The sequence below is a fragment of the Streptomyces sp. NPDC093149 genome, from assembly GCF_044754145.1.
Lineage (GTDB): Bacteria > Actinomycetota > Actinomycetes > Streptomycetales > Streptomycetaceae > Streptomyces.
In genome coordinates this window covers 282,633-511,152 of the sequence record NZ_JBIVON010000003.1, presented here as the reverse complement: position 1 = coordinate 511,152, position 228,520 = coordinate 282,633, and the positions used below count along the sequence as shown (strand labels likewise).

The following is a 228,520-nucleotide window of genomic DNA, read 5'->3' as shown; positions in this document are numbered from 1 at the left end:
GATCTCTGCCCCGGCCTCGCGGGCGGCCCGTGCGAGGGCGTCGGTGAGTGCGCCCATGCCGCCGACCGGGACGTCCCAGTCGCCGGTGCCACCGCCGATGACGTGGTAGAGGAAGCAGCGGTTCTGGAGCAGGGACGGGTCGTGTGCGTCGGCGAAGGTACCGATCAGGGCGTCGGTCAGCACGACTCCGCGTACGAGGTCGTCGTGGAAGTTCTCCTCGACGGCGACGCCGATGGGCTCCTCGAAGAGGGTGCGCCAGGCTTCCTGGTCGCCGATCCGCTCGCGCAGAGCGTCGCGGGTGGGCAGGGGTTCGGTGAGCGTCGGGAAGGCCCGTTCGGCGACGCGCCGCGTCATGCCGTAGAAACGCCGCCAGGCCTCCTACTCCCGGTCCGATCCGGTGAGAGCGGCGAAGGAGTCCCGGGTGCGGTCCCCGCCGACGAGCAGTCCGGTGGCACGGCCGCCGCGCACGGTCGGGGTGTAGGAGGAGACGGTCCGCTTCCGTACGGCGAAGTCCAGGCCGAGATCGCGGACGATCTTCCGTGGCAGCAGGGACACCAGGTACGAGTAGCGCGACAGACGTGCGTCGACCCCGTCGAAGGGGCGGGTGGAGACGGCCGCTCCTCCCGTGGTGTCCAGGCGTTCCAGGACCAGGACGGATTGTCCGGCGCGGGCGAGATAGGCGGCGGCGACCAGACCGTTGTGGCCGCCGCCCACGATCACTGCGTCATAGCTGTCGGGTGCGGGCATGGCCCTTCGTAACACGGGACGATCACGCCTGACCAGAGGTGGTGGTGTCCGGTCCGGGCGGCGACGCCTCCCGGCCGCGGCGCAGCGCCGCCACCCGGCGGTACAGCTCGACGGCCTCCGGTCCTCTGCCGAGCTGTTCCAGACAGTGCGCCTCGTCGTTGCGGGCGGCCAGGGTGTCGGGGTGGTCGGCGCCGAGTACGCGCTCGCGTGCCTCGGCGACCTGGCGGTAGACGGTGAGGGCGTCGGCCCAGCGGCCGAGCCAGCCGAGGCCGACGGCGACCTCACGATGGCTGACGAGGGTGTCGAGGTGGTCGGGGCCGAGGACGCGTCCACGGATCTCGCACACGTCGCGTGCCTCGGCGAGCGCCTCCTCCCAGCGGGCGAGACGCCCCAGGTTGACGCCGAGGCCGTGGCGGGCGCGGAGGGTCTCGGGGTCGGCAGGACCGCCCACCCTGGTCCGGTCGTCGACGAGCGCGCGGTACAGCTCCAGTGCCTCCGCGCTGCGCCCCAGGCGGCCGAGGCTGATGCCGACCTCGTAACGGGCGGACAGGGTGTCGGGGTGGTCGGCGCCGAGCGACCGGGACCGGGCGCGCGCGACCTCCCGGTAGGTCTGCAGGGCCTCCGTCCAGCGGCCGAGTCGGCCGAGGGTGTACGCCACTTCGTAGAGCGTGACCAGGGTGTCGGGGTGGTCGGCACCGAGCAGTCGGGTGCGGGCCGATGCCACGTCCCTGGCCATCCGGTACGAGTCCTCCAGGCGGCCGAGCCTGCTGAGGTTGAAGGCGAGGTTGTGGCGGCAGCGCAGGGTGTCGGGGTGGTCGGGACCCATGGACCGTTCCCGGGAGGCGAGGACGGTCGCGTACACCTGATGGGCTTCGAAATGGCGGCCGAGCCGGTCGAGGACGTACGCCGTCTCCTGGCGGGCGGCGAGGGTCTCCGGGTGGTCGGGGCCCAGGACGTGTTCACGGCCCCGGGTAACGCGGTCGAACTCCCGCAGGGCGTCGGAGGCCCGCCCGGTGCGGCTGAGGGTGAAGGCGACCTCGTACCGGCTGGAGAGCGTGTCGGGGTGGTCGGGGCCGAGGGCGTACTCGCGTTCGGCGGCGACCGCGCGGTGCACCTCGCCGGCCTCCTCCCAATGGCCGAGCCGGCCGAGGTGCAGGCCCGCGCTGTGCCGGTTGGCGAGGGTGGCGAGGAGTTCCGGCGACGGGGTCGGCCGCTCGGCCCCGGGCACCGGCAGTTCTCCGGTCCGGCGCCGCAGGTCGGTGCCGGTGGTCCACTCGCCGGTGAGACCCGCGGAATGGTCGGGCAGCGCGAGTCCGCGGTGGGCGCCGGACGCCTTGTGTCCGCCGGTCATGCCGCGGGTCCAGGGCGGCAACTGCTGTCCCGGACGCGTGACGGGTACGGGCGGCGCGAGCCGCACCTGTCCCGTGGACGGGAGTTGCGGCTGCTCGCCGGTACGGCCGACGGCGATCCGCTGCCGCAGGTCGCTCGCGTCGACGGGCCGTTCCTCGGGGGCCTTGGCCAGCAGTTCCAGGACCACGCGGTCGAAGAATCCGGGGAGTTCCGCGCGGTGGGTGCGCAGTGGCTCGGGCGGGGTGTCGCGGTGTCCGACAAGAACGGCCCAGGCGTCTTCGAGGTCGAACGGTGGTGCCCCGGTGGCGATCTCGTACAGGACGCAGCCCAGGGAGTAGAGGTCGCTGCGGTGGTCCACATGGCCGCCGCTGATCTGCTCGGGCGACATGTAGTGCGGGGTGCCCATGGCGATGCCCGTACCGGTGAGCCGGGAGGTGAAGCCGATGTCGTGGCCGAGCCTGGCGATGCCGAAGTCGCAGATCTTCACCGTTCCGTCGGTGAGCCGCATGATGTTGGCGGGTTTGAGGTCGCGGTGCACGATGCCCTGCCGGTGGGTGTAGCCGAGGGCGTCGGCGACCTGTTCGGCGATGTCCACGATGTCGGAGACCGGCAGCGGATGCTGTTTGTTGTCGTCCAGCAGCTGGCTGAGGTTTCGGCCGTCGAGGAGTTCCATCACCAGATAGAGGACACCCTCGTACTCGCCGAAGTCATGGACGACCGTGACGCCGCGGTGCTGCAGTGCGGCTGCGACGCGGGCCTCGCGGCGGAAGCGTTCACGCAGGACGCGGGTGAAGGACTGGTCGTGCTGGGGGCCCATCGGCTTGAGGCATTTGACGGCCACATGACGGCCGAGCGACTCGTCGCGGGCGCGCCACACCTCGCCCATGCCTCCGCGCCCGATCAGATCGAGCAGTCGGTACCGGCTCTGGATCAGCCTGGTGTCCGCCATCGCCTGCTGTCGCCCCCGTCGGTCCGCCTGCCGCTTTGCCCTCCCCGGCCCGTCCAGTATGGCGGCCTGGCTTCGCAGTTTGTACGGGGTGGGGCGGCTGCCGGGACCGAGCCGGGCCATTGCGTTCAGAATGTGACCGGGCGGGAGTTGCCGGCGGAGCCGGGAGGGAGTGCGACACGGCGCCGTTCCGGTGGTGCGCAGGCGGTGGTCGACGGTGTGCACGGGCCCGACGGGCCTGCCGTAGAGCCCATGGCGTACGGCGGCATGACTGAAACGCACCCGGGCGACCCACAGCATCGGGTCTCCTTGCATCTGTCAGGTGACGGAATCGGGGTGGACAGGGTCCTCTTCAGGACGGCCCGGACCAGCACCCCGAACCTGCAGCCCCGGATCGGCACCGTGTACGGCCCTCAGGCCACGCCGGTGCTCGCCGGTTCCTCTCGGTCCGCGCTGCCTCCGGAGTGGTCGTGGCGCACCGTGCAGTGGAGCGAGTTGTCCCGCACATCGGCAACGATCGTGTCTCCCGGCCCGGCCTCACCGCTGAGCAGCAGTGAGGCGACACGGTTGTCGAGTTCCGTCTGGATCGTGCGGCGCAGCGGACGGGCGCCGAATTCCGGCTGGTAGCCGTGAGCGACCAGCAGCTTCTTCGCCGCTTCGGTGACCTCCAGCGTCATGCCCTGCGCGTGGACACGTTGCTTGCTCCGGCCCAGGAGGTGCTCGACGATCTCCGACAGGTCCTCCTCGGTGAGACTGTGGAAGACGATGATGTCGTCGATGCGGTTGAGGAATTCGGGCAGGAACCGTCCCCGCAGGTCCTCCATCAGTACGTCCTTGAGCTCGGCCGCGTCGCCCTTGTGGGCGAGGATGCGATGGGCACCGATGTTGGACGTCATGATGACGACGCAGTGGCGGAAGTCGACCGTGCGGCCCTGTCCGTCCGTGAGACGACCGTCGTCGAGGATCTGGAGCAGTGTGTTGAAGACGTCGGGGTGTGCCTTCTCCACCTCGTCGAACAGCACCACGCTGTACGGGTGGCGCCGAACCTTCTCGGTGAGCTGGCCGGCCTCTTCGTAGCCGATGTATCCGGGGGGCGCTCCGACGAGCCGGGCGACGGTGTGCTTCTCCTGGAACTCGCTCATGTCGAACCGGACCATGCGGTTCTCGTCGCCGAACAGCAACTCGGCGAGGGTCTTGGCGAGTTCGGTCTTGCCGACGCCTGTCGGCCCCAGGAAGAGGAACGAACCGACAGGGCGGTTGGGGTCCCCCATGCCCGCTCGATTCCGGCGCACGGCTTCGGACACCGCGGTGACCGCCTCGTTCTGGCCGACGATCCTGGCGTGCATCTCCTCTTCGAGCCTGAGGAGCCTCTCCTTCTCGCTGGCGGTGAGCTGGGAGACCGGAATCCCCGTGCGGCGGGAGACGATGTCGGCGATGTCGGCGGCCGTGACCGAGACGACGCCTTCCCGGCGCTCCTCGATTCCCGCGAGCTCGCCCTCCACCTCGGCGATCTGCCGCTTCAGTTCGGAGGCCTTCTCGAACTCCTCGCCGGCGACCGCCTGGTCCTTCTCCCGCCGCAGTTTCGCGAGGCGGTCCTCGCGGCTGACGACCTCGGTGGAACGTCCGGCACTGCGCAGTCGCACACGGGCGCCCGCCTGGTCCATCAGGTCGATGGCCTTGTCGGGCAGGAACCGGTCGCCGATGTAGCGGTCGGAGAGTTCCGCCGCTGCCGCCAGGGCCCCGTCGGCGAAGCGGACCTGGTGGTGGGCCTCGTACGCGTCCCGCAGCCCTTCGAGGATCTGGACCGTCTCCTCGACCGTCGGTTCCGGGATCAGGACGGGTTGGAAGCGACGTTCGAGAGCGGCGTCCTTCTCGACGTGCTTGCGGTACTCGTCGATCGTCGTCGCTCCCACCACGTGCAGTTCGCCGCGTGCGAGCGCGGGCTTGAGCATGTTGCTCGCGTCCATGGAGCCCTCACCGGTCGCGCCCGCGCCGACGACGGTGTGCAGTTCGTCGATGAAGAGGATGATGTCGCCGCTCGCCTCCTGGACGTCCTCGATGACCTTCTTCAGGCGCTCCTCGAACTGTCCGCGGTACTGCGCGCCGGCCACCATGCCGGAGAGGTCCAGGGCGACGACCCTCTTGTCCTTCAGTGTGTCGGGCACTTCGCCCGCCACGATGCGCTGGGCCAGTCCCTCCACGATGGCGGTCTTCCCGACACCGGGCTCGCCGATGAGCACGGGGTTGTTCTTGGAGCGCCGCGAGAGGATTTCGACGGTCTGCTCGATCTCGTCCGCCCGGCCCACCACCGGATCGAGCTTTCCGGCCTTCGCCTCCTCGGTCAGGTCCCTGCCGAACTCGTCCAGGGTCGTGGACGGCTGCTTCGCGGCAGCGGGAGCACCGCCCGACGCGCGGTTCGCCTGTTCCGTCAGGCCGCGGAGCTTCTGGACGTCCAGGTCCTCCGCACGCAGGAAACGGGCGGCACCGGATTCGGGGTCGCCGAGGAGCGCGCCGAGGATGTGCTCGGGGCCGATGTACGACACCCCTGCCGCCTGCGAATCGGCGTAGGCGGCGGCCAGGGTGCGCTTTGCCGCCGGCGTGAGTCCCGGCTCCGCGGAGGGCGTGCCGGACTCCCGGGGAAGCACTTCGGCGATCTGGTCCGCGAGCGCCCCGGGGTCCACTCCCACCTGGGACAGCAGCCTTCGTGCGGGATCGACCTGCGTGGCCGCCCACAAGAGGTGCTCCGTGTCGAGGTCGGCCGTGCCGTCCTCGGCCGCCTTTCGCGCGGCCGTGTTGAGGAGTTCGTGCGACGACTCGGTCAGGAGCCGCCCGATGGGTACGCGCTGCACGGCTGGGGGCGACGTTCCGGGCGACATCCCGAAGAATCGATTCAGCAGATCGCTGAACGGATCGGCCGAACCGAAAGGTGAACCGAACGCCATCGACATGTCAGCTCCTGAAGCGCGAGGGGGGTCCCTCACACTCAAACTCGATGTCCACCGCTCCGCAAACGGAATGGCACCGCGCTGTCGGCGCGGCCCGGCGGGCGGGACGTCCTCAACAGGAGTCCCTCACCGGGACGGCGTAGACATTCGGTCAACGGTGAAACCGGAGTGTGGTCTGTCGACGACGGAACGGTCCGGACTCAGCCTGTTGCCCGGCGCAGCCGCTCACCGCCGTACACGTGGCATCCCCAGCCCGATCCACGAGATGATCTCCCGCTGGATCTCGTTGTTTCCGCCGCCGAAGGTGAAGATGACGGCCGACCTGTAGCCGCGTTCGAGTTCACCGTGGAGCACGGTGCCCGCCGACCCCTCCTTCAGCGGTCCCGCCGAGCCGACGACCTGCATCAGCCAGGCATAGGCGTCGCGGCGTGCCTCCGAGCCGTAGACCTTGACGGCGGAGGCGTCCTGCGGGGTGAGGGTTCCGTTCTGGACCGCGGACACCATCTGCCAGTTGAGGAGTTTCATGGCGTCGAGCCTGGTGTGGGTACGGGCGAGGAGCGCGCGGACCCAGCCGAGGTCGATGACGCGGCGGCCGTCGGCCAGCTTCGTGTCCGCCGCCCAGCGCTGGACGTCATGGAGGGCGCGGATGGCCATGGTGCCATGGGCGGCGAGGGTGACGCGTTCATGGTTGAGCTGGTTGGTGATGAGGCGCCAGCCCTTGTTCTCGGCGCCGACGCGGTGGGCGACGGGGACACGGACGTTCTCGTAGTAGCTGGCGGTGGTGTCGTGCGAGGCGAGGGTGTTGATCAGGGTGCAGGAGTAGCCGGGGTCCGTGGTCGGGACGAGCAGCATGGTGATGCCCTTGTGCGGCGGGGCGTCGACGTCGGTGCGTACGGCGAGCCAGACCCAGTCGGCGGTGTCTCCGTTGGTCGTCCAGATCTTCTGCCCGTTCACGACATAGTCGTCGCCGTCGCGCACGGCGCGGGTCTTGAGCGCGGCGAGGTCGGTGCCCGCGTCGGGTTCGCTGTAGCCGATCGCGAAGTCGATCTCGCCCGACAGGATCTTCGGGAGGAAGTACGCCTTCTGCTCGTCGGTGCCGAACTGCATGATCGTGGGACCGACGGTGTTGAGGGCCATCAGCGGCAGCGGTACGCCCGCCTGGGCGGCCTCGTCGAAGAAGATGAACTGTTCCATCGGCGACAGGCCCCGGCCGCCGTACTCCTCGGGCCAGCCCACGCCGAGCCAGCCGTCGGTGCCCAGGCGTCGGATCGTCTCCCGGTAGAAGTTCTTCTGGGCGGCGGGGTCGGCGTAGCGCGCGTAGGCGTTGTCGGGGACCAGTCCGGCGAAGTACGTACGCAGCTCGGCGCGCAACTGCTGCTGTTCAGGCGTGTATTCGAGGTGCACGGCCCCTCCAGGAGTCTCGCGTTCGCGTCGCCCGTGTGCGGCGGCGCACACAGTAGAACGTGTTGCAAGAATCCGGAAGGGCCAGAACGCCCCGGGCGGACGTCAGCGCTTGACTGCGCGCAGCACGACGAACTTCGGGTCACCCGCGACCGTGGTGCAGTTGCCGAAGATGCGGCGCAGCTGGGTGTGGTAGCCGAGGTGCCGGTTGCCGACGACCCACAGCTCACCGCCCGGCCGCAGTGCGGTGCGCGCCCCGTGGAACATGGTGCGGGCCGTCGCGTCGGTGGTGGCCTGGTGGGAGTGGAACGGCGGATTGTTGAGCACCAGGTCGACGCCGGCGGGCGGCAGCCGCGTCAGCCCGTCGCCGACCACGAAGTCGGCCTTGGCGTCCGGACCGGTGTTGGCCCGGAAGGTCTCCTCGGCGGAGGCGACCGCCTGGTACGACTCGTCGATGAAGGTCACCGTCGCTTCGGGGTTGGCGAGCGCCGCGGACAGCCCGACGACGCCGTTCCCGCAGCCGAGGTCGACGACCCGGTCGGGGCCGCTGCGCTCGGGTAGATGACCGAGGAAGAAGCGGGTGCCGATGTCCAGGCGCTCGGCGCAGAAGATCCCGGCGTGATTGGTGACCGTCCGGCCGGAGACCGGGCCGACATCTTCGGGCAGGTCGTAGCGGTACGGCCAGGGGCTGGGCGTACGCGGCAGATCCGGGTCCGGAGTGCAGAAGATCAGACGGGCCTTCTTGACCGCCAGGGAGGTGCGGGTCGGGCCGATGATCCGCTCGAAGAGCCTGAGGGTGGAGGTGTGGATCTCCTTGACCATACCGGTGCCGATGACCACGGTGCCCGCGTGGACGGCCGGCGCGAGCCGGTGCAGCTGGTCCTCCAGGAGCGCGAGAGACTTCGGTACGCGTACCAGCAGGACGTCGACACGGTCCGGCGGCGTGTCCCTGGCCGACAGGAGGCGTACCGAATCGGCGGCCGCACCGTTGCGGTCCAGGTTCGCCAGGGTCGCGCGCTGCGCCAGGTAGGAGTCGGTGATCTGTACGGGACGATGCCCGGCCAGAACGGTGCTCAGGGCACCCCAGCGGTCGCCCACCACGACCACGGAGCCGGTCAGGTCGACCGGATCCGACTCCTCGGTCCCCTCCAGCCGCCGCAGCAGGTACTCATCGGCAGCGTCCCACGCACGGAAGGGGTCGCGCGGGTCCTCGGGGAAGCGGGCGAGGTCGTACCCGGCCCCTGACGTCGTCAAACGGTTCATTGTTCACCCAGGCTAGCCGAGCCGCGGGGAGCGCCCACACACTCCCCGGGCCGGTCACCGGGTCACGCGTCAGGGCAGCGCCTTGTCGATCGCCGACCGCCCCTCCCGGGCGAGCCTGCGCTCGGCCCACTGAAGATTCTTCGGAGTGAGGTCCCGCCCGGAGGCGAGCACCAGGTCCTCTGCCGACGGATTGTCGCTCCCGCCGGTGTGCAAGAGGCTGTCGGGGGTCACTCCCCGAGCTGCGGATACGGATTCGGGCTCGTCGCTCATGCCGCCTCCTCGTCCTTTCGGTCATTCTCGCCCCGCGTCCGGCCCGCCGCATCCGAGGGCCCCGCCCCGCCCCCGGCGCCGCACAGGGACCCGTCACTTGACCTGCACATGATAGGTACACAGCGTTCACACCATGGTCACGGTGCGTGTGGAAGGCTCCCGCTGACCCAGTACCACACGACCACCGCGGCACCGTCTCCCACCTCGCGGCGGCTTCGCGGTGCCCGCATTCTCGGAGAGGACACCCCACATGTCCCGTCGTCACGTCCCCTACCGGCGCCCCCTGCTGGCGACCCTCGCCGCGTTCGCGGTACTCGCCGGCACCGCCGCCGCCGCGCCGGCCACCACACCCCGGGCCGCACCGGTCGCAGCGACACCGCTCAGCACTCTCGACGACACGTACTACCAGGACGCCGTCGGCAAGTCCGGAACCGCGCTCAAGAGCGCGCTGCACACGATCATCAGCAGCCAGACCAAGATCTCCTACAGCCAGGTCTGGGACGCCCTCAAGAACACGGACGAGGACCCCGCCAACCCCTCGAACGTGGTCCTCCTCTACTCCGGACGCTCCACTCCCAAGAGCAACAACGGCGGCTCGGTCGGCCAGTGGAACCGCGAGCACGTCTGGGCCAAGTCCCACGGCGACTTCGGCACCGCCACCGGCCCCGGCACGGACATCCACCATCTGCGCCCGGAGGACGTCACCGTCAACTCCATACGCGGCAACAAGGACTTCGACAACGGCGGCAGCGCGGTCAGCGGCGCACCGGGCAACTACACCGACAGCGACTCCTTCGAACCGCGCGACGCGGTCAAGGGCGATGTGGCCCGCATGATCCTCTACATGGCGGTGCGCTACGAGGGCGACGACGCCTTCCCCGACCTCGAACCCAACGACAAGGTGTCCAACGGTTCCGCGCCGAACATCGGCCGCCTCTCGGTACTGAAGGCGTGGAGCCAGGAGGACCCGCCGGACAGCTTCGAGAAGCGGCGCAACGACGTCATATTCAACCAGTACCAGCACAACCGGAACCCGTTCATCGACCACCCGGAGTGGGTCGCGTCCATCTGGTAGGCGGGCCGGGCCAACCCACTTCGCCGCCCCGGCCGGCCATGCCGCTCGCACACCGGGCCGTGGCCCCCTCGTGCGAGGCGGGGCACCGAAGGCCGCCCATGCCATCCCGCTGCCCGACACCGGGGAGTGGGACGGGCCGGGCGGAGGGCAGGTCATCGGCGCTGACGGCTCGGCCCCCGGGGCCTGTCGTTCGGATCACGCAGGGCTCGCGCGCCGGGGTGCCGCGCCTCGCCGATCCTGCCTGATCCGAACGAAGGGCCCCGAGTCCCCGGGCCCGCCCGTCAGCTGCGCTCGGCCTGGGCGATCCGGGGAAACGTCTTGACGCCGGCCGCCTTGCGGCTGTTCGCGTGTTCGCTGACGGTCCGGCCGGGCGGAACGTCCGCCAGACCGAGCACGACCGTGTCGAGCACCTTCCCGGACGCATCGACGAACTCCACCTTGACGGCGTAGAAGGCGGCCTTGTCCGTCCGGTTGGTGACCCGTACGAGGGCACTGCGGAACTGCTCGGACTTCTCGACCGCCAGCCCCGTCACGGAGACGTCACCGACCGCGTTGCCCGTCCCCCGGACGCCTTCGAGCTGTTTGACGGCCTTCTGCCGGTTGCGCTCGGCGGCCGCGGAGACCGATGCGGCGAACTCCTGCTGGGAGCGCTGACTGGCGCTGCCGGAGGGGGTCGGGGACGGTTCCGGGGACATCGTGCGGGTGCTCCTGGCCGTACCCGGCGAAGTGGTGCCGGAGCCGCCGCAGGCGGCGGTACCGGAGATCATCACCGCAGCCAGCGCGGCGAGGGCCAGGCTACGGGCTGCGCGGCCGCCGGGGGCGTGCCGCAGGGGTCTGGTCGCAATCACGGACGCTCCGTCTGCTCGTAAGGACTTGGGGAGATGGGGGTCAGGGCAGGCGCAATGCGAAGGCCCGGTTCGCCGGGCCCGGACGGTCAAGCGGCTTCCTCGCCGAAGATCTCGCGCAGCCGCGCCTCGCTCCGCGTGTCCAGGTTGCTGTGCAGCAGTTCGGCGCCTCCATCGGGCAGCGCCGCGCCGATCCGGTCGGGCACCTCGTTCATGGTCAGCAGGAAGAGGGCCGAAGTCCCGGGCGTCACCTTCTCCTTGACCTCCGCGATGAAGTCGTCGTCGATGCCGACATCGGCCAGCTTGCCGCCCAGCGCCCCGGCTGCCGCGCCGATCGCGGCGCCCAGCAGCGGCATCAGGAAGATCAGGCCGAAGAGCATCCCCCAGAACGTGCCGCTCAGCGCCCCGGCACCGACGAGATTGATCAACTGCTTGGTCCTGGGCTTCGGCCGATCGGCGGGCCAGCTGACCACGGCCGCGTCGAGGATCTTGATCAGCCCCTCCTTCTGAAGGGACTTGAGTGTCGCCTCCACGCGGTCGGCGCCCTCGGCCGACGGGAACTTCCACACGGTGAGTGTGGACATCGCGCACCTCCTGTGACCAACTGCAGACAACTCGCTCATATTAGGTTCAAAAGGTATGAATTGACTCGTCGAGTGCACCCGCTCCGCTCGGGAGCGGACAAGCGGAGCCGAGCCCCTGGGAGACAACGATGGACGCGGATGCCCTGACCGCCGGCCTGTTGAAGGAGCTGCGGGCGGCCAAGCCCTATCCAGCCGTGTCCCTGACCATGCCGACGCACCGCCGCGCTCCGGACAACGCCCAGGACTCGGTACGGCTGCGCAACCTGGTGGCCGAGGCCGGCAACCGGCTGGAGGCGGACCCGGCGGTCACCCGCGAGGCCCGGAGCGCCGTCCGGGAACAGCTCGACCGGGCGGTCGCGGAGGTGGACCCCCGCCGGGCCCTGGACTCCCTGGTGCTCCTCGTCACCGCCGACGAGCACCACGTCTGGCAGCTCCCGCGCACCGCGCCCGATCGGGTGGTGCTCAGCGACACCTATCTGACCCGGAACCTGGTCGCCGCGAAGGCCCAGGCCCAGCCGTTCTGGGCGCTCGCCGTCTCCGCCGAGCACGCCGCGCTGTGGAGCGGCACGGCGGACGTCGTGCACGAGGAGGAGACCGGCGGGTTCCCGCTGACGGCGCCGCGGGAGGCGCCCGACCCGCAGCGCGAGGAGCGGATCGGAGACACCCCGAGCACCTTCAGCGACGAGGAGACACGCACCTTCCTGCGCACCGTCGACGAGAAACTGCGCGCGGTACTGGCCGCCGACCCCCGCCCGTTGTATCTGGTCGGCCTCGCCCCCGCGCTCGCCCTCCTGGACGAGGTCGGGGAGAGCGCCGGGGCGGCCGTGGGCCGCGTCACCAAGGGCGTACCGGCCGACATGACGCCGAGCGGCCTGCTCAAGGAGCTGCGGCCCGCGCTCGACCATCGTCAGCAGAGGTTCTCGGCGGAGATCGACGGCATGCTGGACGAGGCGCGCGGTCGCCGCGCCTTCGCCGGTGGTCTCGACGAGGTGTGGGCCGCGGTACGGGAGGGCCGGGCAGGGCTGGTCGCCGTGGAGGAGCACTTCCAGCAGACCGTGCGGGTGAGCGACGAGCACCTCGAACCCGTGAGCGGTGAAGCCGCGGACCTCACGGACAGCTCGGTCCGCGAGGACATCGTGGACGAGCTCGTCGAGAGGGCTCTGGACAGCGGCTCCGATGTGGTCTTCCTCGCGGACGGATCACTGGCGGAGCACGGGGGGATCGCGGCGGCCCTGCGTTACTGAGCGGGCCGCGACCACACGCCGCACGCCCCGTCAGCCACCGCACGAGGCATGCGGGCCCCAGGGGCCGCTGGGAGACTGAAGAGGGCCCCGATCGCGTCCCGGCACGAGCCTCCGGGCCCCGGGAGAAGTCCTGACGAGAGGAGAGACCGCACCATGCCACGTGGATCCCATGCCAGACGGGAACGGCAGTACGAACACATCAAGGAGAGCGCGCAGGAGCGGGGGGTCAGCGAGGACCGGGCGGAGGAGATCGCGGCCCGCACGGTCAACAAGGAGCGTGCCCGCGCCGGCGAGTCGAGGACCACGAGCCGTACGTCCGTCGAGGACATGTCGTCCTCACGGCGCGGCGGCCCGCGCGCCCACGGCGGAGCGGGGGGACCGACCCGCGACCAGCTCTACGAAGAGGCGAAGAAGAAGAACGTCCACGGACGCTCGAACATGACGAAGGCCGAGCTCGCGCGCGCGGTCGGCCGCGGCTGAGAGCCTGTCGGGTGGCCTCGGACCGGATGGCGGGCGCGGTCCGGTGCGTGCGGTTCTGAGGCGGAGGAGGGAGTCGGACGGGGTCTCCCCTGCTCGAACGCGGCTGAGAGCCCGGGGAAGGAACGTCGGCGACCGACGACGACGCGGGAAGCGTGCGCACCGGACCGCGCCCGCCCGGTCGGAGGTCACCCGACAGGCTCTGAGCCCACACCGTCAGGGCCGGGGCGGCGTCAGCCGCTCCAGGTCCAGTCGGCCACCTCGGGCAGATCCGTGCCGTGCTCGCGGATCCAGGCATGGTGGCGGGTGCGGACATCCGCCATCGCCTGGCGCACCGCCGCGGCACGGACACCCAGGCCGGGCACCCGGTCGATGACATCCATGACCAGTCGGTAGCGGTCCAGATCGTTGCGGACCACCATGTCGAAGGGCGTGGTGGTGGTGCCCTCCTCCTTGTAGCCCCGCACATGCAGATGTTCATGACCCGCCCGCCGGTAGGCCAGGCGATGGATCAGCCACGGGTAACCGTGGTACGCGAAGATCACCGGGGAGTTCCCGGTGAACACCGCGTCGTACTCGGAGTCCGGCATTCCGTGCGGGTGCGCCCCTTGGGGCAGCAGCCGCGTCATGTCGACCACATTGACCACCCGTACCGCCAGTTCCGGCAGATGTCTGCGGAGCAGATCGGCTGCGGCCAGCGTCTCCAGCGTGGGCACGTCACCGGCGCAGGCGAGCACCACGTCGGGATCGCGGCTGCCGTCCTCCGTGCCCGCCCACGCCCAGACACCGACGCCGCGGGCGCAGTGCGCGCGGGCCTCGTCGAGGGTCAGCCAGTCGAAGCTCGGCTGTTTGCCGGCCACGACCACGTTGACGTAGTCGCGGCTGCGCAGCACATGGTCGGCGATGGAGAGCAGGGTGTTGGCGTCCGGCGGCAGATAGACGCGGACGACTTCGGGGCTCTTGTTGAGGACGTGGTCGACGAATCCGGGGTCCTGATGGGAGAACCCGTTGTGGTCCTGGCGCCAGACGTGCGAGGTGAGCAGGTAGTTGAGCGACGCGATGGGGCGGCGCCAGGCCAGCCGGCGGGAGGTCCTGAGCCACTTGATGTGCTGGTTGACCATCGAGTCGACGATATGGGCGAACGCCTCGTAGCAGGAGAACAGACCGTGCCGGCCGGTGAGGAGATATCCCTCCAGCCAGCCCTGGCACAGATGCTCGGAGAGGACCTCCATGACGCGTCCGTCGCGGGAGAGGTGCTCGTCGGTGGGCAGGGTCCGCTCCTGCCACGCCTTGCCGGTGGCCTCGTAGAGGGCGTCGAGCCGGTTGGAGGCGGTTTCGTCGGGGCCCACGACCCGGAAGTCGCGGCGCTCGGCGGTGGCGGCCATGACGGCCTCCAGCAGGCCGCCCAGCACCCGGGTCGGCTCGTGCAGCACGGTTCCGGGCTTGGCGACCTCGACCGCGTGGTCCTCCAGCGGAGGGATGGGCAGATCCCGCAGGAGCAGACCGCCGTTGGCATAGGGGCTCGCGCCGAGCCGGGCCGCGCCCTCGGGCACGCAGGCGAGCACCTGCGGACGGGGACGGCCCGCCGTGTCGAAGAGTTCCTCCGGCCGGTAGGAGCGCATCCACGCCTCCAACTGCCGCAGATGGTCGGGGCTGTCCCGGACACCGGGCAGCGGGACCTGGTGGGCCCGCCAGGTTCCTTCGACGGGCACGCCGTCGACCTCGGCCGGGCCGGTCCAGCCCTTGGGGGTGCGCAGCACGATCATCGGCCAGTGCGGGCGCTCGGTCGTACCGCCGGTCCGGGCCGCGGCCTGGAGTTCCCGGACGCGGTCGACGGCGCGGTCCATCGCGGCGGCCATCGCGCGGTGGACGGTGAGGGGGTCGTCGCCACCGACGTACAGGGGGTCGTGCCCGTAACCGCGCAGCAGGGCGTCGAGTTCCGGCTCCGGGAGACGGGCGAGCACCGTCGGGTTGGCGATCTTGTAGCCGTTGAGATGGAGGATCGGGAGGACGGCTCCGTCGTGCACCGGGTCGAGGAACTTGTTGGAGTGCCAGGACGCGGCGAGCGGCCCGGTCTCGGCCTCGCCGTCACCGATGACGCAGGTGACGAGCAGGTCCGGGTGGTCGAGAGCGGCGCCGTAGGCATGGGCGAGGGCGTAGCCGAGTTCGCCGCCCTCGTGGATGGAGCCCGGGGTCTCCGGCGCCACATGGCTGGGCACCCCGCCGGGGAAGGAGAACTGCTTGAACAGCAGCCCCATCCCGTGGGCGTCCCGGCCGACATCGGGGTACGTCTCCGAATAACTGCCCTCCAGCCAGGAGTTGGCGAGGACCGCGGGCCCGCCGTGTCCGGGGCCCCAGACGCACAGCCCGTCGATACCGCGGGCCTTGATGACGCGGTTGAGATGGGTGTGGACCAGATTGAGGCCGGGCGAGGTGCCCCAGTGGCCGAGCAGGCGGGGCTTGATGTGCTCCCGGGCGAGCGGCTCGCTCAGGAGCGGGTTGGCCATGAGGTAGATCTGCCCGACGGTCAGGTAGTTCGCGGCCCGCCAGTAGGCGTCGAGTGCGACGATCTCTTCGTCGGAGGGGCCGGGCGTCGCCGGCGGATGGGCGGCGTGGCTCATGTACGTCTCCTAGGACGAGGCGCCGACGGGCTCGGGGCCGTACCAGACGGTGGTCGCGTTGCAGAATTCACGGATGCCGTGCCCGGCGAGTTCACGTCCGTAGCCGGAGCGCTTCACGCCGCCGAAGGGCAGCGCGGGATGGGACGCGGTCATGCCGTTGAAGAAGACTCCGCCCGCCTGCAGATCGCTCACGCAGCGGCGGGCCTCGTCGGCGTCGCGGGTCCATACGTTGGAGCTGAGGCCGAAGGGGCTGTCGTTGGCGAGTGCCACGGCTTCGTCGAGTCCTTCGACCCGGTAGAGCGTGGCGACGGGGCCGAACGTCTCCTCGCGGTGGATGCGCATGGCGGGCGTGATCCCGGTGAGGACGGTGGGGGCGTAGAACCAGCCGCGCTCCAGCTCCGGGTCCAGGCCGTCGGGCCGGCCGCCGCCGCACAGCACGTGCGCGCCCTGCCGCACGGCGTCGTCGACCAGTTCCTCCAGGTCGGCGCGCCCTTGTTCGCTGGAGAGGGGGCCGACGTCGGTGGATTCCCGCAGCGGATCGCCGACGGTCAGATCACGCATGCCCACGGTGAATCGTTCCGCGAACTCGTCGAACACCTCCGTGTGCACGATGAACCGTTTGGCGGCGATGCAGGACTGGCCGTTGTTCTGCACCCGGGCGGTCACGGCCGTGCGGGCGGCCCTGGCGACGTCCGCCGACGGCAGGACGAGGAACGGATCGCTGCCGCCCAGCTCCAGGACGGTGTGTTTCACCTCGTCGCCCGCGATCGCCGCGACCGAGCGGCCGGCCGGCTCACTGCCGGTGAGGGTGGCGGCGGCGACCCGGGGGTCGCGCAGGATCGACTCGACCGCTCCGGATCCCACCAGCAGGGTCTGGAAGCATCCCTCCAAGAACCCCGCCCGGCGGAACAGGAACTCCAGGTACATCGCCGTCTGCGGCACGTTGGACGCGTGCTTGAGCAGCCCGACGTTCCCGGCCATCAGCGCTGGGGCGGCGAACCGCACGACCTGCCAGAGCGGGAAGTTCCACGGCATCACGGCGAGGACGGCTCCCAGGGGGCGGTAGTGGACATAGGCGCGGGAGGCGCCGGAGTCCCGCACATCGGCATCGGCGGGATGTTCGTCCGCGAGGAGTTCCTCGGCGTGGTCCGCGTACCAGCGCATCGCCTTCGCGCACTTGGCGGCCTCCGCGCGGGCCGCCTTGACGGGTTTGCCCATTTCGGTGGTCATGGTGCGCGCGATGTCCTGCTGGTCGTCGTCGAGCAGGGCGGCGGCCAGCTTCAGCAGCCGGGCCCGTTCACCGAATCCGGTGGTGCGGTACTCCCGGAACGCGGTGTCTGCGACGGCGAGCTTCTGCTCGATCTCCGCCGCCCCCAGCGCGTCGAACGTTCTGAGGGTCTCGCCGTTCGCGGGGTTGACCGTCGCGATGGGCATGACAGTGGTCTCCTTGCCTCGGTACTTCGACCGTGCCGCGCCCTGCGTCGTGCCGCAACGCGGGCCCTGCCGGGCGGATACCCGACCGGCGCGGACCATGCGTGCGATGTGCACGCCGTCCGCGCCGGGAGGGTGAAAGCGTTCAGCGGGTACGGAAGCCGGCGGTACCGGTCCCGGGGCCCGTTTCAGACGAGAGCGGGCGCGGCGCCGGACGCCGTCGTGGTCTCCGGGACGACGTCCGGGACCGCGACGGGGTGACGGCGGAACTCGCCCACACCGGGCAGCGGCGCCGACGGCACCAGGCCGACGGTGCGCGGCTCCTTCGCGTACCGGGTGAACCAGACCACCTTGCCCTCGGCGGTGCGGCAGGTCCCCCAGCTGTCGCTCAGCGCCATCACGCGGCTGAGGCCGCCGCCGCCGGAGCTGAGCAGTCGCGGCATCTCGGAGCCGTTGTCGGCGACGGAGACCGTGAGATGCCGCCCGGACCAGCGGAGTTCGACGACGCAATTGTTGTCGTCACCGACATGCCGGTGGACATTGGTCAGCAGCTCCTCCACACCCCGGCACACCGGCCGGATGTGAAGTTCGAGACTCCAGTGGCGGAGGTGCGCGGCGATTATTCGCCGCAGTTGGGAAACACGCTCTGCCGAAACCTGGAGTTCGACCAGATAGTGCCGGTCGAGTTGAACGGTCATCGTCGAGGCTCCTCACATCGAGGCCCACTGACTTCGCCTCATTGAACCAACGACCCCCCGAACACGAAGAGTGAGCGGATGTCACTGATAGGTCACTCCACAGAGTGACCCGGCAGAGCCGGTTGCGCAACACAGGACAGGGCGGTCCGGCCGTTCGGGTGAATCGGTCCAGGTCAGAGCAGGTACGGCAGCAGGGTGTCCGGGGTGAGCGGAAGGTTGCGCAGCCGGACGCCGGTGGCGTGCCGGACGGCGTTGCCGACGGCCGCCGCGGCACCGACGATGCCGATCTCACCGATGCCCTTGCTGCCCATCGGGTTGAGATGCGGATCCTCCTCATCGATCCAGTGCACCTCGATCCGCGGCACGTCGGCGCAGACCGGCACGTGGTACGAGGCCAGATCGCTCTCGGTGAAGTCGCCGAAGACGGGATCCATCGTGCTGCCCTCGGTCAGGGCCATGCCGATTCCCATGGTCATTCCACCGATGAACTGGGAGCGCGCGGTCCTGGAATTGAGGATGCGCCCGGCGGCGAAGACACCCAGCATCCGGCGCACCCGCACTTCTCCGGTGCGGGAGTCGACGGCGACCTCGGCGAAGTGCGCTCCGAACGCGTGGCGCGCGTAAGGGGATTGTTCGGAGGTCTCCTCCTCGGTGTCCGCGAGGGCCGTCAGCCCCTCGGCGGGAAGAGGGCCGGTGCGCTCGCTCAGCTGCCGCAGGAGAGCGGTGGCCGCCTTGTGCACGGACCAGCCCCAGGAGGCCGTGCCCGAGGAGCCTCCGGCCAGTGGCGCGTCGGGCAGGTCACTGCTGCCGATGTCGATGCGGACGTTCTCCACCGGGGTGTGCAGCACGGAGGCCGCGATCTGCGCGAGCACGGTGCGGGCGCCGGTACCGATGTCGGTGGCGTTCACCCGGACGCGGTAGGAGCCGTCGGGTGCCGCGTGCGCCGAGGCGCTGGAGGCCCCGATGTACACGGGGTAGGTGGCCGAGGCGACCCCCGTGCCGAGCAGCAGCGGCCCCTCCTCGTGGACCGCGGGGCGCGGATCGCGGTCGTACCAGCCGAAGCGCGCCGCCCCCTCCTCCAGGCAGGCCGCCAGGCCGCGGCTGCTGAACGCGCGGCCCGAATCGGGTTCGTTCACCGGATCGTTGCGCAGGCGCAGTTCGACGGGGTCCATGCCGAGGGCCGCGGCGAGTTCGTCCATGGCGGATTCCAGCGCGTACAGGCCCGGGGCCTCGCCCGGTGCGCGCATCCAGGAGGGACTCGGCACGTCCAGGGCGGTCACCCGGTGGGCGGTACGGCTGTGGCCCGATCCGTACATGACGCGGGTCGGTACGGCTGCCTGCTCCACGAACTCCTTGAGGGTGGAGGTGTGGGTGACGACCTCGTGGATGACCGAGGTGAGGGTGCCGTCGAGTTCCGCGCCCAGCCGGACGCGCTGCAGGGTGGGGGCACGGTGGCCGACCACGGCGGCCAGCTGGCGCCGGGGCAGGACGATCTTGACGGGCTGTCCGGTGTGGCGCGCGGCCATGGCGGCGAGGACGGTCTGCGGGCGCGGGGTGCCCTTGCAGCCGAAGCCGCCGCCGACGTGCTCGGAGACCACGGTGACCTGCTGCGGCCGGAGTCCGAACGCGGCGGCGAGACTGTCGCGGACCTTGGTGGAGCCCTGACTGGAATCGTGGACGATCAGTCGCCCGTCCTCGGTCCACCGGGCGGTCGCCGCGTGCGGCTCCATGGGGTGGTTGTGCAGGGCGCCGACGGTGTAGGTGGCATCGACCTGCACGGGCGCCGCGACGAAGGCCCGGTCGGCGTCGCCGCGTTCACGGACGGCGGGGTAGTCCCCGTTGACGATCTCCGGTGTGTAGAGGCCGGGGTGGTTCTCGGTCAGCACGACGTCGTGCGCCGCGCTCTCGTAGTCGATGCGCAGCGCCTCGGCCCCGGCACGGGCGTGTTCGAGCGTGTCGGCCACCACGAGTGCGATGTGCCAGCCCCGGTGCGGGACCCGGTCGTCCTGGAGGAGGGCGAGGATCGGGTCGTCGGGCTGTTTCAGCGCCGGGGCGTTGTCATGGCTGAGGACGGCGCGCACACCCGGCAGGGCCAGTGCCGCGGCGGTGTGGACGGCGCCGACGCGGCCGCGGGCGATCGTGGCGGGGACGGGCCAGCCGTACAGGCAGCCCTCAGGGGTGTGTTCGGCGGCGTAGCGGGCGGTGCCCGTGACCTTGTCCCGGCCCTCGCGGCGGACGACGGGGGTGCCCAGTGGTGGAGGGGCCTGGCTCATGACGGGGTCCTCACGTCTGCGGGTCGTGTCTGCGGTTGCTCAGCTGCGGGCGGCGAGTTCGGCCAGTGCCGTGACGGCCAGGCTGCGGGCGAGGCCCACCTTGAAGGCGTTGTCGCGCAGCGGCCGGGCCGCGGCGAGTTCGGCGTCCACGGCCTGTGCGAAGGTCTCGTCGGTGGCCGGTGCGCCCCGCAGCACGTCCTCGGCGGCGTGTGCGCGCCAGGGCCGGTGTGCGAGTCCGCCGAAGGCCAGCGCCGCGTGCTCGATCCGGCCGTCGCGGATGCTGAGCACCGCGGCGACGGAGGCGAGGGCGAAGGCGAACGAGGCACGGTCGCGGGCCTTGCGGTAGAGGGAGCCGGCGCCGTCCGGGCGCGGCGGCAGGACCACTTCGGTGAGGAGCTCACCGGCCCGGATCTCGGTGTCCTGTTGGGGGGTGTCGCCCGGCAGCCGGTGGAATTCGGTGGCGGGTACGGTCCGTTCGCCGTCCGGTCCGCGCAACTGGAATGTGGCGTCGAGGGCGGACAGGGCGACGGCCATGTCGGACGGGTGGGTGGCGACGCAGTGTTCGGAGTGACCGAGCACCGCGAGATCCCGGTGGGCGCCTTCACGGGCGGGGCACCCGCTGCCGGGCTCCCGCTTGTTACACGGTTTCGTGGTGTCCTGGAAGTAGGGGCAGCGGGTGCGCTGCAGCAGGTTGCCGCCGGTCGTGGCAGTGTTGCGGAGCTGCCCGGAGGCACCCGACAGCAGTGCCTGAGACAGGGCGGGGTAGCGGGTGCGTACCGCGGGATGGGCGGCCAGGTCGCTGTTGCGTACGGTGGCACCGATGCGCAGGCCGCCGTCGGCGGCCTCGGTCACCCGGTCCAGGGGCAGTCGGCTGATGTCGACGAGCAGGGCGGGTGTCTCGACCCCGAGCTTCATCAGGTCGACGAGGTTGGTGCCGCCGCCGAGGAAAGCGGCGCCGGGGTGCGCGGAGCCCTCACGGACCGCTTCGGCGGCGGACCGGGCGCGGAGATAGGCGAAGGGTTTCACGGCGCCACGTCCTCGATCGCCTCGACGATGCGGGGGTAGGCGCCGCAGCGGCAGAGGTTGCCGCTCATCCGCTCGCGGATCTCGGCGGCGTCGAGCGACGCGGGGGCGGTCACGGTGGCGGCAGGTGCGGTGACGTGGGACGGGAAGCCGTCCGCCGCCTCACCGAGCAGGCCGATGGCCGAGCAGATCTGACCGGGTGTGCAGTAGCCGCACTGCAGGGCGTCGCGGCCCAGGAAGGCTTCCTGGACGGGGTGGAGGCGGTCGCCGTCGGCGAGGCCCTCGACGGTGGTGACGCGGGCGCCGTCGTGGGCCACGGCGAGCAGCAGGCAGCTGTTGGCGCGCCGCCCGTCGACGATGACGGTGCACGCCCCGCACTGTCCGTGGTCGCAGCCCTTCTTCGCTCCGGTGAGGTCCAGGTGCTCGCGCAGGGCGTCCAGGACCGTGGTGCGGTGATCGAGCGTCAGGGTCCGCTCGGTTCCGTTGATGTGCAGGGTCAGGGTGGAACGGTCGGCGGTCGCTACCGGCTGTCGCGCGCCGTCGTCCCGCCCGTGTGAGGGGTCCACTCACTCGCACCTTTCAGGGGTGGCCTTTTGCCCGTTTTCTACCAGACGGATCGCCGCTTCCCGCTTCATTGCTCCGTCGCCGGGCCGTGGTCCGCCGACCGGCTCCGCAGGCGCAGCCGCACCTCCTCCTCCTGGTCTCCGGAGACCGTCCCGACGACCCGTACGTCGAAGGCGTGGGCCAGGCTCCTGCGGAGGCGTTCGACCGCCCAGTAACCGCCCAGCACGTCGACCGATACGGGCGCACCGAGCGAGACCGGCCCCGAGACCACTCGCTCCTCGCTGACATCGACGGTCGCCACCCATGCGGTGGGGCGCCTCTCCGCGAGTTTCCTCGGTACGTCGACCGATGCCCGATCGGTGGTGAATGCGGCCCTCAGCGCGTCGAAGACCATCCGCGCGTCGCCCGTGTCGCACCCGCTGATGACGACCGTGACCTCCTGACCGTGCAGGGCCTGCTCCGACTGCCTCTCCTTGGTGCTGTTCACCGCGGCTCCTTCCGCTCGGCATGGTGGGACGATCCACGCGCCGGGGGAACCGCAGGTGCGGACCGGGCCCTCGGCGGCCATCTCCGCCGCGTGGGTCCCGAAAGCGTGTGCGTCGTGGCACGCCCCGCGTCCAACCGGACACCGCGGGCCGAATGCCGGTGGGCCGGCCGTCGACCGAGCGGATTCGGCGCTCCCCTGGCCTCCCTCCGGCGATTCGAGGATCATCTCCAGGCTCGCCCCACGGCCGGTCGACGGCGACACGAGGACGTCCACCGGCAAAGGGCCGGGAGCCCGAGCCGGGTGACCGACACCGGCTGCCCTTGTGTGATCAAAACGCTTTTAGCTTTATATCCACTTAAAATATGAATTCCTGTCCCATATCGAGTGATGCCTCCGCCTCGGGGTATTCGGGAGGCATGGACGTATCGAACGGAGACCTCGGTTCACTGGCCCTCGACCTCGCCGACGGGCGGGGCGCGACCGGGGCGGTGATGGGCATTGTCGGAGTGGCGCTGGTGGGCATGCTGATCGGTGCCGTGTGGCTGGGCAGGCGGCGTCGCGACCAGGAACTTCCTCCACCCCGGCCCGAGGAGCAGCCGCCGCGGCCGGACCACCGCAGCCACATCGAGCAGCGCGATGTCCACGGCGACGACAGCTTCCCGCCCGACGGACGCGGCCTGTCCCCCTACGAGCTCGGCGACCACGGGAGCGAGACCATCCATCGCGACAGCGACGAGCGGCGGGACTGACCTGCCGGAGGCCCGGACGTCTGCCGCGTGTTGCGGGAGCGACCGCCCGCGGAGAGGCTGGTGAGGGTCGACGGCCGTCGGCACACGCGGGCCGCAGAACCGATGAAGGCAGTAGGACCATGACCGGAAGCCATCCTGGAGCGGTGTCGATGCCGGCCCCGCTGACCGGATCCGCAGCGCCCTGCTGGGTCAATCTCATGACTCGCGACCTGGAATCGGCGCAGGCGTTCTACGCCGCCGTGCTGGGCTGGTCCTTCCGGCCGGGCAGGCTGGGGCAGGAGTTCTCCGTCGCCCGCCGCGGCGACGTGCCGGTCGCCGGCATCGGTGCGGTGGCGGCGGCGTACCGGGTGGCCGTTGCCTGGACCCCCTATTTCGCGGTTCCCGACGCGGACGCGGCCGCCTCGCGCATCCGTGAGCGCAGCGGGACGGTCGCGGTGGGGCCGCTGGCGTTCGGCAAGGGGCGCGGCGCGCTGGCCGCGGACCGCGACGGTGCGGTGTTCGGCATCTGGGAGCGGACCGAGCCGTCGACCTCGCCGCCCGCACCGGACGGCCACTCGCACGCCTGGCTGCGGCTGCACACCAGGAACGCCTTCGATGCCGCGATCTTCTACGGCGGAGTGCTCGACTGGGCGAGCGGACGTCCGGGTTCCTGCGAGGTGTCGTACGAGACGGACGAGGTCATCGTCGACTGCGACGGGCGGCAGCTCGCCCGGATCAGCTCCGGCGCGGTGGAGGCCGCACCGGATCCACTGGTCCGCCCGCACTGGCAGGTCTATTTCCCCGTCACGGATCTGGCGGCCACGGTCGAGGCGGCGCGGCGCAACGGCGGCTGCCTGGTCGAGCAGAGCGCGCTGGGGGAGGGCGGCGAGGCGACCCTGCTGGACCCGGACGGCGGGCTGTTCACGGTCACGGACGTCCGGGGCCCCGTCGTGAGCGGTTCCGGCTGAACGGATGGCCCCGTGCGGCGGTCATTTCCGGCGTTCGCGCGAGGAGCGGGCCATCGCCCGCGCCGGGAACACCAACCAGCAGACCAGGAACCACAGCGCCATGGCGCCGACCAGCCACAGGGCGAGCGAGTTGTGCAGGGCCACCCGCAGGATGAGCAGCAGCGCGGAACACATGGTGCAGAACAGCAGGACCAGTCCGAGCAGGGTCAGCCGTGAGGCCCAGGCGACCGTCTGCGGCTTGAGCCGTCGTCCGGTGAGCAGACGGTGGTAGGACACGGGTCCGATCAGGGCGGCGGCGGTGGCGGATCCCAGCATCACGGTGATCACGTAGATGGTCCGGTCGGCGGCCGACAGCTCGGCGAAACGCGGCTGGAAGACGACCGCGAGCAGGAAGCCGAACAGGATCTGGACGCCCGTCTGGGCGACCCGCAGCTCCTGGAGCAGTTCCGCCCACTGCCGGTCCGCCCGTTCCTCGGACGTCTCGTGCCGGCCCGGGTCGCGGCGCCCGCCGCCGGGGAGGTGATCTGCCGGGGTCACCGTATGCCTCCGTCCCGATACGCGGAGTACTCCACCTTCCCCCTGCCCCCACCGTAGACCTCGGGGCGGACACCCGCCGGGGTCTCGACGACCGGCACGGCCCCGCCTAGGATCTTGAGTACGGCATCGCGCGTCGGTCACCGGCCGGGTGAGGCGTGGAGGTGCCCGTGAGATGCCCGTTGGAGGCATTCCACAGTGTCAGTCGAGTTGAACCACACCATCATTCACGCCCGGGACAACCGGGAGTCCGCCGAGTTCCTGGCAGACATACTGGGTCTGGAAGTCGGCGCGGAATGGGGCCCGTTCATACCGGTCGCCACCGCGAACGGGGTCACCCTGGACTTCGCGACCATTCCCGAAGCGTCGATCGTCATGCAGCACTACGCCTTCCTCGTCTCGGAACCGGAGTTCGACACGGCGTACGCCCGCATCAAGGAGCTCGGGATCACGTACTACGCGGATCCCCATCAGAAGCATCCGGGCGAGATCAACCACAACGACGGTGGCCGAGGCATGTACTTCCTCGATCCCGTCGGTCACGCCATGGAGATCATCACGCGGCCGTACGGGGGCTGACCCCGTAGCACGGCGTTCGGGAGAAGGGAGCCGGCCGGGATCCGCACGCGGGCCCGGCCGGGCCCCTGCGGGCCGGATCAGGCGATCGGCAGCACCAGTTCGGGCCGGTCCCACATCACGGCCGGAGGGCTGGCCGCAAGGGTGCCGGTGCGCCGGGCGCCGACGCTCCTGTAGAAGCCCTCGGCGGGCGGATGCGACACGATCCGGACAGCGGTCAGACCGGTGCGCCGCGCCTCGTCGCGCAGGTGCCCGATGAGCAGCCGCCCGATGCCGAGTCCCTGCGCAGCGTCGGCGACGAACATGAGGTCGAGCTCCGGCGGGGCGAGGACCAATGAGTAGAACCCGAGGAGCCGGTCCGTGCCGTCCTCGACGGCCGCGAAGACCCGATGGGTCTCGATGTAGTCGGGTCCCACCCGATATCCGGCGACCATGGCGGCGTAGGGCCCCTCATAAGCACGCGAGGTCCTGACCAGCCGGGTGAGCCGCTTGGCGTCCCGCACGGTCGCCCGTCTGATCCTTATGGCCTCGCGGCGCACCCCATCCAGGGTAATGCTCGATGTCATGCAGGGAGTATTACGCATCCGGAGTCGCAGCGCTCGTTCCCCGATCCGCGGCCCCGGGACTACGACGGACGGTGCGTGGCGCGCCACTCCTCGACGACTGCGTCGATGTCGAACGGCCGGAGGTTCAGCAGCGGACCCGGTGGCGGCCGCCTGACGGCTGCCCGGATCTTCTCGTTGACCTCGGTCAGCATGCGCCGCACCTCCGCCTCCGTCCGCGCCCCGGACACGGCTTCGGCCACGTCCTCCGCCTCTTTGCGCAGCGCCAGGGTCGGCGGGAGCACGGACACTCCCTCCCGCTGCATCTTCCGCTTGATCCACCAGGTCTCGTCATAGGGGGCGTCGAGACCGTCGAGCGGTTTGCCGAAACCCGGCAACTGCGAGAATTCGCCGCGCTGCTCGGACTCGCGGATCTGTTTGTCCACCCATGATTCGAAGCTGACGCCCGCAGGCTTGCGTTCGGTCACCGTAGGCCCCTCTCGGAGATGCGCAATCCGGCACCTTCACCATACCCAGGGCCGGCGGGGCGCCCGCCGCACCGCGACCGTCGCTCCACAACGGGCGCCTGCGCGGCGTCACTTCGGAGGTCCGGGGCGCTCCCCCGAGCCGTTTCAGTGCGCATGCGCTCCGGACTTTTCGGTTCCGCTCTCCTGGGGCTCGGCGGCACCCTTCTCCGGCGCCACGCGCACGGTGAACGCCGCGGTGCGCACCTTCCCTTCGTGCCGGAAGTCGAGGAAGAGCCGGTACGTACCCGCGCTGGGCGCCGTCGCCGAGAAGGACACCACGGGGCCGGGGCCGCCCTCGTTCGGATGGACGTGAAGATAGGCCAGGTCGCCCGAGCGCAGGGCGACCAGGTGCCCGTACGCCCCGAGATAGGGCTGCAGATCGGTGACGGGCCGGCCGTCCCGGCTGACGGTCAGCTTCAGTTCACCGCCCCGGCCGGCACGGAGTTCGCCGTCGAGTGCGACACGGTAGCCGTCCACCTCGGCGGTGGCGCGCGGGACCGGCAGCGCCGCGGGACGGTACGTGCCGGAGACGGCCAAGTCCGCTCCGAGCGTGAGGTTCTCGGCACCTTCGGCGGCGGGGGTGAAGTCGGCGAACGCCCGGTATCCACCGGCCTTGGGCAGGTCGACGGGGGTGGCCCAGGTTCCGTCGGCCGCCCGGACCGGATGCAGGTGCCGGAATTCGGTGAGGTCGCTCGAAGCAAGGATGAAGTGGAGTTCCTTGCCGTGCTCGCGCCGGTAGTCGGTGACCTTGCGACCGTTGTCGTCCGTGATCGCGAATCGGATCCCGGTCCGGTCCCCGGCTCGTATCGTGGGCGTTTCGAGGGCCAGCGTGTAGCCGCCGTCGGAGATCTGCAGTCCGCCGGCCACGCGGCCCGATGCCCCCTTCTCCCCGCCCTCCTCCCCCGCACCGTGCTCGGCGTGCCGCTGCGCGGGGCGGTCCTCCGCCGCCACCAGCGGGTCGAGGCCCCGGCCCACGCCGTACGCGGTACCGAAGGTCGCGGCGAGCGCGGCGGCGAAGGCGGTGATCCTCAGTGCGTTGTTCATGACGGTGTCCTCCAGCGGGTCCACGGGAGGCAGCGCCCCCCCGATGGACTCCAACATACCCCCTGGGGGTATCAAGTCAACCCAGGAGTACGCGAGGCCACCTCTCACCGCTCCCGCGAAGAACCCGCCGAGGAAACAGGCCGGGGACCGGAATCCCGGCGCTCGGCTCAGGCCGGCACCACAAGCCCGCTGCGCAGGCGCTCCACGACGGCCTGCGGAACCCTCAGACCGTCGCGCACATACCCGTCGAGGCCGCCCCACCTCTCGTCCATGGCGTCGAGCGCCATGTCGAGATAGCGGGGGCGGACCTCGATGATCGCGGACGCGATCTCCGGATCGCCGCCCGCGTCGAGAAAGTCCTGTACGTACGGCGCGTAGGCGACCCGTACGACCGGATTCACGGCGAGGAACTCGGACCGCGCCACGTCCCGTGACGCACCGAGCAGCATCAGGAGCAGCGCGGTGGCCCAGCCGGTACGGTCCTTGCCGGTCGTGCAGTGGAACAGCACCGGGCGGGCACGGTCGTCGGCGACCGTCTCGACGAAGGCCCGGTACGCGGCGGCGGCCGCCGGTGAGAGCACCATCTGCCGGTAGGTCCCGGCGAACAGCTCCTCCGCCTTCCCGCCCCCCAGCAACTGCTCCGCCGCCACCGGATCGGCCAGCAGCGCGCGCAGCCTGGCAGGGGCCACACCCGGGTTGTCGCCGAGCACATCGGCGACGAAGAGCCTGGCGCCGGGAGGCAACCGGTCGGGTGCCGCCGCGCGCTCGTCGGCGGTCCGCAGATCGACGACGGTGCGGATGCCGAGCGCGGCCACCGCCCTGTCCTGCGCCGCGTCCAGCCCGCTGAGCTGGCCGGAGCGCAGTGCCGCGCCCGGCCTGACCCGACGTCCGGCCTCCAGGGCGATGCCGCCCAGATCCCGCAGATTGACGACGGTGGATGCCGGGACTGCCCTGGCGGTCTGCACGATGAACTTCCCCTTTTCCCGACACGTGGGCGAATTGATCAGATCTGGCCCGATCAAACGTCGCACGCGGTCAGGAATTCGACAAAGTAAAACGCCGCACGGACACCGATCGGGGCCCCCGCGGCAGACGGGGAAGAAAATGAAATCGCCACCACGTCCCCCGGGCCGAAAACACCGGAACGGAGGAACACCAGGTCAGGAAGGTGACGCATTCGACGTGCCGCGTTCCCGGACATCGCGCTCGACGAGAACCCGTGGTGTGCGCGACCGCTCCGAAGGCTGTTGGATTTCCAGCCACCCGATTCCTCATCGCGGTGCGATCGGGGCGGTCCGTCGGAATCCTTCGAAAGGACCCGCACCTCCTTGGGGACGAGCACCTCGGGCGTACGCCCGCGCGAGGGGACCAGTGGACCGGCGCCCGGAGGTCGATGCCGACATGCTCCGCGCTCGCCCCGGCCACGGGTACGCCCTTCCCTCACGGATGGACCGCCGGAGGCATGACATCGACCCTTCGGCGCCGCGCGGTGGTGAACACCGTCGGACGCACAGTCGATCGACTCACAGAGCGACGGCGATGGCCTCGGTCGCCTTCACGCTGGTCCAGACGGCCGTCCCCTCACCGAGCCCCAGCTCGGTCGCCGCTTCGGGAGTGATCTCGGCGACCAGGTCCGGGACCTCGTCCGAGACGATCACCACCCGGAGCCGGCTCCCCACAGCGGTGAGCTCACGGACCGTGCCCGGCCACACGTTGCGAGGGCTTCCGCCGGGCCTGTCGTGGTGCACGGAGACCGCTTCGGGCGCGATGATCGCGAGGGCGGCCGTCCCTTCGGCCAGAGAGTCCGCGACGACCAGCCGGCCGCCGCCGACGAGGGCGAGGGTGCCGTCGGGGGCGGCGGTGCCGGGCCAGGCGTTGCGACCGAGCATCCGGGCGACCCAGGGCGAGCGCGGATGCCGGGTCACCTCGGCCGGCGCGGCGTCCTGAAGGGTGCGGCCCTCGTCGAGCACCAGGACCCGGTCGGCCAGGGACACCGCTTCGACGGGGTCGTGGGTGACGATCAGACAGACGCCGCCGAACCCGGCGAGATGGGTACGCAGGGTGTGCCGGACATGGGCCCGGGTGGTCTGGTCGAGGGCGGCGAGCGGCTCGTCGAGCAGCAGCAGCCAGGGGCGGGCGGCGAGCGCGCGGGCCAGGGCCACGCGCTGGGCCTGGCCGCCGGAGAGCTGGGCCGGCCGGCGGTGGGCGAGATGACCGACGCCCAGCCGGTCCAGCCACTGCCGCGCCTCGCGGCGGGCCTCGGCCCGGGGGACGCCGTGCGCCCGCAGTCCGTACGCCGTGTTCGTCAGTGCGCTCAGATGCGGGAAGAGCGCGCCGTTCTGCGGCACCCAGGCGACCTGGCGACGGTGCGGGGGCAGCGCGGTGACGTCGGTGTCACCGAGGCGCAGCCGGGCGCGGGCGCGCGGGGTGAGGCCGAGGAGGGCCCGCAGCAGGGTCGTCTTGCCCGCGCCATTGGGTCCGACGACGGCGATCGTGGTGCCGGGTGCCGCGTCGAGAGTCAGTCGGTTGAAGCCGGTGACCTCGGCGTGCAGCGAGCGGCGTTGCTGCGGGACCGGGGGCGTCGTGTGGCCCGGCCGGGCGGCCGGCGTGCGTGCTCCGTCCGTGTCGTCCGCGCCGTCCGCGGCGGGTCCGGCGTCGCGCGAGCGGTCGCGCGGGGTCCCGGTCCAGCGCCCGCGCAGCCCTACGAGTACGGCCATGGCTATGGCGAGCAGCAGGAGCGAGACGGAGGTGGCGGCCTCCGGGGAGTCCTGGAGCAGCAGGTAGACCTGGAGGGGCAGCGTCTGCGTGCTGCCCGGCAGGTTGCCCGCGAAGGTGATGGTCGCGCCGAACTCGCCGAGCGCCCGTGCCCAGGTGAGTGCGGCTCCGGCGGCGAGGCCGGGGGCGACCATCGGGAGGGTCACGGTGAAGAACACCCGGGCCGGTGAGGCCCCCAGGGAGGCCGCGGTCTCCTCGTAGGAGGGTCGCAGCCCGGCCAGCGCCCCTTCGAGACTGATCACCAGGAACGGCATCGCGACGAAGGTCGCCGCGACCACCGCGCCCGAGGTGTGGAACGGCAGCGTGATCCCGAAGGTGTCCTCCAGCCAGGGGCCGAGCAGGCCCCGGCGGCCGAAGCCGAGGAGGAGCGCCACGCCTCCCACGGTGGGCGGCAGCACCATCGGCAGGAGGACCAGCGACCGCACGATCGCCTTGCCCGGGAAGTCGACCCGGGCCAGCAGCCAGGCCAGGGGAACGCCCAGCAGGAGCGACAGGCCCAGGGCCCAGAACGAGACGAGCAGGGACAGCCTGAGCGCCTGTGTGACACCCGGGGTGGTGAGATGGGCGCCCAGGTCGGTCCAGGAGGTACGGGCGAGGATGCCGATCAACGGCATCAGCAGGAACGCGACGGCGAGCAGCGCGGGGAGCGCCAGGGCGACAGGGGTACGCGCGCCGGGCACGCGGCTGCGGAGGGCTCTCATCGGAGGTTCCCGGGATCGGTCGGTGGGTGCGGGACTGGCTCGATCGCACGAGGGCTGCCCGGTCCCCCCGTCCCGGGCGGCCCTCGTGCGGTGCGTTCGGCGCGCCGGCTACGGCTGCTGGAAGCCCGCGTCCTGCAGGATCTTCTGCGCTTCGGGGGAGCTGAGCCACTTCACGAACGCCGTGGCGGCCTCGGAGTTCTTGGACTGCCGCAGCGTGGCCGCCGGGTAGGAGGCCACCGCGTTCTGCGCGTCGGGGATGTCGACGGCGTCGACCTTGTCGGTGGCCGTGGCCGCGTCCGTCTTGTAGACGATGCCCGCGTCGGCCTCGCCCAGCTCGACCTTGCTGAGGACGGCGCGGACGTTGGGTTCCTGGGAGACCGGCTTGACGGTGAGCTTCTGGGCGTCGAGGACCTGCTGGCTGTAGCGGCCGACCGGCACCTCGGGGGCGGCCAGGACGACCTTCAGCTTGGGGTTCGTCAGGTCCTTCAGGTTCGCGATCTTCTCCGGGTTGCCCTCCCCGGTGGCGATGACGAGACGGTTCTTGGCGATGACGGTGGGGGCGCCGGTGTCGGACTTCAGCCCGTCCATCGTCTTGGTGTCGGCGGTGACCAGCGCATCGGCGGGGGCGCCCTGCTTCACCTGCGCGGCGAGTTCCTGGGACCCGGCGAAGGAGAACGTCACCTTCGTACCCGGGTGCTCCTTCTCGTACGCGGCGCCCGCGGTCTTGAACACGTCGGTGAGAGAGGCCGCGGCCAGCACCGTGAGCCGGGCCGCCGGGGCGCCGGAGGACGAGGCGGACTTGTCGCCCGAGTCCTTCTTGTTGCCGTCACCGCCGCTGCAGGCGGCGAGCGGGACGAGCAGCGCTGCGGTCACGATCGCGGCGGCGGCGCGGCGTCTGGTGAGGGTGGTCGTCATGTTGCCGAAGGCTCCTTGAGGGTGAGGCACGTCGTAGGTGATGCGCGATCAGGCGCGGTCGATGTACACGCTGGTGGACTTCACACGAGCGGTGGCCCGCATGCCGACCTCCAGTCCGAGCTCCTCGACGGCCTCCCGGGTGAGCAGCGACACCAGCCGGTGCGGGCCTGCCTGGATCTCGACCTGGGCCGCGACGTCGCCGAGTTTCAGTCCGGTGACGATGCCCGGGAAGGCGTTGCGGGCCGAGGTGTACGAGGCCTCCTCCTCGCCTCCGCCGCCTTGGCCGATCTCGATGGAGAACGCGGCCAGATCGCGGCCGTCGATGAGCCTGCGGCCGCCTTCGTCGCGATGGGTCGCGACCCTTCCGGCGTCCGCCCAGCGGCGGGCCGTGTCGGGGCTGACCCCCAGGAGACGCGCCGCCTGCCCGATTGTGTAGGACTGCATGTGCGACAAGATATTCGGATTGTTCTCGCAGCTGCAATCCATCCTGCTGATATGTGGAGCAAATGCCAGTCTGCTTGGAGGAAGTGCCAACTCTCGGATCGGCGTCGGCTGCGCGACCGTGCGTGAAGGGTCGAGTGCTCTCGGAGAGGGCAAGGTCACAGACGGAGCCCCTGCTGCTCGTCTGAGACCTGACCTAGCATCTGGGCATGACGGTCCAGCCTGCCGACGGGCTTACGTTGGCCGCCGATTTCCCTCGACCCGCCCATGAGCAGTGGCAGAGCCTCGTCGAAGGCGTGCTGCGCAAGTCGGGCAAGGACGTTGCGGGTTCGGCCGCCGAGGAAGCGCTGTCCACCACGGTGGAGGACGGGCTCATCACCCGCCCTCTCTACACCTCGCGCGACAGCGCTCCCGATGCCGGACATCCGGGCTTCGCCCCCTTCACCCGCGGCGGTACGGCCGGGGGCAACGCGGCGGGCGGCTGGGACGTACGGCAGCGGCACGCCCAGCCGGATCCCGCGCGCCTCAATGAGGCCGTGCTCGCGGATCTGGAGAACGGTGTCACCTCTCTGTGGCTGACCGTGGGCGGTACCGATGGCGTGCCGGTGTCCGCTCTGGCGGGGGCGCTGGACGGCGTCCTCCTCGATCTGGCTCCCGTGGTGCTCGACGCCGGCGGTCACCTCGACGCCGCGGCGACGGAGTTGCTGCGGCTCCACACCGAGCGGGGCGTCGAGGTGCGCAATGCCCGCGGCAACCTCAGCGCCGACCCGCTCGGACTGGCCGCCCGCAACGGTGCCGAAGCCGATCTGACGGCCGCCGTCCACTGGGCACGGCGGTGCACGCGGGAGTGTCCCGGAATGCGGGCCATGACCGTCGACGCGCTGCCGTACCACGAGGCCGGCGGTTCGGCCGCCGAGGAGCTGGGCGCTTCGCTGGCGACGGGTGTCGCCTATCTGCGGGCGCTGACGGAGGCCGGCCTCACCATCGAAGAGGCCTGTGCGCAGCTGGAGTTCCGGTACGCGGCGACGGCCGATCAGTTCCTGACCGTCGCCAAACTGCGGGCCGCGCGGCGGTTGTGGGCCCGGGTGGCCGAGGTGTGCGGGGCCGCCGCTGCGGGGGCGCAGCGCCAGCACGCGGTGACGTCCTCGGTGATGATGACGCGGCGCGACCCCTGGGTGAACATGCTGCGCACGACGCTGGCATGTCTGGGTGCGGGTGTCGGCGGGGCCGACTCCGTCACGGTGCTGCCGTTCGATCACGCCCTGGGTCTGCCGGACGCGTTCGCCCGGCGCATCGCCCGCAACACATCGACCATTCTGCTGGAGGAGTCGCATCTGGCCCGGGTGATCGACCCGGCGGGCGGTTCCTGGTACGTGGAACGGCTCACGGCCGAACTCGCCGACTCCGCCTGGGCGTTCTTCCAGGAGATCGAGCGGTCGGGCGGCCAGGCGGCCGCTCTGCGTTCGGGAATGATCGGCGAGCGCCTCGCGGCGACCTGGGCGGCACGTGCGAGGGATCTGGCACGGCGCAAGGAGCCGGTCACCGGGGTCAGTGAGTTCCCGCAGCTGGCGGAGCGCCCGCTGGAGCGCGAGCCCGCCCCGGGCGAGGCGTCCGCAGCGGCGTCGGGCGGTCTGCCCAGGGTCCGTCGCGACGAGGCGTTCGAGGTGCTGCGCGCCCGGTCGGACGCGCATCTCGCGGCGACCGGGCAGCGGCCCCGGGTGTTCCTGGCCGCACTCGGCCCGGCCGCGGTCCACACCGCGCGGGTGTCGTTCGCCTCCAACCTGTTCCAGGCGGGCGGGATCGAACCGGTGCACGACCCGGTCTCCGTCGACGCGACCACGGCCGCCGCCGCGTTCCGGGCCGGCGGGGCCGCCGTGGCGTGCCTGTGCTCCAGCGACGCGCTCTACGCCGAGCAGGCCGGTGCGGTCGCCGAGGCACTGCGCTCGGCCGGTGCCCAGCGGGTGTTCCTCGCCGGCCGGCCCGGGGAGTACACCGGTGTCGACGAGTACGTCTTCGCGGGCTCCGACGTGGTGGCCGTGCTCTCTTCCGTCCTCGACCGTATGGGTGTGGCGTAATGCGTATCCCTGACTTCTCCGACATCGAACTCGGACCGGGCGACGCCGCCGAGGTGTCCGAGGACCAGTGGCGCGCGGCCGTGAAGGAGTCCTCCGGCCGTTCCGACGACGACCTGCTGTGGGAGACCCCGGAGGGCATCACGGTCAAGCCGCTGTACACCGGGCGCGACCTGGAGGGGCTGGACTTCCTCGGCACGTATCCGGGTATCGCCCCGTATCTGCGGGGCCCGTATCCGACGATGTACGTCAACCAGCCCTGGACGATCCGGCAGTACGCCGGCTTCTCCACGGCCGAGGAGTCCAACGCCTTCTACCGCCGCAACCTCGCCGCCGGGCAGAAGGGCCTCTCGGTCGCCTTCGACCTGCCGACCCACCGCGGCTACGACAGCGACCACCCGCGGGTGACCGGCGACGTCGGCATGGCGGGGGTGGCCATCGACTCGATCTACGACATGCGTCAGCTCTTCGACGGCATCCCGCTGGACAGGATGTCGGTGTCCATGACGATGAACGGCGCGGTGCTCCCCGTCCTCGCGCTGTACATCGTGGCCGCCGAGGAGCAGGGCGTCGGGCCCGAGAAACTGGCCGGGACCATTCAGAACGACATTCTGAAGGAGTTCATGGTCCGCAACACCTACATCTATCCGCCGAAGCCCTCGATGCGGATCATCTCCGACATCTTCGCCTACACCTCGCAGAAGATGCCGCGCTACAACTCGATCTCCATCTCCGGCTATCACATCCAGGAGGCGGGTGCGACCGCCGACCTGGAGCTGGCGTACACCCTCGCGGACGGGGTGGAGTATCTGCGGGCCGGGCGGGGCGCCGGGCTGGACGTGGACGCCTTCGCGCCGCGCCTGTCGTTCTTCTGGGCGATCGGCATGAACTTCTTCATGGAGATCGCGAAGTTGCGGGCGGCCCGGCTTCTGTGGGCCAAGCTGGTCGGGGAGTTCGAGCCGAAGAACGCCAAGTCGCTCTCCCTGCGCACGCATTCGCAGACATCGGGATGGTCGCTGACCGCGCAGGACGTGTTCAACAACGTCACCCGGACCTGCGTGGAGGCGATGGCCGCCACCCAGGGGCACACCCAGTCGCTGCACACCAACGCGCTCGACGAGGCCCTCGCCCTGCCGACGGACTTCTCGGCACGTATCGCCCGGAACACCCAGCTGCTGCTCCAGCAGGAATCGGGGACCGGCCGGGTGATCGACCCGTGGGGCGGCAGCGCCTATGTGGAGCGGCTGACGTACGACCTGGCGCGCCGGGCCTGGCAGCACATCCAGGAGGTCGAGGCGGCGGGCGGCATGGCGCAGGCCATCGACGCGGGCATCCCGAAGCTCCGTGTGGAGGAGGCGGCGGCGCGCACCCAGGCGCGGATCGACTCCGGCCGCCAGCCGGTGATCGGTGTCAACAAGTACCGGGTGGAGACCGACGAGCGGATCGATGTGCTCAAGGTGGACAACTCCTCGGTGCGCACCCAGCAGATCGAGAAGCTGCGCCGACTGCGCGAGGCACGCGACGAGCAGGCCTGCGGGGCGGCGCTGCGGGCGCTGACAGCGGCGGCGGAGCGGGCCCCCGGCCCCGGCCTCGAAGGCAATCTGCTGGCACTCGCCGTCGACGCGGCACGTGCGATGGCGACCGTGGGCGAGATCTCGGACGCCTTGGAGAAGGTGTACGGGAGGCATGCGGGCCAGATCCGTACGATCTCCGGTGTGTATCGCAACGAGGCAGGTGAGTCTCCTTCCGTGGACCGCACCCGCAAGCTGGTGGACCGCTTCGAGGAGGCCGAGGGGCGCCGTCCGCGCATTCTCGTCGCCAAGATGGGGCAGGACGGCCACGACCGCGGCCAGAAGGTCATCTCGACGGCCTTCGCCGACCTGGGCTTCGACGTCGACGTCGGCCCGCTGTTCCAGACGCCGGCCGAAGTGGCACGGCAGGCCGTGGAGGCGGACGTGCACATTGTGGGCGTGTCCTCACTGGCCGCGGGACACCTCACGCTCGTACCGGCGCTCCGTGAGGAACTGGCCGCCGAGGGCCGCGACGACATCATGATCGTGGTGGGCGGGGTGATTCCGCCGCAGGACATCGAGGCGCTGCACGAGGCCGGGGCAACGGCCGTGTTCCCGCCCGGCACGGTGATCCCGGACGCCGCGCACGACCTGGTGACGCGGCTCGGTGCCGCGCTCGGCCATGAGTTGTGAGCAGCTGATCCGATGCCAGTGAAGATCGACATCGACAGCTATACGAAGGGGGTCCTCGACGGGAGGCGCGCGTACATCGCTCGCGCCATCACGCTCGTCGAGTCCACTCGCCCCGATCACCGGGCGCTGGCCCAGCGGTTGCTGCGTGACGTGCTCCCGCACTCCGGCAACGCCCGGCGCATCGGCATCAGCGGCGTGCCGGGAGTCGGCAAGTCCACGTTCATCGACGCCCTCGGGACGATGCTCACCGGGCTCGGCCACCGGGTCGCGGTGCTGGCCGTCGATCCCTCCTCCAGCCGTACCGGCGGCTCCATCCTGGGCGACAAGACCAGGATGGAACGCCTCGCGGTGGACCCTGCCGCATTCGTCCGCCCCTCCCCCACCGCCGGAACGCTCGGCGGGGTGGCCAGGGCGACCCGGGAGTCCATCGTGGTGATGGAGGCGGCTGGATACGACGTGGTGCTGGTCGAGACCGTCGGCGTCGGCCAGTCGGAGACGGCGGTGGCCAATATGGTCGACTCGTTCCTCCTGCTGACGCTGGCCCGTACCGGCGATCAGCTCCAGGGCATCAAGAAGGGGGTCCTGGAGCTGGCGGACGCCATCGCGGTCAACAAGGCGGACGGCCCGCACGAGCGCGACGCGCGCGCGGCCGCACGCGAACTTGCGGGCGCGCTGCGGCTGATGCACCCGGCGGACGCGGCCTGGACGCCCCCGGTGCTCACCTGCAGCGCCCGCGAGTCGACCGGTCTCGACACGCTGTGGGAGCGGCTGGAGCAGCATCGCGGGCTGCTCGATTCGACCGGCCGACTCGCCGTCAAACGGCGGGACCAGCAGGTCGACTGGACCTGGACGATGGTCCGGGACGAGCTGCTGGAGAGTCTGCGCGGCCATCCGGGCGTGCGTTCTCTCGCCCCGAGCCTGGAACAGCGGGTACGGGAAGGCGAGTTGACGGCCACGCTGGCGGCCGAGGAGATCCTGGCCGCGTTCCGCGGCACACTCCCGGCGGCGGAGGCGGGTGACTCGGCGGGTTAGGGCCTCTCGTCCGGATCACGCCGGGCCCGCGTGCCCCGGCACCGCGATCGTCCCGGCGATCCGGATCCGGAGCCGGATCCGGGCGGATCCCTCGTGGCGGTCGGTGGAGGTGCCTGTCACGGTTCTCCGGAATGATCTACGAGCCCTCAGGGTTGCGGGGAATCCTGGAGATCGAGCTGGTACTCGACCGACTTGTGCGTCGGCTGGTAGCCGAGGGCGTCGTTGACGCTCCGCATGTACGTGTTGCTGTCCGCGGTGTCCGCCAGCAGCCCGTCGAGGGCCGGGTGGCGTTCGCGGGCCTGCAGGATGGACTGCGCCTTCATCCATCGTGCGAGGCCGTGCCCCCGGTGTTCGGGGAGGACACCGGTGCCGTAGTGCTGACCGTCGCCCTCTCCGTCGGCCGGTACGACCAGTTCGGTGAAGCCCACGATCGCGGAGCCGGACTCGTCGACGGCGGCGACGGTGTGGAGCAGCTCGCCCCGGGCCGCGACGGCAGCCGCCGCGGCCCGGACTCGTGCCACGTCCCAGACGACCGTGCCGTAGTCGGTGTCGTCCATGGGCATGTCGTCCATGGCGCGGCGCGATGCCGCGAACGTCGGCGCGAGGTCGTCCGGGACCGTACCGTCCCAGGACACCAGGCGGTAGCCCGGATGCGGCTGGTCGACGATGTCGCGGAGCGCCGCGGTGTCGGCCTTCGCCAGCGGAAGGCGGGCGTAGGTCAGGGCAAGGACCTTGCGCAGCCCCTTGGCCAGCAGAAAATGATCACCGGAGGAGCCTGCCTCGACCTGCGTGATGACACTGCGTCGGCCCTCCTCGCGGGCAGCGGCGACAGCCGTGTCCAGCAGCTGTGAGCCGATGCCGTTGCGGCGCTGCGCCGGGTGGACATGGAGTTCCAGTTCAGCGAGGTGGTCCTGGCCCCCGCTTGTGAAGACGCGCAGGAGCGCCGAACCGACCGGGCTGCCCGCAAGGTCGGAGGCCAGCCACGCCAACCGGTGGCTCGCATCGGAACGTTCGGGGTCGGTCAGTGCGGTGATGCGTATCGACAAGATGACTCCTCCGCGCCGAGGGCGCCGGTCAGGACGGGTGGGCGGGCGTGCGGCCCGGGGAACCACATCACCCCGCACGCGCCACGGCAACCGGATTTCGCAGCCGTCGCCGCCGACCCGGTGCGCTCACCGTGGTACGATGCAGTCGACACATGTGTACGTCTCGGTTCGAGGCACCGGTGTCGTCTTCTTCTCGTAGAGCTGCTGCGCCCGTCCCTCTCCGACCGGCGATCCGGCTTTCGGCTCCACTTCCTCCAGTCCGGTACAGGTCTTCCCCGTCCGGGCTTTCCCGCCCGTCGTCCGGGGTGCGCCGCCTTCCGCCCCCGTACCGTCCGGGCCCTTTCATTCGCCATGTCCGCGAAAGGACCACCCGCATGACCAGCACCCTCGAACTACCCATCGACCGGGAGGAATTGCCCACAGGGGCTCTTGGCCTCCTCGACCTCACCCGCCAGGGGCACGGCACACTGCGCCTCCAGGGCGACCGGTCCTCCCCCGGCGACGTGCAGGTGCCCGCCGCCCTGATCCGCCGCCACGGCCTGCGCAAGGGTGATGTCGTCGAAGGCCTCTGCGACCGGTCCCGCGCCCTGTCCGAGGTGGTACGGATCAACGGCCTCTCCCCGCAGGCGCTGCGCGGCCGGCCCCACTTCCGCGATCTCACCCCGCTCCACCCACGGCAGCGGCTGCGCCTGGAGACGCCGTCCGGCGGTCCGGCGACGCGCCTCGTCGATCTGGTGTCCCCGATCGGCAAGGGACAGCGCGGGCTCGTCGTCGCACCGCCCAGAACCGGCAAGACCGTGCTGCTGCAACAGATCGCAGCAGCACTCGCCGCCAACCACCCCGAGTGCCACCTGATGGTGGTGCTGCTCGACGAACGCCCCGAGGAGGTCACGGACATGCGCCGGTCCGTGCGGGGCGAGGTGCTCGCCTCGACGTTCGACCGGCCGGCGAAGGAACACATCGCCCTTGCCGAACTCGCGGTCGAGCGCGCCAAGCGTCTGGTCGAACAGGGCCGGGACGTCGTCGTCCTGCTGGACTCCCTCACCCGGCTGTGCCGCGCCCACAACAACGCGTCCGGCGCGGGCGGACGCACCCTCAGCGGCGGCGTCGACGCTGCCGCGCTGCTCGGCCCGAAGCGGCTCTTCGGGGCCGCTCGCCTCGCCGAGGAGGGCGGCTCGCTCACCATCCTGGCCACCGCTCTGGTGGAGACCGGATCCCGTGCCGACGACTACTTCTTCGAAGAGCTGAAGAGCACCGGCAACATGGAACTCCGGCTCGACCGCTCGCTGGCCGACAGACGGATCCACCCGGCCGTCGACATCCCGGCGTCCAGCACCAGGCGTGACGAACTCCTGGTCCCGGAAGCCGAGTTGCGGACGGTGCGCGGACTGCGCCGCGCGCTGCACTCCAGGGATCCGCAGACGGCGCTCGAAACGCTGCTGAACCGGATCCGCCGCACCCCGGACAACGCGGCCTTCCTCCGTACGGTCCACCTCACCGTTCCCGGCGCCTGAGCCTGTCCGACCGGGGCCGGACGGCGCAATAGCATGGACCGCTCCTGCACGATCCGCCCCCAACGAGCACAGGGAGAGCAGGCACATGGAATTCCGCCGACTCGGCCGCAGTGGTCTGACCATCAGCGAGATCGCCTACGGAAATTGGCTCACCCACGGCTCCCAGGTGGAGGAGGACGCGGCGGTCGCCTGTATCCGCGCGGCCCTCGACGCCGGGATCACCACCTTCGACACCGCGGACGTCTACGCCGAGACGCGGGCCGAGGCCGTGCTGGGCCGAGCACTCAAGAACGAGCGCCGCGCGGGACTTGAGGTGTTCACCAAGGTGTACTTCCCGACCGGCCCCGGCCACAACGACCGGGGGCTCGGACGCAAGCACATCATGGAGTCCATCGACAACTCGCTGCGCCGCCTGCAGACGGATTACGTGGACCTCTACCAGGCGCACCGCTACGACCACTCGACCCCGCTGGAGGAGACCATGGAGGCGTTCGCCGACGTCGTCCGCTCCGGCAAGGCCCTCTACATCGGCGTCTCCGAATGGACGGCCGACCAGCTCCGCGCCGGACACGGTCTCGCCCGCGAACTGCAGGTGCCGCTGATCTCCAACCAGCCGCAGTACTCGGCACTGTGGCGGGTCATCGAGAGTGAGGTGGTACCCGCGTCGGAGGAACTGGGCATCGGGCAGATCGTCTGGTCACCGATCGCTCAGGGCGCCCTCACGGGCAAGTACAAGCCCGGCGCGCCGCTCCCGGCCGGTTCTCGGGCGACGGACGAGAAGGGCGGCGCGAACATGGTCGCCGGCTGGCTGCGCGACGAGGTGCTGGAGCGCGTCCAGCAGCTGCGGCCGCTCGCCGACCAGGCCGGTCTGAGCCTCGCCCAGCTCGCGGTCGCCTGGGTGCTGCAGAACCCCAATGTCTCCGCCGCCATCATCGGCGCTTCCCGGCCCGAGCAGGTGACGGAGAACGCCGGGGCGGCGGGTGTGACACTCGACGCGGAACTGCTGAAGAGCATGGACGACATCCTGTCCCCGGTGGCGGAACTGGACTCCGGTCTGACCGCCGGTCACGAGAGCAACAGCTGACCCGACCGTCCACGGTGAAGGGGGCAGGGCCCGCCGGACGACGGACCCCGCCCCTCGACCGCACTCCTTCCGAGCCGTGCGCGGGTCACCGATCCGGGCTGTGCACGGCGTCAGACACCGGTGTGCAGCGATGCGGTGTGCTCGCGGACCTGTGCCGGTGTGAGATAGGAGTCCGTGTACTCGAAGTCACGCAGCTTGGCCGGCTTGCGGGCCTGGAATCCGGTACGCACGAAGTCGTCACCCGCGACGGCGTTGAGCATCCAGTTGGTCATGACCCGCACCTTGGCCACATTGGTCCGCAGCGCCGTCCAATGGTAGCCACGGGCGACGGCCTGTGCCAGGATTCCGTGCATTTCGAGGCCGATCGGCTTGGACACCGCGTCCTTGCCTCCGAGGTCCACGACCAGCCCGAGGTCCCGGTGCACGTACGGCTTCAGCGGCCGGTGGCGGAGCGTGGCGATGAGGTTGTCGGCGAGCGTGCGGCCCTGGCGCATGGCGTGCTGCGCGGTGGGCGGGCAGACCGCCCCGGCGTCCTTGCTCAGGTCCGGTACGGCCGCGACGTCACCGAGCGCGAACATGCCGTCGAAGCCCGGCAGGCTCATCTCGGGCGTCACCGCGAGCCGTCCGCGTACCGTCTCCGCGTCGAAGGTGGAGACCAGTGGACTCGCGATAACGCCCGCCGTCCAGATCAGTGTGCGGCAAGGCACCACCCGGCCGTCGGTGAAGGTCACCTGTTCCGGCCCGGCCTCGGCGACGGAGACCCCGAGCGACACCTCGATGCCGCGTGCGCGCAGCACCTCCAGGGCGCTCCGGCCGAGTTTGTCCCCCAGTTCGGGCATGAGTTTCGGGGCGATGTCGATGAGGTGCCACTTGATGAGCCTGGGATCGAGCCTCGGGTAGTGCCTGACCGCGTTGGTGGTGAGGCGCTGCAGGCAGGCGGCCGTCTCGGTGCCCGCGTATCCGCCGCCGACCACCACGAACTGGAGCCGCGAAGCCCGCTCGTGCTCGTCGTGACTGGCATCCGCGAGATCGAGTTGGGCGATCACGTGGTCCCGTACGTACGCGGCCTCGGCGAGCGTCTTCATGCCCCGGGCGTTGTCGAGCAGGCCGGGGATGTCGAAGGTACGGGTGACACTGCCGGGGCTGAGCACGATGTAGTCGTAGGGCTCGTAGACGACCTCGTCGGTGATCTTGCGGATGACACAGACCTTCGCCTTGGGATCCACTCCGATGGCACCGCCCGGGATGATCCGGGTGCGGTGCTTGCGGCTTCGTCGCAGCGACACCGCGACCGACTGCGGGGTGAGCACCCCTGCCGCCACCTGGGGCAGCAGGGGCAGATAGAGCTGGTACGAGAACGGGGCGACGAGCGTGATGTCCGCCTCGCCCGGGACGAGCCCGCGCTCCAGACGGCGCACGCACTCCACCCCGGCGAATCCGGCACCGACAACGAGGATCCTGGGTCGTGCCACGGTGTTCGTCCCTTCTCGGGCCTGCACGGTCGTCCGTTCGCCTGCCCCGTCGCACGCGCCCGTCATCTCTCATCTTCACGAGCCGCGGCCGACTTCGCCTGCTGGGGACGGCGGACGGACGACACCACCGGGTCAGCGGGCCAGCAGGGCGACCGCCGTGCAGGTGCCACCGACCGCGCCGACGAGCACGAGACCGGCCGCGACGCAGCGGGCCCTGAGCTCGCGGTAGCGCGCGTCGAATTCGCCGCGCAGCTGGCCGGCACGCGCGGAGATCCGGCAGAGCATGGCCCGCGAAGTGGTGACACGGTCCGCGATATAGACCCGTTCCACCTCCTCGCGCTGTGCCCTGGTCAGCCAGGGCAGCTCGTCGGTGAAGCGGTCCGCCTGCCGTCGGGCCTCCTCGACCTCGGCGGTCCACAGCAGATAGCCCTCCAGCTGTGCCAGACCGCGCGCACTGTCCTTGTCCGAGTCCACTCGATGCTCCTCTCCCGGGACCGTTCTGTTCAGGCCCCGCTGTCCCCCGGGGCGGCGATCGTGCCGGTGCCGGGACGGTTGATCGCTTCGTCGAGGGCGCGGACCGAGGGGTGGTGCAGGTCGAACGCCGGGGACTCGGAACGGATCCGCGGCAGGGTGAGGAAGTTGTGCCGCGGCGGCGGGCAGGAGGTCGCCCACTCCAGCGAACGGCCGTAGCCCCACGGGTCGTCGACCCCGACGTTCTTGCCGTACTTGGCGGTCTTCCACACGTTGTAGAAGAACGGCAGCATCGACAGACCGAGCAGGAACGAGGAGATGGTCGAGATCGTGTTCAGCGCGGTGAAGCCGTCCGCGGCGAGGTAGTCCGCGTAACGACGCGGCATGCCCTCGGCACCCAGCCAGTGCTGCACCAGGAACGTGCCGTGGAAGCCCACGAACAGCGTCCAGAACGTGATCTTGCCGAGCCGCTCGTCCAGCATCTTGCCGGTGAACTTCGGCCACCAGAAATGGAATCCGGCGAACATCGCGAAGACCACGGTCCCGAAGACGACGTAGTGGAAGTGCGCGACGACGAAGTACGAGTCCGAGACATGGAAGTCCATCGGGGGCGACGCCAGGAGCACACCGGTCAGACCACCGAAGAGGAACGTGACCAGGAAGCCGATCGACCAGAGCATCGGTGTCTCGAAGGACAACGATCCCTTCCACATCGTGCCGATCCAGTTGAAGAACTTCACACCGGTCGGCACCGCGATGAGGAAGCTCATGAACGAGAAGAACGGCAGCAGCACACCGCCGGTGACGAACATGTGATGCGCCCACACGGTCGCCGAGAGGCCCGTGATGGCGATCGTCGCGCTGATCAGACCGATGTAGCCGAAGATCGGTTTGCGGCTGAAGACCGGGATGATCTCACTGACGACCCCGAAGAACGGCAGGGCGATGATGTACACCTCCGGATGGCCGAAGAACCAGAAGAGGTGCTGCCAGAGCAGCGCCCCGCCATTGGCCGGGTCGAAGACGTGCGCGCCGAACTTCCGGTCCGCTTCCAGCACCAGCAGGGCGGCCGCGAGGACGGGGAAGGCCAGCAGGACGAGTACGGCGGTCAGCAGGACGTTCCAGACGAAGATCGGCATGCGGAACATCGTCATGCCCGGGGCACGCATGCCGATGATCGTGGTGATGAAGTTGACCGAGCCCAGGATCGTGCCGAAGCCCGAGAAGGCCAGACCCATGATCCACATGTCGCTGCCGATACCCGGTGAGCGGACCGCGTCGGTCAGCGGGGAATAGGCGAACCAGCCGAAGTCGGCCGCGCCCTGCGGGGTGAGGAAGCCGGCCACCACGATGAGCGAGCCGAAGAGGTACAGCCAGTACGCGAACATGTTCAGCCGTGGGAACGCCACGTCGGGCGCGCCGATCTGCAGCGGCATGATCCAGTTCGTGAAGCCGGCGAACAGCGGCGTCGCGAACATCAGCAGCATGATCGTGCCGTGAATCGTGAACGCCTGGTTGAACTGCTCCGGCGAAATGATCTGGATCCCGGGGCGGGCCAGCTCGGCTCGCATGACCAGGGCCAGCACACCACCGACGATGAAGAAGGTGAACGACGTGACCAGGTAGAGCGTGCCGATCGTCTTGTGATCGGTGGTGGTCAGCCACTTGACGACGACGTTGCCCGGTTGCTTGGCGCGTACCGGGAGCTCGTTCGCGTACGCCTCGTCTTCCTCGGCTGCCCCTGATGTGCCCGTCGTCGTCACTGGGACGCTCCTTCGATCTCATTCGCGCGGGTGGACTGGGCACCCGGCAGGGGCTCCGACTCCACCGGGACGGCCGGCCGGCCGTTCCCGCGCGCGTCACGCCAGATTCCAGGTGCAGCAAATCAGCCGCGGGGCCACTATGTGCGGCCCGGCGCCCGCCGTCGCACGACTTTCACTCGTCAGGGCGTTTTCGGCCGACGGCCCGGCCCGCCGGCACCCCGTCGGCGCCGGTGCGGGCTCCCGTGCGGGCGACGGCCGACGCCGTGGCCCGGAGCACGGGGCGCGACACCCTCATCCGCTCAACCGGCAATGCCCGCAAAGCGGTTCATGTCCCAGAGTCGCGGAATCCCCGCGAGGCGTCGCCAACTCCTGCACGGGACGGCGCGGTTGTCGCAGGAGTCGGCGAACACCCCGACCGGTGACCGGCTCCGGGGATCGCTGCTGTGCCGCTCAGGCCAGCCCGCCCGTGGCGCGTACGTTCTGGCCTGTCATCCACCGGCCGTCGTGGCCGACCAGGAAGGCGACCACGTCGGCCACGTCCTCGGGTTCGCCCAGTCGGCCGAGAGGTGTCATTCCGGCGACTGCTTCGAGCGCCTCCGGCTCGTTGGCGCCGCGCAGCATCTCGGTGTCGGTCGCACCGGGCGAGACGGTGTTGACGGTGATCCCCCGGGCTCCGAGTTCGTGGGCCGCGACGGCGGTGATCTGCTCGACCGCCCCCTTGCTGGCGGCATACGCGCTGATGCCGGGGCCCTGCCGCACGGTGTTGGCCGTGGAGATGTTCACGATGCGGCCGCCTTCACTCATCCGCCGGGCCGCGTGACGGATCGTCATGAAGACCGCTCGGGTGTTCACCGCCATCACCCTGTCGAACACGTCCGGTTCGGTGTCCGCGATGAGGGACGGAGGGAGGCACAGCGCGGCGTTGTTCACCAGGACGTCCAGGCCGCCCAGCCTCGCCTCGGCGGCCTCCATCAGCTGTTCCGGCCCGTCGGGATCGGCGAGATCGATACGGACGGCCGATGCTTCGCCGCCCTTGTCCCGCACCGCGCGGACGACCTCCGCGGCCGCGTCGTCGCTGGTGGCGTAGTTGAAGACCACGTGTGCCCCGTCGCGGCACAGGCGCTCGACGATCGCGCGGCCGATGCCCCGCGATCCTCCGGTGACCACGGCGTTCCTGCCCGTCAGCACAGTCCGTCCTCCTCAAGAACAGCAGATCCGAGTCGGTCGAACCTACCGGCGGAACGGCTGCTTGTACGGGAGCACGCGGACAATGTCCAAAACCGCCGAGCGCTCGCGGCGCCGGCCCGCGGCATCGCAAAACCGCCCCGGCCGGGCAGGATGCCGGCCGGGGCGGGAGGGCCGAGGGAGCGCGCCTGGACGCACCCCCCCCTTCCGTAGCGGTCGCGTCAGCCGATGGTGGCGATGGCCTGCGTGAACGTCGCCGACGGACGCATGACGGCCGCGGCCTTGGCCGGGTCGGGCTGGTAGTAGCCGCCGATGTCGGCCGGCGAGCCCTGGACCGCGATCAGCTCGTCGACGATGGTCTGCTCCTGCTCCTCCAGCGTCTTCGCGAGCGCGGCGAAGGCCTGCGCGAGCTGCGCGTCGTCGGTCTGCTGCGCCAGCTCCTGGGCCCAGTAGAGGGACAGGTAGAAGTGGCTGCCGCGGTTGTCGATGCCGCCCAGCTTGCGGCTCGGCGACTTGTCCTCGTTGAGGAAGGTGCCGGTCGCACGGTCGAGGGTGTCGGCGAGGACCTGGGCGCGCGCGTTGCCCGTGGTCGCGGCCAGGTGCTCGAAGCTGGCCGCGAGCGCGAAGAACTCGCCCAGGCTGTCCCAGCGGAGGTAGTTCTCCTTGACGAGCTGCTGGACGTGCTTGGGCGCGGAGCCGCCGGCACCGGTCTCGAACAGTCCGCCGCCGTTCATGAGCGGGACGACGGAGAGCATCTTCGCGCTCGTGCCCAGCTCAAGGATCGGGAACAGGTCGGTCAGGTAGTCACGCAGCACGTTGCCGGTCACCGAGATGGTGTCCTCGCCGCGGCGGATACGCTCCAGCGAGAACGTGGTCGCCTTCACCGGCGGCATGATCTCGATCTGCAGGCCGTCGGTGTCGTGGTCGGCGAGGTACGCCCTGACCTTGGCGATCAGCTGTGCGTCGTGGGCGCGGTCCTCGTCGAGCCAGAACACGGCCGGGGCACCGGTGGCGCGGGCGCGGGTGACGGCGAGCTTGACCCAGTCCTGGATCGGCAGGTCCTTGGTCTGGCACATGCGGAAGATGTCGCCCGCGCCGACGACCTGCTCCAGCACGACGTCGCCGTTGGCGTCGAGGACCCGCACCGTACCCGTGGTGGGGATCTCGAAGGTCTTGTCGTGGCTGCCGTACTCCTCGGCCTTCTGCGCCATCAGGCCGACGTTCGGCACCGAGCCCATGGTCGACGGGTCGAAGGCGCCGTTGGCGCGGCAGTCGTCGATGACGACCTGGTAGACACCCGCGTAGCTGCTGTCGGGGAGCACCGCGAGGGTGTCGGCCTCCTTGCCGTCCGGGCCCCACATGTGACCGGAGGTGCGGATCATGGCCGGCATCGAGGCGTCGACGATGACATCACTCGGTACGTGCAGGTTGGTGATGCCCTTGTCGGAGTCGACCATGGCCAGCGCGGGGCCTTCGGCGAGCTCGGCCTCGAAGGACGCCTTGACCTCGGCGCCCAGGTGCGGCACGGAGTCCAGGCCCTTGAGGATGGCGCCGAGGCCGTCGTTCGGGGAGAGACCGGCCGCGGCGAGCACCTCGCCGTACTTGGCGAAGGTGTTCGGGAAGAAGGCGCGGACCACGTGGCCGAAGATGATCGGGTCGGAGACCTTCATCATGGTGGCCTTGAGGTGGACGGAGAACAGCACGCCCTCGGCCTTGGCGCGGGCGACCTGTGCGGTGAAGAACTCGCGCAGGGCCGCGACGCGCATGACCGCCGCGTCGACGACCTCGCCCGCGAGCACCGGGACCGAGTCGCGCAGAACGGTGGTGCTGCCGTCGTCGCCCGCGAGCTCGATGCGCAGCGAACCGGCCTCGGCGATGACCGCGGACTTCTCGGTGGAGCGGAAGTCGTCGACGCCCATGGTGGCGACGTTCGTCTTCGAATCGGCCGTCCAGGCGCCCATGCGGTGCGGGTGCGTCTTGGCGTAGTTCTTGACCGAGGCGGGGGCGCGGCGGTCGGAGTTGCCCTCGCGCAGCACCGGGTTCACGGCGCTGCCCTTGACCTTGTCGTAGCGCGCGCGGACGTCCTTGTCCTCATCGGTCTGCGGGTCGTCCGGGTAGTCCGGCAGTGCGTAGCCCTGCGCCTGCAGCTCGGCGACGGCGGCCTTCAGCTGCGGGATCGAAGCCGAGATGTTCGGCAGCTTGATGATGTTGGCTTCCGGCGTCTTGGCCAGGGCACCGAGCTCGGCGAGCGCGTCGTCGATGCGCTGGCTCTCCTGGAGGTACTCGGGGAAGACGGCGATGATGCGCCCGGCCAGCGAGATGTCGCGGCTCTCGACATTGACCCCGGCCGTCGAGGCGTACGCCTGGACCACGGGCAAGAACGAATAGGTCGCCAGGGCCGGAGCCTCGTCGGTGTGTGTGTAGATGATGGTCGAGTCAGTCACCCTGTGCTCCGCTCCACGTCTGCAACATTGCTTGACATCAAGATATCTCGTGATCGCCGGCGACTCGACAGGGCCCTGCCCTCTTGTCCGGGCGCGACCGTCAGGGGCTCCGGGTTCAGGGACGCCCCGACGGCGGGACCTGCTCCCCGGTCGGCACCGGACCCGGCGCGGTCCCGTCGCCGAACGGGCTTCCGCCCAGCTCCTCCCGATGATGCGGCGTGAGCCAGCCCGACAGATCGGGGCCGACGGGCACGATGCCGGTGGGGTTGATGCCGCTGTGGACGCGGTAGTAGTGCTGCTTGATGTGGTGGAAGTCGACCGTGTCACCGAAACCGGGCGTCTGGTACAGGTCCCTGGCGTATGCCCACAGAACACGGTCCTCCGCCAGCTTCGAGCGGTTGCACTTGAAGTGTCCATGATAGACGGCGTCGAACCGCACCAGGGTGGTGAACAGCCTGATGTCCGCTTCGGTGAGTGATGCGCCGACGAGGTAGCGCCGGTCCGCGAGGCGTTCGGACACCTGGTTCAGCCGGCGGAACACATCCTGGTACGCAGCCTCGTACTCGGACTGTTCCGCCGCGAACCCCGCGCGGTACACGCCGTTGTTCACATCGCGGTAGATGCCCTCCATGACCTCGTCGATCTCGTCACGCAGGCGTTCGGGATACAGGTCGGGCGCGCCCTCCCGGTGCAGCGCGGTCCATTCGGTCGCGAAGTCCAGCGTGATCTGCTGGTAGTCGTTGGTCACGAGCCTGCCGCTCGGTACGTCGACGATCGCGGGAACGCTGACCCCGCCGGGATGGCCCGGCTCCCGGGCGTCGTACGCCTCGCCCAGGTATTTGATGCCGAGCACCGGATCCCGGCCGCCCTCGTCCAGTGTGAAGCGCCAGCTGCGGTCGTCCTGGATCGGATCGGCGACGGCCAGCGACAGGGCATCCTCCAGTCCGAGGAGTCGCCGGGAGACGAGGGAACGGCTCGCCCACGGGCACGCGCGGCTGACGACCAGCCGGTAGCGGCCGGCCTCGACGGGCCAGCCGTCCCGGCCGTCGGCGGTGATGCGGTCGGCGAAGTGGCTCCTGGACCGTTTGAATGCCTTGTGGCCGTAGGCCGCGTTGCCGTCGGTATCCGAACCGGTGGTCGTGCCGGTCTCGCGCCGCTTCATGGTGTTCTCCCTATGTTTGTGTACTCCCCGCGGACGGCCTGCGAGCGGACCGAAGGACGCGCATCCGGCTACGGCGCTCCCCGCGCACATCCACCAGCCCGATGACCAGAGCGACGACGACGAAGGCGACCGCGACAACGAGTCCGTGGTAGTACGCGATGGCCCACCCGTCCCCGCTCAGTTGCGCGAAGAACATCGAGCCGACCGCGGCGATCCCGATCGCCGAACCGACGCGCTGGCCGGTCTGAAGGGTTCCGCCTGCGCTCCCCGCGCCGGCCACCGGAACCTCGGACAGGGTCAGTGTCTGGTTGGGGGCGATGACCAGGCCACTGCCGAGACCGGCCAGCAGCAGCGGCGCCGCCATCGCCCACCCCACACCCCGGCCCGGCACGAGATGGACGGCGAGCGCGGTGACCGCCAGCCCGAAGGCCACCGTCGCCAGCCCCGCGACGACGAGCGGCCGCCCGAACCGGCCCACGAGCCGGCCGCCGGGGCTTGCCGCGACGGCCGCGCCCACGGCGAAGGGGGTGATGGCGAGTCCCGCCTGCAGGGCGGAGTAGTGCAGGCCGCTCTGCAGGTAGAGCGTGGTGATGAAGAAGATCGAGGTGAATCCGGCGAAGTACAGCAGGATCAGCAGGCAGCCCAGCCAGTAGGAGCGGACCCGGAACAGCGACAGGTCCACGACGGGCTGGGTACCGCGCCTGCCGCACCAGGACTCCCATCCGACGAAGGCGACGAGCAGCACAGCGGCGCCCACGAGCAGGAGCCACTTCCGGTCCCCGGGCCACTGCTGCGACTGGACGAAGGGCAGCAGCAGGGCGAGCACACCCGCACCGAGCAGGAGCACACCGAGCGGGTCGAGGTCGCGCAGGCGCACCCGTCCGGCCGAGGGGGTGTCCGGGAGCAGGCGCCGGGCGAGCAGGAGGCAGGCGGCACCGAGCGGCAGGTTGACGTAGAAGACCCAGCGCCACCCCTCCTCGGCGCCGGCCGCCTGGATCAGCAGCCCTCCCGACAGCGGGCCGACGGCGGTGGAGATACCGACCACCGTTCCGAACATGCCGAAGGCCCGGCCGCGCTCATCACCGGAGAACATCTGCTGGATCAATGCCGAGATCTGGGGCGAGATCATGCCCCCGGCGAGACCTTGGACGAGACGGGCGACGACCAGCCACTGGCTGGACTGCGCGACTCCGCAGGCTGCCGACGCCAGGGTGAACAGTGCCAGCCCGATCATGAACACCTCGCGGCGTCCGCGCGCGTCACCGAGCCGTCCCGCGGGGATGAGGAACAGGCCGAAGGCGAGGGAGTAGCCGGAGAGCACCCATTGCAGGTCGGACTCCGGCGTGTGGAGCCCTTGCCGGATCGACGGCAGGGCGACATTGACGATGGATACGTCGAGCAGGGTCATGAACCCGGCGATCAGACACACCGCGAGCGCCTGCCAGCGGTGCGGGTCCGGGGTGCGGGGGCCCGGGGCGGGATCGTCGTCCCACCTCGCAGCACCCCAGTGACCTGCGCTCTCCACCATGGCTCGCACCCTAGGACCAAGCGCCCCGATACTCATCCCGGCAGGGCCGCGACGACGGCTTTTCCGGCGTCCGTTCCAGCGGACGGGCGGCACAAGGACACGGCCGCGCCCCCTGGGGGGAGGAGACACGGCCACGGCGGTCCGTGGAGGGGCCCGGGACACGGCGGCCCGGGGCAGGCCGTCCGGTCGCGTCTGCTGCCCCGATGGGCACCCCTGTGGCACTGTGAATGACGCTGCCGACCATCGGAGGCCGACGTGACCGTGCTCGTCTGGATCGACGAGGGCACATGGCGGGCCGCGGTGGACGCCGCCCGGACCCACGTCCGAGCCGGAGAAGCGATCACCCTGCTGCACGTCACCGGCGACGACGTGGCCGAAGCGGCGCACGGCGCGTTCGTCGGTCTGCTCGGCCGGGGCCACGCCGAGCGCGACCCCGGCGACCAGGTGGCGGCCCTTTCCGCGCGCGCCGCAGCGGCACTTCTGGACGCGGCCGCCGAGCGTCTCGGCCGACCCGCGGCACGGCTCCGGGCCCACGGCCGTATCGAAACGGAAGTCGTCCGCGCCGCCGAGGACGCCGAGTTGCTGATCTGCGCCCGCGACGGCGACCGCCGCCCGGGGCCTCGCAGTCTGGGACCCGTGACCCGCTTCGTCGTCGACCACGCCTCGTGTCCCGTGCTGCTGGTCTGGCCCCAAGCGCCGCCCGGCGTCGGCACCCCGCCACCGCACCCGTCGTCCCCTTGACGACTCAATCCCGCAGGGCATTCGGACCCACCGCCCGTGCGCCACGGACCGGTCGACGGACTGTCCGCTGCGAGCAGGACCGGAGACACGGACACATCCGGGCAGCCACCCTGATCCGGAAGTGGCGCGAAGTAGCACGACGACGGCCCGCTCACCGAAGACCGGCGGTCGTCCGTCCCAGGAACGCCGCGGTGGTGGCCACGAACCGGTAGGGGTCGTCGAGCCACGGAAAGTGGCCCGCTCCGGGCTGAACGACGAACTCCGCGTTCGGGAAGAGCCCGGCGAATTCGGCCATCGCAGGCACAGGAGCACCCAGGTCCACTTCCCCGGCGAGCAGCAGCACCGGCGCCGCGTACCGTGCGAGTGCCACGCGCGTGGCCTCCGGGTCGAAAGCTGCTTCGCCGCCGAAGACGGCCGCGGCTTCCGCGTTCGTCTGCTTCTCCCCCGCGGCCTGATGGGCTCGGGACTCCTCGTCCCACCGTCCGTAGAAGAAGGGTGCGACGGCCTGCCAGCGGTCGTCCGTCGCCTGACCGGCGATGATCGCCTCCAGGGCTTCGAACGCCGGCCCGAACCACGGCTGGTCCTGCCTGAGCCGCGCGGTCTCGCGGCGGACGTCTCCGGTGATCGCGATGCCGACGGCCCGGGTACTCGGTGTGATCAACGCGAGCCTGCCGACGCGCTCCGAGTGGCGGCCGACGTACAACGCCGCCAGATTGGCACCTGCGGAGTGCCCGATCAGATCCATGGTGTCGAGCCCGAGGTGCTCACGCAGGGCGTCCACGTCATCGACGAGCCGGTCGCAACGGTAGGAGGCGGCGTCCTGCGGGATCGCGGACTCGCCGGTGCCCCGGAGATCCAACATGACCAACTGCCGGTGTGCGGAGAGGCCTCCGAGTGCCCCGAGGTACTGGGACGCCTGCATGGGCCCGCCGGGCAGGCAGATCGCGGGAGCACCGTGTCCGTGCACGCGATAGGCGAGTGTGGTTCCGTCATGGGCGGAGAAGGTAGGCATGGCGGGGAGCCTGTCAGCGGCGTTCGTGTCGGACAACCGGGTTTCCGCCGTGCCCGAAGGGCCCGGACGCGGCAGCCTCCGACTGCGGGCCGACCCGAGCGGCGCGGAGGCCGAGTGCGAGCAGTACAGCGCGCCATGAGCGACCCGGCCCCGCGCCCCCTGAAGCCCCGCCGGCATTCCGCGAGAATGAGGAGAGTGGCAGGGGGCGAGGAAGTTCCGACGGTTGCGGGTCCTCGTCAGTCCCGCGAGTTGCCGAAGAGGATGCGGTAGCCGACGAGCAGGACGAGGGAGCCGCCGATCGCCGCACCCCACGTGGTCAGGTCGAAGAAGTGGTTCTCCACGGGCCGGTCGAGAAAGCGTGCCGAGAGCCAGCCGCCGACGAAGGCGCCCGCGATACCGATGAGGGTGGTCCCGATCAGGCCTCCGGGATCGCGCCCGGGGAGCAGGATCTTGGCGATGACTCCGGCGACGAGCCCGAGGATGATCCAGCCGATGATGCCCATGTTCGTCGTTCCTGTCGTCGGGCCGTGCCCGGGAGAGGCGGTCCCGGGCCGGCAGCAGTACGTTGCTTGGTTGCGCAACTGTACAGATGAGGACGCGGCGCGGGCTGTGCTGGTTGCGTGATGAACGGCCTTGCGTCAGGACTCTCAAGTCGCGTCCGGAGGACCACAGTTCCCCCGGGTCGTCGGCGGTGCGGGACGGCGAACCGGGCCATCGGCGTTGGTGGCCGGCCTCGCCCGGGGGCTCCCGAGGGCGGCGCGGGGCCTTTCGTCGGGATCAGGCCGGATCGGCGAGCGGGGCCCGGTGCCGTGGGTCGCGAGGCGACGGTCCGCCCTCGTGCCGGACGCATGTGGACGACTCCGGCAACGCGGCGGGCGTGCGTGCCGGGCGTCGCACGGCAGACGGCAGCTTGAAGACACCGCCTAGACTGGGGAGGTTCACAAGCGACCCTGCGGAGATGGGAGTGACTGGCGGTGGCGACAGGCGTCGACAGCTTCGAGGACCCGTCCGCCGAGGTACTCGCTGAGGCGGCCGCGGCGTTCGGGCTGCTGGCGTCCTCGGCACGGCTGCACATCATGTGGGCACTGGCCCAGGGCGAGAGCGATGTGACCGGTCTCGCGGAGCGGGTGGGTGGCGCGCTGCCCGCCGTCAGCCAGCACCTGACGAAGCTGAAGCTCGCGGGACTCGTACGTTCGCGTCGCGAGGGCCGGCGGATGGTCTATTTCGTGGACGACCCGGACATCGTGACCGTGGTGCGGCTGATGGTCCGTCAATTGGCTGCACGTGCCGACACCATGTCCGAGCCGATGCGTGGGCGTCGCGGGATCGGCGCCTGAGGAGTCCGAGACCGTGGGCCCGTCGGCCCGGTGCCGAACCCGTCGCCGACCGCCCCCGGTCCGCGGCGGAGCGGCCGGTCGGCGCAAGCCGTGGGACCCGACTTCGCTTCAGGCGCTGCCGTACCTCGGACACCGGCGTACGCCCGCTCACGAGTGTGCGATCCGATGCTCGCCCCATCGGGTTCGTCGCGCACGCGCGGCCCGCCGGACGGACCGTGGCACGGACTCCCGCTCCCGCCGGGCGGCGCTTTGCCTGTTGCATGAATGACTTGCGCGGGACGCAGCGACACCGGAAACCCACCGCACTCCCCCGGTGGGCGGCACTGCGCCGGCCTCCGCTGCGCCGAAATCGGCTGGACTCCGTAGGCTGGCTGTCGGGAACTCAGGTGGCGCACGGGAGAGGCAGCGAACGGTGACGGACTCCAGGGCGCGTCGGCGATGGCTCGGGATGCTGGTACTGGTGCTCGCGGCATGGGTCCTGGTGCGCTGCGGTCATGCGTCCCGGCCCGCGGACGGCCCGGGAACCACCCCGGCCGGCGGGTCGCCGGCCTCGACCGCCGCCGCCTCACCGAGCACTCCGGCACCTGTCGGGAGCGGCCCGGACGCGCCGTTGCCCGGGTCCTACGATCCGGCGTTCTACGCACCGCAGGTACGCACCCACGCGACCCGGGCGGGCGTCGATCCGAAGTTGTTGATGGCGATCCTCTACAACGAGTCGTACAAGCCGCACGACCCGGAGGTGGAGCGGGCCTGGCAGCGTTACAAGCCGGATGCCTCCTTCGGCATCGCGAACATGCACCGTGCCGCCTTCGACGAGACCAAGCGGCGGCATGGTTTTGCGAATCGCCGGTGGGAGGAACTGCCCGACGACCGGAACCTGGCGATCGAAGCGGCCGCCTGGCATCTGCACGACCTGGCCGCGCAATTGCCGGCCCATCGGTCGGGGACGTACACGAAGGACGAACTTCTGGCGCTGGGGTACAACACCGGGTCGGGCAACATGCTGGCGTTCGCCCGCGGCGCCCACCCGGGCAGTCAGGCGCAGTCCTACCTGGACCGGCTGCACGCCAACTGGGGCAGGAGCGGGAAGTCCGTATCCGCGCAGCCGTAGGAAAGGCCCTGAGGGCCAAGGCGGTGCGTCGCAAGGCGAGGGACGTCCGCATACCGGATGTATGCCGTCGTGCGCCCGTCAGGGGTTACGGGACAGCCCTCAGGAAGGCCTTCCGAAGAAGTTCGCCGAACTGGGCGGGGTGCGTGGTCAGGCCGATGTGCCCGCCGGGGAAGTACTGGAGTTCCGTGCCGAGACGCTGGGCCAGGAATGCGGCAGCACGGTGGGGCAGCTCACCGCGCGAGTCCTGGCCGCAAGCGAGCACGAGCCGGTCCGACAGTGTCTGCAGCCGGTGGATGTCGGGGGCGTAGGACATGAAGCCGGGCACGATGCGCTCGACGAAGTACGGCAGGTCGGCCATCGTCCGCTCGGCCCGCGCGGCTGCTTGTGGCGGAAGCTTGATCTCGGCCTTCGGCTCGGTGGGATCGTCCTCCTTCTTCAGACCCTCGGCGAACACGGCCATCGCCGGCGCGAGCCCCTGGGCGTGGAACGTCGCCTGCACGCGCGCGATGAGCGCGCGGTGTTCGGCGACATCCGGCAGGACCTCCACCACCGGCGGCTCGTGCACCACGACGCGTTCGAGGCGTCGGGGGTGGGTGGCGAGCAGGTGCAGGGCGGCGATCGCGCCCGAACTGGCGCCGAACACCCGGGCGGGCTCACCGCGCGACAGCAGTTCCAGCACGCGGAACGCGTCGTCGGCGTGCTCGGCCACTCGCTGCTCGGCCTCGGGGTCGTCCAGGGTGCTGCGGGACATACCGCGTGGGTCGTAGGTCGCGACGGTGTATTCGGCGGCCAGATCGTCGGCGACGCCGTCGTAGGAGGCCGCGCCGCCCGTCCCGCCGGGGATCAGCAGCAGGAGCGGGCCCTGGCCGCGCACTTCGTAGTGCAACGTCGCACCGTTCACGCGCAGGTTGCCCATGGTCGGGTCGGTCATGACGGGTCTCCTTCTCGGGACGGGGGCCAGTGCTCCAGGAGGGAGTGCAGGGCGTCGAGGGCGCGGACCCAGGAACGCTGCGACGAACGCTCGTGCGCGAACCCGCCCGCGGCCTCCAGGGCGACGAACCCGTGGAACGTGCTGCGCAGCAACCGGACCGCGTCGGTCAGATCGGGCTCGACCAGTCCGTAGCCGCGCAGCATGCCGTAGGTCAGCTCGATCGCGCGCCGCGGTCCGGGCGCTCTTGCGGCCAGCTCGGGGTCGATCCGGACCCGGGTCTGCGTCGCCATGTAGCGGCCCGGATGCTGGTGGGCATACTCCCGCCAGGCGTTCGCGAACGCGACCAGCGCCTCCTTGCCCGCCCGCCCGACGGTCGCCTCCGCGATACGGATGGTCTTCTCGTCCGCCGCCAGCAGTGCGATCCGTCCGCGCAAGTCCTCCAGGCTGCGGACGTGCGTGTAGAGGCTCGCGTCCTTCACACCGAGCTGCCGCGCCACCTGCGACATGGTCACCCGGTCGAGCCCGATCTCGTCCGCCAACTCGGCGCCCGCGATTGTCACCCGGTCCGCCGTCAGCCCGGCTCGCGCCATTGCGCCCTCCCAAGTTCCTAGGGCACCTAGGTATAACCTAGAGCCTCTAGGAAAACAAGCCAGCGGCGGCACGCCTCGTGGCCACCGCGCGTCGGCCGACGGCACACCGAGGCGACGATCGGACGGTCGAAGCCGATCGGCTCAGATGTGCGACTCGGGAGGGAAGCCGGTCCAGCGCAGCTCGGCGGGCAGATGTCGCATGTCATTGGCGACGCGGACGGAAGCGGGGCGGCCGGGCGCGTAGCGGATGACCGTCAGTGCCGCGTGGCCGTGATCGAGTCCGAGCCAGCGCCACTTCGGCGCGCACATGGCGTCCCGGACGAGCCAGGCGACCAGGAAGTTGTGGGTGACGACCAGTTCGTGCCGGTCCAGTTCGCCGTCCACCGGCCGGGTGAACAAGTCCAGTGCCTGGCGGGCCAATTCCGGCCCGCGCTCCCGCTCCTCGATCGTGGCACCGTCGAGAAAGCGGAGAAAGAACTCCGCGGAATCGGCCGGAAGCTCTTCCCTTGCCGGCATGTGAGGGACGTAGTCACCGGCGGCTTCCGTGACGTACAGAGGAACGTTCTCCAACTGCTCCCCGATCAGGCGTGCGGTCTGCTCCGCCCGGGGCAGTGGGCCGTGATGGACAGCCGCGAGGGGAATGCCCCTCAGGCGCCGACCGAGCAGTACGGCCTGCCGACGGCCGTTCTCCGTCAGCCCGCTCTCGTCCGGCAACGCCTCGCCGTGCCTGACGAGATAGAGGTAGCGGGTGGCCGTGCCGTTCATTCCACGCTCCATTCGACGCACTGGCGATCTTGTCCATCGATGGACGTCGCAGTCTTCGCCTCCGGTTCCTTCCACCCGGTCGCGTGTTTTTGCCCGCCCGGTCCGCCACGGCCGGGGCCGGAGTCGGGCGAACCTGTTCGTCACGAACATGTTCGTGCTCGCCGCCGACGGGTCGTCCGCCACGGATCTCCTGGTCGGTGCCGAGAGCGCCTGGTCCGGGGCCCGCCCCCTGCTGTCCGGTGCGACGCCGCTCGCCTCGCGCGTCCGTCATGTCGACGGTGACGCTCTCCCTCGACGGACTCCTCCGGCACCTTGCCCGTTCGGTACCACCGACACCGGGAGTACCGCTCGCGATGCTCAGCAGCAGGCTTCGAGCACGGCGGCCGGGCTTCGAGCACGGTGGCCGGGCTTCGCCGTACGCGGCGACAGCTCAGAACGGCCGACGCCGAGGTACTCGGCGACGGCCCTGACAGGCATGCTCGCGGGCGGCCGGCCCGCCGTGGTTGCCGCTCCCGGACTCTCATCGAGCCGGATACGGGTCACCGACTACACGGGCTGCGGGGGCTCGACCACTCGGAAGCGTTCGGCAACGACGAGAGTCTCGTCGTCGATGACGGGGGTACCACCCAGGAACTCGCTCACGCCATCGCTCCGGAAGAACTCTTCGTGGGCCGCCCTCCACTGAGCGACGTCGCGGTAGCCGCGCCCCTCGGATCGCGCGAAGTCGTCGTCGATCTCCTTCATGGGAACGACCCGCACGTCGACGAGCTCGATCGTGACGGCCGGACGCCCCTGGGAATCGAGCACCGAGAATCGCTGACCGGTCTGCGGTACCGCCTCCCCGGCGTGCTCGAAGATCTCCAAGAGTCCCGTGAGTGCGGTCTTCCGGCCGCTCAGGATCGCCGCTACGCCACGGTCACGTTCCGGGCCGGGAAAGGCGAGTTCGAGGCTCGGAAGGTCGTCATGTCCCATCGGGAGATGGTACGAAGCCCGGTCGCGTCGATCAATGGCATTGCCCCGCTCGCCCCGACCCGTCCATCGACGAGGACCTCGACGTGGGTGTGAACGCCGTGGGTGACGTGCCCGCGCCGTCCTGAGACGGCGTCCGTGCCTGCTTGCGGCGGCGGTGCTCGGCGACCCGTGCTCGCGACGCGCAGGTGGTCGAGCAGTAGCGGCGCGGACTCCCGGGGCCGGTGCCGAGGTAGAAGTTGCGGCAGTTCGAAGCCGCGCATTCGCCCCAGGTGGCGCGGCCGTGCTCGGTGAGGATCTGGGCCAGGGCCAGGGCGCCGGAAGCCAGGAACCAGTTGGCCCAGTCGGCGTCGTGTTGGTCGACGTGCAGGTGCCAGGGGTGGCCGTCGTGCCGGGACAGCCGGGGGGCGGTGGCGCACTCGGCCAGCATCTCGTTGAGGACGACGGCCGCCCGGTCGGTGTCGCTCTCCGCGAGGACGCCGGACATGCGGACCGCGGCGTCCCGCAGCGCCCGGAGGTCCGCGTCGGTCAGTGCTGCTTCGGCCAGGTCCTCCGGGGCCTCACCGTGGCGGGCGAGGACCTCCACGGCCACACTGCGGGGCAGGTCGGGACTGGCCCGTACGGCATTTGCGATGTCGATCAGGCGCTGGGCGACCGCGAAACCCTGACGGCCCATGTCCGCCCTCCTCACATCTGTGCGCCGGACGGCGACGCCCGCTGCGCATTCCCGTGGTCTACTGTAACGCCTTTGAGAGATATCCCGTTACATAGGAGACGGTCATGCCGAGGCCCTCAGGAGTGCTGCGATATCTGATGACCGCGTTCTGCGCACGGATGGCCGACGAGGGCATGGCCGTGGCAGTGGTGATGCTCGCCGCATATCGCACCGGCAGTGCGGCGCAAGGAGCGTTCGTGCTCACGGCCTGGATGGCACCGCACGTCCTGGCGGCCCCGCTGACCGGTGCGGTGGCAGCCCGGGCGCGCCGGCCCCGGCTCTTCTACGTCGGCGCGCTCGGCGGATTCGCCCTGGCGATCTCCGCGCTATCGATGAGCATCGGACGCGTTCCCCTCCCCGTGGTGCTCGCCGTCGCAGCGGCAGGGGGCTGCTGCGGGCCGGCCGTCTCCGGAGGGCTCTCCAGCCTGATCACGCGGCTGCTGCCGGCGGGCGCGGAGCGCGACCGCGCCTACTCGTGGGATGCCGCGATCTACAACGCAGCCGCTGTCGCCGGCCCGGGAGCCACCGGGCTGGTCTCCGCAGTGCTCTCCCCGACCACGGCCGTGCTCATGCTGTCGGCAGCCGCGGCGTGTGCCGCGGCGCTGATGGCACTGCTCCCGCTGCGCCCCGATACCGCTGCCGCGCGGGTCTCATCGGCTCGCCTTCGCCAGGACCTGGCCGCCGGTGCGAGGGCCGTCCGGCGGGAACAGGAACTGCGCGCCATCACCGCCGCGACGTGTCTGGCCTTCATCGGCATCGGCGCGCTCACCACGACCAGCGTCCTTCTCGCCGAGCGTCTGGGAAGCGCGGGAGCGGGCGGCCTGCTGATGACCGCGTTCGCGGCCGGAGCCCTGGCCGGGACGCTCGGGATCGCCCGCCTGCGACCCGCGGCCTCCCCGCAGCGGCTGGCTCTCATCGGCCTGCTCGGTACCGGCATGGGACTGGCCGCTGCCGCTCTCGCCCCCTCGGTACCGACAGCCGCAGCCTCCTTCACCGTGGCCGGGGCATGCGACGGCCTCGTACTGACAGCGACCCTCCGTATCCGCGCCGACCACTCGCCACCGCAATGGCGGACCCAGGTGTTCACCATCGGCGCCGGACTGAAGATCTCGGCCGCCGCGCTCGGTTCCGTCCTCGTCGGGCCGGCCACCACCGGTGTCGCACACTGGTATCTGACCGGTATCGCCGTCCTGCAGGCAGCAGGAGCACTGCTGTACACACTGATCCGGCGCAGCGATCGGGCGGATCCATTGCCGCCGGCCGGAGCGGCGGTGGCCGGCGGATGCCCCGGACAGCCCTGACCCTCGACGTGCCCGACGGACAGATCCGAACCACCGCGCGGTGATCAATCCCGACAAGCTCGGCCACATCGGGCCGGTCGCCGATGCCTGTGCCATCGACCGCGAGGTGAAGCAGGCACGCCGACAGGTGAACTGACCTCGGGAGCGGTGTGGACCTGCTCGTTCACCGGCAGCCCAGGTCGGCGGCCACAGGGGGACAGTTCGCCCGTCGGGGCGAGGGTGCGGCTGTGCGGACGGCACGCCGACACCCTCGCGGCGCAGCCGAGGCACCGCCTCGCCGGAGCCGTGGTCTCGCGGGCGCAGCCCGCCGACCCGGATCGATCCGGACGAAGGACCCTACGTCGCATCGGCGTCGAACGGCGTCCGGTCGGGCGCCGCCCCGCCTCCGTCCTTGCTGAGAGACACAGCGCCCGGCGCCCTGGAGGGCGGGGCGGATCCCGACGGGGAGCTCTCCGCGGCCTCGGCATCGGCCGTGTCGCGGATTGCTTCGGCGACCTCCTTCAGTTCCTGCCTGGGGTCGAGAGCGCTACGGAGCTCGTCGAGTCCGAGGCCGTCGCCGTCGCCGTTCAGGACGTGCTTGCGCACGAGCGTCTTGGGGTGGAGATCCTCGAACTCGAAATCCTGGAACTCCGGCCCGAGTTCGGACCGGATCTCCTGCTTCGCGTTCTCCGAGAACTCCCGGAACTTACGGATGAAGCCCGTCACGTTCTGGATGAGCTCCGGCAGCTTGTCCGGGCCGAAGAGCAGAGTGGCAAGACAGACGAGTGTGATCAGTTCCAGCGGACCCACATCAGAGAACACCGTGCCGCTCCTTGAGCCGCCCCCGCTCGGACGCTTCGGGCGCCGATCGGCAGGCTGGTCGCATTTCTACAGTCTGAAAGTTGCGGAACACCGCAATCGTCGGCGTCGATCCCCTGCCCGGCACCCGGCGACCGGCACGTCGCGCGCCGCGAGCCACATCGGCCCGCAACGCGCGCACGTCACCGGTCACGGGCCGACCACGTCGAGCCGCATCGGGCCGCATCCCAGCCGGCCGCTTGCGCGTTCCGCGCCGATCGATCACGGCGATGGCACCGCTCCGTCGAGAGCTGCCTCTGTCCCCTCGCGCGACCATGCGGTTGCGCAACTCACCAGTCTCCGCCGCCGAAGTCGCCTCCGCCTTCGAAGCCGCCCCCTCCGAAGTCACCCGGGTCGAAGTCGGCTCCGGTGAACTCCCCGCCGCCGAGGGCGTTTTCGGCGGGTGCGGTGTCGGCGAAGGCAGCGGGTGCACTGAGCATCGAGCCCAACATCGTGCCCGCGAGCAGACCACCGACGACTCCGCCGACGCCTCCGAAGTAGCCGCCCGCCCAGGGCGCGTAGGCGGGTCCGGCGTTCCAGTAGGGCTGGGGGCCCTGCGCCGTCTGCACCTGACGGGTCATCGGCTCATGTCCGGCCGCGAGAAGCCCGGCGTCGGCCTCGCAGACGGGCACATCGCGTGGCGCGCCACCCGGCGGCGCCCAGAGCGCGTCCACGGCCGACGGGCCGTGGCGGGGGTCGAAGAAGCAGGGTGCGCGGCGTTCGGGCACCGGGGTTCCGGCACGGCGCGCCGCCAGGGTGGCGAGCCCGTACCGGCCCTCTTCGAGTGCTGCCGTCACCGGTTGGACGTCCCGCGGCTCGGCGGCCACGGCCATCAGCTCCTTGGCCTTGTCGTACATGTCCAGCGCGTGGGAGTAGTCCTGACGCATCGCGTCGTCGGCGCCGGGCTCCGACGGATGGAAGTCGAGTCGTTCCAGTTCCTGACCGAAGGCGGTGATGTCCTCGTCGACGACGACCCGAAGGGCCTCCAGTTCGGCGCGCCGGCGCTTCTTCCGGGAGCGACGGTAGAGGGCATATCCTCCGCCGCCGGCCACCGCGACCGCCCCGAGGGTGAGCAGTACTCCCCCGCCGCCACCCCCGTCATCGTTCCCGGAGTCGCTCCAGGAAGTCGGCGCCTGCCCCTTGGCCTGTTCGGTGGCCTGGTCGACGAAGGAGGTGAGGAGCCCCTCGGGATCACCGGCGTGCGAGCGTTTGACGGCACCGGTGAGATTGGCGACCGCGTTGCGGGACATCACCGAGGAGTCCGCGTTCGCACGGAAGCCGTCGCCGAGGCGGACGGCGTACAGCCCGACGATGCCGACCCGGGTGCGCAGGTCCCGCATCAGGGTCTCGGGAGGAAACTCTGCGGACTCGGGCAGCACTGCCACGAAGACAGGCTTGTCCGCGCCCTCGATCTTCTTCACGAGGGCTTCGGCGCCGGCCTCGGAGAGCTGATCCCGGGCGCGTGGATCAACGTACACGGGGCTCTTCCTCAGGCCTTCGGCCACGCCTTCGAGGCCGCTGTTCCCGGCAGCCTGGGCCCGGACGGGTGTGAACACCGCACAGGCCATCAGGGCGAGAACCGCCACGACCAGGACCGGGCCGAGTCGTGACAGCGCTCGACGTACGACAGTCATGGGCAGTTCCTCCTCCGTGCGGCGGATTGCGCGCTCACATGGATTGCGCACTCACAGTTGCTCAGTTGCGTAATATAGCAACTATCGCGACGCACTCGTCCGCCCACGGCGGCTGCGCCAACACGATTCAGGGATTGCGCAATCCGGGAATCATCGTGAGCAACCGCTGAGCGCACTTCACCGACTAAGGAAGACTCGTGGACCGTCCGGATCACCTACGGGCAGAGGACCTGCCCGCATTCGAGCGCATCCTGGATCAGGCACTGAACTCCCCCACGATCCAGGAGGAGAGGCGCCGCGCCCCCGGAGCCCTCAACAACGAACAGCTGCGTACCCGGGCGCTCGGCGCGCGCACCGCCATCGCCGCCTCGGCCGCCTCCGAGTACCGCGTCTACCGCCAGGTGCTCGATGTCACGGCCTCGTCGGACACGACACGTCGTCGCACACGGCGTGAATCCGACGGCGCGGCAGCGACCAGAAGCAGCACTCTGCACGCGGTGGCCGTGCTGGTACCAGGGCTGTCCGCAACGGCTGCCGCAGTCTTCGGCCTGATCGGCTTCGCCTTTCGGGCAGTTGGCATGCACTCACACCTTGCCGACGTCATGCTCATCGCCGGTCTGGTGGCGGCAGGCGTGGCGGTGGCGACGGTACTCGCCGGTCTCGTCTGGCTCCTGATGGTCGCGACGCGAAACCGCTCGACGGCCGACGGCACGGACCCCGAGCTGACCCATGCGCGCGACGCGTGGCAGGAGGCCCTGCTCGAACGCGGGATCCTTCCCTTTCTGTCCGAGTCGCTCCAGCCCATGCCTCCCGGGGGCGCGGATCATGCGAACGAAACGACCGCAACACGTGCGACGAGCGGCGCGAAGTCGGTGCCGGAGCCGCGAAGGGGGCCGGGCTTCAGCGCTCCCGACTTTTCGAGCCCCGACTTCTCAGGGCCCGACTTCTCAGGGCCGGAACTACCCGGTACGGACTGATCAGCGCCGAGCCTCGCACGACGATCAGCACGGAGGGCGGCAATTGCTGCGGGGCGTACGGGGAACGCCTCGGGAGAGGCAGGTGAGACGGGGGTACGGCGACAGGGTCGCAGCGCAGGCGTCGGACGAGGGGGTGGGCCGCGCCGTCGCTCCAGCTGCACGACGCGGCACACGGGATTTGCCGACGGACCCGCCCCGGTCGTTTCGACGGCAACGGCTTCACCGGCGGGGCCTCTGCCTGCGGACGTCAGCGGCACGGTTCGGGGCCGCCTGCCGGCGCGGGGAACCGAGCAGGTTCACGCCGCCGCACGAGAGCGGTCGTCACGCTCCTTCCTCCCGTCCGCGTCAGGGTGAATGGGCGTTCCCGAACCGGTCAGCGGAAGCCCTGTTCCGGCCCGGCGCGCCGCCACGATCTCCGCCGCGATGGACAGGGCCGTCTCCTCGGGGGTGCGGGCGCCGAGATCGAGGCCGATCGGGGAGCGCAGGCGGTCCAACTCCCCTCTGGTGAGACCGGCTTCGCGCAGACGTCGCTCGCGGTCCTCGTGGGTGCGCCGTGATCCCATCGCACCGACGTACGCGACCGGCAGCCGCAACGCCGCCTCCAGCAGCGGAACATCGAACTTGGCGTCATGGGTGAGCACGCACAGGACGGTTCGTTCGTCGGTCATGGTGCGCCGGAGGTAGCGATGCGGCCAGTCGACCACGAGGTCGTCGGCCTCCGGGAAGCGGAGGCGGGTGGTGAAGACCGGCCGGGCGTCGCACACGGTGACGTGGTAGCCGAGGAACTTGCCCACTCGTACGAGCGCCGTCGCGAAGTCCACGGCACCGAAGACGATCATCCGGGGCGGCGGCACCTTCGACTCCACGAACACCGTCACACCGTCCGGGCAACGTGATCCGTCCTCCGCGAGTTCGACGGAGCCGGTGCGGCCGGTGTCCAGCATCGCGCGGGCCTCCGCCGCCGCGGTCCGGTCCAGTTCCGGATGTCCGTCGAGACTGCCCTCGTACGATCCGTCGGGGTGGACGAGCAGCGCCCCACCGAGCAGTTCGTCCGGCCCCCGGGCCACCCGGGCGAGCGCCGACGTCTCCCCTCGGGCGGCGGCCGAAACCCCTGCCCGAAGCACCGGAGCGCCCCCTCGCACCGGCGTGACCAGGATGTCGAGGACGCCCCCGCAGGTGAGCCCCACCGCGAAGGCGTCCTCGTCGCCGTAGCCGAACCGTTCGCGTACCGTCCGGCCGTCCTGGAGCGCCTGGACGCACAGGTCGTACACCGCCCCTTCCACGCAACCTCCGGAGACCGATCCGATGACGGTGCCGTGACCGTCCACGGCCAGGGCCGCACCGGGACCGCGCGGCGCGCTGCCGTCGACGGCCACGACGGTGGCGACAGCGAAGTCCCGGCCCTCCTCGAACCAGCGGTTCAGCTCCTCGGCGATGTCAAGCACTCCGGGTTCCGCCCTCCGCCCGGCTCCGGGCTTCGTCCACCGTGCGACCCGTGACGTCGTCCGCCGCCCGCTTCCGGGCTTCGTCCGCCGCGCGCAGGACGCGATCCGGACGGATCGGCAGGCTCCGGTGGCGTACGCCGGTCGCATGCCACACCGCGTTGGCGACGGCGGCGGCGACGCCCACGATGCCGATCTCGCCGATGCCCTTGATCCCGACCGGGTCGCCCGGAACGGGGTCGTCCACCCAATCCGCCTCGATGAGCGGCACATCGGCGTGCGAGGCGAGGTGGTATCCGGCGAGGTCGGCGCCGACGAGACCGCCGGAGGCCTCGTCCCTGATCGCCTCCTCGTGGAGGGCCATGGACAGCCCCCAGGTCATCCCGCCGATGAACTGGCTGCGGGCGGTGAGGGGGTTGACGATGGTGCCCGCGGCGAAGATGCCGAGCAGTCGGCGCACGCGTATCTCACCGGTGGTGACATCGACCGCGACTTCGGCGAACTGTGCTCCGAAGGAGTGCCGTTCCTGCTTCGCGAGGGCGCCGATGGCCTCGGCCGTGTTCGACCGGGCAGTGATCCCCTCGGGCGGAATGCCGCCTCCGAGGGCCAGCCGCTCGCGCAGGTCGCCCGCGGCGAGCTTCACCGCCCACGCCCAGGAGCGTGTGCCCATCGAACCCCCGGCGAACATCGCCGGGCCGAGGTCGCTGTCCGCGAGGCGCACACGGACCCGGTCCGGATCCACCTCCAGCGCGTCCGCGGCAACCAGGGTGATCGCGGTCCGTGCCCCGGTCCCGATGTCCGCGGCGTTGATCCGTACGGTGAAGGTTCCGTCAGCCTCCGCGGTCACCGCGGCCGTGGACGGTCCGGCTCCGGAGGGATAGGAGGCCGCCGCCGTCCCGGTCCCGAGCAGCCAACGCCCCTCACGGCGGAGGCCGGGACGCGGGTCACGATCCGCCCAGCCGAACCTGCGGGCACCCTCCTCGAAGCAGGCGAGCACATTGCGGCTGCTGAACGGCAACCCCGACACGGGCCCCGCCCCGGGTTCATTGCGCGCGCGCAGTGCGATCGGATCCACGCCGCACTTCTCTGCCAGTTCGTCGAGGGCCGATTCGAGGGCGAAGGAACCCGGCGCCTCGCCCGGAGCGCGCATCCAGGACGGGACCGGCACATCGAGCCGCACCAGCCGGTGAAGCGTGTGATGCGCGTCGGCGTCGTACATCACGCGTCCCAGCACGGCGCTCGACTCGACGAATTCGTGCACGGTCGACGTGAGACTCTGCGCCTGGTGATCGAACGCGCGCAGCCGTCCGTCCATGTCGGCGCCGAGCCGGATCCGCTGCGCCGTGGGACTGCGGTAGCCGACGAGAGAGGGCATCTGGCGACGAGTCAGAACAACGCGAACCGGTCGGCCGAGTACGGTGGCGGCCATCACGGCCGCCACTTGATGGGGGCTCAGCCCCTTCGATCCGAACCCGCCGCCGACGTGCTCGGACCGCACCCGTACGGAGGCCGGGTCGAGGGAGAACAGCTGCGCGAGTTCGCTCGCCACCCAGGTGCTGCCCTGGTTGGAGTCGACGACGTCGAGCCGGCCGCCGTCCCAGCGAGCCGTCGCCGCGTGCGGCTCCATCGGGTGGTGGTGTTCCTCCGGAGTGGTGTACTCCTCGTCCACGACGAAGTCGGAGGCGTCGAGCTGGGCTTCCAGGTCACCCTTCTCCGTCTCCGCCTGGACCATCGGGTTGTCCTGCGGTATGTACGTACCCGAGCGGCCGGCGAAGAACGCGACATCGTGCGGTTCCTCGTCGTACCGGACCACCAGCGCCTCGGCCGCCTCCCTGGCCTGCTCGGGCGTCTCGGCCACCACCAGCGCCACCGGCCAGCCCACGAAGGGCACACGATCGTGCTGGAAGATCCCGAGGACCGGGCTCGGCCGGCCCAGCATCCCCACGTAGTCGGTTTCTACCCGCGGGGCGTTCCCGTGGTGCAGCACGGTGAGGACACCGGGCATGGCCAGGACGGGTGCGTCCTCCACCGATCGGATACGGCCACGGGCCACGGTCGACAGCACCAGCCACCCGTGGGCGAGGTCGGCGAAGGGAATCTCTCCGGCGTACCGGGCCGCCCCGGTGACCTTGTCCCGGCCCTCCACGCGGGCGTGGGCGGAGCCCACGGCTCCCGTCACGGCGGCGCTTCCGGTCGTCGTGGTCATCGGGCGGCCTCCTCGGCGAGTTCGGTCAGTACGGCCACGACAAGATTGCGCATCAAGGTCACCTTGTACCCGTTCTCGGGAAGCGCCTCGGCGGCCGCCAGTTCGGCATCCGCGGCGGCTGCGAACGCCTCCGCGCCCACCGGACCGCCCAGTAGCGCCCGCTCGGCCGCACGGGCCCGCCAGGGCCGGGACGCGACCGCCCCGAAAGCCAGGCGCACATCACGTACGGCATCGTCCTGGACGTCCAGCGCGGCGGCGATCGAGCCGATCGCGAACGCGTACGAGGCGCGCTCGCGCACCTTCCGGTACCGCGAGCGGGCGGCGGCCGGGGACGGTGGCAGCGTGACGCCGGTGATCAGTGCGCCGGGCGGAAGAGCGGTCTCGATGTGCGGGGTGTCGCCCACGGGCGGATAGAGCTCGGTGATCGGCAACTCGCCGGTGCCGTCGGCCGTTTCGTACGAGACGACGGCGTCGAAGGCGGCCAGCGCGACCGCCATGTCCGAGGGGTGGGTGGCGACACAGTGTTCGGAGGCGCCGAGGATCGCGTGATTGTGGTGCTCGCCCGTGATGGCGGGACAACCACTTCCGGGAGCACGCCTGTTGCACGGTTTGGCGAGGTCGGTGAAGTAGCCGCAGCGGGTCCGTTGGAGCAGATTTCCGCCGACCGTGGCCATGTTGCGCAGCTGCCCCGAGGCGCCTGCCAGAACCGCCTGCGCCAACGCCGGGTAGTGGCGCCGCACTTCGGGATGGGCGGCCAGATCGGCGTTGGTGACGGTCGCACCGATGCGCAACGCACCGTCCCGAACGAATTCGATTCCATCGAGCGGGAGTTCGCGTAGGTCGATGAGCAGCGCAGGCCTTTCCACGCCGGCCTTCATCAGGTCGATGAGATTGGTACCGCCGCCGAGGAACCGGGCGTCGGGGTCGGCACCGATCAGGGTGACCGCTCCGGCGACGTCGTAGACGCGTTCGTAGCCGAACTCCCTCATGCCGCCTCCTCCTTGCCGTCGGCCGCATCCGCCGCATCCGCCGCCTGTGCCACCGCCTGCACGATCGCCACGTAGGCTCCGCAACGGCACAGGTTTCCGCTCATCCGCTCGCGGATCTCTTCGGCGGTGAGCGCGGGAACCCCCGCTTCGGGCCGGACGTCGGCGGTCACGGCGCTCGGCCAGCCCGCCGCGTGTTCCTCGATCACAGCGAGGGCCGAGCAGATCTGCCCCGGTGTGCAATATCCGCACTGATAGCCGTCGAGGTCGAGAAAGGCCTGCTGCACCGGATGCAGTCGATCACCATCGGCCACACCTTCGATGGTGGTGATCGCGCGCCCCTCGGCCGCGACCGCGAGCTGAAGGCACGAGACGGCCCGACGCCCGTCGAGCAGCACCGTGCAGGCGCCGCATTGGCCCTGGTCGCAGCCCTTCTTGGTACCCGTCAGATCGAGATGCTCGCGCAGCGCGTCGAGCAGGGTGGTGCGATGGTCGACGGGCAGCGTGTACTTCTCGCCATTGATGTTCAAAGTAATGGTGCTGGACGTCGATGGGACCATGATCAGCCTTCTTTCGCGTTGCTGATGCGCGTCGAACGAGATGATCCCGGCAGGCGGTCCGGGAGGAAGGAGGTGATGTGGGCTGATGAATCGGCGACGATGATGGGCGCCGATCGGCCACATGGCCGGATCTGCCACTATGGTGGACCCAAGCGGACAACCGTCCGCTTGCTCATGAACTTAGCGGACAGTTGTCCGGTCAGCAAGGCCGGACTTGACCGTGATTCCGGAAGGAGGGCGAGTGCCGGAGGAGAAGAGCGTCACTCTGCGCTCGGACGCGCAACGGAATCGCGAGCGCATCCTGGAAGTCGCACTCGCCGAACTGACAATGGCCGCGGACGCCCCGCTGAGCACGATCGCGAGGAAGGCGGGCGTCGGGCAGGGGACGTTCTACCGCAACTTCCCCAACCGTGAGGCGCTCGTGCTGGAGGTCTATCGCTACGAGATGCAGCAAGTCTCCGACACCGCAGCCCAGTTGCTCCGCACCCGCACCCCCGACCAGGCCCTCAGGGAATGGATGGACCGCCTGGCTCAGTACGCCATGGCCAAGGCCGGTCTGGCCGACGCGCTGCGCAGGACCACCAGCCGGTACGGCAGCCTGGCCCAAGTGGGTCACGGCCCGGTGACCCGTGCTGTCACGCTCCTGCTGAACGCGAACGAGGAGGCCGGCACCGTCCGCCCGGGTCTGACCCCCGACGACTTCCTGCTCGCCATCGCCGGGCTCTGGCAGATCGACCCGCACGGCGACTGGCAGCCTCGTGCGACACGCCTGCTGGACCTCGTGATGGACGGACTGCGGGCGGGAGCGCCCGGAACGGCCCGGACCGCGACGGCCGAGACGCCCCGGTCCGAGGCACCCGAGCCGGAGAACGGCCGGACCTGAGGTGGGCGGACCTCGGCCAAAGGCGTGAGCCCGAGCCGGGTGGAACCCGGGCGGGCCCGCCGCGCCCGGGAAGCACCGGGGGCCAGGCCCGCCTGCCGGGAGAGGTCCCTGCTCCGGACCGGCCGTCCTCGTCCCGCCGGGTGGGCCGCTTCCGCCCCGGGCCTCCTCGCTCAGCCCACCGTCACCGGCGACGACCCGCCCGCCACTGCCACGCGGGGTGTCCCCGTACCGTCAGCGGGGACGGTCCAGACGTCGCTCGCCCGGCCGGCCCCGCCGGGCAGTGCGTAGGCGACGGTGCCGTCGTCCAGCCAGGCTGCCTGGTCGTCGACGCTGCGTGTCTCGGCGAGCGGTGTCTCCCGCATGGTCCGCAGGTCGAGGACGTACAACCGCCAGGGCGCGGCCGGATCGTCGGAAACCTTCTTCTTGAAGGCGATCCGGGTGTTGTCGGGCGACAGGGAGGGACACTCGACGTTCTGCCGCAGGGCTTTCGCCGACCAGTCGCTCATGTCCCCCTCGACGAGGTAGGTGCGCCCCTTGGTGGAGACGGTCGCGTAGAAGCGGCTGTCGTCACGAGCGAAGGTCACCCCCCAGTAGTTGACGTCCGGGGCGTGGTAGCGCGCACCGTCGATGGTGAGGGGGATGTCCTCCATGGACTTGATGAGGTAGCCGGTGCGCAGATCCAGAACGGCGGTCCGGGTGGAGAAGGCGGTGGTGGCGTACGAGTCACCGGTGGCGAACACCGTCCAGGACAGCATCCGTCCGGAGGCGGAGACGCGGGCGCGGGTGGGCACGCCCGGCATGGTGACCCGTCGCTTCTCGCGCAGTCTGCCGTCGAGGACGATCGCATATGTCTTCGGCAGCACCCCGGGCTCGGCACGCAGGCAGAGTCCGGTGTCACCGGCGGCGTAGAACCTGTCGCAGACAGGTCCGCCGGTGGTGCGGGTGCCCGGGCCGCGGGCTCCGGGAGCGCCGGCGAGCGGCTGATGCGCGACACGTCCCGTGGCCGTGTCACGGAAGTACAGCGCGGGTCCGCCGAGCGTGAACGACGCGTCGGCGACGCCGTGTCGCCCGTCCGACCGGTGCTTCGCGTGCAGGGCATACCCGACGGAGCCGCCCACGAGGAGCAGCACCGCGGCCACCACCACAGCGATACGGGTCCGAGGGCGCAGCGGGGTCGCGGGACCCGGGAATCCGGCACTCATATGGTCCGCCTGTCGGGGATCTGGGCACCCGGCTCCTCGGAGGCCGGGGTGCCGGAGGGGTTGCGTGGCAGCAGCGCCCAGCCGCCCGCGAGCGCGGCGAGCAGGGCCGATATCGCCGCCCACAGTGCGGGACGCGGCCCCCACACCGTCCACGCGGCTCCGAAACCCGCCGCGGCGAGCATCCGGGCCAGCGCCTGGCCGGTCTGGAGCAGGGCGAGTCCGCCTGCCCTGCCGTCCACGGGCAGCACAGGTCCGGCGAGGGCCATCAGCACCCCGTCGGTGGCGGCGTAGAAGACACCGAGCAGCACGAGGACGGGAACGAGGAGAAGCGGGGTCGCGCCGCCGCTCGTGGTGACGAGCGCGGCGTAGACGCCGAGCAGCGCGACATGTCCGTACAGGAACGGCAGTCGGCGGCCGACCCGGTCCGCGATCCGGCCCGCCGGGACCGCGAGCAGCAGGTAGCACGCCGCCGCTCCGAGCGGCAGCAGCGGGAACCAGCCGATGGGGAGGTCAAGACGGCGCTGGAGCAGGAGGTAGACGAAGGCGTCACCGACGGTGGCGGCGCCGAGCAGGGCGGCGGCTCCGAGGATCCGCCGGAAGGCGGAGTCGCGCAGCGCTCCGAATGCCTTGCTTCTCCGGGGAGTCGGCGTCGCCGGCGGTGCCGGGCGGTGCCCGGGAACGTACAGGACGAGGAGCAGTACGCCGAGCAGGCCGATGCAGAAGCTGACGACGAACACCGCGTCGTAGGCATCGGCGGTCGCCCAGAGCAGGGCGAACGCGGCGAGCGGGCCGAGCAGGGCACCCGTGGTGTCCATCGCGCGGTGCACGCCGAAGGACCGTCCGAGTGCCTCGGGTCGGCTGCTCAGGGTGATCAGCGCGTCCCGGGGGGCTGTACGAATGCCCTTGCCGATGCGGTCCGCGGCGAGGGCAGCCGCGATCCCTGCGGTGGCGCCGCCCGCGAGCAGCAGGCCGAGCCGGGAGCAGGCGGAGAGCGCGTAGCCGGCCCCGGCGACCCGTTTGTGGCGTCGGCCGCGGTCGGCGGCGTGCCCGCCGAGCAGTCGCACGACAGCGGCGGCGCCGTTGAACAAGCCGTCCAGGACGCCGAATTGGAGAGGTGAGAGACCGAGTCCGAAGACGAGGTAGAGCGGCAGCACCGCGGTGACCATCTCGGAGGAGATGTCGGTGACGAGGCTGACCGTGCCGAGTGCCAGGACGGTGCCGGGGACGCGTCGGCCCGCTCCGCCGGTGCGGGGCGGGGCCGGCGCGTCCCGGCGGCCTGTGGTCGCCAGATACATCAGTGGCAGGTGTACTTCGGGCTGGTGTCCTTGGCCTTGCCGTCGGTGCCGACGTAGCTCCAGCCGTAGCCGGAGTCCGTGAAGTCCAGCTTCAGGACGCCGTATTCACCGCTGATCCGCTTCTGGCTGTTGGGCTGGACGTTCTCGATGGGGTACGGTTCGGCGCCGCCCATGCCGCCGACGATCTCGGTGATTCCGTCGGCGGTGGCCTTCCCGTCGGGGTTCTGTGGCGCGAACCGCTCGTAGTGGTGGTCGTGCCCGTTGAGCACGAGGTCGGCCTTGGCTCCGTAAAGGATCTTCCAGACCGGCCTGCTGACCGGGTCGTTGCCGTGCCCGCCCGAGGAGTACAGCGGGTGGTGCCAGTATGCGGCGATGCACGCCTTGTCGTTCTTGGCGAGGTCGGCCTTGAGCCAGTCGATCTGGGCACTCTGGTCGAACGAGTTGGAGTCGAGGGCGATGAAGTGCCAATTGCCCTCGTCGAAGCTGTAGTAGCTCTTGCCCTGGGGATACGCGATGGCCCCGTAGTAGGCCTTGTAACCGGCCAGTGACCCGGCCGGATCATATGTCTCGTGGTTGCCCGGTACCGGATGCGTCTTGTTCTTGAACGCGCCCCACGTCTTGTCGTAGTAGGCCCGGTAGTCGGCGATCCGTGCGTCGTCGTACTGGTTGTCACCCATCGTCAGATAGAACTTCGGATCGAGCTTCTGGGCCGATGCGGCGGTCTTGGGGTGGGCGCAGGCGCTGTCGGAGGCGGTGCACTGGGCGGCGATGTCACCGGCGGCGACCACGGTGAAGGCGCCGGTCTGCGGAGGTGTGCCGCCGAGCGTGCCGTACACCTCGACCTCGTGCAGCGAGTAGCCGTAGGCGGTTCCGCGCGCGGTGCCGTACACGCGCAGGTAACGGCCCTTGCCGGAGAGGGACGACCACTCGTCGGTGCCGCCGTTCCCGGCCGTCTCGTCGGCGAGCCGGGTCCAGGTGGTGCCGTCGGCGGAGATCTCGATCCGGTACGCCTTGGCGTACGCGGCCTCCCAGCTCAGCGTCACCCGCGTGACGTCGGCAGCGGTGCCGAGATCGACACGTATCCACTGCGGGTCCTTGCCCTCGGCGCTCGCCCAGCGGGTGGCCGGGTCACCGTCGAAGGCGTTCTGCGGGCCGAGAGCGGAATCTTCGCTGGAGGACGCGGTGGCGGGCTTGCCACGCGAGATGAGTGGGTCGGCGGCGGCACCGGCCCGGTCGGGGTCGACGAGCAAAAGGGTGCCGACGAGGAGGAGTACGGCGGCGGCGATCGTGCCCACCGTACGGCGCCGTTTGAGCATGAGGGGCGGAGCTGAGCCGATCAGTTGCATCCCTGGACTCCTGGCCTTGGGGGTGGCGAGAGCTGGGCTTCAGTGCGTGACCTCGCGTCCTTGCCCGCGTTCGGGCAGGGCGCGGCATCGTGGCGGCCGGGGCAGAGCTCTCGCTGAGCGCGTCATGCCCACGGGGGTCGGGCACCGCGCCAAGCCGCCATCCGGGATGCTAGCGAACAGTAAACTTTCCTACCAGTCCCCCAACTCCCTTTGCCTCAGCTGTCGTTCAGCGTTGCGCCCGCAGTGTCGTTTCGGTACGCGCGGCACGGCCGGAACGCGGCAGAGGCAGCGGACGTCGTCGTGGGTCCGCGCCGCGATCCGACCGGGCGACCCGAGCACGCAGTGCCCCATGAAAGCCCGCTCGGACCTCTTCGGCAGTCCGCTCGTGGCCAGGCCTCGATGCGCATGGCCCTTCTGGTTCGCCCCCTGGACCGAGGACATGGACGTGCGGCCGCACGAGGCCACCGCGGACATCGTCAAGTTCTACGGCCGCGCCCGAGCCGCCGCCGACCGGGCGATCGACGAGCGCCACCTCGACGACCTCGGCACATCCTGGAACGGCACCACCGTGTCCCTGCGCTGGGTGCTGATTCACATGATCGAAGACACCGCACGGCACGCCGGTCACATGGACATCGTCCGGGAACTCGTCGACGGAGCCACCGGCGACCACCCGCGCGACTGACACAGCGGTCCGACCCGTTCCACCCCCCAGGCCGACCTGCGGTCGGTGGCCGGGCCCGGCGCGCAGCGGTCCGCGCCGGCACCACGACTCACGAATGCGCAGACGGGCCGGGGGTGGTGCTCGCTCCCCCGGGCCGACCGCCCCCCGTGGGCGGGCGAACCGAAGGGGGCGGCTGGTCAGGCCGGGGTGGTGTCCGTAGCGGAGGCGGGGTGCTCGCCGTCGCCGAGTTCGCGGGCGAGGCGGCGCAGGACGGGCCCGTACTCGGGATGGGCCAGAGCGAAGGCCATCTGGGCGACGAGGTAGTCCGCCGGATTGCCGGTGTCGTACCAGCGGCCGGAGATGACCTGCCCGTACACCGCGCGGCCGGCGGCGTAGGCGTTGATGGCGTCGGTCAGGTAGACCTCGCCGTCGCGGTGCTCGTGCCAGCGCCTGGTCTGCTCGCGCAGTTCCTCGATGATGCCGGGGGTGATGACGTAGCCGCCGATGGCCGCGTACGCCGAGGGGGCGTCGGCGGGCTCGGGCTTCTCGACCAGGCCGATGATGCGCAGCAGGCCGTCGCCCAGATCCTCCTTGACCACCGGCACCCCGTAACGCTGGGAGTCGCCCTGGTCCATCGGCATGAGCGCCAGCACCGGGCAGTGGGTCGCTTCGTACGCGCGGATCAGCTGCTGGGCGCGGGGCACCTCGGCCACGAACACGTCGTCCGGCCAGAGCACCAGCATCGGCTCGTCGCCGAGGTTCCTGGCGGCGTTGAGCACCGGTGTGCCGTTGCCGTACGGGCCGTGCTGGTCGAGGTAGGTGATGTGGCCCTGACGGGCCAGTTCGGCGACCTCCTCCACGGCGTCCGCGTACGCGGTCTTGCCGTCGGCACGCAGCTGCTCGACCAGGGCGGGGTTGGGCCGGAAGTGGTCCTGGATCAGGGACTTGCCACCGGAGACGACGATGGTGATGTCCGTGATGCCGGACGCCACCAGTTCGCGCACGGTGTGCTCGACCACCGGCTTGTCGCCGACCGGCAGCATTTCCTTGGGGGTGGCCTTGGTCAGGGGCAGGAGGCGGGAGCCGAGTCCGGCGGCGGGGATGACCGCCCTGCGGATCGTCGGGGGCATCGGGTCTCTCTCGGTCGAACGGCACTCCGCGCCGGACGGCGCGGCATTCTCCGACGCTACCAACGCCCCGGCCCACGACCGGGCGGCAATCACTCGTCCGGACCGATCCGGCGGTCACCGGCACAGCAAGAGACGGTGTGCTTCGTCACCGCGGAGCACCCGCTCGTGTCGATCGCCTCGGTGACGCGGGGGCGCACCCGCTCGCGCAGCTCCGCGAAGCAGCCCTCGGCAGACCGGGCGGTGCGCAGCCGGTCGCCAGGGACGGGGATGCGGAGCGGGACGTCCCCGCGCCGCGGACGGTCATCTGCCGAATCGCCGTTCGCGATTCGCGTACGAGCGCAGTGCCCGCAGAAAATCGAGGCGCCGGAATGCCGGCCAGTAGCAGTCCACCCAGTGCATCTCGGCGTACGCGGACTGCCAGAGCAGGAAGCCGGACAGCCGCTGCTCGCCGGAGGTCCGGATGATGAAGTCGGTGTGGTCGGCGGTTGGCGAGTACAGGTGGCGGGAGATGTCCTCGATCTCGAACCGCTCGACCAGTTCGGCCGGGTCGCCACCGGCTGCCATGTGTTCCTCGAAGGCGCTCTTCACTGCGTCGACGATCTCGCGTCGGCCGCCGTAGCCGACCGCGACGTCCACCTTGAGCCCGCCGCACCCGGCCGTTGTGGCGGCGGCCTCCTTGAGCACCCGGGAGCTGGCGCCGGGCAACATGTCCAGCGAGCCGATCACCTGGACCTCCCAGCGACGGCCTTCGGCCGTGATGTCCCGGACGGTCTCTTCGATGATCTCGATCAGCGGGCCGAGCTCCTCGGCGGGGCGGCCGAGATTGTCGTCGGAGAGCATGAAGAGGGTCACGTGCTCGATTCCGGCGGCGGTGCACCAGCCAAGGAACTCGGTCACCTTGGCACCGCCCGCCCGGTACCCCTCCGAAACGTCCGTGTGTCCCGCTTGCCGTGCCCAGCGGCGGTTGCCGTCGACCATGATCCCGACGTGTCTCGGGCGTGGCAGCCCCTCCAGGGTGACAGCCAGTCGACGCTCGTACACCGCTTCGATAGGCCGTCGGAGGAACAGCGGGAGCAGCTTCATGAACCATCTCCATCGTGCCCGGCTACGTCCGGCGACCCTACCAGGCCCCCTCGCCACGTCAGCGAGCGATCCAATGACGTTGCCGCACGGGCCACTTGGCCGGCCGGACGCGCGGTGGCCGGATCGTTCGCCGGGCCGATCGACGGACTGCTCGGCCGGGACGTCCACCCAGCCCGGCGGCTCGGTCGTCGATCGATTTCAGCCGGGCTCGGGCGGGTGTGAGGCTCGCGGCGTACCGGGCGTCGCCCGACAGCAGGGTCTTCGTTCAGGGGCCGGTGACACACCGGCAGCGTCGCACCGCGCTTCAGGAGGGCCGACAAGCCGCTGATGGTGCTGTCCCACGGTGGTGGCCAGCGAGTTTGCAGAAATCGAGCTGGGACACAAGGGATGGTGGTACTCCGCCGACAAGGGCGTTCTGATGAAAGGTGCGTGCGCCATGGGCATTATTGCGTGGGCTGTGATCGGGTTGCTGGCCGGTGCGATCGCCAAGGCGTTGATGCCCGGCAAGGATCCCGGCGGCTGCCTGATCACGATGCTGATCGGCATCGTCGGAGGCCTGCTGGGCGGCTGGCTCGGGAAGGTCATCTTCGGCGTGCACTCGATCAAAGGGTTCTTCCATCTCTCCACCTGGATCGCCGCCGTCGTCGGATCCGTCATCGTGCTGGCCGTCTACCGGCTCGTCCGGGGGCGCCGCACCCGCTGATCCGCGCTTTCCGCCTCACGGACCCGGAGGTGTGCCGCCCTGCCGGACGGCAGGGCGGCACCAGGGGCGGCGACCGTCGGCAGCCTGCGCGGGTGCCCTCGGCGGTGCCCCGGAGCACGCTCCGGACGCCTGAACCACGTTCAGTTCGGTTGCCTGAAGCAGGATCGGGATGCCTGCACCGCGTTCAGGTCGGTTGCGTGGAGCAGGATCCGATAGCTGGTGAGCCGGTCGTACTCGACGATCAGCGGGAGGAGTCGGCCCGGATTCTCACAGGCGGGGCCGACCGGTCAGCGGCCAGGACGGAAGTCCTCCGCCACCAGCAGGAACTCCGAAACCGCCTTCATGAACGCCTCCGGCGCCGTGCGGTGGATCAGGTGTCCGACCGGGATCGTGACCACCCGACCGCCCGGTATGCGACGGGCCAGTTCGGCGATGGCGTCCTGGGGCACATGACTGCGTGGTCCCCCGGCCACCACGAGAGTCTCGGCCGTGATCCCGCTGAGCCGATGCAGCCACCTGGGGTCGGGCACGTCGATCTGCTTCCTGACGGCCTGCACCATCTCCCAGTCGAAGGACAGATCGCCGCCCGGCCTGGTCGGGGTGGTCGGCTCCCGGGGGCGCGGGGCCGGAACGTCCTCCAGGACGAGCCTGCTCACCCGCTGCGGATGATCCGCCGCGAGCAGATAGGCCACGACGCCGCCCATGGAGTGCCCGATCAGGTCCACCGTGTCCAGTCCCAGCACGTCCAGGAACCCGAGCACATCGGCCTGCATCAGTTCGAGCGAGTAGTCTCCCGGCCAGTCGCTCAGGCCGTGACCGCGAAGGTCGAGGGCATACACCCGTCGACTGCGGGCGAGGCCGGGTGTCACCGCCGCCTCCCAGTCGGTGGCATCCTCTCCCAACGCGTGCAGCAGAACGAGCGGCGGAGCGTCCGACCGGCCCGACACCGCGTAGGCCAGCCGGATACCTCCCACGTCGACCGAGCGGAGATCAACCATGTCCGGAGGCTATACGGGACAGCCCTGCCGAAGGATCGGCGTTCACTCGCGGCCGAATCACGGGGGCTCGGCCGCAGCGCGCCCGGGTGCGAAGTCGGGTGGCACCATCGAGCCGACGACCGACGACCGGCGAGATCGCCGAACGGAGCACACTCACGTCGTCGATCGCCCCGGAACGCATGAGCCTGCTGCGCCGCGGCGACCCGGCACCGGCCGAATGCGCCGCGGCGTCGCTCAGCGATCAGCGCTCGGGCGCAGATCTGGCATGGCTGACCGAGCTGCGGTGAGCACTCACGCGCGGCTGCCCACCGTCATCCCGCCGACGGTGGGACGATCCGCTTCTCGAACCAATGGTGGGCGTACGGCTCGGCGTTGAAGGCGGGGACCTCCTCGAAGCCGCAGGAGTGGTACAGGCCGATCGCGGCGTCAAGTGCCTTGTTGGTGTCCAGACGCAGTACGCCCCGGCCGTCCTCGGCGGCCCGCGCCTCCAGTTCGGCCAGGAGCCGGCGGCCGAGGCCCAGCCTCCGAGCGTGCGGGGCGACCCACATTCGTTTGATCTCGGCCGGGGCGCCGGACGGCAGCTTCAGACCGGCGCAGCCGACCGGCTCGCCGTGCAGCCGGGCGACCAGGAACAGGCCGTGCGGCGGGCGGAGTTCACCGGCGTCGGGCAGCAGGCTCCGCGCGGGGTCGAAGCCGGCCGCGAAGCGCTCCCGCAGTTCGGTGAAGTAGGACCGCAAGCAGTGCTCGGCCTCGGGATGGTCCGGGTCGACGACGTCCAGCGTGACCGTCGCGGCAGTCAGCAGCCGATCGACCTCGGCCATGGCGGCGACCAGACGGGCGCGTTGGGCGGCGTTGAGCGGTTCCAGAAGAGAGGCTGCCAGCTCGTCGCTGCGGCCATCGAGCACGGCGCACTCTGCGCGACCCGCGTCGGTGAGCCGAACGGTACGCACCCGTCTGTCCCGAAGCTGCGGCTCCACCGTCACCAGGCCATCGGTCTCCAGGGACCGAAGCAGGCGGCTGACGTATCCGGAGTCGAGCCCGAGGCGTTCGCGCAGCCGCCGTACGTCCTGGCCCTGTTCGCCGATCTCCCAGAGAAGCCGGGCCTCTCCGATGGGCCGGTCGCGGCCCAAGTAGTGGTCGTGGAGCACACCCACGCGTTCGGTGACGGTGCGGTTGAACCGCCGTACCCGATCGATCTGCACTGAATCCATTCTCTGACTCTAGTCAGATAATGTCGGTCCGGCCCAGGAAGCTGCCGGGCCGGCCGCGCTCCGTGGCGCTCCTGCGCCCGGTGGGGTCAGCGATCTCGGCCTGCCGGCCGAGGCCGTGGGAGCCCGGGCAACTCACACTCATGGTCCCGCGTGAAATACCCCAATGGCCCCTGCCCGACCATGCCCTTGAAGCGAGCATGCGCCTCGCGCGCGAGGCACAGACGCAACACATGGACCGGCATGACGACGGCGAGATGCTCCGCCACCGGAGTGAAGGTCATCTGTCGGTGCATCAGCTCCTGGTCGATCGCGGGCGCGGTCCTCGACCACCCCGCAGTCGGCGCCCAGCAGCTCACGGCCTTCCAACAACGATCCCACCCCAGGACCGCCGGATGACGCACCGTCAGCACGCATTGGGTGACGACCACGTGACCTTCGCTGCCACAAGGCCGATACTGCCGACAGCGGCGTTCCCGCCGACACGCATCCGATCCGCCACAGATAGCTGACAAAACGTCACCGAAGTCAGTATCAAGTCAGCATCAGTACCGCCGGAAGCCGCGGCCAACCGCCACCGACCGCGAGATCAACAACTGCATGCACCGGCTCTGGCCAGCGAAAACACAGATCATAGGCCCACCTGCCAAGCTCCCCAGGAGGTACCCATGAGGATGCTCATCAACGTCCCCGAAACCGTTGTGGCGGACGCGCTGCGCGGCATGGCCGCCGCTCATCCCGAGCTCACCGTGGATGTCGAGAATCGTGTCGTCGTACGGCGTGACGCGCCCGTGGCGGGGAAGGTGGCACTCGTCTCCGGGGGCGGATCCGGGCACGAGCCGTTGCATGCCGGGTTCGTCGGGCCGGGAATGCTGTCGGCGGCCTGTCCGGGAGAGGTGTTCACCTCGCCCGTGCCGGATCAGATGGTTCGCGCCGCCGCCGCGGTCGACGGCGGGGCGGGGGTGCTCTTCGTCGTCAAGAACTACACAGGTGACGTGCTGAACTTCGAGATGGCCGCCGAGCTCGCCGAGGACGAGGGGGTGCGGGTCGCCCAGGTGCTCGTCGACGACGACGTGGCGGTGACCGACAGCCTGTTCACGGCCGGGCGGCGTGGCACGGGCGCGACGCTGTTCGTCGAGAAGATCGCCGGGGCGGCGGCCGACGAGGGTGCGCCACTGGAACAGGTGGAAGCCGTTGCCCGGCGGGTGAACAAGGCGTCGCGGAGTTTCGGGGTGGCGCTCAGCGCCGTGACCACGCCCGCCAAGGGGTCCCCCACGTTCGACCTGCCGTCGGGCGAGCTGGAGCTCGGGATCGGCATTCACGGCGAGCCGGGACGGGAGCGGCGTCCGATGATGACGTCGCGGGAGATCGCGGACTTCGTGGTGGACGCGGTGCTGGAAGACCTGCAGCCGAACGCACCTGTGATCGTGCTGGTCAACGGGATGGGTGCGACGCCACTGCTGGAGCTGTACGGGTTCAATGCCGAGGTGCAGCGGGTGCTGTCCGAGCGGGGTGTGGTGGCGGCTCGTACGCTCGTGGGGAACTATGTGACCTCGCTCGACATGGCGGGCTGTTCGGTGACGCTCTGCCAGGTCGACGAGGAGCTGCTGCGCCTCTGGGACGCGCCGGTGGAGACTCCGGCGCTGCGCTGGGGCCGTTGACCCGCCGACAAGGAGATCATGTGCTCGACGCCGACTTCTTCCACCGTTGGATGACCGCGGCCGCGACCGCAGTGGACCGCGAGGCGGACCACCTGACCGAGCTCGACTCGGCGATCGGGGACGCCGACCACGGCAGCAACATGCAGCGCGGATTCGCCGCGGTGACCACGCTCCTGAACAAGGAACAGCCACCTACCCCGGGTGCTGTGCTGATGCTCGCCGGGCGTCAGTTGATCTCGACGGTCGGTGGGGCCTCGGGGCCGTTGTACGGGACGCTGCTGCGACGTACCGGAAAGGCGCTGGGCGACGCGCCCACCGTGACTCCGCAGCAATTGGCGGAGGCGCTCGGGGTGGGCGTCGCGGCCGTGGCGCAGCTGGGCGGGGCGCAGGCCGGGGACAAGACGATGCTCGACGCGCTGCTGCCGGCCGCCGAGGCACTCGACACCTCGTTCGGGGCAGCCCGGGAAGCGGCCGAGGCGGGAGCACTGGCCACGGTGCCGCTGCAGGCCCGCAAGGGCAGGGCGAGCTATCTGGGTGAGCGCAGCATCGGGCATCAGGATCCGGGGGCGACGTCCTCCGCACTGCTGATCGCCGCATTGGCCGAGACCGGCGCTGCCGACGGGGGTGACGCATGAGTGGCGGGAAGCAGGTCGGGATCGTGCTGGTGTCGCACAGCGGCCCGGTGGCCGAGTCCGTCGCCGAGCTGGCCAGGGGCCTTGCCGCCGGCGGTGCGACGGCGCCGGTCGCCGCCGCGGGCGGCACGCCCGCGGGGGGTCTCGGAACCAGTGAGGAACTGATCGCCGAGGCCGCCAGGTCGGTGGACGGCGGTGCGGGGGTCGCGTTACTGGTGGATCTGGGCAGCGCGGTACTCACGGTCAAGACGATGCTGGCCGACGGCGACGAACTGCCGGCCGGTTCGCGACTGGTGGACGCGCCGTTCCTGGAGGGCGCCGTGGCCGCCGTGGTCACCGCGTCGGCGGGCGGCGACATCGCGGAGGTGGAGGCCGCGGCGTCCGAGGCGTACGGATATCGCAAGGAGTAGCAGCCGGAGATCCACGGTCCGCGAGACCGCCCCGCACCCGGATTTCAGGGGTGCGGGGCGGCTCCGGGCAGGCTCTCGGGCCGTCAGGCCGCCGGTGCGGACCCGGCCGCCCCGATCCTGACCTGCACCTTCTGCGTCGTGCCGTTGACCGTGACGGCGAGCGTGATCGTGCCCGGCCGGAGCCCGGTGAGGGTGCCGGTGGTCGGGTCGAGGACCGCCGTGTGGCGTGGGCGGGCACCGTCGCGGTCACCGATGTGGACGTTCGGGGATCCGGTCCAGTCGGCGGCCAGCGGGAAGCCGACCGGGACACGGCGGTCGCCCTGGACGACGGTCGCCGTGACCTCTGCCCGGCTTCCGGTGCCGAGCACCGGCGGCGCCCCGATCTCCAGCGCGTCGACATGCGCGCGGGTCTGCACGGAGACCCAGTCGGGACCTCCCTCCCACGGCCGCTGCCGGGCGACGGCCTGTTCACCGGGGCCGATGCGGTCGGCGCCGACCAGCGACCAGCCGGTGAAGCCGCCCTCGCCTGCCGGCCCGGCCGGTGCCTTCCCCGAATTGCCGTTGATCAGGTACGGCACTCCGTCGACGTGCGAGGCGTGGAAGACCCCTACGTGGCCGCCGATGAAGGCGGCCCCCTTGCCCGTCGCACGGCGGAAGTCGGCGAGCCACTGTTCGACCAGGGCCGCTTCCTTCCGGTCCCCGAGCTGGCTGCCCTTCTGCACGGTCGGGTCCCGCGGCGGCACGTGCTCGATGAGCATGACCGAGTCGACGGTCCGGTCCTTCGCAGCCGCGTCCAGCTGGGCTCGGAGCTGCTTGATCTGGGCGAAGCCGCCGGCGCGCAGGCTGAGGCCTGATGTGTCGAGAGTGACGAATCTGGTGCCCTTGTGGTCGAACGTCCGCTGGGCGGGTCCGAATTCGGTGACGAAATCGCCGATGCTGCCGCCCATCACCTCATGGTTGCCCGGTACGTAGTACCAGGGCAGCGAGTCGCCGAGTTCCTCGGTGAGGATCCGGTGCGCGAAGGCCAGGTCCGCGGGCGATCCCTCGTCGACGAGGTCACCGTTGATCACCAGGAAGTCCGGTCGGGCGGCCTTGATCTCGCGCAGGGTGCGCCGTGCCTGGGTGACGATCGCGCTGTCCGGGTCACGGGCGACGAACTGGGCGTCGGACATCACGGCGAACCGCCAGTCCCGGCGCTCGGTCACGGCGGCCGGATCGATCAACGGGTCCGCCGGTGCCGCCTGTTCGGGAAGGTCGACGGTCGGCGGCACCTGGGCGGTGAGCTCGTCGATGACGATTTCGCCGGTGTACTGCCGGGCTGCCGCGGTCTCCGCGAGGTAGAAGCGGGACACGGAGAGCGGCATGGCGGCTCCGGGAGGGACCGCGAAGGTGATCTGTCGCCAGCCGGTCCACGTGACGTACGGTCCGCGCAGCAACTGGTCGGAACCCGCGGCGTCCTTGAGGTGGAGGGTCGGCCAGGCGCCCTTCCCGTCGCCCTTGATCCACAGCTTGAACGACTGGGGCTGGCCGGGCACGGGGACGGGCTGGGGCGGGGCCGCGTAGGCGGCGCGGGTGGCGGTGGACCGGGTGAAGTCGTAGGTGAGTCTCAGGCCGGTGCCGGTGTGTCCGTCGGGCGTGCCGGAGAGGGATCCGCTCGCCCGTGCCTGGCTGAATTTCCAGGAGTCCGCGTCGTCGAAGGAGGAGACGGCCTGCTCGGCGAGGCCGACGCTGACGGCGAGGACGGTCGTGGTGCCGGCGACGGTCGCCCTGATCTGTCCGGCGCCGGCGCCGGTGCGTGAGGTGACGCTGAAGGAGCCCCGGCCGTCGTCGCGGATGTCGAAGAGCGCGTGGTCGTAGTCGAGGGCGATGTCGCGCGGCTCGACGGGGGCGCTGGTGCCGTGGGCGTCGAGGCCGACGATGCCGAAGGTGCCGGTCGCGTCGGCGTCGGCGAGACCCACCCGCCGGGTGGTCGGCTCGATCCGGGCGAGCCGGTCGAGGACCGTCAGGGTGGTGGTGCCGTGCGCCGCTCCCTTTTCGGCGCGTATGTCGGTGGTGCCGCCGCGGCGCGCGGTGAAGAGCCCGTCGCCGTCGACCGTGCCGACGGCGCTCCGCACCGTACGCCAGCGCGGGGTGCCCTGGGCGGGGCCGTACGTCTCGTCGTATCCGGTCGCGGTGAGGCGCCGGGTGAGTCCGGGGAAGACGCGGTCGGGGTGGCCGCCCTTGACCGGATCGACGCCCGGTGCGGAACCGGCCGGCGTGCGTGGCTGGACCCAGAACCCCTTGAGCCGGCCGCTGCCGTCGGGAGCGGTGAGGGCGAGACCGTTGGGGACGGTGCGTTCGCTCCCGTCGGACGGGCTGTTCTCCACACGGAGCGCGTCGCTGCCGGGCTCGCGCGCGACGAGGGTCGACGATCCGCCGCCGTCCAGGTTGAGTGCGCTGTACGCCCCGGCGCGGCGCATCATCAGGCCGAGCTCGGTGAGGGTGACGCCGCCGCTGTCGGCCTGCCTCCCGTCGACGGTGAGGATCTGCATGTTCCGGCCGTCCTTGGAGAAGCCGACGGCGGTGCGGGGTGCGGCGGTGTTGTTGCCCTCGCCGTCGTGGTTCTGCGCGACTCCGTCGACGACGAGGAGTTCACGGCCGCCGACCGCGGTGCGGGGCACGGCTCCGCCGTCGGGGCGTGCCCGGTAGGTCAGGGACACCGGATCGCCGGGCTTCAGGGCGTCGAGGGCGGCGGCTGCGGCCTCACGGCCGACGAGGACGGTGGTGCCGTCGGGGACCGCTCCCGATCCCGGGCCGTGCGCGACGGAGACGACCTTGCCCTCCCGTACGACCGCCTCGGCGACGGGGGTCGCGCCGTCCACGGTGAGGGCGCGGTCGGCGCTGCCCCAGGCGGAGGTGTAGACGCCGATTCCCCCGGCCGGCACATTGGCTGCGTTGTACGCGGCGAGCGGCCGCTGCCCGGAGGGGAGAGTGAGGGTTCCCTCGAAGTAGAGGTTCAGAACGCGGCCCGCGCTGCCGGGGCCGATGCCGACGGCCCGGTCGACTCCAGGGGCCGGGGACTGGACGGTGACCCCGTCCTTGATGCCGATCCCCTCCGGCGCTCCGGTCTGGTTGATGTCGAAGAAGTCGCCGTTGATCGCGGCGACGGTGCGGCGGCCGTGGCCCGCGTCGTGTCCCGCGGCGAGTTCGGAGACCGTGTGCCGTTCGGAGACCTTGCCGGAGGAGAGGTAGTCGGCGCGCACCCCGCTGCCGGCGAGGTCCACGGAGAGGGAGTCGACCCGTAGCCATTTGTCGGATTCCAGCCGGTCGTACGAGCTGAGACGGACACCGGGGGCGATGGGGCGCGACGTGCGAGCGGTCTCGATCCCGTCGCCGTCCACGACCGCTCCGGGCTCCCCCGCCGGGTTGCTCGCGGGTGGTGGGGCAACCGGTCTGAGGACCTCGGCGGCGGTACGGGGACGGGGGTCGGGGTTCGCATCGGCGAGGGCGGGCGAGATCGCGCCGCCCGTCAGGGCGCAGACCGTAGCGAGCAGTACGAGAGGTCGCGCGACCGGCCTGTGGCCTCCCCCGGCCCCGGAGCGCCATCGGGTCGTTCTGTCGACTGTGCCTCGGACCACAGATCCTCCTGGAATCGCGATGGTTGCGCCGCCCGGTGCACGGGCAGAAAGCGCTGTCGGCGGACAGCATGTCCGCGTGCACGACGGCGCACCAGAGGGCATCGGGGACCTCGGGGGAAACAGGACGCGTCGACTCGATGACAGAGATGATCAGCGGGACCGGGGTGTCGTCGGCGGCGACATTCGGTACCGGCACGCAGACTTGAGGACATGTCATCCCGGAAGCGCTCCACGCGCAGTGCGGGTCTTCTCCTGTTCCGCCGGCCGTCGGGGGCCGACCGGGCCGGGTTCGAGGTGCTCATCGCCCATATGGGTGGCCCGTTCTGGGCAGGCCGGGAGAGCGCGGCGTGGTCGATCCCGAAAGGCGAGTACGGCCCCGACGAGGAGCCCGCGGCGGCGGCCCGTCGTGAGTTCGAGGAAGAGTTCGGCTGCCCGGCGCCGGAGGGTGAGTGGGTGGCGCTCGGTGAGGCCCGTCAGTCCGGCGGCAAGACCGTGACGGCGTGGGCGCTGGAGGCGGATCTCGATGCCGCCGCGGCCGTTCCCGGGACATTCACCATGGAGTGGCCGCGGGGGTCCGGTGTGTTGCGGGAGTTCCCCGAGGTCGACCGGTTCGCCTGGTACGCGCCCCAGGAGGCGGCCGAGCGCCTGGTCACGGGGCAGCGGGTCTTCCTCGAGCGGCTGCGGGAGCACGTGGAGGGCGGGCGGGTGACACCCGCTCAGGACGGCTCCTGAGCGGGCTGTTCGCCGTCGTGCGTCCGGTCCCGCCCGTACGGGTCCTGCAGGCCGGCCTCTTCCGGTCCCGGCCGACGGGCGTCACGGCACGGCCGGGCGGCCCTCGCGCAGTTCCAGCCGGTCACCGGTGAAGCGGCTGCGGAAGCCGCGGTCGTGCGAGACGACGACGACGGCTCCCCGGTACTCGGCGAGCGCCGTCTCGACCTCCTCCACCAGACTGAGCGCGAGGTGATTCGTCGGCTCGTCGAGCACCAGCAGGTCGGCGGGGCGGGTGACCATGCGGGCCAGTGCGAGGCGTCGTTGCTGGCCGATGGAGAGGGCGGCCACCGGCACCGTCAGGTCCTCGGGACGGAACAGGCCCAGGCCGAGGAGGCTTTCGGCGTGTTCGTCCGGGTGGCCCGGCCGCCCGGCGGCGAAAGTCGCCAGCAATGAGCGGCGCGTCGGCCGTACGGGGAGCTCCTGGGGGAGGTAACCGATCCTGGCCCGACGGAGCACCGTTCCCGCGTCGGGGGTGAGGTCTCCGGCCAGGACCCGCAACAGGGTGGACTTTCCGGCGCCGTTGGGGCCGGTCACCAGGAGGCGCCGGCCGGGGTCCACGCGCAACTCCGGCAGCCGCAGCCGGTCTCCGACGGCGACGGAGCGGAGCGCGACGAGTGGTCCGGGTTCCGCCCCGCCGTCGGTGGCGACGGCGATGTCGGCGCGGAAACGCAGGGGCCGGGGCGGGGCGGGCACGGGCGCCCCGCGCAGCCCCTCCAGGCGGGTTCTGGCCGCCCTGACCCGGCCGGACAGCTTGGCCTCGTGCGAACGACGGTGCTTGCCCCAGCCCTCCCCCGGATCCTTCCCCGTTCCGGCGAGGCGTCGTCCGGTCGCGCTCACGAGCTCTTCGGCACGCGCCACCTCGTCCAGCCATTCCTGGTGGTCCTGTGCCCAGCGGCGGCGGGCGGCGGCCTTCGCCGTCCGGTAGTCGGCCCAGCCGTCCCCGTACCGGACGACGCGGCGCAGATCACGGTCGACCTCCAGGACGACGTCGGTGGTCCGCTCCAGGAAGGTCCGGTCGTGGGTGATGACGACGACGGTGCCGCGGTGGGCGCGCAGCCGTTCCTCCAGCCAGGTGGTGGCGCGGAGGTCGAGGTGGTTGGTCGGCTCGTCGAGCAGCAGGAGTTCGGGGTCGGCCGCCAGCACGCAGGCGAGCGCGAGTCTGGACCGTTCGCCTCCCGACAGCGTGCCGAGGACCCGGCCACGGGTGAGATGGCCGAGTCCGAGGCCGTGGAGCGCCGCGTCGACGCGGGCGTCGGCCCGGTATCCGTCGCGTTCCTCGTACGCCGTCAGCAGATCACCGTACGCGGCGAGTCGGTGGTCGTCCGGGGCCGCGGCTCCGGAGAGCGCCTCCTCGGCAGCGCGGATCTCCTGTTCGAGCGTGCGCAGTTCGGCGAGGGCCGTGTCGACGGCGTCCTGGACGGTGCGGCCGGGGGCGAGAGCCGGGGTCTGGGAGAGGTGACCTGTGCCGCCGGGGAAGCGGACAGCGATCTCACCGCTGTTCGGTTTCTCCGCTCCGGCCATCAGCCGGAGAAGCGTGGACTTCCCGGAGCCGTTCTCGCCGATCACTCCGACTCTGTCTCCGGGGCGGACGGTGAGCGACACCTGGTCGAGGACGGTTCGGTCCCCGTAACTCCTGGAGACGTCCTTCATGGTCAGCTGGGCGCGGGCGTGCTGAGAAGTCATGGCTGCTTTCCCTGAGGTGACATGCCTCGGCGGCGCACGACGGTGCGCGGCTGGGCGGGGCTGTCGGACGGGCGGAAGGGACCGCGGCACAGGGGACCCTCGGGGTCACCCGGCGACGCTCGACGTCGCGTGGCGGCGTCCCTGCCCGGAATCAGCGAAAGAAGTAGTACGAACCCATGGGCGTGAGTGTAGCCACGAATCGCGGGGCCGTCCGGGAGAATTTCGGACCGTCCCGACCGGTTCGGACGAGGCGTACCGGTTGGCGCAGGTGTTCCTGGTCGGCTCGGGAGGTGTCGAATCCGTCCGCGAACGAATCCGTCCGCGTCCGCACCGTGTCGCTCGGGGTGACGGCCGGCCATGGCGTAGGTCGCGAGGAGCCGACTCGAAGGAGTCGGAAGGGGCGTGCTACGGATTCTCGCCCTGAGCCGCTTCGATGCTGCTGTGCAGGTCGTTCGTCGCGTCGAGCGTGGCGGCCCCGGAGACGATCAGGCAGGCCAGCAGCGCCGCGGCTGCCATCCGCCCCACGCGGGGGCGTGGGGCGCTCCGGCCGAGCAGCGCTGCGACGCGACGGGGTACGGGTCCGGCGGCCGCGGCGAGCGCCACTCGTGGACGGGGCCGGGCGGCCCCCTCGGCGGCTCGGGCGGCGAGGGCGGCGCGGCCGATGGCTCGGGCGGCGACCCGTCGGTCGCCGACCGCCGAAGCGGCGGCCTCGTCGGCGCAGCGCTCCAGGGCGTAGCGCATGGGGGCGCGCAGCGAACGCAGCGCGGGGTGGCAGAGGGCAGCCATTTCGGCGGCGACGATGAAGAGGTGGTGGCGCCCCGTGAGGTGGGCGCGTTCGTGTGCCAGCAGGGCGTCGCGTTCGGCGGGGTCCAGGGCGCGCAGCATGCCCGTGGTGACGACGATCCGGCCGGGAGTGCCGGGACGCCCGGGCAGGGCGTAGGCGTCGGGGCGGCTGTCGCGCAGGACGGCCAGTTCGCCCTCTGCGCACCCGGGCGACCGCGCGGCCCGGTGCAGCTCCGCCCAGTGGCGGTGGGCGGCGCGGGCTACCGCGGCGGTGCAGCCCGCGAGCAGCGCCAGTGCCGCAGCCGCGAGGGGGACGGCGACAACGGGGGCGGCGTCGGAGAGTGGTCTGACGAGTTCGCCGAGGGCGGAGACGGCGGAGAAGCGCGTGGCTCCGGGCACCACCAGCAGGGCCAGGGCGAGCAGGTTGCACAGGGCGAGACCGGCGCCCGTCGAGGCGAGCAGCCGTACGGCGTGTACGGGCGACAGGGCGTCCGCCAGCCGACGGGCGGCGGGTACCGCGACGAAGGGCATCAGCAGCGGAACCCACACGGCATAGATCATCGGGCTTCTCCGTCGAGCAGATCCCGGAGCAACTGCTCGTCCTCGTCGGTGAGCTGTGACACGAATCGCGCGAGCACGGTACCGCGGTCCTCCTCCTTCCGCAGCTCGCTGTGCATCCGGCGGGCGGTCAGCCCGGGGGCGTCCTCGGTCGGGGTGTAGGCGAATCCGCGGCCGGCCCGGGTGCGGGTGACCGTACCCTTCTCGTAGAGGCGCGACAGAATCGTCGTGACCGTGGTGCGAGCGAGCGCCGCCCCGATCGCGCCCTGCACCTGGCCGGGGGTGAGCGGCGTCTCGGCCGCCCACAGGGCCGCCAGGATCGTGGATTCCAGCTCGCCGGACGGGCGCCGCTCCGATGCGGCGCGATGCGGCGTCGCGCTCCCGGGCGCCGTATCCGGTGACGGCCCCGGGGCGGCTTCGCCGTGCGGGCGGGGGGCGGGTTCTCCGCTCGATATCCCCTTCACCTGGGACATGGGAACTCTCCTCCCCCTCCGGGCGTCTACAGTGACGTAGACCGTCTACATCACTGTAGTCAGTCCGGGCGTTCCGACGGGCCGCCCGCTCACCATTATGGGAGACCCTCCACCGTGTCCGTATTCTCACTGGCGGCCGCGCCACAAGCGGTGAACGTGCTGGACGCAGGTTCACTGCTCGGAGCGTTCGGTGCGCTCGGCATCGCCGTCGTGCTCTTCGCCGAGACGGGACTGCTCGTCGGCTTCTTCCTGCCCGGCGATTCGCTGCTGTTCACGGCGGGCCTTCTCTGCGTGTCGGGCGCCCACGGCCCGGTCCATCTGTCGCTGCCGCAGGTGCTGATCGCCGCCGTCGCCGGTGCGCTGCTCGGTGCGCAGGCGGGCTACTGGATCGGCCGCCGCGGTGGCCGGGCCCTTCTCGCCCGCAGCCGCGCCAAGCGGCTGCACGAGGGTGCCGCCCGCGCCGAGGAGCTGCTCGGCAGATACGGCCATGCGCGGGCGATCGTGCTGGCCCGCTTCGTGCCCGTCGTACGCACGGTGCTCAATCCGCTCGCCGGGGCGCTCAACGTCCCTGCCGGGCTGTTCACGCTGTGGCAGGTCGTCGGCGGGACGGTGTGGACCGTGGGGCTGGTCCTGGCGGGGTACGCACTGGGCTCCTCGGTGCCCAACGTCGATCGTTACCTGCTGCCGATCGTCGCTGTCGTGGTCGTGGTCTCCCTCATCCCGCTCGCCGCCGAACTGCTGCGCTCCCGCGGCCGGCGCACCGCAGAAGGAGAGAACAGCTGATGCCACTCGCCTCCACCGCCACCTCGATCGACGGCGGCCTGTACACCTGGATCACCGAGCTGGCCCAGCGCTCCCCCGCCGCTCTGGACTCGGTCGTCCGCCTCTGGTCGGACTACGGGCTCGCGCTGTTCGCCCTGCTGATGCTCGCGTCCTGGTGGCGCTCGCGCTCGGCGGGGCCCGCCCGCACCGCCATGGCGCTCTGTGCACCGCTCGTCGTGGTGGCCGCGTATCTCGTCAACGACGTGGTGAAGTCGCTCTTCCATGAGCAGCGGCCCTGCCAGACCCTCCATGTCGTGACGGTGGAGGCGTGCCCCGCACTCGGCGACTGGTCCTTCCCCAGCAACCATGCCGCCATCGCGGCGGCCGCGGCGGTGGCGATCTGGCTGACCGACCGCCGACTCGGGGCGATCGCGGTGCCCGCCGCGCTGCTGATGGCGGCGTCCCGGGTCTGGATCGGTGTGCACTACCCGCACGATGTGCTGATCGGGCTGGTCACCGGCGCGCTGGTCGCCTGGCCGTTGACGGTCGCGGCACGACGCTGCGCCCCGGCCGTGGTGCGGCTGCGCGAGAGCCCGCTGCGCCCCCTGGTGGCCAACCGGTGACCGGAGACGCTTCGGCACTCGCGGGCGGCCGGTCGTCCGCGAGCGCCGCGTTATCGCTCCGCGCTCCGCTGCTGGCCGCGCTGGTGGGGCTGCTCGGACTGGTCGGGCTGACGGTTCTCGTCCTGGCCGCCCGGCACGGCTCCCCACCGGCCCTGGACCGGACCGCCCACGACTGGTCGTTGCGGCACCGGCCGTCGGGCCTCGTGGCGGCCGCTCGGACCGTCACGGCCACCGGCACCGGGGTGTTCCCGTACGCCGCGGCGGTGACGGCCGGGCTGATCGCGGGCGGTGACACGCGTCGACGGCTGGGACACGTGGTGGGGGCACTGGCCTTCCTGCTGCTCGGGCAGGGCGTCCGCTACGGCCTCATGAGGGTGATCGCCCGGCCCCGCCCCCCGCTGGGCGACTGGGCCACGCACGCCTCCGGCTTCGCCTTCCCCTCCGGCCACGCGACGACGTCCGCGCTGATGGCCGGTCTGCTGCTCACCGCCATCGGCGTCCGGGCGCACGGCCGGAGGGTGCCTCGTCCGCTTCGTGCCGCAGTCGCCGCCCTGGTCGTCTGCTGGGCCGCGACCGTCGGCCTGAGCCGGGTTCTGCTCGGCGTGCACTGGGCGACGGACGTGCTCGCCGGATGGTTGTTCGCCGCGGTCTGGGTGGGACTCGGGACGGCGCTGATACGGAAGGTGCTGCCGCTCTCGCGGTGACCGGTCCCGTTCAGGTCCCACCCACATCGAGGTCCGTGCGATGCCCCTCGTGTCTCCCGTGCGTCCCACCCGTGCCGTCCGCCCGCCGATGGTGCCCCGTGTGCTCTCGCTCCTCCAGCGTCGGCTGACCTGGGTGACGGTCGCCGCCTACGCGGCGGCCGCGCTGCTGCCCGGGGCCGGACTGGCCCTGCGGCGGCTTCAGGTCGCCGCCGTGCCCCTCCCCGGCGGCACGCGCACGCAGCTCACCCTGCCCTCGCTCCTGCTGGGTTATCTGCTGTTCACCGCGGCGTTACGGGTGCCGGCCGGGGGGCTGCCCCGGCTCGCCCGCCGACCGCTGTCGCTCCTGGTGGGAACGGCCGCCAATACGCTCATTCCACTGGTCCTGCTGCCCTGTCTGGCCGTGGCCCTGGGGCGACTGCCCGATGCGGACGGCTGCAGCGGGCTGATCACCGGGCTCGCGCTCGTGGGAGCCATGCCGGTCGCGGCCGGTGCCACGGTCTGGGGCGGTCGGGCGGGCGGCAACCACTCACTGGTCGTGGGCATCGTGCTCGCTTCCACGATGCTCAGTCCGCTGACCATCCCCCTCATGCTCTCGGTGGCCTCGACCGTGACACGCGGCCACTACGCCCACGATCTGTCACGGATGGCCGCGACGGACGGCGGGGCATTCGCCGTGATCAGTGTGATCGTGCCGTGCGTCGCCGGTCTGGCCGTCCAACGGCTGACGCCCCGCCCCGTGCTCGAACGGCATCTGCCCTGGTCGGGGCTGCTCGGAGTCGTCGCCGCGGTGCTGCTCACGTACAGCAACGCCTGCGGGGCCCTGGGCGGCTTCCTGTTCCACCCGCGGCCCGTGCTGCTGGTCGCGGCCGTCGTCGTGGCCGGGGCACTGTGCGCGGCTTCCTTCGCGATCGGCTGGTGCCTGGCCCGTGGGGTACGGGCGGATCGGGCGGACACCGTGGCGATCACGCTCAGCTGCGGCATGAACAACAGCAGCGCCGGTGCGGTGCTGGCGGCGACCCATCTGCCCGGCAGTCCCCAGGTGCTTCTGCCGGTTCTCGCGTACAGCCTGCTGCAGAAGTGCGGGGCGGGCCTGGCGGACTCGGTGCTGCGTCGCAGGGCACGTACCGGGGCACGCGACCCCGACATGATCCAGTCGGGAGAGCCTAGGAGCGCCCGGTCAGACGGATGACGGCGCGGCCGCCGTCGAGGTCGACGGTCGAGCGGTGGGGCGGGGCGCCGTCCTCCTCGTCGTCGCGCAGCAGCAGGGCGCTCCGGCGTTCCTTGAGTTCGCTCTGCTTGCCGGGTGAGAAGTTCGCGTGCAACTGCTCGAACCCGGTCGCCGACACCTGGCCCCGGCGGGCACTGTTGCGCCACGGCAGCAGGCCGGCCCGCCCCGCTCGGAGCATCAGCTGGTCGAGAAAGGCGACGGCGGTCAGGCCGATCACCAGCCCGGGCAGTGTCATCAGCGCGACGAATTCCATCGGCACAGTGTTGCCGATGCGCGGTGCGGTGCGCATCGGTCGCGGGTATGACGGTGCGGGCCGTCGCACCACGCGACGGCCCGCACCGTGCCGAGGGCCGCGGCCCGACCGGTCAGCCGTTGGGGAGGATGACGGCGCGGCCGTTGATCCTGCCGTCGTGCAGCCGCTCGTAGGCCAGCGGCGCCTCGTCCAGCGTGTAGGTCTCGACGTGGACCTCGACCGCTCCGGCGCGGGCGAGGTCGAGCACCTCGGCGAGCTCGGCGCGCGATCCCCAGTAGGGCGAGGACACCGTCGTGTTGTACGGCAGCGAGCCGAAGCCGACCGGCAGCGCACCGCCGCCGAGGCCGACGATCGTGACATCGGAGTCGATGGCGGCCGCGGCCCCGGCCGTGGCCACGGTCGGCGGGGCTCCGACGAAATCGAGGACGACCTGTGCCCCGACACCACCGGTCAGTTCACGGACCTTCGCCGCGGCGTTCGTGTCGGAGAGCACCGTCTCATGGGCGCCGACGGCACGGGCCAGGGCCAGCTTCTCGTCCGTGACGTCGAGGGCGATGACCCGGACGGCCGTCATGGCGCGCAGCAGTTGGATCGCGACATGGCCGAGACCGCCGGTGCCGATGACGACGGCGGTGGCACCGGGCACCAGCTTGGGCAGGGACCGCTTGATCGCGTGGTAGGGAGTCAGGCCCGCGTCGGTGAGCGGCACGGCCCGGACCGGGTCGAGGTCGCCCAGCGGCACCAGATGACGGGCATCGTCCACGATCATGTACTCGGCCATGGCTCCGGGGGAACCGAGTCCGGGCGGGGCGATGCCGAGTTCCTTGGCACGCAGACAGTAGTTCTCCTTGCCCTCGGCGCACTTGACGCACGTACCGCAGCCCCAGGGGCCGTAGACAGCGACGGACTCTCCGATCGAGAGGCCCTTCACCCCGTCGCCGAGCGCGGCTATGGTGCCGACGCCCTCGTGGCCGAGGGTGAGCGGCAGCGGGAAGGGGAGCTGCTCCGCGGGCCGGCTCATCACGGCGATGTCGGAGTGACAGACGCCGGCGGCAGTGACCTCGAGCATCACCTGGCCGGGGCCGGGCTCCGGATCGGGCACGGTGACGACCTCGGGTGCCGAGCCGACGGCGCGGTACTGGACGGCCTTCATGGGGTTCTCCTCACTCTTCGCTTTCTGTTGCTCGCCCCCGTTCCCCCGTACGCCGTTCAGGAGGCGGAGTATCCGCCGTCCACCAGGTGGTAGCTGCCGTGGATGAAGGAGGCACGGTCGGAGAGCAGGAACGCGGCGAGTTCGGCGACCTCCTCCGCCTGACCGAGACGCCCGGCCGGGTGCAGCGAGATCAGGTGGTCGCGGGCAGGGCCGTCCGTGTTGCGCAGCAGCGGTGTGTCGATGAAGCCGGGGCCGACGGCGTTGACCCGGACGTTCTGTGCCGCGTATTCGAGGGCGGCCGTCTTGGTGAGGCCGACGACGCCGTGCTTGGCGGCCACGTAGGCGGGAGACCCGGCGAAACCGTTGGTGCCGAGGATCGAGGACATGTTGACGACGGCACCGCCGCCCGCCGCGACGATGGCGGGGAGTTCGTGACGCATCGAGTAGAAGACACCGCTGAGGTTGGTGGCGACGACCCGGTCCCAGTCCTCGATGGCGTACTCCCCGGTGGGGTTGCTCGGCCCGCCGATGCCCGCGTTGTTGACGGCGAGATGCAGGGCGCCGAAGGTGTCGACGGCGAATCGCACACCCGCTTCGACGGAGGCGGGGTCGGTCACGTCCATGGCGACCGCGGCGGCCTTCGCCCCGGCGCTCTCCAGTTCGGCGACGGCCTTGCGGGCGTTGGCCTCGTCGTGGTCGGCGACGACCACGGACGCGCCGCCCGCGGCCAGCCGGTGGGCGAGGGCCAGCCCGATGCCGGAGGCGCCGCCGGTGACGAGGGCGGTCCTGCCTGCGAACTCCTGGTCGACGGGGGTGAGGGAGGTGCTCATGAGGTGGTGTTTCCTTCCGTGGTGCTGTGCGACGCCGGCCCGGCGGGAAGTCGCGCGAGCAGTTCTTGGGAGAGGGCGTCGAAGGCCTGCCCGACCAGTTGGGGCAGGTCGTCCGGGTGTCCGCCCCGCACCCAGGCGGCCTGGGCCGCCAGGAGCGCCCCGGCGCCCGCGGCGACCGTGACAGCGGGGCGGATGTCCAGCCGGGGGTCGACCCCGAGCCGGTCCGCGACGATGGCGACCGAGTCCTCCTGGGCGTCCACCCGGATGTGGTGGAACGCCGCGTAGAGGGTCGGTTCCTGCTCGGCGAGGACCAGCAGGTCGAAGATCCGGGCGCGGCGGTGCCAGGCCTGCGCACCGGGGTCGTCGAGCCAGTCGAGGACGGCGCGGCGGTACGCGGTGAGCGGGGGCTCGTCGGCGGGACGTGCGCGCAGGGCGTCGTTGATCCGGTCGCCGTCGCCCCGGATCGAGTCCAGAACGGCGGCCTCCTTGCTCGTGAAGTACCGGCTGAAGGTACGCCGGTCGACGTCCGCGCGTTCCGCGATCTCCTCGACCGTCACTTCCTTCAGCCCCCGGTCGAGTACGAGCTCGAACGCGGCCTGTGCCAGTGCGTCCCGGGTCCTGCGGGCCTTGCGGCTCCGTCGCTCCGGGGCCTTCCGTTCCGGATTCATACATGCACCGTACACCGAAAAATGTCCCATCGCGACAGAAGTCCCATCGGGACATGGGGTCGTACGCGGCCGCCCTCCCGTGCCCTTACCGGTGGCTGAACGTCTCGGCTGCGCGGCGGGCACCATGACCTGCGGCCGGGCGTCGTCGATGACCGCCCGCAGGCGCCCGGCGCAGGGCGAGCGCGGCGATGTCGTCGCGTCGCACGCCCTCGGAGAAGGCCTCCAGGTCGGTGTGGAGCGCGTCGAGCACCTCGCGCGGCCCCCGCCGTGCCCACTGGCCCAGCCGGGCGTCCAGGGGGTAGAACGCGCCCGACGCGTCCCGGGCCTCGGTGACCCCGTCCGTGAACAGCAGGAGCGTGGCGTCGGGCGGGAAGTCCAACTGCTCCGCGACCCGCGCCTGCGCGCTGAGCTCCGCCATGCCCAGCGGAACGGATGTATGGCGCAGCACAGCCGCGCGGGCCACGCCGTCGTGCAGCAGTCGGGGCGGCAGATGACCGCAGTTGACGGCCTGCACCCGGTCGTCCCCGTCGACGCCGAGCACCAGGGCGGTGACGAAGCGTTCGATCTCCCCGGTCTGGGCGGAGAAGGCGTTGTGCCGTGCGACCGCGTCCTCCAGCGCGTCGACCACGCCGGTCAGACCGGGCTCGCGGATGGCGGCCTCCCGGAACGCGCCGAGAACGGCGAAACCCGCCCCGATCGCGGCCAGCCCCTTGCCCTGGACGTCGCCGATGATCGCCCGCGTTCCGTAGGGGGACTGGACGACCTCGTAGATGTCACCTCCGACCAGCCGGTCCTCCTCGATCGGCGTATAGATGCCGTGGGCGAGGATCTGGTCGGTCAGGATGGGCAGCGGGCGCAGGATCTGCCGTTGGAGTGCGACGGCGGCGGAGCGGAGCCTGGCGATCTCGGCGGCATGGCGGATCCGCAGCGCGCAGGCGCCGACGCCCAGGAAGCAGGCCAGCACGGTGAATACGACACTGCTGGTGATGGACCAGAACGTTCCGCCGTCGACCAGCCGGGAGCAGACGGCGACGATCATGATCCAGATGGCCACACCGACGGTCTGCCGGATCGTTCCGAAGACCGAGACGAGTGCCGGCACCACCACCAGCAGCGGCACGAGATACATTTCGTCGCCGGTACGGATGTCGAGGGCGCCGACCAGGACGGTCAGCAGCGCCAGCCCGCCGAAGAGTGCTCCGTTGCCGACCCGGGAGGCGAAGACGGCCGCCTCCCCCGCGTCCGTGTGCGGGAGCATCGCTCCACGCCCAGGTTGTTTCGTCCGGATCATGCCGGGCTCGCGTGTCCCGGCGCCGCGTCCGGCCGATCCCGCCTGATCCAAACGAAAGACCCTCGTCGCCTGGCGCCGGAGCCCGATCGTCACGGCCCGTTCCTCCCGGGATCTGCCGGCCCCGCGCCGGCGTTCGTTCCCAGTCCAACCGGATCGGTGGGGGCGGCACACGGGGCTTACGGCCCCTCGGCCGGCGCCGAAGGTCCCGGAAGCGGAGGCGGCGTGACCTTCGGCCCGAGTTCCCCGGGCCGAAGGTCACCGCGCCGCGCGTCAGCGCACGGCCGCCGCACGGACACCGCCGGACCCCGGCAGACGCGTCGGCGGGTGCCCCGGTACGAGCGCCGAGAGGAAGGACGTCCGGCGGCGGAGCACGAATCCCAGCGATTCGTAGAGCCGGATGGCATTGGTGTTGGTGGCGGAGGCGTGCAGGAACGGTGTTTCGCCACGTTCCCCGATCTCGTGGGCGACGGCGAGGACGAGCCCGCCGCCGAGCCCCTGACCGCGCACGGACTCGTCCGTGCAGACACCGCTGATCTCGCTCCAGCCGGTCGGGTGCAACCGTTCACCGGCCATGGCGACGAGCGCCCCCTCGCGCCGGACCCCGAGGTAGGTGCCGAGCTCGACCGTTCGGGGCAGGAACGGTCCCGGGCGGGTGCGGGCGACCAGATCGAGCATCTCGGGCACATCGGCGGGTCCCAGCCGTACGGCCTCGGGAAACGGGGTCGCGGCGATCCCGCCGTCGACGAGCTGGACCCCTTCGGCGTGGAAGGTGATCTCCCAGTCGTCCGGCGGCGGCTCGTGGAAGGCGGTGATCGTGACGGCGCCACCCGGTCCGGCGAGCGCGGCGGCGTCGGCCCAGTCCTCGGGCTGCGGCGAGTCCGGGACCGATACCCACGGGGCCACGTCCGCCGGGTAGCGCAGCACACGCCCACGGTGCTCGGCGAAATGGGCGTGCGGGCCGGTCAGCGCGGCGCGGACCGGGTTGTCGAGCGGGTGCGGGTCACCGGCAGCGGCATGGGGCACGCTCATGCGGCCACCTCGATGACGATCTTGCCGCGCGTGTGTCCGCCCTCCACGGCGCGCAATGCCGCTCCGGCGTCGGCGAGCGGGAAGGTCCCGGTCACATACGTCCGCAGGACACCGGCGACGACGAGGTTCGCCACCTCGTCGAGGACTGCCGCGGTGCGAGCCCGCGCGACGGCCGCGCCTCCGAGCTCCACCGCCAGTGGCTTGCCCCCGGCGCTCACGAGCGTGGCCGGGTCCGCGAGCAACGGCGCCACGGCACGCAAGGTATCCCCGCCGACCAGGTCGAAGATCGCGTCGATGCCGTCGGGGGCCGCCGCCCGCACCCGGTCGGCGAGTCCGTCGCCGGATTCGACGTGCACCGCGCCCAGCGACTCGACGAAGTCCTTCTTGTCCGCGCTCGCCACGCCGACGACCCGGGCGCCGGCCTGACGCGCCAGCTGCACCGCGGCTGTTCCCACGCCTCCTCCGGCCCCGGTGACCAACAGGGTCGAACCGGGGGTGGGTGCGAGCTGGCGCACGCCGTCGTACGCGGTGGCCGCCGCGACCGGCAGCACGGCCGCGTCGGTGAACGACAGCGCGGCCGGCTTGTGCGCGGTCACCGCGGCGGGCAGCAGCGTGTACTCGGCGAACCCACCGGTCAACGGGTTGCCGAAGACCTCGTCCCCGACCGCGAATCCTTCGACGTCCGGGCCCACGCCCTCGACGACACCGGCGGCCTCGCTGCCGAAGACGGTGGGAAACGGCTGCGGCTCGCTGCCGGGCCGGGTGTACCCCGTGCGCAGCTTCCAGTCGACCGGGTTGACCCCGGCCGCCCGGACGGCGACGAGCAGTTCGCCGGGACCGGGCACCGGCACCTTCTGCTCGGCGAGGGCCTCCACCTCCGGCCCGCCGTTGCGGGTGAACACGTACGCCTTGGGCATGGGCTCCCTCTCTCCTGTTCCATGGCGCCGACGGTTCGCGGCGCCGACAACAGGGCCGCTCCCCGCCGGGGCACCGGCCCTGTCACCACCTCGTACAGGAGCGGGAAGGTCGAATTCGGAGCGCGTATTCCCGGGCCGGTGCGGTGTTCACCGGGCCGCAATGATTCAGCGGATGCCGCCCGTGACCGGGTCGACGACCTTGTTCACAAGGAGTTCGAGCAGCTTCCGGTCGTCGCCCGCGGTCCCCCGTTCGGCGGGGGTGTCCGGGTTGACGTCGAGCAGCACATGGGTGGCGCCCAGCTCGCCGAGTTCCGCCAGGTCGGCCCGGATCCGGTCGATCGTGCCGTGCCCGGCGGGGCGGCCGCTCCCCAGGAGTGCGTCGGTGACGCGGATCTGCAGCCGGGGCACGAGCGCGGGAACGGGGCGCCCGACCCGCTCGGCCTCCTCGGCGATCACCGGAAGCCCGGCCCGGATCGCCTCGAGCGGCAGCCGGTACGGATGCCAGCCCTCGCCGAGCCGGGCCGCGCGACGCTGGGCGGCGGCCGAGTTGCCACCGACCCAGACGGGCAGACAAGGAGCGGACGCGGGTGCCGGCGCGGTCCGGACCTCCCGGTAGGAGACGTGCTCGCCCCGGAACGTCGCGGGGTCCTCGGCCCAGGCCGCACGGATGGCGGCGAGGTATTCGTCGGTGATCCGTCCCCGCTCCGCGAAGGGCACGCCCAGCGCCTCGTATTCGGCCCTGGACCAGCCGATCCCCGCGCCGAGGATGAATCCGTCGGGGTTCAGGTTGTCGATGTTGGCGGCGAGCCGGGCCGTCTGCAGCGGGTGCCGGTACGGGATCACCGTGACGGTCGTGCCGAGCACCAGCCCCGGCACCCGTCCGGCGATGTGCGCGGCGAGCACGAACTGGTCGTAGAACGGGGCCGGATACGTCTCGTGCACATCGGGGGTGACCGCGATGTGGTCGGAGATCATCGCGAAGGAGTAACCCAAATCCCGTGCGTCTACGGCCTGTTGGCGGAGACCTTCCGGGGTCGTTCCGGCACCGAAGTTGAGTATGTTCACACCGAATCTCACCCGTGGAGCCTAACAACCGGACAGCGCAAGACCGTTCCGGCCGGAAGGAGCGAACGTCCGCCGCCCCGGTGGGAAAGGGCGGGATTCGCCTCCTCGACGGGGCGTCGAGGTCGTACGGCCGCCGACTCCCCCGCACACCGCGCCGGTCGGCCGGAATCGGGGCGCTCGCTCCTCGAAGTCGTAGCGCCGGTGGGCGGCTTCGACGCACCGGCAGACGGGTCCGGCCCACATGCCGTTCACCTCGGAGCACAGTGCCCGACCGGCCGCCGTGAAGACGTGCTGGTGCGGATCGCGGACGCGCTGGGCACCAGCTGCACGGATCTGCTCCGTCAGCCGCTGCTCCGGCCGGAGATCGTCCGCGTCGCCTCGCTGGACGAACCGGAGGACGAGACCTCGGTCAACCTGCTGTTCTCCGGCCACGAACACGGCCGCATCGAGATCTACCGAACCCGGCTGCATCCGCACGCCCAGAGCCAAGTCAGCTCGCACGGTGCGGACTCCGTGGAGTACGTGCTGGTGATGTCGGGCCAGGTGACGCTGGTGGTGAACGATGTCCCGCATCTTCTGGAGGCGGGGGACACAGCCCGTTTCTCGGGACTCAGCAGCCACTACTACACCACCGAGGACTCCCCGGCCGTCACACACACCATCGTCGGTTACCCGCGCGACTGAGACGCCCGTTCCCCGGGCCTGCCACCGATTTCGGCTCAACTACCGATTGATATCGGCCGGTCGCCCCCGACGCGCCGCAGACTGTGGCAGTCTGGAGGTGACCGCCCCACCGGGCTCCCCCGTACCGGTGGGGTGGTTCTGTGGTCCGATGCGACTGTGTCCGCGCGGATATGACGGACCATCACAAACATTCCCGGCCATTGATGCCGTGTGACCTGATCAACTCCCTTCGTCTCGCATGAGAACCGCCTTCGGGGGCAGGCGCATACACCTCACCTACGACCAGGGGAGCGTGACGAGATGACGGCGCACACCGCGCGGACTGCCAGTGCGGAGCGAGCGGAGAGTGCACGGTCGACACCGGCAGTCGTGCCGTTCGACACCGGCGTGTGCCCGGGGACCGCCCCGGGCGACGGGGAGATCGCGGACCCTGCCGCCGATACCGGCGAGCTGCCATGGATCGAGGACGCGGGAAAGGTCGCTCCGGCCGACGCCCGGGAGCTGTCCCGGTTGTTCTTCGAGCGCCTCCAGGTCCTGGAGGAGGGAACCTCCGCTCACCAGTACGCCCGCAACACCCTCATCGAGATGAACCTCTCCCTCGTGCGGTTCGCCGCGGGACGGTTCCGGCACCGGGGCGGCGGTGACATGGAGGACATCGTCCAGGTCGGCACCATCGGGCTGATCAAGGCCATCGACCGTTTCGACCTCTCCCGCGAGGTCGAGTTCACCTCATTCGCGGTCCCGTACATCACCGGCGAGATCAAACGATTCTTCCGCGACACCAGCTGGGCGGTGCACGTTCCGCGCAGGCTGCAGGAGTTGCGGGTCGACATCGCCAGGGCGAGGGACTCCCTGGCCGCGGAGCTCGACCGCGACCCCACCGTCCCGGAGCTGGCCGAGCAGCTGGGGCTCGGCGAGGACGAGGTCACCGAGGGCATCGTCGCGGCCAACGGGTACACGGCGGGTTCGCTGGACGTGCCGGCCGACCCGGCGGACGCGGGACGGCGCAAGGCACCGGGGCGCACCTTCGCGGATGTCCTGGGCGCACCCGATCCCGCGATGGAGACGGTCGAGAACCTGCATGCGCTCGCGCCGCTGCTGAGCGATCTCGACGACCGTGAGCGCCGCATCATCGACATGCGTTTCGGTCATGAGATGACCCAGTCACAGATCGGCGCGGAGCTCGGCATCTCGCAGATGCATGTGTCGCGACTCCTCAGCAGGATTCTGCTGAAGCTCCGCAGCGGGATGTTCGTCGAGGAATGACGCGGCCGGACGCGGCCTTCGCCCGTTGCCGAACGGCGGGCCGCCTCGCCGCCCGGCCCGGCGTCCGTGCTCGTGCATCGCCCTCTTACGTTGCGGCCGAGCGAAGTCGGGCGTGCTCGTCCGGCGGTCGGTGCCCCGCCTCCGTACCTCCGCCGCACCACTGCGCAGGACGAGCAGGCGGAGGCGGAGTCAGCCTCCGTCCTTCCCAGGCGCCCGGCCCGCGTAGAAGGTGGCGATCATGTCCTCACCGCCGTGCCCGGCCGCCTCGGCACGCACGAAACGGTCGGCCGAGGCCGCGACCAGGTCCAGCCGCACACCCGATGCCTCGGCGGCGGCCAGGATGAGACGGGTGTCCTTGAGGGCCGTGGACAGGGTGAAGCTCGGAGCGAGGTCACCGGTGAGGACGGCGGCCGACTTGCCCTGGAGGTACGGGGAGTCCAACGGGCCGCCCCTCATGGCATCGAGGAAAGTCCGGGGATCGATCTCCAGGCCTTCGGCCAGGTTGAGGCATTCCGCGACGCTGTTGACCAGGTTGATCACCCAGGTGTTGACCACGAGTTTCAGCCGCGAGGCCGCTCCCGGGACCTCGGCGACCCAGACCGTGCGCTCCCCGACCGCGTCCAGCACGGGTTCCACGGTCTCGCGGACGGCTGACGGACCGGAGACGAATACTGTCAACTTGCCTTGTTCCGCAGGCTGTTTGGTGCCGGAGACCGGTGCGTCGAGATAGATCAGGCCCAGATCCGCCGCGCGCCGGACGAGATCGTCGGTGGCCTCGGGCCCGACCGTCGAGCTCTGGAGCAGTACCTGCCCCGTGTGCAGGCCGGGTGACGCGGCGGTGAGTGCGGCGGCGACGGCCGGGCCGTCGCGGAGCATGGCGAGGACGACATCGGCGCCGCGCACGGCTTCCTCCGCCGTCTCCGTCACCGTGGCGCCGTCGGCGGCGAGCGGGGCCGCCTTGGCCTGTGTGCGGTTCCAGGCACGGACGTCGAGTCCGGCCCGGAGGAGGCTCCGGGCCATGCCCGATCCCATGATTCCGGTACCGAGGACGGCGACGGTCGGCCGGTGCCGTGCGGTTTCGGCGGCGCTTGGGTTCACGGGAGGACTCCCTTCGTCGGCCGCGCCGGCGCGGTCGCGGCGCGGTGGGTTCTCAGGATTGCCTCAGCGCGCCTTCGAGAACGGCAACGTGCACGGCCCTGGCGAGTCGCGAGCCCCAGCGGGAGCGCGGTCCGGCGAAGGCCTCCCCGGGGACGGACCCCGGGGAGGGGGCGGCGACGCACACGGCGTCGGTGGGGGTGCCGGAGCAGTCGAGTCCCGCGTCCAGGAGTGCCTGGACCTTGGCCTCGGTGGCCGTGGCGACCGCGTTGACGAGTGCGGCGTCGGAGAGGGCCACCGGGAGGGTGATGACGATGTTGACCGTGCCCGGCCGGGGTGGTTCCCCGGTGCCCCCGGCCGGGGCGGCGGCCCAGCCGCGTACGCCGAGTCCGCAGGTGGCGGTCGCCGTGACCCCCTCGTCGGCCGAGACGGTGTACGCGGTGACATCAGCAGCCGTCATCAGTCCGACGCCGGGCCCCGTGAGGTGTTCCGCCGCGGCGATCTCGGCGAGGTGACGGTCGGGATCGAGGCGGGGATAGCCGCCGGGCACCTGGGCGTTGAGGATCCAGGCGCGTGCGCCGATGCCGCCGCCGAGTACGGCGCTGCTGCACACCCGCCAGCCCGGCCCCAGCCGCCACACCAGATGGTGAAGTTCTTGACCCTCCTCGTGCCGGGCGAGCAGTTCACCCCGTTGTCGGGGCAGCCGGATTCGTACGGAACGGATGAGGCACCCCCGGTGGCGCGGTGGGACGAGGTCGGCAGTCGACCGGTCGATCATATGCGCCGAGGGCATGGGCTGCGGCCGTGGCACCGGTGTCCGTGCGGTGCCGCGGTGACACGTGGGTGTGGTTCTTCGTGCCGCACGGACGGTGGTTCCTCGTGCCGCACGGATGAGTGCGGGCGCCTTCAGTCCGCGGCCGGAGCCGTGCCGGGCCGGAGCCGTACCGGCAGGGTCCCCGTGCTGTTGCCGACGAACCCGGCGTGCCGGGGCAACGCGCTGCCGGGGACGGCGAGGTCCAGCTCCGGGAAACGGGTGAACAGCTGTTCCAGGGCGATCGTGGCTTCCATCCGCGCGAGCGGCGCTCCCAGACAGTAGTGCGGTCCGTGGCCGAGCGAGAGATGCCGGGTCGCGGTGTCCCTGGCCGGTCCGGTCACGTCGAAGAGGTCGGCATCGGGTCCGTGCGCGGCTTTGTCGCGACCGGCGGCCGAGTACCCGGCGAGCACGGGTGTGCCCTTGGGGAGGACGGTTCCGTCGATGGTGAGGTCGCGGGTCGGGTAGCGGAACGGGAAGTAGCTGACCGGGCTGTCCCAGCGCAGTGTCTCCTCCACCACGTCGGCCCACCGTGCCCGGCCGGACCTCACCAGGCCGAGCTGGTCGGGGTGGGTGCACAGGGCCCGTACCGCGTTGGTGACGAGGTTCAACGTCGTCTCGTGTCCCGCGACGATCATCAGGAGCAGGGTGCCGATGAGCTCCTGCTGACCGAGTCGGCCACCGCCTTCGTCGCGGGCGGCGATCAGGGCGCTGGCCAGGTCGTCGCCCGGCTGCTCCGCGCGGGCGGCGGCGACCGCTGCGAGCAGGGCCAGCAACTCCTTGTTGGCGGCCATCGCCTCCTCGGGGCCGGTGTCGGTCGCGACCACCTGGCTGGAGAGACGGTGCAGCCGGTCCTGATACCGGGCGTCGACCCCGAGAAGGTCGCAGATGACGCCCATCGGCAGCGGCAGGGCGAACCGGGCGCGCAGATCGACCGTTCCGTCGCCCTCCGCGGCGGCACGTTCGACGCCGTCGAGCAGTTCGGCGGTGACGGTCTCGATCCGCGACCGCAGCGCTTCCACCCGCCGTGCGGTGAATGCCTTGCCGACCAGCGAGCGCAGCCGACGGTGGTCCTCGCCGTCGGCCGTCGTCATGCCCCGCACGGTCGCGAAAGTCTTCAGCGGCCAGCCGTCGGGAATGCGCCCCTCGGCCAGCTCGGTGAAGTGGCGTGCGTCCTTGGCCACGTCGGGGTGGGCGAGGAACTCCTTGAGCGCCTCGTGTCCGAGGACCACCATCCCGGCCACGTCGCCCGGAAGCACGACGGATGCCACGGCCCCTCGGGCGAGCAGCTCGGCGTTGTCCGCGTGCGGGCAGCCGCCGGCCGGGTCCATGCGGTACGGGGTACTGGTCAACGGGGGCTCTCCTGAAGGTCGTCGGCCGGTGGGCGGTATCCGGGGGCTGCTTTGGCCGGTGTCGCTTCCAGCGGATGCGGCGAAGTGGCCTGCGGGCAAGGTGTGGGCCCGGCTGATGGGGTACGCGCGCTTGTCGAACCATCTGTCCGGGCTTGGTGCCGTTACGGCTGGAAGTACTCCGACATCAGGGCGCTGACCCATTCCGGCTGCTTGACCTCGACAGCGTGGAACTCCACCATCGCCGGCTTCAGGTCGACGACCGGGGTGCCCGACACCGCGTCGAGGCCCACCACCGTCAGTTCGCGTCCGTGGACGGACTCGATGGCACCCCGATGCGGTTCGGCCTACGGGGGCCCCGGCCGGCGAAGACGCCGACGGGCGGGAGATCGGAGCGACCGCGGTAGGGGCGGGGTTCGCGGTAGTCGTCGCGTTCCGGGAGCTGGTCGAAGACGAAGAGGACCTCCACGTGGGAGAAGCCCTCCAGACCCTGGAGGCACGCCTCGCCGAAACGCTCGTCGATGGTGATCGTGCTGCGGACGGCGCCCCAGTTGTCCGTGTGCTGAACGTCCGTCCGGTTGTTCCGGACCGTGCCTATCGGTGTGACCTCGAAGCTCGGCATGGCTAGGTTCTATCTCATCGGTGGCGTCGTGCCCAGATGACGACGGCGGCCGGGCGGAGTGCGGCCCGGTGGGCGATGGCGAGTTCACGTCGTGTGGCAGGTCGCGCCATCGACTGGAGCGGTCGATGCAGCGTTCGATGTGTTGCGCTGCAAGGATCTTCGTCCGGGTGCCGTCGACGGCCCGCCTGACCAGCCGTTCGTGAGCGGTCCGGAAGGAGCCGAGTTCGTCGGGAGATCCCGCCGGGGCGAACAGGTGCGGTACTTCCACGCGATGCCCCCGGCGTGCGGCGACGGCCGGCCCACCGCCGCCCACGGACCGGGTGAGCCGGCACGGCACGGAGCGCCGGCCCCCATGGGGCACCCCTCACTCCTGTCCCGCGGCCTCCCACTCCTGGTGCGCGGTGTGGACGCGGTGCCACAGCTCCGCCCGCGCGGGGGCGTCGACGTCGGTCAGGTCCAGCCGGAACACGTCGGCCAGCACGTCGTACCAGTCGTCGGCCGAGCCGATGGTCCGCTCCTCCGTGCCCCCGGCATCGATCCGGCGCAGCACACAGCCGCGCAGCGCGTCCACGCCCTTGGCGTCGCGGAGCTGAGCGGTGAGGACCCGGACGAAGCCGGACTCGGGGGACGTGGACAGCCGGATGTGCTCCGCGGCGAAGGAGGACAGTTCCACGGGGTCCGGCGCGAAGTCCATCGCCGTGAACGCGCCGCGGGGGTCGTGGGTGAACCGCCAGCCGCCGGGCACCGCCGCCGACGGGGCCATCGCGTAGGTGAACGGCCCCTGGGTGTAGCTGCCTTCGCGCAGCGGCAGCGGCTCGTACATCGCGCCGGCGAGCCCGGTGTCGACCAGCCACCGCTCGCCGTCGAGCCGTACGGTGAGCGCGAGATGGTCGCCGGCCGCACCCGCAGGGTCCTCGGGGGTGCTCTGCACTCCGGCCCGGTGCAGGGTGACGTCGTAGCCGAGGGCCGTCAGCAGCGTCCCGAAGGCCCCGTTGAGGTGGAAGCAGTAGCCGCCGCGCCCGCGCATGATCCGGGCCACGGATTCCTCGGCGCCGATGCCTGTCGGCCGCCCCAGATGAATGTCGAGGTTCTCGTAGGCGACCCGCTCCACCTGCGCCCTGTGCAGTGCCCGCAGCGCCTCGGCGGTCGGGGCCGCCGGCCGGGCCACCCCCAGCACGGCCAGATACCCGTCGACGTCGATCATGCTCCCCCTCACCGTCCGAACAGATGATCAGGATAGTCGTCGGCACCACCCCTGAGGAGTGTCTTTCCGATCGACGGACCGGTGGTCCGGTCGTGAGGGATGGGGAGGATTCCGAAGCTGCCCGGGCGGGCGACGCCGTCGACGGGAAGGGGTGTCGCCTCAACGGGGACACCCCGGTATGCGAACGGATCCCCGCTCGGTCCCGTCATGCGGCGGCACGCCGGGCGCTGCACGGATTCGTGGCGCGACGGCTCGCCCGGCACGGCACATGGAGGCCCGGCATCGGGTCGACCGTCCGCGGTCGGCCGGATGGGCGCGGCGCCCCGACGCATGCCCGGCCGCCGCACGGGGTGCACGGCGCGCACCCGCCGCACCTCCACGCTTCACCCGATCGGCCTAACGCCGGAGCGGCGTGCGCACCGCCGTGACAGGCGGCCAGCACCGAGGCGCCGAGCATGCGCGGGACGGGCTCCGCAGGTGGGGAGGTTGCAGCGGCCATCCGGGTGAGGCGCGATGGAAGTCGGACGCGCCTCCCCTGATGGACCCAGCCACAGGACGCGCCCAGGCGAGGAGGAATCGGTCATGGGAGCCGCTGACGGTTTCACGGATTCCGGAGAGCTCGACGGCCTGACGGTGTACGACAACGCGGGCGAGAAGATCGGCAGTGTGGGCCGGGTGTATGTCGACGACAACACCGGCCGTCCGGACTGGATCACGGTGAAGACCGGCCTGTTCGGCATGAAGGAGAGCTTCGTGCCTCTTGCGGGGGCGCGTCGTGTGGGATCCGACCTGCACATTTCACATCCGAAGGACCGCGTCAAGGAAGCCCCCCGGGTGGACGCGGACGCGCATCTGTCGGTGGCGGAGGAGGAAGAGCTCTACCGCCACTACGGCCTTGCCAGAAGCACCACCGCCAGGCTCAGCGACCGTGCGGACACCGGGAGGGCGACGTCCGAAACCGGCACCACGGCCATGGGCGCGGCGGGAGCCGCCGGCACCGGGCGCCCGACCGGGAGGGAGCGTCCGACCGCGGCCGGAACCCCGGCAACCGGTACGGGCACCTCCCGGACCCCCACGTCGCGGACGGGCGGCCCGGTCGGCGCGGGCACCGGGACGGCCGGCGCGGCCCGTCCCCTCGTCGGCGCCGGGGCGGGTTCCGAACGGTCCGCCGCCGACCTGGCCGGCAAGGAGGAACTGATCCGCTCCGAGGAGCAACTGCTCGTCGGTACCGAGGAGTACGAGAGCGGCAAGGCCCGCCTGCACAAGTACGTCGTCACCGAGAACGTCACCAGGACCGTGCCGGTGACGCACGAGGAGGTGCGGGTGATCCGTGAACCCCTGCAGCCCGGTGAAAGGGCGGCGGCGGGGCGCTCGGACATCCGCGAGCAGGATGTCGAGGTAACCCTGCATGCCGAGCGCGCCACGATGCGCAAGGAGACGGTGCCGGTCGAACGGGTCCGCATGGAGACCGAGAGGGTGACCGAGCAGAAGGAGATCTCCGCCGAACTCCGCAAGGAGCAGATCGACTACGCCGACAGCAAGGGCATCGGCAGCAAGGACATCGGTGGCAAGGACGCGGGCGGCGAGTTCGGCCGGGGACGCCACCGCTGACCCCCGCTCACCGTGGCGTACCGCCGCCATGCGACCGCGAGTGAGGGACGGACCCGTGTGTGCCGGGGTCCGTCCTCTCGCCGTCAGCGCTCGGGGCGCTCGGGCACGAAGCGCACCGACGGCCGCCCGTCGGGGCCGTCCGGAGCGACCCGCGCCCTGACCCGGTAGACGTCGGCGATGAGATCCTCGGTGATCACTTCCGAGGGGGTTCCGGCGGCCACCACGCGCCCCTGCTTCATGACGACGATCCGGTCGCAGAACATCGCGGCCAGATTGAGGTCGTGCAGAGCGATCACACCGGTGAGGGGCAACGAGGCGATCAGCGACATGAGTTCCAGCTGGTGCTGGATGTCCAGGTGGTTCGTCGGCTCGTCGAGCAACAGTTCACGCGGTCGCTGAGCCAGTGCGCGCGCGATCTGGACCCTTTGCCGCTCGCCTCCGGAGAGGGTGTGCCAGGACTGGCCGCAGCGGTCGGCGAGACCGGTCCGCTCCAGGGCTTCGCGCACCGCTTCGTCGTCCTCACGGCCGGGCGCCGCCCAGGCCCTGCGGTGCGGGATGCGACCGAGTCGCACCACGTCCAGGACGCTCAGCTCGACCTGGGTCACGGCGTGCTGGTCGACCACGGCGACCCTTCGGGCCACCGTTCGGCGGCCGATCTCGTCGAGCCGCCGGCCGTCGAGGGTGACCACGCCCGTCTCCGGGGCGAGGACTCCCGCGAGCACCCGCAGGAGAGTCGACTTGCCGGACCCGTTCGGCCCGATCAGCCCGACGGTGGCGCCGGGCGGCGGGGCGAGGTGGACCCCGTCGAGCACGAGCCGGCCTCCCGCCTCCCGGCTGACCCGCTCGGCCCGCAGCCCCGGGGTGACTCCGTCCGTCATGCGATCCTCCGGGTGCGGAACAGGACCAGGACGAACGCGGGAACACCGATGAGGGCGGTGACGACGCCCACCGGCACCTCCTGCGGGTCGAGGACGGTCCGGGCCAGGGTGTCGACCCAGACCAGGAAGACGGCCCCGGCCAGGGCGGTGACCGGCAGCAGCCGCCGGTGCCCGGAACCCGCGAGCGCACGGGCGGCGTGCGGCAGCACCAGGCCGACGAAGCCGATGGCTCCGGCCGAGCTGACGAGCGCGGCCGTCAGCAGCGCTGTCGTGCACAGCAGCACGATCCGGGTGCGCGCGACATGGACGCCGAGCGCGGCCGCGGCGTCCTGGCCGAACGCGAAGGCGTCGAGTGTGCGGGCGTGCCCCAGGCAGATCAGCAGCGTCACGACGAGAACGGCGGAGCAGATCCACACATCGCTCCAACCGACTCCGCCGAGCGAGCCCAGCAGCCAGAACAGCACCCCGCGGGTCTGCTCGGCGTCGGCGGAGGTCATCACGACGAAGGAGGTGAGCGCGGAGAACAGTTGCATGGCCGCGACACCGGAAAGGACGACCCGGTCGGTCGTGCCGCCCAGGGTATGGCTGAGCAGCAGGACGAGGGCGAACGAGCACAGGGCGCCGATGAACGCGCCGGTCGAGATCGACACCGCTCCGCCGCCGACGCCGAGGACGACGACCACGACCGCTCCGGTCGACGCACCGGAGGAGACGCCGAGGACGAACGGGTCGGCGAGCGGGTTGCGGAGCAGGGACTGCATGACGGTGCCGCACACTGCGAGCCCTGCCCCGCACACCGCGGCGAGCAGGGTGCGCGGCATGCGCAGGTTCCAGACGATGCCGTCCCGGATCGGCGTGAGCCGTGACCGGCCCCAGCCGAGGTGGGAGGCGGTCGTGGACCATACGTCGGCGACGGAGATACGGGCGGGGCCGATGGTGACGGCGATCGCGACGGACAGCACGAGCAGCGCGATGCCGCAGCCCCACAGGACTCCGCCGCGCAGCTTCCGCGGCCCCGTCGTGCCACGCACGCCGGCCGCGGGGGTCCGTGACGTGTCCGGGGCCGCGGCGCGTCCGGTCTCCGTCATCCCGCGAGTCCGAAGGCGCGCAGCCCGGCGGCGACGCGTTCCACGCCCTCGACCGTCCGGACGGACGGGTTCATGGCCTGGCCGCTCAGCAGGACGTACCGCCGGTGCCTGACGGCGTCCATGTTCCGGGTGACGGGGTTGGACTCCAGGAATTCGATCTTCTTCGCGGCGCTCTCGGCGGTCTGTGCCCTACGGGTCAGGTCGCCGATGACGAGGACGTCGGGGTTGCGGTCGGCGACGGTCTCCCAGCTGATCTGGGGCCATTCGTCCCGAGTGTCGTCGAAGACGTTCTTGGCGCCGAGTTCTCTGGTGATGATGCCGGGTGCTCCGCAGCAGCCGGCCAGGTAGGGGGCCTTGGAGTCGGAGAACCAGTACAGGATGGTGGCGTCGGCGGCGTCGACGCCCTCGGCCGCCTTCTTCACCCGGGCCCGCAGTTGCGCGACCAGCCTGTCGCCGCGCCCGGCCACGCCGAACACCCGGGCCAGTTCGCGCACCTCGTCGTAGACGCTGTCCATGGTCAGTGGCTCGGTACGGGCGCCGTCGCCGCTGCCGCTGTTGTCCTTGCCGGTGCAGTCGGCGGGCGAGACATAGGTGGGGACCCCGAGTTCCTCGAACTGTTCGCGCGGGGCGACACCGCCCTTGGCGAGCGTCGACTCGAACGACGCGCTGATGAAGTCGGGTTCCCGGTCGAGGACCTTCTCCGACGACGGCCGGTTGTCCGCGATCCTCGGGACGCCCGCATTTGCCTTCTCCAGCCCTTTCATCACCGGGTCGGTCCAGGTCGCGGTGGCGGCCAGCCGGTCGGCGAGGCCGAGGGAGAGCAGGATCTCCGTCGATCCCTGGTCGACCGACACGGCGCGCCGCGGTGCGGATTCGACGGTGACGGTGCGTCCGCAGTTCTTCAGCGTCACCGGGTATCCGTCGGTGGAACCGGGCTTCGCGGCGGAATTGCTTGTTCCGCCCCCGCAGGCGGTCAGCAGGACAAGTCCCGCCGAGAACGCGGCCATGGTGCGGACGGGGCTGGATATGGACGGCACGGAGTCCCTCTGCGTCTCTGGGCCCATGCGCGGGGCCCGTTGTACGGCGTCCTGCGCCCGGTGCCGGATCGCAGGTGCCAGCAGGTCTTCGGACTCGGGTTCCTGCGGACGGGACGCCTTCCCAGGACACCCGAGGGTGTTCCCAGTGGCCGTGGCCCCGCCCGTCCCCCTCACCGCTGCGCGTCAGTTCCGGATTCTCACCGGATTCCCTGACTCCTTCGTGGAGTTCGACTGGCTCCGGCAAGCTATCACGGGCCTCTGCGCAGCTCACGGGCGGTGTGGCCGGTGGTACGCCGGGCCGTTTCCCGTCGCACCACCTGCCTGGTGCCTACGGGCTCTGAAGAGCGATCACGGCGTTGTGTCCGCCGAATCCGAAGGAGTGGCTGACGGCACGCCGGATGGGCTGCCGCAGGGGAGACTTGGTGACGCAGTTGATGTCGAACTCGGGCGCCGGGGCGTCCAGGTTGGCGATCGGCGGCACGATTCCGCGTTGCAGCGTCAGGACGGTCAGTCCGGCCTCGATCGCTCCGGCCGCCCCCATGCAGTGCCCCAGGACGCCCTTGGGGGCGGTGACGGGCGGCCGGTGCGGGTAGACCCGGGCGATGAGGGCGGCCTCGGTGGCGTCGTTGACCGGGGTGGCCGTGCCGTGTGCGTTGACGTGCTCGACGTCTCCCGCCGCCCAGCCGGCGTCGCGCAGCGCGATCTCCACCGCCGTCCGGGCCACCGCGCCGGACGGATGCGGACTGATGGGATGGTGGGCGTCGGTGGTGGCCCCGGCGCCCGCGACCAGCGCCCGCGGTGCCGTGCCCCGGGCACGGGCGTCGTCCGCCCGCTCCAGCACCATGACGGCGGCGCCCTCGCCCATGACCAGCCCGGCCCGGTCGGCGGCGAAGGGCCGGCACAGCCCGGTCGCGTCGCCGTCCCGCCGGGCCCCGGCACCGGATCGGGCGAACCCGGCCATGGCGGCCGGATAGATGATCGACTCGGTGGCTCCGGCGATCGCGATGTCGCACTGCCCGGTGACCAGCAGATCGCGGGCGACGGACAGGGCCGTGACGCCGGACGAACAGGCGGTGCACGGCGCCATGCTGGGACCGGTCGCCCGCAACTGGATCGCGATCTCGGCCGCCGGCATGTTCGGAATGGTGAGCAGGATGCCGGACGGCGAGGTGGCGTCGGGCCCGAGCCGGTCGAGCACGACGGCCTGCTCGGTCAGCGAGGCGGAACCCCCGCTGCTGGTGCCGACGACCACCGCGACCCTGCCGCCCTCCCACTCCGCCGGGTCGAGCCCGGCGTCGGCGACCGCCTCCCGGGCGGCGAGAACGGCGAACTTGGTGTACCTCCCCATCCGGAACGAGGTGCGTCCACCGACCGCGGCGTCCAGATCGATTCCGTCGACCGTGCAGGCGAAATCGATCGCGCAGCCTTCGAGAGCCGCGACGGTACGCACCGGCGAGATTCCGGCACACACGCCCTTCCAGGTGGATTCGGTGTCGTTGCCGACCGGGGTGATCATGCCCAGGCCGGTGACGGCGATGACGGGCCTGTTCATCGGGCGTTGCTCATCTGCGCCGCACCGCTCACCGGCGACCCGCCGTCGGCCCCGTCGATGAACCGCGTGATCTCGGCCAGGGTGGCGCCCTTGGGGAGCTTGTCGAAGTCTCCCCGGCCACCCAGCGTCTCCCTGATGAGCACGGCGAACTCGGCGACGGCGAGGGAGTCCATCTCCAGGCTGTCCATCGTGGAATCCGGACGGATCTCGACAGCGGGCACTTTGAAGGTGTGTGTCAGAACCTCGGTGATCTTGGGATGAATCGCACTCATGAGCTTCCTCTCCATCATTCGGTACGACTGCCGGTGACGGCGGGGGCACCGTCCCGACGCCGAATCAACTGGGTGACGTGTCTCCAGTTACGCCTTGTGCCGAACCGATTCGCCACCGCCCTGCCGCGGCTGCGTGCACCACCGGGACAGAACGGCTGCCGTACCCCAGAAGACCAGCAGCGCAGCGCGGACACCGAGGGCTCCGGCCGCCTCCCGCACCGAACGGGATTGCACAGTTGTTCCCGTCCTCGTCACGGTCCTCACCGTTCCCCCCGAGCCGTCGCCCGGCCCCCGCCCGGCTGCCAGCCGGCCTCCGGATCGTCGTACGCCTCGATGTAGTCGGCCCCGGCGATGGGCCAGTCGGCGAGCAGTTCCGGCGGCAGCGCGAAGGAGTCCACGAGGGAGGGCAGGTGCGCGGCGACGGCGGTGATCAGTCGGTCCACGATGTCCGGCAGATCATTGATCTGATCAACCGTCAGATGTCCTGCGGCCAGCAGGTCCCCGCTGTTCCGGGAGATCCGGTCGAGTGCGAACAGCCTCTGCAGGTCCGCCAGTCGCTCACGGGCGGGACCGTCCGGAAGACCGGTCACCGCGTCCGTGTACGCCTCGGCCGCCTGGCAGTGGGCGTGCGCCTCGACGCCACGCAGGGCCGGCCCGGACGCGGCGTTCCACCGTCCCAGCGGATCGCCCTGCGGTGCGCGGCTCATCCGCTCCCTGGCCCGGCCGAACCAGATCCCCTCCAGGGCCGCCAGGAGCCCGCCGAGGAACCGGGGATCGTCGAGGTCGCCGGATTCCCCGCCGGAGGGGGCACCGTGGCCGGACGGTTCGGCGGCGAAGAGCATTTCCGCGGCGGCCTTGGCGTGGATGGCCAGGTTGTCGCCCTCCGCCGTGATGGCGCCTTCCACCCCCGTGATGAGTTCGCTCATGCCGTTGTGTTCCAAAAGCGCCTGCGCACCGCACCGTTCACGGCATTCGACGATCACGGACCTGGCCTGCCAGGTGATCCACCCCTTGGCGACGGCGACCAGGCGTTCCGCCTCCTCGCGGTCCGGACCCGGTCCGTCCGCCCACGCCTCCCAGCGGTCCAGGGCCCGGCGGTGCAGCAGGCTCATCGCGAAGACGGTGGCCATGGCACGGGCCAGCGGGCCGTGGTGGCTGCGGTGGGCGATCACCGGGACCCGACGGGAGCCGCGGGGCCCGGAGATGTACCGGTGGCCGCCGTAGCGCACGGCGATCGCGAGCGTCGCGCGGGCGGAACCGACCGCGCAGGCGCTCATCGAGATCTTGCCGGAGGTGACGCGTCCGATCGACGCGAGGAGGCGGCGCCTGCGGTTGCCGACGGCGCTGCTGAACTCGCCGTCGTCACCGATCCGTCCATGGTCCCCGCCGAGCAACGCGTCGCGCGCCACGAAGACCTCGTCGAAGGAGGTCAGGCAGTGGTCCACCGGGCTCCCCGTGCGCGTGGGAAGCCTGCGGACCCGCACCCCGGGCAGGGCCCGGACGGCGTCGGTGAGCGGCACGAGGAAGAGGAAGACCCCGTGATCGGTGCCGTCGACGAGCAGACGCGCGGCCACCAGCCCCGTCTTGGGCCCGCCCGCCGGACTGGTGTTGGGCATGAACTTCTGGGCGCCGGCGTGGGGGGTGCGCAGAACGAACCCGTCGCGTTCGCGGTCATAGGCGGCCGTGGTCTCGACGGCGGCCGCGTCGTTGCCGTGAGCCACCTCTGTGCAGAGAAAGGTGCCGACGCTCCGCAGCCGCAGAAAGTCCGACAGGTCACGCCGTCCGTCGCCGTCGTGGTCGAGGAGGCTGCCGAGAAAGAGGTTGTAGTGGATGCCCGCCACCGTGGTCAGTGCCGGGTCGACCGGGCCGAGCCATTCGTGCAGGGCCGCGAGGGCACGCGGGTCGGCGGCGAGCCGGGCGCCGCTGTCCAGACGGTCGTTGAGGATCCGGAGCCGCTCGTAGACGAGTCGCAGGCGCTCCTCGGGAGTGCGGTGGTCCGGTCGGCGGAACGGTTCCGTGCTGATCAGCCGCTGCCAGAACGCGTGCTCCCGGCGGAAGCCGTTGCCGAGGAGCACGCCGGTGAGCAGGTCCGTGGACCGTTCGGCGGAGGGGCTGTCGGTCGTTGCGGTCATGAGACGACAACGATCAGTCGACGGCGAGGACACCGGGGGCCGTCCGCGACCGGCCGTCCGCTTCGGCCCGCCGGAAGGCGAGCACGACGTTGTGTCCGCCGAAGCCGAAGGAGTGGCTGAGTGCCCGCTCGACGTCCTGCATGCGGGGCTCCTTGACCACGCAGTCGAGGTCGAACCCGTCCGGCAACGAGTCCAGATTGGCGATCGGCGGGACGAGACCGCGCTCCAGGGTCAGTACGGTGGCCACCGCTTCGATCGCCCCGGCCGCGGCGAGGGTGTGCCCGAGCACGCCCTTCGGGGCGGTCACCGAGGGGCGGTGGGGGAAGAGCCCCGAGATGAGCGCGGTCTCCATCGCGTCGTTCAGCGCGGTCGACGTGCCGTGCGCATTGATGTGGTCGACGTCGTGGGCCGCCCAGCCCGCCTCGCGCAGGGCCGCGCCCACGGCCCTGCGCGCGCCCGCTCCGTCCGGATCCGGGGCCGTGGGGTGGTGGGCGTCGGTGGCGGACCCCGTACCGGCCAGCAGGGCGCGCGGCCGTACGCCGCGGGCGTACGCGTCGGGCGTCCGCTCCAGCACGAGGACGGCGGCACCCTCGCCGATCACGAATCCGTCCCGGTCCGCGGCGAACGGCCGCGACGCCCCCGCCGGATCGCCGGTCCGCAGGGAGAGCGCGCCCATCGCCGTGAACGCGCTCACCACCAGCGGGGTCAGTACGGACTCGGCGCCGCCCGCCACCACCACATCGCACCGTCCGCTCGTCAGCAGGTCACGGGCCACGGCGATCGCGGTCGCCCCGGACGCGCACGCCGTGGCCGGTGCCAGGCTCGGGCCGTGGGCCCGCAGCGCGATGGCGACCTCACCGGCGGCGGCGTTGGGCATCATCATCGGGACCAGGAGCGGAGACACCGCCTCCGGCCCGGCCTCGTCCAGCTTGCGCAGACCGTCGGCGAGCACGGACACCCCGCCGACGCCGACGCCCAGCACCACCCCCACCCGCTCGCCGTCCCAGCGCTCCGGTGACAGTCCCGCGTCCGCCACGGCCTGCCGGGCGGCGACCAGCGCCATCTTCACGAACCTCGCCATCCGCCACACCGAGCGTCCGCCGACGGCCGCGTCCAGGTCGATCCCGTCCACGGGGCAGGCGAAGTCGACCGGCAGCCCGGCCAGTTCCTCGCAGCCGCGGGCCATGGAAACGCCCTCGCACAGTCCCGCCCAGAAGGTCTGCTCGTCCGCGCCCGCGGGGCTCACCACCCCCACGCCCGTCACCGCGACACCCACATCGGTCCGCCCCATGTTCCGCCCCCTCCTCGTAATCGATCACGTCTACCGGTTGTCGAACGGCAGTAGCCCCGGTGAGGATGCGCTCACTGAGCCGAACGGGTCATCGCCGGGCCGAGTGGTCGCGCGTCCGGTGACCGTGTTGGCCCGTCCGCAGCAGTCCGCCGCGCTGTGCGCACCGGCAGGGCATCCCCTGAGGACATGGAAGCGGACGGCGATCGGCCGGAGTCCCCCGAGGCAGGCACGGAACTGGCGGCGCTGCGCGCCAGGGTGGCGGCGCTGGAGGCCCGTCCCCCCGAGCGGCACCGGCTGCGGGCCCGTTCGTTCCTCGCGGCGCTGCTGATCGTCGTCGCGGCCGTCCTCACGCCGCTGAGCATCGTGTCCACCTGGGCGAAGAACCAGCTCGGCGACACCGACAACTACGTGGCGATGATGGCGCCGCTCGCATCCGACCTCGATGTGCAGACCGCGGTGACCGACCGCGTCACCGACGCCGTCATGAAACACCTCGACGTGAAGGCGCTGCTGGCCGACGTCGCCCCCGCGGACCGGCCCGTGGTCGACAAGGCGCTCGGGCGGCTGAGCGGCCCCCTCACCACAGGAGTCTCGGAGTTCGTCCACAAAACCGCCGAAAGGTTCGTCGCCAGCGACGCCTTCGAGACGATCTGGACCGACCTCAACCGAGCCGCCCAGTCCGCGACGCTGAAGGCTCTGACCGGGAGCGCCAGCGGCGCGGTGAAGCTCAGCGGCAACACCGTCACCCTCGACCTGGCGCCCGTGATCGACCGGCTGAAACACGACCTCGTCGACCGGGGGCTGGCGATCGCGGCGAAGATCCCCGAGATCCACACCGACTTCACGGTGCTGACCTCCGAATCCGTCGGCAGGGCCAAGAAGTGGTTCCGGGCTCTGCAGATCATCGGCTTCTGGCTGCCGTTGGTCACTCTCGCGTCTGCCGCGGGCGGGGTGCTCCTCGCGGTGCGCCGCCGCCGCGCACTGGTCACGACGGCGCTGGCGGTCGCCGCGGGTGCGGCGGTGCTCGGGCTGGTCGTGTGGGTGGGCCGGGCGTTCTATCTGGACAGTCTTCCGCCCGCGGTGTCACAGCCGGCAGCCGGTTCCGTCTTCGACGCCCTGGCCGGCCCCGTACGCATCCTGGTCCGGCTGGTGATCACACTCGGCATCGTGGTGGCTCTCGCGGCATGGCTCATCGGCGACGGCCGCGCCGCCACCCGTGTCAAGGCCATGTGGGACGACGGCATCGGTGCCGTGCGCGACGCGGCCGGATTCACCGGCGGCCCGGTCGGCAGGTGGGTGCACCGGACCAGGGCCTGGCTGAATTGGACGGTGGTCGTGGTGGCCGCGGCGGTCCTGGTGGCGTGGGACCGGCCGACGGGCCTGGTCACCGTGTGGATCGCGCTGTGCGCGCTGTTCGCGCTCGCCGTCGTCGAGTTCCTCGACGACGGGGGCGGGCCCCGGCCCGTCGCGCCCGGGTGAGCGACGGCTCCTCGGGGCGCGGCCGACGATCCGTGCACCGTACGGGCCGAATGTCCCATGCCGAGCACCGGCCGCACCGGCGCCGGGGCGGCGGCACCGTCGTGGTCAGCACCGGGCGAGCGCCGCCTCCAGTTCCGTCTCGTCCGGCGGATTGGCGCCGGACCGTGCCACGGTGACGGCGGCGCAGGCCGCGGCGTGACGCAGGACATCGGTCACCGTGGCCCGGTCCACCGAGCGCAGCCGTTCCCGGCCGTCCGCGCCGAGCAGCCCGTGCGAGGCGAGAGCGTGCAAGGTGCCCGACATGAAGGCGTCGCCCGCCCCCACGGTGTCGACGACGACGGTGGGCAGCGCCTCGACCGCCACCTGCCCGCCGCGAGCGACGGCCAGCGCGCCGTCGCCTCCCCGGGTGACCAGGACGACGGCCGGGCCGGCGGCGAGCCACCGCTCGGCGACCCGTTCCGGCTCCTGACCGGGATACAGCCACTCCAGGTCCTCGTCGCTGGCCTTGACCACATCGCTGAGTGCTACGCACCGCTCGACCTTGCGGACGGCCACGTCGTGGTCCCCCATCAGTTCGGGCCGCACATTGGGGTCGTAGCTGATGGTCGCGGACGTACGCAGCGATTCGACGGCGGCGAGGACGGTGGCCGCTCCGGGTTCCCTCACGGTCGCAATGGACCCGGTGTGGACGTGGTGGGGCGTCCGGTCCAGGGAGACCGGGGCGAGCGTCCAGGTGATCTCGAACGTGTACGCCGCCCGGCCGGCCCGGTCCAGGGTCACGGCGGCGGACGGGGTGGGAGTCGTGGCGCCGTCGGTGCGGACCTCGACCCCGGCGCCGGCCAGGTGGTCCCTGATCAGCCGGCCGTTGTCGTCGGGGCCGAGCTGGGTGAGCAGGGTGGCACCGTGCCCGAGCCTGGCCACGCCGTACGCCACATTGGCCGGGCTGCCGCCCGGGTGGACCTGATCGGGCGCGCCCGGCAGCCGGACGATGTCGGCGACGCATTCACCGATGACCAGCAGGTCGAGTCTGTCGAGCATGGGGGTGGGGTCTCCTGGAGTGCGGCGACGAAGGAGGCCTGGTGAGCGGTGCGGCCTCCGAACACATCGAGCCCGATCCTGCCTCATGCACGGTGGGTGTCGGTCGCGTCGACGGCCGGCCGGCGGTCGACGGACGTCTCGGTGCGGCCGCCCGCGGCCCGGATCCGCGGCGCGGGCCTCGGTCCGGTACGGATCAGCGGCACATCTCGGCGCGTACGGTCCTGCGTCGTCCTCGCGAAGGAGCCGGGCCGTCCGCGGGTTCGGGTCGTGGCCGACGGCGTACCCGTCGGCCGTACCGGGCGTGGCCCGGAGCGGCACCGATCCGGCCCCGCCGGTGCCGTCCGGGCCGCCCGACCCGACGGTTGCGGTCGGTTACGGATCGCCGTCACGAGGAGTCGGCCGAGAGTGTCGGAAGATGTGACGGACAAAGTCCCCCACCCCTCCGGGAGGGGGCGGGGGACTCGGGTCGCGGCGCGGGTCCGCCGGGGTGCGCGGACGGGCGTGCTCGGGTGCGTACGCGGGCACTGCTCGGACATGGGCCTCTCGCCGGGGCCGCGCGGGTGCGTACGCGGGTCAGGTGGTGTCCTTGCGTCCCTCCTCGCCGTACCGGCGCTCGAACTTGGCGACCTGTCCCTCGGAGTCGACCACCCGGGCCCTGCCGGTGAAGAAGGGATGGCTCTCCGCGGAGATCTCCACGTCGATGACGGGGTAGCTGTTGCCGTCGTCCCAGTCGATCGTCTGCTCACTCGATGCCGTGGACCGGGTCAGAAAGGCGTAACCCGCCGAACGGTCCCGGAAGACGACGGGGCGGTAGGGCGGGTGTTTGTCCTGCTGCATGCCTGCTCCTGGGGACGTGCGAAATCGGCTCGGGGCACTCCTGGCCAGCCTCGCGAACCAGGGCGGCCCGCGCGATCGGAAGCGTCCGTACGGGGCATCGGCACACGTGCGCTGTGCGGCGGGCGGGGCGGCCGCGCTCCGCGGCCGAGCACGTCATCGCCGAGGGGCGGCGGCCTCCAGCGCGTCGGCCACGCACGTCAGGAACCGCGCGTGGGCCTGCGGGCTGCAGACCGGCTCCGGGTTCCAGGGCAGCACCTGGGCTCCCTCCTCGACCGCCGACCACCCATCGCCGGTCCGGAGTTCGTCGAGAGGGGTGGCGTTGGACCGGATGTCGGCGAGCACGATGGCCGGGCGCAACGTCGCGGCCTGCGCCCAGCCGACCGTCGACCAGTTCGCGCCGGGCCCCTCGGCCGGTTCCACGAGGTCGACGCCGAGCTCGGCCAGCGCACGCAGCTCCGGCCACATGCGGGGGCGGGCGAGGTGCGCCTGATCCCGACCGGCCGGGGAGAGGGCGAGCACCCGGGGCCGGTCCGGTCCGGCGGCGAGGGTGCGCAGCCGGTCCCGGGCGGCGTCCAGGTCACGTGCCGCCGACGCGGGCTCCTCGGCGCCGAGCGACCGGGCCAGCCGTGCGAAGCGTTCACCGATCTCCGCGAGCGTGCGCGCCTGCCCCACGTCGACGACGACGACCGGGACGTGTTCCTCCAGATGCTTGGCGGTCTCCGGGGCGAGCCCGTAGACATGACCGCCGCCGTAGCTGACGGCCACGACGAGGTCCGGCTCGACGCCCAGCAGGGTGTCCACGTCCAGGGCGCTGCCCGCGCCGAGATAACGCACCTCGGTCAACGGCAGTGATCCGGTCTTCGCCGTGTCCGGTACGGCGTGGTCGTCATGATCGGAGCCGAATATCGCGCTCGGGCGTATGCCCCGGTCCCACAGGGACGCCCCGGCCTGGACGTAGGCGAGCACCCGCGCCGGGCGCCGCTCTGCGGTCGACAACTGTCCACGGTCGTCGGAGAACTGCCACATGATCTGCTCCCTCACGTCACACGCCCCTCGGCACCGGCCGGTTCGCCCCTTTTCCCGGGTCGTACACCAGTACCTGCCCAGCGAACACCCGCGACACCCTCTTCGCGGCCGGTCCGGCGCGGATGACGCGAAGACGCCCGCGTATGTCCGGGACCGGCGCCCCGTCGGTGTGGATGGAGCGCACCGTGCGCATGTGCGCGGGAGACCGCCCCCGCCGGTCCCGGCGGTCCGCTACAGGTCCGGTTCGGTGCCGCGTCCCAGATAGGTGAGGGGCCCGGGGTCGGGTACCCGGATCTCGCCGAAGCCGAGCCGGTCGTAGAACGCCCTGGCCGGCGTGTTGGCGGTGAGCATGGACAGATGCACCGCCTCGACCCCCTTGCCCCGCAGTGCGGCCAGGAACGTGCGCATCAGCACTCTGCCGTACCCCTTCCGCTGCCAGGCGGGCAGCAGGTCGATGTGCAAGTGCGCGGGATGGTCGGCGAGTTCGGGAAGGATCATCCGCTCCGGGGCGTGCAGAAGGGCGGCCATCTCCTCGCCGGGGGTGCGCGGAGTGCCGTCCGGTGCCGGGAAGCGGTCCCGGACGAGGGGCAGCCATCGCTTGCGGAACTCACACACGAACCGAGGTGTGTCGGCGGTGCCCAGGATGTACCCGACCGCCCGGCCCGTACCGTCGTCGATCACGAAGGCCAGGTCGGGTTCGAGGTACGCGTACGGGGCGGCGAAGATCGACGGGACCAGCTCCGGGTCCGGGTACAGATGCCGGGAGTCGCCACCGTTGTCGGCCGTGCGGACGCAGATGTCCGCAAGGGCTGCACGGTCGTCGGGGTGGTAGGCCCGTGAGCGGGCGGGCTCGTTCATCGGTTCATCCTGCCGGGCCTGGGAGCGCTCCCACAAGTCCCGCGCGGAAAGTCCTCGAACAGGACCGTGTTCCGTGCCGATCCGCGCGGCGACCGTTCGTACAGAGGGTGGGACACCGGCACGGCGCCGGCGTCGGGTCCGAGGAGGAAGATCCCCGGCGCCGTGGACCGCGAGGCGAAGGAAGGAGCCGGACGGAACCTCCCCTGCTCGAACGGAGCCGAGAGCTCGGACAGGACGCCACCGCCACCGCCACCGCCACCGCCACCGACGGCAACGTGACCGGGCGCGGCACCGGTCCGCGCGAGCCCGGCCTGATCCGAACGAGACGCACGGGCTCAGCCGGCGTCCACCCCCAGCCCGGTCAGGAACGCCGCGGCGGCCGGGGTGGGCCGGAAGCGGCTCCAGACCAGCCGCTCCGTGCGTGCGGGCGCGTCGCGGACGGACAGCACCCGTACGCCGGGCAGTTCCGCCGCGAAGGCGGAAGGCAGCATGGCGATCCCGAGCCCGCTGCGGACCAGCCGGACGATGAAGTCGGTGCCGCTGACCTCGAAGGCAACCTCGCGAGTGAGGCCCATCGCCGCGAACGCCTCCTCCGACTGCGCACGGGCCGCGGTGCCGTCGGGGTAGTCGACGAACATCTCCTTCGCCAGCCGCTCCAGGCCCACCTCCGACTGCCCGGCCAGGGGGTGGGCGGGGGCGACCACGGCGACAAGTTCACCGGTGGCGAGTTCGTGATCGCTCACACCCTTCGGCCGGTAGCGCGGCAACACGCCCAGGAACGCCACGTCGAGCACGCCGTCCCGCACGTCCTGGACCAGGTCCTTGCTCGCCCCGTCCCGAAGGACGATGTGCACCTTCGGATAACGGAGATGGAACGCCCGCAGCGCCGCCGGGACATCGACCGAGGCAATGGTCGGGATGGCTCCGACCGCGAGGCGGCCACGGACCTCCCCCGCCGTGGCGGCGACCTCGGCACGGGCCCGTTCCGCCGCGTCGAGCGCCTGCCGGGCCTCCGGCAGAAACGCCTCGCCCGCCGCGGTGAGCCGCACCTGACGGCTCGTGCGGTCGAACAGCCGGGCCCCCAGCTCCTTCTCCAGCCGGGCGATCTGATGACTCAACGCGGACTGGACGACGAGACACCGCTTCGCCGCGCGTGTGAAGCTGCCCAGTTCGGCCACCGCGACGACGTACCGCATCTGCTGAAGTTCCATCCATCCATCGTGAACCACGATCGATGAGATGAAAAACATGTGTTGGACTCATGGATGATGGATCCCCGAGGCTGAGGGACATGGCTCATTCCACACACGGGACCCGTAGCACGGCCGTCCCCCGCGTTCTCCCCGATCCGCCCGTCGCCGGCCGCGGCCTGGTCCTGCTGATGGCCGTCGCCGCCGGTCTCTCGGTCGCCGGGAACTACTTCGCGCAGCCGCTGCTCGACATCATCGAGCTGAATCTGCACATGGGCGTCACCGCGGCCGGGCTGATCGTGACCGCCGCCCAGGCCGGGTACGCGCTGGGCCTGATCCTGCTCGTTCCCCTCGGGGACATCGTGGACCGCCGACGGCTCGCCGTCGTCCTGTTCGCGCTGACCGCCCTCTTCCTCCTGCTGACGGCCGCGGCGCCGTCAGGGCCCCTGCTGATCGCCGCGACCCTGCTCACCGCGCTGACCTCCGTCGGAGCCCAGGTCGTGGTGCCGTTCGCGGCGGCCCTCGCGGCGCCGGCCGAACGCGGCAGGACCGTCGGCGTCGTCATGTCCGGTGTCCTGCTCGGCGGGCTGTTCGGACGGCTGGCCTCCGGTGCGCTGTCCGAGCTCGGCGGCTGGCGGACCGTGTACGGGGTGAACGCACTGCTCGTGGCCGTCATGGCGATTCTTCTGCACAACCGGCTGCCCCGGCTGCCACGGCCGCACGACGCGGCCCCGATGCCGTACACCGGACTCCTGCGCTCCACACTGGCCCTGCTGCGGCAGGAACCTCTGCTGCGCTGGCGGGCGTCCATCGGCGCGCTCTCCATGGCCTCGTACAGCGTGCAGCTGACGGCGCTGACGTTCCTGCTGACCCGGCCCCCCTTCCGCTGGAACGCAGCCGCGATCGGGCTCTTCGGGCTGGTGGGCGTCATCGGGGTGGTGGGCATGAACTTCGCGGCCCGGTTGAGCGACCGCGGCCGAGTGCAGGCCGTGTCGGGAACGGCGGCCGCACTCCTCACGCTCTCCTGGCTGCCCCTGCTGGCCGGCGAGTCCTCCCTGCTGTGGCTGGCGGCCGGGGTGATCTCACTGAACATCGCCCAGCAGGCGGGGCTCAACAGCGCCCAGAACGTGATCTACGGGCTCCGCCCGGAGGCCCGCAACCGGATCAACTCCGGGTTCATGACGCTCTTCTTCATGGGCGGGGCGGCCGGAGCCGCACTCGCCTCGGTGGTCTGGTCGCATGCGGGCTGGAACGGCATCTGCCTCCTGGGCGGCGCGCTGGCCGCCGGAAGCCTCGTCCTGTGGGTACTGGAGCGCGTCCGGATGGCCTCCCTCGCGCGTCGCGGGACCGGCACCGTCATTCGTTGACGGTCGTCAGCAGCACCACGGCGTCCTCCAGCGCCAGCAGCCCGTGCCGCTCCTGCGGGATCGGGTGGAGTCCGCCGGCGCCCAGCTCCACGTCGCCCGAGGCCGCCGTGAGGCGCACCCTGCCACGCAGCACCTGGAGGGAGGCCGCGGCAGGTGCGTTGTGCTCGTCCAGGGCGGAGCCCGAGGTGAGGGCGATGACGGTCTGGCGCAGGGGCTCCTCATGCAGCAGGCGGTGGGCGCTGCGGCCGTGCGGGGAGGTGCGGGCCGTGGCGAGATGCTCGTCGGCGAGGGCATTCAGATCGTCCATGTGCCCACTGTGCCGCAGCCCTCGTCCCCTCGCGATCCTGAACGGGACCCACCGGCGTCGCCGACCGCCGGGGCCCGGGAACGGCACTGCACCGGCATGCGCGGCCGGGTGTCCCGGCGACGGCGTCGGTGCAGCCGGTCGGCAGAACGAGTCGCCGCAGGGCCGCCGAGACCCGGCGTGGACGCAGCCGCGTCCGTGCCCCGTGAGTGCCCGGGTCGGTGGCGGACGGCGCAGGTCCGCGACGCACGGGCGGTCGTCCTCCGCCCTCGATCCACTCGCCCCCGAGCCCGAACGGCCGGACGGTCCGCCCGGGTGACGCGGACGCAGCCGCGTGTCCGCCCCGGCCGGCGCGCCGGCTCAGCCGTTCGCGGTCCACCGGTATCTGACGTCGGGCTCGTTCTCCTCGTTGCGGCTGCCGTCGTCGAACGCGACCGCGGTGAACCCGTGGCGCTCGTAGAAGGCGCGGGCGCCGGTGTTGCGTCGGAAGACGTGGAGGGTGAGCTCGTCGGGGGCGGTCTCGCGCACCTTGGCCAGCAGCAGTGAGCCGATGCCCCGCCGCCGTGCGTCGGGCCGCAGATACAGGTGCTCCAGCTCGGTTCCGTCGAGGGAGGCGAACCCCAGTGCCTCGCCGGCCCCGGTCTCGGCGACCCACACCGTTGTCCCGGGCAGGACGACATGGGTCATCCAGGCGAGCGTGTCCGCGTCGCTGTGCACCTTCGGCAGGTACGGCATGGCCGCGGCGCGGGAGGCGAGGAAGAGCCCGGTGAGCGGCTCCGCGTCCTCGGCGGCGGCCTCGCGCAACACGATGCGGTCGGCCGGTGCGGACTCGTTCGGTGCCATTGCGTCTCTTCCCGTGCGGCCGGAACCCGCCACTTCTCGCGGGCGGCGGTGAGCTGTTCGTCGTCGTGGACGAACATATGCCGGGGCCCGTCGGTGTCTCCACCGAATTGGCGCCGCTCCTGCGGGCCCGTCCGTGCCGGCGGCGGGGCAGTCGCCGGCCGGCGCGGGCCACCCGCGAAAATGGCGCAGCGGAAGATCGCAGCGACCGACGACACCGAGGAGTGGCAGATGCCGCACGAACGAGCTGGACAGCCGGCCCGGCCGGAGGATCTCACCGACGTGGCCCGGCTGGTGACGGCGTACTACACGCTGCACCCGGATCCGGCCGAGCCGGACCAGCGGGTGGCGTTCGGCACCTCCGGCCATCGCGGCTCGTCCACGGCCACCGCGTTCAACGAGGACCACATCGCCGCCACCAGTCAGGCCATCAGCGAGTACCGGGCGCGACAGGGCACGGACGGGCCGCTCTTCCTGGGCGCCGACACCCACGCGCTGTCCGAACCGGCCCGGATCACCGCCGTCGAGGTGTTCGCCGCCAATGACGTGACCGTGCTCGTCGACCCGGCCGACGGCTACACCCCCACTCCGGCGGTGTCGCACGCGATCCTCACCCACAACCGGGGCCGGACCGCGCACCTCGCCGACGGTGTGGTGGTCACCCCGTCCCACAACCCGCCCGGCGACGGCGGGTTCAAGTACAACCCGCCGAACGGGGGCCCGGCCGGGTCCGCGGCCACCGGCTGGATCCAGGAACGGGCCAACGAGATCATCGCGGACGGCATGAAGGACGTGCGCCGACTGCCCTACGCCCGCGCGCGGGCGGCGTCGACCACCGGGACGTACGACTTCCTCGGCAGCTATGTGGCGGACCTGCCGTCCGTGCTCGACCTGGACGCGATCCGTTCGGCCGGGGTGCGGATCGGCGCCGACCCGTTGGGCGGCGCGTCGGTCGCGTACTGGGGCCGCATCGCCGAACAGCACCGCCTCGACCTGACCGTGGTCAATCCGCTGACCGACCCCACCTGGCGGTTCATGACGCTGGACTGGGACGGAAGGATCCGGATGGACTGCTCCTCGCCGTACGCGATGGCCTCGCTGATCGGGCAGCGCGACCGCTATCGGATCGCGACCGGGAACGATGCCGACGCCGACCGGCACGGCATCGTCACCCCCGACGCCGGGCTGATGAACCCGAACCACTACCTCGCCGTCGCCATCGACTACCTGTACGCCCACCGCGAGCGGTGGCCGGCCGCCGCCGGCATCGGCAAGACACTGGTCTCCTCGGGCATGATCGACCGGGTCGCCGCCGGTCTCGGCCGTGAACTCGTCGAGGTGCCGGTCGGCTTCAAGTGGTTCGTGGACGGACTGCTCGACGGAGCGATCGGGTTCGGCGGCGAGGAATCGGCCGGGGCCTCGTTCCTGCGGCGTGACGGATCGGTGTGGACGACCGACAAGGACGGCATCATTCTTGCGCTGCTCGCCGCGGAGATCATCGCGGTGACGGGCAAGTCCCCCTCGGAGCGTTATGCCGCGCTCACCGCCCGGTTCGGCGAACCGGCGTACGCCCGGATCGACGCTCCCGCCGACCGCGAGCAGAAGGCGGTTCTCGCCCGGCTCTCCCCCGAACAGGTCACCGCCGACACCCTGGCCGGCGAGCCGGTCACGGCCGTGCTCACCGAGGCGCCCGGCAACGGCGCACCGATCGGCGGCATCAAGGTGACCACCGAGAACGCCTGGTTCGCCGCCCGCCCCTCGGGCACCGAGGACGTCTACAAGATCTACGCCGAGTCGTTCCTGGGCCCCGACCACCTCGGCCGGGTGCAGGAGGAGGCCAGGGCGGTGGTCTCCGCGGCCCTGGGCACCTGAGCGCGTCCGGAGCCGCCCGGAGCCGCCCCGGGGCGGCTCCGGACGGCTCCGGACGGGAGGTCAGCGCACGATGTCCACGAAGACCGGGTTGGTGTAGAACCAGGTGTCCAGCCACGGATCGCCCTTGCCGGGCTCGTGCGGGAGCGGTCCGTGCGGGTCGACAGCCGCGCCGAGGAACCCCTTTCCGTGCCGCCTGCCGTCGCTGCCCCGCAACCGCAGGTAGAACGGCTCGTCCGCACGGCCGACGGGGATCCGCAGGGTGTACGTGCCGCGGCGCCCCGAGACGTCGCTGGTGTGGGCGAGGCGGGTGTCCGGGGCGTGCCAGTCGTCGGGGTCGGCGGCCGGGCCGCGGACGGCGCCGCGGATGACGTCGACGTGTTCGAGGCTCGGCAGCAGCCCGTGCGGATTGCGGCGGGAGGCGGCGGTCACCGTGACGGTGAGGGTGAGCTTCTCGCCACGTCTGGCGCGCAGTCGGCCGCCGAAGGTGGCGCTGTTGCCGTGCTCGCCGCGCACCTTGACGTCGATGCCGTCGATGAGATGGCCGTGGTCGACCCAGACCCGGCCGGCCCGCAGTCCCTCCATCACGTCCCGGTAGCCGTACCGGGTGACGCCGACATGGGTGCGGCTGAACTGGCCCGGCCAGAAGTCGCCGCCGGGCTGCGGCTCGGTGGTGTCGTACGGGTCGGGGACGTGACCGGTGTCGTCGAAGCTCTGGCCGGGCGGCCAGGGGCCGTTGACCCAGGTGTCCTGGGCGACGCGGTGGACGTCCGAGTTGGAGGTGATGGTGAACAGCTTGCCCTCCGCCAGCATCGCGTCCCAGAGGCCGCCGACGGTGGCGGTCGCCCAGTCGAAGCCGCCGTAGGTGACGTACGCCTCCCGGGGGTAGCCGGGCCAGGAGTCGGCGGACGGTGAGTTCGTGTACTCGCCGCGGATGTTGGTGTCCGGGTGCCAGCCCGGGATCGCCCCGGCCTGCGCGCCCGGAGCCCCCTCCATGCCGATCATGATCCCGGGGGCCGCGTCGCGCCAGGCGCGCATCTCGTGCGGGGAGTCGATGCCGAGCCGCATGGGGTGGTTGGCGAGGACGAGTACGTCGTCGACGTACCGGGTGCGGCGCTGTTCGGCCAGCCACTTGAGGGCTTTGACCGCGTGCGCCTCGTTGCGCGGGGTGTCGGGGTGTGCCGGGGCACCGGCGGTGTAGCCGAGCAGTTTGCCGTCGAAGGCCTCCTCGAACCGGGTGAGGAGCTCGACCTCGTGCCGTCCGGGCGGCGAGAAGACGGTGCAGTGCTCGGCACCGGGGATGTACCACTCCAGCCCCTGGAAGATCAGCATGCGCCGGTTGTCGGCGCGGGCCTTGAGGATCTCCTGGTGTTCCCGCGCGGCGCCGAACTCGGCGTGGCCGAAGTTGCTGTGCTCGGTGAAGACCATCCAGTCGAGACCGAACCGCTGCCCCGCCGAGGCAAGTTGGGAGAAGGTGTACTTGGCATCGTGGCTGTAGACGGAGTGGTTGTGGTGATCACCGACCAGATAGACCAGGTCGGGAGCCTGCCCGTGTGCGTGGCCCTGCCCGTTTCCCTGGGACCGGCTTCCCCTCTGGTCGGCCAGCGCGGGCAGCGGCAGCGACGCGGCGGCGAAGGCGGCGCCGAACAGCCCGGCACGGCGCATCAGCGCGCGCCGGCTGAGTCCCTGGGGGTCGAGGGACTGAGCGGGTACCCGGGGGTCGGCCCATTCGGGCACGGGGTGGGACATGAGGCGTCGTTCTCCTTCGTGCGGGGGCGGCTGCGGCCCGGGGCCCGGATCGCAGGACCGCCGCCCGGAGGATTTCCTGATTCCGGAACCATCGGATGAACCAGGCCCGACGGGCGGGGGTCGCTCCGGCGGCGCGCCGGTGGGCGCGGCGGCGGACCGTCCGGGTACGAGCCGGGCGGGGTGAGACCGCGATGCGGATGGGCATGCCCCGGCGCCGCTCGGCGTGCCCACGCTTCTCGGCCCCTGACCGTGCACACCGGATCCGGGCGGATCTCACCCGGACGCCACTGACCGGTGGCGGAGCGCGCCGATCGCGTCGACGGTTGGCCCTACCCACCGATTCGGGCGGTGGCGGAGCCCGATGGGGGTGAGTCCGTGTCGGACGCCGGTGCGCCGGACCCTGTCACGACGCCGTTCGACAGGATGGGGGCGGCGCTTCTGCGCACCCTCTTCAGCCAGTCGGCGGTGGGCCTTCATGTGCTGGACACGGAGTTGCGGGTGGTGCGGGCGAACCCGCGCTCCGACGCGGTCTCCGGTGACCGCCTCGTGGGGCGTCATTTCACCGACGCGTACCGGCTCGAACAGCCGGACAGGGCGGAGCGGATGCTGCGCGACGTACTGGCCGGCGGCGTCGCCACGCGCGAACGGCTGATCCGCGGCAGGCTCGTGGACGCCCCGGGCCCCGACCGCAGTCTCATGGTCTCCGTCTACCGGCTGGACGATCCGCACGGACACGCCCTTGGGCTGCTGGCCGCCGTCGTCGATGTCGACGAGCAGGAGAAGGCGCGTACCAGGGCGGCATGCCTCGCCGCGGTCCGCACGAAGGTGGGCAGGTCACTGGAGGTGGCCGCGGCCTGCGAGGGCCTCGTCGAGGCCGTCGTCCCGGTGTTCGCCGATTTCGCCGTGGTCGAGGTGGTGGAGGAGGTCCTGCGCGGTTCGGATCCGCCGCTCGGTCCTCTGGGGCCCGACTTCCCGCTGCGCCGGGCCGCCGTTCGAGGTCCCGGTGCCCACGGCCACCGGGACGGTCTCGTCGGAGAGATGCGCCGGCTGCCCGGGCGTACCCCTTACGCGCTGGCCGCCTCGGACCTGCGGCCCCGGCTCGTCCGGATCACTCCCCGGACGCCCTGGCTCGAAGCGGACCCCGACAGCGCCCGGCTGATCGAGGCGACCGGGGCCCACTCCTTGATCGTCGTCCCGCTGAAGCTGCACGGCGCGGTCCTCGGTCTGGTGAGTTTCTACCGGTGCCGGGGAACGCAGCCCTTCGGGGAGGACGATCTCCCCTTCACTCTCACGGCAGCCGCTCATGTCGCCCTGAGCATCGACAACGCACGGCGGTACGAGCGTGACCATGTGATCGCGTCGACGGTCCAGCGCCGGCTCCTTCCCCAGCTCGACGGTGCCCGGATCGGCGTGGAGACGGCACATGTCCTGCTGCCCGGACACAACAGCGGGAGCTGGTTCGACGCCATCGGCCTCTCGGGCGCACGCACCGCCCTGATCGTCGGGGCCGTGGACGGCCCGGGTCTCCAGACCGCCATCACCATGGGGCAGTTGCGGACCGTCATCCACGCGCTGGCCGGTCTCGATCTGGCACCCGACGAGGTACTGGCCCGGCTGACCGACACCGCCGACCGTCTGGCCGCCGAGCGGGCCGCGCTGCCGCCCGGCGACTGGGTGCACGGACAATCCGTCACGGCGACCTGCATGTACGCCGTCTACGACCCGTTCACCCGTATGTGCACCATCGCGCGGGCCGGCGATCCGATGCCGGGTCTCGTCACGCCCGACGGCGCCGCGACCGTACTGGACGTGCCGGAAGGGCCACGGCTCTTCTCCGACGACAGCTCACCGTTCGCCACCGCCTCCTTCGAGCTCGACGAGGGCAGCGTTCTGGCCTTCTTCGCCGGCACACCACTGCCCTGCGGCCTCCCGACCCGGGTACGGGACGCACTCACGGCCCCCGGCCGCAGCCTGCAGGACCTGTGCGACGACGTGGTCTACAGCCTTCCGGCCGAGGTCCACCTGGAGGGCGCCGCTCTTCTCCTGGCCCGTACCGGCGTCGTCCCGGCCGACCGGGTCGCCACCTGGGAGCTGGCCCACGACCGGACCACTCCCGCCATCGCCCGTGCGCTCGTGCGCGACCGGCTCCACGGCTGGAACCTCGACGCGGAGACGATCGAGGCGACCGAACTCATCGTGAGCGAACTGATCACCAACGCCGTCCGCTACGGCACCGCCCCGTTGCAACTGCGGCTGATCCTGGACCGCACGCTCACCTGCGAAGTGCACGACAGCAGTCGGGTGTCGCCCCATCTGCGCCATGCGCGCACCGTCGACGAGGGCGGGCGCGGACTGTTCATCGTCTCCCAGCTCGCCACCCACTGGGGCACCCGGTTCGGCCAGGACGGCAAGACCCTGTGGACCGAGCAGGAGATCCCGTCCACGGCAGACGGGTCCTGACCCCCTCACGCGTCGCCCTGCGTGCTCGGCACCCGTTCCCATGGCCGTGGTGCGCCCGGCCGGAGAGGGGCCATTGCACCTGGAGGCCGACCGTGCTTGAGTGGCAGGGAAAGATATGAATCGAGGTTCAGAGCATCGTGGCCTACCGACCCACCGCCCGCACGGAGGCGACGCGGATCGCTCACCGTGAACGGCTGCTGGACGCCGCACGGCAGCTGCTGGCCGAGGGCGGATACGCGGCGGCCAGCATCTCCGCGCTCGCCGAGCGGGCCGGCGTCGCCACCGGCAGCGTCTACAACCACTTCGCCTCCAAGCAGGAGCTGCTCGCCGCGGTCTTCCGCCATGTCGCGGGGCACGAGCTCGGCGCGGTGCAGGAGGCCGTGCGGGCACGGAGCGGGGCCGCCGAGCAGCTGCGCGCCCTGGTCGAGGTCTTCTCCTACCGTGCGCTGCGTGCCCCGCGCACGGCCTGGGCGCTGCTGGCCGAGCCCGTCGATCCGCTCGTCGAGCAGGAGCGCCTGACCTACCGGCGCGGCTATCACGCGCTCGCGGAATCGGTCGTCGCCGCCGGTGTCGCCGCGGGTGAACTGCCCCCGCAGAACGCGCGACTGTCGGCCGCCGCCGTGATCGGGGCGGTCGGCGAGGCGCTGCTCGGCCCGTTGTCGCCGGTCGGTGAGCGGGCCGACCCGGCGCCATTCGTCGAGGGCATCACCACGCTGTGCCTGAGGGCGGTCGGAGCCGGCGACGCCTGATCGTGAGCCGAACACAGCCGCCCCACTCCCCCGCCGTCCGACCGTCGACCCAGGACAGGAACCCGCGATGACCGTCACCACGCACCGGACCGGCCTTCGGCCCGAGTCCCCGGCGCCGCACCCCACCCATGAGGTCACCAACCAGGCACCGCCCCGGACCGGCCTCGACGAGTACGGCACCAATCTGCCGCTCGTACAGGCCGTCCGGGCCTTCGGCGCGGCCTGGCACGAGCCGGAGCTCCACGACATCGGCACCCTCGTCGGTTCCGAGCGGTTCCAGGCCGATGCGGAGCTCGCCCATACCTCGCCGCCCGTCCTGCGCACCCACGACCGTTACGGCAACCGCGTCGACGAGATCGAATTCCACCCCGCGTACCACGAGATCATCGGCGCGGCGGTGAGCCACGGCACGCACACCGCGGGCTGGGCCGACCCCAAGCCCGGGGCGGCGGTGGCGCGGGCGGCCTCGTTCATGCTGTTCGCCCAGATCGAACCCGGCCATGGCTGCCCGATGTCCATGTCGCATGCCGTGGTCCCGGTCCTGCAGCGCGACCCGGATGTCGGACGGGACTGGCTGCCGGGGCTGCTCAGCCGCTCGTACGACCCGCGGCCGATCGCCCCGGGCAGCAAGTCCGGGCTGACGTTCGGCATGGGGATGACCGAGAAGCAGGGCGGCTCCGACGTCCGCGCCAACACCACCCGGGCGGTCCCGCTGGCCTCCGACCCCGAGGGCCGGGCCCACCTGCTGACCGGCCACAAGTGGTTCTTCTCGGCCCCGCAGTCGGACGCCTTCCTGGTCCTGGCCCAGGCCGAGGCCGGGCTCACCTGCTTCCTCGTGCCGCGTGTGCTGGCCGACGGCACCCGTAACACCATTCGGGTCCAACGGCTGAAGAACAAGCTCGGCAACAAGTCGAACGCCTCGTCAGAGGTGGAGTTCGACGGCACGTGGGCGGTGCGGGTCGGCGAGCCCGGACGCGGCGTTCCCACCATCATCGAGATGGTCAACCACACCCGGCTCGACTGTGTGCTCGGCACCACCGCGGGCATGCGCCAGTCGGTTTCCGAGGCCCTCTGGCACGCGCACCACCGCAGCGCCTTCGGGGCCCGGCTGGTCGACCAGCCGGCCATGACGGCGGTCCTCGCCGATCTGGCGCTGGAGACGGAGGCCGCGACCTGGACCGCCCTGCGCCTGGCGCACGCGTACGAGGCCGACAGCGGTGAGTCCGAGGCGATGTTCCGGCGGCTGGCCACCGCGGTGTCCAAGTACTGGATCTGCAAGCGCGGCCCGCACCACGCCTACGAGGCGCTGGAGTGCCTGGGCGGCAACGGCTACACCGAGGACTGGCCGTTGGCCCGGCGCTATCGCGAACAGCCGGTGCTGGCGGTGTGGGAGGGCTCCGGCAATGTCATCGCCCTCGATGTGCTGCGGGGCATCGCCAGGACCCCGCGGTCGCTGGACGCCTTCTGGGCCGAACTGGAGATCACGGCCGGCGCCCATGACGATCTGGACGCGCACATCCGCCGGGTGCGCCGTGACCTGGCCGAGGACCTGAGCGACCCGCTCGCCGCCCAGAGCCGCGCCCGCGCGACGGTCGAGGGCATGGCGCTGGCTCTGCAGTCCTCGCTGATGCTGCGTCACGCTCCCGCGGCCACGGCCGAGGCATTCGTCGCCGCCCGGCTCGGCGAGGCGCGCGGCCACCAGTACGGCGTCCTGCCGCGCGGCACCGATGCCGGGGCGATCGTGGAGCGGCACTTCGGCGGGGCCGGCTGAGGCCGTCGCGGGCCGGGGTGGCCGCGTCGCCGCCCCGGCCCCTGACGGAGCGGTGTCGGCGCGGCGGGCGGGCGGTGCGATGGCACGGCACGCGGCTCACGCAGGCGCACGGGTGTCGGGCCGTGGCCGGTGGATCGCCCCGGTCGTGTCGGTGAGCGGGCGCCCGGTACCGCCCCAGCGCAGCGCGACGATCTCCGCCGCGATCGACACGGCCACCTCCTCGGGGGTGCGCGCACCGAGGTCGAGGCCGATGGGCGAGCGCAGGCGCGCCAGTTCCGCCTCGCCGAGACCGGACTCGCGCAGCCGGACCAGCCGGTCGCGGTGGGTCCGGCGGCTGCCCATCACCCCGATGTACGCGGCCGGGGTGCGCAGGGCCACCTCCAGGAGCGGGACGTCGAACTTCGGGTCGTGGGTGAGTACGCACATCACGGTCCGTCCGTCGATCTCCGCGTCGCGCACATACCGGTGCGGCCAGTCGACGACCACCTCCACGCCCGCCGGGAACCGGCGTGGGTCGGCGAAGGCGGGGCGGGCGTCGCAGACGGTGACGCGGTAGCCGAGGAACGCGCCGATCCGGGCCACCGCCGCGGCGAAGTCGATCGCGCCGAAAACCAGCATCCGGGGCGGTGGCGCGAAGGACTGGAGGAACACGGTGACGTCGTCCTCACGCCGTTCGCCGTCCGGGCCGTAGTGCCGCAGGCCGGTGGCTCCCCGGGCGAGTTCCCCTCGCGCGTCGGCGGTGACGGCGGCGTCGAGGCCGCTCGTGCCCAGTGACCCGGAGACGGTGTCCGGCCCGACGGCGAGGGCGGCGCCGCGCAGACCGGGTCCGTCGGTGACGGTGGCGACCACCACCGGGCGGTGCCCGGCGACCGATGCGGCGACCTCGCCGAAGGAGGTGTCGCACGTAGGCGTCACGGGACGTACGAGAAGTGTGATCGCGCCACCGCAGCTGAGCCCGACGGCGAAGGCGTCCGCGTCGCTGTAGCCGAAGGTACGCAGCTGGGCCCGGCCGGTCTCCACGACCTCCTTGGCCAGTTCGAAGACCGCGCCCTCGACGCAGCCGCCGGAGACGCTGCCCACGACCTCGTCGTCCGGGCCGACGGCCATGGCGGCGCCGGGGCCTCGCGGCACGCTGCGGCTGACGGCGACCACGGTGGCGAGCCCGAACGGCTTCCCGGCGGTGTACCAGCGGCTGAGCACCGGGAGGATCTCACGCATGGGCCGCCTCCCCTCGCACCGCTGCCCGCTCCATGGCTCGTGGGCCGTGTCCGGCGACGGGCGCGTTTGTGTGCCGGGGCACCGCCGTCGCGCCCCGGCGCTCCCTTCGAGATGCGGGCCCCATGCCTTCGAGCGGGCTCAGGCCGTGGTGTCGGGCCATGCGTACGGCGGTGCGACGGGGCCGCTCGCGGGCCCGGCTCCGACCGACTCCAGTTCCTGGTCCGCGGCCTTCATCAGCTGTGCGGCCACGTCCTTCATGGCGCGGCTCGCCGCGAGTTCGTCGCCGATGGCGGGAACGTCCACGTCCTGCGGGTTGCAACGGGCGACCCCGTGTCCGACGAGCTTCTCGGAGCCGGTGTCCAGTACCGCCTCGGCCCTGGTCGTGCCGTCGTCCTCGGACAGACCGACACGGACGTTCCACTCCAGCTTGCGGGTCATCGAGCACCTCCTGCGACCGCGCCCGGACTCGGTGCGCCGCCACGACGCGGTCCTGCCATCAGGATCCACCCGGCCGGGTCCGTTCGCGCGTTCCGTCTCGCCCTGCGGAGATCACAGCCTCGAAATACGATGAGTGGAGTCACTTCCACCGAGTGCGGAGCGGCCCATGAACCGGCGTCGTCCTCCCCGTGCGGCGAGCGCCGGTGAACTGCTCACCACCCTGCAACAGCTCACGTCACGGGCACGCTGTGAGGTGGAGGTGCATCAGGCACGGGTGGAGCTGGCCGAGGCCCTTCAGCGCGAGATGCTCCCTCCGACGCTGCCCGCGCTCCCGGGGCTGCAGACCGCTGCCCGGTACATGCCGGCCCGCAGCGGACTGGACATCGGCGGCGACTGGTACGACGGATTCGTGCTGCCGGACGGAGCGCTGGCGCTCGCCATCGGGGACGTGCAGGGCCATGACGTCGAGGCGGCCGCCTTCATGGGGCAGATCCGCATCGCGATGCGGGCGATAGCCGCCACCGCCGCGGACCCCGGCGAGGTCGTGGGCCGGACCAACGATCTGCTGCTCTCGGTGAACTCCGGTCTCTTCGCGACCTGCACCTTCGTCCGTCTCGACCCGGTCACCCGGGAGCTCCACAGCGCCCGCGCCGGTCATGTCGCCGCCGTGTGGGCCACGACCGACGGGCAGTACGGCTGCACGACCGACGAGGGCGGTCTGCCGCTGGGGATCCAGGCGGGTGAGCGCTATCCGGTCACCCGACGCAGGCTGACGGGGCCCGGAGCCTTCGTCCTGGTCACCGACGGGGTCGTCGAGGGGCCCTCGTTCCCGGTCGACGAAGGACTGGACGCGGTGATGCGGCTGGTGGTCTCCCGGGCCGCGGGCGACGCCGATGAGCTGGCGGACGCGGTGCTGCGCGCGGCGGAACGGACCGGGCACCGGGACGACGCGGCTGTGCTCGTCCTGCGGCACGGAGCAGCCTTCGGGACGTGGTGAGGCCCGGACCGGGGCCGAGCGTGTCACACAACCGCCACCCGTCCGGGCGGGTGTCTGATGAGATGTGTGATCCGCAGCGAAAGAACCGGACGTGCGTCCTCGGCCGCACTGCGCATCCTGGCCGTCGCCGCTGTGTACTACCTGGCCGGAGGTCTCGGTCTGATCCGCGGGGTGTCCGTCCACGGTGAGGTCGTCACCCCGTTGTGGCCGCCGACGGGCATCGCGCTGAGTGCCCTGCTCCTCCTGGGCCCGCGTGTGTGGCCGGGTATCGCCCTGGGCTCCCTGTGCGTGATTTCCACGCTGGACGACTCGGTGTCCTTCCTCACCGCCGTCGTCGTGGCGGGCAACACACTGGCCCCTGTCTGCTCCTACCTGATGCTCCGCAGGGCCGGTTTCCGCCGGGAACTGGACCGGCTGCGCGACGGCCTGATGCTGGTCTTCCTCGGTGCGCTGGGAGGCATGACCATCAGCGCGACCGCGGGCACATGGATGCTGGTACTGGACGACCATCTGCCGTTGAGCGGATTCTGGCCGGTCTGGACGGCCTGGTGGTCGGGTGACGCGATGGGCGTGCTCGTGGTCACTCCGCTGCTGCTCGTGATGCGCAGGGCGCGGATGCCGCGGATCACCGACCGGTGGATCGAGGCGAGCGCGCTGGCGGCCGCCTCCGTCGCGGTCTCGCTGGTGGCCACCAGGAGCTCACTGGCGATGATCTACCTGGTGTTTCCGCTGCTCATCTGGGCGGCCCTGCGATTCCAGCTGGCGGGGAGCGCGCCGTGCGCCTTCCTGGTGTCGGTCCTTGCGGTCGTGGCTGGAACGCAGGGCGTGGGCCCCTTCGAGGGCCACACCCTCCTTCATGTGATGGTCAATCTCGCGGTGCTGAACGGTTCCGTGGCCCTCACCGCGCTGCTGCTCGCAGCCGTCGTCACCGAACAGAGCAACATCCGCCGGAGAATCGAGCATGCCTGCGAGGAGCTGGCCGATCTGGTGGAACGTCTGGCTCCGGGAAGGGCGGCGCCGACCGCCTGGCCGTCACGGCCCGAGGACGAACCCGACGGCCTCTGACGCGGCTCGTCGGGTGGCCGGAAGGCGCGCGTAAGCCCGCCCGCCGCCGGGAACGGTGTTGCCAGGAGGTCATCGAGGTGCACGTCCCACAGGTCGAACCCGGCCATCAGCGCACATCATCCGAATCCAGCACCCTCCAAATGCGAACAGTCACGCACAGACCAAGAGATCCAGCACGGAACGGGACGAGTTCCGAGTCAGTGTGCATGTCTGAACTTCACTGGAACTCCAGCGAAATGGCACGTGTGTGGATATCGTGCACCGAGCGAGGGCGCATCCGTCAGTCCATGGGATCGGCGGATGCGCCCCGTTTGTGGCGATGCAACTGTGACTGGGGGGTTCATGGGGCATGTCGAGCTACCCGATTCGGACAGATCAGGACCGGTGGGACTGGCGGGGGTGCCACGTCCGCGGTCTGTGCCGAATCGGCCTCGCGGCAAAGAACTTGACGAACTGTGGAGGGCGCCGACCGTAGAGCGCGAACGTCCGGAACCGGCGGCGACGAAGTGCAGGACGGGCCGGTTCCCGCCGGCTGTCATCGGCGCCGAGCTTCTGGGTCTCGGAATTCCGGCATGGCTCGTCCTGCGGGCCGGGGGGCAGTCGCGGGCGGCGTTCGCCGCGGCCGCGGCAGCGCTCGCCTGGTCCGGTGTGCGGGCCGCGCGCGGCCGGTACGCGGACCGGCCTCCGGGCGGTCCGCCGGGGGTACTGAGCACGATCGGCGACTGGCTGCTGCTCATCGGCGTGCTCGCCGTGGCTCGGACGATGACCGGCGATTCGGTCGACCCCGCGACGGCGGTCGTGGCGCTGCTGCCCGGCCTGTTGGTGGGCGTCGCCGCTTGGGGGGCACGGCGGTTGCCGTGGTCGACACGGCAACGGCTCGCCGCTCGGCGGGTGTTGGTGGTCGGGGAGGCCACGGGGGTGGAACGAGCGGTGCGGGTGCTCGGTTCCCGCACGGATCACCCGTACACGGTGGTGGCCGCCGTACCGGTGGGCACCACACCACTGCGGTGCGAGGTCCAGGTGCCGGGCCGGCTCGCACCGGCACCCGCCGACGACGACGCGTCGACCGTGCTGGGCGGGGCCTTCGCCCATGACGCCGATCTGGCTCTGGTGGTGCCCGGACCACAGCTCTCCGAGGAGCGGCTTCGGCAGCTCTTCTGGGGTCTGCACGACGGCGGGCTTCCGCTGTCCGTGCTGTCGGAACTCTCCGGTATCGCGGCCGGCCGGATACGACCGGCCGCCGCGGCCGGGCTGACTCTGCTGCATGTCGCTCCCCCGCTGCGCCGGGGGCCGCAGGCGGCCCTGAAGGCCGTCGTGGACCGGGTCGGCGCCGCGCTCGGTCTGCTGGTTCTCGCGCCCTTGCTCCTCCTGATCGGGGCGGCGGTGCGACTCGGCTCCGACGGGCCGGCACTCCACCGCCAGATCCGCCAGGGGCAGCACAACCGGCCGTTCACGATGTGGAAGTTCCGGACGATGGTGGTGGACGCCGAGCACCACAAGGAGCGGCTGATCACGGCGAACGAGAACGACGGCCCGATGTTCAAGATGCGCCACGACCCCCGCGTGACCGGAATCGGGCGTCTGTTGCGGCGGTGTTCGCTCGACGAGCTGCCGCAGCTGGTCAATGTGCTACGGGGCGACATGTCGCTGGTGGGGCCACGACCCCCGCTGCCGGAGGAGGTGTCCCGTTACGACGAGCGCGAACTGCGACGACTCGCGGTCAGACCGGGGCTGACCGGCCTGTGGCAGGTCAGCGGACGCTCGGACCTTTCCTGGCAGGAGACCGTCTCGCTGGACCTGTGGTACGTCGACAACTGGTCGGTGGTCACGGACATGGGACTCATGGCCCGTACGCTGCGCGCCGTCACCGACGGCCGCGGAGCGTACTGAGAGCGACGGCGGTCGATGCGAGGAGTACGAGACGACCGACCGTACGGGGCCGGGGGGACGGGCGGCCGTCGCAGCGCGTCGGCCGGCCCGTGCCGGACGGCCCGTCGGGCCCGCTCAGCCCTGCGCGGCCGTCTGCTCCAGCCACCAGGCGTAGGTGCGGGCGATCCCGTCGCGCAGTGCGATCCGCGGTGTGAACCCGAGGGAGGTGAGAAGGGAGACGTCGAGCAGCTTGCGGGGGGTGCCGTCGGGCTTGGCGGCATCCCACTCGACAATTCCCTGATATTCCGTCACCTCACTGATGACACGGGCGAGTTCGCGGATGGTCAGGTCCTCGCCGCAGCCGATGTTGACGGGGTCGTCACCGTCGTAGCGTTCCAGCAGCAGAAGACACGCGGCGGCCAGGTCGTCGACGTGCAGGAATTCGCGGCGAGGGCTCCCGGAGCCCCAGAGCGTGACCGCGGGCGAGCCGTCGCGGCGCGCCTCGTGGAAGCGGCGGATCAGCGCGGGCAGTACGTGCGAGGTCTCCAGATCGAAGTTGTCACCCGGCCCGTAGAGATTGGTGGGCATGGCGCTGATGTACGAGGCGCCGTACTGCCGGCGGTAGGACCGGATCTGCACGATTCCGGCGATCTTGGCCAGGGCGTATGCCTCGTTGGTCGGTTCCAACGGACCGGTGAGCAGGGCGCTTTCGGGGATCGGCTGCGGGGCGCGCTTGGGGTAGATGCAGGACGAGCCGAGGAAGAGCAGCCGCTCGACCCCGGCGGCGTGCGCCCCGGCCACGACACTGAGCTGGATGCGCAGGTTGTCCTCGAGGAACTGCACCGGATACGTGCTGTTGGCCATGATCCCGCCCACCTTGGCGGCAGCCAGCACCACGGCGTCGGGGCGGATCTCGCGGAGAAACGCTCCGGTCCGCGCGGTGTCGCGCAGATCGAGGCGGTCGCGGTCGCGGGTGATCACCTCGTGCCCGGCGTCGGTGAGGCGGCGCACCACCGCCGAGCCGACCAGGCCGCGGTGGCCCGCGACGAATATGCGGGCGCCGGGTCGCAGGAGGGGGCGGACGGATTCCCGGGAAGGGCCGGGTAGATCAGTCGTCATGGCTCGGATTGTGCCAGCAGCCACCGGCCACGGTGATGTTTTGCCGCAGATCACTCAATTCCCGATATTTCGGCGGGTACCAACAGCCTTTCAGGCGACCAGAGGAGGGGGGAGGCGTGGCGAAGACCGCGCTCATCACCGGCGTGACCGGACAGGACGGTTCGTACCTGTCCGAGTTGCTGCTCGACAAGGGGTACACGGTCCATGGACTGATACGCCGCTCGTCGAGCTTCAACACCGAGCGGATCGATCACATCTATCAGGGCCCGGAGGAGGAGAACAGATCCTTCGTCCTGCATCACGCCGACCTCGCCGACGGGGTCGCACTGGTGAACCTGCTGCGTGACATCCGGCCGGACGAGGTCTACAACCTGGGTGCGCAGTCGCACGTCCGGGTCTCCTTCGACGCACCGCTGTACACCGGCGACATCACGGGGCTCGGCACCATCCGGCTGCTGGAGGCGGTCCGGGCGAGCGGTATCGACACCCGTGTCTATCAGGCGTCGTCCTCGGAGATGTTCGGCGCGACCCCGCCGCCGCAGAACGAGAAGACCCCGTTCCATCCGCGCAGCCCGTACAGCGTCGCCAAGGTCTACTCGTACTGGGCGACCGTCAACTACCGTGAGGCGTACGGGATGTTCGCGGTCAACGGGATCCTCTTCAACCACGAGTCCCCGCGCCGCGGCGAGACCTTCGTGACCCGGAAGATCACGCGTGGGGTGGCCAGGATCAAGGCGGGTCTCCAGACCCACCTCCACCTGGGCAACCTCGACGCCGTGCGCGACTGGGGCTACGCCCCCGAGTACGTCGACGCGATGTGGCGGATGCTGCAGTGCGACAGTCCGGACGACTACGTGGTGGCCACCGGCGAGGGGGTCAGCGTCCGGCAGTTCCTGGAGTACGCCTTCGCCCACGCGGGACTGGACTGGCGGGAGCATGTGCGCTACGACCCCAAGTACGAGCGCCCCAGCGAGGTCGACGCGCTCATCGGTGACGCGGCCAAGGCCGAGGAACTCCTCGGCTGGAAACCGGCGGTGAGGGCGCGGGAGCTCGCCACGATCATGGTCGAGGCGGACATCCGCCAGCTGTCCGACCAACTCGCCGGAGCGGCCGTACGGGTGGACCGATGAACCGTACGGCCGTCCTCCACCGCGGCATCGCGGCGCCGGTCACCGTCATGCGGCCCGCTTCGGCGCTCCCCCACAGCACCCGGCCGTCGCACCCCACGACCGTGCCGGGGACCATCACGGACGCCTCCTCGGCCTCCTCCACCGGCCGCCCGGTGGATCCGAGCGCGTCCGCACCGGTCCGGACCCCGGTCCCGGGCCACTCACTCGCCCTCGCCGGCAGCGGGACGAAGCGTCCCCGCCGTCGGCCGGACGAGGCAGGAACCGCGGCCTTCCGGCCGCAGCTCGTTCTCACCTTCGGAGCTGAATGATGAACGGAAGTACGGGGCGCAGACCCACCGGACACCGCCGGGCACGGGCCGCGGCCGCCGCGCTCTGCCTGCTCGCCGGAGCACTGACCGCCGCCACGTCCGGGGGCTCCCCCGCGGCGGCCCTCACCCCGCCGGTCTCGCTGACCGCGGACGATCTCACCACCTGGCAGACCAACGGCATCGTCTGGTCGATGGCCGCGTCGGACGCCGGTGTCGTCTACACCGGCGGCACCTTCTCCACCGTCCGGCCGCCGGGCGCGGACGCCGGTACCTCCGAACAGCCCGCGGTGAACTTCGCCGCGTTCGACGCCGCGACCGGTGCGCCGACCGGCTGCAGCCTGTCGTTCACGCTGTCGTCGGGAACGGCGACCGTACGGGCGCTCGCCCTCTCCCCGGATCAGAAGACGCTCTACGTCGGCGGGCAGTTCGGGGCGGTGAGCGGGGTCGGGGTGAGCAATATCGCCGCGATCGACACCGCGACCTGCACCCCGCGCCAGGACTTCAAGTTCTCCGTCTCCGCGACGGTGCGGGCGCTGGCCGTCACGGCGGACACCGTCTATCTGGGCGGTGACTTCAATACCGTGGCGGGGCAGACCCGGAACAAGTTTGCCGCGGTCACCACCGGCGCCGCGCTGAAGCCGTGGAAGGCCGACACCGACGAGGTGGGCCGGGCCCTGGAGCTGACGCCCGACGGCAAGCACGTACTGCTCGGCGGCGACTTCTTCACCGTCAACGGCACCACGTCGCACGCGCTGGCCGTCGTGGACGCCACCACCGGGGCCGTCGCCAAGAGCTACCCGGCCGGCTTCATTCCGAACACCTCCACGGTGCAGGACCTGGCCACGGACGCCACCGGCTTCTACACCGCCAACGAGGGCACCGGAGGCGGTGTCTTCGACGGCCGGATCGCGCTGAACCTCAGCAACTTCGAGCAGCGCTGGCGGGACACCTGCCTGGGCGCCACGCAGGCCGTCCTGGTGCACAACGGGGTGCTGTACAGCGGGAGTCACGCGCACGACTGCTCCAGCATGGGCGAGTTCCCGGACCAGCCGCGCAGGCACCTGCTGGCCCAGTCGGTCGACGATCCGAAACTGCTCCCGTGGTTCCCGGACACCAATGACGGCATCGGGGAGCCGGTCGGGCCGCGGGTGATGGCCCAGACCGACAAGGGCGGCCACCACTACCTGTGGGTGGGCGGCGAGTTCACCACCGTCAACGGCTCGCGGCAGCAGGGCCTGACGCGGTTCGCCGACGGTCCGGACACCGGGGCGCCCTGGGTGCCGAACGTCAGCCTGTCCACGGTCGCCCCCGGCAAGGTGGAGGTCAACTGGCAGACGAGCTTCGACGCCGACGACGGGGAACTCACCTACCGGATCTACAAGGACGGTGCGAGCACCCCGGTGTACACCACGACCGGATACTCGCTGTTCTGGGACCGGCCGCAGCTGAGGTGGACCGATACGGACGTGGCCCCGGGCGAGACCCACTCGTACCGGATCAGCGCGAGCGACGGCACCAACACCAGCGCCAAGTCGCCCGCTCTGTCCGCCACCGTGGCGTCCACCGCCGAGAAGTACCCCGCCAAGGTGCTGGCCGACGGCGCGTCGCTGTACTGGCGGTACGACGAAGGCACCTCGACCTTCGCGGCCGACACCGGCGGCGGACGGGACAACGGATTCCTGCGCAACTCCCCCGCCTACCGGCAGACTCCGGCGGCGGTCGCGGGTCCCTCGACCGCGATCGGCTTCAACGGAACGAGCCAGTACGCCTACAGCAACAAGCTGCACCCGCAGCCCACCAGGTTCTCCGTCGAGACCTGGATCAGGACGACGACCACCAAGGGAGGAAAGATCATCGGCTTCGGCAATGTGACCATGCAGAACAGCACCAAGTACGACAAGCATGTGTACATGCGCGACGACGGGCGGCTGGTCTTCGGCGTCCACAGCGGCGGCACCAGGACCATCACCACTCCCGCCGCCTACAACGACGGCGCCTGGCACCATGTCGTCGCCACCCAGGGCACCGGAGGCATGGCCCTGTACGTGGACGGGCAGCTCCGCGCCTCCAGCGCCCTCTACACCACCAACGAGGCCTACAGCGGCTACTGGCGGGTCGGCGGGGACAACCTGAACAACTGGCCGAGTCGGCCGACGAGCAACTTCTTCGCGGGGCAGGTCGACGAGACCGCCGTCTACCCGACCGCGTTGAGCAGCTCTCAGGTCAGTGCCCACTACGCCCTGAGGACGGGTGGATGAGGTATCCGTTCCGGGCCGGTGCCGCCGTCGTCGTACTGACGGCGGCACTGGCCGCCTGCGGCTCGTCCTCCGAGGGGCACGAGGGGGCGAACGGCGCCGGGCCCGCGTCCGGCCGGACCCCGGTCGCCCCCTCCTCGGCCGGTCCCGGGGCCACCGCGCCCGGTGGTCCCCCGGCCCGGCGCACGAGCGAACCGCCCAGGCTGCCCACCGGCGAACTCACCCCGGCCACCGGCACCTTCACCAAGAAGCAGAAGGAGTACCTCGTCGACCGGGTTCCCCGGGGAATGGATCCGGCGGCGGTGCTCCAGACCGGTCAGGAGACCTGCGACAGGCTGACGTACCTCGTGAAGGTCGACCGGGACACGGCGGTCGGCGCGATCGTGACGGGCGAGATCGCCGACGCGGAGCCCGCCGTCGCACATCTCTGTCCCCACCACGGCGACCTGGTGCAAGAGGCCTCGCGGGGCTACGCCGACGGCACGTACGAGGGCGCGCGGATCCGGCCGGGCCGCTACCGCGACGTCACCCCGACCGAGAGCTGCGCCTGGCGGATCACCGGGGCGAACGGCAGGACCCTGGCGTCGGGCTCCTCCGCCTCCGGGAAACGGTCCGAGATCACCGTCCCGAAGGCGGCCCGCGCCTTCACCTCCACAGGCTGCTACGCCTGGCTGCCGGAAGGAGACCTTGGATGAGCAAGCTGCCGATAGCCGTGGCGATCCCCACGAAGAACGAGGGGCTCAACATCGCCGAGGCGGTCACGTCGGTGCTCGGCCACTTCGAGGCGGTGGTCGTCGTCGACTCGCACAGTACGGACGACACGGTGAAGATCGCCGAGGAGTGCGGGGCCGAGGTGATCACGTACACCTGGGACGGCGGCCATCCGCGCAAGAAGCAGTGGTGCCTGGACCATGTCCGCACGGACCTGGACTGGATCCTGCTGCTCGACGGGGACGAGCGGCTCAGTCCGGGGCTGCTGGCCGAACTGCGGCAGATCTTCGCCGATCCCGGAGCGCCGGGTCCGGCGGCGTACGACATACCGCTGGGCTACTGGTTCTCCGGGAAGCGGCTGCGGCACGGATACACCATCCGCAAGCGGTCGCTGACCGATCGCACCCGCTGCCACTATCCGGAGGTGGGAGATCTGGAGGCGCCGGGCATCGGCGAGGTCGAGGGCCACTACCAGCCGGTCGCCGAGTCGGTCGGCTCGCTCCGCCATCCGATCGAGCATCAGGATCTCGACCCGGTCACCGCCTGGTTCGAGCGGCACAACCGGTACTCGGACTGGGAGGCGTGGCTGGAACATCACCCGGAGGTCAAGGAGCAGGTGCGCAAGGTGAAGTCCCGCCAAGGGCAGTTGTTCCACAAGGCGCCCTTCAAGCCCCTGGTGTCGTTCGCGTACATGTATGTGTACCGGCGGGGGTTCCTGGACGGCCGGGCGGGGCTCGACTTCGCGCTGGCGATGAGTTTCTACCGCTGGCAGATCGCGCTCAAGTCCCGTGAGGGGAAGACCGTTTGACTCAGTGATCCTTCCGGCGGACCACGTCCTCGTAGGTCCGCCGGAGGGTCCGGGTCACGACATCGATGGTGAAGTGCTCATTGACCAGGTCCCAGGCGGCCTTGCCGGCCTGTGCGTTGGTCTCGGGTTCGAGGAGTTCCAGCACCGCACGGGCGACCTTGAGGGCGTTCTCCCCGTCCTCGCCGACCCGGCTGTCGATCACCCGTCCCGCCCCGGCCTTCGCGACGTCGGGGCCGAGGCCACTGGTGCGGGTGATGACCACGGGGGTGCCGACGGACATCGCTTCGAGGACGGAGACGGCCAGGGGCTCCTCGATCGACGGCAGTACGTACACATCGGCCTCCCCGTCCGCGGCCAGAACCTCTTCGTGGCCGAGCGGTCCCAGGTGGTGGAGGGAGTCCATCACCCCCAGTTCGCGGGCGAGTTCGAGAGTCTCCGACAGCGCTCCGGTGTCGGGGCCGGCGAGCACGAACCGGGCGTCCGGGTGCTCCGCCAGGATCGTCGGCATCGCGGCGACGAAGTCCTGCGGACGCTTGCGCTCCTGGATCCGGCCCAGGAAGAGGACCATCGGCGGCCGCCCCGCCGCGCGGGCGGGCTTGGGCTCCTGCGGCGTCACGCCGTTGACCAGCCGTACGGTGCGGGTCAACGGCACAGGTGCGGCGACGGCGTTCACATCGAGGCGTTCCCGCTCCGTCAGATGCAGCACGGCGTCGGCTTCGCGCAGCACCTTGCGTACGCCCAGCAGATCGGTCAGCTGGGCGACCCGCTTCTCGGTCGGGTCCACCATGCCGTGGGTCTGGACGACCAGGGGCGTACGGGAGGCCAGCGCGAGCAGCGCGGCGGGGAGCGTCACCAGGTCGCGCATCAGATGGACATGGACGAGATCGGCGCCGCGCATCATGCGCCGGGCGGCGAGCAGGAGCGCGCCGGAGGTGATTCCGCTGACCTCGAACACGGGGAGCAGATGACGGGCCTGGAAGAGATGGACCGGGACTCCCTCGACCTCGCGCGGCAGCGGCCCCTCGAAGCCGTCGCCCAGCGCCATGATGCGGGCGTCGTCGCCGCCGGCACGCTGGACCCTCGACAGGTTGAGCGCCACCCTTGTCGGGCCGCCGAACGCGTGGTCCGGCGTGTGCAGTGTGACGACGTGCAGGATCTTCACCAGAGTCCCCCTCGGTCTCGGCCGGTCTTTTACAGAATAGTCATCCAAACCCCCCAAGTGGGTTGATTCGTTAGAGTGTTCACAGATCCACGGAGCGGGGGGACAGATGACGTCCGTGCACGAGGCGGCGCCGTCCGCCCCCGTACCGGAGCACGGCCCGCAAGGCCCGGTCCAGCCGCCGGCGAGGCCTCTGGCGTGGGCCATGCTGTCGCGCGCCCTCGCCGTGCCGCTCATCCTCGGCCTGGTCTGCTTCCTGCCCGCGGTGATCGCCGCGCAGCCGGGCACCGGCGCCCGGGACACCGCGTACTGGCTGCAACTCGCGCTGACGTGCTATGCGGGGGCCCGGCTCGCCACGATGATCCTGTCCACCCGGCGCCGCCTGCTGCAGGGCGTCTTCTGGATGTTCGTGTACATCGCGATGGGGGTGGCGCCGTTCGCGCAGGTGGTCATCGGGCGGACGCCGACACCGATGGTCGGGCCGCGGTCGGATCTGGTGACGGCCATCGCGCTGGTCCTGGTGGGGTGTGCGGGGTTCGACCTCGGGGCGCTGCTGGCGTCCCGGCGCCCGCTGCGCCGCCGGGCCACCGCACGCTCCGGGAGCGGTCCGGCAACGGCGCACCGGGTACGGCTCAGGCTGTTGGCGGTGCTGGCCTTCGCGGCGAGCGGCTATTACGTCGTGAAGCTCGGCGGGCCCGCCGTCTTCTTCACCAGTCGCCAGGAGATCAGCGCCTCGGTCGCGGCCAGCGGGGTGGTGTCGGACCAGTCCAATGTGGGGTCGGCCCTCCTCAAGGGCTTCGGTACGGTACCCGCGCTGCTCGGGCTGCTCTTCTGGACCCGTCGGCTGGTGACCTCGCGCAGGGCCCGGCGTTCCCCCTCGACGGTGCTTGTCTGGTGTGCGTTGCTGGTCCTCAACGTCGTCGTCAACAACCCGATCTCCAACGCTCGTTACTGGTTCGTGACCGTGCTGGTCTCGCTCCTCTTCACCGCGTTCCCGAGCAGCGCTGCGATGTACCGCTCGGTGCTGGTCATGGGAGTGGTCGGGGCGTTGGTGCTGTTCCCGTACGCGGACCGGTTCCGCTACGACAGCGCCGGGTACCGGCCGGTGGAGTCGTCGTCGGTCTTCGAGCCGCTGGCCACCAAGGACTACGACCAGGCGGTGATGTTCGCCAACGCCGTCACCTGGGTCGACACCCGGGGCCACACCTATGGGCGTCAACTGACGGGCTCCGCACTGTTCTTCGTGCCCCGTTCGGTGTGGAGCGGCAAGCCTGAGGACACGGGGGTGCGCGTCGGCCAGTGGATGGGGATGAACATGACCAACCTGTCGGCGCCGCTGTGGACCGAGCTCTGGGTCGACTTCGGCGCTCCAGGCATGGTCGGCGCGTTCGCGCTGATCGGATATGCCGCGGCGCGCACCGACCGGCGTTACGCGCGCGCCGTCTCCCGGGACGGTCCGGGCCCCGGCAGCGTCCTGGCCATCGCCGCGCCGCTGATCGCCGGGTACACCTTCATCCTGTTGCGCGGACCGCTGTTGCAGTCCGTCGGGAAGCTGGCGATCGCGGCCCTCTGTCTGCTGCTGGTCACCAGTTTCAGGAGCCGGAACGGATGGCGCCCGCGCTGACGGGCGCCCGGCCGCCCGCGGCGCGACGGCTCAGTCGGGCCACCCGGGCCCACGTGGCCACCGCCTTGCAGACCGATCCCAGGCACAGGCCCCAGGCCGCGCCCCGCACCCCGCCGAGCACGTAGCCGCCGGTGAGGAAGGCCACGGCGGCGAGTGAGAAGACCACCTGGATCGAGAGAGTGGTGCGGGGGTCGAGCATCCGCAGGGCCAGCAGTCCGCAGGTGCCGACGGCCATCGCCGCGTACTGGCTGCCGGTCGCGGGGAGCAGGGCGGCCGCCATGGGCCAGGTGTCGCCGAGCAGGTGGCGGCCGACCCCGTCGGGCAGCAGGGCGAGTACGGTGGCCCAGGCCCCCGCGGTCAGCGCCAGTACGGCGGCGAGCGTCGCCGTGGCGCGTACCCGGCGCCGTTCGCAGGAGAGTCGTCCGAGCAGCGGCGGGCCGAAGCCGGTGGCCGAGGTGAACAGCACGTTCAGCGGCCCGAAGAGTGTGGTCGCGCCGCGCAGGGCGCCGACCACCAGCGGGTTGCCGACCGCACCGAGTCCGAGCACGGAGAGTTGGCCGGCGGCGTTGCCGACCCCGAATTCCACCACGAAGCGCCGCCCCAGGTGCCCCTTTCGCAGCAGGGTCTTCAGCCGCAGCGGCGTGCCGGCCACCCTGCGGTGCAGCAGGGCGGCCGACAGCAGCAGGGCGGGCAGTGCGGACAGCCCCCAGACGGCGACGAGCCGGGCAGCCGGGGCGCCGTGCGGCTGCATGGCCAACGCGCCCAGTACGCACGCCAGTCTGAGCACGTCGCCGCCCAGTGCCAGGTGCGGCTGTTGCAGGGTGGAGAAGGCGTAGCGCATGGTGTCCTGTCCGAGGACCACCGGCAGAACGAGTCCCAGCGTCATCAGGGCGCGTGCGGTGGCCCCCGGGAGCAGCAGACAGACGGCGGCGAGCAGGGCGCCGAGCGCGGACGCGGCGAGCAGGGTGAAGACGACCGCCGACCGGCACGCGCCGCCCATCTCGTCGCGCTCGCCGCGCCGCAGCACGAGCGGCTGCCCGGTGTAGGCGCCGAAGACACCCAGGAGCACCGTGAAGACGAGGTAGACCGCCGAGAAGCGGGCGAAGTCGGCCACCGTGGAGAGCCGGGCGGCCGCCACCAGCACCAGGATGTTGGTGAGCGCCGCCACACCCTGGTCCGCGACCGAGCAGGCGATCGCGGTACGTGCCTTCATCTGTGTCCCGCGGTGGAGTCGAAGGTGCGCAGGCCCAGCGTCTGCGCCGAATCGCCGGAATGTCCGGCGCCACCGTGGCCGTCCCCGTCGCCCCGGCCGGGCGCGGAGCCGGACCGGCCACCGCCCGCGCGGCGCTTGCGCGCCTTCTTGCGGGCCCTGCGCTCGTGGCGGCTCCGGCCGGGGTGCAGCAGGGCGCCGAGCACCGTTCCGCCGGCCGCCTCGATGATCTCCCGGATTCTTTCCAGGTCGCTGCGGTGCACCTCGCGCGGGTCGCAGATCACGACGACGCCCTCCACGCGGTCGATCAGCGCGACGGCGTCGGCGTACGACAGCACGGGCGGGGCGAGCACGATGACGACGGCGTCCGGGCGGTCGCCCTCGGCGACGATCCGCCCGACGGGCGCGGAGGTGAGGGCGCGCGGCACGTTGTCCGTGCGCCGGCCCGCTATCAGGGTGAAGGCACCCGATCCGGGAACGTCCACGTTCATCCGGCTGTCCGACGGCCACGCCCGCTCTGCCTCCGTCGCCCAGCGTGGCCGGGCGCCCTGCACGGCCGGGCCGAGGTCCCTGGCCAGTGCGGGGGTACGCAGATCGGCTTCGACCAGGAGTACGTCGCGTCCCATCTCGGCGAAGGCCGCGGCCAGATTGACCGCCGCGGCGGCCGCGGCGGTGCTGTCCCCGCGCGGGGCCGTGACCAGAAGTCTGCGGCGCTGGGCGAACCAAGGGTCGTAGGCGAGCCGGAAGGCGACCGCCCGGTACTCCTCGGCCAGCCGGCTCCCGCTCCGCCCGATGGCGAGCAGCGTGCCCGCGGTTGCCCGCTCCCTGGGCAGGGTGCCGAGCAGCGGGGCACCGAGGGAACGCACCAGTTCCCGGGTGGAGCGCACGGCCGGGTCGAAGACCAGGCGTACCCAGGACAGCAGCAGCCCCAGCGCCAGCCCGACGACTCCGCCGAGTCCCAGCAGCAGGGGAAGCCCCGCACCGGTGGGCTTCGTGGGCGCCACGGGCCTCTTCGTCAGATAGCCGGGAGTGGTGTCCAGGGCACGCAACTCCGAGATTTTCCTGCTGAGTTCGGAGATCGAGACCACGAGGTTGGCCCGTGCGCTGGTCACGTCGTTGCTGCCGACGGCCTGCTGCGCCAGCTGGTCCCGCTGCTCGGTGAGCGGGACCAGCTGGGCACGGTAGCCGTCGACCATGTTGGCGATGCTGTCCTCGGTGCGCTGTCTGCGGATCTCCAGATAGGCGTCGGCGAGCGCCTCGGCCCGCGCCTTCGCCAGGGCGGGGGTGCGGCCGGTGTACGAGAAGCGGAGCACGAGGGTGTTCGGCGGGTTCGTGACCTGGAGTCCGGACAGCAGTGCTCCGACGTCCACCCGGTCGCCGTGCCGGGCCAGAGAACCGACGGCCAGGGTGCCCACGGTGTCGCTGACCGCGGTCTGCCGCTCGGAGCCGATGTTGATGCCCTTGTCGGCGGAGGCGCCCGCGGCGAAGGGATCCGAGGCGGCGGAACGGACGACCACCTCGCCCGTCGACGTGTAGCTGTCCTCGCCGCTCAGGGCGAGCCAGCCGCCGCCGAGCAGCCCGAGGACCACGCCGGAGGCGAGCAGTGCCCGGTAGCGCAGGAGCTGGCGGAACTGGTCCCGCAGCAGGGCGGGTTCGTCCTGGTCCTCCAGGGCGCGGATGGGCTGGGTCATCGGTGTGGTCTCCCTTGTGCGTCGGCGAGGACCTCGGTGAGCAGTGCGTCGAAGCGGGCCAGGCCCGCCTCCCGGCTCAGATGGTGTGCGACGTACCGCGGCCCGTTGGCGCCGAGCGCGTCCGCCCCGGCCGGCGTCTCGACGAGCTTGCGTACGGCTGACAGCAGCGCGGCGGGATCCTCCGGCGCGACCAGGACGCCGGCTCCGGACCGGTGCACCTCCTGGGCCGTCCCTCCCCCGTCGGCGACCGAGGCGACGACGGGGCGTCCCGAGACGAAGTACGAGGTCAGCTTGGACGGGACGCTCATGTCCAGCACGGACGCCCGCTGGGTCACCGCGAGCACATCGGCGGCGGCGAGGATGTCCGTGAACTCGTCGGCGTCGGCCGGCGGCAGGAAATCCAGGTTGCGCAGGCCCGCCGCGCGCCCCAGCAGCGCCTCGCGCTGGTTCCCGTCCCCCATCAGCACGATGCGGATCTCCGGCGCGAGCCGGGCCGCGTCGACGAGGACCTCCAGCCCTTGTTTGAGCCCCATGTTCCCGGAGTGCAGGACCACGGGAGTGCCCTCGCTCCAGCCGAGCCTGGCCCGCGTAGCTGCGCGGTCGCCGGAAGGGGCCCGGACGTGCGACCAGTTCGGGACGGTACGGATGCGGCCGGGGTCCACTCCGTACGCGGTGACGCGCGGGACGAAGGTCTCGTGGATGACTCCCACGAGGGCCGCGCCGCGCAGCGCGTACCGTTCGGCCGCCGAGGCGACGGCCGCCGCCCGCCCGCCTCCCCGGATTCCGCTCTGGGCGGCGGCCGCGCCCATCAGATCCTGTACGACCGGTATGTAAGGGACCCGGTGGCGGCGTGCCAGCCGGGCTCCGGTGACCCCGCCCGCGAGGCTGGGCATCTGGGAGATCACCGCGTCCGGCGGACGCGAGACAGGCGGCGCCAGCAGTCCATGGCCGAGCACCGTGGCCTCGAACGCGGCTCTGCGCAGGGCGGTCTGACGGGACGGCACATAGTGTCTTCGCCGGTGGACGGTGACCCCGGCCCGCGTCTCGACGGCCCGCCACACACCCCGGTACGCCGCGTCGGTCCGCCAGGACGGGTAGTGCGGCATGCCGGTCAGTACATGGGTGTCGGCCCCGCTCTCGGCCCAGTGCTCGGCAAGCTGCGCGGCGTACGGGCCGATGCCCGTCAGCTCCGGCGCGTAGTTCGTCGAGACGACCAGCAGCGTGCGGCCTTCGAACGGCTTGTGACGATCGGCATCGGACATGGACGCTCGCCTTCCCCCCGGAACATTCTGTGTTCCCCCCAAGGAACAGCCCCAAAAGCGAGCTTATCCGTTCACGAGATACGCAAGTGGTCTTCACAGTAAGGTCGTTGCACCATCAACACCGATACCGATATCCCGCGGCACCGGATGTCATGTCCGGACAACCACCCCGGGACACGGACATCACGTTCACCGTGGGGGGAGAGAACGGATGGTGCACAGGGTCGGCTACGCGCCGGGGGTCTACGACCTGTTCCACATAGGGCACCTCAACATCCTGCGACATGCCCGCAGTCAATGCGACTACCTCGTCGCAGGAGTCGTCTCGGACGAGATGGCCGCGCTCGCCAAGGGCCACAAACCGGTGATTCCACTGCCGGAGCGGCTGGAGATCGTACGCAGTGTCCGCCATGTGGATGCCGCGTTCGTCGAGACCGTGCCCGACAAGATCGAGACCTGGCAGCAAGTCAGGTTCGACGTCATCTTCAAGGGGGACGACTGGCGGGACACGGAGAAGGGCCGGCGGCTGGAGCACGACTTCGCCGAGGTCGGCGTCGAGGTGGTCTACTTCCCGTACACCGTGCACACGTCCAGCACCCAGCTGCGCCGGGCGCTGGACTCCCTCGTCAGTCCGCAGTCCGGAGCGCTTTCAGCTCCCTGAACCACTTGACGAGGAACACCACGAGGAACAGCGCGTGCACGACGGCGAGCGCGGCGTAGCCGACGCGGAACGCGGTCCGGTCGCCGAGCAGCAGGAACACCAGGCAGAACACCCCGTAGTCGGCGGGCAGCAGTGCCACGGCGCGCATCCGGGACACCGGGGCCGGGGCGCCGTCGTCCGGTGCGGGCCGTGCGGCCGCCCTGCCCAGCTGTTCGCGCAGCAGCCCCGCGCAGAAGGTCAGCACGGCGGTGAACAGGAAGCCCAGCGGCAGGAGCAGCCAGCCGTCGGACGGCAGGACGGAGAACCGCTGGAACGAGATCAGTACAGCGGTGTGTACGAGGATCATCTTGGCGCAGTCCACGACGTGGTCCAGCCACTCGCCGTCCGGGCCGCCCCGGCCGGTCAGCCTGGCCAGCTGACCGTCGGCCGAATCGAGGGCGAAGCCGACGGCCAGACCGGCGTACACCGTGACCGCGAGCCCCCAGGACGGCCGGACGAGTGCCACCGATGCGATGGCCGCGACGGTGAATACCGCACTGATCAGGGTGACCTGATTGGGTGTCAGTCCGATGCGGTACGCGCCTGCCGCGAACACCCGCCCGGCCGGACGGTTCACGTACCGCGAGTACAGCGACACCCCCTTGGCCGCCTTCTGCGCGCCACGCAATTCGCGCAGGACCGTGCCTGTGCTTTCCATACGCCCCCCAGCGTGTCCCTGTTCCGGCAACAGCGCCGACGGTGCGCCGCGGACACCGCCGTCGGAGCCGCATCATGGCATGCGGGGCGCCGTTCGCGTGGCCACTCGCCCGCTCCCGTCCGCGACCCCGCCCGGCCCGAAGCGGCCGCACCGTCCGCACGGGCCCGGGTGGGGGCCACGGCTCAGGCAGGCGCGGTGCGGCACTCCGGGTGGCCCCAGCCCTTCGGGTTCTTGGCGATCATCTCCTGTGCCGCATAAGGCTTTCCGCAGTGGCAGCGGCCGGCGAACCTGGCCCGGACGGTGCCGCCGGAGCGTGCGGGGCGTGCCGAACTCCCCGCCTTCTTCACCGGGGTGTTCCTGCCCCGCCCTTCGGTCGCCCTCGCGGGGGCGGGCGTCGGGAGCTGCGCCGAGCCGTGTGCGGTACCGGCCGGTCGCTGTGCCACCGCGGCCTCGCTGGCCGCCTGGTCGGCAAGGGCGTTGAGCGGGTCCCCGTCGACCTGGTGGGCGGGCACGTGGACGAAGTTCACGGTCCGGCCGGTCAGCAGGGCGTCGATCCCGGCCACCAGATCACGGTTGGCCACGGGCTTGCCGGCGGAGGTCTTCCAGCCGTTGCGCTTCCACCCGGGCAGCCACTTGGTCACGGCGTTCATCGCGTACTGCGAATCCATCCGCACCTCGATCGGCACGGACGGGTCCGTGGCCTCCAACAGCTCACGCAATGCCGTCAGTTCGGCGACATTGTTGGTGGCGTTCCCCAGCGGTCCCGCTTCCCAGCGCTCCGGACGCCCCTGCGCGTCGGCCACGACCCACGCCCAGGCCGCAGGCCCCGGATTGCCCTTCGATGCCCCGTCACACGCGGCGATGTTGCTCTCGTTCATGCCCCTGATCATGCCAGCGCCTCAGCACCCCTCCCGCACACCGTGACACTGAGTGACGATTCGAGGTGCGGTGACGCGACGGCACTGGTTCTCTGATGGAGCCCGCTCTTCCCAACCGCACAAGGAGCGATGATGAGCGTTGCACGTGAATCCGGTGACCGTGCGCAGGAGCTGCGCGAGAAGGCCCGGCACATGACCGAGGCCGCGGAGCGCACCACTGACCCTGAGCAGCGCCAGCGGCTTCAGGAGAAGGCCCGGAAGCTGCAGGAGCAGAGCGAGCAGCAGGGCAAGATGGGCGGCGGGAACATCCGCCCGCCGAAGTAGCACCTGCTGCGCGTAGCACCCGTCTCACGTAGTACCTGTCTCACACGAACGGCCGACGTCTTGCCGCTCTTCCATGGGTGAGTGGCAAGCCGTCGGCCGCCCGGTCCCCGGTATCCCGGCGCATCGGCAGTGCGACCGTCGTTCTCTCGTTCCGAGTCTCTTCAGTACGGGTGTTTGTTCGCCTTGTTCGCCCACGCCTCGTAGGACGTGGCCCCCAGCTCGGGGTGGAACTGTTCGAGGGTGATGCTCCGCCGGTCCGGGGGTTTCGCGAAGTCTTCGTACTGGAAGACATCGTCGAAGCCGATCTCCTGAGTTGCCTTCCAGTCACAGCTGTAGTAGACGGCACTGATCCGGGACCAGTAGATGGCGCTCATACACATGGGACACGGGGCACCACTGGTATAGATCGCGCATCCCTGCAGCATACGAGCGCGCTCGGGCACCGCGTCGGGGGAACCCTCCGGCCGAGGCACCAGCTTCAGGGTGTACGCGTCCTGGTGGGCCTCGGAAATGCTGGGCGCCTCCGGATTGAGCAGCTGAACAGCCTTGCGAATGGCCTCCACCTCACCGTGCGCCGTCGGGTCGGCCGTGAGAAGGACACGATTCTGCCCGCGCGCGATGATCTCGCCGTCGTTGGTGATCACCGCACCGAACGGTCCGCCCCAGCCGTTTTCGACGGACTCGGTGGCCAGTCGAACCGCTTCGGCCATGAACTCCTTGTGTCCCATCTCAAGATCCTCCCGCTCGGCGAGGCGGAATTTTTCCCTACCTTTTCCCTATTTGTCCGATAACTCCTTTTAGAACTAGACTACTCCGCATGAGTACCCGTGCAAGCCGCGACTCCAGCGGCAGCGCAACGGTCGTGATCTCCCAGAGGGTCCGGGCCGGCCGGGACGAGGACTACAAGCGCTGGCAGGAGAAGACCAACGAGGTCGCGCGAGGCTTTGACGGGTTCCAGGGAACGGAGTTGTACCCGCCCGGCTCCGGCGAGGAAGGCGAGTGGGTCGTCGTCTTCCGCTTCTCCCGCGTCGAGCAGTTGACCGAATGGCTGGACTCGAACGCGCGTCGGCAACTCCTCGACGAGGGCAGCCCGCTGTTCGACGGACCCCCCACGCAAGAGGTCCTTTCCGGCGGCACGCCGACCGAGGATGTCGTCACGGCGGTCGTGTCGCACGATGTGCGACCGGGACACGAGCAGGATTTCCTGCACTGGCAGGACAAGATCCTCAAGGAACAGGAGAGGCGCCCCGGTTTCATGGGGTCGGAACTCTTCAGGCCGGTGAAGGGAGTCCAGGACCGCTGGGTGGTCGCCTTCCGTTTCGACACACGCGAGCACTTGGACGAATGGCTCGGATCCGAGGCACGCGAAAAGCTTCTGACGGAAGGACGCGAGTACTTCGGTTCCTACGACGTGCGCAAGATCGGATCGGCTTTCGGCTCCTGGTTCCGCTTCGGCGAGGGCTCGGGAGAAGAGGCTCCGCCCAACTGGAAACAGGCCATGTCCGTGGTCCTGGCCCTGTATCCCACGGTGATGATCCTGAACCTGACGGTCGGTGACTGGCTCGGCCGCCTGGGGGTGCCCGGGTATCTCGCTCTGTTCATCAGCAACGTACTGAGTGTCAGTGTGCTGACCTGGTTGCTGATGCCGCTGGTCAACCGAGCGCTCGCCTTCTGGCTGCTGCCCGCCAGGGCGCGATCCGCCGGTGCCCATGCGGCGGGCGCCGCGCTCGTCGCGGTGTGCTACCTGGTGATCATCACGGTCTTCGGCCTGACCACGGGTTAGGGACACGGCGCCTCGGCGTCCACGGCCGTGGCCTGTGCAAGTCCGGGAGTTCCGTGATGCACGACAGAGAACCGGCCAGAGAAATCGAAGGGGAGCTCGTCCAGCGCGGCGATGCCGACTACGACGCGATCCTGGCAGGCATGGTGTGGAACGGGCGCAAGCCCGAGCGATACCCGGAACTGATCGTCCGCGCCGCTTCGGACCGGGATGTTCCCGGGGCCATCGGGCTGGCTCGTCGCCGCGGGCTCCGCATCGCGGTGCGGGCGGGCGGGCACAGCTGGTGCGGTTCCTCCGTCCGTTCCGACGGCATGCTCATCGACCTCTCCCGGCTCCGGCAGTGCGACATCCGCACGGCTTCTGCTACGGCGGCCGTGCAGCCCGCCGTCACCGGCAGTGAACTCGCTCCGGAACTCGCAGAGCGCGGCCTCTCCTTTCCCACGGGGCATTGCGGGTCGGTCGCCGTCGGCGGCTATCTCCTCGGCGGAGGCCTCGGCTGGAACTCCGGCGCCCTGGGGCCGGCCTGCCGGGGCGTCCATGAAATCGAGGCCGTGACCGCGGACGGCGAAACGGTCCGGTGCAACAGGGACGAGAATCCCGACCTGCTCTGGGCGGCGCGCGGAGCAGGTCCGGGTTTCTTCGCCGTCGTCACCCGATTTCACCTCCGCCTGGACCGGCTTCCCGCAGCGATCATGTCGACCACGTTCGTCTTTCCCCTCGCAGATCTTCATGAGGTGACGAACTGGGCCGTCGAAACCGCACGCGGCCTTCAACCGACCGTGGAGTTGACCCTCGTGCTCGCAACAGCCGCCCCGCACATGACGAGAGCGAGGCCGCGGCCGAAGGTGGTCACCGTCGCGGCCACCGCCTTCGCGGATTCGCGCGGGCAGGCCGTCCAGGCCCTCGGGCCGCTCCGGAACTGCCCCTTCGCCGATCGGTCCCTCTTCCGCGAGGCGGACCGGCCGACGTCCTTCAACGCCCTCTACAAAGCCTCCGACGACCTATGGCCCGCACATCACCGCTACGCGGCCGACACCCTGTGGTCCGACTCCGACCTCGGGACGCTGTTGTCCGGGTTCAGCGATGCGGTGGAGCGGGCTCCCTCCGACAAGTCCCTCGTCCTGGCACCCGTATCGCCCGCGTCGCACAACCAGGAACTGCTGCGCGACATGGCGTTCTCGGTGCTCGGATCGAGCTACGTCGTCCCGTACGCCGTCTGGGACGACGCGGCGGATGACGACATCAACACCCGTTGGCTGCGCGAGACGATGAGCGCCGTGGAGCCCCTCGGGACGGGGCACTACATCGCCGAGGCCGACCTCGGCGCCGGTCCCTCCCGCGCGGAGCGGTCCTACACGGCGCACGACTGGCGACGGCTTCAGGAACTGAGGGGCCGGTACGACCCGGAGGGCGTCTTCCACTCCTACCTCACGCCCTGAGGCTCTTCGGCCGGCGGAGGAAGACCCCGGCCGCCCACCCTGCCCCCGGCAGAAGAGAGCAGTGCCCGGAATGTCACGGGACAGCCCTCAGGGGTGCACCACGGCGCCCAAGCGCGCGGTAACACCCGCCCGTTCTCTTCTTGTTGACGCGCATCCGGCGAAGGGCCTAGGTTGCGGTAAGCGCTTTCCAGCCCTCACCCGGGAGACTTGGGACATGAGCAGTCCACTGCGCGTCACGCACGCCCACGGGGATCGGATCACGGTCACGGAGGAGCGCGGCGGCGTCGATCTGATCAGCTATGTCTACCGTCCGGAGGCGGCCTGGGAGGCTCCGAAGCCATACGTCCATCCCATGCGCACACTGACCGATAACGTTGTCACCTGCTATCGGCCCAATGATCACCGCTGGCACAAGGGCCTCCAGATGACGGCCTCCCATCTGTCCGGGCAGAACCTGTGGGGAGGCAACACCTATGTGCACGGCCAGGACTACCGGCCGCTGCCCGAACGGGTCGGATCGATGGCACACCTCGGATTCGACGAGGTGGCGGCGGATGCCGGACGCGCGGTCATCGCGGAGGGACTGAGCTGGCACCACCACGACGGCACGCACTGGGCGGACGAGCGGCGGCGCATCGAACTGCATGACGTGGAACACGCCGAATCCGGCCCCGGCAGGGCAGGCACCGGAGGCAGTTGGACGCTGACCTGGTCGAGCGCGATCACCAATCGGCGCACCGAGCCGCTGCACTTCGGCAGCCCCACGACACACGGCCGGGAGGCGGCGGGGTACACCGGTCTGTTCTGGCGCGGGCCGCGCGCCTTCCGGGGCGGGCGGATCCTCGGACCGGACGGCTCGGGACCGGAGTTGATGGGGACGCAGGCCCCGTGGCTGGCCTACAGCGGCGAGCACGACGGCGCCGACGGCCACGCCACACTGATCTTCCGGCACGCCCCGGAGAACGACCACTCGGGAGAGGGCGGGACCCACCCGGCGCACTGGTTCGTCCGCAACGAGCCCTTCGCGGCCGTCGCCCCTTCCTTCGCGTTCTACGACGAACTGGAGCTGGCCCCGGGCGACACCCTGTCCCGCCGCTACCGGGTCACCGTCGCGGACGGGGCATGGGACCGGGAGCGGATCGCCGAGTACCTCGCGGAGCACCCGTGGTGAACAAGGGCGTGGACGGGGTCAGCCCGTACCCGGAACCGCCCCTCGACATCTCCGGTCGCGCACGCCTGCGCGATCCGGGACCCGGGTCTGTACGGTCGGCCGAGCCGGGGACGGCCTCCGAAACAGACGCGCGAACCCTCACCGGTGCCGGCACCGCGCTCGGCGGTCCCGGAGCCGCCCGGGTGTCCGGAGCCCCTGGCTCCGTCGGCCGCGACTCGCCTCGGCCGGGATCGACAGCCGTCTCGGGCCGGACCGGCCCGACCTCGGCCGTCGGCGGGTTCCTCTCGCGCACGCAATGGGAAAACGCTTTCAGTGCAGCTATCGTATCCCTATGCAGAGCCAGGTCAATCGACGTTCCGCCCGCCCCCGCCCGCCGTCCGCCGTGACGCTCCAGCAGGTCGCGCAGGACGCCGGGGTCTCTCTCGCCACGGCTTCGCGCGTCCTCAGCGACAGCGACCGCAACGTCACCCAGGAGCTGCAGGAGCGCGTCCTGGAGGCCGCCGCCCGGCTCCGCTATGTGTCCAACGCGCCGGCCCGCGCGCTCGTGCAGTCCACGACGTCCATCGTCGGTCTGATCGTCCACGATGTGAATGACGCCTACTACTCCGCCATCGCGGCCGGTGTCATGGAGGTCGCCCGCGACCACAAGCTCCTCGTGATGCTGGCCGGCACCTTCCACGAGCCCGGACTCCAGGCGGAGTACGTGGCGCGGCTGCGGGCGCAGCGGGCCCGTGCCGTCGTCCTCGCCGGTTCGGGTTTCACCGGCGGGAGCCCCGCGCTCACCCAGGAGCTGGAGGCGTTCGCGGCGCAGGGCGGCCGGGTGACCGCGGTCGCGCACCAGGATCTTCCGGTGGACACGATCGTGCCGGGAAACCGTGAGGGCGGCCGGGCGGTCGCCGAGCACCTCGCGCGGCTGGGGCACACGGAGATCGGCATCATCTGCGGACCGCTGGCGCTGGTCTCCGTACAGGACCGGCTGCACGGCTTCCTGGAGCGGGCGGCCGAACTGGGCATCTCCGTTCAGGAGCGCCATCGCGTGGAGGCCGACTTCACCCGGGAGGGCGGGCGCGCCGCGGCTGTGCAGCTGTTCCGCAGGTCGCCGGGGATCACCGCACTCTTCGCGCTCAATGACGCCATGGCGCTCGGAGCGCTCGCGGCGCTCCGTGACGACCTCGGGCGGAGCGTGCCCGCCGATGTCTCCGTCGTCGGCTTCGACGATCTGCCGGTGGCCTGCGACGTCACGCCCGCGTTGACCACGGTGCGGCTGCCGCTCGAAGAGATCGGCCGGCGGGCACTGCTGCTGGCCCTCGGCGACGCGACGGCTTCGCCGCGCACGCTCGCCGTGCCGTCGCGTCTGGTGGTGCGGGCCAGTACGGCGCCGCCACCCCGTACGGCCGACTGAGGCATGACCGCCCGAGGACCCCGTCCGACGGGCCACCGGATTGACGCATCGAATCCACAACTCCCCTGCTTGACGCGTTAAGTTGCTCATTATTTCACTGCAACCCCCTTGAAATAATGCATTAATCGCCGCGACACTGTGATCAACGCCGATTGACGCGTCAAATCCGAGAGGGTGGTGGCCGGATGGGTACGTCCGGACCCAAGTACCAGCAGATCAAGGACGAGTTGCGGGCCGAGGTGGCACGTGACGAGTACGAGGCCGGCGCTCCGTTCATCACTCAGAACCAGCTGCGCGAGCGTTTCGGCGTCAGCTCCACCACCGCCGTCCGGGCGCTCAACGACCTCGTCGCGGAGGGGCTGCTGGTACGGCGTCGGGGGCTGGGTACCTTCGTCGCCGATCCCTCGGACCGAACCGCGGAACCTTCCCCGGCGCACAGGTCCGGTGTGGTCGCCTGCATCATCAGCGGCCAGGGCCCGTACCAGTCCGAGGTGCTGCGCGGGGTCGAGTCCGGCTGTTCGGACCGCGGGCTGCGGCTCTTCTTCTCCGACTCCGTGATCCATATGACGGACACGGGGCACGCCGACCACGACGCTTCCCTGGCCCGCCAGGACCAGGCGCTGCGCCAGGCCGTCGAGGACCGGGTCGACGGAATCATCCTCTACCCCGTCCAGGGCGCGCCCGATCTCGACCTGCTGGCGGAGATCCGGCGTCTGCACCTCCCCATGGTCCTGGTGGACCGGTACTTTCCCGGCCTCGCGATCGACGCCGTCACCGCCGACAACTACGACGTCGGCTACCGGGTCACCGAGCACCTGCTGGCCGACGGCCACAAGCGCATAGCGACGCTCTGGGGCGAGACGCAGTGCACCAGCGTCCACGACCGGATGACCGGGCACAAGCAGGCGCTGCGCGCCCATGACCAGCCTCTGCTCCCCCAGTTGACCGCGCTGCGCTCCTACACGGCACTGCCCGAGGACGACCGCAAGCAGTGGCTGTCCGAACTGCTCGCCGCGCCCGAGCCGCCGACCGCCCTGTTGTGCGCGCACGGCTTCGCCGTCGCCACCGCCGCCTCCGATCTGGCCTCGCTCGGCATCGCCGTGCCCGATGACATCGTGCTGGCCGGTATGGACGACGTGGGCCCCTACGATCTGCTGCCGCTCACCAGCTTCGCGGCCCGGCTGCCCGCCAGGGAGATCGGCAGCCGGGCGGTCGGCCAACTGGTCACCCGGATCGCCGAGCGCACGGCGGGCGAGGACCCGTACCGCAGCGCCGAGCAGATCGTGCTCCCCGTCCGGATCAGGACGCGCGAGTCCGTGCCGGTCCGGCTCCGTACCGTCGCCGCCCGTCGGCCCTGAGGGAGGAGACTCCTGTGTCCGCCGCCCCCGCACCCCGTACCCGTGAACTCGGGACCGACGTCCTGGTGGTCGGTGCCGGCCTCGGTGGCCTCGCCGCCGCGCTGACCGCCGCCCGGTTCGGCCACCGCGTCGTGCTCACCGAGGCGACCGACTGGCCCGGTGGCCTGTTCACCGCTCAGGCGGTCCCGCTCGCCGACGGCCACCGCATCGAACTGGACCCGGTCTCCCCCGGATACCGTGATCTGCGCGAACGGATACGCGACTTCTACCGGCGCAACTACCCGCTGCGCCCGGAGCCGTACGCCGACCCGCTGCTGAACCCCGGGCTCAGTACCACCGGTCATCTCAGCCACGAACCGCGCGCCGCACTCGCCGTCGTCCAGGAGCTGCTCACCCCGCATCTCGCCTCGGGCCGGCTCACCCTGCTGCTCCGCCACCGCCCGGTAGCGGCCCGGACGGATGGGGACCGGGTGGCCGCGGTCACTCTGGAGGCCGCGGACGGCGAGCTGCTGACGGTCGGCGCTCCGTACGTCGTCGACGCGACGGACCTGGGCGAGCTGCTCGACCTCGCGGGCGTCGAGCACGTCACCGGTGCCGAGTCCCGCGAGGAGACCGGCGAACCGCACGCCGCCGCCGTCGCCGATCCGCTGGACCAGCAGCCGGTCTCCTGGGTCTTCGCGCTCGACCACCGCCCCGGCGAGGACCACACCGTCGACCGGCCCGCCGGCTACGACCGGTGGTCCGACTCCTTCTCCTGGGACACCGGGGAACCCGGTGGTGCCCCGGCCCGCTCCGTGCCGCTCTTCCTGCACGAGCCGGACGAGGTCCCTCCGTGGGCCGCACCGCCCAACGACCGCTGGCACCGGCTGCGGGCGCTCGCCCGGAGCCGGTACCTGCCCGGCACCTTCGACAGCGACATCACCCTCGTCGACTGGGAGCAGACGGCCTACACACGGCTGCCGCTCGCCGGACGCGGGGACGAGGTACGCGCTCGTGCCGAGCGGGAGGCCCGCGAGCAGGCGCTGTCGTTCCTCCACTGGATGCAGACACGCGCGCCCCGGCACGACGGCGGGCAGGGCTATCCCGAGCTGCGCCTGCGGCCGGATGCCACCGGCACGGCCGACGGGTTCGCCAAGACACCGCATGTACGCGAATCACGGCGCATCCGGGCCGAGTTCACCTTGCTGGAGCACCATCTGACCGCTGCCGCACGGGCCGGGACACCGGGCGCCGAAACCTTCACGGACAGCGTGGGCACCCTGCGTTCCCGGATCACCTTGCACCCGGGCAAGGGTGGCGGCGCGGGCCTGGATCTGGAGTGCCTGCCGTTCCAGCTGCCGTTGGGCGCCCTGCTGCCGGTACGGGTGGAGAACCTTCTCCCGGCCGGGCGGAACATCGGTGCGACACATCTCAGCGCGCCCGCGCTCGGCGGGCACGCGGGCCAGTGGACCATCGGCGAGGCCGTCGGCGCGCTGGTGTCGTACTGCCTGGAGCACCGGCTGCCGCCGCGCGCGGTCCGCGGGTCCGAGCACCGGCTCGCCTCCTTCCAGGGCCGGTTGAGGGAATCACTCGGCCTGGCCCTCGACTGGCCGGACCGGCTCCGCACCGGACCCGTGACCAGTGCCGGGGCGCTCTACGCCACTCTCTGAGACCCACTGCCCTTCCTTCGGGAAGGGCACTTCACCGACCTGCTGGAAAACGCTTACCAATCCCGCTCACCCACCACCGCGGCTCACGCCCTCAGCCTGGACGGCCCTCTGTGACTGTGTCTCCTTATCGTGTACTGCTCGTCGGCGCGGGCAACATCGCCCGCGCCGTCCACATGCCCGCGTTCCTCGAACTCCCCTCGGACTTCTGCGTGGCCGGCGCCGTCGACGCCGATCCCGCAACGGCCCGCGCCTTCGCCGCCGACTTCAAGCTCTCCCACCACTCCACCGATCTCGCCGCCTCGTTGAGCGAGGTCCGTCCCGATCTCGTCGTCGTCGCCTCGCCGCCCGTCGCCCACCGTGAGCAGGTCGTCGCCGCCCTCGGGGCCGGGGCCTGGGTGTGGTGCGAGAAGCCGCCCGCGCTGAGTCTCGCCGAGTACGACGCCATGACCGCGGCCGAGGGCGAGGGGGGCCCGTACGCCCCGATCGTCTTCCAGCACCGGTTCGGATCGGGTGCCGAGCACGCCAAGGCCCTCATCGCCTCCGGCGAACTGGGCGCGCCGCTGGTCGCCCACTGCCAGACCACCTGGTACCGCGACGACGCCTACTACGCGGTCCCCTGGCGCGGCAAGTGGGCGACGGAGGGCGCGGGTCCCGCCATGGGGCTCGGCATCCACCAGATCGATCTGCTGCTGGAGCTGCTCGGGGACTGGGCGGAGATCCGGGCCATGGCAGGCAGGCTGGCCCGCGACGTCGAGACCGACGACGTGACCACCGCCACCGTGCGCTTCGCCTCGGGCGCCCTCGCCACCGTGGTCAACAGTTCCCTCTCGCCTCGTCAGCTGAGCCATCTGCGCATCGATCTGCGGGACGCCACCATTGAGCTGAACCATCTGTACGGGTACGGGAACGGCGACTGGACGTACACCCCTGCGCCTGGTGTCGAACCCGGCCGGGCGGCCGGGTGGGCCCCCTCCGCCGAGGACGTCCCGAGCTCGCACAGCGCACAGCTGCGTTCGCTCCTGGCCGACATGCGGGCGGGCCGGCGGCCGAGGGCGAGCGCCGGGGACGGCCGCCGTTCCCTGGAGCTGATCACCTCGATGTACAAGGCGGCACTCACCGGGCGCCCCGTCCTGGCCGGTGAGATCGGGCCGGGCGACCCGTTCTACACCGCGCTGCACGGCTCCGTCCCCGGCTGGGCGCCCGAGGGGCCGGGGCGATGACGGACCGCGGGGACCATCGCGTCGACCGCGCCCTGCTGCTCACCTTCGACGACCGGCATGTGCGCGAGTGGGCCGCCGCGGCACCGCTGTTCAGGCGCCACGGCGCCCGTGTCACCTTCTTCATCTGCGAGCCCGACCGGCTCGACCGGGACGACGTGCGGTTGCTGCACCGGCTGGCGGACGACGGTCACACCATCGGCTGCCACGGTCTGCGGCACGAGCGGGCGCCGGAGTTCATCGCCGCGCACGGCGCGGGCGCCTATCTCGACCGGGAGGTGGTGCCCGCGCTGGAGTCGCTGCGCCGTCTCGGCTTCCCGACCAGGAGCTTCGGCTATCCGTGCAGTGCCCGCGACACGAGCACCGACCGGCTGCTCCTCACGCTCTTCGAGCGGCTGCGCGGCGGTGTGTCCGCCGACCGCCGCGCCGATCCGTCCCTCGCCGCCGAGCTGCACGTCCCGGCGGGCGACATCGCCGCCCGGCGGGTCCTGCTGGGGTGCTCGGTGGACTCCGGGCGCGGGGCCGTCGCGTACGGGGACGATCTGACCGGGGTGGAGACGGCCCTGCGCCGGACCGCCGACGACGGCGGCGTGACCACGCTCTACGCCCACTGCATCGCCGACGCCCAGGAAGCCAACCATGTGACGCCGGCCCGCCTGGAGAGACTCCTGGCCCTGGCCGACGGGATGTCACTGCCTTGCGTGGGCTTCGACGAGCTCCCGTGAACAACCAGCCCATGGCGCACATTCATTCAGAGGGGCCCTTTCACTCATGCATGACGACCGCACACTGACCGAGGAACGGCTCGACCGCGCCCTGCGCGAGCGCATCCGCCCCGCCGTCCATCCCCGCACGGCGCCCCTGGAATTCGAGGTCTGGCACGCCCCGGGCGAACCGGTGCCGTTCGCCGAGGCGGTGGCCGGCCCCTACGGGCCCGGCGCGCTCGGTGACGCCTGGGGACCGGCCTGGGGCACCAGTTGGTTCCGGGTGACGGGCCGTGTCCCGGCCGAATGGGCCGGTGAGATCGTCGAAGCGGTCATCGACCTCGGGTTCGCCCGCGACCGGCCGGGGTTCTCCGCGGAGGCGCTGGCCCACCGGCCGGACGGCAGCGTGGTCAAGGCACTCAATCCGCGCAACACGTGGCTGAGGATCGGCGAACCGGTCGCGGGCGGCGAGGAGTTCACGTACTACCTGGAAGCGGCGGCCAATCCGGAGATCCTGGACGGTGTCAGCGCGCTCGGCGACCGGGAGACCGCGGGCAGCGAGCCGCTGTACCGCGTCGAGCGGATGGACGTCGCGGTCTTCGACCGGCAGGTCTGGGAACTGGTGCAGGACCTGGAGGTGCTCGACCAGCTGATGCGGCAGCTGCCGCTCGGTTCGGCCCGCCGCTGGGAGATCCTGCGCGCGGTGGAGGGCTGTCTGGACGCGCTGGACCTGGACGCCGTGGGCGCGAGCGCGAGCACCGCCCGGGAACGGCTGCGCGCCGTGCTCTCCTCCCCCGCGCACGCCTCCGCCCACCGTCTGTCGGCGGTGGGTCACGCGCACATCGACTCGGCATGGCTGTGGCCGCTGCGCGAGACGGTGCGCAAGGTCACCCGCACCACCTCCAATGTCGTCGCGCTGATGGACGACCATCCGGAGTTCGTCTTCGCGATGTCGCAGGCGCAGCAGCTGGACTGGCTGCGGGAGCATCAGCCGGCGCTGTACGCGCGGGTCAAGGAGAAGGCCGCTGCCGGACAGTTCGTGCCGGTGGGCGGGATGTGGGTGGAGTCGGACACCAACATGCCGGGCTCCGAGGCGCTGGCCCGGCAGTTCGTGTACGGCAAGCGGTTCTTCCTGGAGGAGTTCGGGGTCGAGACCGAGGAGGTGTGGCTGCCCGATTCGTTCGGTTACTCGGCGGCCCTGCCGCAGTTGGTGGCGCTCTCCGGTTCGCGCTGGTTCCTCACCCAGAAGATCTCGTGGAACACGACCAATCCGTTCCCGCACCATTCCTTCCTGTGGGAGGGGCTGGATGGCACCCGGGTGTTCACGCACTTCCCGCCGGTGGACACCTATGTGGCGGAGCTGTCCGGCGCCGAACTCGCGCACGCAGAGCGGAACTTCCGCGACAAGGGGCACGCGACGCGCTCGCTGGTGCCGTTCGGCTGGGGGGACGGGGGCGGTGGCCCCACCCGCGAGATGCTGGCGCGCGCAGGGCGGCTCGCGGACCTGGAGGGCTCGCCCCGGGTGACGATCGAGAGGCCCGCGGACTTCTTCGCCGCCGCCGAGGCCGAGTACGACCGGCCGCCGGTGTGGCTGGGCGAGCTGTACCTGGAGCTGCACCGGGGTACGTACACCTCGCAGGCGCGGACCAAGCAGGGCAACCGGCGCAGCGAGCATCTGCTGCGGGAGGCGGAGCTCTGGGCGGCCACGGCAGCGGTACGGACGGGGTTCCTGTACCCGTACGGGGAGCTGGAGCGGATCTGGAAGAGTGTGCTGCTGCATCAGTTCCACGACATCCTGCCGGGGTCGTCCATCGCCTGGGTGCACCGCGAGGCGGAAGCGACGTACGCCCAGATCGCCGAAGAGCTCGAAGCCGTGATCGCGGCGGCGCAGCGGGCCCTGGCGGGTGCTCCGGACGGTGGCGGCACGGTCGTCTTCAACTCCGCTCCGCACGAACGGGCCGGCGTCGTCGCGGGAGGGGCGGCCCCCGCGTCCGGGCAGCCGGAGCGGCCGGTGGAGGCCGAGGCGTACGAAGGGGGCTTCCGGCTGGACAACGGACTGCTCCGGGTGACGGTGGACGCGCGGGGCCTGGTGGTCTCGGTCGTCGATCTGGTGGCCGGACGCGAGACGGTCGCCCCGGGCCGCGCGGCCAATCTGCTCCAGGTCCATCCGGATCTGCCCAACCGCTGGGACGCCTGGGACGTCGACTCCTTCTACCGCAACACGGTCACCGATCTGACCGAGGCGGACGTGGTGCGACGCAGCGGCGACGGCGTCGAGGTGGTGCGTACCTTCGGTTCGTCCCGCGTCACCCAGCTCCTGACGCTGCGTCCCGGGGCCCGGCGTCTGGACATCGACACCGAGGTCGACTGGCACGAGCAGGAGAAGTTCCTCAAGGCGGCGTTCCCGATCGATGTGCGTGCCGATCACTCCACGGCGGAGACCCAGTTCGGGCACGTACGACGGCCGACGCACACCAACACCAGTTGGGAGGCGGCCAAGTTCGAGATCTGTGCCCACCGCTTCCTGCACGTCGGTGAGCCCGGCTGGGGCGCGGCGCTGATCAACGACTCGACGTACGGGCACGATGTGACCCGTACGGTCCGCGAGGACGGCTCCACCACGACGACGGTGCGGCTGTCGCTGTTGCGCGCACCCCGTTATCCCGACCCCGCGACGGATCAGGGGGTGCACCGGCTGCGGTACGCGCTGCTGCCGGGGGCGACCATCGGCGACGCGGTGCGTGAGGGCTGGCAGTTCGGCCTGCCCGAGCGCCGGGTGCCGGGAAGCGCGGTGGTGGCCCCGCTGGTCTCGGTCGACCACGAGGCGGTGGTCGTGACGGCGGTGAAGCTCGCGGACGACGGCAGCGGGGATGTGGTGGTCCGGCTCCACGAGGCCCACGGCGGACGGGCCTCGGCGCGTCTGACCACGGGCTTCCCCCTGGCAGGGGCGAGGGTCACGGATCTGCTGGAGCGTCCGCTCGCCGAGGAGTCCGCGGAGGTGGCGGGCGATGCGGTAGGCCTGCGGCTGCGTCCGTTCCAGATCATGACGTTGCGGCTCACGCCGAACGACGACGTGTGAGTGGTACGGGGCGGGTGCGCGCCGCTGCGGGACCGCCCCGTACCCTCTTTTCCATGAACGCTGGGGGGCCTGTGCGCCGAGTGATCGACGACCGTTTCGAGCTGGTGAACAGGCTCGGCAGCGGCGGCATGGGCATGGTGTGGCGGGCCCATGACCTGGCCCTGCATCGCGATGTGGCGCTCAAGGAGGTACGGCCCCCGGACCCCGCTCTGGCCGAGAACGACCCCGAGTCGGCGCGGCTGCTGCGGGAGCGGGTGCTGCGGGAGGCCCGCGCGCTGGCCCGGCTCGACCACCCGGGCGTCGTCACGGTCCACCACATCGTGGACGGCGGCGAGCACACGTACCCGTGGATCGTGATGGAGCTGGTGCCCGGTGCCTCGCTCGCGGAGCGTCTGGCCGAGGGGACGCTCGGCCCGGTCGAGGCCGCCGAACTCGGCCGCGGGGTGCTGTCCGCGCTGCGTGCCGCCCATGCCGCCGGCATCCTCCACCGCGACGTCAAGCCCGCCAACGTACTGCTGCGGACCGACGGCAGCCCGGTCCTCACGGACTTCGGCATCGCCGCGATCCGTGAGTCGACCAGTCTGACGGCGACCGGCTCCCTCATCGGTTCCCCCGACTACATGGCGCCGGAGCGCATTCGCGGTGCGGAGGGCGATCCGTCGTCGGACCTGTGGTCGCTCGGCATGATGCTGTACGTGGCCGTGGAAGGCGTGCATCCGCTGCGCAGGGCGACCACGCTGGCGACGCTGGCGGCCGTGCTCGACGAGGAGATCCCGCCACCCCGGCAGGCCGGTCCGCTGACTCCCGTACTGAACGCGCTGCTGACCCGGAACACCTCCGCCAGGCCCCGTCCCGAGGAACTGGACCGGATGCTGGCCACGGTGAGCGAGCCGGCCTCGGCGCCCGGACCGGACCGGGCGGCGCCGCAGGATGCCGTACCGCCTCGTCAGGACCCGCCCACCCGGCAGGACGCGCGGCCGGCCGGCTACGGCCAGGCCGGCCCGACCACCGTCCTGCCCACCGCCCCCGTGCGACGCCCGTCCGGCGCGTACGGGCCCGGTCGTCCGCCCGTCACCGCTCCCCCGCCTCCCCGGCCCGCGACGCTGGGCACCCGGGAGATCCGTCGCCGGGTCCGGCGGGGCCGCGCGGTCGCGATCACCACCGCGCTCGCCGGGACGGCCCTGACCGGCGTCCTGGTCTGGTCATTGGTGCCCGACTCGACCACGAAGGCGGCCGACAGCACTCCGTCCGCCCCGGACCGGGCCCGGGGCGGTGCCTCGCCGGCCGAGGAGAAGGAGAGCCCGCAGAAGGCCGCGGCGCCGACCAGGAATCTGCTGACGCCTTCCGCCGCGCGGTCCGTCATCGCGGCGCTCAAGCCGGTGATGGGCGGCACCAGGGTCACGTCGTTCTCGCTGTACGACGTGCACGCGAGCGTCGAGGCCCCGGTCGCGAAGAACAAGGGCCTGTACGACGTCTACACCTACCGGGACGGCAAGGCCGCCCGTGAGCGCGCGGGCGGTACCCTCCAGCCGGACGCCAAGTCCGTGGACCTGGAGAAGTTCAACTGGGACGCCTTGCCGGGCCTGATCCGCCGGGCGGACAAGGAGCTCGGCGTCGCCGAGCCCACCAGCCATTACGTGGACATCGACCCGGCGTCCCCGTTCGACGACTACCAGCCGACGCTCAGCGTCTACGTCTCGGACGAGTACGGCGGCGCCTATCTGCGCGCCGACATCAACGGCAAGGTGCTCAAGAAGTACCCGCGCAACGGCTGAGCCCGCGGCGGCTCGGAGACCGTCCGATCGAAGGCCTCCCGACGGCCTCTCAGCCCAGCACCCGTACCAGCACCAGCAGTACGGCCGCGATCACCACGCCCGACGCCAGCGCGCGGAACCCGGCCGGAACACCGCCGGCCCGGCGCTTCACCTCGCCCACCGGCGGGACGAGGCTCGCCGCGCGGGCCAGCCACTCGCGCGGCGGCCTGTCGGGGATGACGACCCGCCAGGGCTGCTCGGGGTCGTACTCGACGACCGCCCTGGACCTGTGCAGCAGCCCTTGCAGGTCGAGGGGGTGACGGACCTCGATCCGGTACGGGGGCAGCTCGTCGGTCACCACGGTCAGATCGAAGGCGAACACGGAGTTCACGGCCTGCCCGTCGACGGCCGTCCGGCCGTTCTCCTTGTTGACCGCCTTCACCCCGTTGACCACGGCCGGCGCGAAGGCGCGCGGGCCGCCGGAGCGCAGCCCGAGGGCGGCGACGCCCGACTTCGTGTCCTCGGCCGCCTTGCCGTACGCCGCCAGGGCCAGGGCCGTCACGGGGAGCGCGAGCATCAGCAGCCAGCGGGGGCCGTCCACGGCGCCCTGGACGAGCGCGGCCAGCGCGAGTCCGGTGCCGAGCGCGGACACCACGGTGAACAGCCTGACGAAGCCGCGCAGGGAGGACGCGGTGGAGGTCGACGTGGTCATGAGAGGCGCAGTACCTTCCGGCGGGGGATGACGACCCTGGTGCGGTCCGGGTCGTCGGGGCGGTCGGCGTCGTACAGAGCGAGGACGTCCCGCCTGAGCGCGACGCGTTCCACGATGGCCGGGACCTCATGACGCACCCCGGCCGTGTCGTCGAAGACCACGGTGACCTCGCCGTACTTGCGGCCCACCGACCGCCAGCCCTCCAGCACCGCGTCGGCCGTGGTGTAGCGGCGGGAGAGTCTGCGCAGCCCCGCGGTGCGCCGCAGGCTGACGGCCGCGCCCCACCATGCGGCGAGGCAGCCCGCGCCCGCGACGGACCAAAGGAAGGTGAGCCAGCTGGAGACGGAGAACTCACCGACGGGGAAGAAGATGTGGAAGGAGGTGGTGGTGCCGGGATCGACCTGGCCCTCCGCCAGCGCGTCGTGCCAGCCGGCGATCGCGGCGACGGCACAGAGCATGACCATCGCCCCGGGCGCGGCGCGGTGCAGGAAACGGGCGGAGAGCAGACCGAGGACGACGGCCGAGCCGATTCCGACGATCGGGGCCGCCGCCGCGAACTGGTCGCTGGCGCAGCCGCCGGTCCCGTCGCAGGTCCATTGCACGGAGACGGCCTCGTGGCTGGCGATGTACCACATCATCCAGACCTGCCACACCATCAGCGCGCAGGCGACGGCCCGCATCACCTGCCCGTAGGCTCTCTGCCGCACTGTCCGCCCTCGCCCTTGCCGCGTCCCGGGGCCATGACGTGCCCCGGGGGACCATATACATGCTGTCCACAGTCTGTCCGTGATCCACAACACCCACCGGACCGCGGGAGGCTCAGCCGGTCTTCTCCAGGGTCTTGGGCACCCAGCGGAGTTGCGCGGCCTCCTGGAACATGGCGCCGCCCTCGTGCCCGTTGAACCGGTAGACCTCGATGTTCTTCTTGCCTCGGTATGCGTTGTGGGCGGCGAAGACCGTGGACGGCGGGCAGACCTGGTCCATCAGCGCGACGGAGAAGAGCGCGGGGGCGCTGCCGCGCGCGGCGAACGAGACCCCGTCGAAGTAGGACAGGGTGCGCAGGACGGTCTCCTCCTTGCCGCGGTGCATCTTGAGGTAGCGAGCGATCTCCGCGTACGGGTCGGCGTCGGTGAGGGTGACGGCCCGGCCGAAGTGGCAGAGGAAGGGCACGTCGGCGGCGACGGCCGCCAGGCCGGGGACGAGGCCGCCGACCGCGAGGGCGAGGCCGCCGCCCTGGCTGCCGCCGAGCGCGACGGTGCGGGCGGGGTCGGCGAGCGGGTGGGAGCGGGCCGCTTCCACGGCCCGTACGGCGTCGGCGTAGACCCGGCGGTAGTAGTAGCTCTCCGGGTCCTCGATGCCGCGGGTCATGAAGCCGGCGTGGGAGGGACCGGAGCCGACCGGGTCGGGTGTGTCGCCGACGTTGCCGCCACTGCCCTGGCCGCGTACGTCCATGATGAAGTGGGCGAAGCCGGCCAGCGGCCACATGCCCCAGCAGTGCGGGAGACTGCGACCGCCGTTGTAGCCGTGGAACTGGACGACGAGCGGCAGCGGGCCCTCGGCGTGCGCGGGAACGCTGAACCAGCCCTTGACGGGGTGGCCGCCGAAGCCGGCGAACGTGGTGTCCCACGTGCGCAGGCCGGTGAGCCCGGTGTCGACGGGTTCGAAGGAGACCGCGAGGTCGTGGGAGCGGGTCTCGGTCAGGGTCTTCGACCAGAAGGCGTCGAAGTCCTCCGGTTCGTCGATCTGCGGCCGGTAGTCGCGCAGTTCGTGGAGCGGCAGGTCGAACAGGGCCATGGGGTCGGTCTCCTCACGGTGAGACGTGGTACTGCGGGTCATGGAGCGGCGGGGCCAGGTGTTGTCAGGTGCACCCGGCCCCGCCAGTTCATCGGTGGGTCAGTCGGTCAGTTGGACGGCCCGCAGGCCGGTGGCGCTCTTGGAGTTGTTGGTGATGCCCGAACCCCACTCGGACCAACCGCGTCCCCGGCCGTCGTCGTCGAAGTCGTTGACGGCGATGGCCAGTCCGATGGACGCGGTCGGCCTGCCGCTGAGGCCGAGCGAGGCCCACGGCACCGTCACCGTGTAGCGGGTGGTGGTGCCGTCGCGGGTGATCCGGGCGGTGGCACCCGGGGTCGGCCCGGCGGTCTGGCCGGACGGCGGCCGCCAGGTGTGGACCTGCGGCTTGCCGCCCACCAGCGAGGCGCCGACCTCGACGTACTGCCGGCTGCGGCCGGGCAGCTGGGGGGTGACGGCGAACTGGATGCTGTCGCCCTGCCACATGTTCTCGGCGGTGGTGGCGGGTTGGGCCAGGACGTTGTCGGTGATCTCGCCCTTCAGCACGAGCCCGGCGTCGGTGTACTGGGGCCGGACGGTGCCGGAGAGGTCGGCCGCACCCCGGTAGCCGCCCGCGAAGTACAGCTTGCCCTGAGCGGCGATGTCGATGGGTGTGGTGGTGTCCGTGCCTTCGGGCTGCACGGCGCCCCAGCCGTTCCAGGTGCCCACGGGGGTCCTGGTGCCGTCGGGGGTGCTGATGTAGGCGGCCGTCCAGTAGCGGTTCCAGGGCTTGATGTTGCGCGTGTCCACGGTGTACGAGGTGCTGGACCCGGTGCCGACCTCGATCGGTCCGTCGATGGTGCCGCGGTCCAGATAGGCGGTGCCCTCGTTCACCTGCCACTCCAGCTTGGTGAGGTCGAGCGCGGAGCGGGCGCGGTTGTTGGTGACGGTGACCTGGAGTCCGGCGGCGAACGGCGCCGCCTTCCTCACCACCGGGTCGAAGGTGACCTCGGTCGGGGGCACCACCTCGGTGTCGGCGGTGATCCGGCCGAGGGTCAGCGGTCCCGCTCCGACCGTGCCACTGACCGAACGAGCCCCGGTCAGGGACGAAGTGGGCAGTTCCACCGTCTTGCGGGTGACCTTGCCGGGCCGCGCGATCAGCCGGTACTCGGCCCCGGCGATCCGGAAGTCGACGCGCGGCGGCATCGGGGTGTGCCCTTCGGTGCGGTCCACCTGGAGCACCGCGCCGACGGTCTCCTCCGTGTTGGAGCGCTTCGGCAGTGCGAGGGAGAAGACGGGGGCGGTCACGGCCTTGACGCCGGTCACCGCGCCCTTGACGTACAGCACCTTTCCGTCGACCCCGAGCTGTACCCTGCCGCCGGCCGGGGTGTAGGTCTTCGCGTGGCCCAGTTGGTCGGTGACGGTGAGCGGGCCGGTGGCCGAGAGCTCCACGGTTCCGGGTGTCGTCGCGGTCGTGTACAGCGCCCGGACGGTGTCGGCGCCGGTGCCGAAGCGGTACGAGCGGACGGCGTCGGAACCGGCGTCGTCACGGCCGGCGTAGGCGCGGCCCGCGATCTGGCGGATCAGGACGCCCTCGGTGACGACGGACGGCTTGGGCTGCCAGGCCTTGACCTCGGCGGTGGGGCGCTTGAATCCACCGAAGTTGTGCTCCTTGTTGGTGGCGTCGGTGCCGTCGTTGGTGAGGTCGTACCAGTAGTAGCGGTTGACACCCGAGGCGAACGAGAAGATCTGGGCACGCGGCAGGTACTGGGCCTGCACGGCCGGGGTGACTCCGTCGCTGTGGGTGGGGTACCCGTTCTCCGTGATCCACAGCGGGAAGTCCTTGCCGCCCGCCGCGTCCAGATCGGCGCGCACCTGCGGCAGCTTCGCCAGGGCTTCCTCGGGCGGCCTCGGGTAGCCGTATTCGTGGACGCTGAGCGCGTCCATGTGGTCCAGGCCACCGATCGCGTACAGCCGCTTGAGCCAGTCGGTCTGGAGACCGGCCAGGCCGCCGCCCACGACGGTGGCGTCCGGCACCTTGGCGTGCACCTTGGCGAAGCTCGCCTTGAGCAGCTTGAGGTAGCAGTCGGCGGTGATGCCGCAGGTGCCGTTGTTGAAGCCGGTCGAGTTGTACTCGTTGTAGATCTCGACCTCCTTCGTGGACTGCTGGTACTTCTCCACGACGGCGGCGGTGTACTTTCCGTAGGCCTCCAGCGCCGCGTCGGATGCCGGTGTCCGGTTGTTGTCGTACAGGGGGTTCCGGTAGCCGGAGATGGGCAGGGCGGTCAGCCCCTGCGTCTTGGCGTACGGGATGTGCTGGTCGGTGGAGTAGCCGCTCCAGGTGTACTCGCCGGCCGTCTTCTCGATGGCGCTCCAGTTGATGTCGGAGCGTATCCCGTGCATGCCCATCAGCTTGACCGAACGCAGCAGCTTCTGGTCGTCGCCGTCGTTCCACCCGTAGTGGATGCCGGTGCCGAAGCGGGGGTCGTTCTGCTCGTGGCCGGCCAGTGCGGTCAGCACGCCGAAATTGGCGGTACGGGTGGTGGCACCCGCGGTTGCCGTGAGCGTGTAGTAGCCGCTGCCGAGCGTGGTGACGTCGACGGTGGCCGTGCCGCCCGAGACCGGTGCGGTGCCCGACGCGACGGTCAGGCCCTGGTCGTCCATGGCCTTCCAGACGACCGAGGCCTCGTCGGAGGCCAGGGTGATCTTCGCCTGTCCCTTGACGAAGATCAGATCGGGCGAGGTGACGGTGAGGGTACCGGCCGCGTGGGCGGCCGGAGCCGTACCGGGCAATGGCGCTGCCACCAGCAGACAGCCGAGCAGGGCGGTGGCGGCGCCCCATGCGACGGGCCGTCTGGAGCGGCCCGTTACCCTGGCCGGAACCAGTGGACCTGGCCGGATCGTGCCGTTCTTTTCCATCGAGGCATCCTCTCGATCGGATCGGCGCGGTGCGTATCGGTGGTTCCCGGGTGGTGGTGTGCTCCGTCGGCTGTACCCCGGCGGAGCGCACCGGCCCGTGTGCCGTCGGCGCGCACCGCTGCCGCCGTCGGCCGCGCGGACCGGGTCCGCGCGTGTGCCCGGGTGGAACTCATCCCTTGAGGCCGGTGAAGCCTCCCCCGCCGCGTACGATCTGCCGCTGGAAGATCAGGAACAGCACGAGCGGCGGCAGGACGGCGAGCAGCATCCCGGCGATGAGCAGCGACTGTTCCGCCGTTTCCGCGAGACGCGGCAGCGCGGCGGAGATGGGCTGCTTCTCGGTGTCCGGGATGACGATCAGGGGCCAGAGGAAGTCCTTCCAGGAGTTCATGACCGTCAGCAGGGTCACCACCGCGAGGATCGGCCGCGACATGGGCAGCACGATCCGGCGGAAGACGGTGAACGGGCCCGCGCCGTCGACCTCGGCGGCCTCGAAGAGTTCGCGCGGGATGCCGTCGAAGAACTTCATCACGATCAGCACGGTGAAGGCGCCGGCGGCGTGCGGCAGCCAGACGCCCCACGGGCTGTTGGCGAGCGAGATGCCGAGGCCCGGCAGGTCGAGCACGGTGAGGTAGAGCGCGACCAGGGAGATGGAGCCCGGGATGAAGAGGGTGGCGAGCACCATCCATCGCACGGGCGCCGCCCACTTGGGGCGCAGCACGGACAGCACGTATCCGCCGGTGGTGGCGACGACGAGGTGTGCGACGACCGAGCCGGTGACCAGGACCACGGTGTTCCAGAGGTACTGGCCGACCTGCAGTTCGTTCCAGGCGCGGGAGAGGTTGTCCCATTGCGCGTGGCCGGGCCAGAGCGCCAGCGGATCGCGCAGCAGCTCCTGGGTCGGTGAGACGGCGCCCTTGAACGTCCAGTAGAGAGGCGCGGCTCCGAAGGCGAGCAGCAGCAGGAGCGAGAGGGTCTGCACGGAGCGGAGCGAGACGCGTACGGAGGTCCGCCGCCGGTCGGCGTCGGATATGAGTCCGCGTCCGCGCTCCTCGGAACGGCTGCTGTCGCGGGTGCGAAGGGGGGTCTGTACGGCCATCAGTTGCTCCAGCTCCTCGTCGCCCGCAGATAGACCGCCGAGAGCGCGCCGAGCACGAGGGCCAGCATCACACTGAGCGCGGTCGCGGCTCCGAAGTCGCCGTCCTGGAAGGCGTAGTCGTAGATCAGCATCAGGACGGTGAGAGTGGAGTCCTCCGGGCCGCCGTCCGTCATCACGAAGGGTTCGGTGAAGACCTGCAGGGTGCCGATGATCTGGAGCAGCAGCATGATCAGGATGACCCCGCGCAGCGACGGCAGGGTGATGTGCCAGATCCGGCGCCAGATGCCCGCCGCGTCGATCTCGGCGGCCTCGTACAGTTCGGCCGGCACGGAGCCGAGTGCCGCCAGATAGATGATCACCGTGGAGCCGAAGCCCGCCCAGGTGGCTTCCAGGACGATCGACAGCATGGCGGTGTCGGTGGACTGCAGCCAGGGATACGGGCCGAGGCCCACATGGGCCAGCAACTGGTTGAACAGGCCGGCGTCCGGGTCGTAGAACACCTTCCAGAGCAGGACGGAGACGACCGGGGGAATCGCCACCGGCAGGTAGGCGAGGATACGGAACAGCGTTCCGCCACGCCGCAGTTCGGCGATGAGCACCGCGAGGAAGAGCGGCACCGGGAAGCCGATCACCAGCGCGAGCAGCGCGAAGAGCGCGGTGTTCTCGACGGCCGTCCACAGCAGCGGGTCGTCCAGCACGTGCTGGAAGTTGTCCAGGCCCACCCAGGCGGCGGGGCCCACCAGATTGGTCTGCTGGAAGCTGAGCCGCACGCTCTGGACGATCGGCCACCAGGAGAAGTAGGCGAAGCACAGCACCATCGGCAGGCCGAACAGGATGGTGGTGACACCTCCTTGCCCGACCCAGCGGACGACGCGTTGCCCGGGGCCGCCGCGACGCGGGGAGGCGGTGCGCGGCAGCCCGTCCGCTGTCCGTGACCGGTCCGCGGAGCGGTCGGTGGGGCGCTGTTTCCGTGTCCGGTTCTTCTGGTTGCGGTTCCCGGCGGGCGCCGCAGGTGCGTGTGACCTGCTCATCGACGTCTCCTCGCCTCTCCTCGTGCTGTACTCGTGCCTGATGTGCCGGACGCGCTTTGGGGCCTGTCGTCACCTTCCCGTCGGCTCCCGAAGGGCGGCCCCGCGGCGGACGGCAGTTCGAAGTCACGGCCCAAGGACCGTCCCGTAGTCCCTGGTGGAGCAGCGCGCGGCGTCGGACGCGGTGCATCGCAGGGCGGAGGGACGTCCGCACACCGGATGTATGCGGACGTTCCGGCAATGCGGCGAGGCGCCGTAGCCGTCGTCGCGCGCCCACCAGGGGTCACGGGACAGCCTTTAGCGCTGCGCGCGCTCCACCTGGGACTTGACCTGCGAGGCAGCCTTCTTCAGCTGCTCCGCCGGGTCGGCGTCCCGGCGTGTCAGTACGGCCTGCACGGCGCTGTCGAGGACCTTGTAGACGTTCTGCGCCTCGACGGGCGGCTCGATGGCCAGCTCGTACTCGTCGAGCGCCTTGGCGTACGGGGCGAAGTGCGCGACCGGCACGTTGGCCAGCTTGTCGATCGCGGCCTGGACCGGGTCGGCGATGGCCGGCTCGTAGAACGGGACGGTCGGCGCACCGACGACGGCACCGTCCTTCTTCATGGACGCCGCGTCCTTCTCGCCGAGCGCGACGTCGTACTTGGGGGCGAGGTAGTAGAAGTCGATGAACTTCGCCGCGGCCTCGCGCTGTTGCGGGGTGGCCCTGGGGCTGACCACGGCGACGGCGCCGCCGGCCAGGGTCCGCCTGCTGCTGCCGTCCGTGGGCATGGCGGAGAGCCCGATGGTCTCCGGATCGCCCTTGTACTGCAGGATGTAGTGGTTGATGATGCTGGGCCCGGCGATCGCCATGCCGATCTTTCCGGCGGAGAAGTCCTTCTCCATGTCGGTGAGGTTGCGCAGCTGGTTCCTGCCCATCGACTGATCCGTCCAGCGCATCTCCTTGAGCACCTTCAGGGACTTCTCGGCACCGCTGCCGGACCGGTCGAAGGTGTTGGCCCACTTGCCGCCGGACTCCTCCTGCATGTTGTCGCCGAAGGAGTAGGCCATGGCGGTGAGCATCCAGCCGCCGGCGTTCTCCTTGGTCATCTGGGCGTAGCCGGTGGCATCGGTCTTCTCGGAGATCGCCTTGGCCGCGGCACGGACCTCGGGCCAGGTGGTCGGCGGCTTGTCGGGGTCGAGTCCGGCCTTCTCGAAGAGATCCCGGTTGTAGACCAGTCCGAGCGCGTACTCCTCGGTGGGTATGCCATAGATCTTGCCGTCCAGGCCCTTCGCGGCGCCGAGCACCACCTGGCTGAAGTCCTCGCTGTGCTTCAATCCCTTGAAGTCCGTGGTGAGATCGGCGATCTGCCTGCGCTTGACCAGGCTCGACATCTCGGTCAGTGGCACCCGGACGACCGTCTCCAGACTGCCGCCGCCCACCTTGGTCTGGAAGCTCTGCTGGTCGTACTGGTACTCGTTCGTCTTGATCCTGATCTTGGGATTGGCCTTCTCGAACTCCGCCACCCGCGCGTTGAAGATCTTGAGTGCGGCCGCGCTGGTGGCCGGCGGGCGCCCGGAGACCGTGATGGTCACCGTACCGTCGGCGGCGTTGTCACTGCCGGAACCGGAACACGAGGCAAGCACGCAGACGAGCGCACCCGCGGTGACGCCCGTGAGGGCGGTGCGCAGGGAGGGTCTCATCGGGGACTCCATTCAGGGGCAGACCGGAAACGGACCGGAAAACGTTTTCCAGCCGGGGTCACCTTGCACCGCCCGATATCGCCGCGTCAATGGGGGTGAGGAGCGGATCTCCAGCCCGGTTTGACCGTGAGCCCCTTGCCGGGGTGGTCACATCGGCTTAGCCTCTGGAAAACGTTTCCCGCCCATTGCCGGAGATCGTCGGCCCGACGGTCGCGAGCTGGAGGACATCCCGTGCACCCTGCCTGGTCGGCCGCCGAGTACGACCGCACCCTGCTGCGAGCGGCCCTTTCCGAAGGCGACCGCTGCTGGGACCCCGAGGCGAACCTGCTGCGGATCGAAGCCCCGTACAACCCCATCCACACACACATCAAGGGCGGCCCCGCCCACCCCACCCGCAACTCCCTGCAGTACGCGCTGCTCCTGCTGGAACGGGGCGGTGCGGGCGACGCCGAGCGCGCGCACGCCGTGATCCTGCGGATCGCGGAGCTCCAGGACCGGTCGGTGGAGAGCGCCACCTACGGCATCTGGGGCTACTACGCCGAGGAATCCGCGGCGGAGATGGACCCGGCCGACTGGAACTGGGCGGACTTCCTCGGGATCCAGTTGCTGCTGGTGCACGCCCGGCACGGCGACCGCCTGCCCCCCGCGGTGCTGCGGGAGGTCCGGGAGGCGGTACGGCACGCGGCGGCGTCGATCGTCCGCAGGAACGTCCCCATGTCGTACACCAACGTTGCCGTGATGGGCACGTTCGTCACGCTCGCGGCCGGCAGACTCCTCGACGACGAGAAGCTGTTCGCGTACGGCAAGGACCGTATGGTGCGCCTGTGCGAGGCGATCGACACAACCGGCAGCTTCACCGAGTTCAACAGCCCGTCCTACTGGGGCGTCGTCCTCCAGACCCTGACCCTGATCAGGGAGCACGTACGTGACGAGGAGGTGCTGGTCCTCAACGACCGCCTGCACGACCGGCTCTGGCTGCACTTCCTGGCCCGCTGGCATCCGCCGACCCGTCAGCTCTCCGGCCCGATGGCCCGTTGCTACAGCAATGATCTGGGCGTGCCGCCATTCCTGGTGAAGGCGGTGCGCGGGGTGCTGGGCGCCCCGGAGGTCCACCCCGTCCAGGGGGAGATTTCGGTCGGAGTGGACTCCTGCGTGGACTACCGCGTGCCCGACTGGGCCCTGCCGCGGCTGCTGGAGCTGGAGGGTGAGCGCGAGCACCGGGAGCTCTTCGCCGGGAGCCCGTCCCCGGAGACGGGAACCACCTGGCTGGACGCGGTCACCACGCTGGGCAGCGTGAACCACCAGGACACCTGGCTGCAGCGGCGCCCGCTGTTCGGCCACTGGGTACGTCCCGACGGCACCCCCGGGCATCTGCACGTCCATCTGCTGAAGGACGACGGGGCGGAGGACTTCGACTTCGCCTCGGGGGTGATCTCCACCGTGCAGAGCGGCCCGCACGTCGCCTGGCTGACGGGCTTCGCCTGCCCGGCGGGCGACCGGCACCACCACCTCGACATGATCCGGCCGGGCGACCGGTTCCGGGCGCGGTCACTGCGGCTGGTGACGGACGTGATCGGCGCACCGCCCGTGCCGGAGATCTCCGCGGTCGACGGCGGTGTCGATCTCGGTCTGGGGACGGCGCGGCTGGTCTTCAGGCTGGCCGGGGGCAGCTTCGGCGGCCGTAGGCCGACGGTCCGGGTGGTCCCACGTGCCGACGGGATACGGATCGAGGTCGTCCTCTTCGAGAGCCGGAGCGCGGCGGAGCTGGACTGGGCGACGCTGGGCGACACCTTCGCCGCGGGGTCGCTCTCCCTCGTACCGTCCGCCACGGGGCCGACCGGGGAGCAGGTGCCGGACCCCGAGGTGCACGGCGTCGGCGACTGCGCACAGGTGCGCTGGACGACGCCGCAGGGGCGCCGTCTCACCCTGCGCGGCGGCCGGTCGGTGGTGTCCCGCGAGGAGCACGCCACGCTGTACTCCGCGACGCTGGACGGCGCGGCACCGCCCTCGCCCCGCCTGTCGGAGTCCCAGCTGGTTCCGTAGACATCCGGGGCCCCGCTCCGGCCCGGGGCCGGAGCGGGGCTCGTCGGCAGGAAGCACAGGGGCCACGCCTACCGTTGCACAGCGACCCGGCGAGCGAACCGGTCCGGGTGGAAGGCGAGTTGGAGCCCCCGTAAGCAGGAGCCGTATGTCGAGGGAGCCCGGGCGACCGTCTGATCACGCACCGCCGCCGTGACGGCTCGGCCCGCCGCGGCGGGCGACGTGACCCCGTGGCGGACACGACATCGCCGACGGAGACACGGGCGGGCCGGTCCTCGGACCGGCCCGCCCCCGAACCCTCACCGACCGGTGTCAGAGGGATGCTCCGGGCCCGCTGCCGGCGGCCCGACGCCTGCGGACGGCCGTCACGAGGCCGGCGCCGGCCACGACGGTCACGCCCGCGAGTCCGCCGAGGCAGGCCAGGACCAGCCTGCTGGTGCCCGTCGAGGCCATGGTGGACTCGGCCGGTGTGTTGTCTCCGGCGGCCTTCCGGACGAGCTCCGCGACGGCGTCGGGGCGCGACACCATCGCGACGTGCGAGGAGTCGACCTCGACCATGTGGGACTTGGCGCGCTTGGCCTCGTAACGTTCGAGGTCCGGGGCGATGGCCTTGTCACGGGTGGCGACCAGCGCCCAGGACGGGATGGTCCTCCATGCGGCCCCCGTCGCCTTCTCCATGAACGCGGCCCCGCTGATGGGGCGTTGGGCGGCGGCCATGACAGCGGTGGTTCCCGACGGCACGTCCGCCGCGAAGACGTCGTGGAACCTTGCGGGCCGGATGTACAGGTCGGTCCCTTCCCCGCCCTCGGCGTTCGGGAACGGCACCGGTTTCAGCGCCGTGTTCAGCTCGCTTCCGGCGAACTTCGCCGACAGGTCCGCGAGCCTCTCCCCCTTGTCCGGCATGAGCGCGGAGACGAACACCAGTGACTTCACCTGCGGGTTCCCCGCAGCGGCGTCGCTGATCACCGCACCTCCGTAGGAGTGCCCGGCCAGCACGATCGGGCCTCTGATGCTCTTCAGCACGCTGGCTATGTACGCGGAGTCATGGGCGAGCCCGCGCAGTGGATTGGCCGGGGCCATGACTTCGTAGCCGGCACGTTGCAGTCGTTCCGTCACGCCGTTCCAGCTCGATGCGTCGGCGAACGCGCCGTGCACCAGCACCACCGTGGGCTTGGCGCCGGCCGCATCGGCGCTGCCGTCGGCCGCGACGGCGGCGGGGGCCGTGGCGAGGGCCGCCGTGGTGAGTACGGTGGCGACGATCCGCGCGCGACGCCCGGGTATCCGTGTCCGCGGGGCGAGGAAGGCCGAGACGGTCATGCTGTTCTCTCTTCGTCGAGGAGCGGTTGGTGGGCCCAGCGTTGCCAGGCCCGGCCGGAACGGCGCGACACGGGAAGCAGGCGGGTGAAAGCGGCCGACCGTCCGGGTGAGCGGCCGACGCAGAGTGACGACGGGTGTCGCCGGGCCGCGCCGATCCGCTGTCACGGGGCGCGGCGGCGGACCGGCGGAGGTATCCCGGGAACATGGATTCCCAGCCGTTCCCGCAGCTGTTCCGGAAGGCCCGAACGCGCAGGAACGCTCTCGTGGCGATGCCGTTCGCGCTGATCGTCGTCGTCACGGTGGTCGATGTCATCGCGCCACCGAATGCGCATCTCGGCCCGTTCCTGGTGGCGGCACCCGCGGTGGCCGCCTCGTTCACCGGGCCGCGCATGAGAGCCTTCGTCGGCGCGGTCGCCGTGCTGACGCAGTCCACGGGGCCTGCGGCCTCCGGATGATGCCGTCCGCCCGCGCCGTCTCAGTTCCGGGTGCTTCCGAGCCGTCGCGACACCGCGTGCAGCCAGGGATGACGGTCGTGCACCTGCGCGGAGCGCCGGTCGAGTTCCTTGCCGAGGCGTTCCGTGCGCTTGTCGATGTCGAGCTCGTCCAGAATCCGGTCGACCTCTGCGAGCAGGGCCCCGTGCAACTGCCATTGCCCGGGATGTTCCGAGACGTCTTCGAGGAGCAGATCCGCCACCCGGTCGCGGGTCGTGCGGCTGACGGCGAGTGCGCGGGCCAGCCGGTCCTCGGCCTCCTCGGCGTTCTCCGCGACCGGAGTGGTGATCAGCTCCGAGAAGCTCTCGATGGCGTCGGCCATCTGTCCGAACAGTTGCCTGAGGGATTCGGCCACGTCGGCGGGGAACAGCGTCTCGCCGGTACGGGCCTTGGCGAGGTCGGTCAGCGTGCGTGACAACACCCGCAGCACCACGGCGCAGATCTCCAGGGTGTCCAGACCGGTACGGAGCACGACCCGGTACAGCAGTCCCTGCCTGACGCGCGGATTGAGGGTGAGGCCCTCCTCGGCCTGCCTCAGCGAGGCGTCGACCTCCACGATGTCGTGGTCCAGCCGACGGGCCTCATGGAGCCGGTCGGCCGCCCGCTGGACGGAGATGTGCCCGTCCACGTCCTGTCCCATCGCACGGAACATCCGCCCCATCGCCCTGGCCAGACTGTCGATGGAGGCGCCCGCGGGCTGCACCCAAACGGGCGGCGCGAACAGCAGGTTGAACAGCAGTCCCACACCTGCGCCGATCAGGGTCTCCAGCACACGGTCCCACGCGGTGGAGGCGACCTGGGACACGCCCAGTACGAGCATCGCGCTGATCGCCACCTCGGGCACGAACTCGTCCACCCGCACCAGCCGCCCGATGATCAGCGAAGCGAAGATCGTCAGTCCGAGACTCCACCAGCTGAGGCCGACCAGGGAGCTGAACGCAGTGGCGATGAGCACGCCGACGACGACGGAGTTCACGCGGCGGATCCCCGTGGTGAGGGTGGCGTAGAGGGTGACCTGCACGACGAGGAGCGCGGTGAGTGGTGCCGTGAGCGGTGCCGGATGCGGAAGGGTCCACACCGCCACGACGTAGGAGATGACGGCTGCTGCCGTGGAGCGCAGGGTCTGCGCTCCGACCGGCTCGGTGGTGCGCCGGACGAGCTTGATCACGGGTGCGGATACTCCTGGCATCTCTTTCCCATGCCCGCCGGTGCGTCGTCGCAGCGCCCCTGCGCACCGAACCCCACCGTACGGACGTGCCCGTCCGGTTCGGCTGCGTCCCTTCCGCACGTGTGCCGGTGGAACGACCGAGGCGGTCGCGGCTCAGGAGTGCGGATCGAGAGTGCCGATCAGTTCCCGGCATGGGGTGGTGGCCCGCATCTCGTCGGCCAGTCGGCCGGCCCGCGCCCGGTACGAGGGGTCCTTGAGCAACAGTTCGGCGGCGGACCGGATGCGGGAGACGTCGTCGGGGCCGAGCACCGCCGAATCGTCCGCCGGACCACCGGTCGGGGTGACGGCGAGCCCCGCACCCGCCCCGGCGACCAGCCGGGCGTTCGCCGGTTGGTCGGCGAAGAGGGGGACGCAGACCAGCGGGACACCTGCCGCCAGGGCCCCGAAGACCGTCCCGGATCCGCCGTGGCAGACCACGAGCGAGGCGCTGCCGAGAACATCGGCCTGCGGCACCCACGCCTCCACATGGGCATGGGGCGGAAGCGGTCCGAGTCCCCGCAGATCGGTGCCGCGGCCGGCGGTGAGCAGTATCCGTACCGGCAGCCCGCTCACCGCCTCCAGCACTGCCCGGTACAGGGCGGTGGCGGTCGGCATGGCGCCCGCCTCGGTGCCGAGGGTGATGTAGACGAGAGGTTCCGCGCTGCCGCCCCACCGGTCCGGCAGCGCACCGGGCCGCGAGGGCTCGTGGTAGCGGTGGGTCACGGCGTACGGGGAGGGATCCAGGGAGGCCGGCAGCCGTGTCAGATACGGGGACGTGCGGAGCCGTTCCGTGATGCCGGGGCCGTACGGTTCGAGCACGGTGGCCAGCAGTGCGTCGGTGGACCGGGAGAAACGCGCGGCCGAGACCGCGACCCGGGCGTGCGCGATGCCCTGTCGCTCGGCGGCCACCACCGACGCGAACTCATAGGCCTCGTGCAGCACGAGGTCGGGCCGCCATGTGCGGCAGACCTCCTCCAGCGCGGGAAGCATCGCGGCGACACCGAGCCGGCCGAACACCTCCGTGGTCATCAGTGAAACACCCTCGTCCGGGGCCAGTTCCAGGACGCGCTTCATCACCCGTGTCAGTTCGTCGCGGGGCGGTTCCCCGCCGATGCGGTACGGCTGTTCCCTGGCCGCCAAGGACGCTTCGAGCCCCGGCGGGGCGACGACGAGGACATCGTCGCCCCGGGCCGTGCACGCGTCGATGAAGGGAATGAGCGGGTGGAAGTGACCCGATCCTCTGGTCGAGGCGAAAAGTACACGCATGGGCCCGAGACTAAGAGGCCACACGAATAGGCACGTGATCACCGCCGGCGCTGAGGGCGTGTGTCCCAGCGGTGGGTGGCCCAGGCTCGGCGGATGAGGCTACGGAGGGTGATGACGGTGTCGGCGAGGTCGAAGAAGGCATCGATGACGGTGGCGCGCCGTTCGTAGCAGCGGGTGAGCCGGTGGAAGGCGTTCTGCCAGGCGTGCGTGCGTTCGATGTGCCATCGCTGGGTGGCCTGGATGGGTGCTTTGATCCCCTTGCGGGCGATCTGGCCGTGCAGTCCGCGCTCGTTGAGGAGGGTGCGGGTGGTGGTGGAGTCGTAGCCGGCGTCGAGGTGCACGGTGATCTCGTCGGGCAGCGGCCCAAGCTCTTCCAGGAGGTCCAGGGTGGGGGCGAGGAGGGGAGAGTCGTGGCGGTTGGCGCCGGCCAGGATGCGGCCGAGGGGGATGCCGTAGCCGTCGGTCATGCCCGAGCGTTTCATCCCCTGCTTGCCCCGGTCGACAGGTGAGCGTCCGGCTGCTTCACCCCCGCCGGGGGCTTTGGTGATGGTGCCGTCGATCGCGATCTGGTCGAGGACGAGGCCGACGATGCGGTCGTAGGCGTCGAGCGCGATCTGCTTCAGCTGGGCGAAGATCCCCAGGCGTATCCACTCGTCGCGGCGGGCCCGGATGGTGGTGGCTGAGCAGGTGGCGTCCGCGATGGCCTGGTAGGAGCAGCCGAACCGCAGGGCCTGCAGGAGTTTGCCGAAGACGGTGCGGTCGCTGATGCGGCGGCGGTGGCAGCCCAGCGGGTGGGCCGGATCGAAAACGGGCCGTGACGGGAGCAGGGCGGCGAATTGGTCCCACAGCGGTTCGGTCAGCCATGACGGCAGTACGGGCACGAAGCTTCCCAACGGTCGTGCGGCGCCTCGGGGGTGGTGATCGCGGCCGCTGGTGGTTGGCTCGCCGGCCAGGCGAACAGCGCCCGTGCGGAAGGAGTGTGAAGGGGGCGGGGGTGCGGGCTGGTGGTGCAGCTCGCCGTGACGGCGTGGTGCGACACTCGCGCCGCTTCGCCGGCTGATGCGAGGTGCGGGGTTGCGGCAATTGAGAGTACGTGCGTGCGCTCGCCCGGGTGGGTTGAGCACCGCCTTGGCGTCCGGTTCGGCGGGGGCGGGCCCACACGCCGCCGTGTGCCCTCAGGTTCCCGCCGGTGGCACATGCTGTCTGGTCTGGTCCGGTGCCAGGCGGTCACAACCGCCGGAACAGCGCTGAAAGGCGCGACGGCATCTGCTCCGGGCAGGCCCGGTACGGTGTGGGCAGTCAGCGAGGGGACAACAGAGCGAGTTCCCAGCCGAAGCCGGCCAGCAGTCCTCCACCCGGCGCCACCGCCACCGCCCGGACAGGCTCGGGGAACGACAGGACGGGAGCGGCCTGCTTGCTGGTGGCCAGGTCCCACACCCGCACCGTCGCATCGCTGCTGCCGGTAACCGCGACCGGGCGGCCCTCCACCACCGTCGTCGCCACAGCGTTCACTTCGTCGGTGTGGCCGGTGAGAGGCTGACCCACCTGCTGGCCGGTTGCCAGGTCCCACACCCGCACCGTCCCATCGCGGCTGCCCGTAACCGTGACCGGGCGGCCGTCCACCACCATCGTCGCCACAGCCAACACCGGGCCGGTGTGGCCGGTCAGGGGCTCACCGACCTGCTGGCCAGTTGCCAGGTCCCACACCCGCACCGTCCCATCCCAGCCGGCGGAGACTGCCACCGGACGGCCATCCACCACCGTCGCCGCCACAGCCAGCACCGCGCCGGTGTGGCCGGTGAGGGGCTCACCAACAGGCTGGCCGGTGGCCAGGTCCCACATTCGCACCGTCCCATCCCCGTCGCCAGAGACCACCACCGGACGGCCACCCACCACCCCGCTCGCCAGGCGAGCGAGGCCCGTGAAGGCCGCACCGATCTGCTGACCGGAGGTCAAATCCCACACCCGCGTCGACGCATCCTGGCTGGCGGTGATCGCGACCGGTCGGCCATCCAGCACCGCAGTCACCACCACTCCTACCATGTCGGTGTGACCGGTGAGGGGTTCACCGACTGGCTGTCCAGCGGCAAGGTCCCACACGCGCACCGCCACATCGGTGCTGCCGGTGACGGCGACCGGGCGGCCGTCCACCACCGCCGTCGCCACCGCACCCACCCAGCCAGTGTGGCCGGTCAGGGGCTGACCAACGGGCTGTCCAGTAGCAAGGCCCCACACCCACACCGTCCTATCCCAGCCAGCACTAACCGCGACCGGACGCCCGTTAACCACTGCGGTCGCCACCGCACCCACCAGGTTGGCATGATGGCCGGAGAAGGGTTCACCCACCTGCTCACCAGTGGCCAGATCCCACACCCGCACCGTCGCATCCCAGCTGCCGGTGACGGCGATCGGGCGGCCCTCCACCACCGTCGTCGCCACCGCACACACCGCGTCGGTGTGGCCGGTGAGAGGCTCGCCGACGGGTCGGCCGGAGGCCAGGTCCCACACCCGCACCACCCCATCCCGGCTGCCGGTGACGGCGATCGGGCGGCCCTCCACCACCCCCGCCGCCACCGCGCACACCTCCTCCTCGGGGTAACCAGTGATCGGTTCGCCGAGCGGGTGACCGGTAGTCAGGTCCCACATCCGCACTGCCGTATCGAAGCTGCCGGTGCCGACGGCGACCGGACGGTCCTCCACTACAGAGGTCACCACCGCTTGTACCGGGCCGGTGTGGCCGGTCAGGGGCTCACTCACCTGCTGGCCGGTGGCCAGGTCCCACACCCGCACCGTCCCGTCGTCGCTGCCGGTGACCGCGACCGGGCGGCCCTCCACCACCGTCGTCGCCACCGTGTTCACCTCGTCGGTGTGGCCGGTCAGGGGCTCACCGACCTGCTGGCCGGTGGCCAGGTCCCACACCCGCACCGTCGCATCGTCGCTGCCGGTGACCGCGACCGGGCGGCCCTCCACCACCGTCGTCGCCACCGTGTTCACCTCGTCGGTGTGGCCGGTCAGGGGCTCACCGACCTGCTGGCCGGTGGCCAGGTCCCACACCCGCACCGTCGCATCGTCGCTGCCGGTAACCGCGACCGGGCGGCCCTCCACCACCGCCGTCGCCACCGCCAACACCAACACAGCGCCGGTGTGATTGGTGAGGTTGCAGCGGAGCCGGGGGTCGATCTGTGAGCCGGTGGCCCACTCCACACCCCATCTGGTACCCGGTTCCCCCTCCACCGTAGCCGCGGCCAACCGTGCGGCCAGCTTCCCATCCCCGTAGCGAGCCGCATCCAGCGCCAGCAACTGTCGCCGCACCTCAACGTCAGCATCGCGGTGCACATGCGCTGACACTCGGTACACCGCGGCCGCCAACACCTCCTCCCGCCCCGTCGCGCCGTCCAGCACCGCCAGGACCCGCGCTGGGTCGGTGTTCACCAGCCACTCCGGATCGGTCAGGCGCTTGGCCACCGCCGCAGCCTCACTCGGGCCGCCATTTTGCAGATCGTCAGACATGACCGCCACGGTAACCGCCCCCAACCCGCCTCAAGCGCACACCAGAATCGAAGTTGCGTACTTCTACGCACCCCCAACGACCAACCCCGGCCCGACATTCGGGCAAAGCACGCGTCTACGCAGACCCCGCGACCACCGAGAATGATCAGGGTGAGTGACGGGACATCGGACTGCAGTACAACCCCGGTCGCCCCCCAACCCGCGCCTATTCGCGCAAGTTCTAAGACCGACCGGCACATGGGGGGGGTGGAAGAAGGAGCGGGGCTGGGTGCGTGCGGCTGCAAGGCGGAGGAGGGAGGCAACGCGGAGCGTTGTTGACCGACGACAACGCCGCAGATGTGCGTGCCCGGCCCCGCGACGCCGCCCCCCATGTGCCGGTCGGTCCAAGGAGCGCCAACTCTTGTCCGCAGGACCACTTTCCGCCTGTTCTCCGGCACGCCGACGCGGTGCGGACACCGCCCGCGCCGGGCCGGCCGTCGGTGGACTACCGGTCGTCGACGGAGCGCCGGTCCTGCACCTTGATCCGGTACAGCCACAGCAGCACCGCCACCACCAGGACGGCGAGCGCCACACCCAGTTCGGTGTAGCCGCCGTACCCGGTGATGGAGAATCCGGTCGCACCCACCACCAGAACCACGGTGAGGAACCCGGTGAGCGTCCAGGCCAGCGGCACGAAGAACCGGGGCAGCCGGATGGGCCGCACGGCGTCGGGGCGGTCCCTGCGCAGCAGTGCGAAGCCGGAGACCGCCAGCACATGGGTGAGGATGTACCCCAGGTTGCCCGTGACGATGATGGCCAGTGGGGTCTGAAGCACCGTCAGCACGAAGACGTTCAGCACCAGGGCCACCAGCAGGGCCCGGGCCGGCACACCGCGCCGGTTCAGCACCCCCACCTGTTTGATGGTGAGTCCCGCCTTGCCCATCTCGTACAGCACCCGGGACCCGTCGGCGAGGCCGGTGATCATGATGAGCAGCAACGAGGCGATCAGGAAGACCACCATGAGGTCGGAGGCACCGCCCACCAGATCCTGGAAGGCGCCGACGAAGAAGGTGGTGGGCTCCTCGCCGATGGCCTTCTCACCGACGTATCCCGACAGGGTCAGCGGCAGCAGGATGAAGACCCCCAGGGAGAACAGCACCCCTGCGCGCAGGGCCCGGGTGGTGTCGCGCACCGTGTCCTTGTACTCGGGCGCGAAGGTCGCGCACACCTCCACACCGAACGAGGTCCACGCCATGACGTACAGCCACACCAGGGCCTCGCGCAGTCCCGCGGCACCGTGCAGGTTCCAGTGCAGGCCCTGTGCGCTCCAGTCACCGGAGAACAGCGGCAGGACGATGAAGACGGCGAGCGGGATCAGCAGCGCACCGCCGGTGACGTAGACGACCCACATGGCGACGTGCAGGCCGATCATCGCGGCGCCGAACAGCAGCAGCATGACGAGCAGGCCCACCGCTATGGGGAAGTCCACCTTCAGCGGTCCGAACTCCACGCTCCAGTCCTGGCCGGGGAACCACTGGGCCCGGACGAAGGAGCCGATGAGCCCGGAGTAGACCGCGAGGGCCGTGGTCCAGGGGAACCAGTAGCCGATGCTCGCGATCGGGCCCACCACGGGCGCCCGCCTCTTCCAGCCCTCGGTCGCGTAGTGCGCGATCCCTCCGGAGGAGTCGGGGAACATCGCGGCCAGTTCGGTGTAGATCCAGTTGGTCGCCGTGGCCAGCACCATCGAGGCGGCCCACAGGGCGATGGCACCCCAGGCTCCGAGACCGCCGATGGAAGCGCCGAGCGAGGCGATCAGCGCCGCGGGCATGGTCAGCGACATCGCGAATCCGTCGAACCAGCTCATCTTCTTCGGCAGCGCGGCGGCCGCCGCTCCCGACGGGTGCGAAGGGTCCGACGAGGGCGGGGCTGGTGTCTGTGGCTGGGATGACATGGCGTTCCCCTCAGGGTGGGCGCAGGCAGGAGTGCCGATGTGGCCCGGTTATAAGGGAAGCGAAAATCGCCTGTCAATACTCATGAACTAGCAGTGATCGACTTGCTTGATTGCTGATTCAGCAGTCTTGACAGCCCCTGATTGCTCGGCGAGTCTCCAGTCATCGCTTCGTACCGGACCCGGGACGGCGCGGCTTCGAGCCGACGCGCCCTTTCCCGTTCAGGACAGGACAGAGAGGCCAACGCATGACCACCCCGACCTCCGACCGGCACCAGCTCTTCATCGACGGCGCGTTCACCGATGGCACCTCCGGGAACATCCATGAGGTCATCAGCCCCGCGACGGGCGAACCCGTGGGCAGCTTCCCCCTGCCCGCGGCCGCCGATGTCGACGCCGCGGTGCGTGCCGCGAACGAGGCCCAGCCGGCCTGGGCCGCGACCAATGTGTGGACCCGCGCCGAGCTCTGTCACCGCATCGGCACGGAGCTCGGCAGGCGCGTGGACGAACTCGCCCGCCTCCAGTCCCTGGAACAGGGCAAGCCGCTCGCCGAGTCCGTCGCCGACATCGAGGAGGCGGCCAAGCTCTTCCATCTGCACGCCGAGGACGCCGTACGGCTGCACGGCGAGACGCTGCCCTCCACCGACAACACCAAGCGGATGTTCACCTTCCAGCGTCCGATGGGCACATGGGGCATCATCACGCCGTGGAACTTCCCGCTGCTGATGCTCGCGGAGTTCGTCGCCCCCGGTCTCGCCACCGGCAACGCCCATGTCGTCAAGCCGCCGGCCAACACGCCGCTGACCGTCCTCAGGGCGATGGAGGCGTTCGTCGCCGCCGGGCTGCCCGCCGGCCTCGTCAACATCGTGCCCGGTGAGGGCGGAACCGGCGACGCGCTGGTGCGTCACGAGGGCATTCACGCGATCGGCTTCATCGGCTCCTCCGCGACCGGGGCGAAGATCCAGTCCGCCGCCGGACTCAAGCGCTCCATCATGGAGTGCTCGGGCAACGGCCCGCTCGTCGTCCTCGCCGACGCCGATGTCGAGGCTGCCGCCAAGGCCGCCGTCGACGGCGCCTACCCGTGCGCCGGGCAGGTCTGCTGCGCCACCGAACGCGTCATCGTGCACGCCGACATCCATGACGAGTTCGTCGAGGCCGTCCTGCGCGAGGCCCAGCGCATCACCCTCGGCGACCCGTTCGATCCCAAGACCGTGCTCGGCCCCCTCAACAACGAGGGCGTCGCGGCCAAGATGGACCGGCACATGGCCGACGCCCGCGAGCGGGGCGCACGCATCCTGCTCGGCGGCAAGCGCGCCTCCGGTCATCCCACCGATCTCTACTACGAGTTCACCGTGGTGGACGGGGTCCCCGAGGACAGTCTGCTGTCCCGTGAGGAGTCCTTCGGACCGGTCGTCCCGATCATCACCGGACAGGACGAGGACGATCTGCTGCGCATCGCCAACGACGACAAGCTGGGCCTCCAGGGCGCCGTCTTCACCCGGAGCATGACCTCCGCGTTCCGTTTCATCGAGGAAATGGCCGTCGGCCAGGTCGTCGTGAACGAGAGCAACAACTGGTGGGACATCAACATGCCGTTCGGCGGCGCCGGCAGCCGGTCCACCGGCTGGGGCCGCATCGGCGGCAAGTGGACGCTCATGGACATGACCGACACCCGCACCGGCGTCATCAGTCTCTGACCGCCCCGCCCGCTCCCGCCCGCGCCCGCCCGCCGCCGACCGGGGCCCCGACCAGCGTCGGGGCCCCGGCCCGCGCTGCCCCACCACGCCGGCAACGAGGTATCCGCCACATGACCACCGCCGCCCCGCGCCCCACCGGCCACCGCAGCCGCCTGCGTGACACGAAGGCCGCCCCCTACTGGCTGGACCGGCCCGAGCACCCCACACCCCTGCCCCGGCTGACCGCCGACACCACCTGCGATCTCGCCGTCGTCGGCGGTGGCTACACCGGCCTGTGGACCGCGCTGCTCGCCAAACGCGCCGACCCGGATCGGGATGTCCTCGTCCTCGAACAGAACACCTGCGGCCATGCGGCCAGCGGCCGCAACGGCGGCTTCTGCTCACCCAGCCTCACCCACGGCCTCGCCAACGGCGCCGACCGCTGGCCCGCCGACGCCCGGCTGCTGCACCGCCTGGGCATGGAGAACTTCGAGGCCTTCCGGCGCGACCTGGACACCCACAACATCGACTGCGGATTCGTGCGCGGCGGCAAGGTCACCGTCGCCGCCACGCCCTGGCAGGCGGAAGGACTCGACAGCGCCCACACGCTCGCCCACCGGTACGGCGAGCGGACCAGGCTGCTGAACCGTGCGGAACTACGGGCTTACGTCGACTCCCCCGGCTGGACCGCCGGCCTCTGGTCCCCCGACTACGCGCTCCTCGACCCGGCCCGGCTCGTCCGGGGCCTGCGCGCCGCCTGCCTGGACCTCGGGGTCCGCATCGCCGAGCACACCGAGGTCACCGCCCTGACCACCCGTCATGCCGGCCGGGTGCGCCTCGCCACCCCGTACGCGGCGGTCGGCGCCCGGCAGGTCGCTCTCGCCACCAATGTCTACCGGCCCCTGCTCAAGCGCCTCTCGCTCAGCATGATCCCGGTCTACGACTACGCCCTGACCACCGAGCCCCTGAGCGACGAGCAGCTCGCCGCCATCGGCTGGACCGGCGACCACGGAATCACCGACGCGGGCAATCAATTCCACTATCTCCGCAAGACCGACGACAACCGCATCCTCTTCGGCGGCTACGACGCCATCTACCACTACGGCAACCGGGTCGACGAACGGCTCACCCAGCGACCCGCCACCTTCGACACCCTCGCCGCCCAGTTCGCCGAGACCTTTCCCGCCCTCGCCGATGTCCGCTTCTCGCACTCCTGGGGCGGTGTCATCGACTCCACCACCCGCTTCTGCATGTTCGCCGGCACCGCGGCACACGGCCGGATCTCCTACGCGCTCGGCTTCACCGGGCTCGGCGTCGGCGCCACCCGGTACGGTGCCCAGGTCATGCTGGACCTGCTCGCGCGGAGGCGCACGGACCGGCTCCGGCCCGCGATGATCCGCCGGCCCCCGGTGCCCTTCCCCCCGGAGCCGGTCCGGTATCTGGGCGTCGAGGCCACCCGCTGGTCCTTGGCCCGCGAGGACATGCACGGCCATCGCAATCTGTGGCTGCGCACCCTGGACCGACTCGGCCTCGGTTTCGATTCCTGAGCCGGGCAGGATAGGCCGCACGACCGAAGATCCAGGCCCGCACACCGTGACGGGCCGTACATGAGAGCCGGAGCAACAGCATGAGCACGCTGGGTGGCAGCCCCCTGGACGACACCGACCGCCAGATCATCGCCGCACTCCAAGCGGACGGCCGCCGCCCGTACAGCCAGATCGCCGAGGAACTCGACATCCCCGCCTCCTCCGTGCGCTACCGCGTCCAGCGCATGGAGGAGAACGGCACTCTTCAGATCGTCGGTATCGCCAACCCGCTGACCATCGGCTTCGACCGGTTCGCCATGGTCGGCATCCGGGTGAGGCCGGGCAGCGCCCAGGAGGTCTGCCGACGGCTGAGGGAGCTGCCCGAGACTTCCTACGTCATCATGACGGCGGGCACCTACGACGTGATGGTGGAGGTGATCTGCCGGGACACCGACCACTTCACCGATCTGATGAACCGCAGGCTGCACCAGATCGACGGAATCGTCTCGACCGACTCGTTCTTCGTACTGGAAGTGCACAAGCTGGCGTACGGCTGGGGCGTCGGCGAGGTGGACACCTCGCTGCTCGACGCCCCGCAGCCGCCGCTGGGGGCGGGCCTCGACCAGCGCGCCTGAGCGGCGGGGCGGTCCTCAGCCCGTGAATCCCACGTGGACATGGTCGTGATGGGTGGCGTCGGTGAAGAACTGATACGCCGTCGCACCTCCGGAGAGCCGGACCGGCCCGCCGACGTTGTACGAGCCGGCCGCCGCCGCGTCGCGCATGAACGACTCGATCAACCGGCGCGACGTGGCCGGATCGACGACCAAGTGCCCGTCGATCCGCCCCACGTCGAAGGCCCGGCCCGATGGATGATCACTGGGCCGGTCGGTGCCGAACACGTACAGCGGGTGCCCGGAGCGGATCACGCTGACGTCCATCCGGTACGTTCCGGCCAGGCTCAGCAGGGCCCGCAGCACGCTCGGGTGGACGTGCCCGCTGCGGATGTCCGACTCGGCCGCGGGCGGCAGACCGATCCGCGGTTCGGCCAGCACCCGCTCGGCCTCCGTGGGCAGCGCGGCTGCGGCGGGGCCGGGGCGGGCCGGGTGGAGACCGGTGACCTCCCAGTGGGGCCGGGCCCGGCTCAGCCGTACGTCGACGGTCGTGCCGCCCGCGTGGCCGGGTGTCCACTGACGGCACACCACCAGCACACTGGCCGAGTCGGCCAGGATCCCGCCGTACTGCGCGTCGATCACCTGAAGTGCGGCACGGTCGGCGTCGGGGCGCAGCGCGCCCGCCCGGTCCACCAGTGACGGGGCCGCCCCCAGCGCGGCCACCCGTTTCTTCGCCGCGGCCGCACCGCCCCGGCCGGCGGGCCAGGCGCCGATCGCCTCCACCACGCGCACGGCACGCAGCTTCACTTCGGGGTCCACATCGCCCCGGTCGGGTCGCCAGGCCGTGGTCGTCGGCAGGGGTGGGAGCGGGGGCCGGGCTACGGACGTGGCCGGGGCGGCCTCCGTCCGGGAGGTCGCGGAGCAGCCCATGGGTCCCGCGAGCAGTCCACCGGTGCCGAGCAGCAGGGCGCGTCGGCCGAGTGAGGGTGGCATGCGATGTCCCGTTCTCCTTCGGGGTCCTTCTCCGCACGGACGCGGACCCGGGCGGATTGCGATGGTTGTCGGCGCTCCCGGCGCGCCGCGGCCGGCCGGATGCTCAGCGGTGCGGGGCCGGCGTCCCCCGGCACCGGGTCCTCTCCGTGCCGACCCCCTCCTGCAACAGGTCGTTCCCCGTCACAGCGTCGTGACGAGTCCTCCGTCGATGACGAATTCCGATCCGGTGACGTTGCCCGACCGGCCGCTCGCCAGCAGCAGTACCAGATCGGCGACTTCTTCCGGCAGGCTGAACCGCCCGGTCACCGCCTGGGCGGCGAACCCCTGGGCGATGTCGTCCGGTTCGCTGCCGGCGACCGCCGCGACGGTCTGCGCGATGCCTCCCTCGCCCAGCCAGAGGTCCGTGGCGACGGGCCCGGGGCTGACGGTGTTCACCCGTACCCCGTGCGGGCCGACCTCCTTGGACAGGGCCTTGGAGAAGTTGCTCAGGGCCGCCTTGCTCGCTCCGTAGTCGATGACCGAGGGGTCGGGCAGAAAGGCGCTGACCGAACCGACCGTCACGATCGATCCGGAGCCGCTTGCGATCAGATGCGGCAGGGCGGCGCGTGTGGTGCGCACCGCGGTGAGGAGGTTGACCGTCAGCGCCCACGTCCATTCGTCGTCGCCGACGGACAGGAAGCCGCCCGCTCTCGGACGCACGGCCCCGACATTGTTGACGAGGATGTCCAGGCCCCCGTACCGGTCGACCGCTTCCGCCACCGGTCCCTCGGCACCGTCGGGCCGGGTGAGGTCCGCCCGCACGAAGTGGACGTCCTCGCGCGCCGCAAGCTCGGACAGCGGTTCGGTGAGGGTCCGGGAGGCCGCGACCACTCGCACGCCTTCGTCGGCGAGGGCGCGTGTCACGGCAAGGCCGATGCCCCGGCCGGCGCCGGTGACCACGGCCGTCCTGCCTGTCAGACGCAGATCCATCACGCTCTCCCAGCAAACGAACGGCACCGACGAGGAATTGGGGCGCTCAACCGGGGGAAGGGCGCCGGACCCAGCGTCACCGGGCCCCGCGGTGACGGCACGGCCCGGAGTGCAACTGGGTGACACCGGCCGACCGTCCGGGTGACAGCGGCAGTCGGTACGCCTCCGTCGCTCCGCCCGGCGCCGCTCTCCGTCCGCCGGGCACCACGCCGGGCACCACCCCCGCCCCGTCGCTACGTCACGCCTTGGTGGGTCGCCGTCACACGTTCTTCGGCGACGTCCAGGGCATGACGCACCGCCCCCAGCGCCACGGCCCGTTCACCGAGCACCGACGCGTCGAGTTCCACCGGCACCAGGGTGCGGGATCGCAGGTGCCTGCGCACCGGTTCGAGCAGGGTGTCGCCCGCCCGCGAGACACCGCCCCCGACGACGACACGGCCCGGGTCGAGGACGAGCAGGAGCACGGCGAGTCCGCGGGCGAACCGGGCGGCCACCCGTTCCACCACGTCGACGGCGGTCCGGTCCCCCGCACTCGCCGCCGCGAAGAGTGGTGCGATGTCGTGGGCGGCGCCGACGGGAGCACCCGCCTCCAGGGCCAGCCGGTGAATGGCCTCGGCGCCGACGAGCCGTTCGAACGGCCCCATGCCGTCGGCCGGACGCGGTCCGGGGACCGGACCGGAATCTCCCATGAGATCGATGAATCCCAGCTCACCGGCGGCGGCCGAATTGCCCCGGTAGGGGCGGCCGTCGATGACGATGCCGGTGCCGATGCGCCTTCCCCACTGGACGAAGACCAGGCAGTCGGTAGAGGTACCGGCGCCGTCGCCCCTGCCGGTCGCCGAGGAGGCCGCGGCACCCTGCCGGCACTCGGCCAGCACCGCGAGGTTGACGTCGTTCTCGATGGACACCGGACAGTGCAGCCACTCGCGCAGCAGGGTTGCGGCCGGCAGCCCGGCCCAGTCGGGAATGCTGGGCGCGAGCAGCACCTCGCCCCGCTCCCGGTCGACGATCCCGGGGGTGCCCGCGCTCACCGCCCACAGGCTCGACAGCGGCACGTCCGCCTCGGCCGCCGCCGCCGTGAGCGCGGCCCGGACCGTGGCGAACAGGCGCGTCCCTCCCGTACCCCTGTCCACGGCGGTGCGATGCGTGGCCAGTACCCGGCCTGCCAGGTCCGCGATCATCACCAGCACCTTGTGCGGGCCGATGTCGACCCCCGCGACGTGCCCCGCCTCGGCGCGGAACCTGGCGTACTGGGCGGGCCGGCCGAGCTGTTGCGGTCCTACGGCCGTGGTGAACTCCACCAGTCCGCAGTCCCTCAGTTCGCCCAGGGCCCTGGTCACCGCGGGCCGTGACAGCCCGGTGAGCGCGGCGAGGTCGGTGACGCGGGCGGTGGGCGCGTCCCCCTCCCGCAGTGCGGCCAGGACCGCGGCGACGTTCATCCGGCGCAGGACGTGCGGGCCGGTGGCCGCCGCTCTGTGGACTGACATGTGCGTCAACTCCCTTGCCGAACCGCACTGTCGGCACTGTACCCAGCGCTTCGAGAGCGCGGACGGTCGGCGCTCTTGACGGTCACGGCACGGTCCGCCCATATTAACGAATGCTCCGTTAGTAACGGCCTTGGCCGCGATGGGCAGCGGGAGAAGGAGCGCGTTCGGGGCCTTGGGATCCAAGGCGGAGGTCCCGGACGCCGCGACGCCGCCGACCATCGCGGGCGAGACCGTAAGTCTGATGCGCGTCCGCTCCATGCACTCGGCAAACCTCCGCATCCCTTCGTCGGACGAGGTCAACGTTGAGAAGCCTCAGATCCTGGATCGTCGTCTGCACGACCGCCCTCACGGTGCTGGCCGCGGTGTTGAGCGCTCCCGCCGTTCCCGCGGAGGCGGCTCCCCGCGGGAGACCCGCCTTCGCCGCCGGACCGGCCGAGGCGGCCCTGCGCCGTCTTCTCCCCCGGCACGCCGGGCAGTTCGACCTCGTGGCGGTGGACCGTCCCGCGTCCGGTGACTATTTCGCCGTCTCCGGGACCGCCGGGCACGTGCGGGTTCGAGGGAGCAGCCCCGCCGTGCTGCTCAGCGGAGTCGACTGGTACCTGAAGTACACGGCGAAGGTGGACATCGGCTGGCCCGGTGACAGCACGTCGAGACTTCCGAAGAAGCTCCCCGCGCCCGTCGGCACGGTCCGCCGGGACGCCTCCGTGCCGCACCGGTTCGCCCTCAACGACACGGACGACGGCTACTCCGGCGCGTACCGGGACTGGGCCTCGTACGAGAAGCAGATCGACGTCCTGGCGCTGCACGGCGTCAACGAGGTGTTCGTCCAGATGGGTGCGGACGCCGTGTACTACGACACGTTCCGGGAGTTCGGGTACGCGAAGAAGGACCTCGCGTCCTGGATTCCCGGTCCGGCGCACCAGCCGTGGTGGCTGATGCAGAACATGTCCGGCTTCGGTGGCCCGGTCGGCGAGAAGCTGCTGGACCGGCGCGCCGCGCTCGGCCGCAGGATCGCCGATCGGCTGCGCCTGCTCGGCATGACCCCGGTCCTGCCCGGCTACTACGGCACGGTCCCGCCCGGGTTCACCGACCGCAACCCGACGGGCCCCGTGGTCCCGCAGGGCGACTGGGTAGGCTTCGAGCGGCCGGACTGGCTGGACCCGCGCGGCAAGATGTTCCCGAAGGTCGCCGAGGCCTTCTACCGTCACCAGCGAAGGCTGTTCGGTGACTCCACCATGTACAAGATGGATCTGTTGCACGAAGGCGGCAGGCCGGGCGATGTACCCATCGCGGACGCGGCTCGGGCCGTCATGAGCGCTCTGCAGACCGCGCACCCGGGCGCCACCTGGGTGCTGCTCGGCTGGCAGAGCAATCCGTCGACTCAGCTCATCGACGCGGTCGACAGGAACAGACTGTTCATCGTCGACGGACTGGCCGACCGCTACAACGGTCTGGACCGGGAGGCCGCCTGGCACGGCACGCCGTACGCCTTCGGAACCATCCCCAACTTCGGCGGCCACACCACGATCGGGGCCAACTCGGCGGTCTGGACGACCCGGTTCAACGAGTGGCGCACCAAGCCGGGCAGTGCGCTCCGGGGGATCGCCTATCTGCCGGAGGGCACCGGCGGCAACCCCGTCGCGTACGAGCTGTTCACGGAACTCGCCTGGCAGAGCGCCCCTTCCGACGACGCGGCCTGGTTCGCCGCCTACGCGGAACGCCGCTACGGAGGCGCCGACCCGCATGCCGCCAAGGCATGGGAACTGCTGCGGGCGGGCCCCTACAGCACACCGTCCGGCACCTGGAGCGAGTCCCAGGACAGCCTGTTCACCGCACGCCCCGCACTGACGGTCGGCTCCGCGGCCAGCTGGAGCCCGTCGTCCATGCGGTACGACGCCTCGACGGTGCAGCGGGCGCTCACGGAGTTGCTCCGAGTCGCCCCCGAACTGCGGAAGTCGGATGCGTACCGGTTCGACGTGGTGGATGTGGCCCGGCAGGCACTGGCCAATCGCAGCCGTACGCTGCTGCCGCAGATCAGGTCCGCGTACGAGGAGAAGGACCTGGCCCTGTACCGGCAACGGGCCACGGAGTGGAAGCGGGATCTCGCCCTGCTGGACCGGCTGCTGGCCTCCGACCGGCGGTTCATGCTGGGACCCTGGCTCAAGGACGCCAGGTCCTGGGGCGACACCGATGCCGAGCGGGCCGCGGCGGAGTTCGACGCCCGCTCGATCCTGACCACCTGGGGCCATCGTTCCGGCAGCGAGTCCGGTGGGCTGCGCGACTACGCGAATCGCGAATGGTCGGGACTGGTGGGCGACTTCTACGCCGAACGCTGGACGCTCTATCTCGACTCCCTCGACACGGCCCTGGCCACCGGCCGGCCCCCGGCCGCGATCGACTGGTTCGCGCGGGACAACGCCTGGAACCTGGAGCGCAAGAGCTACCCGGTGAAACCCACGGGCGACCCGGTCGCACTGGCCGACACCGTACGCGTGGCTCTTGCGGCGCCCCTCGCGCCGACCGCCCTGCGTTGATCGACCGACGCCCGTGCCCACAGCGCCGTTGGAGACCATCGCCCCGGACCGCACCTGCTCCACGGTCCGCCACTGCCGGACGGCGCCGCGGAAGTCCGTCCTGCGTGACACAGCTCACGACTATTCACGTATTGCGCAACCATTAAAGTGTAGGCATGGATGCCGATACCTCCGACACTCAGGCCAACCAGCAGATCGCGATGCTCGACGGCGGCCCCGCACACGGGCTGCGTATGTGGGTCACCAGCCGGCCACCGGTGGTTCAGGTCACCTGGCCGTGCGAGGTCGAGGCGCCACCCGAGGGCATGCGGGTGGAAGCCCTGTACGTCTATCGACTCGACCCCCGGGCGAAGGAGCAGCCGCTGCGCTACGGCTTCGACGGGGCCAGCCCCTGACGGTCCCCGGTCCGCGGACCGGCACGCACCGGGAGTGAGGGACCCGGCCGGTCGCGGACACACGTTCACCGACCGTGCCGGGTCGCGGCGGGGTCCCTTCGTCCCGCGCGGCGGACTTCGGCCGAGGGCCATTCCGCCGCGCACGGCGCGAAGGACCCCGTCCGGTCAGGGTCCGATGTGCTGGTGCGACGCCCACAGCAACGGGCTGTTGCCGGCGTACTCGTCACGAACGCCCCTGACGGCGGCGTGCAGGCGACGCGCCGGGTCCGCGCCGCCGGGCAGTTCCGCGTAGACGTCGTCGGCGATCCGGGCGGCCACATCGTCGACGATGGGCCACAGGGTGCCGATCACATGCGAGTATCCGGCCAGTTGGAACGCCGACGAGATGTGGATGACCTCGTCGGACAGTTCATCGCCGCCGCGCGCCGTACCGCAGGCGGACAGATAGGCGAAGTGGGCGTCCGGGATGCGCAGCCGTCCGATGTCCACGACCGACAGCGCTCCCCCGGCCAGGGTCAGTCGGCTCGCCGAGGGTTCGCCGACATCCGTGGTGGCGTGGCAGGCGATGTGGACCCAGGCCGCCGTAGCCAGCTCCTCACGCACGCTGTCGGGGTCGGCCGCCCCGTCCAGCAGCATCCGGACTCCCGGCAGCCGCGCACCGGCGACCTCGGCCTCCCTTTCGGCGGCGGGCAGTCGGTGGTCGGGCAGGTCCCCGATGGCGACGACGAGCGAGCGGTCCGGTGGCCGGTGCGCGCCGCGGAGTCGGGCGCGCAGCAGTTGGTGCAGCGTGGGGGTGCAGGAGCCGACCACGCAGTCGAACACCGTGCGCCCGTCCCGCACCGTGTGGTGCCCGGCCGCGTGCACCGGAAGCAGCGACAACTGCCCGGTCGGCAACCACCAGAGCCTGGGCAGCGGATCGGGCCCCGGTTCGAGGCCGAGCGTCTCCAGCACGGGGCCCGTCACCGTGTCCCAGAGCCAGCCCAGCAGGCGCGTCACGGACCGGCTCGCGGCCCACCGCAGATCCGGCTCGACGGTCGGGGAACGCATCAGATCCTGGGCCAGGTCCAGAGCGATACGGCGATCCTCGACCGCGTCCGGAGTGAGGCCCGGCAGGGAAATCACCTCTGTTCCGGCGGCCGTGAGCGCGATGGCGTGGCTGCCGAACCGGCTGACGTTGACCACCACGACGGGGCCCGCGGCCGCGACCTGGGACCGCACGACCTCGTCGACCCGCTCGGGCACCTCCCCCAGCGCATGCGAGAACAGGACGCAGCGTCCGCGTTCCAGCAGGTCCAGGGCTTCGGCGGGATCCGCACCGCGGTTCAGCAGGCAGGCCGCCGCGTCCGAGGCCAGGCCCCCGAACGGCATCAACTGATACTCCTGGTCGTCCCGTTGCTCCAGCCGCGACACCAGGTCCGGCAAAAGGTCGACGGTCAACCGGAACGCCTGCTCGGCTCCGGCGAAGTCGCCTTGTTCCGCCGCCGATCGGCCCCAGCGCTGGCTTGCCAGTCCGCGGACCCGCAGCGGCGCGCCGGGCGTCCTGGCCGCCTCCGCGTACGCCGCCACGGCCCGGTGTGCGTCCGAAGGGGGCAGCGACGCCGCCAGGTCCAGCAGCCGACCCGCTCGGCCGGGATCTTCGTGCGACGGGGCGAGCCTTACCGGATCGGGTGACAGATCGGCCAGTTCGTCGAGCACGGCGGCCCGCTCGGGGTGTCCGGGCGGGTACGCGTGGGCCAGTTCCGTCGCCAGAAGGCCGGCCTCGGCGAGATGTTCGGGCGTGCCGCCCTCGGCGCCGTGCCGGTCCCGCAGAGCGAGCGCCAGCCCGGTCATCGCCTCGGCCCGCACACCGGGCCGGTCGATCGGCAACGCCAGCGCGGCCCGGCAGAGAGCCACCGACTCCTCCAGCACGGGCGCTTGGGGGCGGCGCAGGAACGCCTGCCGCAATGCGGCGCCGAGCCGGGCCATGCGCAGGGGGCGGTCCCGGTGGTCCGCCGGTGTGAGTTCCAGTGCGGACCGCAGGGCGCCGATCGCCTCGTCGAGCCGCGGTGAGTCGCCGGTGCGCCGGTATCCGTCGAGCCATTCCGCGCTCTGCTCGGTGAGAGCGGCGGCACGGGCCAACGGCCCATTACTCGCGCGGAGTTCGACCGGACGCGGGGTGCCCGAGCGGCCCGTCAGCACGTCCCGGTGGGCCTGCATCGCGACGATCCCGGCCAGCGCGTCCGGCCGTGTCGTGGCGCCGGAGGACGCCTCCCGGTACCGGGCCAGGGACTCGACCAGCGCGGCCCGGTCGCCCGTGTACTCGTACCGGCAGCGCAACGCGTCGGCCAGGACGAGCAGCCGGCGCGGCTGGGACTGCTGGAAGGCGAGCGGGTCGAACACCGCGTCCTGCCCGAGCCGGACGGCCATGTCGAGCAGGGGCAGCGCCGCGGTCTCCTGGTAGCGGTCCAGGAACCTGGCCGCGAGGTCGCCGATCGACGTCGCGATGTCGGTCAGCCACGCCCGCGCGACCACATCACGCCAGAGCGCGACCGCGATGCGCAGAGCGCGCCGGTCGTGCGTCCGCTCCCACTGCCCCAGCACGGCGCCGCCCAGTTCGCGCAGATGCGCGGCGATGTCGTCCTGGTCCCAAGCGCCCGACGGCGAACGGAAGGCGTCGAATCGGCCCGACACGGGAGCGATCCGGTCCCGGAAGACCTCTGTCTCGGTGTTCTCGCGCAGGATGCGCCGCCACTGGGCCGGGGTCGGATCGACGACCCTCAGGGACGAGCGGTTCAGCTCGTCGACCGCCGCGTCGAAGGCGGCACGCGTCCGGTCAGTGGCCATCGCGGCAGGCCAGGATCAGCCGGACCGGACCGGGGATCTCGTATCCCTCGGCACGGTCGTCGACCAGTGCCAGCAGCCTGAGCGCCTCGGCGAGGTCCCGGTCGGACGTGCTGCCGGCGCGGTAGCGCGCCCAGTACACGGTCCCGCCCACGTGGGCCGCCTCGGCGTCGAAGCCCTCGTTCGGACCGAGGAGGGCGTCCAGCTCCAGGCCCGCATCGAACGCGAGGACTGCTTCCCGGTCCCCGGTGCCGCGGTAGCGCTCCAGCCGTTCCCGAAGGCCCGCCAGCACCGGGTCCGTCATCGGACGGCCGCCAGGTCCCGCCGGACACCGTCGACCATGGCTTCCAGGAAGTGCCGGGAGAAGGAGTTCGGCGGCTCACCCACCCTGATCCGCCGCCCACGTTCGGTGAAGAAGGCCGAGTCGGGCATCCTTTCCTGGTCGGCCGGGATGAACTTGAGCAGTTCCTGGTACGCGGCCAGTGCCTCCTTGAGCGTGTTGCGCAGCTCGTCCGGCCGGGCGCGGACGCGGTCCAGTTCTCCCATGTACGCGAGGGAGATCATGCGCCATTCGCCGGCGTCGATGATCTGCGACGGCTCGGGTCCGCCGTACCGGTCGGCGTGCTGGGGTGCCAGTGCGGGCATCCGGAACACGAACCGGCGTTGCCTGCCGCATCCCACGCATCCGAACGAGTGCTCCGACGCGAGCCCCTGGTCGGTCTGGATCGACGCGTGCCTGTAACCGGTGCTTCCGCTCTCACCGCACTCGCACGGGTGCAGCTCCATGTACAGGTGCGCTTCGGGAACGGACCGGGCGTACGGCAGTGGCATACCGCTCACTGTAGTTCGCGGCAGCCACTAGGATCCATGGATATGAGCGAAGACCGACACGAAGTCGCCAGGCTCTGCGAGAACTTGACCTTCTTGCGCCGCGAAGCGGAGAGACGCGGTCTCGGTGCGCGGTTGGACGCGATCGTGGCCGCCGCTGCGGCCGGCCGGACCGAGGGCATCACCGCCTTCATGCGGAGTGTGGGCGCTCCGGAGTCGGCCGAAGTACGTGGCCCAGGCGGCATCGTCCACCCGGCGGCCACCGAATTCCGCTTCGGCGTCGATGTCTACGGGTGCCCCGGCGAAGCCTGCGACCGGAGTTGGATCCGGCCGCCGGGAACACCCGTCGAGGTCTGCGCGGTGCGCGGCACCGCACTGCGCCTGCGGCCGACCGCGTGACCGGTCTCCTCGTCGAGGTCGGCCGACGGCTGGCGGAGCGCTGGCTCTCCGTCCTGGTCCTCCCCGGCCTGCTGTTGGTCGCGGCGCTGTCGACAGGACTCCTGCTGGGTCAGGGAGATGCCCTCTCGGCGCGCCGACTGGCCGATGCCGCAACCGACATGGCGCGTCGTCTCCAGGCCGACGGCTCCGCCACGGTCCTGCTGACCGGGCTGGCGGCCCTCCTCGGCGCAGGTGCCGCCGGGCTGGCCGCGCAGGGACTGGGCCGGCTGGTCCGGGCCGTCTGGCTGGGAGACTGGCCCCAATGGGCCACCCCGGCCAGGAGCCGTCTGTCTCAAAGGCGGTCGCGGCAGTGGCAGAACCACCAGGCAGGGCTGGAGGAGGCGGCCGCAGCCGGCCGCGACCCGTCCGGCTTCGCCCGGCGCCGCAACCGGATCAGCCTCGCCCCGCCGGTACGGCCGACCTGGATGGGCGACCGCCTCGCCGGCGCCGATGTCAGGGTCTTCGCCGAATACCGGTTGGACCTCGCGGCGTGCTGGCCCCGGCTGTGGCTGGTGCTGCCCGAGGACGTACGCGAGGAACTGCGCACCGCGTCCGGGGCGCTCGACGCCGCCGCGGTGCTGGCGGGTTGGGCGGTTCTCTACGCGTTCGCGGGTGTCGTGTGGTGGCCCGCCTCGCTCGTCGCGGTGGCTGTCTACGCCACGGGCCGGTATCGGGCCCGGATCGCTGCGGCGACCTTCGCGGACCTGATCGAGTCCACCGTCGACCTGTACGGCGGCGCTCTCTGCACGGCCCTCGGCCTGGCTGCCGCCGAAACCCCGCTCACTCCGGAACTCGGCGCCGCCGTCACCTCCCGCTGCCGCAAGGGCGCTTGAGCCGTCGCGGGGCGTGATCCTGACGAGAGGCCCTGATGGCCGACCGGCATCGGAGCGGTGAGAAGCGGCGCGCGTCCCACGGGGTGACGAGGACCGCTGACGTGGCAGGGACCGACGGTGGCCACGCCCTCGCTGTGACGGGACGGCGTCACACCGGCTCGGGTGTGCCGGATCCATTCAGGCGATCATGGGCCGGTCGTACGGGGCGATCGGCGCCGGAAGCACCGTGGAGCCGCTCAGACAGCGGTCCGTCGCCGCCGCGACGGACCGCCCCTCCGCGATGGCCCACACCACCAGGGACTGCCCGCGGCCCGCGTCACCGGCGATGAACACCCCGCCCGTCCCGGCTCGGGCCGTCCGCTCGGCCGCCCCCACCGCACCAGCCGTTTCGGCCGTTCCCGCCGTTTCCGCCGCGAAGGCGCCGTTGCGGGCGAAGTTCCCCCGGTCGTCCAGCACGAGCCCGAGCTGCCGCATCAGACCGGTGCCCCGCTCGGGGCCGAAGAAGCCCAGGGCGAGCAGGACCAGATCCGCCGGAATGACCCGCTCCGTCTCCAACCGCGGCCGTCTGCCCTCGGGCTCCACCTCCGCCAGTCGCAGCGCGCGCACATGACCGGAGCGATCCCCTTCGAAACTGAGGGTGGCGGACGAGAAGACTCTCGGATCCGTGCCGCCTCCCCCACGGGCTTCTTCATGAGCATGGGATATCCGATAGACCTTCGGATACACGGGCCAGGGCTCGGTGTTCCGTCGGGTCTCACCGGGCTCGGGATTGATGTCCAGTTGCACGGCGGAAGCTGCGCCCTGCCTCAGCACGGTGCCCAGACAGTCCGAACCGGTGTCGCCGCCGCCGATGATCACCACATGCCGGCCCTCGGCGGTGACGGCCGGCACGTCGCAGTCGCCCTCCGTGACCCGGTTGGCCAGGGTCAGGTAGTCCACGGCCTGATGGATTCCGTACAGCTCGCGGCCCGGGACGGCCAGCTCCCGCTGCCCGGTGGCTCCGACGGCGATCACGACCGCGTCGTGTCGCCCGGCGAGTTCCGCGGCGTCGACATCGCCGCCGACGTCCACACCCGTGCGGAACTCGGTACCCTCCGCCCGCATCTGCTCGATTCGGCGGTCCAGGTGGCGCTTCTCCATCTTGAACGCGGGAATGCCGTAGCGCAGCAGTCCGCCGATGCGGTCGGCACGCTCGTAGACGACGACGGCGTGGCCGACGCGGGTGAGTTGCTGCGCCGCCGCCAGCCCCGCGGGTCCGGAGCCGATGACCGCGACGGTCTTCCCGCTGAGCCGCTCGGGCGGCTGCGGCGGCGCGTATCCGCGTTCCCAGATCTGGTCGGCGATCGCCTGTTCGACGTTCTTGATCGTCACCGGGTCGGCATTGATGGTCAGTACACAGGCGTCCTCGCAGGGCGCCGGGCACAGCCGCCCGGTGAATTCCGGGAAGTTGTTCGTCGCGTGCAGCCGCTCGGCCGCCGCCCACCAATCGCCCTTCCGCGCATACGCGTTCCACTCGGGGATGAGGTTTCCCAGTGGGCAGCCGCTGTGGCAGAACGGTATGCCGCAGTCCATGCATCGCCCCGCCTGCGCGGAAACGAGCGGTAGCCGTGCCTGCCCCGCGTAGACCTCGTTCCAGTCGCTCAGCCGTTCCTGGACGGGGCGTGCCGGAACGGGACGGCGGGGGGTCTTGAGGAAGCCGTGGGGATCGGTCATGGGCCGCCTCCGTCGCTCACTCGCGGTGCACAGGCGTACGGCCAGACTACGCCTGCGGGCGGGCCCGGCGGGGTTCACGCCGCCGCCGCACCGACCGGCGGGCCGTCAGAAGGAGTGGTCGATCCTGCCACGATGGTGAACCACGTCGGGGACGGCTGCGCGGTGGATCGCGATGACAGCGGCGTCGTCGCCCAGACGCCCGCCGACGTGGGCGAGGAGGTCGCGTCGCAGATGGTTCAGGAGCGCCTCCGGGGAGCTCTCCGTCCATCGGGCGGCCCGCTCCTCGAACGGGTAGAAGTCCCCGCCCCGGTCACGCGCCTCGACGACCCCGTCGGTGTAGAGGAGAAGGGTGTCACCGGCCTCGAAGGGGAACGCGTCGAGGGTGTAGGACGCAGGGCCCATGCCGCCGACCCCCAGCGGGGGCGCGGGATGAAGACCCGGCACGGTGACGGAGTGTCCCGGGCCCAGCACCAGGGGCGCGGGGTGTCCGCAGCTCGTCATGCGGCTGATGTGGTCCTCGTCAGGGATCTCCAGCAACAGAGCGGTGACGAAGGGTTCTCCCGGCTCGTCCTCCGAGTCGAAGTCGGCCTGATAGCGCGTGACGCTCTGTTCGAGGGCGGCGGCGAGTTCGGGCAGGCCGGTGTGCTGGTGGGCGGCCTCGCGGAAGGCGCCGAGCAGCAGGGCGGCCTCTCCGATGGCGGCCAGGCCCTTGCCCCTCACGTCCCCGATCATCACGCGCGTTCCGCCTTCGACGCGGGTGGCCGCGTACAGGTCTCCGCCGATCAGGGCCTCGTCCTCCGCGGCCAGGTACAGCGAGGCGACCTTCAGCGGGCCGATCCGGTCCGGGAGCGGCCACAGCAGGACGTGCTGTGCGGCTTCGGCCACCGACCGCACACGTGCCAGCTGCCGTCCGCGCCGTTCGCGTATCAGGGCGAAGAACACGGTCAGCACCGAGAGCAGTGCGATGGCGACGATCTGCACCAGTATGTTCCGGGAGGACAGCGTGCCGATGTGCTGGCCGATGTACGCCTGGGCCGCCACGGCCAGGACGCCGATGCCCCCGGTCGGGAGCGGGCCGGCGAACGAGGCGGTGAGCGCCGGTGCGATGACCAGCAGCGGCCCCAGATGGATGTCCTGCGGCGCGAAGATGTCCACCAGGGTGATCACGACGATGAGCATGACGGGAATCGCCAGCAGCGCATGGCTCGGCCGCCATGGTTCTCGCAGATCCGTAAACCGTTCACTGAGGCCCACGCCTCCACAGTGCACCGCCTCAGGGCGGCGCACGAGTCGGCCGACCGCGGTCCGGGCCGCCGGTCCCTCTTCGGCGCGGCGCCGCTCCGTACACGGGCGTTCCCGCCGAGGCGTCCTGGACCCGTGGCCCGGACGGGCGTCAGGGACGCCCCGGTCGTACGGACTGCCGACACCCCGGCACCGGGGACCGCACGCCGGGAGAGTGTCACCACACGCATCCGCGCGCTCACGGAGTGCCCGGTACGCACAGCCCGGGCCGTCCACCGAATGACGCGTTAGGCTCGTTTTGTGGGCAGACGTCCCGACCGTGGAGGCGGTCATGAGCGAGATGGACATGTATCCGACCCCGTCCCAGGCCGAGGGCGAGAGGCTCGAAGAGGACAGGGATCCGGCCGAGGAGCGGCACCCCGCCACGATGCGCACCCAGCCGTCACAGGCGGAGGGCGAGCGCCGGGCGGAGGACAACGAGAGCTGACGGAGAAGCGGCATCCGTTCGACGACGACCCGCTGGGGGTTCGCCGGGTGGAGGGTGCGTAGGCCCTCCTCCTTCTCCCCCTTCTCCCCCGCTGCCGAACCGAGTGAGCACAGCGCCCCGGAAGGGGCGCTGCCTCGTATCGAAGGCCGATCACCGGTCTCCGAGCATGAAGGAGGTGCGCCCGGTATGGATGCGGAACGTGCCGGCCGTCTGGTGTCGGCGCTCCGCGCCCGTGACGTGATGGCCCATGTCGTGGAGGCGGGTGTCTACGAGTTCGGGATCCGCGTCGTCCTCGACGAGGGAATCGAGGCTCTGTGGGACGTCGACGGGGCCTCGGGGCTGGACGCGGAGATCGTCGGCGACGGAGTGCTCATCGGCTTTGTACCCCATGTGCCCGGCTCGGAGAACTTCACCGAAGCACAGCTCGTGGAGAGCATCGCGACGACGCGGTATTCGGCGGAGGGGCTCCGCCCGCCCAGCGACGCCGCCGCCCCGGCCGGTGAGGCCGCACCCCCCGACACGTCCGCACCACCGCCCTCTCCCCCGATCACCCCGCCGGTCGCCCGCTACCAGCGCCGGGCGCATTGGATCCGTCGAGGCGACAGGAACGGCCCCCGGCACTGACCGGCGCTCGCGGGAAGCATGGACGCCGCAGGCCCACGGGGCCGGGCCCGGCCGACCCGACGGCGAGAACCCCGGACGAACCCGGACGGAGTGGCCCGTCCCCGATTCGGCCGTGCCGGGTCGTCGCCGGGCAGGTGGCGGGTGACGATGGCCCGTGACGGCACTGCGGCACGGGTTGGCGGGCGACATGAAGCATGGTGAGGCGCAGAGCCCCGGGCTCCCCGGTCGCCTGGACCGCAGGCACTTCCTCGCTGCCGCGGCGACGGGCGGAGCGATGGCGGGCGGCATGGCGGTGGGCGGCTGCCACTCCTCCGCGAGCGGGGAGCCCGGCACCGGGTCCGTACCGCCCGGCGCGACCCGTACCGCCGAGAACACGGAGAGGACCCGGGCGGGGAATGCCGACTGGCGCATCCGTTCGGTGGGGCCGCCCGAGGCGGTCGAGGGCTATACGGACAAGGTGAGCGTGCTGCCGGGTGAGGAGTTCGGCCTGCATGTCTCCACCACCGCCCCTGCGTTCCGGGTCTCGGCCTACCGCGTCGGCTGGTACGACGGGGCCCAGGCGCGGCTGGTCTGGCGTTCGCACCGGGTCGCCGGGGCCGTCCAGGCCCGCCCCCGCATCCTTCCGGCCACCCGGACCGTGCGCGCGGACTGGCGGCGTTCGCTCCGGGTCCGCGCCGACGGCTGGCCGGAGGGTGCGTACCTGCTCCGGCTGGATGCGGACAACGGCCACCAGCGCTATGTACCACTGATCGTCCGCTCCGCGAGCGCGGCGGGCAGAACCGTGCTGATGCACGCCGTGGCGACATGGCAGGCGTACAACGTGTGGGGCGGCTACAGCCTTTACCAGGGCGAGAACGGCGCCTACGGCACACGATCGCTCGCCGTGGATTTCGACCGCCCCTACGACGGCAACGGCGCGGAGAAGTTCATGGTCTACGAACGGGCGGTGGTGGTCCTGGCGGAGAGACTGGGCATCCCGCTCGCCTACACCACGGGAACGGACGTCCACCGTGATCCCGGCGTTCTCCAGGGCGCCGTCGCCGCTCTCTCGCTGGGGCACGACGAGTACTGGACGCCGCAGCAGCGGGCCCATGTCACCCGGGCCCGCGATGCGGGCACCAATGTGGCCTTCCTCGGCGCCAACGCCTGCTTCCGCCGGATCAGGCTGGAGCCGGACGCCACCGGAGCCGACCGCACCGTCGTCTGCTACAAGACCGACTACCGCGACGATCCGTACCTCGCCGACCACGCGGACATGCCGACCAACGACTTCCGCCGGCCTCCCGGCGCCTCCCCGGAGTCCTCCCTGACCGGTGTCCTCTACGAGGGCTATCCGGTGGACGCCCCGTATGTCGTCCACGGGAGCGACCACTGGATCTTCGAGAGAACGGGCGTGAAGCGAGGAGACTCCTTCGCTCACCTGGTAGGGGTGGAGTACGACCGGGTCGTCCCGGAGATGCCCACCCCGGCGCCGCTCGAAGTGATCGCCCATTCCCCTCTGGTCTGCAACGGCGCGCACAGCCACGCCGACTCCGCCTACTACACCGTCCCGAGCGGAGCGGGCGTCTTCGCCTCGGGGACGATGAGGTGGGTCGAGGCCCTGATGGCGGGGACCCGGGAGAACGGGCGCAACCACGGCATGGATGCCCGTACAGGGGCTTTCGTCACCCGTGCCACGGAGAATCTGCTGCACGCGTTCGCCGCGGGCCCGTGCGGCCGGAGCAGGCCGAAGCCCAGGGACAATGTGAGGGACGTGTACGCCTCCGCACCGCACTGACGGCATTCCGGCCCCCCGGTCGATGAACTCCCGGGCCCGCAGGCGCAGTCGGCCCCGAATTCCGCCATCCCCGGCGACTGCTCGCGCGGTACTCCTTCGCCCCGGAAGCGCGCGTTGCCATTACGGCAACGATTGTTGTCACTCGATGCGCGCCGATCACAGTCTGGTGCCGGGCCGAAGACCATCGAGACCATCAGGAGGCCACACGATGACCACCCACGAAAGCGTCGGGGCAGCACCGGGCGGCGACGACGACGCACCGCCGAGGAACCGGGTCCACCACGTTCGATCCGGCGAGCTGGACGGCTACGCCGCGATCAGCGGCGGCACGGTCGGATCGAAGAAGCTCTGGATGGGCCGGGTGGAGAACCCGCCGCTGAGCGCGACGGACAACCACCATCACGGCGAGTCGGAGGCGGGGATCTACGTGGTCAGCGGTCACCCCGTGTTCGTCTTCCACGACGGCACGGAGGAGGTACGGATCACCGCGGATCCCGGCGACTTCCTGCTCGTCCCTCCGTTCGTTCCCCATCGCGAGGAGAACCCCGACCCGAACGAGCCCGTGGTCGTGGTGATCGCGCGGACCACGCAGGAGCCGATCAAGGTCTCCCTGCCCGAGCTGTACCGACTCGAGGAGACGGAAACGCGATAGGAGGGGGCCCGGTTCACGCGAAGTCGGGCCGGACCGTCAGGTCCGCCCCGGCGCCGTGGGCCGTAGATCTTGGGCCGAGGGCCGAGGACCGAGGGCCGAGCATCGACCAGGGCGATGAGGCCGCCGGACGGCTGTCGGAGTCTCTGGGCGCGCCGACCGGCTGATGCGTGTGCCGCCGGAACACAGCCGGGTAACCGATGGCCGGACGCCCGGCACCTCCGGTCACGCCGACAGTTGCGCCGTACATACCCTCTCCCGGTCCACTCCGGACCTGCTCGACGAACGGCCGGCCGAACGAGGAAGCGCGCCACTGCCCAAGCCTTCACGTCCGCCGAGGGCGAGAGTGCGGCCGGTTCCGCTGACCCGACCGAGCTCGCGGCTCCCTCTCGCTCCCAGCAACGGAGCACGACATCACGACATCCGCGGCAGAAAGGATTTGGCGAACATCACACTTCGACAAACCCGACACATCGGGCATTTCGCCCTAAAAATCGAGGGTTCTCATCTCCGGGCGCCGTAAGGTCACCGTGTCCTATGAATTGGGATTCGATCCGGTTCGACCGCGCCCTGTCTCCCGTTCATCGGTGATTCTCCGCGGCCCGAACAGATGCCGGGGCGGGCGACCCGTTGCAGCCCATGTCGCTGAGCGGTGGTGACCACACACTTCGGTGGCCCGGCTCGCAGCCGACCGCGGGGTCCGGCGACATGACCTATGGCACACGCGAGACGGGACACAGCCCTCATGTACGGATCACGCATAATGACCTGCTCGCGGCCCGCTCTGGCAACTGCCCTCGCCGCGACCTCGCTGCTCACCATGTGCGCCGTGGCAACCCCGGCCTCGGCCGACACCGTCAGCGCCTCGACGGGTGGCGCGAAGGTCGTCTGCACCTCGAAGAGGCCCGGCCTGGCCGCCCAGCTCGCCCACGACATGGCCGGTGCGCTGGCCGGGCGGGAGGGCACATCGTCGCTGGCCCTGTACGACCGGGCCAGTGGAACCAGCTGCGGACTCAAGGCCGACACGCATTTCGACTCCGCCAGCGTGGTCAAGGTCTCGGTGCTCGGCGCACTGCTGCGGCAGGCCGAGGAGGCGCAGCGGAAGCTGACTCCGCATGAGGTGAAACTGACCACCGCCATGATCACCAAGTCGGACAACGACGCGACTTCCGCCCTCTGGCACCAGATCGGTTCCGCCGGCTTCAAGAAGTTCCTCGCCCTGGCCCACATGGACCACACCGTTCCCGGTACGGGGCGAAGCTGGGGCCTCACCCAGATCACCGCGGGCGACCAGCTCCGGCTGATGCAGTTGCTGACGACGACGGAGAACACGGTGCTCGCGCCCTCCTCGCGCAGCTACGCGCTCGGGCTGATGAATCACGTCGTCCCGGGCCAGAGGTGGGGAGTGCCTGCCGGATCGCCCGCCACGGCGACCGTGCACGTCAAGAACGGCTGGCTTCCGCGCGCCACCGACGGATGGCGGGTGAACAGCGTGGGCGCCTTCACGGGCAGTGGTCACGACTACGCCATGGTCGTCCTCTCGACCGGCAACCGCACCATGGACTACGGCGTCGCCACGGTCGAGGGAGCTGCCCGTCTCGTCCATCGCGACCTGGCGGCTACCGCTGTGACGGCGAGCCGCTGAGCGGAGAACCGTCCGGGGCATGGTGGGTCCGCGTGATGCGAGCCGGGTGAGGACTTGCGTGCGGGTCGTGGTGCCCGGTACGGGGCCGGACAACCACGACCGGCTCCGTGGAGAGCCGTCGGTGCCGCGGCGCCGGTGCTGCCGCGGACGCCGGGCGGATCCGGTCCGGCGTCCGATCCCGGCGTTGCACGCCGCCGCTCCCTGCACCGCGGAATCACAACGGGCCCTGTGCTCCGGCGTGGTCGGTGGTCAGCCGCCGTGCTCCACGAGGCCCGCGACGACGACGGTCTCCGCCACGGTGCCGGGGATGTCCTCCGGTGCCGCGCGCAGGATGTCGCGGGAGAGCACCACGAAGTCGGCGGCCTTGCCGACCGTCAGCGAACCACGTTCGTTCTCAAGGAAGTTGGCGTATGCCGAGCCCATCGTGTAGCCGTGGACCGCGGCCTCCACGCTGATCGTCTCCTGCGGCATCCAGGGCTCCCCGCCGCCGAGGGGCCGCCGCGTGACGGCCGTGTGGATCCCGATCATCGGGTCCATCTCGGCCACGTTCCAGTCGCTGGAGAGCGCGAGCACGGCCCCCGCCGTGTGCAGGCTTCGCAGGGGCCATGCCTTGTGCCAGCGCCCGGCACCGATGTTCTCCGCCCAGTCCTTGCCGGGTCCCGCGACCTCCGGGGCGCTGTGGCGCGGCTGCATGCACGCCACCACGCCCAGTGCGGCGAAGCGTGGTGTGTCGTCGGGGTCGAGACACTCGACGTGGACGATCTGGTGGCGGGCGTCCCTCGGTCCGTTGACCGCGCGAGCGTGCTCGACGGCGTCGAGGACGGTACGGATCCCCCTGTCGCCGGTCGCGTGGACGAAGCACTGGAAGCCACGGGCGTCGAGCTTCGCCAGCAGGCTCGCGAACTCCTCGGGCGGGTAGAAGGTGTCGCCGCTGTGGTGACGGCAGCCCGCGTACGGTTCGAGGAGGGCCGCGGTACGCGGCTCGACGACGTCGTCGATGTAGAGCTTGAGCGGTCCGACCCGTATCCGGTCGTCGGCGTACCGGCGGGCGGCGGCGGCGAAGTCGTCGAGATCGGAGTCCGAGGTACCGCGCGGGTGGAAGAGGGCCGCGACGATCCTGGACCTGAGCCGGCCCTCGGCGCGTGCGCGTGTGAAGAGGGCCAGGTCGTCCAGCGAGTTCTGGGGTTCGACCACGGTGGTGATGCCGAACCCGATGGCGTCGTCCAGGGACTTGGTGAGACGTCCGTACTGTCGGTCGGCCGAGGCCCACGGCAGGCCGAGCGTCCGAAGGGCGCGATGACCGTCGCGGGAGAGGCCCTTGACGGCGAAGTCCGTGATGAAGCCGGTGGGCTCCCCCGTGGCCGGGTCGGTGGCGGCTTGACCGAAGGGCAGATCGGTGTGGTCGCGGTCGATGCCGAGACGGCGCAGGGCCGCGGTGTTGACCCAGGCGGTGTGCACGTCGTAGCTCAGCACGAAGGCGGGGACGTCGCCCGTGGCCGGGTCGAGATCGGCGGCGGTCGGCATCCGGCCGTCCGGGACGGCCGAGTAGTCGAAGGCTTCCGCCTCGATCCACTCGGCGTCGGGGTGGGCCGTACGCCAGGCCCGGATGCGGGCGTGGACCTCGTCGAGCGTACGGGCGCCGGAGAGTTGGACGCAGGCGTCGTCCGAGCCGAGCCGGACGTGGTTGTGGGCGTCGATGAACCCGGGCAGGACCAGCTTCCCGCCGGCGTCGATCACCCGGGTCTCCGGCCCCGTCCACCCCGGCGCGTCCTCGTCGGGACCGAGCCAGGCGATACGGCCGTCGACCACCGCCATCGCCTGCGCCTCGGGAAGCGCCGGGTCGACGGTGTGGATACGGGCGTTGCGCAGGACGAGATGGGCGGCCATGGCCATGTGAGGTGACTCCTAGTGGTGCGGGTGTTCGGCGGGGCCGTACCGCGCGGGCCCGATGCGGGCGTCGCACGGCGGCCGTTCAGGAAGGGTCGGCGTGCGGCGCCACGGTCCGTCGGGCGAGCACCCAGTAGACGAGCCCGGAGACGAGTGAGCCGAGCAGGGTCAGGTCGGCGCCGCCCAGTGGCGCCACCAGCGGGCCGGTCCAGAGCTCGGAGTCGCAGGTGAGCGCGGCGAAGACCATGCCGGCCAGGAGCGCGGCCGCACCGGCGGGGTGGAAGCCGGACCGGTACCAGTAGGCGCCGTCCGGTCCGGCGTGCAGGGCCGGTCCGTCGTAGTGGCAGCGGCGCATCAGCATGTCCGTGAGGAACACCCCGCCCCAGGGCGCGAACACGATGATCAGCAGCGAGAGGAAGGACAGCAGCGAGCTGGTGAAGTCGGTGAGGAAGAGCGCGCAGAGAGCGCCCGCGGCGGTGACGCCCGCACTGATGACGATGGCCTTGGAGCGGCTCCAGGGGACGCCGAGCACCTGAAGGTTCAGGCTCGACGAGTAGAGGGTGACGATCGAATTGGTCACCGAGCCGCCGAGGACGAGGGCGAGGAACAGTGTCTGGAACCACCCCGGCAGCAGCCGTTCCGTGCCGGCCACGGCGTCGGTCATGTCCGTCTGCGTGGCGGCGGCCACCCCGGCGATGCCCAGGGCGACCGACGACACGAAGCCGCCGAGGGCGCCGTACCAGGTGAGCGACCGCAACGAGGTCGCCCTCGGGAGGTAGCGCGTGTAGTCGGCCGGCATCGGAACGTAGCTGAACGGCCCGGCCAGCATCACGACGAATGCCAGGCTCCACCCGGACGCCCCGGGAGATACGGCCGCCCCGGCCGTATCGGCGCCCGGCAGCAGGAACACCAGGAGCGCGGCGAAGCCGACGGCGAGAACGTACGCGATCCAGCGCTCGGCGAACTGGACGGTGGCATGGCCCCAGAGCGCGACGGCGAAGGTCAACGCGAGTGTGATCAGCAGCGCGAGGGCCCGCCCGGTGCGGCCGGACCCCACTCCGGTGTCCGCGAAGAACGCTTCGAGGGCGAGCGTGCCGACGACGGTGTTGAGGATCGTGTAGCCGATGCTGACCACCCAATTGAGCATCCCGGCAGGCCAGTTGCCGCGAACGCCGAAGGGGGCTCGGGAGATGACGAGGGTGGCGGTGCCGGTGCGGACGCCGCTGAGCCCGGCCGCGCTGATGGCGAAGAACGACAGGCCGCCGAGGACCACGACACCGGTCGCCTGCCAGAAGGACAGGCCGAAGGCGACGGCCAGAGCACCGTTGATGACATAGGTGAAGGTGAGGTTGGACCCGAACCAGAGCCAGAACAGGTCCTTCGCGCTGCCGTGCCGCTCCTCGTCGGGAATCGGGTCGATGCCGTGGGTCTCGACCTGGAAGACCTGGTCGGCGGCGCCCGTCGCCCCTCCCGGCGCCCTCGTGGTCGTGTCCTGTTGCGTCATGCGGCCCGCCCCTCGTCCGTTCGTGGCCCGGCAGCCGGGCACCTCACTTTGAATGCCGTTCTAGAAGTTAGAACGGCATTCAAGATGTGCTTCCGGCATCTCGTCAAGACCTCTGCGAAGATCGGCTGCCGAGGTTCCTTCGTCCGGTCAGGCCGGATCGCCCGGCAGGATCCGAACGAGAGGTCCTGACGGCCTCGCCCACGATGGGCGGTGGGGGAAGGAGCGCCGTCCAGGGCCTTCGAATCCGAGGCGGAGGAGGGAGTCGGATGGGGTCTCCCCTGCTCGAACGCGGCTGAGAGCTCGGGGAAGGAGCGCCGGCGACCGACGACAACGCCCGAGGCGGAGGTCCCGGACGCCGCGACGCCACTGCGCATCGTGGGCGAGGCCGTAAGGTCGTCACCGAGCACACGGAGGAGGAGGCGCGGCGTGACAACGACGGCGCGACGGCGCGACGGACATCTGGCCCGGGAGCGGATGCTGGAGGAGGCGATGGTCGCCATCGCCGAGGACGGCCTGGCCGGGCTCACCATGTCGGCGCTCGCCAGGCGCCTCGGCACCAGCGGCGGCCACATCCTCTACTACTTCGGCAGCAAGGACCTGCTGCTCCTGGAGGCACTGCGGTGGAGCGAGAACGCGCTCACCGATGAACGCCGGGCGTTGCTGACCAGGCGGGTCGGCATCGAGCGGAAGCTCGAACTCTTCCTGGAGCTGTACCTTCCCCGCGGACCGCGTGACCCGCGCTGGACGCTGTGGATCGAGCTGTGGGCGCGCACGGCGTCGAACGAGCCGCTGCGCCAGGCCCAGGCCGAGATCGACCGCGGCTGGCAGGACGACCTCGAATCACTCCTCGCCAAGGGCGTGCGGCAGGGCCGCTTCGCCGCGGACCTGGATGTGACGACCCGCGCTTCCGAACTCCTGGCCCTGCTCGACGGGTTGAGCACCCGGGTGGTCCTCGGCCAGGGCGGGGCGGACCGCGACAGCGCGTTGCGCATGGCGATGTCCGTGACCGCGCGGCTGGTGGAGCGGGGGTGAGCGTCGGCCGCCGGCGTGGCGCGAGCCCTCAGGCCGGCGCGTAGCCACGGTCCCGCACCAGATCGTGTGCGAGCCGGGTGAAGGCGCGGGCAGCGGCGCTCTCGTAGCCGCTCTCCCTTCGCAGCAGAGTGGCGATGCGGGTGGGCAGGGGAGGGTCGACCGGAATGGGGGTGAGGTGGACGTGGTCGTCGGTGATGGCGTCGGGAAGAACGGTGGCCAGCAACCCGGTACGCCGCACGATCTCCGTGAGGGCTTGGATGCTGTTGGCCTCCACGGCGATCGGCGGGCTGACCTGATGCTCGGCGAAGTAGCTGTCGATATGGCCACGGGTGGCGAAGTCACTGCTGAGCAGAGCGAGTTGCTGGTCGGCGAGCTCGCGCACCGGCAGCGGCCGCTCGTCGCGCGATCCGATGCGCTGCGCGCCGACGACCAGGCTGAGCGTTTCGGCGAAGAGCGCGCTCGCGACGATGCCGGGCAGATGGGTTCCCGCGAAGGCGATGCCGAGATCCAGCTCGTCGGCCAGCAGGCTTGCCTCGATGCGGTCCTGCGTCATCTCCCGTACTTCCAACGTGATACCGGGGTGGCGGGTGTGCAGCTCCTGTGCGAGTGGGCCGATGAGATAGGCGGTGAACGTCGGCGTCATCGCGAGGCGCAGATGGCCGCGGGAGAGGTCGGCGACGTCGAGCACCGCACGGTCGGCCGCGGCCAGCTCCCGCAGTGCGCGCCGCGCGTGGCGCACATAGACCTCACCCGCGTCGGTCAGGCGGACGCTGCGGCCGCTGCGGTCGAGCAACTGGACGCCGACGGCACGCTCCAGCTGCTTGATCTGCTGCGACAGCGTCGGCTGCGAGATACGCAGCTCCTCCGCGGCGCGGGTGAAGTTGCCGTGCTCGGCCACCGCGATCAGGTAGCGGAGGTGACGTAGTTCCGGACCCATGCCGGAATTATAGTTCGGGTCGATCGACAATCCCGAAGTTGCGCCGTGCGACCTATGGAAGCTGCCATCACCGGCACGCCCCCCGGCTGCCGCCCTCTGCTGCTGCCGCCTTCTGCTGCTGTCCTCTGGTGCTGCCCTCTGCTGCTGCCCACTGCTGCTGTCTGCGCAACGATTCGGGAGGCGCTCGACGGGAAGTAGCGCGCGAGACGACCGCCATGTCACGCGATCCCGGGGCGAGCATCCTGTCGTCGAGGCGCCGGGGCGGGGCGAGAACGCCGCCCCGGCCGCCACGTCCCGCGTGTCAGTCCTTCTCCACGTCCGTGGTGGTCAGCGACGCGTACCGGTGGGGATCGTCCCGACGGATCCGAAGCGCGACGCAGAGGCCGGCCACCAGGACCAGGGGCAGCGGCGCCAGGAGGGCGACGTTCGTCATTCCCGTCTCGCCGGTCAGCAGATCGAAGTGGCAGACGGCCAGGACCGTCAGCACGGCGAGTCCGGCGAAGGACACGAGCGGTGCCCAGACCACCCGGGCCGCGGACATGCCTCGCCGGTCCTGGCGGAAGAAGGCCCAGACCGCGAGTGCGGCCATGGCCTGCATGAGCATGATGCCCAGGACGGCGGTGCTGTTGGTCCACAGGAAGACCACGGTGTAGGGGTCTGCTGCCAGTGCGGCACCTGCCAGGACGACCAGCAGGTTGAAGGCGGTCTGGGCGATCACCGCCCCGCTCGGGGATCCCTGTCGCGCGGAGACCCTGCCGAGATACCGGGGCAGGAGTCCTTCACGGCCGAGCGCGTAGAGGTAGCGGGCGGCGGCGTTGTGGAAGGCGAGCGCCGCGGCGAAGGCGCTGACGACGATGAGACCGTGCATGGTGTCGGACAGCCATGCGCCCACGTACAACTCCCCCGCCTGGAAGGTGAGATCGGGTCCGGCTGCGGCGCGGGCCATCGTCACGGCCTCGTCCGTGCCGAAGGCGCCCATGATCAGCCAGACACCCGCCGCGTAGAAGAGTGCGAGGAAGCCGATGGCGATGAAGGTGGCCCGCGGTACGGTGCGGCGAGGGTCGCGGGCCTCCTCGGCGTAGATCGCGGTCGCTTCGAATCCCGTGAAGGCCCCGATGACCAGCACGAACATGCCCGCGATTCCGCCGCCGGCGAGTGTGGTGGGGTCGAAGGAACCCAGGTCGAGGGCGGCGGTTCCGCGCTTGCCCAGAATGCCGCCGTCCATGACGAGCAGGGAGAGCACCTCAAGCACCAGGGCGATTCCGAGGACCTTGGCACTGAGTGTGACCCTGAGCCAGCCCAGCACCCCGACGGCGAGGACGCAGACGACGGAGAGCGCCCACCAGGGGACGTCGGTTCCCGTGGCGTCCCGGATCGCCCCGGCGGCGAAGTAGCCGAACGCGGCGGCGACACCGGGGGTGATGAGGTTGTAGGAGACGACGGCCACGTAGGCGATGCCGACACCGAGCGTGCGACCCAGTCCTCGGGCCACGTACGCGTAGAAGGCACCGGCGTTGCGTACGTACAGGCTCATCGCGGTGAATCCGGCCGCGAAGAGCACCAGGAGCGCTCCGGAGATCAGGTAGGCGAGCGGGGCCCCCGGGCCGCCGATCCCGATGGCGAAGGGAGCCACTCCCGCCAGCACGGTGAGCGGGGCGGCGGCCGCGACCACGAAGAAGACCAGGTCGAAGGTGCCGATCCGGCCGGCGGCGAGGCGCGTGCCGGTGACCCCGTCCGGACCGGCCGGGGCGGGCGCGGCCGGGGCGGGCGCGTCCGGGTCGGGCGTGCTCACGGCGGCCGTCGGGTGCGGTGGGACTCTCATCGCTCTCCTCGCAGGTCGGGGGCACCACCGGACGGAGCGGCCGCGTGCGGTGCGGGGCCGACGATCCTGCCGTCGTGGAGCACCAGCAGGCGCTGCGGGTGGGCCGCGACCGCCTCGGGCACCCCGCCCGCCGCGACCGCGACCAGGTCGGCGCGGCGACCCGGCGCCAGGCCGTAGTCGCTCAGGCCCAGTGCGGCGGCGGCGTCGTCGGTGACCAGCGAGGCCGCGTACCGCAGTTCGTCATCGCTCATCAGGCCGCCCTGCAGGCCGATGATGGTGGCGCGTTCGAGCATGTCGGCGGTGCCGTAGGGCCACCAGGAGTCGCGGATGTTGTCGGAGCCGGCGAAGACCCGCACGCCGCGGTCGCGCAGGCGCAGCACGGGAGGCATGGAGCGGCGCGGCCCGTTGGTCATGATCGCGACCCCGGCCGCGGCCAACGCGTCGGCGGTGCGGTCGAGTTCGGCTTCGTCGACGTCGCCGAGCGCGTAGGCGTGGCTGACGGCGACGGTGCCTCCCAGCCCGAGCGCGGCGGTTCGCTCGGCGATGGCGCGCAGTTGGAAGGTACCGGTCTCGCCGCCGTCGTGAAGGTGGATGTCGATGCCCGCACCGTGGCGCTCCGCCAGCCGGAAGACGATGTCCAGCTGGCCGTTCACGTCGCCGTCGAATCCCGCCGGGTCGAGTCCGCCGATCAGGTCGGCACCCTCGGCGAGCGCGGCATCGAGCAGGTCCGCGACGCCCGGCTCGGTCACCACTCCGCTCTGCGGGAAGGCCACCAGTTGAATGCCGAGCCGGTCGCGGAACCGCTCGCGTACGCCCAGGAGTTCGTGCAGGCTCTCCAGTCGCACGTCCGGGTCGATGTCGACGTGCGAGCGGACATGGCCGGTGCCCAGCGCCACCATGCGCTCGGCCAGTGCCGTGGCGCGTTCGGCGACCGGGACGCCGATCTTCTTGCGCAGGGCCCGCTCGTCGGCGATCTGCTCGCGCAGGGTGGCGGTGGCCCGGTGCGGCTGCCAGGGTGCACCCAGCAGCGTCTTGTCCAGGTGGGCGTGCCCGTCGACCAGGGCGGGCAGCAACAGCGCTCCGTCGAGGCGGACGACCCCGGCGTCACATCCCGCGCGGGAGTCCCCGGAGGGTTCCGGCCGGTGGTCCTCGACGGCCGTGATGCGGCCGTCGCCCAGGAAGACGTCGACCCGGCGGCCGTCGGCCAGGGTGGCGTCCACGAGGACGGTCGGCGCGGACAGGGTCGACGACGGGGTGTCGGCATGCTGCGACACGGTTCCTCCAACTGTTCGTACGTCTCACGCCATGCCTCACCACCGGCTGCGGCCGGGAAGATGCTGGTGGGCGGCGGGTATCGACAAGCTAGCTGGTATACCGAATACCAAGCAATGGTTGTCGGGGATCGGATTTCCCGGTCTGCGATGATCGGAGACATCCGGGCCCGCCCCCGGTCCGCCCAGCCGCGCATGGAGCCGTACCCATGACCACCCGTCGCCCCGACCGCCGCGCCTCGATCGGCGACACCCACCAGTCCCTGCGGGACCGGGTCTACACCGAGCTGCGCGAGCGGATCATCGAGGGCGAGTACCCGGCCGGGCACCGGCTGGTGGAGCGGGAGCTCGCCGAGGAACTCGGCGTGTCCCGGATCCCGCTGCGGGAAGCGATGCAGCGGCTGGAGTCGGAGGGATTCCTCACCGTGCAGCCCCGGCGCGGCTCGGTGGTCGCCGATTTCGGGCCAAAGGACGCCGAGCACCTCTTCGACGTACGCGAAAAGCTGGAGGGCCTGGCCGCGGGCCTGGCCGCCCGCCGGGCCACCGATGCCCAACTGCGCGACATGGAGCACCTGTTGAACCGCAGTCGCAAGGCCTCCGAAGCGGGTCGGCTGCGCGAGGCGGTCACCCACAACGCGGACTTCCACCGGCGGATCGTCGAGGCGTCCGGCAACCCCCTGCTGCAGGACCTGATGACCCCCCTCGACGCACGCCTGCGGCGCCTGTTCCGCCTCACCTCCGCCCTCGACGACGGTGACCCGATGTGCGGCGAGCACGAGCGGCTCTACGAAGCCATACGCGACCACGACGCAGCACGGGCCGAGGAGCTGGCCCGCGCGCACGTGGCGGGCACGCGCGCCTCCGCCATGCGCTACCTGTCCTCGGGCACCGCCGGGAACCAGGACGGTTCGGCGCAATCCTGACCGCGAATCCCACCGCGCAGAAAAAGGCCCCGCCCACCCCCCGTCCGACCGCGCCGCACCCCACCGCGCACGCCATCCGAATCCGGCCGCCGGTCCCCGAGCGCGACCACCGGTTCCCGGGCACGGCACCCGGCATCGGACACCCGGAACATCGCGGCGCATTCCGAGGGTGATCAGCATCCGAGGCCTGACGGACTCCCCCGCACAACAAGCCATAGATGTGATCAATGGATGTAATGGATAACGAGTCTTGGACACTATAGATACAGCTCATGCATGGTGAATTACGTCAGCCCGTCGGGCCGGCAACCACCGAAGGGAGTGACCATGCACGACCTCACAGACGGCCCTGCCCGTTTCCGCCGCGACGTCTTTCCCGCCAAGGCGGGGCTGTTCGCCCGTCTGGCCACGACCCACCGGCCGAGGACGCTGTTCATCGGCTGTTCCGACGCCCGCGTGGTCCCCGAACTGATCACGCAGAGCGAACCGGGCGAACTGTTCGTCATCCGTACCGCTGGCAACCTGGTCCCGGCCCACGCCGCGGTCCCGGACGGTGTCGCGGCGAGCATCGAGTACGCCGTCGCCGTGCTGGGCGTGAGCGACATCGTCGTGTGCGGCCACTCCGCGTGCGGAGCCATGACCGCGCTGGCCGAGGATCACGATCTCAGCGCCGCACCGGTGATCGCGGGCTGGCTGCGACACGCGGACGCCGCACGCGCCCGTGCCGCTGTCGGCCCCGCCGTACCGGGCACGTCCGCGGTGGACGCCCTGGTGCGGGCCAATGTGGCCGCGCAGTTGCAGAACCTGGCCACCCATCCCTCGGTGGTCCACGCTCTGGCCGCCCGGAAGCTCACCCTGCGCGGCTGGGTGTTCGACATCGCGAGCGGCGCCGTCGAGACGGTGGACGCCGCCATGGCCCCGGCCTGACCCGCCACCCCCTGAACCCGCCGGCCACACCTCGGGGCCGGTGCCGCAGAAAGGAATCCTCCTCATGACACACGCCCAGTTCGACCCCACCGCCCGCCAGCTCCTCGCCGCCACGGCGGTCGAGGCGAAGACCCGCAAGGACCTGACCTGGCAGCAGATCGCCGACGCCGCGGAGCTGTCGGTCGCGTTCGTCACCGCCGCCGTCCTCGGCCAGCACGCCCTTCCGAAGAAGGCCGCCGAGGCCGTCGCGAAGCTGCTGGACCTGGATGCCGACGCCGTGATGCTGCTGCAGACCATCCCGACCCGCGGATCGATCCCCGGCGGCATTCCGACCGACCCGACCATCTACCGCTTCTACGAGATGCTCCAGGTCTACGGCACCACCCTCAAGGCTCTCGTCCACGAGCAGTTCGGGGACGGCATCATCAGCGCGATCAACTTCAAGCTGGACGTGAAGAAGGTCGCAGACCCCGAGGGCGGTGAGCGTGCCGTCATCACACTCGACGGCAAGTACCTTCCGACCAAGCCCTTCTGACGGACACCACCACGGCGGGCCGGTGCACATGCCAAGGCCGTCCCCGGCCCGCCTTCTCCTTTCCCCGTGACTCCGCCTGCCCGCCAGGCGCCGAATTCCGCCGGAGGACCCGCATGGACTTCGCCCAACGCACCATCGACATCGCCCGCCAGAACGTCGAAGGGGGCGGGCGCCCCTTCGCCACGGTCATCGTCAAGGACGGCGAGATCCTCGCCGAAAGCCCCAACAAGGTCGCGCAGACCTCCGACCCCACCGCCCACGCCGAAATCCTCGCCATCCGTGAAGCCTGCAGGAAGCTCGGCACCGAGCACCTGATCGGCACCACCATCTACGTGCTCGCCCACCCCTGCCCGATGTGTCTGGGGTCGTTGTACTACTGCTCCCCCGACGAGGTCGTCTTCCTCACCACGCGTGACGCCTACGAGCCGCACTACGTGGACGACCGCAAGTACTTCGAACTCGCCACCTTCTACGACGAGTTCGCCAAGGACTACACCGAGCGCCGCCTGCCGATGCGCCACGATCCCCAGGACGCTGCCGTCGACGTCTACCGGTTGTGGCAGGAGCGGAACGGCGGCGAGCGCCGCGTCCCCGGCGCACCGACCGCCGGCTGAGGGCTGTCCCGTATCCCCTGGTGGATCAGCGCCCGGCGTCGGATGCGATGCATCGCAAGGCGAGGATCGCCCTCGTGCCGGACGCACTCGGGTGATGCGACAACACGGCGAGGTGCCGGGCCGGGCGTCGCGAGCCGGTGAACCATTCCGGTCGCAGCACCGGGCCCCTCGTTCGGATCAGGCCGGGCTCGCGTGGACCGGCGCCACTTCCGCGACGCGCCGAACGCCGGCACGACACGACCGGCCACACCCGCGACGCGGGACCGGTCGTGCCCGATCCTCGGGTACGACCGGCCCCCGGGCACGGCGCATCGACCGTTCGGCCGACACGACAGTCCCCCGGACCGCCCCACTCCCCGATCCGCTTCACCGACCACGGGGCCCGCGCGCGGCACGAGACTGGATACGGCGGCGCCCACCCGTCCACCCGGTCCGTCATCTGCTGCGCTTCCCACCGGACGAAGGCCTCGGGCGCCGGCCGGCACCCGAGCCGAGAGAGGAACCATGACACCCGTACGGCACTCCGTCCGACTGCTCGCGGCGCTGGCAGGCGTGCTCGCGCTCACCGCCGCCTGCACCGCCCGGTCCGGCAGCGACACCACCGCCCGGCAGCGAACCGCTCAGGCCGGGCCCACCGCCCCCTCACCCGCGAAGTCGCCGACGCGTGCGCCGACCCGCTCCCCCGCGGACCCGGCGGCCGACCGGGACCTGCTCAGGGCGGCACGCTCCGGTGCCACGGACG

At 71.1% G+C, this 228,520-nt stretch carries 197 protein-coding genes, 4 pseudogenes and 1 riboswitch (2 of these 202 only partly in view); of the genes and pseudogenes, 81 read left to right on the top strand and 120 right to left on the bottom strand.

Features of this window, described 5'->3' with window-relative positions; genetic code table 11:
- The 6 genes and pseudogenes from ACIQCZ_RS12805 to ACIQCZ_RS12780 all read right to left on the bottom strand — a co-directional run.
- Positions 1-747: pseudogene (locus ACIQCZ_RS12805) on the bottom strand (phytoene desaturase family protein) (it extends 798 nt beyond the left edge of the window).
- A gap of 22 nt (positions 748-769) precedes the next feature.
- Complete coding sequence (locus ACIQCZ_RS12800; protein WP_402282170.1) at positions 770-3,046, bottom strand: tetratricopeptide repeat protein; 2,277 nt, start codon at positions 3,044-3,046, stop codon at positions 770-772.
- A 410-nt stretch (positions 3,047-3,456) separates the two neighbouring features.
- Positions 3,457-5,991, bottom strand: coding sequence for an ATP-dependent Clp protease ATP-binding subunit (locus ACIQCZ_RS12795; RefSeq protein WP_402281892.1), 2,535 nt, complete (start codon positions 5,989-5,991; stop codon positions 3,457-3,459).
- Positions 5,992-6,213: 222 nt separating this feature from the next.
- Positions 6,214-7,392: an acyl-CoA dehydrogenase family protein gene (locus ACIQCZ_RS12790; protein ID WP_402281890.1), complete on the bottom strand. Its 1,179-nt coding sequence runs from the start codon at positions 7,390-7,392 to the stop codon at positions 6,214-6,216.
- 102 nt (positions 7,393-7,494) lie between these two features.
- The gene (locus ACIQCZ_RS12785) at positions 7,495-8,652 is read right to left on the bottom strand and encodes a methyltransferase (RefSeq protein ID WP_402281889.1); all 1,158 of its coding nucleotides are present in this window, start codon (positions 8,650-8,652) and stop codon (positions 7,495-7,497) included.
- 69 nt (positions 8,653-8,721) lie between these two features.
- Positions 8,722-8,922, bottom strand: coding sequence for a hypothetical protein (locus ACIQCZ_RS12780; protein WP_114242806.1), 201 nt, complete (start codon positions 8,920-8,922; stop codon positions 8,722-8,724).
- Between the two features lie 250 nt (positions 8,923-9,172).
- Here ACIQCZ_RS12780 and ACIQCZ_RS12775 point away from each other — a divergent pair, with 250 nt between their 5' ends.
- Positions 9,173-9,997 (top strand): endonuclease I family protein, encoded by an 825-nt coding sequence (locus ACIQCZ_RS12775; RefSeq protein WP_402281887.1) that lies wholly within the window; start codon positions 9,173-9,175, stop codon positions 9,995-9,997.
- A gap of 281 nt (positions 9,998-10,278) precedes the next feature.
- Here the strand turns inward: ACIQCZ_RS12775 and ACIQCZ_RS12770 are convergent, their stop codons facing one another.
- A complete protein-coding gene (locus ACIQCZ_RS12770; RefSeq protein ID WP_402281885.1) occupies positions 10,279-10,845 on the bottom strand; it encodes a hypothetical protein in 567 nt (188 codons plus the stop codon).
- Positions 10,846-10,931: 86 nt separating this feature from the next.
- A complete protein-coding gene (locus ACIQCZ_RS12765; RefSeq protein ID WP_402281883.1) occupies positions 10,932-11,426 on the bottom strand; it encodes a DUF1269 domain-containing protein in 495 nt (164 codons plus the stop codon).
- A 128-nt stretch (positions 11,427-11,554) separates the two neighbouring features.
- On the opposite strand from ACIQCZ_RS12765, the gene ACIQCZ_RS12760 reads away from it, so the two are divergent.
- Both ACIQCZ_RS12760 and ACIQCZ_RS12755 read left to right on the top strand, forming a co-directional pair.
- Positions 11,555-12,670 carry a chemotaxis protein gene (locus ACIQCZ_RS12760; protein ID WP_402281881.1) on the top strand — a complete coding sequence of 372 codons (1,116 nt, stop codon included), beginning with the start codon at positions 11,555-11,557 and terminating at the stop codon, positions 12,668-12,670.
- Between the two features lie 153 nt (positions 12,671-12,823).
- On the top strand, positions 12,824-13,150 hold the full coding sequence (locus tag ACIQCZ_RS12755; protein ID WP_402281879.1) for a plasmid stabilization protein: 327 nt from the start codon (positions 12,824-12,826) through the stop codon (positions 13,148-13,150).
- A 230-nt stretch (positions 13,151-13,380) separates the two neighbouring features.
- Here ACIQCZ_RS12755 and ACIQCZ_RS12750 read toward each other — a convergent pair whose 3' ends face one another.
- From ACIQCZ_RS12750 to ACIQCZ_RS12720, 7 genes are all read right to left on the bottom strand, one after another.
- Positions 13,381-15,768 carry a phosphoketolase gene (locus tag ACIQCZ_RS12750; protein WP_402281878.1) on the bottom strand — a complete coding sequence of 796 codons (2,388 nt, stop codon included), beginning with the start codon at positions 15,766-15,768 and terminating at the stop codon, positions 13,381-13,383.
- A gap of 9 nt (positions 15,769-15,777) precedes the next feature.
- The gene (locus ACIQCZ_RS12745) at positions 15,778-17,202 is read right to left on the bottom strand and encodes an NADP-dependent succinic semialdehyde dehydrogenase (protein WP_402281877.1); all 1,425 of its coding nucleotides are present in this window, start codon (positions 17,200-17,202) and stop codon (positions 15,778-15,780) included.
- 185 nt (positions 17,203-17,387) lie between these two features.
- On the bottom strand, positions 17,388-17,897 hold the full coding sequence (locus ACIQCZ_RS12740) for an ATP-binding protein (protein ID WP_402281875.1): 510 nt from the start codon (positions 17,895-17,897) through the stop codon (positions 17,388-17,390).
- A gap of 173 nt (positions 17,898-18,070) precedes the next feature.
- Positions 18,071-20,170, bottom strand: coding sequence for a xanthine dehydrogenase family protein molybdopterin-binding subunit (locus ACIQCZ_RS12735; RefSeq protein ID WP_402281873.1), 2,100 nt, complete (start codon positions 20,168-20,170; stop codon positions 18,071-18,073).
- 39 nt (positions 20,171-20,209) lie between these two features.
- A complete protein-coding gene (locus ACIQCZ_RS12730; RefSeq protein WP_402281871.1) occupies positions 20,210-21,196 on the bottom strand; it encodes an FAD binding domain-containing protein in 987 nt (328 codons plus the stop codon).
- Positions 21,193-21,759, bottom strand: a complete 567-nt coding sequence (locus ACIQCZ_RS12725; RefSeq protein ID WP_402281869.1) for a 2Fe-2S iron-sulfur cluster-binding protein — start codon at positions 21,757-21,759, stop codon at positions 21,193-21,195. The genes ACIQCZ_RS12730 and ACIQCZ_RS12725 overlap by 4 nt, the downstream gene beginning before the upstream one ends.
- Positions 21,760-21,824: 65 nt before the next feature.
- Positions 21,825-22,244 carry a hypothetical protein gene (locus ACIQCZ_RS12720; protein ID WP_376279922.1) on the bottom strand — a complete coding sequence of 140 codons (420 nt, stop codon included), beginning with the start codon at positions 22,242-22,244 and terminating at the stop codon, positions 21,825-21,827.
- Between the two features lie 416 nt (positions 22,245-22,660).
- On the opposite strand from ACIQCZ_RS12720, the gene ACIQCZ_RS12715 reads away from it, so the two are divergent.
- Entirely contained in the window at positions 22,661-22,993 is a 333-nt protein-coding gene (locus tag ACIQCZ_RS12715; protein WP_402281866.1) for a DUF6479 family protein, read from the top strand.
- 119 nt (positions 22,994-23,112) lie between these two features.
- Entirely contained in the window at positions 23,113-23,940 is an 828-nt protein-coding gene (locus ACIQCZ_RS12710; protein WP_402281865.1) for a VOC family protein, read from the top strand.
- 21 nt (positions 23,941-23,961) lie between these two features.
- Here the strand turns inward: ACIQCZ_RS12710 and ACIQCZ_RS12705 are convergent, their stop codons facing one another.
- On the bottom strand, positions 23,962-24,477 hold the full coding sequence (locus ACIQCZ_RS12705) for a DUF6328 family protein (RefSeq protein ID WP_402281863.1): 516 nt from the start codon (positions 24,475-24,477) through the stop codon (positions 23,962-23,964).
- A gap of 195 nt (positions 24,478-24,672) precedes the next feature.
- Here ACIQCZ_RS12705 and ACIQCZ_RS12700 point away from each other — a divergent pair, with 195 nt between their 5' ends.
- Positions 24,673-25,053, top strand: a complete 381-nt coding sequence (locus ACIQCZ_RS12700; RefSeq protein WP_376272631.1) for a VOC family protein — start codon at positions 24,673-24,675, stop codon at positions 25,051-25,053.
- Between the two features lie 77 nt (positions 25,054-25,130).
- Here ACIQCZ_RS12700 and ACIQCZ_RS12695 read toward each other — a convergent pair whose 3' ends face one another.
- From ACIQCZ_RS12695 to ACIQCZ_RS12665, 7 genes are all read right to left on the bottom strand, one after another.
- Positions 25,131-25,616 (bottom strand): GNAT family N-acetyltransferase, encoded by a 486-nt coding sequence (locus ACIQCZ_RS12695; RefSeq protein ID WP_402281860.1) that lies wholly within the window; start codon positions 25,614-25,616, stop codon positions 25,131-25,133.
- Between the two features lie 59 nt (positions 25,617-25,675).
- Positions 25,676-26,080 carry a DUF1992 domain-containing protein gene (locus ACIQCZ_RS12690; RefSeq protein ID WP_402281859.1) on the bottom strand — a complete coding sequence of 135 codons (405 nt, stop codon included), beginning with the start codon at positions 26,078-26,080 and terminating at the stop codon, positions 25,676-25,678.
- Positions 26,081-26,224: 144 nt separating this feature from the next.
- A complete protein-coding gene (locus ACIQCZ_RS12685; RefSeq protein ID WP_402281857.1) occupies positions 26,225-27,163 on the bottom strand; it encodes a hypothetical protein in 939 nt (312 codons plus the stop codon).
- Positions 27,164-27,330: 167 nt separating this feature from the next.
- On the bottom strand, positions 27,331-28,128 hold the full coding sequence (locus ACIQCZ_RS12680; RefSeq protein WP_402281855.1) for a tyrosine-protein phosphatase: 798 nt from the start codon (positions 28,126-28,128) through the stop codon (positions 27,331-27,333).
- 558 nt (positions 28,129-28,686) lie between these two features.
- A complete protein-coding gene (locus ACIQCZ_RS12675) occupies positions 28,687-30,639 on the bottom strand; it encodes an ABC transporter permease (protein WP_402281854.1) in 1,953 nt (650 codons plus the stop codon).
- Between the two features lie 108 nt (positions 30,640-30,747).
- Complete coding sequence (gene modA / locus ACIQCZ_RS12670) at positions 30,748-31,554, bottom strand: molybdate ABC transporter substrate-binding protein (protein ID WP_402281853.1); 807 nt, start codon at positions 31,552-31,554, stop codon at positions 30,748-30,750.
- A 48-nt stretch (positions 31,555-31,602) separates the two neighbouring features.
- Positions 31,603-31,998: a helix-turn-helix transcriptional regulator gene (locus ACIQCZ_RS12665; RefSeq protein WP_351073997.1), complete on the bottom strand. Its 396-nt coding sequence runs from the start codon at positions 31,996-31,998 to the stop codon at positions 31,603-31,605.
- A gap of 206 nt (positions 31,999-32,204) precedes the next feature.
- On the opposite strand from ACIQCZ_RS12665, the gene mutA reads away from it, so the two are divergent.
- The 3 genes from mutA to meaB are packed head-to-tail and all read left to right on the top strand — an operon-like array spanning position 32,205 to position 37,303.
- Positions 32,205-34,070: a methylmalonyl-CoA mutase small subunit gene (gene mutA / locus ACIQCZ_RS12660; protein WP_402281851.1), complete on the top strand. Its 1,866-nt coding sequence runs from the start codon at positions 32,205-32,207 to the stop codon at positions 34,068-34,070.
- Positions 34,070-36,271 carry a methylmalonyl-CoA mutase gene (gene scpA, locus ACIQCZ_RS12655; RefSeq protein WP_402281849.1) on the top strand — a complete coding sequence of 734 codons (2,202 nt, stop codon included), beginning with the start codon at positions 34,070-34,072 and terminating at the stop codon, positions 36,269-36,271. The genes mutA and scpA overlap by 1 nt, the downstream gene beginning before the upstream one ends.
- A 12-nt stretch (positions 36,272-36,283) precedes the next feature.
- On the top strand, positions 36,284-37,303 hold the full coding sequence (gene meaB / locus ACIQCZ_RS12650; protein ID WP_402281848.1) for a methylmalonyl Co-A mutase-associated GTPase MeaB: 1,020 nt from the start codon (positions 36,284-36,286) through the stop codon (positions 37,301-37,303).
- Between the two features lie 146 nt (positions 37,304-37,449).
- Here the strand turns inward: meaB and ACIQCZ_RS12645 are convergent, their stop codons facing one another.
- A complete protein-coding gene (locus ACIQCZ_RS12645; protein WP_402281847.1) occupies positions 37,450-38,349 on the bottom strand; it encodes a GNAT family N-acetyltransferase in 900 nt (299 codons plus the stop codon).
- Positions 38,350-38,723: 374 nt separating this feature from the next.
- On the opposite strand from ACIQCZ_RS12645, the gene rho reads away from it, so the two are divergent.
- Together rho and ACIQCZ_RS12635 are read left to right on the top strand one after the other, a co-directional pair.
- Entirely contained in the window at positions 38,724-39,863 is a 1,140-nt protein-coding gene (gene rho / locus ACIQCZ_RS12640) for a transcription termination factor Rho (RefSeq protein WP_402281845.1), read from the top strand.
- Positions 39,864-39,948: 85 nt separating this feature from the next.
- Positions 39,949-40,947, top strand: coding sequence for an aldo/keto reductase family protein (locus ACIQCZ_RS12635; RefSeq protein ID WP_376272611.1), 999 nt, complete (start codon positions 39,949-39,951; stop codon positions 40,945-40,947).
- Between the two features lie 110 nt (positions 40,948-41,057).
- Here ACIQCZ_RS12635 and ACIQCZ_RS12630 read toward each other — a convergent pair whose 3' ends face one another.
- From ACIQCZ_RS12630 to ACIQCZ_RS12600, 7 genes are all read right to left on the bottom strand, one after another.
- Entirely contained in the window at positions 41,058-42,419 is a 1,362-nt protein-coding gene (locus ACIQCZ_RS12630) for an NAD(P)/FAD-dependent oxidoreductase (protein ID WP_402281843.1), read from the bottom strand.
- Between the two features lie 132 nt (positions 42,420-42,551).
- Positions 42,552-42,893 carry a hypothetical protein gene (locus tag ACIQCZ_RS12625; protein ID WP_402281842.1) on the bottom strand — a complete coding sequence of 114 codons (342 nt, stop codon included), beginning with the start codon at positions 42,891-42,893 and terminating at the stop codon, positions 42,552-42,554.
- A 29-nt stretch (positions 42,894-42,922) separates the two neighbouring features.
- The gene (gene ctaD / locus ACIQCZ_RS12620; protein ID WP_402281841.1) at positions 42,923-44,653 is read right to left on the bottom strand and encodes a cytochrome c oxidase subunit I; all 1,731 of its coding nucleotides are present in this window, start codon (positions 44,651-44,653) and stop codon (positions 42,923-42,925) included.
- Positions 44,654-45,103: 450 nt separating this feature from the next.
- The gene (locus ACIQCZ_RS12615) at positions 45,104-45,841 is read right to left on the bottom strand and encodes an SDR family oxidoreductase (protein ID WP_402281839.1); all 738 of its coding nucleotides are present in this window, start codon (positions 45,839-45,841) and stop codon (positions 45,104-45,106) included.
- 218 nt (positions 45,842-46,059) lie between these two features.
- Positions 46,060-48,282, bottom strand: coding sequence for an NADP-dependent isocitrate dehydrogenase (locus ACIQCZ_RS12610; protein WP_402281838.1), 2,223 nt, complete (start codon positions 48,280-48,282; stop codon positions 46,060-46,062).
- A gap of 115 nt (positions 48,283-48,397) precedes the next feature.
- On the bottom strand, positions 48,398-49,444 hold the full coding sequence (locus ACIQCZ_RS12605; protein ID WP_402281836.1) for a glutathione S-transferase family protein: 1,047 nt from the start codon (positions 49,442-49,444) through the stop codon (positions 48,398-48,400).
- Between the two features lie 10 nt (positions 49,445-49,454).
- Positions 49,455-50,972 (bottom strand): MFS transporter, encoded by a 1,518-nt coding sequence (locus ACIQCZ_RS12600; RefSeq protein WP_402281834.1) that lies wholly within the window; start codon positions 50,970-50,972, stop codon positions 49,455-49,457.
- A 255-nt stretch (positions 50,973-51,227) separates the two neighbouring features.
- On the opposite strand from ACIQCZ_RS12600, the gene ACIQCZ_RS12595 reads away from it, so the two are divergent.
- A complete protein-coding gene (locus tag ACIQCZ_RS12595) occupies positions 51,228-51,713 on the top strand; it encodes a universal stress protein (protein ID WP_402281832.1) in 486 nt (161 codons plus the stop codon).
- A gap of 151 nt (positions 51,714-51,864) precedes the next feature.
- On the opposite strand, the gene ACIQCZ_RS12590 is transcribed toward ACIQCZ_RS12595, so the two are convergent.
- A complete protein-coding gene (locus ACIQCZ_RS12590; RefSeq protein WP_402281831.1) occupies positions 51,865-52,725 on the bottom strand; it encodes an alpha/beta fold hydrolase in 861 nt (286 codons plus the stop codon).
- A gap of 236 nt (positions 52,726-52,961) precedes the next feature.
- On the bottom strand, positions 52,962-53,228 hold the full coding sequence (locus tag ACIQCZ_RS12585) for a GlsB/YeaQ/YmgE family stress response membrane protein (protein ID WP_351074014.1): 267 nt from the start codon (positions 53,226-53,228) through the stop codon (positions 52,962-52,964).
- A gap of 471 nt (positions 53,229-53,699) precedes the next feature.
- Here ACIQCZ_RS12585 and ACIQCZ_RS12580 point away from each other — a divergent pair, with 471 nt between their 5' ends.
- Together ACIQCZ_RS12580 and ACIQCZ_RS12575 are read left to right on the top strand one after the other, a co-directional pair.
- Positions 53,700-54,062, top strand: coding sequence for an ArsR/SmtB family transcription factor (locus tag ACIQCZ_RS12580; protein WP_402281829.1), 363 nt, complete (start codon positions 53,700-53,702; stop codon positions 54,060-54,062).
- 412 nt (positions 54,063-54,474) lie between these two features.
- Complete coding sequence (locus ACIQCZ_RS12575) at positions 54,475-55,173, top strand: transglycosylase SLT domain-containing protein (protein WP_402281827.1); 699 nt, start codon at positions 54,475-54,477, stop codon at positions 55,171-55,173.
- A gap of 85 nt (positions 55,174-55,258) precedes the next feature.
- On the opposite strand, the gene ACIQCZ_RS12570 is transcribed toward ACIQCZ_RS12575, so the two are convergent.
- The 5 genes from ACIQCZ_RS12570 to ACIQCZ_RS12550 all read right to left on the bottom strand — a co-directional run bounded on the left by ACIQCZ_RS12570 (position 55,259) and on the right by ACIQCZ_RS12550 (position 59,104).
- Positions 55,259-56,104, bottom strand: coding sequence for an alpha/beta fold hydrolase (locus tag ACIQCZ_RS12570; RefSeq protein ID WP_402281825.1), 846 nt, complete (start codon positions 56,102-56,104; stop codon positions 55,259-55,261).
- Complete coding sequence (locus ACIQCZ_RS12565; RefSeq protein WP_402281824.1) at positions 56,101-56,694, bottom strand: TetR/AcrR family transcriptional regulator; 594 nt, start codon at positions 56,692-56,694, stop codon at positions 56,101-56,103. The genes ACIQCZ_RS12570 and ACIQCZ_RS12565 overlap by 4 nt, the downstream gene beginning before the upstream one ends.
- A 141-nt stretch (positions 56,695-56,835) precedes the next feature.
- Positions 56,836-57,459 (bottom strand): histidine phosphatase family protein, encoded by a 624-nt coding sequence (locus ACIQCZ_RS12560; RefSeq protein WP_402281822.1) that lies wholly within the window; start codon positions 57,457-57,459, stop codon positions 56,836-56,838.
- Between the two features lie 546 nt (positions 57,460-58,005).
- Positions 58,006-58,431, bottom strand: coding sequence for an ASCH domain-containing protein (locus ACIQCZ_RS12555; protein ID WP_402281820.1), 426 nt, complete (start codon positions 58,429-58,431; stop codon positions 58,006-58,008).
- Positions 58,432-58,462: 31 nt separating this feature from the next.
- Positions 58,463-59,104 (bottom strand): CGNR zinc finger domain-containing protein, encoded by a 642-nt coding sequence (locus ACIQCZ_RS12550; protein ID WP_402281819.1) that lies wholly within the window; start codon positions 59,102-59,104, stop codon positions 58,463-58,465.
- Positions 59,105-59,208: 104 nt separating this feature from the next.
- Here ACIQCZ_RS12550 and ACIQCZ_RS12545 point away from each other — a divergent pair, with 104 nt between their 5' ends.
- Together ACIQCZ_RS12545 and ACIQCZ_RS12540 are read left to right on the top strand one after the other, a co-directional pair.
- A complete protein-coding gene (locus ACIQCZ_RS12545) occupies positions 59,209-60,444 on the top strand; it encodes an MFS transporter (RefSeq protein WP_402281818.1) in 1,236 nt (411 codons plus the stop codon).
- Positions 60,441-60,580, top strand: a pseudogene (locus ACIQCZ_RS12540) (RNA polymerase subunit sigma-24); the annotation flags it as partial. The gene ACIQCZ_RS12545 and the pseudogene ACIQCZ_RS12540, both read left to right, overlap by 4 nt.
- Positions 60,581-60,780: 200 nt before the next feature.
- On the opposite strand, the gene ACIQCZ_RS12535 reads toward ACIQCZ_RS12540, so the two are convergent.
- Together ACIQCZ_RS12535 and ACIQCZ_RS12530 are read right to left on the bottom strand one after the other, a co-directional pair.
- Positions 60,781-61,245 carry a sec-independent translocase gene (locus ACIQCZ_RS12535; RefSeq protein WP_402281817.1) on the bottom strand — a complete coding sequence of 155 codons (465 nt, stop codon included), beginning with the start codon at positions 61,243-61,245 and terminating at the stop codon, positions 60,781-60,783.
- 326 nt (positions 61,246-61,571) lie between these two features.
- Positions 61,572-62,915 (bottom strand): hypothetical protein, encoded by a 1,344-nt coding sequence (locus tag ACIQCZ_RS12530; protein WP_402281816.1) that lies wholly within the window; start codon positions 62,913-62,915, stop codon positions 61,572-61,574.
- A gap of 197 nt (positions 62,916-63,112) precedes the next feature.
- Between ACIQCZ_RS12530 and ACIQCZ_RS12525 the strand changes: the two genes are divergently transcribed.
- Entirely contained in the window at positions 63,113-63,892 is a 780-nt protein-coding gene (locus tag ACIQCZ_RS12525; protein ID WP_402281815.1) for a hypothetical protein, read from the top strand.
- Positions 63,893-64,188: 296 nt separating this feature from the next.
- Here the strand turns inward: ACIQCZ_RS12525 and ACIQCZ_RS12520 are convergent, their stop codons facing one another.
- Genes ACIQCZ_RS12520 through ACIQCZ_RS12505 form a run of 4 tightly spaced genes read right to left on the bottom strand, consistent with a single transcriptional unit; the run spans position 64,189 to position 69,086 of the window.
- Positions 64,189-65,337: an XdhC family protein gene (locus tag ACIQCZ_RS12520; protein ID WP_402281813.1), complete on the bottom strand. Its 1,149-nt coding sequence runs from the start codon at positions 65,335-65,337 to the stop codon at positions 64,189-64,191.
- Positions 65,330-67,540, bottom strand: a complete 2,211-nt coding sequence (locus ACIQCZ_RS12515; protein WP_402281812.1) for a xanthine dehydrogenase family protein molybdopterin-binding subunit — start codon at positions 67,538-67,540, stop codon at positions 65,330-65,332. The genes ACIQCZ_RS12520 and ACIQCZ_RS12515 overlap by 8 nt, the downstream gene beginning before the upstream one ends.
- A complete protein-coding gene (locus ACIQCZ_RS12510) occupies positions 67,537-68,529 on the bottom strand; it encodes an FAD binding domain-containing protein (protein WP_402281811.1) in 993 nt (330 codons plus the stop codon). Before ACIQCZ_RS12510 ends, ACIQCZ_RS12515 begins: the two co-directional genes overlap by 4 nt.
- Positions 68,526-69,086, bottom strand: a complete 561-nt coding sequence (locus ACIQCZ_RS12505) for a 2Fe-2S iron-sulfur cluster-binding protein (protein ID WP_402282168.1) — start codon at positions 69,084-69,086, stop codon at positions 68,526-68,528. The genes ACIQCZ_RS12510 and ACIQCZ_RS12505 overlap by 4 nt, the downstream gene beginning before the upstream one ends.
- 241 nt (positions 69,087-69,327) lie before the next feature.
- Between ACIQCZ_RS12505 and ACIQCZ_RS12500 the strand changes: the two genes are divergently transcribed.
- Positions 69,328-69,969, top strand: coding sequence for a TetR/AcrR family transcriptional regulator (locus ACIQCZ_RS12500; RefSeq protein ID WP_402281810.1), 642 nt, complete (start codon positions 69,328-69,330; stop codon positions 69,967-69,969).
- A 170-nt stretch (positions 69,970-70,139) separates the two neighbouring features.
- Here ACIQCZ_RS12500 and ACIQCZ_RS12495 read toward each other — a convergent pair whose 3' ends face one another.
- From ACIQCZ_RS12495 to ACIQCZ_RS12485, 3 genes are read right to left on the bottom strand one after another with little or no spacing between them, the layout of a single operon-like run.
- A complete protein-coding gene (locus ACIQCZ_RS12495; RefSeq protein ID WP_402281808.1) occupies positions 70,140-71,171 on the bottom strand; it encodes a TolB family protein in 1,032 nt (343 codons plus the stop codon).
- Positions 71,168-72,466: an MFS transporter gene (locus ACIQCZ_RS12490; RefSeq protein WP_402281807.1), complete on the bottom strand. Its 1,299-nt coding sequence runs from the start codon at positions 72,464-72,466 to the stop codon at positions 71,168-71,170. The genes ACIQCZ_RS12495 and ACIQCZ_RS12490 overlap by 4 nt, the downstream gene beginning before the upstream one ends.
- Entirely contained in the window at positions 72,466-73,812 is a 1,347-nt protein-coding gene (locus tag ACIQCZ_RS12485; RefSeq protein WP_402281805.1) for a discoidin domain-containing protein, read from the bottom strand. Before ACIQCZ_RS12485 ends, ACIQCZ_RS12490 begins: the two co-directional genes overlap by 1 nt.
- A gap of 409 nt (positions 73,813-74,221) precedes the next feature.
- Here ACIQCZ_RS12485 and ACIQCZ_RS12480 point away from each other — a divergent pair.
- Positions 74,222-74,497 (top strand): annotated as a pseudogene (locus ACIQCZ_RS12480) (DUF664 domain-containing protein); the annotation flags it as partial.
- Between the two features lie 176 nt (positions 74,498-74,673).
- Here ACIQCZ_RS12480 and ACIQCZ_RS12475 read toward each other — a convergent pair.
- Together ACIQCZ_RS12475 and ACIQCZ_RS12470 are read right to left on the bottom strand one after the other, a co-directional pair.
- A complete protein-coding gene (locus tag ACIQCZ_RS12475; protein WP_402281804.1) occupies positions 74,674-75,606 on the bottom strand; it encodes a UTP--glucose-1-phosphate uridylyltransferase in 933 nt (310 codons plus the stop codon).
- Positions 75,607-75,906: 300 nt separating this feature from the next.
- Positions 75,907-76,689, bottom strand: coding sequence for an isoprenyl transferase (locus tag ACIQCZ_RS12470; RefSeq protein WP_402281802.1), 783 nt, complete (start codon positions 76,687-76,689; stop codon positions 75,907-75,909).
- A 436-nt stretch (positions 76,690-77,125) separates the two neighbouring features.
- Between ACIQCZ_RS12470 and ACIQCZ_RS12465 the strand changes: the two genes are divergently transcribed.
- The gene (locus ACIQCZ_RS12465) at positions 77,126-77,392 is read left to right on the top strand and encodes a GlsB/YeaQ/YmgE family stress response membrane protein (protein ID WP_402282167.1); all 267 of its coding nucleotides are present in this window, start codon (positions 77,126-77,128) and stop codon (positions 77,390-77,392) included.
- Positions 77,393-77,679: 287 nt separating this feature from the next.
- Here ACIQCZ_RS12465 and ACIQCZ_RS12460 read toward each other — a convergent pair whose 3' ends face one another.
- A complete protein-coding gene (locus ACIQCZ_RS12460; RefSeq protein WP_402281800.1) occupies positions 77,680-78,390 on the bottom strand; it encodes an alpha/beta fold hydrolase in 711 nt (236 codons plus the stop codon).
- A 98-nt stretch (positions 78,391-78,488) separates the two neighbouring features.
- Between ACIQCZ_RS12460 and ACIQCZ_RS12455 the strand changes: the two genes are divergently transcribed.
- Positions 78,489-78,677: a hypothetical protein gene (locus ACIQCZ_RS12455; RefSeq protein WP_402281798.1), complete on the top strand. Its 189-nt coding sequence runs from the start codon at positions 78,489-78,491 to the stop codon at positions 78,675-78,677.
- Between the two features lie 24 nt (positions 78,678-78,701).
- On the opposite strand, the gene ACIQCZ_RS12450 is transcribed toward ACIQCZ_RS12455, so the two are convergent.
- Complete coding sequence (locus tag ACIQCZ_RS12450) at positions 78,702-79,601, bottom strand: GNAT family N-acetyltransferase (RefSeq protein WP_402281796.1); 900 nt, start codon at positions 79,599-79,601, stop codon at positions 78,702-78,704.
- A 240-nt stretch (positions 79,602-79,841) separates the two neighbouring features.
- On the opposite strand from ACIQCZ_RS12450, the gene ACIQCZ_RS12445 reads away from it, so the two are divergent.
- From ACIQCZ_RS12445 to ACIQCZ_RS12430, 4 genes are all read left to right on the top strand, one after another.
- On the top strand, positions 79,842-79,997 hold the full coding sequence (locus tag ACIQCZ_RS12445; RefSeq protein WP_402281794.1) for a hypothetical protein: 156 nt from the start codon (positions 79,842-79,844) through the stop codon (positions 79,995-79,997).
- Positions 79,998-80,266: 269 nt separating this feature from the next.
- Positions 80,267-81,259 carry a dihydroxyacetone kinase subunit DhaK gene (gene dhaK, locus ACIQCZ_RS12440; protein WP_402281792.1) on the top strand — a complete coding sequence of 331 codons (993 nt, stop codon included), beginning with the start codon at positions 80,267-80,269 and terminating at the stop codon, positions 81,257-81,259.
- 20 nt (positions 81,260-81,279) lie between these two features.
- Positions 81,280-81,894, top strand: coding sequence for a dihydroxyacetone kinase subunit DhaL (gene dhaL / locus ACIQCZ_RS12435; protein WP_376221450.1), 615 nt, complete (start codon positions 81,280-81,282; stop codon positions 81,892-81,894).
- Positions 81,891-82,301 (top strand): PTS fructose transporter subunit IIA, encoded by a 411-nt coding sequence (locus ACIQCZ_RS12430; RefSeq protein WP_365689005.1) that lies wholly within the window; start codon positions 81,891-81,893, stop codon positions 82,299-82,301. The genes dhaL and ACIQCZ_RS12430 overlap by 4 nt, the downstream gene beginning before the upstream one ends.
- A gap of 83 nt (positions 82,302-82,384) precedes the next feature.
- Here ACIQCZ_RS12430 and ACIQCZ_RS12425 read toward each other — a convergent pair whose 3' ends face one another.
- Positions 82,385-85,834 (bottom strand): phosphodiester glycosidase family protein, encoded by a 3,450-nt coding sequence (locus tag ACIQCZ_RS12425; protein WP_402282164.1) that lies wholly within the window; start codon positions 85,832-85,834, stop codon positions 82,385-82,387.
- Positions 85,835-86,128: 294 nt separating this feature from the next.
- Between ACIQCZ_RS12425 and ACIQCZ_RS12420 the strand changes: the two genes are divergently transcribed.
- Positions 86,129-86,650 (top strand): NUDIX domain-containing protein, encoded by a 522-nt coding sequence (locus ACIQCZ_RS12420; protein WP_402281791.1) that lies wholly within the window; start codon positions 86,129-86,131, stop codon positions 86,648-86,650.
- Between the two features lie 81 nt (positions 86,651-86,731).
- On the opposite strand, the gene abc-f is transcribed toward ACIQCZ_RS12420, so the two are convergent.
- From abc-f to ACIQCZ_RS12405, 3 genes are all read right to left on the bottom strand, one after another.
- A complete protein-coding gene (gene abc-f, locus ACIQCZ_RS12415; RefSeq protein WP_402281790.1) occupies positions 86,732-88,372 on the bottom strand; it encodes a ribosomal protection-like ABC-F family protein in 1,641 nt (546 codons plus the stop codon).
- A 405-nt stretch (positions 88,373-88,777) separates the two neighbouring features.
- Positions 88,778-89,716, bottom strand: a complete 939-nt coding sequence (locus ACIQCZ_RS12410) for a M56 family metallopeptidase (protein WP_402281789.1) — start codon at positions 89,714-89,716, stop codon at positions 88,778-88,780.
- Positions 89,713-90,045, bottom strand: a complete 333-nt coding sequence (locus ACIQCZ_RS12405) for a BlaI/MecI/CopY family transcriptional regulator (RefSeq protein WP_402282163.1) — start codon at positions 90,043-90,045, stop codon at positions 89,713-89,715. The genes ACIQCZ_RS12410 and ACIQCZ_RS12405 overlap by 4 nt, the downstream gene beginning before the upstream one ends.
- Before the next feature lie 255 nt (positions 90,046-90,300).
- Between ACIQCZ_RS12405 and ACIQCZ_RS12400 the strand changes: the two genes are divergently transcribed.
- Genes ACIQCZ_RS12400 through ACIQCZ_RS12385 form a run of 4 tightly spaced genes read left to right on the top strand, consistent with a single transcriptional unit; the run spans position 90,301 to position 93,464 of the window.
- A complete protein-coding gene (locus tag ACIQCZ_RS12400; RefSeq protein ID WP_402281787.1) occupies positions 90,301-90,969 on the top strand; it encodes a DedA family protein in 669 nt (222 codons plus the stop codon).
- Positions 90,969-91,571, top strand: coding sequence for a phosphatase PAP2 family protein (locus ACIQCZ_RS12395; protein WP_376221441.1), 603 nt, complete (start codon positions 90,969-90,971; stop codon positions 91,569-91,571). Before ACIQCZ_RS12400 ends, ACIQCZ_RS12395 begins: the two co-directional genes overlap by 1 nt.
- Positions 91,568-92,275, top strand: coding sequence for a phosphatase PAP2 family protein (locus ACIQCZ_RS12390; RefSeq protein WP_402281786.1), 708 nt, complete (start codon positions 91,568-91,570; stop codon positions 92,273-92,275). The genes ACIQCZ_RS12395 and ACIQCZ_RS12390 overlap by 4 nt, the downstream gene beginning before the upstream one ends.
- 49 nt (positions 92,276-92,324) lie before the next feature.
- Entirely contained in the window at positions 92,325-93,464 is a 1,140-nt protein-coding gene (locus tag ACIQCZ_RS12385) for a bile acid:sodium symporter family protein (RefSeq protein WP_402281784.1), read from the top strand.
- Here the strand turns inward: ACIQCZ_RS12385 and ACIQCZ_RS12380 are convergent.
- The 8 genes from ACIQCZ_RS12380 to ACIQCZ_RS12345 form a co-directional block, all read right to left on the bottom strand.
- Positions 93,439-93,756, bottom strand: a complete 318-nt coding sequence (locus ACIQCZ_RS12380; protein WP_402282161.1) for a DUF6191 domain-containing protein — start codon at positions 93,754-93,756, stop codon at positions 93,439-93,441. The two genes, ACIQCZ_RS12385 and ACIQCZ_RS12380, sit on opposite strands and share 26 nt — an antisense overlap.
- A gap of 112 nt (positions 93,757-93,868) precedes the next feature.
- The gene (locus ACIQCZ_RS12375; protein WP_402281782.1) at positions 93,869-94,909 is read right to left on the bottom strand and encodes an NAD(P)-dependent alcohol dehydrogenase; all 1,041 of its coding nucleotides are present in this window, start codon (positions 94,907-94,909) and stop codon (positions 93,869-93,871) included.
- Positions 94,910-94,965: 56 nt separating this feature from the next.
- Positions 94,966-95,739, bottom strand: coding sequence for an SDR family NAD(P)-dependent oxidoreductase (locus ACIQCZ_RS12370; protein WP_402281780.1), 774 nt, complete (start codon positions 95,737-95,739; stop codon positions 94,966-94,968).
- Positions 95,736-96,407, bottom strand: coding sequence for a TetR family transcriptional regulator (locus ACIQCZ_RS12365; protein ID WP_402281778.1), 672 nt, complete (start codon positions 96,405-96,407; stop codon positions 95,736-95,738). Before ACIQCZ_RS12365 ends, ACIQCZ_RS12370 begins: the two co-directional genes overlap by 4 nt.
- An 85-nt stretch (positions 96,408-96,492) precedes the next feature.
- A complete protein-coding gene (locus ACIQCZ_RS12360; RefSeq protein WP_402281777.1) occupies positions 96,493-97,665 on the bottom strand; it encodes a PP2C family protein-serine/threonine phosphatase in 1,173 nt (390 codons plus the stop codon).
- Positions 97,666-97,968: 303 nt separating this feature from the next.
- Entirely contained in the window at positions 97,969-98,727 is a 759-nt protein-coding gene (locus ACIQCZ_RS12355) for a GNAT family N-acetyltransferase (RefSeq protein WP_402281775.1), read from the bottom strand.
- Positions 98,724-99,644, bottom strand: coding sequence for an NADP-dependent oxidoreductase (locus ACIQCZ_RS12350; RefSeq protein WP_402281773.1), 921 nt, complete (start codon positions 99,642-99,644; stop codon positions 98,724-98,726). Before ACIQCZ_RS12350 ends, ACIQCZ_RS12355 begins: the two co-directional genes overlap by 4 nt.
- A 165-nt stretch (positions 99,645-99,809) precedes the next feature.
- On the bottom strand, positions 99,810-100,709 hold the full coding sequence (locus ACIQCZ_RS12345; protein WP_402281771.1) for a TIGR03619 family F420-dependent LLM class oxidoreductase: 900 nt from the start codon (positions 100,707-100,709) through the stop codon (positions 99,810-99,812).
- A gap of 288 nt (positions 100,710-100,997) precedes the next feature.
- On the opposite strand from ACIQCZ_RS12345, the gene ACIQCZ_RS12340 reads away from it, so the two are divergent.
- Together ACIQCZ_RS12340 and ACIQCZ_RS12335 are read left to right on the top strand one after the other, a co-directional pair.
- Positions 100,998-101,393 (top strand): cupin domain-containing protein, encoded by a 396-nt coding sequence (locus ACIQCZ_RS12340; RefSeq protein ID WP_402281769.1) that lies wholly within the window; start codon positions 100,998-101,000, stop codon positions 101,391-101,393.
- 300 nt (positions 101,394-101,693) lie between these two features.
- Entirely contained in the window at positions 101,694-102,659 is a 966-nt protein-coding gene (locus tag ACIQCZ_RS12335; protein ID WP_402281767.1) for an RNA polymerase sigma factor SigF, read from the top strand.
- A gap of 189 nt (positions 102,660-102,848) precedes the next feature.
- Here the strand turns inward: ACIQCZ_RS12335 and ACIQCZ_RS12330 are convergent, their stop codons facing one another.
- The 6 genes from ACIQCZ_RS12330 to ACIQCZ_RS12305 form a co-directional block, all read right to left on the bottom strand.
- Complete coding sequence (locus ACIQCZ_RS12330) at positions 102,849-103,757, bottom strand: NAD(P)-dependent oxidoreductase (protein WP_402281765.1); 909 nt, start codon at positions 103,755-103,757, stop codon at positions 102,849-102,851.
- Positions 103,758-103,809: 52 nt separating this feature from the next.
- Positions 103,810-104,547: an adenosylcobinamide amidohydrolase gene (locus ACIQCZ_RS12325; RefSeq protein WP_402281763.1), complete on the bottom strand. Its 738-nt coding sequence runs from the start codon at positions 104,545-104,547 to the stop codon at positions 103,810-103,812.
- 113 nt (positions 104,548-104,660) lie between these two features.
- Complete coding sequence (locus ACIQCZ_RS12320) at positions 104,661-105,896, bottom strand: cytochrome P450 (protein WP_402282159.1); 1,236 nt, start codon at positions 105,894-105,896, stop codon at positions 104,661-104,663.
- A gap of 182 nt (positions 105,897-106,078) precedes the next feature.
- A complete protein-coding gene (locus tag ACIQCZ_RS12315) occupies positions 106,079-106,210 on the bottom strand; it encodes a hypothetical protein (RefSeq protein WP_402281761.1) in 132 nt (43 codons plus the stop codon).
- A gap of 2 nt (positions 106,211-106,212) precedes the next feature.
- The gene (locus tag ACIQCZ_RS12310; RefSeq protein ID WP_402281759.1) at positions 106,213-106,536 is read right to left on the bottom strand and encodes a TrmO family methyltransferase; all 324 of its coding nucleotides are present in this window, start codon (positions 106,534-106,536) and stop codon (positions 106,213-106,215) included.
- A gap of 364 nt (positions 106,537-106,900) precedes the next feature.
- Positions 106,901-107,740 carry an arylamine N-acetyltransferase gene (locus tag ACIQCZ_RS12305; protein ID WP_402281757.1) on the bottom strand — a complete coding sequence of 280 codons (840 nt, stop codon included), beginning with the start codon at positions 107,738-107,740 and terminating at the stop codon, positions 106,901-106,903.
- 582 nt (positions 107,741-108,322) lie between these two features.
- On the opposite strand from ACIQCZ_RS12305, the gene ACIQCZ_RS12300 reads away from it, so the two are divergent.
- Positions 108,323-109,351: a PRC and DUF2382 domain-containing protein gene (locus tag ACIQCZ_RS12300; RefSeq protein WP_402281756.1), complete on the top strand. Its 1,029-nt coding sequence runs from the start codon at positions 108,323-108,325 to the stop codon at positions 109,349-109,351.
- Positions 109,352-109,434: 83 nt separating this feature from the next.
- Here ACIQCZ_RS12300 and ACIQCZ_RS12295 read toward each other — a convergent pair whose 3' ends face one another.
- The 7 genes from ACIQCZ_RS12295 to ACIQCZ_RS12265 all read right to left on the bottom strand — a co-directional run bounded on the left by ACIQCZ_RS12295 (position 109,435) and on the right by ACIQCZ_RS12265 (position 117,601).
- The gene (locus ACIQCZ_RS12295) at positions 109,435-110,229 is read right to left on the bottom strand and encodes an ABC transporter ATP-binding protein (protein WP_402281755.1); all 795 of its coding nucleotides are present in this window, start codon (positions 110,227-110,229) and stop codon (positions 109,435-109,437) included.
- Positions 110,226-111,317, bottom strand: coding sequence for a FecCD family ABC transporter permease (locus tag ACIQCZ_RS12290; RefSeq protein ID WP_402281753.1), 1,092 nt, complete (start codon positions 111,315-111,317; stop codon positions 110,226-110,228). Before ACIQCZ_RS12290 ends, ACIQCZ_RS12295 begins: the two co-directional genes overlap by 4 nt.
- Entirely contained in the window at positions 111,314-112,324 is a 1,011-nt protein-coding gene (locus ACIQCZ_RS12285) for an ABC transporter substrate-binding protein (protein ID WP_402282157.1), read from the bottom strand. The genes ACIQCZ_RS12290 and ACIQCZ_RS12285 overlap by 4 nt, the downstream gene beginning before the upstream one ends.
- Positions 112,325-112,415: 91 nt before the next feature.
- Positions 112,416-112,605, bottom strand: a riboswitch (cobalamin riboswitch).
- 77 nt (positions 112,606-112,682) lie between these two features.
- Entirely contained in the window at positions 112,683-113,906 is a 1,224-nt protein-coding gene (locus ACIQCZ_RS12280) for a beta-ketoacyl-[acyl-carrier-protein] synthase family protein (RefSeq protein ID WP_402281751.1), read from the bottom strand.
- Positions 113,903-114,178: an acyl carrier protein gene (locus ACIQCZ_RS12275; RefSeq protein WP_402281750.1), complete on the bottom strand. Its 276-nt coding sequence runs from the start codon at positions 114,176-114,178 to the stop codon at positions 113,903-113,905. Before ACIQCZ_RS12275 ends, ACIQCZ_RS12280 begins: the two co-directional genes overlap by 4 nt.
- A 260-nt stretch (positions 114,179-114,438) precedes the next feature.
- Positions 114,439-116,310, bottom strand: a complete 1,872-nt coding sequence (locus tag ACIQCZ_RS12270) for an acyl-CoA dehydrogenase (RefSeq protein ID WP_402281748.1) — start codon at positions 116,308-116,310, stop codon at positions 114,439-114,441.
- Positions 116,311-116,323: 13 nt separating this feature from the next.
- Positions 116,324-117,601, bottom strand: a complete 1,278-nt coding sequence (locus ACIQCZ_RS12265) for a beta-ketoacyl-[acyl-carrier-protein] synthase family protein (protein WP_402281747.1) — start codon at positions 117,599-117,601, stop codon at positions 116,324-116,326.
- A 186-nt stretch (positions 117,602-117,787) separates the two neighbouring features.
- Here ACIQCZ_RS12265 and ACIQCZ_RS12260 point away from each other — a divergent pair, with 186 nt between their 5' ends.
- Positions 117,788-119,080, top strand: coding sequence for a hypothetical protein (locus tag ACIQCZ_RS12260; RefSeq protein ID WP_402281746.1), 1,293 nt, complete (start codon positions 117,788-117,790; stop codon positions 119,078-119,080).
- Positions 119,081-119,185: 105 nt separating this feature from the next.
- Here the strand turns inward: ACIQCZ_RS12260 and ACIQCZ_RS12255 are convergent, their stop codons facing one another.
- The 5 genes from ACIQCZ_RS12255 to ACIQCZ_RS12235 form a co-directional block, all read right to left on the bottom strand.
- The gene (locus ACIQCZ_RS12255; protein ID WP_402281744.1) at positions 119,186-120,118 is read right to left on the bottom strand and encodes a carbohydrate kinase; all 933 of its coding nucleotides are present in this window, start codon (positions 120,116-120,118) and stop codon (positions 119,186-119,188) included.
- A gap of 573 nt (positions 120,119-120,691) precedes the next feature.
- Entirely contained in the window at positions 120,692-120,955 is a 264-nt protein-coding gene (locus ACIQCZ_RS12250) for a type B 50S ribosomal protein L31 (protein WP_402281742.1), read from the bottom strand.
- A gap of 153 nt (positions 120,956-121,108) precedes the next feature.
- Positions 121,109-121,996, bottom strand: coding sequence for an ABC transporter substrate-binding protein (locus ACIQCZ_RS12245; protein ID WP_402281741.1), 888 nt, complete (start codon positions 121,994-121,996; stop codon positions 121,109-121,111).
- A 216-nt stretch (positions 121,997-122,212) separates the two neighbouring features.
- Entirely contained in the window at positions 122,213-122,839 is a 627-nt protein-coding gene (locus tag ACIQCZ_RS12240) for a GNAT family N-acetyltransferase (protein WP_402281739.1), read from the bottom strand.
- Positions 122,840-123,174: 335 nt separating this feature from the next.
- Positions 123,175-124,050 (bottom strand): LysR family transcriptional regulator, encoded by an 876-nt coding sequence (locus ACIQCZ_RS12235; protein ID WP_402281738.1) that lies wholly within the window; start codon positions 124,048-124,050, stop codon positions 123,175-123,177.
- 80 nt (positions 124,051-124,130) lie between these two features.
- Between ACIQCZ_RS12235 and ACIQCZ_RS12230 the strand changes: the two genes are divergently transcribed.
- A complete protein-coding gene (locus ACIQCZ_RS12230) occupies positions 124,131-125,396 on the top strand; it encodes an MFS transporter (RefSeq protein ID WP_402281736.1) in 1,266 nt (421 codons plus the stop codon).
- On the opposite strand, the gene ACIQCZ_RS12225 is transcribed toward ACIQCZ_RS12230, so the two are convergent.
- A complete protein-coding gene (locus tag ACIQCZ_RS12225; protein WP_402281735.1) occupies positions 125,386-125,703 on the bottom strand; it encodes a cupin in 318 nt (105 codons plus the stop codon). The two genes, ACIQCZ_RS12230 and ACIQCZ_RS12225, sit on opposite strands and share 11 nt — an antisense overlap.
- Positions 125,704-126,060: 357 nt before the next feature.
- Positions 126,061-126,543 (bottom strand): GNAT family N-acetyltransferase, encoded by a 483-nt coding sequence (locus ACIQCZ_RS12220; RefSeq protein ID WP_402281734.1) that lies wholly within the window; start codon positions 126,541-126,543, stop codon positions 126,061-126,063.
- A 228-nt stretch (positions 126,544-126,771) separates the two neighbouring features.
- Between ACIQCZ_RS12220 and pgm the strand changes: the two genes are divergently transcribed.
- On the top strand, positions 126,772-128,412 hold the full coding sequence (pgm, locus tag ACIQCZ_RS12215) for a phosphoglucomutase (alpha-D-glucose-1,6-bisphosphate-dependent) (protein WP_402281733.1): 1,641 nt from the start codon (positions 126,772-126,774) through the stop codon (positions 128,410-128,412).
- Between the two features lie 60 nt (positions 128,413-128,472).
- Here pgm and ACIQCZ_RS12210 read toward each other — a convergent pair whose 3' ends face one another.
- A complete protein-coding gene (locus ACIQCZ_RS12210; RefSeq protein WP_402281730.1) occupies positions 128,473-130,158 on the bottom strand; it encodes a PHP domain-containing protein in 1,686 nt (561 codons plus the stop codon).
- A gap of 375 nt (positions 130,159-130,533) precedes the next feature.
- Here ACIQCZ_RS12210 and ACIQCZ_RS12205 point away from each other — a divergent pair, with 375 nt between their 5' ends.
- The 3 genes from ACIQCZ_RS12205 (at position 130,534) to ACIQCZ_RS12195 (ending at position 135,138) form a co-directional block, all read left to right on the top strand.
- Positions 130,534-132,618, top strand: coding sequence for a SpoIIE family protein phosphatase (locus ACIQCZ_RS12205; protein WP_402281729.1), 2,085 nt, complete (start codon positions 130,534-130,536; stop codon positions 132,616-132,618).
- Positions 132,619-132,755: 137 nt separating this feature from the next.
- Complete coding sequence (locus tag ACIQCZ_RS12200; RefSeq protein WP_402281728.1) at positions 132,756-133,367, top strand: TetR/AcrR family transcriptional regulator; 612 nt, start codon at positions 132,756-132,758, stop codon at positions 133,365-133,367.
- A gap of 67 nt (positions 133,368-133,434) precedes the next feature.
- Entirely contained in the window at positions 133,435-135,138 is a 1,704-nt protein-coding gene (locus ACIQCZ_RS12195) for an acyl-CoA dehydrogenase family protein (protein WP_402281727.1), read from the top strand.
- Between the two features lie 96 nt (positions 135,139-135,234).
- Here ACIQCZ_RS12195 and ACIQCZ_RS12190 read toward each other — a convergent pair whose 3' ends face one another.
- Together ACIQCZ_RS12190 and ACIQCZ_RS12185 are read right to left on the bottom strand one after the other, a co-directional pair.
- Positions 135,235-136,356: an XdhC family protein gene (locus ACIQCZ_RS12190; RefSeq protein WP_402281725.1), complete on the bottom strand. Its 1,122-nt coding sequence runs from the start codon at positions 136,354-136,356 to the stop codon at positions 135,235-135,237.
- Between the two features lie 138 nt (positions 136,357-136,494).
- Positions 136,495-136,794 carry a DUF1876 domain-containing protein gene (locus ACIQCZ_RS12185; protein WP_402281724.1) on the bottom strand — a complete coding sequence of 100 codons (300 nt, stop codon included), beginning with the start codon at positions 136,792-136,794 and terminating at the stop codon, positions 136,495-136,497.
- Positions 136,795-136,960: 166 nt separating this feature from the next.
- Between ACIQCZ_RS12185 and ACIQCZ_RS12180 the strand changes: the two genes are divergently transcribed.
- The 3 genes from ACIQCZ_RS12180 (at position 136,961) to ACIQCZ_RS12170 (ending at position 140,746) form a co-directional block, all read left to right on the top strand.
- The gene (locus tag ACIQCZ_RS12180; protein ID WP_402281723.1) at positions 136,961-137,791 is read left to right on the top strand and encodes a PP2C family protein-serine/threonine phosphatase; all 831 of its coding nucleotides are present in this window, start codon (positions 136,961-136,963) and stop codon (positions 137,789-137,791) included.
- Between the two features lie 66 nt (positions 137,792-137,857).
- On the top strand, positions 137,858-138,856 hold the full coding sequence (locus tag ACIQCZ_RS12175; protein WP_402281722.1) for an MASE1 domain-containing protein: 999 nt from the start codon (positions 137,858-137,860) through the stop codon (positions 138,854-138,856).
- 342 nt (positions 138,857-139,198) lie between these two features.
- Positions 139,199-140,746 carry an exopolysaccharide biosynthesis polyprenyl glycosylphosphotransferase gene (locus ACIQCZ_RS12170; RefSeq protein WP_402281720.1) on the top strand — a complete coding sequence of 516 codons (1,548 nt, stop codon included), beginning with the start codon at positions 139,199-139,201 and terminating at the stop codon, positions 140,744-140,746.
- A 114-nt stretch (positions 140,747-140,860) separates the two neighbouring features.
- Here the strand turns inward: ACIQCZ_RS12170 and ACIQCZ_RS12165 are convergent, their stop codons facing one another.
- Positions 140,861-141,844, bottom strand: a complete 984-nt coding sequence (locus ACIQCZ_RS12165) for a GDP-L-fucose synthase family protein (protein WP_402281718.1) — start codon at positions 141,842-141,844, stop codon at positions 140,861-140,863.
- A gap of 116 nt (positions 141,845-141,960) precedes the next feature.
- Here ACIQCZ_RS12165 and gmd point away from each other — a divergent pair, with 116 nt between their 5' ends.
- Genes gmd through ACIQCZ_RS12140 form a run of 5 tightly spaced genes read left to right on the top strand, consistent with a single transcriptional unit; the run spans position 141,961 to position 147,056 of the window.
- Positions 141,961-142,974 carry a GDP-mannose 4,6-dehydratase gene (gene gmd, locus ACIQCZ_RS12160; RefSeq protein ID WP_402281716.1) on the top strand — a complete coding sequence of 338 codons (1,014 nt, stop codon included), beginning with the start codon at positions 141,961-141,963 and terminating at the stop codon, positions 142,972-142,974.
- A complete protein-coding gene (locus tag ACIQCZ_RS12155) occupies positions 142,971-143,282 on the top strand; it encodes a hypothetical protein (RefSeq protein WP_402281715.1) in 312 nt (103 codons plus the stop codon). The genes gmd and ACIQCZ_RS12155 overlap by 4 nt, the downstream gene beginning before the upstream one ends.
- A complete protein-coding gene (locus tag ACIQCZ_RS12150; RefSeq protein ID WP_402281713.1) occupies positions 143,279-145,540 on the top strand; it encodes a LamG-like jellyroll fold domain-containing protein in 2,262 nt (753 codons plus the stop codon). Before ACIQCZ_RS12155 ends, ACIQCZ_RS12150 begins: the two co-directional genes overlap by 4 nt.
- Complete coding sequence (locus ACIQCZ_RS12145) at positions 145,537-146,232, top strand: hypothetical protein (RefSeq protein ID WP_402281712.1); 696 nt, start codon at positions 145,537-145,539, stop codon at positions 146,230-146,232. Before ACIQCZ_RS12150 ends, ACIQCZ_RS12145 begins: the two co-directional genes overlap by 4 nt.
- On the top strand, positions 146,229-147,056 hold the full coding sequence (locus tag ACIQCZ_RS12140; protein WP_376559914.1) for a glycosyltransferase family 2 protein: 828 nt from the start codon (positions 146,229-146,231) through the stop codon (positions 147,054-147,056). Before ACIQCZ_RS12145 ends, ACIQCZ_RS12140 begins: the two co-directional genes overlap by 4 nt.
- Position 147,057: 1 nt before the next feature.
- Here ACIQCZ_RS12140 and ACIQCZ_RS12135 read toward each other — a convergent pair whose 3' ends face one another.
- Entirely contained in the window at positions 147,058-148,218 is a 1,161-nt protein-coding gene (locus tag ACIQCZ_RS12135; RefSeq protein WP_402281711.1) for a glycosyltransferase, read from the bottom strand.
- 106 nt (positions 148,219-148,324) lie between these two features.
- Here ACIQCZ_RS12135 and ACIQCZ_RS12130 point away from each other — a divergent pair, with 106 nt between their 5' ends.
- Positions 148,325-149,839 carry a hypothetical protein gene (locus ACIQCZ_RS12130; RefSeq protein WP_402281710.1) on the top strand — a complete coding sequence of 505 codons (1,515 nt, stop codon included), beginning with the start codon at positions 148,325-148,327 and terminating at the stop codon, positions 149,837-149,839.
- Here ACIQCZ_RS12130 and ACIQCZ_RS12125 read toward each other — a convergent pair.
- From ACIQCZ_RS12125 to ACIQCZ_RS12115, 3 genes are read right to left on the bottom strand one after another with little or no spacing between them, the layout of a single operon-like run.
- The gene (locus ACIQCZ_RS12125) at positions 149,808-151,052 is read right to left on the bottom strand and encodes a hypothetical protein (RefSeq protein ID WP_402281709.1); all 1,245 of its coding nucleotides are present in this window, start codon (positions 151,050-151,052) and stop codon (positions 149,808-149,810) included. The two genes, ACIQCZ_RS12130 and ACIQCZ_RS12125, sit on opposite strands and share 32 nt — an antisense overlap.
- Positions 151,049-152,740: a lipopolysaccharide biosynthesis protein gene (locus ACIQCZ_RS12120; protein ID WP_402281708.1), complete on the bottom strand. Its 1,692-nt coding sequence runs from the start codon at positions 152,738-152,740 to the stop codon at positions 151,049-151,051. The genes ACIQCZ_RS12125 and ACIQCZ_RS12120 overlap by 4 nt, the downstream gene beginning before the upstream one ends.
- Complete coding sequence (locus ACIQCZ_RS12115; RefSeq protein ID WP_402281706.1) at positions 152,737-154,002, bottom strand: glycosyltransferase; 1,266 nt, start codon at positions 154,000-154,002, stop codon at positions 152,737-152,739. Before ACIQCZ_RS12115 ends, ACIQCZ_RS12120 begins: the two co-directional genes overlap by 4 nt.
- A gap of 211 nt (positions 154,003-154,213) precedes the next feature.
- On the opposite strand from ACIQCZ_RS12115, the gene ACIQCZ_RS12110 reads away from it, so the two are divergent.
- Positions 154,214-154,663, top strand: a complete 450-nt coding sequence (locus tag ACIQCZ_RS12110; protein WP_402281705.1) for an adenylyltransferase/cytidyltransferase family protein — start codon at positions 154,214-154,216, stop codon at positions 154,661-154,663.
- On the opposite strand, the gene ACIQCZ_RS12105 is transcribed toward ACIQCZ_RS12110, so the two are convergent.
- On the bottom strand, positions 154,629-155,360 hold the full coding sequence (locus ACIQCZ_RS12105; RefSeq protein WP_402281704.1) for a CDP-alcohol phosphatidyltransferase family protein: 732 nt from the start codon (positions 155,358-155,360) through the stop codon (positions 154,629-154,631). The two genes, ACIQCZ_RS12110 and ACIQCZ_RS12105, sit on opposite strands and share 35 nt — an antisense overlap.
- Before the next feature lie 182 nt (positions 155,361-155,542).
- Complete coding sequence (locus tag ACIQCZ_RS12100; protein ID WP_402281703.1) at positions 155,543-156,238, bottom strand: ribonuclease H; 696 nt, start codon at positions 156,236-156,238, stop codon at positions 155,543-155,545.
- Between the two features lie 132 nt (positions 156,239-156,370).
- Between ACIQCZ_RS12100 and ACIQCZ_RS12095 the strand changes: the two genes are divergently transcribed.
- A complete protein-coding gene (locus tag ACIQCZ_RS12095) occupies positions 156,371-156,562 on the top strand; it encodes a DUF6381 family protein (RefSeq protein WP_351080216.1) in 192 nt (63 codons plus the stop codon).
- Between the two features lie 161 nt (positions 156,563-156,723).
- On the opposite strand, the gene ACIQCZ_RS12090 is transcribed toward ACIQCZ_RS12095, so the two are convergent.
- Positions 156,724-157,290: a nucleoside deaminase gene (locus tag ACIQCZ_RS12090; protein ID WP_402281702.1), complete on the bottom strand. Its 567-nt coding sequence runs from the start codon at positions 157,288-157,290 to the stop codon at positions 156,724-156,726.
- Positions 157,291-157,379: 89 nt separating this feature from the next.
- Between ACIQCZ_RS12090 and ACIQCZ_RS12085 the strand changes: the two genes are divergently transcribed.
- The 10 genes from ACIQCZ_RS12085 to ACIQCZ_RS12040 all read left to right on the top strand — a co-directional run bounded on the left by ACIQCZ_RS12085 (position 157,380) and on the right by ACIQCZ_RS12040 (position 172,136).
- A complete protein-coding gene (locus ACIQCZ_RS12085; RefSeq protein ID WP_402281700.1) occupies positions 157,380-158,345 on the top strand; it encodes an antibiotic biosynthesis monooxygenase in 966 nt (321 codons plus the stop codon).
- A 56-nt stretch (positions 158,346-158,401) separates the two neighbouring features.
- Positions 158,402-159,781, top strand: coding sequence for an FAD-binding oxidoreductase (locus ACIQCZ_RS12080; protein WP_402281698.1), 1,380 nt, complete (start codon positions 158,402-158,404; stop codon positions 159,779-159,781).
- A 214-nt stretch (positions 159,782-159,995) separates the two neighbouring features.
- A complete protein-coding gene (locus ACIQCZ_RS12075) occupies positions 159,996-160,952 on the top strand; it encodes a PmoA family protein (RefSeq protein WP_402281697.1) in 957 nt (318 codons plus the stop codon).
- Positions 160,953-161,283: 331 nt separating this feature from the next.
- Positions 161,284-162,354, top strand: coding sequence for a LacI family DNA-binding transcriptional regulator (locus ACIQCZ_RS12070; RefSeq protein WP_402281695.1), 1,071 nt, complete (start codon positions 161,284-161,286; stop codon positions 162,352-162,354).
- A 185-nt stretch (positions 162,355-162,539) separates the two neighbouring features.
- Positions 162,540-163,712, top strand: coding sequence for a LacI family DNA-binding transcriptional regulator (locus ACIQCZ_RS12065; RefSeq protein ID WP_402281693.1), 1,173 nt, complete (start codon positions 162,540-162,542; stop codon positions 163,710-163,712).
- Positions 163,713-163,726: 14 nt separating this feature from the next.
- Entirely contained in the window at positions 163,727-165,361 is a 1,635-nt protein-coding gene (locus tag ACIQCZ_RS12060; protein WP_402281691.1) for an FAD-dependent oxidoreductase, read from the top strand.
- A 110-nt stretch (positions 165,362-165,471) separates the two neighbouring features.
- Positions 165,472-166,581, top strand: a complete 1,110-nt coding sequence (locus ACIQCZ_RS12055) for a Gfo/Idh/MocA family protein (RefSeq protein ID WP_402281690.1) — start codon at positions 165,472-165,474, stop codon at positions 166,579-166,581.
- Entirely contained in the window at positions 166,578-167,303 is a 726-nt protein-coding gene (locus ACIQCZ_RS12050; protein WP_402281689.1) for a polysaccharide deacetylase family protein, read from the top strand. The genes ACIQCZ_RS12055 and ACIQCZ_RS12050 overlap by 4 nt, the downstream gene beginning before the upstream one ends.
- A 46-nt stretch (positions 167,304-167,349) precedes the next feature.
- On the top strand, positions 167,350-170,361 hold the full coding sequence (locus ACIQCZ_RS12045; protein ID WP_402281687.1) for an alpha-mannosidase: 3,012 nt from the start codon (positions 167,350-167,352) through the stop codon (positions 170,359-170,361).
- 53 nt (positions 170,362-170,414) lie between these two features.
- A complete protein-coding gene (locus tag ACIQCZ_RS12040) occupies positions 170,415-172,136 on the top strand; it encodes a protein kinase (RefSeq protein WP_402281685.1) in 1,722 nt (573 codons plus the stop codon).
- 49 nt (positions 172,137-172,185) lie between these two features.
- On the opposite strand, the gene ACIQCZ_RS12035 is transcribed toward ACIQCZ_RS12040, so the two are convergent.
- The 7 genes from ACIQCZ_RS12035 to ACIQCZ_RS12005 form a co-directional block, all read right to left on the bottom strand.
- On the bottom strand, positions 172,186-172,827 hold the full coding sequence (locus ACIQCZ_RS12035) for a hypothetical protein (protein ID WP_402281684.1): 642 nt from the start codon (positions 172,825-172,827) through the stop codon (positions 172,186-172,188).
- Positions 172,824-173,534 (bottom strand): hypothetical protein, encoded by a 711-nt coding sequence (locus ACIQCZ_RS12030; protein WP_402281683.1) that lies wholly within the window; start codon positions 173,532-173,534, stop codon positions 172,824-172,826. The genes ACIQCZ_RS12035 and ACIQCZ_RS12030 overlap by 4 nt, the downstream gene beginning before the upstream one ends.
- A 112-nt stretch (positions 173,535-173,646) precedes the next feature.
- Positions 173,647-174,621, bottom strand: a complete 975-nt coding sequence (locus ACIQCZ_RS12025) for an acetylxylan esterase (RefSeq protein WP_402281682.1) — start codon at positions 174,619-174,621, stop codon at positions 173,647-173,649.
- Between the two features lie 99 nt (positions 174,622-174,720).
- Positions 174,721-177,516, bottom strand: a complete 2,796-nt coding sequence (locus ACIQCZ_RS12020) for a hypothetical protein (RefSeq protein ID WP_402281680.1) — start codon at positions 177,514-177,516, stop codon at positions 174,721-174,723.
- Between the two features lie 169 nt (positions 177,517-177,685).
- A complete protein-coding gene (locus ACIQCZ_RS12015; protein ID WP_402281679.1) occupies positions 177,686-178,612 on the bottom strand; it encodes a carbohydrate ABC transporter permease in 927 nt (308 codons plus the stop codon).
- Positions 178,612-179,643: a carbohydrate ABC transporter permease gene (locus tag ACIQCZ_RS12010; protein ID WP_402281678.1), complete on the bottom strand. Its 1,032-nt coding sequence runs from the start codon at positions 179,641-179,643 to the stop codon at positions 178,612-178,614. Before ACIQCZ_RS12010 ends, ACIQCZ_RS12015 begins: the two co-directional genes overlap by 1 nt.
- Positions 179,644-179,937: 294 nt before the next feature.
- On the bottom strand, positions 179,938-181,320 hold the full coding sequence (locus ACIQCZ_RS12005) for an ABC transporter substrate-binding protein (protein WP_402281676.1): 1,383 nt from the start codon (positions 181,318-181,320) through the stop codon (positions 179,938-179,940).
- Between the two features lie 231 nt (positions 181,321-181,551).
- On the opposite strand from ACIQCZ_RS12005, the gene ACIQCZ_RS12000 reads away from it, so the two are divergent.
- Complete coding sequence (locus ACIQCZ_RS12000) at positions 181,552-183,363, top strand: hypothetical protein (protein WP_402281675.1); 1,812 nt, start codon at positions 181,552-181,554, stop codon at positions 183,361-183,363.
- Positions 183,364-183,672: 309 nt separating this feature from the next.
- Here ACIQCZ_RS12000 and ACIQCZ_RS11995 read toward each other — a convergent pair whose 3' ends face one another.
- Complete coding sequence (locus ACIQCZ_RS11995) at positions 183,673-184,677, bottom strand: alpha/beta fold hydrolase (RefSeq protein WP_402281674.1); 1,005 nt, start codon at positions 184,675-184,677, stop codon at positions 183,673-183,675.
- A gap of 203 nt (positions 184,678-184,880) precedes the next feature.
- Between ACIQCZ_RS11995 and ACIQCZ_RS11990 the strand changes: the two genes are divergently transcribed.
- On the top strand, positions 184,881-185,132 hold the full coding sequence (locus tag ACIQCZ_RS11990; protein WP_402281673.1) for a hypothetical protein: 252 nt from the start codon (positions 184,881-184,883) through the stop codon (positions 185,130-185,132).
- Positions 185,133-185,152: 20 nt separating this feature from the next.
- Here the strand turns inward: ACIQCZ_RS11990 and ACIQCZ_RS11985 are convergent, their stop codons facing one another.
- The 5 genes from ACIQCZ_RS11985 to ACIQCZ_RS11965 form a co-directional block, all read right to left on the bottom strand.
- A complete protein-coding gene (locus tag ACIQCZ_RS11985; protein ID WP_402281672.1) occupies positions 185,153-186,358 on the bottom strand; it encodes an aromatic acid exporter family protein in 1,206 nt (401 codons plus the stop codon).
- A 132-nt stretch (positions 186,359-186,490) separates the two neighbouring features.
- Positions 186,491-187,642, bottom strand: a complete 1,152-nt coding sequence (locus ACIQCZ_RS11980; RefSeq protein WP_402281671.1) for a glycosyltransferase — start codon at positions 187,640-187,642, stop codon at positions 186,491-186,493.
- A 38-nt stretch (positions 187,643-187,680) separates the two neighbouring features.
- On the bottom strand, positions 187,681-188,523 hold the full coding sequence (locus ACIQCZ_RS11975; RefSeq protein ID WP_402281669.1) for an IS5 family transposase: 843 nt from the start codon (positions 188,521-188,523) through the stop codon (positions 187,681-187,683).
- A 418-nt stretch (positions 188,524-188,941) separates the two neighbouring features.
- Complete coding sequence (locus tag ACIQCZ_RS11970; protein WP_402281667.1) at positions 188,942-191,152, bottom strand: WD40 repeat domain-containing protein; 2,211 nt, start codon at positions 191,150-191,152, stop codon at positions 188,942-188,944.
- Between the two features lie 484 nt (positions 191,153-191,636).
- Positions 191,637-193,082 carry an APC family permease gene (locus ACIQCZ_RS11965; protein ID WP_402281666.1) on the bottom strand — a complete coding sequence of 482 codons (1,446 nt, stop codon included), beginning with the start codon at positions 193,080-193,082 and terminating at the stop codon, positions 191,637-191,639.
- A gap of 245 nt (positions 193,083-193,327) precedes the next feature.
- On the opposite strand from ACIQCZ_RS11965, the gene ACIQCZ_RS11960 reads away from it, so the two are divergent.
- The 3 genes from ACIQCZ_RS11960 (at position 193,328) to ACIQCZ_RS11950 (ending at position 196,916) form a co-directional block, all read left to right on the top strand.
- Positions 193,328-194,776 carry an aldehyde dehydrogenase family protein gene (locus tag ACIQCZ_RS11960; protein ID WP_402281665.1) on the top strand — a complete coding sequence of 483 codons (1,449 nt, stop codon included), beginning with the start codon at positions 193,328-193,330 and terminating at the stop codon, positions 194,774-194,776.
- Between the two features lie 110 nt (positions 194,777-194,886).
- Positions 194,887-196,302: an NAD(P)/FAD-dependent oxidoreductase gene (locus ACIQCZ_RS11955; protein ID WP_402281663.1), complete on the top strand. Its 1,416-nt coding sequence runs from the start codon at positions 194,887-194,889 to the stop codon at positions 196,300-196,302.
- An 80-nt stretch (positions 196,303-196,382) separates the two neighbouring features.
- A complete protein-coding gene (locus ACIQCZ_RS11950; protein ID WP_376208477.1) occupies positions 196,383-196,916 on the top strand; it encodes an Lrp/AsnC family transcriptional regulator in 534 nt (177 codons plus the stop codon).
- A gap of 15 nt (positions 196,917-196,931) precedes the next feature.
- Here the strand turns inward: ACIQCZ_RS11950 and ACIQCZ_RS11945 are convergent, their stop codons facing one another.
- The 3 genes from ACIQCZ_RS11945 to ACIQCZ_RS11935 form a co-directional block, all read right to left on the bottom strand.
- Positions 196,932-197,885, bottom strand: coding sequence for a hypothetical protein (locus ACIQCZ_RS11945; RefSeq protein WP_402281662.1), 954 nt, complete (start codon positions 197,883-197,885; stop codon positions 196,932-196,934).
- A 180-nt stretch (positions 197,886-198,065) separates the two neighbouring features.
- Entirely contained in the window at positions 198,066-198,854 is a 789-nt protein-coding gene (locus tag ACIQCZ_RS11940) for an oxidoreductase (RefSeq protein ID WP_402281660.1), read from the bottom strand.
- 233 nt (positions 198,855-199,087) lie between these two features.
- Positions 199,088-200,341 (bottom strand): ROK family transcriptional regulator, encoded by a 1,254-nt coding sequence (locus ACIQCZ_RS11935; protein ID WP_402281659.1) that lies wholly within the window; start codon positions 200,339-200,341, stop codon positions 199,088-199,090.
- 302 nt (positions 200,342-200,643) lie between these two features.
- On the opposite strand from ACIQCZ_RS11935, the gene ACIQCZ_RS11930 reads away from it, so the two are divergent.
- Complete coding sequence (locus tag ACIQCZ_RS11930) at positions 200,644-202,875, top strand: alpha-N-acetylglucosaminidase (RefSeq protein WP_402281658.1); 2,232 nt, start codon at positions 200,644-200,646, stop codon at positions 202,873-202,875.
- Between the two features lie 155 nt (positions 202,876-203,030).
- Entirely contained in the window at positions 203,031-203,270 is a 240-nt protein-coding gene (locus ACIQCZ_RS11925; protein WP_351082184.1) for a hypothetical protein, read from the top strand.
- A 165-nt stretch (positions 203,271-203,435) separates the two neighbouring features.
- Here the strand turns inward: ACIQCZ_RS11925 and ACIQCZ_RS11920 are convergent, their stop codons facing one another.
- From ACIQCZ_RS11920 to ACIQCZ_RS11910, 3 genes are read right to left on the bottom strand one after another with little or no spacing between them, the layout of a single operon-like run.
- Complete coding sequence (locus tag ACIQCZ_RS11920) at positions 203,436-206,093, bottom strand: CHAT domain-containing protein (RefSeq protein WP_402281657.1); 2,658 nt, start codon at positions 206,091-206,093, stop codon at positions 203,436-203,438.
- Complete coding sequence (locus ACIQCZ_RS11915; protein ID WP_402281656.1) at positions 206,083-206,394, bottom strand: hypothetical protein; 312 nt, start codon at positions 206,392-206,394, stop codon at positions 206,083-206,085. The genes ACIQCZ_RS11920 and ACIQCZ_RS11915 overlap by 11 nt, the downstream gene beginning before the upstream one ends.
- Positions 206,391-206,921: a hypothetical protein gene (locus tag ACIQCZ_RS11910; protein ID WP_402281655.1), complete on the bottom strand. Its 531-nt coding sequence runs from the start codon at positions 206,919-206,921 to the stop codon at positions 206,391-206,393. Before ACIQCZ_RS11910 ends, ACIQCZ_RS11915 begins: the two co-directional genes overlap by 4 nt.
- 42 nt (positions 206,922-206,963) lie before the next feature.
- Between ACIQCZ_RS11910 and ACIQCZ_RS11905 the strand changes: the two genes are divergently transcribed.
- A complete protein-coding gene (locus tag ACIQCZ_RS11905; protein WP_402281654.1) occupies positions 206,964-207,317 on the top strand; it encodes a hypothetical protein in 354 nt (117 codons plus the stop codon).
- Entirely contained in the window at positions 207,314-208,189 is an 876-nt protein-coding gene (locus ACIQCZ_RS11900) for a hypothetical protein (RefSeq protein WP_402281652.1), read from the top strand. Before ACIQCZ_RS11905 ends, ACIQCZ_RS11900 begins: the two co-directional genes overlap by 4 nt.
- Before the next feature lie 177 nt (positions 208,190-208,366).
- Here ACIQCZ_RS11900 and ACIQCZ_RS11895 read toward each other — a convergent pair whose 3' ends face one another.
- Positions 208,367-209,902 carry a glutamate synthase subunit beta gene (locus tag ACIQCZ_RS11895; RefSeq protein WP_402281650.1) on the bottom strand — a complete coding sequence of 512 codons (1,536 nt, stop codon included), beginning with the start codon at positions 209,900-209,902 and terminating at the stop codon, positions 208,367-208,369.
- 105 nt (positions 209,903-210,007) lie between these two features.
- The gene (locus ACIQCZ_RS11890) at positions 210,008-211,081 is read right to left on the bottom strand and encodes a PP2C family protein-serine/threonine phosphatase (RefSeq protein ID WP_402282156.1); all 1,074 of its coding nucleotides are present in this window, start codon (positions 211,079-211,081) and stop codon (positions 210,008-210,010) included.
- Positions 211,082-211,475: 394 nt separating this feature from the next.
- Here ACIQCZ_RS11890 and ACIQCZ_RS11885 point away from each other — a divergent pair, with 394 nt between their 5' ends.
- The 6 genes and pseudogenes from ACIQCZ_RS11885 (at position 211,476) to ACIQCZ_RS11860 (ending at position 216,326) form a co-directional block, all read left to right on the top strand.
- Positions 211,476-211,631 (top strand): hypothetical protein, encoded by a 156-nt coding sequence (locus ACIQCZ_RS11885; protein ID WP_402281649.1) that lies wholly within the window; start codon positions 211,476-211,478, stop codon positions 211,629-211,631.
- 186 nt (positions 211,632-211,817) lie between these two features.
- Positions 211,818-212,255 (top strand): hypothetical protein, encoded by a 438-nt coding sequence (locus ACIQCZ_RS11880; RefSeq protein ID WP_402281647.1) that lies wholly within the window; start codon positions 211,818-211,820, stop codon positions 212,253-212,255.
- Between the two features lie 187 nt (positions 212,256-212,442).
- Positions 212,443-214,032 carry a N,N-dimethylformamidase beta subunit family domain-containing protein gene (locus tag ACIQCZ_RS11875; RefSeq protein WP_402281646.1) on the top strand — a complete coding sequence of 530 codons (1,590 nt, stop codon included), beginning with the start codon at positions 212,443-212,445 and terminating at the stop codon, positions 214,030-214,032.
- 208 nt (positions 214,033-214,240) lie between these two features.
- On the top strand, positions 214,241-214,684 hold the full coding sequence (locus ACIQCZ_RS11870; protein ID WP_402281645.1) for a cupin domain-containing protein: 444 nt from the start codon (positions 214,241-214,243) through the stop codon (positions 214,682-214,684).
- 101 nt (positions 214,685-214,785) lie between these two features.
- Positions 214,786-215,000, top strand: a pseudogene (locus ACIQCZ_RS11865) (MOSC domain-containing protein); the annotation flags it as partial.
- 444 nt (positions 215,001-215,444) lie between these two features.
- The gene (locus ACIQCZ_RS11860) at positions 215,445-216,326 is read left to right on the top strand and encodes a serine hydrolase (protein ID WP_402281644.1); all 882 of its coding nucleotides are present in this window, start codon (positions 215,445-215,447) and stop codon (positions 216,324-216,326) included.
- A 249-nt stretch (positions 216,327-216,575) separates the two neighbouring features.
- Here the strand turns inward: ACIQCZ_RS11860 and ACIQCZ_RS11855 are convergent, their stop codons facing one another.
- Together ACIQCZ_RS11855 and ACIQCZ_RS11850 are read right to left on the bottom strand one after the other, a co-directional pair.
- Positions 216,576-218,219, bottom strand: coding sequence for an amidohydrolase (locus ACIQCZ_RS11855; RefSeq protein ID WP_402281642.1), 1,644 nt, complete (start codon positions 218,217-218,219; stop codon positions 216,576-216,578).
- Between the two features lie 79 nt (positions 218,220-218,298).
- Entirely contained in the window at positions 218,299-219,717 is a 1,419-nt protein-coding gene (locus ACIQCZ_RS11850; protein WP_402281641.1) for a purine-cytosine permease family protein, read from the bottom strand.
- Between the two features lie 426 nt (positions 219,718-220,143).
- Here ACIQCZ_RS11850 and ACIQCZ_RS11845 point away from each other — a divergent pair, with 426 nt between their 5' ends.
- Positions 220,144-220,749 (top strand): TetR/AcrR family transcriptional regulator, encoded by a 606-nt coding sequence (locus tag ACIQCZ_RS11845; protein WP_402281640.1) that lies wholly within the window; start codon positions 220,144-220,146, stop codon positions 220,747-220,749.
- A gap of 28 nt (positions 220,750-220,777) precedes the next feature.
- Here ACIQCZ_RS11845 and cynR read toward each other — a convergent pair whose 3' ends face one another.
- From cynR to ACIQCZ_RS11830, 3 genes are all read right to left on the bottom strand, one after another.
- A complete protein-coding gene (cynR, locus tag ACIQCZ_RS11840; protein WP_402281639.1) occupies positions 220,778-221,686 on the bottom strand; it encodes a transcriptional regulator CynR in 909 nt (302 codons plus the stop codon).
- Positions 221,687-221,987: 301 nt separating this feature from the next.
- On the bottom strand, positions 221,988-223,508 hold the full coding sequence (locus tag ACIQCZ_RS11835) for an APC family permease (RefSeq protein WP_402281638.1): 1,521 nt from the start codon (positions 223,506-223,508) through the stop codon (positions 221,988-221,990).
- A complete protein-coding gene (locus tag ACIQCZ_RS11830; RefSeq protein ID WP_402281637.1) occupies positions 223,505-224,782 on the bottom strand; it encodes an amidohydrolase family protein in 1,278 nt (425 codons plus the stop codon). Before ACIQCZ_RS11830 ends, ACIQCZ_RS11835 begins: the two co-directional genes overlap by 4 nt.
- Positions 224,783-224,988: 206 nt before the next feature.
- Here ACIQCZ_RS11830 and ACIQCZ_RS11825 point away from each other — a divergent pair, with 206 nt between their 5' ends.
- From ACIQCZ_RS11825 to ACIQCZ_RS11805, 5 genes are all read left to right on the top strand, one after another.
- Positions 224,989-225,702: a GntR family transcriptional regulator gene (locus ACIQCZ_RS11825; protein ID WP_402281635.1), complete on the top strand. Its 714-nt coding sequence runs from the start codon at positions 224,989-224,991 to the stop codon at positions 225,700-225,702.
- Positions 225,703-226,029: 327 nt separating this feature from the next.
- Positions 226,030-226,629 carry a carbonic anhydrase gene (locus ACIQCZ_RS11820; RefSeq protein ID WP_402281633.1) on the top strand — a complete coding sequence of 200 codons (600 nt, stop codon included), beginning with the start codon at positions 226,030-226,032 and terminating at the stop codon, positions 226,627-226,629.
- 64 nt (positions 226,630-226,693) lie between these two features.
- Positions 226,694-227,164: a cyanase gene (gene cynS, locus ACIQCZ_RS11815; RefSeq protein ID WP_402281632.1), complete on the top strand. Its 471-nt coding sequence runs from the start codon at positions 226,694-226,696 to the stop codon at positions 227,162-227,164.
- A gap of 113 nt (positions 227,165-227,277) precedes the next feature.
- On the top strand, positions 227,278-227,778 hold the full coding sequence (locus tag ACIQCZ_RS11810) for a nucleoside deaminase (RefSeq protein WP_402281630.1): 501 nt from the start codon (positions 227,278-227,280) through the stop codon (positions 227,776-227,778).
- 543 nt (positions 227,779-228,321) lie between these two features.
- Positions 228,322-228,520, top strand: partial view of an ankyrin repeat domain-containing protein gene (locus tag ACIQCZ_RS11805; protein WP_402282155.1) — the start only. The gene runs 542 nt beyond the window's last position; the window shows 199 of its 741 coding nt (coding positions 1-199); it begins with the start codon at positions 228,322-228,324; its stop codon lies beyond the right edge, outside the window.

Coding starts and splice junctions, on each gene's coding strand:
- ACIQCZ_RS11955 (WP_402281663.1), top strand. CDS start 194,887: ATGACCACCGCCGCCCCGCGCCCCACCGGCCACCGCAGCCGCCTGCGT.
- modA (WP_402281853.1), bottom strand. CDS start 31,554: ATGACGACCACCCTCACCAGACGCCGCGCCGCCGCCGCGATCGTGACC.
- ACIQCZ_RS11895 (WP_402281650.1), bottom strand. CDS start 209,902: ATGACCGATCCCCACGGCTTCCTCAAGACCCCCCGCCGTCCCGTTCCG.
- ACIQCZ_RS12495 (WP_402281808.1), bottom strand. CDS start 71,171: ATGAGTGCCGGATTCCCGGGTCCCGCGACCCCGCTGCGCCCTCGGACC.
- ACIQCZ_RS12185 (WP_402281724.1), bottom strand. CDS start 136,794: ATGACCCGCAAGCTGGAGTGGAACGTCCGTGTCGGTCTGTCCGAGGAC.
- ACIQCZ_RS12570 (WP_402281825.1), bottom strand. CDS start 56,104: ATGACCGACCCGACCATGGGCAACCTGCGCGTGAACGGTGCGACGTTG.
- ACIQCZ_RS11920 (WP_402281657.1), bottom strand. CDS start 206,093: ATGGCCACTGACCGGACGCGTGCCGCCTTCGACGCGGCGGTCGACGAG.
- ACIQCZ_RS12745 (WP_402281877.1), bottom strand. CDS start 17,202: ATGCCCATCGCGACGGTCAACCCCGCGAACGGCGAGACCCTCAGAACG.
- ACIQCZ_RS12280 (WP_402281751.1), bottom strand. CDS start 113,906: ATGAACAGGCCCGTCATCGCCGTCACCGGCCTGGGCATGATCACCCCG.
- ACIQCZ_RS12285 (WP_402282157.1), bottom strand. CDS start 112,324: ATGGCCGCGTTCTCGGCGGGACTTGTCCTGCTGACCGCCTGCGGGGGC.
- ACIQCZ_RS12800 (WP_402282170.1), bottom strand. CDS start 3,046: ATGGCGGACACCAGGCTGATCCAGAGCCGGTACCGACTGCTCGATCTG.
- mutA (WP_402281851.1), top strand. CDS start 32,205: ATGACGGTCCAGCCTGCCGACGGGCTTACGTTGGCCGCCGATTTCCCT.
- ACIQCZ_RS12190 (WP_402281725.1), bottom strand. CDS start 136,356: ATGCGTGAGATCCTCCCGGTGCTCAGCCGCTGGTACACCGCCGGGAAG.
- ACIQCZ_RS12220 (WP_402281734.1), bottom strand. CDS start 126,543: ATGGCACCGAACGAGTCCGCACCGGCCGACCGCATCGTGTTGCGCGAG.
- abc-f (WP_402281790.1), bottom strand. CDS start 88,372: ATGACTTCTCAGCACGCCCGCGCCCAGCTGACCATGAAGGACGTCTCC.
- ACIQCZ_RS11870 (WP_402281645.1), top strand. CDS start 214,241: ATGACCACCCACGAAAGCGTCGGGGCAGCACCGGGCGGCGACGACGAC.
- ACIQCZ_RS12165 (WP_402281718.1), bottom strand. CDS start 141,844: ATGACGACTGATCTACCCGGCCCTTCCCGGGAATCCGTCCGCCCCCTC.
- ACIQCZ_RS11950 (WP_376208477.1), top strand. CDS start 196,383: ATGAGCACGCTGGGTGGCAGCCCCCTGGACGACACCGACCGCCAGATC.
- ACIQCZ_RS12115 (WP_402281706.1), bottom strand. CDS start 154,002: ATGTCCGATGCCGATCGTCACAAGCCGTTCGAAGGCCGCACGCTGCTG.
- ACIQCZ_RS12460 (WP_402281800.1), bottom strand. CDS start 78,390: ATGGTTGATCTCCGCTCGGTCGACGTGGGAGGTATCCGGCTGGCCTAC.
- ACIQCZ_RS12775 (WP_402281887.1), top strand. CDS start 9,173: ATGTCCCGTCGTCACGTCCCCTACCGGCGCCCCCTGCTGGCGACCCTC.
- rho (WP_402281845.1), top strand. CDS start 38,724: ATGACCAGCACCCTCGAACTACCCATCGACCGGGAGGAATTGCCCACA.
- ACIQCZ_RS12410 (WP_402281789.1), bottom strand. CDS start 89,716: ATGATCTATGCCGTGTGGGTTCCGCTGCTGATGCCCTTCGTCGCGGTA.
- ACIQCZ_RS12155 (WP_402281715.1), top strand. CDS start 142,971: ATGAACCGTACGGCCGTCCTCCACCGCGGCATCGCGGCGCCGGTCACC.
- ACIQCZ_RS12150 (WP_402281713.1), top strand. CDS start 143,279: ATGATGAACGGAAGTACGGGGCGCAGACCCACCGGACACCGCCGGGCA.
- ACIQCZ_RS11885 (WP_402281649.1), top strand. CDS start 211,476: ATGAGCGAGATGGACATGTATCCGACCCCGTCCCAGGCCGAGGGCGAG.
- ACIQCZ_RS12695 (WP_402281860.1), bottom strand. CDS start 25,616: ATGACATCGAGCATTACCCTGGATGGGGTGCGCCGCGAGGCCATAAGG.
- ACIQCZ_RS12755 (WP_402281879.1), top strand. CDS start 12,824: ATGCCACGTGGATCCCATGCCAGACGGGAACGGCAGTACGAACACATC.
- ACIQCZ_RS11965 (WP_402281666.1), bottom strand. CDS start 193,082: ATGTCATCCCAGCCACAGACACCAGCCCCGCCCTCGTCGGACCCTTCG.
- ACIQCZ_RS12130 (WP_402281710.1), top strand. CDS start 148,325: ATGACGTCCGTGCACGAGGCGGCGCCGTCCGCCCCCGTACCGGAGCAC.
- ACIQCZ_RS11910 (WP_402281655.1), bottom strand. CDS start 206,921: ATGCCACTGCCGTACGCCCGGTCCGTTCCCGAAGCGCACCTGTACATG.
- ACIQCZ_RS12380 (WP_402282161.1), bottom strand. CDS start 93,756: ATGGAATTCGTCGCGCTGATGACACTGCCCGGGCTGGTGATCGGCCTG.
- ACIQCZ_RS12450 (WP_402281796.1), bottom strand. CDS start 79,601: ATGGATTCAGTGCAGATCGATCGGGTACGGCGGTTCAACCGCACCGTC.
- ACIQCZ_RS12090 (WP_402281702.1), bottom strand. CDS start 157,290: ATGGGACACAAGGAGTTCATGGCCGAAGCGGTTCGACTGGCCACCGAG.
- ACIQCZ_RS11890 (WP_402282156.1), bottom strand. CDS start 211,081: ATGCTCATCGTCGTGATCACCCTGGTGGACATCTTCGCGCCGCAGGAC.
- ACIQCZ_RS12300 (WP_402281756.1), top strand. CDS start 108,323: ATGGGAGCCGCTGACGGTTTCACGGATTCCGGAGAGCTCGACGGCCTG.
- ACIQCZ_RS11940 (WP_402281660.1), bottom strand. CDS start 198,854: ATGGATCTGCGTCTGACAGGCAGGACGGCCGTGGTCACCGGCGCCGGC.
- ACIQCZ_RS12180 (WP_402281723.1), top strand. CDS start 136,961: ATGAACCGGCGTCGTCCTCCCCGTGCGGCGAGCGCCGGTGAACTGCTC.
- ACIQCZ_RS11860 (WP_402281644.1), top strand. CDS start 215,445: ATGACCTGCTCGCGGCCCGCTCTGGCAACTGCCCTCGCCGCGACCTCG.
- ACIQCZ_RS12170 (WP_402281720.1), top strand. CDS start 139,199: ATGGGGCATGTCGAGCTACCCGATTCGGACAGATCAGGACCGGTGGGA.
- ACIQCZ_RS12005 (WP_402281676.1), bottom strand. CDS start 181,320: ATGAGACCCTCCCTGCGCACCGCCCTCACGGGCGTCACCGCGGGTGCG.
- ACIQCZ_RS11985 (WP_402281672.1), bottom strand. CDS start 186,358: ATGCCAGGAGTATCCGCACCCGTGATCAAGCTCGTCCGGCGCACCACC.
- ACIQCZ_RS12100 (WP_402281703.1), bottom strand. CDS start 156,238: ATGAACGAGAGCAACATCGCCGCGTGTGACGGGGCATCGAAGGGCAAT.
- ACIQCZ_RS11855 (WP_402281642.1), bottom strand. CDS start 218,219: ATGGCCATGGCCGCCCATCTCGTCCTGCGCAACGCCCGTATCCACACC.
- ACIQCZ_RS12685 (WP_402281857.1), bottom strand. CDS start 27,163: ATGAACAACGCACTGAGGATCACCGCCTTCGCCGCCGCGCTCGCCGCG.
- ACIQCZ_RS12565 (WP_402281824.1), bottom strand. CDS start 56,694: ATGGCGCGAGCCGGGCTGACGGCGGACCGGGTGACAATCGCGGGCGCC.
- ACIQCZ_RS12275 (WP_402281750.1), bottom strand. CDS start 114,178: ATGAGTGCGATTCATCCCAAGATCACCGAGGTTCTGACACACACCTTC.
- ACIQCZ_RS12035 (WP_402281684.1), bottom strand. CDS start 172,827: ATGACCACGTCGACCTCCACCGCGTCCTCCCTGCGCGGCTTCGTCAGG.
- dhaK (WP_402281792.1), top strand. CDS start 80,267: ATGAGGATGCTCATCAACGTCCCCGAAACCGTTGTGGCGGACGCGCTG.
- cynR (WP_402281639.1), bottom strand. CDS start 221,686: ATGGGTCCGGAACTACGTCACCTCCGCTACCTGATCGCGGTGGCCGAG.
- cynS (WP_402281632.1), top strand. CDS start 226,694: ATGACACACGCCCAGTTCGACCCCACCGCCCGCCAGCTCCTCGCCGCC.
- ACIQCZ_RS12295 (WP_402281755.1), bottom strand. CDS start 110,229: ATGACGGACGGAGTCACCCCGGGGCTGCGGGCCGAGCGGGTCAGCCGG.
- ACIQCZ_RS12255 (WP_402281744.1), bottom strand. CDS start 120,118: ATGCTCGACAGACTCGACCTGCTGGTCATCGGTGAATGCGTCGCCGAC.
- ACIQCZ_RS12120 (WP_402281708.1), bottom strand. CDS start 152,740: ATGACCCAGCCCATCCGCGCCCTGGAGGACCAGGACGAACCCGCCCTG.
- ACIQCZ_RS12600 (WP_402281834.1), bottom strand. CDS start 50,972: ATGGTGGAGAGCGCAGGTCACTGGGGTGCTGCGAGGTGGGACGACGAT.
- ACIQCZ_RS12320 (WP_402282159.1), bottom strand. CDS start 105,896: ATGGACCCGGCCGGCGGCTGCCCGCACGCGGACAACGCCGAGCTGCTC.
- ACIQCZ_RS12465 (WP_402282167.1), top strand. CDS start 77,126: ATGGGCATTATTGCGTGGGCTGTGATCGGGTTGCTGGCCGGTGCGATC.
- ACIQCZ_RS12265 (WP_402281747.1), bottom strand. CDS start 117,601: ATGGGGCGGACCGATGTGGGTGTCGCGGTGACGGGCGTGGGGGTGGTG.
- ACIQCZ_RS12270 (WP_402281748.1), bottom strand. CDS start 116,310: ATGACCGCAACGACCGACAGCCCCTCCGCCGAACGGTCCACGGACCTG.
- ACIQCZ_RS12605 (WP_402281836.1), bottom strand. CDS start 49,444: ATGAAGCGGCGCGAGACCGGCACGACCACCGGTTCGGATACCGACGGC.
- ACIQCZ_RS12240 (WP_402281739.1), bottom strand. CDS start 122,839: ATGAACGAGCCCGCCCGCTCACGGGCCTACCACCCCGACGACCGTGCA.
- ACIQCZ_RS11925 (WP_351082184.1), top strand. CDS start 203,031: ATGGATGCCGATACCTCCGACACTCAGGCCAACCAGCAGATCGCGATG.
- ACIQCZ_RS12545 (WP_402281818.1), top strand. CDS start 59,209: ATGCCGAGGCCCTCAGGAGTGCTGCGATATCTGATGACCGCGTTCTGC.
- ACIQCZ_RS12025 (WP_402281682.1), bottom strand. CDS start 174,621: ATGGCCCTGTTCGACCTGCCGCTCCACGAACTGCGCGACTACCGGCCG.
- ACIQCZ_RS11935 (WP_402281659.1), bottom strand. CDS start 200,341: ATGTCAGTCCACAGAGCGGCGGCCACCGGCCCGCACGTCCTGCGCCGG.
- ACIQCZ_RS12105 (WP_402281704.1), bottom strand. CDS start 155,360: ATGGAAAGCACAGGCACGGTCCTGCGCGAATTGCGTGGCGCGCAGAAG.
- ACIQCZ_RS12225 (WP_402281735.1), bottom strand. CDS start 125,703: ATGGACGATCTGAATGCCCTCGCCGACGAGCATCTCGCCACGGCCCGC.
- ACIQCZ_RS12335 (WP_402281767.1), top strand. CDS start 101,694: ATGACGGCGCACACCGCGCGGACTGCCAGTGCGGAGCGAGCGGAGAGT.
- ACIQCZ_RS12475 (WP_402281804.1), bottom strand. CDS start 75,606: ATGCCCCCGACGATCCGCAGGGCGGTCATCCCCGCCGCCGGACTCGGC.
- ACIQCZ_RS12675 (WP_402281854.1), bottom strand. CDS start 30,639: ATGAGAGCCCTCCGCAGCCGCGTGCCCGGCGCGCGTACCCCTGTCGCC.
- ACIQCZ_RS12760 (WP_402281881.1), top strand. CDS start 11,555: ATGGACGCGGATGCCCTGACCGCCGGCCTGTTGAAGGAGCTGCGGGCG.
- ACIQCZ_RS12210 (WP_402281730.1), bottom strand. CDS start 130,158: ATGTCCCACCCCGTGCCCGAATGGGCCGACCCCCGGGTACCCGCTCAG.
- ACIQCZ_RS11945 (WP_402281662.1), bottom strand. CDS start 197,885: ATGCCACCCTCACTCGGCCGACGCGCCCTGCTGCTCGGCACCGGTGGA.
- ACIQCZ_RS12360 (WP_402281777.1), bottom strand. CDS start 97,665: ATGCTCCCGCACACGGACGCGGGGGAGGCGGCCGTCTTCGCCTCCCGG.
- ACIQCZ_RS12710 (WP_402281865.1), top strand. CDS start 23,113: ATGACCGGAAGCCATCCTGGAGCGGTGTCGATGCCGGCCCCGCTGACC.
- ACIQCZ_RS12785 (WP_402281889.1), bottom strand. CDS start 8,652: ATGAACCGTTTGACGACGTCAGGGGCCGGGTACGACCTCGCCCGCTTC.
- ACIQCZ_RS12040 (WP_402281685.1), top strand. CDS start 170,415: ATGAACGCTGGGGGGCCTGTGCGCCGAGTGATCGACGACCGTTTCGAG.
- ACIQCZ_RS12590 (WP_402281831.1), bottom strand. CDS start 52,725: ATGCCTACCTTCTCCGCCCATGACGGAACCACACTCGCCTATCGCGTG.
- ACIQCZ_RS12045 (WP_402281687.1), top strand. CDS start 167,350: ATGCATGACGACCGCACACTGACCGAGGAACGGCTCGACCGCGCCCTG.
- ACIQCZ_RS11905 (WP_402281654.1), top strand. CDS start 206,964: ATGAGCGAAGACCGACACGAAGTCGCCAGGCTCTGCGAGAACTTGACC.
- ACIQCZ_RS11995 (WP_402281674.1), bottom strand. CDS start 184,677: ATGACCGTCTCGGCCTTCCTCGCCCCGCGGACACGGATACCCGGGCGT.
- ACIQCZ_RS12490 (WP_402281807.1), bottom strand. CDS start 72,466: ATGTATCTGGCGACCACAGGCCGCCGGGACGCGCCGGCCCCGCCCCGC.
- ACIQCZ_RS11990 (WP_402281673.1), top strand. CDS start 184,881: ATGGATTCCCAGCCGTTCCCGCAGCTGTTCCGGAAGGCCCGAACGCGC.
- ACIQCZ_RS12015 (WP_402281679.1), bottom strand. CDS start 178,612: ATGGCCGTACAGACCCCCCTTCGCACCCGCGACAGCAGCCGTTCCGAG.
- ACIQCZ_RS12310 (WP_402281759.1), bottom strand. CDS start 106,536: ATGCCGAGCTTCGAGGTCACACCGATAGGCACGGTCCGGAACAACCGG.
- ACIQCZ_RS12070 (WP_402281695.1), top strand. CDS start 161,284: ATGCAGAGCCAGGTCAATCGACGTTCCGCCCGCCCCCGCCCGCCGTCC.
- pgm (WP_402281733.1), top strand. CDS start 126,772: ATGCCGCACGAACGAGCTGGACAGCCGGCCCGGCCGGAGGATCTCACC.
- ACIQCZ_RS11875 (WP_402281646.1), top strand. CDS start 212,443: ATGAAGCATGGTGAGGCGCAGAGCCCCGGGCTCCCCGGTCGCCTGGAC.
- ACIQCZ_RS12020 (WP_402281680.1), bottom strand. CDS start 177,516: ATGGAAAAGAACGGCACGATCCGGCCAGGTCCACTGGTTCCGGCCAGG.
- ACIQCZ_RS12125 (WP_402281709.1), bottom strand. CDS start 151,052: ATGAAGGCACGTACCGCGATCGCCTGCTCGGTCGCGGACCAGGGTGTG.
- ACIQCZ_RS12375 (WP_402281782.1), bottom strand. CDS start 94,909: ATGAAGGCCGTCCAGTACCGCGCCGTCGGCTCGGCACCCGAGGTCGTC.
- ACIQCZ_RS12750 (WP_402281878.1), bottom strand. CDS start 15,768: ATGAGCCACGCCGCCCATCCGCCGGCGACGCCCGGCCCCTCCGACGAA.
- ACIQCZ_RS12305 (WP_402281757.1), bottom strand. CDS start 107,740: ATGATCGACGTCGACGGGTATCTGGCCGTGCTGGGGGTGGCCCGGCCG.
- ACIQCZ_RS12485 (WP_402281805.1), bottom strand. CDS start 73,812: ATGCAACTGATCGGCTCAGCTCCGCCCCTCATGCTCAAACGGCGCCGT.
- ACIQCZ_RS12515 (WP_402281812.1), bottom strand. CDS start 67,540: ATGACCACGACGACCGGAAGCGCCGCCGTGACGGGAGCCGTGGGCTCC.
- ACIQCZ_RS12370 (WP_402281780.1), bottom strand. CDS start 95,739: ATGAGCACCTCCCTCACCCCCGTCGACCAGGAGTTCGCAGGCAGGACC.
- ACIQCZ_RS12635 (WP_376272611.1), top strand. CDS start 39,949: ATGGAATTCCGCCGACTCGGCCGCAGTGGTCTGACCATCAGCGAGATC.
- ACIQCZ_RS12715 (WP_402281866.1), top strand. CDS start 22,661: ATGGACGTATCGAACGGAGACCTCGGTTCACTGGCCCTCGACCTCGCC.
- ACIQCZ_RS11960 (WP_402281665.1), top strand. CDS start 193,328: ATGACCACCCCGACCTCCGACCGGCACCAGCTCTTCATCGACGGCGCG.
- ACIQCZ_RS12195 (WP_402281727.1), top strand. CDS start 133,435: ATGACCGTCACCACGCACCGGACCGGCCTTCGGCCCGAGTCCCCGGCG.
- ACIQCZ_RS12260 (WP_402281746.1), top strand. CDS start 117,788: ATGGAAGCGGACGGCGATCGGCCGGAGTCCCCCGAGGCAGGCACGGAA.
- ACIQCZ_RS11850 (WP_402281641.1), bottom strand. CDS start 219,717: ATGACGCAACAGGACACGACCACGAGGGCGCCGGGAGGGGCGACGGGC.
- ACIQCZ_RS12530 (WP_402281816.1), bottom strand. CDS start 62,915: ATGACTGTCGTACGTCGAGCGCTGTCACGACTCGGCCCGGTCCTGGTC.
- ACIQCZ_RS12365 (WP_402281778.1), bottom strand. CDS start 96,407: ATGAATCCGGAACGGAAGGCCCCGGAGCGACGGAGCCGCAAGGCCCGC.
- ACIQCZ_RS12740 (WP_402281875.1), bottom strand. CDS start 17,897: ATGACCGTTCAACTCGACCGGCACTATCTGGTCGAACTCCAGGTTTCG.
- ACIQCZ_RS12235 (WP_402281738.1), bottom strand. CDS start 124,050: ATGGAACTTCAGCAGATGCGGTACGTCGTCGCGGTGGCCGAACTGGGC.
- scpA (WP_402281849.1), top strand. CDS start 34,070: ATGCGTATCCCTGACTTCTCCGACATCGAACTCGGACCGGGCGACGCC.
- ACIQCZ_RS12095 (WP_351080216.1), top strand. CDS start 156,371: ATGAGCGTTGCACGTGAATCCGGTGACCGTGCGCAGGAGCTGCGCGAG.
- ACIQCZ_RS12075 (WP_402281697.1), top strand. CDS start 159,996: ATGAGCAGTCCACTGCGCGTCACGCACGCCCACGGGGATCGGATCACG.
- ACIQCZ_RS12555 (WP_402281820.1), bottom strand. CDS start 58,431: ATGGGACATGACGACCTTCCGAGCCTCGAACTCGCCTTTCCCGGCCCG.
- ACIQCZ_RS11810 (WP_402281630.1), top strand. CDS start 227,278: ATGGACTTCGCCCAACGCACCATCGACATCGCCCGCCAGAACGTCGAA.
- ACIQCZ_RS12395 (WP_376221441.1), top strand. CDS start 90,969: ATGCCACTCGCCTCCACCGCCACCTCGATCGACGGCGGCCTGTACACC.
- ACIQCZ_RS12230 (WP_402281736.1), top strand. CDS start 124,131: ATGGCTCATTCCACACACGGGACCCGTAGCACGGCCGTCCCCCGCGTT.
- ACIQCZ_RS12585 (WP_351074014.1), bottom strand. CDS start 53,228: ATGGGCATCATCGGCTGGATCATCCTCGGGCTCGTCGCCGGAGTCATC.
- ACIQCZ_RS12765 (WP_402281883.1), bottom strand. CDS start 11,426: ATGTCCACACTCACCGTGTGGAAGTTCCCGTCGGCCGAGGGCGCCGAC.
- ACIQCZ_RS11980 (WP_402281671.1), bottom strand. CDS start 187,642: ATGCGTGTACTTTTCGCCTCGACCAGAGGATCGGGTCACTTCCACCCG.
- meaB (WP_402281848.1), top strand. CDS start 36,284: ATGCCAGTGAAGATCGACATCGACAGCTATACGAAGGGGGTCCTCGAC.
- ACIQCZ_RS12250 (WP_402281742.1), bottom strand. CDS start 120,955: ATGCAGCAGGACAAACACCCGCCCTACCGCCCCGTCGTCTTCCGGGAC.
- ACIQCZ_RS12065 (WP_402281693.1), top strand. CDS start 162,540: ATGGGTACGTCCGGACCCAAGTACCAGCAGATCAAGGACGAGTTGCGG.
- ACIQCZ_RS12430 (WP_365689005.1), top strand. CDS start 81,891: ATGAGTGGCGGGAAGCAGGTCGGGATCGTGCTGGTGTCGCACAGCGGC.
- ACIQCZ_RS12080 (WP_402281698.1), top strand. CDS start 158,402: ATGCACGACAGAGAACCGGCCAGAGAAATCGAAGGGGAGCTCGTCCAG.
- ACIQCZ_RS11825 (WP_402281635.1), top strand. CDS start 224,989: ATGACCACCCGTCGCCCCGACCGCCGCGCCTCGATCGGCGACACCCAC.
- ACIQCZ_RS11820 (WP_402281633.1), top strand. CDS start 226,030: ATGCACGACCTCACAGACGGCCCTGCCCGTTTCCGCCGCGACGTCTTT.
- ACIQCZ_RS12290 (WP_402281753.1), bottom strand. CDS start 111,317: ATGACGGAGACCGGACGCGCCGCGGCCCCGGACACGTCACGGACCCCC.
- ACIQCZ_RS12085 (WP_402281700.1), top strand. CDS start 157,380: ATGAGTACCCGTGCAAGCCGCGACTCCAGCGGCAGCGCAACGGTCGTG.
- ACIQCZ_RS12145 (WP_402281712.1), top strand. CDS start 145,537: ATGAGGTATCCGTTCCGGGCCGGTGCCGCCGTCGTCGTACTGACGGCG.
- ACIQCZ_RS11970 (WP_402281667.1), bottom strand. CDS start 191,152: ATGTCTGACGATCTGCAAAATGGCGGCCCGAGTGAGGCTGCGGCGGTG.
- ACIQCZ_RS12550 (WP_402281819.1), bottom strand. CDS start 59,104: ATGGGCCGTCAGGGTTTCGCGGTCGCCCAGCGCCTGATCGACATCGCA.
- ACIQCZ_RS12050 (WP_402281689.1), top strand. CDS start 166,578: ATGACGGACCGCGGGGACCATCGCGTCGACCGCGCCCTGCTGCTCACC.
- ACIQCZ_RS11880 (WP_402281647.1), top strand. CDS start 211,818: ATGGATGCGGAACGTGCCGGCCGTCTGGTGTCGGCGCTCCGCGCCCGT.
- ACIQCZ_RS12470 (WP_402281802.1), bottom strand. CDS start 76,689: ATGAAGCTGCTCCCGCTGTTCCTCCGACGGCCTATCGAAGCGGTGTAC.
- ACIQCZ_RS12355 (WP_402281775.1), bottom strand. CDS start 98,727: ATGAGCGTGCCCCATGCCGCTGCCGGTGACCCGCACCCGCTCGACAAC.
- ACIQCZ_RS12795 (WP_402281892.1), bottom strand. CDS start 5,991: ATGTCGATGGCGTTCGGTTCACCTTTCGGTTCGGCCGATCCGTTCAGC.
- ACIQCZ_RS12420 (WP_402281791.1), top strand. CDS start 86,129: ATGTCATCCCGGAAGCGCTCCACGCGCAGTGCGGGTCTTCTCCTGTTC.
- ACIQCZ_RS12110 (WP_402281705.1), top strand. CDS start 154,214: ATGGTGCACAGGGTCGGCTACGCGCCGGGGGTCTACGACCTGTTCCAC.
- ACIQCZ_RS12010 (WP_402281678.1), bottom strand. CDS start 179,643: ATGAGCAGGTCACACGCACCTGCGGCGCCCGCCGGGAACCGCAACCAG.
- ACIQCZ_RS12325 (WP_402281763.1), bottom strand. CDS start 104,547: ATGCCCTCGGCGCATATGATCGACCGGTCGACTGCCGACCTCGTCCCA.
- ACIQCZ_RS12735 (WP_402281873.1), bottom strand. CDS start 20,170: ATGAGCCAGGCCCCTCCACCACTGGGCACCCCCGTCGTCCGCCGCGAG.
- ACIQCZ_RS12510 (WP_402281811.1), bottom strand. CDS start 68,529: ATGAGGGAGTTCGGCTACGAACGCGTCTACGACGTCGCCGGAGCGGTC.
- ACIQCZ_RS12350 (WP_402281773.1), bottom strand. CDS start 99,644: ATGCCCAAGGCGTACGTGTTCACCCGCAACGGCGGGCCGGAGGTGGAG.
- ACIQCZ_RS12140 (WP_376559914.1), top strand. CDS start 146,229: ATGAGCAAGCTGCCGATAGCCGTGGCGATCCCCACGAAGAACGAGGGG.
- ACIQCZ_RS12780 (WP_114242806.1), bottom strand. CDS start 8,922: ATGAGCGACGAGCCCGAATCCGTATCCGCAGCTCGGGGAGTGACCCCC.
- ACIQCZ_RS12505 (WP_402282168.1), bottom strand. CDS start 69,086: ATGGTCCCATCGACGTCCAGCACCATTACTTTGAACATCAATGGCGAG.
- ACIQCZ_RS12560 (WP_402281822.1), bottom strand. CDS start 57,459: ATGAACGGCACGGCCACCCGCTACCTCTATCTCGTCAGGCACGGCGAG.
- ACIQCZ_RS11915 (WP_402281656.1), bottom strand. CDS start 206,394: ATGACGGACCCGGTGCTGGCGGGCCTTCGGGAACGGCTGGAGCGCTAC.
- ACIQCZ_RS11835 (WP_402281638.1), bottom strand. CDS start 223,508: ATGAGAGTCCCACCGCACCCGACGGCCGCCGTGAGCACGCCCGACCCG.
- ACIQCZ_RS12445 (WP_402281794.1), top strand. CDS start 79,842: ATGACGACGGCGAGATGCTCCGCCACCGGAGTGAAGGTCATCTGTCGG.
- ACIQCZ_RS12665 (WP_351073997.1), bottom strand. CDS start 31,998: ATGCAGTCCTACACAATCGGGCAGGCGGCGCGTCTCCTGGGGGTCAGC.